Raw genomic sequence first — 162,111 nt, 5'->3', positions numbered from 1 at the left:
GCGCTGGTGCTGGCGCGGCGCTACCGTGCGCCGCAGGCGCCGGGCCTGCCCGCGCCGGCGGCGGTGCCGCCCGTGCCCGGGCGGCGCCTGGCGCTGGGCCTCTACGCCATTGCCGGCGGCATCGCGCTGGGCTACGAGGTGGTGTGGTCGCAGGCCATCGTGCAATTCATCAGCACCCGCAGTTTTGCCTTCAGCGTGGTGCTGGCCACCTACCTGTGCGGCCTGGTCGCCGGCAGCGCGCTGATGGCGCGCCGCGCCGACCGCGTGCGCGATCCATGGGGCCTGTTCGCCTTGCTGATCGCCGGTGCCGGTCTGGCGGCGCTGCTGGAGATCGTGTGGCTGGGCGACTGGCTGCTGCGCTGGCAGGCGCTGGCGTCGGCATGGATGGTGGCGGCGGGCGGCAGCCAGCTTGTCGCCATGTGCGCGCGCTTCGCGGTGGCGGCGCTAAGCGTGGTGTTCGTGCCGACGCTGCTGCTCGGCGCGGCCTTTCCGCTGATGCTGCGCATCGCCGTGGACAGCAGCCGGATGGGGCGGGATGTGGGCGCGGTGGTCGCCCTCAACACCGTGGGCGGCATCGCCGGCAGTGCCATCGCGGGTTTCGTGCTGGTACCGGCGCTGGGGCTGGTGCACGCGCTGGCGGCGCTGGCCGTGTCGGCGTGCGCGGTGGCGCTGGCGGCCGTGCTGATGGGGCAGGGCGTGGGCAGGCCGGCGCGCTGGGGCGGCGCGCTGCTGGCCGTGCTGGCGTTGGGCGTCGCGCTGCTGGCGCCGCCCGACCGGCTGGCCGTGCTGCTGACCCGCGCGCGCGGCGGCGAGCTGGTGTTCTACGAGGAAAGCCGCGGCGCCACCGTGGCCGTGGTGGAACAAGCCTTCGGGCAGAAGCGCTTCAAGCGGCTGTATATCCAGGGCGTGTCCAATTCCGGCGACACCATGACCTCGCTGCGCTATATGCGGCTGCAGACGCTGCTGCCGCTGCTTATCCACCGCGAGACGCCACGCTCGGCGCTGGTGATCGGCCTGGGCACCGGCATCACGGCCGGTGCCATGCTGGCCTATCCCGGCCTGGAGCAGCGCGTGGTGGCCGAACTGCTGCCGGCGGTGGCGCGCGCGGTGCCGCAGTTCGCCGGCAACTACGGCGTCAGCGCCGATGCGCGCGTGCAGATCCGCTTGCGCGACGGCCGGCGCGAACTGCTGCAAAGCCAGCAACGCTACGACCTCATCACGCTGGAGCCGCCGCCGCCGTCGGCCGCCGGCGTGGTCAACCTCTATTCGACGGATTTCTACCGGCTTGCCGCCGCGCGGCTGCAGCCCGCCGGCCTGGTCGCCCAGTGGCTGCCGTTGCCCACGCAGAACGACGAAGACACCCGGGCCCTGGTGCGCAGCTTCCTCGATGCCTTTCCCTACGCCACGCTGTGGACCACCGAGTTGCACGAGATGATGCTGGTGGGATCGCCCGCGCCCATCGAGCTGGATGCCGCGCGCATCGCCGCGCGCTTCGCGCAGCCCGACGTGGGCGCCGCGCTGCGCGCGGTGGGCATCGCCTCGCCAGCGGCGCTGCTGGCCACCTGGGTGACCGGCCGCGAGGGGCTGGAGCAATACGCGGGCGACGCCCGCCCGGTGACCGACGACCGCCCGCGTATCGAATACGCGCCGTGGGTGCGGCGCACGGACTTCCCGCTGGTGCTGGAGCATCTGCTGGCGCTGCGTACGGAGCCGCCGCTGCGCGGCGCGGACGACGGCCTGCGCCGCGCCATCGCGACCGAGCGGCAGAATCTCATGACCTTCTATGGCGCGGGCCTCAATGCCTACCGGGGCGACCGCGAGCAGTGGCTGCAGGATATCCGCGAAGTCATGCGCGCGGACCCGGGCAACCCTTACTACAACTGGTTCGTGGGCGGGCGGCGGAGCATGGCCGACTAGCGCGGCGATACCGTTTCCCCGTCACTTTATTTTCTCGGTGCCCGATATGAAATCTTTCAAGCGGCATGCCGTGGGCCCGCATTGCGCGCTATGTTGAAGCTGATGCGCCGCCAAAGCCCCAGCCAAGTCTTGCGTGCCGCCGGCGTTGCATATCCTCCTTTCGCAGACCTTCAGAAACAAGACCAGGAAAACCCATGCCAACACGCCGCCTGTTCTCCCATTCCCTCTCCGCGCTCGGCTTCGGCGCCGCCATGGCGTTCGCATCCGCGGTTCACGCTGCGCCGCCGAAGGCCGTGGGCATTGCCGAGGAGGCCGTGATATCGGGGCGCATCGTCGCCATCGATCCGGATACCAAGGCGGTGCTGGTGCAGGGTCCGCGCGGCAACGTGGTCGAACTGATCGGCGGGGACGAAGTCAAGAACTTCAAGCAGGTCCGCAAGGGCGATATCGTCACGCTGGCGCGGCAGGCCGTGTTGGTGACGGGGCTTGAGCCGATCGACAGCAAGGACACCCCGATGACGGAAACGGTGGAGCGTACCGCGCGCGCCGGCGAAGGCGACAAGCCCGGCTTCGCGCGCGAGATCACCACCACGGTCACTGCGCAGGTCACCAAGGTCGATGCCAAGAACCGCACCATCACGTTCCGCGGTCCGCAAGAGACACTGCGTACCGTGGCCGTGCGCGATCCCAACATCGACCTTAGCAAGATCCAGGCGGGCCGGCTCGCCAAGATCGTCTATCGCCAGATCGTCTCGATCACCGTCAGTTCGCCCAAGTCCTGAGGCGTGGGCGCCCGCCGCAGGGCGCAGCGGAGCCGAACGTGGAAACACCTGCCGAGTCCGATGGCCGCCGCGAAAGCGGCAGGATTACCCGCAAGCACGTGCCGCGGCGCTCCCACGCCGCGATCGGCAACGTGGACCGGGATCCCGTGGAACTGCTGGAGATCAACAGCGCAGGCCGCGTCGAGCGGCTGGTGCCGCTGCGCTACGGGCGCATGATCGAATCGCCGTTCGCGTTCTACCGCGGCAGCGCCATCCTGCAGGCGCACGACCTGGCGGGCACGCCCAATTCGGGCCTGACGATCCAGATCTGCGGCGACTGCCACCTGGCCAACTTCGGCGGTTTCGCCAGCCCGGAGCGGTCGCTGATGTTCGACCTCAACGATTTCGACGAGACCAGTCCCGGCCCGTGGGAATGGGACCTGAAGCGGCTCGCCGGCAGTTTCGTGGTGGCGGCCAGGCATCTGCGCCACAAGCGGGGCGTGGCCGAAGAGCTGGTCTACCGCGCGGTCCGCAGCTACCAGGAGCACATGGCCGAGTATGCCGGCATGGGCATCCTGGACACCTGGTATGAGTGCATCACCTTCGAGCGGCTGATGGCGCAGACGCAGGCGCCGCAGGTACGCAAGCGCCTGGAGCGCGGCATGGAACGCGCCGCCGAGCGCACCAGCGAAGCGCTGCTGTCCAAGCTGGCCGAGCGCGTGGGGGAGCGCTGGATCATTCGCGACGCGCCGCCCGCGGTATTCCATGTCCAGGGCAAGAACACGCTGTTCTCGCCCGAGGACAACTGGATGAAGGTCACCGATGTCAACAAGGCCATGGACAAAGCCTTCGATGCGTACATGTCCACGCTGTCGCCGGACCGGCGCCAGCTGCTTAGCCATTTCACCCGGCACGACGTGGCTTTCAAGGTGGTCGGGGTGGGCAGCGTCGGCACGCGCTGCCTGGTCGTGCTGATGATCGACAACCACGGCAAGCCGCTGTTCCTGCAGAGCAAGCAGGCCACGCAGTCGGTGGTGGCGCGCTTCTTCAAGTCGGCGCCGGTCGCGCACGAGGGCCGGCGCGTGGTGGAGGGACAAAGGCTGATGCAGGCCGCCAGCGATGTCTTCCTGGGCTGGAACGACGGTCCGTTCGGCCGCCATTTCTACCTGCGCCAGCTGCGCGACATGAAGCTGTCGCCGGAGATAGAGCTGATGGATGTCGACACGCTGGGAGGTTATGCGGCGCTGTGCGGGTGGGTGCTGGCGCGCGCCCACGCCAAGGCCAGCGGCAGTGCGATCGAGATCAGCGGCTACCTCGGCAGCAGCGACGCCATGGCCGATGCCCTGGTGGCCTATTCCAACGCCTACGCCGACCAGGTCGAGCGCGACTTCGAGATCTTCGTCAACGCATGCCGCTCCGGCCGGCTGGAGGCGCGCACCGACGCCGACATGGCGGCGGACTTCCGCGTCTAGCGCGGCAGCCGGTGCGGCGGCCTCAGTCCGCCAGCGCCTACTCGGCGCTGATCCGGTTGACGCGGATCACTTCGCCCCAGGCCTGGATGTCGCTGCGCACGGTCTGCGCGAACTGCTCGCTGCTCTTGGCCGGCATCTGCGCCAGGTTCAGCTGGCGGAAGCGCTCGCGCATGGCCGGGTCGCCGAGCATGCGGTTCACTTCCGCATTGAGCCGCTGCACGATCGGCGCCGGGGTGCCGGCCGGCGCGAACATGCCGTACCAGCTATCCGTATCGAACGGCACGCCCTGCTCGGTCATGGTGGCCAGCCCGGGCAGCGCGGGCCCGCGGTGGGTGCCGCTGAGGGCCAGCGGCCGGATCTTGCCGGCGCGGATCAGTTGCAGCGGCGAGGACGAGTCGACGAAGGCCACCTTGATGATGCCGCCCTGCAGGTCGTTCAGGATCTGCGGCACGGTCTTGTAGGGCACGTGGCGCAGCTTGATGCCGGTCTGCATCTTGAGCGATTCCATGGTCAGGTGGCCGCCCGATCCCACGCCCCAGGACGCGTAGTCATAGGCGTCCGGGTGGGCTTTCATATAGGTGACGAACTCTTTCAGGTCGCGCGCGGGGAAGTCCGGCGACACCACCAGGAAATTGCCGCCGGCGCCGACCTGGGCCACCGGCACGAGATCGCGCAGCGCGTCGTAGGGCAACTTCGGCTGCAAGGTCTGGTTGATGACCACGGAGGCCGCAAAGGTAAACAGCAGCGTGTAGCCATCCGGCCTGGCCTTGGCCACCGTGTCGTTGCCGATCATGCCGGTGGCGCCGGCCTTGTTGTCCACCACGACGGTCTGGCCGAGCGCCTTGCCCAGGCGCTCGGCCAGCAGGCGGGCGAACAGGTCGGTGCCGCTGCCGGCGGAGGAGGGCACCACCAGGCGGATCGGGTGCGCGGGCCAGGGGGCTTGCGCACGGGCCGCCTGGAGCGGGGCCAGGCTACCGGCGGCGGCCAGGATCGCCACGGCAAGGCAGCCGGCGTGGCGTAGTGTCCGGCGTCGGTCGGGGTTTCGCATGTCTGTCTCCATTGCGGTGGTGTCCGAGGCGGCGGCGGGCATCAGCGGATGCCCAGGGCGTTGCGGCCACCTTGTTCGATCGCGCCGGCAGCGGCCGTATAGAGGCTGCGCGACACGTAGCTGCGCACCTGCGAGGCGCGCTGGCGCAGCAGGGCAGCCTTGCATGCGCGGGCACGCGCCAGCGTGGGCGAGTCGCCGTCGGCGGTGGCCAGCACGTCGATCACGTGCAGCGCCAGCTGGGTCTCGCCGCGCGCGGCCAGCGACTCGGCATGTCGGATCAGCGCATCATGATCCGTCACGGCGGCGGCGATCTCCGCGGCGGCGCGGTCGGGCGCGCACGGGTGCAGCGAGGTCGGATTGCGGTCCCACCAGCCGTTCTCGGAGCGATAGATGTCGCGCGCGATATAGCTCGGGTCGCCGTAGGCGGGGCGCATCCACGGCTGCTCGAACAGTTCGGGCGGCAGCTCGAGCCTGGCGAGGACTTCGCGCTCCCCGCAGCCCTCATTCATCAACCTGACCACCTCGGCACGCAGCCAGCGTAGCGCGCGCGCCGTCTGTGTCAGCACCTGCCGGCACTGTGCCTCGCCTTCGAGCGCGGCGCCGAACTCGCGGATCACCGTGCGCGGCGCCAGCGCGGCCAGCCGCTCCAGCGTGTCGGCCCAGCGCACGGTATCGCGCAGGGTGCGCAATGGCGTGCCGATATTCGGGATGGAGTCGATCACGGCGGGGCCACCGTACAGCAGCCGCTGCTCCGGCAGCCAGACAGCAACCGCGTCGTCGGTTTCCGACGGCGCCCACAGGATCTCCACGCGCCGCGGGCCGCTGCCGAGCACGAGAGAATCGGTAAAGGTCTCGCCTGGCGCGGGGCTGACCAGGCGCCCGGCCAGCGCGCCCGCCGGGTGGCGAAACTGGATCTCCGCCATGCGTTCCTGCAAGCCCATGGTCTCCAGGTAGCGCGCGCGGCGCGCCGGCACATTGGCATGCGCGATCACGCGCGGCGGCGGGTCCGCGCGCTGCGCCGCGTGAGCCAGCCATTCGGACAGGCCGGCGTTGTAGCCGAGGTGCCCATGGCTGAAGCAGATGGCGGCCAGGGGCAGGGCGGTGTGCTCGCGCAGCGCCGAGATCATGCCGCGCGTGACCTTGCCGCCGGGCCCCGCGTCCACCAGCAGCAGCGCGCCCCCGATATCGGCAACAAAAGACTGGCCCTGCCCGTGCAGCAGCCATACGCCGTCGGCGATGGCCTCGCAGCCCGTGCCGGTGATCAGGGCGTCTGCCCGGTTCTTGATGTCCTGCATGTCTCCTGCCTCCTGTTCTCTGTGTGTCGTTGCCGATGAGCATAGCAATAATCTCAGAGATTAATCTCGGGAATTATCCCTAGTGGAAGCCGGCGTGCGCCGGTTGGGCCCTGTCCTCGGCAGGCGGCGCCGGGTACCGGCCCTGCTCAGGGACGAGGCTGGGGTAATCCCCAGATGTCCGAACCCGTTCTGCCGAGTTTAATCTCGGGTATTACAACTAATGCGAGAGATTAATCGCAACCTGCCTGGCAGGAACAGCCCGCGGGCCGGCCAGGATTTCATTCACGAAGCAGAACGGGGTAGCAATGATGAAGAAGAAGATATTGTCCGGTGCGGCCTGCGCCGGCCTGCTGGCGCAGGGAGCTTATGCGCAGTCGTCGGTGACGCTGTATGGCGTGGTGACCGCGGGCCTGCAATACGTGAATCATGCGCAGAATGTGAGCGGCGGCGTGCTGGCACCCGGCAGCGGCTCGCAGGTGTTGATGAGTTCGGCCGGCATCGCGCAATCGCGTTTCGGCCTGCGCGGCGTGGAAGACCTGGGTGGCGGCCTGCAGAGCCTGTTTGTGCTGGAGAACCAGTTCAATACCGACAACGGGCAGCTCGGCGGCGGGCTGATGTTCGGTCGCCAGGCCTATGTCGGACTCAAGAACGCCTATGGCCGCGTCAGCTTCGGGCGCCAGTACACTTCGTCCTTCCTGACGATGGCCAACTTCATGCCCGCCGCGTACGCGCCGGAGTTCGAGCCGGTGGTTGGCTTCGCGGGGCCGAATTTCCGCGAGAGCAATATGGTGCAGTACCAAGGCCAGTTCGGCCCGGTGGCGCTCAATACGCACTGGTCCTTCGGCGAGCGCGCGGGCTCGGCCACGGCGGGCTCGGCATATGGCATCGGGCTGTCCTATTCGGCCGAAGCCTTCGCGCTGGGCGTGGCCTACGATGAAGTCAAGACGCTCAACCAGGCGCAAGCCAGCGGCGCCTCCGGGGCCAGCGAGTACGGCCGCGACATGCGCGCCGCCGTCGGCGCCAGCTACCAGATCGGCAAGGTCAAGCTGACGGGCGGCTATCGCTGGGGCAACTCGGTGGCGCCAGGCACGGGCGGCTTCACGCTGCTGCCGCACCGCGACGACATGTACTGGCTGGGCCTGAACTGGGAGGCCACCGCCGCGCTGCGGCTGACACTGGCCTACTACTACGACGACATCAAGCACGCTACCATCGGCGGCGTGAAGGTCAATCCGGCCAATCCGCAGCAGTATCTCGCCATGGCCGACTACAACCTCTCGAAGCGCACTGATTTCTACGCCGCCGTCATCTATGCGCGCAATGCCTCGCTGAACTGGGACAACATCGCCTACCTGCCGAACGGCCAGTCGGTGGGCTACCTGCCGGCCACCTCGCAGACCTATTACAAGACGCCGGGCGCGAGCGGCCAGATGGGGATTTCGCTGGGTATCCGCACGATCTTCTGAGTGCCGCAACGCAGGTACGCCCGGGATCGAACGGATAGCGCTGGCTTGCCGTTCGTCCGGGCGCATCGCCGCGGAGGCAATACGGCGTGGCCGGTGCCGGGCGCAGGGAAACAGCATGTCGCCATCGCCGCGTTGCGGCGTATTCCATGCTGTACGATAGCCATTATTTGGCATCCGCTATAGTGCCTGCACCGCTGTTGCATGAGGCGCGCTTCAGCGGCGACCAGGGCATCTCGTCCCCTGTCCGCCGTGACGGCAGCCCAGCGCTGAACGCGACACAGGACTTTGCTTACCGACCCCCAATATGGACATCTCCACGCGCGACCTGCGCGCCTTCCTGGCCTTGATGGAAGCGCGCAACTTCACGCGCGCCGCCAGTGTGCTGGCGCTCTCGCAGCCGGCCTTCAGCGCCCTGATCGCGGCCCTGGAAAACCACGTCGGTGCGAAGCTGTTCGACCGCTCCACGCGTACCATCGCGCTGACACCGGAAGGCAAGCTCTTTGCCGAACACGCGGCCCGGCTGCTGGCGGAGATCAACGATGCGGTCGGCAGCGTGCGCGACCATGCTTCGCTCAAGCGCGGACGGACCACGGTTGCCGTGATACCGAGCCTTGCCGGCGGCTGGTTTCCGGACATCCTGCAGTCATTCGCGCGCCTGCACCCGAACATCAGCGTGGTGCTGCGGGACGAGTTCTCGCGCGAAGCGATCGCCGCCGCGCGCGACGGCGACGCGGACTTCGCCATCGCGACACCGGCGGAGTCCATGTTGCCCGGCATGCGGCTCGCGCATTTCCACGCGGACCGCTTCTCGGTGATCTGCCCCAAGGGACATCCCCTCGCCACGCGCCGCACGCTCAAGCCAAACGACCTGCTGCCCTATCCCTTCATTGCCGCACCGCGTGGCAGCGTCGCCACGGCGCGGCTCGCCGCCAGGATCGCGCCCGCGCAGCTGAATGTCGTGCACGAAGTCGAGCACCTGCATACGATGCTGGGCATGGTGCGCGCTGGCGTGGGCATCAGCGTCGCTCCCAACCTGGCGTTGCAGGCACTGGCTCTGCGTGATCAGGTTGCGATTCCGCTGGACCGCAGCCTGACGCGGGACATCTACCTGGTCACGCGCGAGCCGCGCAATTTCTCCACGGCGGCGGCCGCGCTGTTCGACTTTATCCGGGGCCATCCGCCCGAAGCGGCGCCGCAGACGCGCAAGCGCTAGAACGGACGGGTCAGCAATTGACGCAGCGTGCGGATGCCGTCGATGTAGTTGCCCAGGCGCAGGTTCTCGTCGTGGCTGTGCTGGTTGTTGTCGGCGTTGACCAGCGGCAACAGCACGCACGGGATGCCGAGTTCGCGCACCGCGATGCCGGTGGGAACCGAGCCGCCCATCATGCGGATGCAGACCGGCGCTTCGCCATGCGCCGCGACCAGTGCGCCTTCCACCCAGCGGCACACGGGCTCGTCGGCCGGGGTACGCACCGCATGGGCCATGCCGTTGAAGCGTGGCTGCACCAGGCGCGCCAGCTTCGGGTACAGGCGGCGATCGTCCTCGGTGGGCTCGCCCTCGATGAGGTGGAAGCCTTGCGCCAGGACGTGCGCGCGCAGCAGTCCGAACAGCCTTTCCGGGTCTGTCTCCGGCACAGTGCGGACATCGAACGATGCCGTGGCTTGCGCGGGAATGATGGTGCGCGCCGCCGCGCCGACCTGAGCGGCGGCGACGCCCACCACGTTGAGCGTCGGGTACTGCAGCGCTTCCTGGTAGGTCCCGCCCACGCGTTCCGGCTGCGCGATACCGGCACGCGCGCGCAAGACACCGTCGTCGTCCGGCACGGCTTCGAACTGGCGGCGGTCGGCATCGGTCAACGCAATGCCGTCGTAGAACCCGTCCACCCGCACCCTGCCATCGTCGTCCTTCATCGATGCCAGCAACATTGCCAGTCGGAACACGGGGTTCGCCGCGTAGTTGCCGAACTGGCCGCTATGCAGGTCGCGGCGGGGGCCGAATACGGTCAGCGTGGTCATGAACGCGCCGCGATTGCCGAGGATCATGGTGGGGCGATTGCTGGCGTGCATCGAGCCGTCGAGTACCAGCATCGCGTCAGCCTTCAGGGCCTCGCGATTGGCCGACACCACCGTCCCGAGGTTGGGCGCGCCGATCTCTTCTTCGCTGTCGAGCAGCACCTTGAGATGCACCGACGTGCCGCGTGCCTCTTCGGCCAGGCTGTCCAGCGCGGCCAGCAGCATCATGATGGGCCCTTTGTCATCCGCCACCGCGCGTGCCACGAGCCGCGCATCGCGATCGATCGTGTCGCCGGCAAGCGCATCGGCAGGATCGACGTATGCGCCATCCGGCATCGACCTGGAGGGGCGCAGCGTTGGCTGCCACGGGCTGGGCTGGCTCCATGGCTGGTTGGCCACGGGCTGCGCATCCATATGCATGTAGCAGAGGATGGTCGGCGCTGCCGGATCCGGGCAGCGGCGCCCGGCCAGCAGCATGGGACGTTCGCCGTTTGGCAGCGACGTCACCGCGAAGCCGCGGCGCGCGAATGCCTGCGACAGCCAGTCGGCCGTCTTGCATACGTCCGCGGCGTCGGCCGTCACGTTCGGCAGCCTCAGCAGCGCGAGAAACTCGCTCCAGCTCGCGCGCGCGGTCTGTACGGCGCGCACATCTTCCGTCGCATGGTCGGGAGCAGCGCGCATGGTCGATTTAGCCAGCATAGCGTCACTCCATGCGGATGTTTGCATCCCGCGCCAACTGGCGGAACTGCGTGATCTCGACGCGCGTCCTGCGCCGGAACTCCTCCGCGCCGCCAAACAGCGTTTCCAGGCCCTGCTTGGCCAGGACTTCGCGATACCCGGCGTCGTGCACGATCGCACGCAGTTCCGCCTGCAGCCGGTCCACGATCGGCGCCGGGGTGCCCTTGGGGGCGACCAGTCCATACCAGAACGAGGCCTCGCCACCGGCGACGCCCACCTCGGCGAATGTCGGCACGTTGGGTAGCAAGGGTGAACGCGTGGCCGAACTGATCGCCAGCGGACGCAGCTTGCCGGCCTTGATATTCCCCTGCACGACCGCCACCGGATCGATACTCAGGTCGATCTGCCCGCCGATGACATCGGTGAAGACCTGCGCGCTGCCCTTGTACGGCACCGCCGTCATGTCTGCCTTGATGCTGCGGGCGATCATCGCGCCAACCAGGTGGGGTGCGGAGCCGGGACCGAAGGTGCCGTAGGTCACGCCGGCGCCTCCTGCATTGGCCTGCCTGGCGATATCTGCGAAGCTATGGATCTTGCCGGTGGCGCGCGTTGATACCACCACGGCGGTCTGCGCCACCATGCCGATCGGCGCCCAGGTGGTGTCGGGATTCAGCGGCAGGTCCTGCCGCAGCGCTGGCAGCACGGAGAAAGTGGTCGAACCCGAATACAGCAACGTCAGCCCATCCGGGGCAGCCTTGGCGACGAATTCGCTGCCAATCGCCGTCGCCGCACCGGCACGGTTCTCGACAATCACGGGTTGGCCCAGGCGAGCCTGGAGCTTGGAGGCCAGCGCTCGTGCCGCGATATCGGTAGTACCGCCCGCGCCGAACGGTACGACGATCCTGACCGCGCGCTGGGGATAGGGATCGGCATCAGAGGCGGTGGAGGCAAGCGGGAAGCCTGACAGAGAGAGCAGAAGCGCAACGCCAAGGCGTCGGCTCAGGGGGGCAAAAAGCATGAAGGGAACTCGTGGTGGATCGGTCTTGCATGCACTCTACGATTCCGAGACTGAGTTGTGAAATCGATTGTTCAGGTCAAACTATTTGTTTTCCAGATCGAGAATCTGCGCCCTGGCAGAGCATGCCGGACGTGGGTCGAGCAAAAACAGAAACGACGATGGCCGAACGTGGTCACCGTAGCACTTGCCAACAAGATGGCTATGGTCGACTCACGCCCGGCCAGCTTGGCCGGGCCCTGAGAAAAATGGCGATTCACGTTGACCCCGCGCGCCGCGCAAGCATCCGCGCGGACCCAAAGCCTCCAGGAAGAAAGGCTACGTTGCCGGCTGCGGGGCGCGATGTCATGTCTCGACCATGCGCGTCCTCAAGGCCGGACGTGTCGTTTGATCACCTTGAAAGGGGTGATGCCTAGGCCTTGACGATCCAGCCCTCGGGCGCCTCGATGCGGCCGGTCTGGATTCCGGTCAGCGTATCGAACAGCCGTTGCGTGATCGGCCCGGTTTCATGCTCTTCGTGGAAGACATGGAGTTTCCCCCCGTACGAGATTGCCCGGATGGGCGTGATCACCGCGGCGGTACCACACGCCCCGGCTTCCTCCAGTTCGTCCAGCCGGTCGATCAGCACATCGGCTTCCACCGCGGGCATGCCAATGTACGCATGCGCCAGATGCAGCAGGGAAAGGCGCGTGATGCCGGGGAGAATCGACGGGGAGTGGGGCGTGACGAAGCGGCCATCCTTCGTGATCGCGAAGAAGTTCGCCGTCCCGACTTCCTCGATCTTGGTACGTGTCCTGGGGTCCAGGTAGATGCAGTCGGCGAACCCGGCCTGTTTGGCTTGCGTGCCGGGCAGCAGGCTGGCCGCGTAGTTTCCACCCACCTTGGCAGCGCCGGTGCCGTGCGGCGCGGCGCGGTCATAGTCGGAGACGGAAAAGATCTGCGCCTTCAGGCCGCCTCTGTAGTAAGGGCCGACCGGGACGCAGAAGATAGAGAAGATGAATTCGGGCGCGGTGCGAACCCCGATGCTGTCGCCGACGCCGATCACGAACGGGCGCAGGTAGAGCGCGCCGCCGGTGCCGTAGGGGGGAATGAAGCGGGCGTTGGCCGACACGACTGCCTTGCAAGCGTTGATGAACATGTCGGTCGGCACGTTCGGCATGAGCAGGCGGTCGCAACTGCGCTGCATGCGCAGGGCGTTCTGGTCGGGGCGGAACAGGTTGATCGAGCCGTCTTCCGTGCGATAGGCCTTCAGCCCTTCGAAGCATTGCTGCCCGTAGTGGAGCGCGGTCGAGCCCTCGCTGACATGAAGGACGTTGTCCGCGACCAATCCTTCTTCGTGCCAGGCGCCGTCCTTCCAGTGGGCGCGGTACCGGAGGTCGGTCTTGATGTACTCGAACCCCAGCCGGTCCCAGTCGATAGCGGGGGTGTCTGCGTTTGTCATTGAGCTCTCCATTGAGTTGAACAGGATCATGATGCCATTGTCATGATCCGAGGATTCCCTGCCCGGAACTGGATTGGCGGGGGTGACCGGCGCCACCCCGCCGAGAACCAGCGAGGACGCCACGAGATGGTACCAATGCCGCGGCTCTCCGGGCAGGCCGCGCCGCCAGGGAAGGCGTAGAAGTTACATGGATGTGCTGCCTGAGGATGGGTCGGGGCGGCCCGCTGCACCARCAAGGCTTGCCGGCGGTTTCCCCTTGCTTGCCGGGACCATGGCGTTAGACCCATAATCCGATGCATTACATTGCCGGCATCCTTCGAGCCTATGACCCGTACACGCAATCGTTCTCTCGCCACCATACTCGCCGACAGCGCCGTCCTCGACAAGCCGCTGCCGCGCAAGTCGGCCGAAGGGGCGCAGGCCGCCGCCGGCCCGCTGGAGAACGAGACGGCACGGCGCATGCTGGAGATCGCGGAACGCCTGTTCGCCGAGCACGGGGTCGAGCTGGTGCCGCTGCGCCAGATCGTGGTGGAGGCGGGGCAGCGCAACCGTTCAGCGCTGCACTATCACTTCGGTTCGCGCGAGGCGCTGGTCAGCCAGTTGCTGAATTTTCGGCTCACGCATGTCAACAAGGTGCGCAACCGCTACCTGGACGAGGTCGAGGCCGCCGGCCTGGCGGGGGATGTGCGCGCCATCGTGGAAGCGTCGATCAGTGCGCTTGCCGATACCATCCGCGATACCCCCTGGGGCGCACGCTACGTGCAGGTGCTGGCGCAAGCCACGTTCAGTCCCAGCCTGGTCAATGCCGACCTGATCGATCCGGACGCCATGACCGGCGTGTTGCGCGCGCGCAGGATGATCGCCGCCGCGCTGCCCGCGATGCCGCGCAAGGTGCTGCACCTGCGGCAGGTCTGGTTCAACAACAGCGCGGTGTATTCGCTGGCGCAGTGGTGCCGGCGCGCGCGCGGGCCGCGCGGGCTGCCGCCGGTGGCCGAGCTGGTGGACTACTGCACGGCAGGCCTGACCGCGCCGATCAGCAAGCCGCGCATCGTGCCGGCTGGCGCGCGGGCAGAAGGCAAGGGCGAGTAGATTGCGGCCGCCAGTGTAGTTTTTGCGCAGCAGGAAACGCCAAAAATGCAAAAAAAGCGCTGAAAAGCCAGAGGCGCGTGCATGTGTCACCCGATCAGGTGATGGCGCCGCCTGCCGGACTCTCTATGATCCGGCGCTGAGGCGTGCCCCGCGACCCGCCTCTTTAGTCCTTCAGCCCTTGACCACCCCGGCCAGGGGCTTTTCTTTGGCCGGGTTTCCGGCTCGTACGGTGCGGGCCTCGATGTGCTGGCCTCCCTGGCCGTTCAGGCGCATGCATCCCCTCAAGGCTTGCCCAGGAACAGGTAGAAGCTGTAGCGCCCGCCCGGGGCCCGCCCGTAGGCAAGGTAGAACGGGCCGACCGGGCTATCCAGCGCCAGGAACAGCGAGCCTGACTTGAGCAGCCCGGTCGGGCTGCCCGCCACCAGCGGCCCGCCCATGCGCCCGGCTTCGAGCGACATGCCGGCATATACGCCCTCCAGCAGGGTCTGCTTGACGAACTTGTTGTAGTAGACGAGGCGCGCGAACTCCAGGTTGCTGCCGATCAGTTCACCCGTGCTATAGCCCGATTGCTTCAGGAAGCCGCCCCACTGGAACAGGTCGTAGCGCGGCAGCGGATTGCCACCAATATTGCTGCCCGCCTTGAAACCCACGTTGATCGTATGCTCGCCGTACGACCACGCAAAGGTGCCGTCGGTATCCGCCTTGACATAGGCCTGGTCGGCGCCGAGTGCGTGCTGCGACGCGTAGACGCGCAGGGCGCCGCCATAGCCGAAACGGGGAAAGTTCACGCTGTCGAGCTGGTCGAACAGCAGCCGCCCGGTGATGGCGCCCCGGCCGAAGCTGCCCGGTCCCGGGCTCAGCAGGGCCGGGCCGGTGCTGAGCGAGGCGTTTTCATGTCCGGTGAGGACACCCAGGCGCGCCTCGCCGTACTTGGTGAACTGGCTGCCCACGTCGAGCGCGGCGTCCATGCGCCGGAGGTCGTAGATGGCAACGCGGTTGCCGCCGCTGTAGATATTCACCGGCCGGCGCTCCAGTTCGATGCGCGGGGCGACGAAGAAGTACTGGTGCACGTCGAGCGGCTGGTAGAACTCGCTGACGAGGCTGCTGGTCTGCCCTGCCTGGAGATCGGTTCGCCATTCCGCGCCGAGCGAATTGAGCCAGGTGCGGCGGTAGCTGGCCAGTACGTTGAAGAAGGCATCGCCGCGGAAATCCGAGTTCAGGCCAAGTCCGAAGCGCAGGTAGTTGGGGCCGTAGGATTTCTCGACGGCATCCACCGCCAGCACACGCTTGCCGGGCTCTTCGAGAAAGCGGTAGTTGACGTGCTCGAAGTCGCCGGTGCCGAACAGGCGCCGCATGTCCTGGTCGAGCTGGTCCTGCTGGATCGGCTGGCCAGGCTTGGTCTCCATGGTGGCGGCAGCGAAGTCCGGGTTGACGCGCTTCATCGGCGCGAAGCGGATTTCGTCGACGCCGCGGGAGTCGGGCGGCGCGAGGGATCGCTGGCGCACACGCAGCGCGGCATACGCCTGCGGTGGCAAGGCCAGTGCCGAAAGGCGGTCCGCCACCTTGCGCGCCGCCGCCTCGCCGATGGGGATGGTCTTGAGCAAGTTGTCGAAGTCGCCCGCGGAGAAATCGCCCAGCTCCGGCTGGATCAGGATGTCCTGCGGCTTGAGCTGCGCCAGCGAGGCGCGCACGTTCTGCTCGCTGAGGATATTGAGCATCTGGCTGGTCACGCCGATCACCGAGGTCAGGTCTTCGCGCTTCATCAGGGTGGTGCCGAGATTGACCGCGATGACGATGTCCGCCCCCATGCGGTGCGCCACGTCGACGGGCAGGTTATCGGTCAGGCCGCCGTCCACCAGCAGCCGCCCCTCGTATTCGACCGGCGCCACCGCGCCGGGCACCGACATGCTGGCGCGCATCACGTTGGCAAGTTCGCCCTGGCTGAACACCACCGCGGTGCCGGCGACGAGGTCAGTGGCCACCGCGCGGTACGGAATGGGGAGCGAGTCGAAATCGCGATAGCCGGGCGTCCGCGCCAGCGTGCGCAGCACGGTTTCGAGCTGGACACCCGACACCAGTCCTTTGGGCAGCAGCAGGCCCTTGCCGCTGACGCCGATCTCGGGCGTGACCAGGTTGGTGTGGTCGTCTATCTTGCGGCGGATCGCCAGGTCCTGGCGTGGCGGGCGCTCCTTGAACAGCTTCTCGGTGGAAAGGCCGCCGACCAGTTGCGCCATCTCGTCCGGCGCCATGCCCGTGGCATAGGCCCCGCCCACCAGCGAGCCCATGCTGGTGCCGGCGATACAGTCTATCGGCACGCGCAGCTCATCCAGCACCTTGAGTACGCCGATATGCGCGGCGCCGCGCGCCCCGCCGCCCGACAGCACCAGGCAGATGCGCGGGCGCCCGACAACTGGTGGGGGGCCTGCCACCGGGGCAGCGGGCGTGCCGGGCTGTGTAGCTTGGGCAGGTTGGGCCGGTTGCGCCGGTTGCGCGGGTTGCGCGGGTTGCGCGGGCGCCAGCGGTGCCGCTGCGCTGGGCTGGACCGGCTCCGCCGTCTGGGCCGGCACATCGCGCGATACGCCCGACATGGCCAGCAACGCCAGGACCGCCAGCATGGCCGGCAGCCGGTATATGCGGGTACGGAAGGACGAAGAGTGCATGGATGGCGACGGCAACGGCTGGCTTTGGCTTCCTCGCTCGCGCGAAGGCTTGCCGGAAGGCCCGGCGCTGCGCTGCCGGCATGCGCTCCGGCCCGGATAACGACTAGGGCAGGGTGTGGCCGCGGCCCGGCGGGGGCATCGGGGCCATCGTGGCCGGCGTCACGCCCGTGGATTGCTTGAGCGGGCCCGCATAGCCCGCCTCGTCCTTGCCTCGCCGGCGCGCGCCGGGTCCGCTGGCCCGATACACGGCGTGCTTCTGCGCATGCGCCGCGCCCGCGGGGGGCGGCCGCAGGCTTGCGGCATCCAGGTGCAATTCCATGGCGTGTTCCTCGGGTGGGCGGCGCGTTGCGGCGCACGACGCGCTACGCGCCGTGCCTGCTTAGAGCCGGGAGGCGTCTTTCATGTTCGATCATGGGCCGGGGCAGGGCAATTGAATGTTTTCGTGATTTACCGCGGTTTGTGCTGCACAACATGCCGTGCGCACCCGGCCACGCGCCTGGCTGACGGCTTCCGTTCTCTCCGGCCTTGACTTTATTACTTACGATATATATCTTAAGATATGTTTTTAGATAGTCAGGAGCACTCGCCATGCGTCACCCCCTCATGATGGGCAGGATGGGTCACCACATGCTTGCCCACCTTTCTTCTCACTTTTCGTCCCACCCGCATCAGGCCATCGGGCGCCACCGCCATGGCGGCGGACCCGGCGGCTTCTTCGGCGGCGGCGGGGACGGCTTCGACGGCGACGGCGACAGCTGGCGCCGCGGCCGCAAGTTCAGCTCCGACGACCTCCAACTGATGCTGCTGTCGCTGCTGGAAGAAAAGCCCAGCCACGGCTACGAGCTGATCAAGGCGCTCGAGACCCGCACCAATGGTTTCTACAAGCCCAGCCCCGGCATGGTGTATCCGGCCCTGACCTTCCTGGAGGAGGTGGGCTACGCCACCGTGGACAGCGAGGGCAACAAGAAGCGCTACCAGCTGGCCGAACCGGGCCGTTCGCACCTCGACGCCAACCGCGAGCGGCTCGCGCTCATGCTCAACAAGCTCAAGCACGTGGCGCGCAAGATGGAATGGGTGCGGCGCGCCTTGTCGGGCGACAACGCCGAGGCGGGCGTTGCCGAAGACGATGCCGACACCCGCGGCGGCTGGCTGCCCGAGTTCGTGCAGGCGCGGCTGGCGCTCAAGCGTGCCTTGCTGCTGCGCACGGAAGCCAGCCCGGCCGAGCAGCGGCGTATCGCCGCCATCCTCGCGCGGGCGACCGCGGAGATCGAAGCAGAGCCGCCCGCGCAAGCCGCGCCGCGCTGAGCGCCGGCCCTTGCCCTTGCCCTTGCCCCTGTCCCTGCGGACACCCGCACGACACAAGCCAACCAACAGGACCAGATACCGATGACTACCCGCGACCTCACCGTCCAACGCGTTCGCCATACCCTCAAGATGCGCCTGCTGCAGGTGGTGCGCACGCAAAACGTGTCGCCGCAGTTGCTGCGCGTCACCCTGGCCGGGGGCGACCTCAAGGACTTCGTCTCCGCCTCCTTCGACGATCACGTCAAGGTCTTCTTCCCCGCCCCCGGCCAGCACAAGCCCGCGCTGCCGGAACTTGGCCCCAACGGCCCGGTGTTCCCCGAAGGCGCGGCCAGGCCGGCCGCGCGCGACTACACGCCGCGCCGCTACGATCCGGTGGCGGGCGAACTCGACCTCGAGTTCGTGCTGCATGGCGACGGCCCCGCCTCCACCTGGGCCGCGCAGGCCGCGCCCGGGCAGTATCTCGGGGTGGGCGGCCCGCGTGGCTCATTCGTGATTCCCGACGGCTTCGACTGGCACCTGCTGGTGGGCGACGAGACCGCGCTGCCCGCCATCGGCCGCCGCCTGGAAGAACTGCCGGCCGGCGTGCGCGCGCTGGCGGTGGTGGCGGTGGACAATGCCGCGGCCCGGATCCCGCTGCCCAGCCGCGCCGAGGTGGAAGTCCGCTGGCAGCATCGCGACAGCGCGCCGGACGGTGATGCAGGGCTGCTCGAACGGGCCCTGCGCGAGATCACGCTGCCGCGCGGCGAAGGCTATGTATGGGCCGCCGGCGAGGGCGCCGCGATCCGCGCCGTGCGCCAGTACCTGGTGGGCGAGCGCGGCATCGAGAAGGGCCGCATCCGCGCGGCCAGCTACTGGAAGGCCGGTGCCGCCGCCGTGCACGAGAACCTGGACGACTGAGCGCGCGGCTTGTCCTTGTCGCTGGCGCAAGGCGGTTTTACAATGCAACCGCTCCGCCGCGGGCGCCGTTCCCGCCGGGGCCGCGCCAACGCCGCGCGCCGCATTCCGCGGCGTGGCACCGGCGGCCTGCTCACGGAGTTGCGTCTATGGTGCGGCGAACCAGCCTGGAAGGCGCCGAGTGTCCGGTGGCCCGCTCGCTCGATGTGATCGGCGACTGGTGGTCGCTGCTGATCGTGCGCGATGCCTTCGACGGCCTGCGCCGCTTCGGCGAGTTCCAGCGCAGCCTCGGCCTGGCCAAGAACATCCTGTCCGACCGCCTGCGCACGCTGCTGGCGCACGGCATCCTCGAACAGGTGCCGGCCTCGGACGGCAGCGCCTACCAGGAATACGTGCTGACGGCAAAGGGCCGTGGCCTGTTCCCGGTGGTGGTGGGGCTGCGCCAGTGGGGCGAGGCTTTTTTCTTCGCGCCCGGCGAAGCGCATTCCGTGCTGGTGGACGCCGTGGCCGGCAAGCCCGTGCGGCCCCTCGAGGTACGCGCCGAAGACGGCCGCCTGCTGGGGCCGGACGATACGGTGGTGCGCAAGGTGGACGGCGCCGGCGGCAAGGCGGTCAGCGCCGGCAGGCCGCGCACATCCCGTGCATCGCGTGGATAGCGTGGGTAGCGTGCGTAGCGTTGGATAGCGCCGCGCTGCGAAAACCCGTGGACGCCACGCGCATTCGCCGCTAAGATCTTTTCCGTTCGGCCGCAAACAACGGCCGGCAGCGTCGCTCGGACGGTTCCGGGCGCTTACGTTCAAGGAAAATTCATGTCCGCCTCCGCAGGCAAGCGCCGCTTCGCGCGTATCGATCGTCTCCCCCCGTACGTCTTCAATATCACCGCCGAGCTGAAAATGGCGGCGCGCCGCCGTGGCGAAGACATCATCGACATGAGCATGGGCAATCCGGACGGCGCCACGCCGCCGCATATCGTCGCCAAGCTCACCGAAGCCGCGCAGCGGCCCGACACCCACGGCTACTCCGCCTCCAAGGGCATTCCGCGCCTGCGCCGCGCCATCTCCCACTGGTACCAGGAGCGCTATGCGGTGGAGATCGACCCGGACAGCGAAGCCATCGTCACCATCGGTTCCAAGGAAGGCCTGGCTCACCTGATGCTGGCCACGCTGGACCGCGGCGACACCGTGCTGGTGCCGGACCCGAGCTACCCCATCCATATCTACGGCGCGGTGATCGCCGGCGCCGATATCCGCTCGGTGCCGCTGGTGCCGGGCGTGGATTTCTTCGCCGAGCTCGAGCGCGCCATCCGCGGCAGCTATCCCAAGCCGAAGATGATCGTGCTGGGATTTCCGTCGAATCCCACCGCGCAATGCGTGGAGCTGGACTTCTTCGAGCGCGTGATCGCGCTGGCGCGCAAGCACGACATCTTCGTGGTGCACGACCTGGCCTACGCGGACATCGTGTTCGATGGCTGGAAGGCGCCGTCGATCATGCAGGTGCCCGGCGCCAAGGACATCGCAGTGGAGTTCTTCACGCTGTCCAAGAGCTACAACATGGCCGGCTGGCGCATCGGCTTCATGGTGGGCAACCCGGACCTGGTGGCGGCGCTCACGCGCATGAAGAGCTATCACGACTACGGCACCTTCACGCCGCTGCAGGTGGCCGCCATCGCCGCGCTGGAAGGCGACCAGCAATGCGTCAAGGAAATCGCCGCGCATTACCAGACGCGCCGCGACGTGCTGGCGCGCGGGCTGATCGAATCCGGCTGGCCGGTGGAGATCCCCAAGGCCTCGATGTACATCTGGGCGCGTATTCCCGAGCCGTATCGCGCGCTGGGTTCGCTGGAGTTTTCCAAGCAGTTGCTGGCCAAGGCCAAGGTCTGCGTGTCGCCGGGCATCGGCTTCGGCGACTATGGCGACGAGTACGTGCGTTTCGCCCTGATCGAGAACGAAGGGCGCATCCGCCAGGCCGTGCGCGGCATCAAGGCGATGTTCCGCACCGACGGCCTGGTCAAGGTGCCGGTGGACGAGCACGCGCCGCACGGCCACGCACCCAAGGCGCGTGGCTGAGCGGGCTGCCTAGCCGAGGTCCGCCAGCGGGTGGGCCTCGGGCGGCCACGGGCTGGCGAAGAACGATTGCACCGTGGCGTCACTGACTTCCTTCGGCGAGGGCACGCGCCAGCGCGGCGCATTGTCCTTGTCCACGATCAGCGCGCGCACGCCTTCGATGAAATCGCCTTGCGTGAACGCGTGCGACACCACGCCCAGCTCCATGCGGAAGCAACTCGCCAGGTCCAGCCGCCTGCCGCGCAGCAGCAGCGCCTGCGTGACCGCCAGCATCAGCGGCGCACGCTTGCGCAGCACCTCCAGCGTAGCGGCCGCCCATTGCGCGTAGCGCGGGTCGGCTTCCGCCGCGAGGCTGGCGAACAGCTCGGACACGCTGGCGTCGGCGCGGAAATGCTTCAGCACGGCCGGCAGCATCGGCTGCAACGGGGCCTGCTCTGCCGCGGCATGGAGATGCGGCTGCAGTGCCGAGCGCAGTTTTCCGAGCACATCGCCGTCCCAGCGGATGGCGGCCAGCGTCTGCGCCAGGTTCTCCAGGCTGGCCGATGGCACGGACAGGTCGGCCAGTCCGCACAGCAGCGTATCGGCCGCGCCCAGCGTCACGCCCGTCAGCCCGACGTAGAGCGATAGCGCCACCGGCAGCTTGCCAAGGAAGAAGCTCGCTCCCACATCCGGCACCAGGCCGATGCCCGTCTCCGGCATGGCCACGCGCGAGCGCTCGGTGACCACGCGCAGCTGCGCGGCCTGCGCCAGGCCCATGCCGCCGCCCATGACGATGCCGTCCATCAGCGCCACCACGGGTTTGGGATAGCGGTGCAGGCGGAAGTCCAGTCGGTATTCGTCGACAAAGAACTCGCGGTGCAGCGGCGTGTCGGCGTGGAAGCTGTCGTACAGCGCGCGGATATCGCCGCCGGCGCAGAAAGCCTTGCCGCCGGCGCCGCGCAACAGCACCGCGACGATGTCGGGGCATCCGGCCCATGCCGAGAGCTGCGCGTCGAGCGCGCCGATCATCGGGTAGGACAGGGCATTGAGCTGGCGCGGGCGGTCCAGCGTGACCACGCCCACGCCGTTGATCGCTTCGAAGCGCACGCTGGGCGCGGCTGCAGTTGCTGCCGCGGCTTGCGCTGCGCTCGCCGGGTCTTGCTGGCCAGCCTCGTTCGGGTTCAGGCGCATGCGTGCTCCTATGCGTTGCGCCATTGCGGCGCGCGTTTCTGCAGGAAGGCGTTGACGCCCTCGCGCTGGTCCTCGCCGTCGAACAGGTCGACGAAGCGCTCGCGTTCCAGCGCCAGCGCGGGTCCGCGCGGCACGCCCTGGCGTGCCAGGTGCACCAGCTGCTTGCTGAATGCCGCCGCGCGCGGGCTGACGTTGCAGGCGCGCTCGGCCAGTTTCAGGGCGCTGTCGAGCGCTTGCCCGGCCGGCACCACTTCCTCCACCAGGCCGATGCGCAGGGCCGTGGCGGCATCGACACGCTCGTTGGCCAGGATCATGCGCTTGGCCCAGCCTTCACCCACCAGCCACGGCAGCGTCTGCGTGCCGCAGCCGCATGGGAGCAGACCCACGCCGGCCTCCGGCAGCGCCATCTGTGCCTGCTCCTCGGCGATGCGCACATCGCAGGCCAGCGCGCATTCCAGCCCGCCGCCCATCGCATAGCCATTGATGGCGGCAATCACCAGCGGGCGCGCGTTCTGCAGCGCTTCGAAGGCTTCGCCGAAGCGCCGGGCCATCTCGCGCGCATGGGCGCGGTCGCCTTCGGCGAAGCCGTTGAGGTCGGCGCCGGCGCTGAAGAACTTGCTGCCGTCGCCGGTGATGACGATGGCGCGCACGCGCGCATCGGCGTCCAGCGTGGCCACCAGCTGGCGCAACTGCTCCAGCCCTTCGGCATGGAAGGCATTGGCGGGCGGGCGCTTGAGCGTGATACGGGCGATATGCCCGTCGATGGCGTGCTCGATCATGCCGCCGGCTCCTGCGGTTGCGCCAGGTACTGGCGGATCACGCCGGAGAAGTCGAGCTGGCCGTCGCCGGCATGGCTCATGGCCTGGTAGATCTGCTGCGCCAGCGCGCCCAGGAAGAGCGGCTGGCGCACGCTGCGCGCGGCGTCGGCGGCCAGGCCGAGGTCCTTGAGCATGAGGTCCGCGCCGAAGCCGCCGCTATAGCCGCGCGAGGCCGGCGCGGTCTCGATCACGCCCGGATAGGGGTTGCAGGTGTCGGCGGCCCAGCAGCGCCCGGTGGAGGTGTTGACGATGCCCGCCAGCACGCCCGCCTCGATGCCCAGGCGCGCGCCGAGGGCCATCGCCTCCGACACCCCGATCATCGAGATGCCGAGGATCAGGTTGTTGCAGATCTTGGCGACCTGTCCGGTGCCGGTATCGCCACAGCTCACCACATTGCGGCCCATGCCGGCCAGCACCGGCTTGATGCGCTCGAAGAGCTCGGGCTGCGCGCCCACCATGAAGGTCAGCGTGCCGGCCTGCGCGCCGCCGGTGCCGCCGGAGACCGGCGCGTCCGCCATCGGGTTGCCGCGCTTGCCGGCTTCAACGGCCAGCGCGCGGATGGTGGCGGGGTCGATGGTGCTCGAATCCACCAGCGGCACGCCGGGCCGTACGCTGGCCAGCACGCCATCGGCATCGAGATAGGCCGCGCGCACGTGTGCCGCGGCGGGCAGCATGGTGATGACGAAGTCGGCTTCGGCGGCCGCCTCGCGCGCCGACCGGGCCACCGCGGCGCCGTCCGCCTGCAGCGAAGCCAGCGCGGCGGGGCTGAGGTCGAACACGGTCAGGCTGTGGCCTGCCTTGAGCAGGTTGCGGGCCATCGGCGCGCCCATGTTGCCGAGACCGATAAAGGCGATATGCATGTTTGCTCCTTGCCGTTGACGCTGCTCAGCGCAGGTTGATGGTGGTGTTCACGCCGTCGTTCACGGTGGCGTCGTCGAACCAGCGCGCCGTGACCGTCTTGGTCTGGGTGTAGAACTGCACCACCTGCTTGCCGTAGGGGCCGAGATCGCCGAGCTTGGAGCCGCGCGAGCCGGTGAAGCTGAAGTAGGGCACCGGCACCGGGATGGGGATATTGATGCCGACCTGGCCCACGTCGATCTCGCTCTGGAACTTGCGCGCCGCCGCGCCGCTCTGCGTGAACACGCCGGTGCCGTTGCCGAACGGGTTGCGGTTGACCAGGGCGATGGCCTCGTCGAGCGTGTCCACGCCGATCACCACCAGCACCGGGCCAAAGATTTCCTGGGTGTAGACGGACATCTCCGTGGTCACGTCGGCGAACACGGTCGGGCCGATGAAGTTGCCTTCCGGGTAGCCCGGCACCTGCACGCCGCGTCCGTCCAGCAGCAGGGCGGCGCCTTCGCGCACGCCGCTGTCGATCAGGGCGGTCACGCGCTGCTTTGCCGCCGCCGAGACCACGGGGCAGACATCGGTGCCGGGCTCGTGCCCGGCGCCCACCTTGAGCGTGGCAGCCTTGGCGACCAGTTCGGGCAGCCACTCGCGCGCCGCGCCGACCAGCACCGCGACCGAGGTCGCCATGCAGCGCTGGCCGGCCGCGCCGAAGGCGGCGCCCACCAGCGCATTGAGCGTGTGCTCGCGGTGCGCGTCGGGCAGCACCACGGCGTGGTTCTTGGCGCCCATCATCGACTGCACGCGTTTGCCGTGCGCGCCGGCCAGATCGTACACATGGGTGCCCACGGCGGTGGAGCCGACGAAGGAGATTGCCTTGATATCCGGGTGCGTGCACAGGGCATCCACCACCTCGCGCGCACCGTGCACCACGTTCAGCACGCCCGCCGGCACGCCGGCTTCCACCGCCAGCCTGACCAGTTCCATGGTGGACAGCGGGTCTTGCTCCGACGGCTTGAGCACGAAGGTGTTGCCGCACACGATGGCCATGGGGAACATCCACAGCGGGATCATGGCGGGGAAGTTGAACGGCGTGATGCCGGCGCACACGCCGATGGGTTGCTGCAGGGTGTAGGTATCCACCGTGGACGCCACGTTCTCGGCAAAGCCGCCTTGCTGCAGCGTGCCGATCGAGCAGGCGTGCTCCACCACTTCCAGGCCGCGGAAGATGTCGCCCTCGGCATCGGCCAGGGTCTTGCCCTGCTCGGCGGTGAGGATGGCGGCGATGCGCTTGCTGTGCTCGCGGATCAGGGCCTGGTACCTGAGCATGATGCGCAGGCGCGCGCCCAGCGGGGTGTGGCGCCAGGTGGCGAAGGCGTGCTGCGCGGCGCCCACCGCCGCGTTCACCTCGGCCGGCGTGGCCAGCGGCACGCGTGCCAGCACTTCCTGGGTGGCGGGGTTGACCACCGCGCGGAACTCGGTGGCGGCGGATTCCACCCACTCGCCGTTGATCAGCAGCTTGACGGTGGGAACGGCGGTGGTTGCGGTAGCGGGCTGGGCACTCATTGGGTGGTCTCCGTCGGTTCTAGGTTCGGGTGGTACAAGGCGGGAAAGGGGCAGGCATGCTGCTTAGAGGCTGCGCGCGATCAGCATGCGCTGGATCTCGCTGGTGCCTTCGTAGATCTGTGTGATGCGGGCGTCGCGGTAGTGGCGCTCGACCGGGTAGTCCTCCAGGTAGCCGTAGCCGCCATGGATCTGCAGTGCCTTGGAGCATACGCGCTCGGCCAGCTCGGAGGCATACAGCTTGGCCTGCGAGGCCTCGGACAGGCAGGGCAGGCCGGCGCTGCGCATATGCGCGGCGCGGTGCACCAGCAGGCGCGCGGCGTTCAGTTCGGTGGCCATGTCGGCCAGCATGTTGGCGATGGGCGGGTGCTCGCGCAGCGGGCGGCCGAACTGCACGCGTTCGGCGGCGTAGCGGCACGCCGCCTCGAAGGCCGAGCGCGCGATGCCCAGCGCCTGCGCGGCGATGCCGATGCGTCCGCCCTCCAGGTTGGACAGGGCGATGCGCAGGCCCTCGCCGGGCTCGCCCAGCAGCGCGTCGTGCGGCACGCGGCAGTCTTCCAGCGTGATGGCGCAGGTGTCGGAGGCGCGGATGCCGAGCTTGCGCTCCGGCGTGTGCACCACGAAGCCGGGCGTGTCGGTGGGCACCACGAAGGCCGACAGGCCGCGCTTGCCTTGTTCCGGTTCGGTGGCGGCGAACACGATGGCCACGCCGGCACGCTGGCCGTTGGTGACGAACTGCTTGCTGCCGTTGAGCACCCAGCCATCGTCCGTCGGCCGCGCGCGGGTACGCAGGTTGTGCGCCTCGGAGCCGGCCTGCGGCTCGGTCAGGCAGAATGCGCCGATGATCTCGCCCGCGGCCAGGCGGGGCAGGTAGCGGGCCTTCTGCGCCTCGCTGCCGTAGTGCAGGATGGGCCCGCACCCAACCGAGTTGTGCACGCTCATCAGCGTGGCGCAGGCTGCGCACCCGGCCGCGATCTCTTCGATGGCCAGCGCGTAGGCGACATAGTCGGTGTAGGTGCCGCCCCATTGCTCCGGCACGATCATGCCCAGCAGGCCGAGCGCGCCCATCTCGGCCACCACCTCGGGCGGCAGTTCGGCGGCGCGGTCCCACGCGGCCGCGCGCGGCGCCAGGCGCTCGCCGGCGAAGGCGCGGGCGGTATCGCGGATCATGGCTTGCTGTTCGGTCAGGTCGTGTGGCATGGCGGGTCGCGGTGGAGGTAGGTGGGGTTGCTGGCCGGGGCGCTGGTGCAACGTTCCGGCAAGGCCTGGCAGCAGTGTAGGAAGACGGCAGGGACGGTCCTATGCCAGAATCCGCCAGATTTGCTGAACTCGTTTGCCAGTTCCTTCGCCAGTCCCCGCCTGCCTGCCCATGGAAAAACACAGCGTCGCCATCTGTTTCGTCCACCACGCCATTGCCGGCCTGCGCGCGCGCGGCATTGCCCCGGAGCCGGTGCTGCAGGCCGCCGGCATCGCGCCGGCGCTGCTGGCGGTGCCGCAGGCGCGCGTCTCGGCCGCCAGCTACAGCGCCCTGTGGATGGAGGTGGCCGCCGCGCTCGACGACGAATTCTTCGGCCAGGATTCGCGCCGGATGAAATGCGGCAGCTTCGCCATGCTGTGCCACGCGGTGGCGGGCAGCAAGACGCTGGCGCAGGGGCTGGAACGGGTGGCGCGCTATTTCGGCCTGCTGCTCGACGATATCGGCGTGCGCCTGGTGCGCGAGGGCGCGGTGGCGGCCGGCAACGACCTCGGCAAGGCCATGGCCGGGCAAGCCGCCGCCGGGCACGAGCGCGCGGCGCTGGTACTGGCGGCTACCTCGCAGCGGCCGCCGGGCGTATTCGCCCAGGAGACCATGCTGATCATGCTGCATGGCCTGATGAGCTGGCTGCTGCGCCGGCGCGTGCCGGTGCTGCTGGCGGCGTTCAGCTATGCACAGCCGCCCTATGCCGCCGAATACCGGCTGATGTACTCGCGCCATCTGGCCTTCGACCAGCCCGCCACGGCGCTGGTGTTCGACGCGGCCTGGCTGGAACAGCCGGTGCACCAGGACGAGCGCAGCCTCAAGGCCTTCCTGCGCGACGCACCGCACAACGTGGTGGTCAAGTACAACGACCGCAGCAGCATCATGGCGCGCGTGCGGCGCCAGTTGCGGGCCCTGGCGCCGGAGCGGTGGCCCACCTTCGAGCAACTGGCCCAGGGGCTGCACATGTCGCCGTCGTCGCTGCGGCGCCGGCTGATGGAAGAGGGCGGGACCTACCAGCAGCTCAAGGACGAGCTGCGGCGCGACCTCGCCATCGAGGCGCTCAGCCATTCCAGCCGTCCGCTGGCGGAGATCGCCGCCGAGCTGGGGTTTGCCGAGCCCGGCGCCTTTCACCGCGCGTTCAGGCGCTGGACCGGCTCACGGCCCGGCGCCTACCGCGCCACCAGCGCTTGCGCCGCTGCCGACACTTCCGGCGCCGCCATGGCCGCGGCCAAGGCCTAGCGACTCGCCATGCCCACGGGTGCCGGCGCCTGGATGCCGGCAGCGTCCGGCAGCATGCGGTTGCGCCCGGACAACTTGGCCATGTAGAGCGCGGCGTCGGCGCGCGCCATGAGCTGCGCCAGGGTCTCGCCGGGCTGCCATGCGGCGTAGCCACCGCTGACGGTATAGCGCACGCTGTCCGGCGGGCGGCTTGCATTGCCTGTATTGCTTGCGTGGCCCACGTGGCTGGCTTCGGCCTGGGCGCGGATGCGCTCGGCGGCGTGGCGGGCGTCGTCCAGCGAGCATGCGGGCAGCAGCACCACGAACTCCTCGCCGCCCATGCGGCCGATGCGGTCTGGCGCGCGCAGGCTGGCCGCCGCCAGGCGGGCGAACTCAGCCAGTACCGCATCGCCGGTGGCATGGCCGAACGTGTCGTTGACCGCCTTGAAGTGGTCGATATCGACGATCAGCAGCACCGGCGCCCGGCCGCCGCGCGCGGCGCGCGCCAGCTCGCGCCCGGCCTCGTCCTCGAAGGCCTTGCGCGACAGCACGCCGGTCAGGAAGTCGGTATTGGCGATGGTTTCCAGCCGGCGCACCATGGCGTCGTGGACCATCAGCACCGCGCCCATGCTCAGGGCCGGGATGGCCAGCGCGCCCACCACCAGGAAGCCCGCGTTCAGCCCCGGCGAGGCCATGGTGGCGGGGTCGTCCATGACGGCCAGTGCGGACAGCACGCCGCGCAGCGTATGCGCCGCGGCAAAGAAGAAAGCGAAGCCGGCGGTGGTCAGGTGATGGCTGGTGGCGCGCCCGCGCGGGCGGTAGCGCACCAGCGCCACGCCGGTTGCGGCGCAGAACCACGCGTGGAAGGCCGAGACGATCACCACGCGCGTGTTGAAGTCCTGGAAGATGTAGCGCCAGGTCACGATGCCGCCCATCACGGCCAGCGTGCAGGCCACCAGGCGCCGCCATGGCGGCTCGCGCCCGCAGAAGCGCAGCGTGCCGGCGTAGAACAGCGCCAGCGCCCATGCCAGCGCGCCGTTTGCCACCACGACGGCCAGCACGTCCGTGATCCTGCCGCGCAGCGTAAACAGCGTCAGCGCGCCGATGGCCGTCAGGGCGCAGTACCACCACTGCGTCACGCCCGGCTGGCCGCTGCGGCGCAGCGACCAGACGATGCCCAGCATCATGACGCTGAGCAGCGTCGTGACTGCCAGCAGGGCGAACGGGTCGTTCATCGGCCGGTTTCCTCCGGGTGGGGGGCCGGCCCGGGGCGGGCAGGCGAAGCCCCGGAGAATACCGCAGGCCGGCGCCGCCCATTCACCTACGCAGGTGGGGTGTCGGGCACGCGCGGGCGCCGGGCGGCGCTAGAATGGCAGGCCCGGGCCTTTGATCGGCGGCGCGCATCAATGCCGCCTGGCATGCGCCGCTTGCGGCTGGCCTGCGCGCCGCTCGATGCCACCCCGATCCACCGGGATACACCCCGTACCACCCTGATACCACCCCGAAACCACCAAGACACGATGCAACAGATCAGATTCGACCTCGGCGACCTGCAGGCCATGGTGGCGGTGGTGGAGCAGGGCGGCTTCCGCGCCGCGGCGGAGGCGCTCAGCCTGTCGCAGCCAGCCCTTTCGCGCCGCATCGAGAAGCTCGAAGAGGCGCTCAACGTGAAGCTGTTCGAGCGCACCACGCGCCGGGTCACGCTGACGCTGGTGGGACGCGAGTTCGTCGGCAAGGCGCGCGCGGTGCTGGCGGAGGTGGAAGCGCAACTGCTCGGCATCGGCGATCCGGCGGCCGCGCGCAGCGGCGAGGTGACCATTGCCTGCGTGCCCTCGGCCGCGCATTACTTCCTGCCGGCGGTGATCGCGCGTTTTCATGCGCAGTTCGCCAATGTGCGCGTCAAGATGGTGGACGAAGGCGCCAATGTGGTCCTGCACAGCGTGGCCAGCGGCGAGGCGGACTTCGGCCTGAACTTCATCGGCACCCAGGAGGCCGACCTGCTGTTCGAGCCGCTGCTGCGCGATCCCTTCGTGCTGGCCTGCCACCCGGCGCATCCGCTGGCGCGCCGCCGCTCGGTGAAATGGGCCGAGCTGGGCAAGTACACGCTGGTGGCGCTATCCCGCTCGAGCGGCAACCGGCTCATGCTGGATCTGGCGCTGGCCGACGTCCCGGGGCGGCCGGCGGCGTTCTACGAGGTGCGCCACGTCAGCAGCGTGCTGGCGCTGGTGGAGGCCGGGCTGGGCATCGCCGCGGTGCCGCGCCTGGCGCTGCCGGGCGGCGAGCGCGCCGCGCTGGCCGCGGTCCCGCTGCGCGAGCCTGCCGTGACCCGCACGCTCGGCATCCTGCGCCGCCGCGGGCAGATGCTGTCGCCGCATGCGCAGGCGCTGTACGAGATGGTGCTGGAAGCCGTGCCCGGGCGGGGCAGAAAGCGGGGCGCGCATTGATGCAAGGAAGCGATCAATGCCAAGAAAGATTGCATTATCGCGGCCCGGCGGCCTTGCATAGAATGAGCGGCCCACCCGCCGAAACACCGATGCGAGACCTCCGCGGCGGCGGGTCTTTCCCTTCAATGCCCACCGAGAGCGCATATGTCTATCTCATCGGCCAGCCGGCCCGTCCGTCACTCCTTTCCCCAATCCCGCCAGCCGTGGCCTGCGCTGGCGCTGGCCGTGGCCGCCAGCCTGGTCCTGGCTGCCGGCAATGCGCTGGCCGACGAGGTCAAGGTCATGAATTCGGGCGGCTTCACCGCCGCCTACAAGGCGCTCGGCCCGAGCTTCGAGAAGGCCACCGGCCACACGCTGAGCACGGCCTGGGGCCCCTCGATGGGCAAGTCGCCCGAGGCGATTCCCAACCGCCTGGCGCGCGGCGAGCATGCCGACGTGGTGATCATGGTGGGCTATGCCCTAGATGACCTCGTCAAGCAGGGCAAGGTGATACCGGACAGCCGCACCGACCTGGCTGATTCGCGCATCGGGCTGGCGGTGCGGGCCGGGGCGGCCAGGCCGGATATCGGCACCGTGGACGCCTTCCGCGACACCTTGCTCAAGGCCGGCTCGATTGCCTATTCGGACAGCGCGAGCGGGGTGTACGTCGAGAAAGAGATGTTCAGGAAGCTCGGCATCGAGGAGCAGGTCAAGGGCCGCGCCCATATGATCGAGAAGATCCCCGTGGGCAGCGTGGTCGCCAGCGGCGACTACCAGGTCGGCCTGCAGCAGGTGAGCGAACTGCTGCCGGTGCAGGGCATCACCTTCGTTGGCAAGATTCCGGAGTCGATGCAGAAGATCACCACCTTTGCCGCCGGCGTGCCCGTCGGCGCCGAGCATCCGGATGCGGGCCGGGCCCTGATCCGCTACCTGGCCTCCCCGGCCGCGCGCGCGGAAGTGGAGCGCAGCGGCCTTGACCCGATCGTCAGCCCGAAGGCGGTGCGCTAAGACAGCGCGATTAGACAGCGCGGTCAGGCAGCTTGTTCAGGCGGCGGCCGGCGGCCTTCTGCCCTTTTGCCCTTCTGCCCGCCTAGGCTGCCTCGGCCTGGATCACCGCCTCGGGCCAGGCAGACAGCTCCAGTTCCCCGACCAGCCTCGCGGCCAGCGCCGCGGCCTGGTTGCGCACGTCGATGATGGTGCCGGACTCCCAGAGCGCGCCGCGCAAGGGCGCGCCCAGGGCGCTGAGGCCCGGCACCGCGCGGCCGCCGCGGTCGAACACGATGCCGCGCGCGTCGCCGTCCACGCCGGATCCCGCCGCGGCCGGGCGCACCAGGCCGCGCGCCAGCAGGCTGCGCACCAGCGGCCGCTCGTTGCCGGCATGCCAGCCATATTCCGCGCCGGTGCAGTTGACGAGCCCGTCCACCGTGGGCACCGCGGGCAGCTCGCGCGACAGGCGCAGCGCCAGCCGGCCATCGCCCGAGCGATCCAGGCGCGTGACCCGCGCGGCATGGACGCGCAGCCGGCCTTGCGCGCGGACTGCCGCTAGCACCGCATGCGTGGGCGGCGCCGCCCGGTGCAGCAGGTTGTCCCAGAACGGCCGGGCATGACGCAGGAAGCGCTGGCGCTCCGGCACGCTGGCGGCTGCCCACAGCGGGCCGATATGGGCGCGCAGCGCGGGCGGCACGCTCTGCCAGTCCAGCCCCTGCGCGGTCAGCGCACGGCACTGGGCGCGCACCCGGCGGACCACGTCGCGCGCGGTGGGGGCGGCCAGCGCCGCCGGCCCGGCGGCGGCAAGGAAGTCGTCGCACGGTCCCGCCCCGTGGCGCAGCCAGGGCAACAGCGCGCGCCGCGAGAAGGCATGGTAGGTGCCGCTGAAGCCGAGCCGCTCCAGTGTCGCCACCACGTCGAGCATGGTCAGGCTGGTGCCGGCCAGCGCAATGTCGCGCGCGCCGGCCAGCGCGGCCAGCGCATCCGGCTGCCAGGGATCGGGCACATAGCGGCCGTCGGCTTCGAGCGCCGGGTCCTGCGCCAGCGCGGGCCGTGCCGGCTGCACGCCGGTGGCCAGCACGATATGGTCGGCGTCCCAGCCGCGGCCGTCGGCGCCGCGCACACGGTGCGGCACGCCGATGGTCAGGTCGGTGATCTCCGTGCGCACATGCTCCAGCGTGGCACGCCCGGCGGCGGCGGACAGCGCGCGCGCCAGCGTGTCGCGCAGGTAGTCGCCATAGACGCTGCGCGGGGCGAAGGTGTCGTCGGCCGTGGCGGCATGGGCGTGGCCGTGCCCGACCAGCCAGTGCGAGAAATCCTCCAGCGTTTCCGGGAACAGGCTGAAGTTCAGCGCGGGCCCGTTCAGGTAGTGCGCCGGGTCCGGTGTGCTGTAGGCCAGCCCGCGGCCTACCTCGGCGCGCGGCTCGAACAGGTGGATGGCCAGTGGCACGCTGCTGTCGCGCAGCAGGCGGATGGCGGTCAGGGTGCCGGCCATGCCGCCGCCGACGATGGCGATGCGGCGCGGGCTGTAGCGGGGTCGGGTCATGGCAGTCTCAGGTTGCGGCGGGGGCGCCGGTGGCCGCGCGCAGGGCCTGCGCGCCCGCGCCCGCCAGGATGGCGTCGTTCTGCGGGGTATGGATGCGGCTGCACAGCACGTTGCGGTAATGGCGCTCGAGCGGGTTGCCGCGCGACAAGGCCGGGTTGCCGGCCAGCCTGAGCGCCAGCTCCACGGCGGCGATGGCGTTGTCGGTGACGTTGAGCTTGAGCAGGTTGCTGTCGGTGACGCTGGCCGGCGCGCCCGCATCCGCGTCGGCGCTGAAGCGGTCCAGCAGCACGCGGTTGGCCAGCAGCCAGGCGTCGATGCGGCCCACCGCTTCCTGGAAGCGCGGCAGCGTGGCGAGCGGCGCGCCCAGGCTGCCGGGCGCGCGCAGGTTGAGCCAGCCGGCAAACCAGTCGCGCGCCGAACGCGCCACGGCATCGTACAAGGTGCCGAGCAGGGTGGCGGTCCACGTGGCCCAGGCCGGGTCGACGCGCTCGGCCCAGGCGGCCGGCTGGCGCAGGTCCACGGCGTATTCGGCCGGCAGCGGGGCGTTGTCGAAGATCACGTCGTGGCTGCCGGTGGCGCGCATGCCGAGGTGGTCCCAGGTCGGCACCACGGTAATGCCCGGCGCGTCGCGCGGCACCAGGAACACCCCGGTGCGCGGACTGGCCTCGTCGGTGCGGCCCCACACGGCCAGCCAGTCCAGCGCGGGGATGCCGGTGGCGTAGATCTTGTGGCCGGACAGGATCCAGCCGTCGCCATGGCGGCGCGCCACCGTGCCGGGCAGGCCGCCGCGCGCGGGCGAGCCAAGCTCCGGCTCCACGCGCAGCGAATTGATCAGCGCGCCATGCGCCACCGCGCTGCGCTGCACGGCCTCGCGCACCGCCTGCGGCCACTGCGTGTCGTTGGCGAGGTTGCGGTGGCCCAGCGTCTGCATGACCAGCACCAGTGCCGTCGACGGGTCGCCCGCGGCAACGTGGTGGATCACGCGGCGTGCCTCCGCCAGCCCCGCGCCGGCGCCGCCGAGCGCGCGCGGCACGGTGAGCGAGAGCAGGCCGAGCCGATGCAGTTCGGCGATGTTCTCGTGGGCGAAGCTGGCGTCGCGGTCATGGGTGGCGGCGCGCGCGGCGAAGCGCTCGGACAGCGCGCGCAGGATGTCGTCAGGGGGCAGGGCGCGTGGTGCCGGGCCGGGTGCCGCATCGGGTTCGAGGGAGGCGGGGGCGAAGCCGCTCTGGCGATGCCAGTCCGCTATGCGCTGGCGGTTGCTCKTGCCGCCCGGTGACAAACTCATTCTTGCTCCTGTGTCGCGATGTTCTGCTGCTTGTGTGTTCGAAGTGTGCGGCGCACCGGTGCGCCCTCAGTGGCAGATCAGGCCGCTCTCCACCAGCATGGTGTTGAAAGCCGCCTCGCCGGCGGCGGCGTCGCGCCACCGGGCGAGCTGGCCGTCACGCTGCCGGCTCGCCAGCCACTGCTCGAGGTAGCGCACGGATTGCGAATCGGCGCGGGGCAGGGTCAGCAGCGGGCCTTCGCCGTGCAGCAGCAGCGGCGCTGCCGCGAAGAAACGCCATTCGGGCAGGCGCATGACGCGCGCGGCCAGCGCGGCGTCGGCCGCCACCGCCGCGCACTCGCCGCGGCGGAAAGCCAGCAGCGCCTGCAGCGCGGACGGATAGCGGCGCAATTCGGCACCGGCGCGGGCCAGCGCGGGCGCATAAGGGCTGTCCTGGCTCGCGCATGCGGTCTTGCCGGCCAGCAGGCCGAGCCGGTCCACCGGTGTGAAGCGCAGCGTCAGCAGGGTGCCTGGGGGAATGGCGGGCGCATGCACGGTGGCCGCGCGCGGCCGCGCGGCACCGGCGTTGCCGAAGACGAGGTCGGTGCCGGCGCCGGGTGGCCCGGCATCGCCGCCGGGCGCCGGGGCGGGGAGGTGGCGCAGCCTGACCGGCACGCCCAGCGCACGGCCGAGCTCAGCCGCCAGCGCAGCCTCGGCGGGATCGGGCACCGGCACCAGCGGCCGCCCGGGCGGCGTGGCGCGCGCATAGGCGTGCACGCCGACCACCAGCTCGCCGCGGGCCTGCGCTTGTTGCAGCAGCGGGCCGGGAACAGGCTGTTGCTGCCACGGCAAGCCTGGCAGGAGCCAGCCCAGCAAGGCGGCGCCGGCCAGGGCACGCAGGGTGATGCCGGCGATCCGCCGCGCCGCGCGTGCCAGGCGCGGCGGCGTTGCGGCACGTCCGGGCAGCACGTCGGCGCCAAGCCACCAGGCGCCGTGCAGGTGCCAGAGTTCATCCGGCATGGCGATCCCGCGGTGCGGGGCGTGGGCCCTGCATGCGCCGGCCTACCATCCCTGGCCTAGTCCCAGCAGGCCGAGGATCTCGCGGCGCAGCCGGATCAGTTCGGGGTCGTCGCGGTGACGCGGGTAGGCACGGTCGATCTTCAGTTCCGCCGTGATGCGCGCGGGACGCTCGCTGAACACGATCACGCGCGTGGCCAGCAGCAGCGCTTCTTCCACGTCGTGCGTGACCAGCAGTGCGGTGAAGCCGGCGCGCTGCCACAGCGAGACCAGTTCGCCCTGCATGCTCAGGCGCGTGAGCGAATCGAGCTTGCCCAGCGGCTCGTCCAGGATCAGCAGGCGCGGCTCGTTGACCAGCGCGCGCGCCAGCGCCGCGCGCTGCGCCATGCCGCCGGAGAGCTGGCGCGGATAGGCCCGGGCGAAATCGCTCAGGCCCACGCGCGCCAGTGCGTCGTCCACGCGCCCGCGCTGGCTGCCCAGCAGGCCGCGCGCCTCGAGCCCGAGCGCGGCGTTGTCCCACACGGTGCGCCAGGGGTAGAGCGTGGGATCCTGGAACACCACCACGCGGCTCGGATCCGGCCCGCTGATGGGCACGCCATCCACGGCCAGCGTGCCGCGCCGAGGCGCTTCCAGCCCGGCCACCAGGCGCAGCAGCGTGGACTTGCCGCAGCCACTGGGGCCGAGCAGGGCCACGAACTCGCCGGGCTCGGCGGTGAGGCTGACGCGGTTGAGCACCGGCAGTACCTGGTCGCGCAGGCTGAAATGGTGGCTGACCTGGTCGATGGTCAGGCGCACGCCGTTGCTGGCCGCGGCCAGCGATGTGTCCGGCGAAGCGGCTGCCGGGGCTTGTACGGCTGCGGCAGCGCTTACCATTTGACGACTCCTTTCTGCCATGCCAGCAGGCGATCGCGTGAGCGGAACAGCAGGGTGATAAGGCCCGAGAACAGGATTGCCATGACCAGCAGCGCGCCGTACATGCTGGCGTAGGCGGCCCAGCCCTGCGCCCATTGCAGATACCAGCCAAGGCCGGACTTGACGCCCAGCATCTCGGCCACCACCAGCACCGAGAACGAGGCGCCGAGCCCCATGAACAGGCCCACGAACACGCTCGGCAGCGCGGCGGGAACCGCCACCTTGAGCACCAGGAAGCGCTCCTTCGCGCCCAGCGTGCGGGCTACGTCGTAGTAGGCCGGGTCCACCGCGGCCACGCCGGACCATGTCAGCACCGTGACCGGGAACCAGGTGGCCAGGGCCACCAGGAAGGTCGCCGCGCTGGCGCTGCTGGGAAAGGCGAAGAACACGATCGGCAGCCAGGCCGTGGCCGGCAGCGGCCCGAGCAGGCGCAGCACCGGGTGGACCCAGTAGCCGGCGCGGCTGGACCAGCCGATCGCCACCCCGGTGAGGAAGCCCGCCAGCGCGCCGAGCAGGTAGCCGGTGGCCAGCAGGCGCAGCGAGTGCGCCACGGCGTCGGCCAGCTTGGCGTAGTCGTCCAGGAAGACTTCGAGCAGCGCCTGTGGCGGTGCGAAGAAGGGCCGCGGCAGCAGACCCAGCTTGGCGGTGACCACTTCCCAGACAAAGGTGAGCACCGCCAGCACCAGCAGCCATGGTCCGGCACGGCGCAAGGCGGCGCCGACGCCGCCCAGCCGGTGCTGCACGAAGGCCAGCACCAGCAGCACGGCGGCCAGGCCGGCGAACAGCTGCGCGGTCTCGTGCGTCAGCGGCCAGTCTTCCGCTTCGGGCCAGAACTTCACCGTGGCGGCCACCGCCAGCCAGCCCGCCGCGGCCAGCGCGCCGCCGAGCCAGACGCGCCGGACGGCCGGCGCGGGCAGGGCGAGGAAATCGTCGTTGCCATCGAAAGCGCGATCGAAGGTATCGTGCGCGCCGCGCTGCCCGTCAGCTGAGTACGTTGGCATAGATGCGCTCCGCGAATTTGGTGGAATCGGTGCCGGGGCGGATCACCGACACCAGCTTGAGTTCGTCCGTGTACTGCGCCAGTTCCTTCTTCAGGTCAGCGCCGGTGGGATGATGGCCGTGGGTGTGGCTGCGGAGCATGGCCACCACATCGCCCTGCGGCACCTTGGCGAACTCCGCGAAGTGGCGGGCCGTTTCCTCCGGGTGGGCCACGGTCCAGTCCTGCGCCTGCAGCACGGCGTGGGTCAGCGCGGCGGCGGTGGCCTTGTCCTCGCGGATCAGGCTGCCGCGGATACCCAGCACGCAGCAGGCGCGGCTGGCGTATTCGTCGGAGAGATTGGTGGCCACCTCGACCAGGCTGCGTTCCTTGCGCAGCAGGTAGGTGCGCGGGTCGCCGTCGGCGGCGGCCTGGGCTTCGCCTTTTTCCAGGGCGATGCCGAGCAGGTCGGCCGGGTACTGGCGCCATTGCACGTCGCGCACCGGATCGATGCCGCGTTTGGCCAGCAGGATGGAGAAGAAATTCTTGGCCGGGCTGGCCATGTCGCTCACCGCCACGGTCTTGCCCTTGAGGCTCTTGAGGTCGGTCACGCCGGAGTTGCGCGTGGTCAGCAGGCGCATGCAGCCGCCGTGCGTGGCGGCGGTGAGCTTGACGTCGAAGCCCTGCTCGAGCGGCTTGAGCCAGCGCAGCGCCATGCCCACGCCGGCATCGGCCTTCCTGGTGGCGATGGCTTCGAGCAACTGGTCGGTGGAGCCGCCGAAGTTGACCAGTTCCACATCCAGCCCGTGGTTGCGGAAGATGTTCTCCTTGAGCGCCGCGGCCACCGGCGCCAGGCACACCGAGCTGGCGTTCCAGGCCAGCCTGACCGGCTTGAGCTGCCCGGCGGCGCGGGCGCGCGGCGCCCACACGAACGGCGCGGCGCCGCCTGTCACCGCCAGCGTGCCGGCGGCCTTCAGCCAGCCGCGGCGGCTCAGGGTGCCGGTGGCGCGCGGGGCGTCGGCGGGACGGTTGACGGCAGACGGCTGCCCTGGCTCTCGATGCATGGCACTCCTCGGTTGTGCTGCCCGCCATGTCGTGGCAGGGGCTGCAGGATGTGGAAGATATGCATCATGCTAAGTAGCGGTTCCCGGCAACAGAACGAATTTGTTGGCACAAGCTTGCACGGGCAGCGCTTTAGGCGGTGGGTGCATATCCTTGTACCTGTCCGGCGAGGCACTTGCCGCACCGGGTTAAGATCGCCGGTTTTGATTGCGGACAGGCCAATGCAAGCGCAGGAACTCACCGCCCCGCGGCGGGTGGATATCGTGGTGTACCCCGGCTTCAAGGCGATGGAGGCGGTCGGCCCGATGACGGTGTTCGACTACGCCAATGTGCGCCTGGCCCAGCGCGGGCAGCCGCCGGCCTATGCCACGCGCGTGGTGGCGCTGGAGGCCGGGCCGGTGCGCTCCGACACGCTGATGACGCTGGAGGCCACGGCCCGGCTCGATACCGTGTTGCTGCCCGATATCGCGTTGATCGTGGGCGCGCGCGATATCGAGCGCGCCATGGCCGAGGCGCAGGGCATCGTGCCGTGGGCGCGCGCAGTGGCGCCGCGCATCGGCCGGCTGATCGCGCTGTGCTCGGGCACCTTCTTCCTGGCTGCGGCGGGCGTGCTCGACGGGCGCCGGGCCACCACGCACTGGAGCGTGGCGACGTTGCTGCACCAGCGCTTCCCGGCGGTGGAAGTCGATGCCGACGCCATCTTCATCCGCCAGGGCAACCTGTGGACCTCGGCCGGGGTCACCGCCGGCATCGACCTCGCGCTGGCGGTGGTGGAGGAAGACCTGGGCCGCGAGCTGGCGCTGGACCTGGCGCGCGAACTGGTGGTCTATCTCAAGCGCCCGGGCGGGCAGTCGCAATACAGCCTGCACCTGGCCAGCCAGGCGACCAGCCACGCCGGCATCCGCGGCCTGCAGGACTGGATCCTGTCCGACCTGGCGCACGATTTCACGCTGGCGGAAATGGCGGCGCGCGTAGCCATGAGCGAGCGCAATTTCCGGCGCGTGTTCGCGAAAGAGGCAGGCGTCAGCCCGATGGCGTTCGTCGAGTCGGCCCGCATCGAAGGCGCGCGCCGCCTGCTGGAGCAGGGCGACCTGCCGCTCAAGGCGATTGCCGCACGGACCGGCTTTGGCTCCGACGAGGGCCTGCGCCGCGCCTTCCTGCGGCAACTGGGCATCACCCCGAGGGACTACCGCGAACGGTTCGGCAGGGCCTGACTAGGCCGGCTCGTCGGCCGGCAGCGCGAGGTAGCGGTGCAGCATCCCGGTGAGCCGGTGCTCCAGCAGCGGATCGTCCAGGTCCAGCCCGCTGGGGGCATGCAGCACGATGCTGGTCAGCGCGCTGACGACCAGCTGGATGGCGATCCGGGTCTCGGCTTCCTGCCGTGCAAAGCGCCCGGGCGGGATATGCCGGGCCAGGCGCGGCACCATCGTGTCGAGCATGCGCTGATTGGCCTCGCGAATGGGTTGCCACAGCGGGTTCTGCGCCGGCCCGTGCCGCATATAGGCCGCGAACAAGCCTCTGTGCCTGCGGAGCTGACCGGCATAGAAGCCGACGACGCGGCCGCAGATGACGGCGGCCGGCCCTGTCGTCCAGGCCGCATCGGTGGCCAGGGCGAAGTCGAGCGCGGCGCGCAGCTCGGCCAGGGTGTCTTCCAGCACCAGCGCACAGAAGGTCTCCTTGTCGGAGAAGCGCGCATAGAAAGCGCCGACCGAAGTGGAGGCGGCCCGGGTGAGATCGGCGAGGGAGAAGCCGGTCAGGCTCCCGGCCTCGTTGATCAGTGTCCTGCCCGCCGACAGCAGCGCCTTCAGGGTGGCTTCGCTGCGCTCTTGCTGCGGCTGCTTCATCCCGGCGCGCGGGGCCGCCGATGCGCCCGGGGTCGTGGTTTCGGATGTCATGGGTCAAAGGTGAATGCCAGCGGTTCGCCCCGCGGTTTTTCCTGCTCCCGGCGGCCAGGAGCGCGGCCTGGAGCGCAGCCAGTTGCGCCGCTGCGCCGCCCTGTCCACGTTTACCCGGAAGGCGGCCCGCCGCGCGGCACCGCAAGCCAGGGATTGCTGCGACGCACGCAAAAGCCCGGGCGTGCAGGGGAGCATGTCTGCGGCTTCCCGAATCATCTGCGCGACGGCCAATTGGTGCAACTGCATGAAGCGCCCGCCGCGCGCCCGCGGCCCCATGCGGTCCTTGATATAAGAAGAAACAGAATTATGATTCTGTTTATAGCCGGACCCGAGAGCAAGTACAAGACCGATCCCACCTCCGGCAAAGAATGGCGTGGAGACTGGTCGATCCCCATGAACGCCAAAGGAGACTGCATGTCATCGCTTCACCGCTACACGCTGCCCGTGGTTCAGACGGGCTGGTCGATCGGCAGCCAGGTGGCCACCGAGTTCAACTGGGAGTACGACAACGAGGGCTCGAAGCTGCTGCAGCTCTACGAGACCGGCAAGAAGCACCAGTGGAACGCTTCGGACCGGATCGACTGGTCGCAGGAACTGGATCCCGAGAACCCGCAGGAACTCGACGACCGCATGATCCCGATCTTCGGCACGCCGCTGTGGGAGAAGATGGGAAAGCACGACCGCATCGAAGTGCGCCGTCACCAGCAGGCACATTCGCTGTCGCAGTTCCTGCACGGCGAGCAGGGGGCGCTCATGGTGTCCGCGCGGATCGTCCAGATGGTGCCCGGCATGGACGCGAAGTTCTACGCGGCCACGCAGACCATGGACGAAGCGCGCCACGTCGAGGCGTACTCGCGCCTGCTGCACGAGAAGGTCGGCATCCTCTATCCCATCACGCCGGGGCTCAAGTCATTGCTCGAGAGCGTCCTGACGGACTCGCGCTGGGACTTCTGCTACCTCGGCATGCAGGTGCTGGTCGAGGGGCTGGCGCTGGCGGCGTTCCAGCGGATCCGGGACTATTCGAAGAATCCGCTGGCGGCGTCGATCAATGCGTACGTCATGCAGGATGAAGCGCGCCATGTCGCCTTCGGGCGTACCGCGTTGCGCGGCTACTATCCGCAGTTGACCCAGGCCGAGCAGAAGGAACGCGAAGACTTCGTGATCGAGGCCTGCTACCTGATGCGTGACCGTTTCGACCAGAAAGAGGTATGGAGCCGCCTCGGCCTGCCGGAAGACGAGTGCGCGAAGGCAGTGCGGGAGTCGGATACGATGCGGCAGTTCCGCCAGCGCCTGTTCAGCCGCATCGTCCCGACGGTCAAGGACATCGGCCTGTGGAGCCCGCGCGTGCAGAACGCGTTTGCCGACATGGGGGCCATCGAATTTGCCAATATCGATGTCGAGGCGCAATTTGCCCAGGACCACAAGATTGCCGAGGAGTTCGATGCGCGCCGCCATGTGATGGCCTCCATCGACAGCGCGCAATCGCCTGCGGCGAACTGACGCCGCAACGCCGGGCCCGCGTGCGGGGAGGCGGGAGGCGCCTCCCCGCAGCGCATGCCGGTCGGCGCTGTCCGCAGCGGCTTATCCGGCCTCGCTTGCCAGCGCATCTGGTGCGCCGGCCTCGCCGTATTCGGGGTAGTCGACATACGCGCGCTCGTCGCCGCCCCAGAACGCCGAGCGGTCGTAGGGGGCGAGTGGCAGGTCGCGCCGCAGGCGCTCGGGCAGATCGGGATTGGAAGCGTAGAAGCGGCCGAATGCGAACAGGTCGGCATCGCCCCTGGCGAGAATCGCATCTGCGCCAGCCTTGTCGAATCCGCCCGCGGCGATCACCGGTCCCTTGAAGATCTTGCGCAGGAACACCGCGGCCACCGGCGGGCGATCTGCATCGAGCGTCTCGACGCCCATCACGCGCGGCTCGACCACGTGCAGGTAGGCCAGCCCGAAGCGGTTCAGCTGCCCGGCGGCATAGGCGAAGGTGGCTTCGGGGTTGCTGTCGGAGATCGCGCCCCATTTGCAGCATCGGCGATCCTGCGCCAGCCGGCGATGTGCCTGTCTTCATAGATGCCCGGGCCGCCGAGGTAGCCGCGGCCCGAGCGCAATGTGTGTGACGACTCGGTGATGATCAGCCCGCCTTCCGAGGCGCGCTGGCTGTAGTACCGCGCCATCATCTCGCTCGGCGTGTCGTCCGGATCGGAACGCAGGCGGGTCATGGGGGCGTGGACGATGCGATGCTTCAGGCTGTAGGGGCCAAGCTGGAGGGGGGAAAAGAGCTTCGACATGGTGGGTTCTGGTTCTGGTTCTGGTTCTGGTTGTGGTTGTGGTTCTGGTTCAGGCGGGCGCTGGTTCGGCAATCCGTGTCCGGCGATCGCAACGGTCGGATGCCATGTGGGTGTCAGGTCGCGGCGGGACATGGCATGGCTGGCTTGCGGCTGCGCGTGCGCAGCAACGCGACGGAAAGGCCCAGCGCGGCAATCTCGCAGAGGCCCGCGACCCAGCCGAGGTCCGCCACCGAAGCCCTGGCGACGACGATGCCGCCCAGGGCCGCGCCGGCCGAGAAGCCGAGATACATGAACGAGGCATTGAGCGAGAGCACGATCGGGGTCGCCTGCAGGCCGGCGAGCGCCACCAGCCTGGCCTGCTGCGCGGGATAGAAGGCCCAGTGCGCCAGGCCCCAGGCAGCGACCGCGCCGAGCACCGGCAGCGTGGCGCTCGACGGCGACAGGAAGTCCGCGCTGAAGGACAGCGTCAGGAAGGCGAGCGCCGAGAGGCCGATGGCCGGCACGATCACGCGCGCGGCCCCCAGCTTGTCGGCCAGGCTGCCACCGGTCATCACGCCGATTCCCGCGGCCACGCCCCACAGGAACAGCACGGCGCTGATCTGCGTGCCGCCGAATCCGGCGACCTGCGCCAGGAACAAGGCGAGGTAGGTGTAGACGACATAGGCACCCGTGGCCCACAAGGCGGTGCTGATCAGCGTCAGCAGGATCACCGGCCGCTTCGCCACGGCGAGGCGTTCGCGCAGCGTGGCCGTCGCCACGCCGGCACCGATGCCGCGCGGCAGGCCGCGCGCCAGGCCGAGCGTGGCCACCACGGCGAGCGCGGCGATCGCCAGGAACGTCATGCGCCAGCCGAGCCGGTGGCCGATGGTGGCGCCGAGCGGGACGCCCAGTGCGATGGCGACGGTGATGCCGCCATTGACGACCGCGATGGCACGGCCGCGGCGCTCCGGGCCGGCGATGACGCTGGCCAATGCATTGGCGCCGGGCACGAACAAGCCCGCCGCGCCTGCCAGCAGGATGCGCGCGGCCATCAGCGCCAGGTAGCCCGGTGCCGCCCAGGCCAGCAGGTTGGCCGCGGCGAAGGCCGACATGCTGAGCAGCAGCAGGGTGCGCCGGCCCAGGTTGCCGGACAGGGCCGTCAGGACCGGCGAGCTCAGGCCGTAGGCCAGCGCGAACACCGTGACGAGCTGGCCCGCGGTCTGTACGCTGACGCTGAGATCCGTCGCCAGTTCCGGCAGCAGCGCGGCAAGCATGAAGCCTTCGGTGCCGATGGCGAAGGCGCCGAAGGCCATCCAGTAGACGGACCACGGCAAGGCGGCTTGTGGTCGGGAAGTGTGCATTGATGGAGCGTTCATGATGGGGTGCGCTTGATGGGATGCGCTTGATGGGATGCTTCGGGACGAGGCGACGATGGCTCAGGGCACGTCGGTACGCCGGCCGCTTGCGGACGATTCGGCAGCCGCGTCGAGCAGCCTGTGCATGCGCACGGCGTCCTCGAAATCCGGCGCCGCGACCGAGCGGGGCCACCCCGTGGCATGCAGCAACATGTCGAGGAAGTGGCCGGCATAGATGGCGATCACGCTGGAGAAGTTCTCCGGCGGCGCCGTCCAGCGCAGCGCAAGCGGCCTCAGCGCCTGGAAGTAATTCATGCTGACGTGCATGCGCACGGAGCGCAGCTTGCCCACGTAGCCCTGCGCCAGCAGATCCCGCAGGTAGCGGTTGTGTGGCGCATGGCGGCGCTGCAGGCCAGCCACGTGGCGTACGCCCCGGTCTTGCGCCAGTTGCAGCAGTTGTTCCGAAGCCGCGGTGCTGGTCGAGAGCGGCCATTCGCAATAGACGTCCTTGCCGGCGGCGATGGCCGCGCGCACGGCGCTCTCATGCTGCGGGGCGGTGGTAAGGACGATGACCAGGTCGACCTCGGGATGCGCCACGAGTGCTTCCAGCGAATCGGCGACGTGCAGGAAGCCGTATTGCCTGGCAGCTGCCGTTGCGGCCTCGCGCCGCTGGCTGTAGATGGCCGACAAGGCATAGCGGTCGCGCAGCAGGCTCAGCACGCGCAGGTGGCCGTGCCGTGCCCAGTTGCCGATGCCGATGATGCCGACGCGGATGGGCGCGCCGCCCGTGGCGCGTGCGGCGATGGGGTGTGAAGTCATGATGCCTCTGGATCCGTGCTTGACGAGGAAGGCAGTCTAGGCGCGGGGAGGCAAAAGAAAAACGCTCGCGGACTCCGAACACTCTGGAGCGCCATGGAAGTAATCGGGGGCGGCCCCGGCAGGCGCCACTGCCCTGGCCGGGGGTGACTTTGGACACTGGTGTCCGCAGTGATTTGCCTGCTGGCCCTCTACCGCCGCGGCCGCCGGGCGCCAGATCGGGTCATGAGGCCGGCGCCCGCTGCTGCAGGCAAAGCAAGGGGCGGCGGCACCGGGAGATCGCATTCCGTGCACAACATTCCCTGCACGATATTCACTGATATTCACTGCCAGGAGTCCATCATCATGACCAGCAAGCTCTATACCCCGACCCGCATCGGTGCCGTCGAACTCACGCATCGTGTCGTCCAGGCACCGCTCACGCGCTTGCGTTCAGAGCAGCCCGGCGATGTGCCCGGTGCGCTGATGGCCACCCACTATGGCCAGCGTGCCTCCGAAGGCGGCCTGCAGATCGCCGAGGCAACCACGGTCTCCGTGGTGGGCCGTGGCTATCTCGGCGCACCCGGCATCTATTCGGACGCGCAAGTCGAAGGCTGGCGCAAGGTCACCGACGCGGTGCATGCCAGGGGCGGCCGCATCTTCCTGCAACTCTGGCATGTCGGGCGCCAGAGCCATGTCGACATGACCGGTGGCGTGCCGCCGGTAGCGCCTTCGGTGGTGCCGTTCGAACAGGTGGTATTCACTGCGCACGGCTGGGTCCCCGTATCGCCGCACCGCGCGCTGGCGCTGGAAGAAATCCCGAGCATCGTCGAAGAGTTCCGCCAGGCTGCGCGGCGCGCCATGCGGGCGGGCTTTGACGGCGTGGAAGTCCACGGCGCCAACGGCTACCTGCTTGACCAGTTCCTGCAGGACGGCACCAACAAGCGTACCGATGCCTACGGCGGGCCGGTGGAGAACCGCGCGCGCCTGCTGCTTGAAGTGGTCGAGGCGGTGGCTTCGGTTTGGGGCGGCGACCGCGTGGGCGTGCGCATCGGGCCGAGCGGGACGTGGGCCTCGATGTCCGACAGCGATCCGCAGCAGACCTTCGGCTACGTTGCGCAACAGYTCAATCGCTTCGGGCTGGCCTATCTGCATGTGATCGAGCCGCGTATCGCCGGCGGCGAGGCGCCGGAAGAGGGCAAGCCGCCGGTGGCCGCCGCCCAGATCCGCGCGCTGTTCAAGGGCCCGATCATCGCGGCGGGTGGCTTCGAGCGTCACGACGCGCAGGAGATCGTGGAGCGCGGCCACGCGGACCTGGTCGCGTTCGGCCGCCATTTTTCCGCGAACCCGGACCTGCCGGATCGCCTGCGCCAGGACCTGCCGCTGAACCCGTACGACCGGGATACTTTCTGGGGCGGCGATCAGCGTGGCTACAACGACTTCCCGACCTATCCGGAGGCCCGGGAGCATCAGGACGGGAATCGCCAGGCCGCCTGATCCGCCTACTTGCCGGGAGCGCGTGGCGGGCCTAGGCTTGCCGCGCGCGCGCACCCGGCGGGCGCGTTGGCTTCTGTTCAGGCAGCAGATGCTCGACCAGATAGTCGACGAACACCCGCACCTTGGGCGACAGGTAACGGCTGGAAGGCCACACCGCGCGCAGCCAGCCGGTGTGATCGAGGTAATCGTCCAGTACGCTGACCAGGGTGCCTTCGGCACGCTGCCGGCGCACGGAGTAGTCCGGCACGCAGACGATCCCGAGCCCCTGTTCGGCCAGTTCCACCAGCGGTTCCACCGAGCTTGCCGTGGCGGAAACCGGGAGCTCGAAGTCGGGGTCCGTTGCATCCGCCGCGAACGGCCAGCGCTCGAGCTTGCCGCTGGTCGGGAACTTGTGGTGCAGGCAGGCGTGGGACTTCAGGTCGTGCGGCCGGCGGGGGACGCCCGCACGCTTGAAGTACGCGGGCGAGCCGAACAGTTTCAACTGGTACTGGCTCAGCGTATGCGCCGACAGCCGGGTGTCGCCTACATCGCCGGTGCGTACCACTACGTCGAAGCCTTCTTCGATGACGTTGACCAGGCGGTCGCTGAAATCGAGGTCCATCTCGATCTCGGGATAGGCAGCCATGAAGCGGCCGACCACCGGCGTCAGCACCGATCCCACCAGCGGCATGCTGACGCGCAGCCGTCCACTCGGCGCGCCGCGCGACTGCGCCAGTTCCAGTTGCGCGTTTTCCAGCTCCGCGAAGATGCGCTTGCAGCTTTCCAGGAAGATCCCGCCTTCGGGCGTCAGCGAGATGCTCCGCGTGCTGCGGTGGAACAGCCGCACATGGAGCCGCTCCTCCAGGCGCGCGACCGTCTTGCCGACGGCGGATGGCGAGACCCCGAGCTGCCGCCCCACCTCGGTGAAGCTGCGCGCCTCTGCCGCGCGCACGAAGACATTGAGGGCCGCCAAGTTGTCCATGATCGTTCCAGTCCGCCCAGGTGCTATGTCGTGCACTGGATTCTATATCGGCAGGGGCGGGCGCGCGGCGAGGGGCCCGGCGCGTCCCGCCGTCCGGCGCGGTGTCTGCGGGCCGCCTTATTTCCCCATAAGTAGTTGACTAGGTTTTTCACATGTATAAAATCTAGTTCACAAACATGAAAATAGCCGGTCCCACACGTTCATGCTCCATCAGCGTGCAGCGCGGCCGGCAAGGAGACGATCGATGGCCTCATCGCCAACCCCGCTGCCCGCGCAGCCAAACTTCTTCGTCCGTACCGAGGATGTCGCCGGCTATCACCCTGCCAATCACGTCGGCACGCTGAACCGCCGCATCATCGGCCGGGAGAACGTGGGCGCCACCCAGCTGGAGGTCATCCACGGCACCATCGAGCGTGGCAAGGGCGCCTTGCCGCACGCGCATCCCGGCATCGAGCAGGTCTGCTACATGCTGGAGGGCAGGGCACGCGCCGAGGTGAACGGGCTTTCGCGCGAACTGGGCCCAGGCGACTGCTGCTTCTTCCCGGCCGATGCCATGCATGTATTTACCGTGATCAGCGACGAGCCGGTCAAGTTGCTGGTGATCTACGCCCCGCCTTACGAGGAATCGCCGCAGCGTGTGATCCGTCCGGCCTGAGCCTTGCCGCCCGCGGCGCGGGTGTGCGCTTGCGACGTTCGTAGTTCAAGCCTGGAAGGAGATGCAGACAGATGCAGATGACCTTGTCTTCCCGACGCCGGTGGCTGTTGTGCGCGGCGCTATTGACCTGCCTGCCGGGCGCGGCCTGGAGTGACGGCTACCCCAGCAGGCCCATCCGCATGGTGGTGCCGTACGCGCCGGGCGGGGCCACCGATGTCGTGGCGCGGCTGGTCTCGCAGAAGCTGGCGGAGGCGTTGAAGCAGCCGGTGGTGGTGGAAAACCGCCCGGGCGCCAACGGCATCATCGGCACCGACGCGGTGGCGCGCGCCGCGCCCGATGGCTACACGATCCTGCTCAATACGGCCGGCGCGCAGACCCTCAGCCCGGTGCTCTACAAGGCGGGCTACGAGCCGCTCAAGAGCTTTGCGCCGATCAGCCTGATCAGCAGCATCGGCTTTGTCATGGTGGTCCATCCCTCGGTGCCGGCAAAGACGGTGCAGGAATTCGTGGCGCTGGCGCGTGCCAAGAGCCGGCCGCTGAGCTTGTCGGCGGGCAGCAGCATGATCGAGCTGATCGGCGAGACCTTCAAGGCGACCGCCGGCACGCCGGACGTGGTCAGCGTGTCTTACCGCGGCACCGGGCCGCAGATGCAGGCGGTGGTGGCCGGCGAGGTGGACATGACCATCGATCCGTTCAACGCGATGGCGATGATCCGCGCCGGCAAGCTGCGGCCGCTGGCGGTGCTGTCGCCCAGGCGTTCGCCGGCGCTGCCCGATGTGCCCACCATGCAGGAAGCGGGTATCCAGGGGCTGAACTTCAATTCCTGGGCAGGCTTGCTGGCGCCCGCCGGCACGCCCAGGGAGATCGTGGCGCGGCTGAACCAGGAGATCGTGCGCATCGTCGCGCAGCCCGATATCAAGGCGCGGCTGGCAGCCATCGACTATGAGGCGGTCGGCAGCACGCCGGAGCAGTTCGCCACCATCATCGCCGACGACGCCGCACGCTGGGCCCGGCTGGTCAAGGACACCAACTACAAGGACAAGACCGCGCCTTGAGCGTGGCCGTCGATCACGCATGGCCGGCGCGACCCTTGCAGCCGGCGGCAACGGGACGCAGTGGGGATCAACCCGGATACGGCCGGAAACAACAGGAGACAAAGACATGGCAATGTTCACCACGCGGCGGCGCGCGGCTTTCTTATCGTTGGCGCTGGCGGCGGTGCCGTTTGCCGCACCGCATGCGGCAGCCGCCGACGCCTATCCCACCAAGCCGATCCGACTGGTGGTGCCGTTTGCCGCCGGCAGCGGCACCGATGCGGTGGCGCGCATCACCGCCAAGGAGCTGGGCGACGCCCTCAGGCAGAACGTGGTGGTGGATAACCGCCCGGGCGCCAATGGCGCCATCGCCGCCGAGATCGTCGCGCAGGCGGCGCCGGACGGCTACACGCTGTTCATGACCACGAACACGACGCACTCGGCCAATCCTTCCCTGATGAAGAAGTTGCCGTACGATCCGATCCGCGATTTCACGCCGGTGGCGCGCATGGGCAACCTGCCGTTCATGCTGGTGGTCAACCCCAAGCTGCCGGTCAGGACGGTGCCGGAGCTGATCGCCTATGCGCGCACGCATCCGGGCATGTCCTACGCCAGTGGCAACAGCACCGGCATCGTGTCGGGTGCGACCTTCGGGCGCCTGACGCAGCTGGACCTGCTGCACGTGCCGTACAAGAGCACGCCCCCGGCCATGACCGACGTGATCGCCGGGCAGGTGCCGATGATGTTCGTCGACGTGGCGGCTGGCATTGCCAACGTCAAGGCTGGCAAGCTGCGCGCGCTGGCGGTGACCACGGCGCAGCGCAGCCGGCTGTTGCCGGATCTGCCGCCGCTGGCCGACGCGCCGGAACTGAAGGGATTCGACATCACCTCGTGGAACGGCGTGTTCGCGCCCGCGCATGCGCCGGCCGAGGTGGTCGACAAGCTCAACCAGGCGCTTTCGCGCATCGCTTCGAGCAAGGAAGTGGCGCCACGCTTCGAGGCGCTGGGCTTCGAGGCATTCGGGCAATCGCCCAAGCAGTTCTCCGGTTTCGTGGCCGGCGAACTGGTCAAGTGGACCAAGCTGGTCAAGGACGCCGGCATCCAGCCGGAATGAGGCAGGCATGAACTTTGAAAGAACCCCCGAGCAACGCGCCATCGTCGAGGCGGTGACGCAATTGTGCGGCGACTTCGGCGCCGATTACTGGTCGGGCCTGGACGAGCAAGGCAAGTTTCCCGAAGCCTTCCACCAGGCCATGGCCAAGGCCGGCTGGCTCGGCATTGCCATGCCCGAATCCTATGGCGGTGCCGGGCTGGGCATCACCGAGGCGGCGCTGATCATGCAGGCGGTGTCGGCCTCCGGCGCCGGTTTCTCCGGTGCGTCCGCCATCCACATGAATGTGTTCGGGCTCAATCCGGTGGTGGTGTTCGGCAGCGCGCGCCAGCAGGAGGCTGCGCTGCCGCCGCTGATCGCCGGCACCGAGAAGGCGTGCTTTGCCGTGACCGAGCCGGACGCGGGGCTCGACACCACGCATCTCAAGACCCAGGCCGTGCTGTCGGCGGACGGCAAGAGCTACCGCGTGGACGGGCGCAAGATCTGGATCTCCACCGCGCAGGTGGCCGACCGCATGCTGCTGCTGGCGCGCACCACGCCGCTGGACAAGGTGGCCAAGCCGACCCAGGGGCTCAGCCTGTTCTACACGTCCCTGGACCGCAAGCACATCGAAGTGCGCGAGATCCACAAGATGGGCCGCGCGGCGGTGGACTCGAACATGCTGTTCATCGACGGGTTGCAGGTGCCGGTGGAGGACCGCATCGGCGAGGAAGGGCGCGGCTTCGAGTACATCCTGCACGGGCTCAACCCGGAGCGCATCCTGATCGCCGCGGAAGCCGTGGGCCTGGGCCGCGCGGCGCTGGAGGCGGCCACCCGCTACGCCCGCGAGCGCACCGTGTTCGGCCGGCCGATCGGCCAGAACCAGGGCATCCAGCACCCGCTGGCGCAGGCCTGGATGGCGCTGGAGGCGGCAGACATGATGGTGTGGAAGGCCGCGTGGCTGTACGACCAGGGCAAGCCCTGCGGGGCCGAGGCCAACACCGCCAAGTACCTCGCCGCCGAGGCCGCGCATCAGGCCTGCCAGACCGCGGTGCTGACGCTGGGCGGCATGGGCTATGCGCGCGAGTACCAGGTGGAGCGCTACCTGCGGGAGTCGTACATCCCCCGCATCGCGCCGGTCAGCGCCCAGCTGATCATGTGCCATATCGCCGAGCGGGTACTGGGTTTGCCGAAGTCGTACTGAAACCGAAGGCACGGAGCGAAGGCATCCGCGTGCCGGGGCGGGACGTGCGGGCCGCGATTCTTTAGCGTTTATCCTGGCAATCCCGCTCCTGGGCGTCTCATTCTTTCAGCGATGAAAATAATAAAAAACGCGCCGCTGGCGACAGCGGCGCGTTGTGCTTTTCCCTGCAAGCTGTTTCTTCCATCCCTCGTCCTACAATCGGCCCATCACTAGCAGAACCACCACGACCAGTACGACGAGGCCAAGGCCGCCGCTGGGGTAATAGCCCCAGCCTGTGCTGTACGGCCAGGCCGGCAGCGCGCCGAGGAGCAGAATGATCAGAAGGATAAGCAGGATCGTGCCGATGGCCATGATGGGCTCCTTTTCGGTTGGATTTCCGTTGTTGGATTTCCGTTGTTTCCAGCGGTAGTGCCTCGCTTGCATGCCCGGGCTTACTTGCCCAGCTCGTGGCCGATCACACCGCCGGCGACGGCGCCGCCGACCGTGGCGGCAGTGTTGCCGTGCGAGAGTTCATGCCCCGCCACGCCGCCAGCCACGGCGCCGGTGGCGGTGCAGCCATTCAGGCCCATCAGAAGTGCGGCACCCGCGATGAGCGCGCTGGCAAGTCTCAACATGGCGGTCTCCTGCATGCATGATTTGCGATGGCGGTGCAGGCGCGCGGTACGCGTCTGCCATGCATCCAAGATAGCTGGGCGCGACGGCGCGCCCAGCAGGTCATGCGCTGATATGGATGTAGGAATTGGACGACGCCGCGTGTGCGGCGCCGCTAGCCTGGAAGCGGCGGGAGGGGAAATCGAGCTGCGCGAACCAGCCCCGGCGGGGCGGCCGGCAAGCGATCAGCGCAGGCGCTTGATGAGCGAGGAGGTATCGGCGCGGCCGCAGCCGTCCTGCTGCAGGTCGGCATAGAACTGGTCGACCACGGCGGTCACCGGCAGGCTGGCGCCGTTGCGGCGTGCTTCGTCCAGGCACAGGCCCAGGTCCTTGCGCATCCAGTCCACCGCGAAGCCGAAATCGAACTTGTTCTCGACCATGGTCGGGCCGCGGTTCTCCAGTTGCCACGAGCCCGCGGCGCCCTTGCTGATGACGTCCAGCACCACCGGCATGTCCAGCCCCGCGCGCTCGCCGAAGGCGATGGCTTCGGACAAGCCTTGCAGCAGCCCGGCAATGCAGATCTGGTTGACCATCTTGGCCAGCTGGCCCGCGCCGGCGCCGCCGATGCGGGTGACGGCGCGCGCGTAGGCGCCCAGCACGGGCGCGACGCGGTCGTACGCGGGCTGGTCGGCGCCGCACATGATGGTGAGGATGCCCTTCTGCGCGCCCACCTCGCCGCCCGAGACGGGCGCGTCGACGAAGTGCAGGCCGCGCTCGGCGGCGGCGGCATACAGCTCGCGCGCCACATTGGCGCTGGCGGTGGTGTGGTCAACGAAGACACAGCCGGCCGGTGCCTGGGTGAAGGCGCCGTCGGCGCCGGTCATCACCGCACGCAGGTCGTCGTCATTGCCCACGCAGGAGCAGACTGCTTCGGCATCCTGCGCGGCGAGCGCCGGGGTGGCCGCGGATTTGCCGCCGAACTCGGCCACCCACTGCGTGGCCTTGCTTGCCGTGCGGTTGTAGACCGTGACCTGGTGGCCCTTGGCGGCGAGATGGCCCGCCATGTGATAGCCCATGACGCCGAGGCCGATAAATGCAACACGCATGACTGGAAAGCTCCCTGACCGGCAGGCCAACGTCGTGCGTTGCCTGCCCTTGGCGCGGGGCAGCCGTTGCGGGGCGCCCGCAGAATGAGAAAACCGGGCGGTAAGCCCGACGAAGCAGCGAATGCTGCCATTCTTGCACTGCAACGTCAACCGCGCCTGCGGCGCATTCCTGGCCCGGGCGCGCGGCTATTCGAACGACACCTGGCCGGAGCCGGTGCGGCTGACATGGCGCTGCATCGGCCGGCCGCGGACGACGATCTGACCGGAACCGGCGAGCGCGATGCTGGCCTCGTCCGAGGCAATGCCGAGAATGCGGCCCGAGCCGCTGAGCCAGGCGTCCAGCCGGCTTGCCCGCAGCGCGCCGGCGTCCACGTTGCCCGAGCCCGAGAGGGCGGCCCGCACTTCGCCGGCCTGGCCTTCGGCCACGATGGAGCCGGACCCGGAGAGCTCGAGGTCGATGGTGGCCTCGCGCAAGCCGCTTGCCCGCAGGGAGGCGGCCCCGGGAATGCTGACCGCCTGCAGCGACGGCGCGCCGATGGCGACCTTCAGCGGCGCCGCCAGCACGACCGGCGCCTTCAGGTCGATCGACAGGCGGCCGTCGGCAACGGTGGTCAGCACCAGCGGCAGCACGTCGGCCGGGCCGGTGATGGCCACCGAGAAGCCGGGATTGGCCGCAGGGCTGACCGAGAAGACCGCGGTGACCGGCGCGTTGAGCTGCACCCCCGAGAATGCGCCCGGATGGCGCAGCTCGGTCTTCTCCGGGCCGCTTGGGCGGAGCGCCTCTTGCGAAGAAACCACCTGGCCGTTGACGATGACCACGCTGCTGCTGCTGCTGCCCGAGCCGGGCGTGGACACCGTCGTGCTCTGGTTGACGATCACCGTGCCCTGTTGCGCCGTCGCGCTGCCGCAAAGGCAGCAGGTGGCCAGCGCGCAGACGCGTAGCAGAGTAGTGCAGGCCATGGCTATCCTCGGTTGGGGAAGCAGGACAAGGGCGGGCTAGCCTGCCGTTTGCCGGCTGTCCGCCGGTTCGGTCGCCGGGCCTGTGGTGGCCGGGCGCGCGTCAGCGTCCCGGTGGAAGGTGTACTTGTCCTTGCCGGTCCTCTTGGAATCATAGAGGGCTTCGTCGGCTTTGATCAGGGCGTTGGCCAGCAACCAGCATCGCCCAGATCGGACGGGCGGCTTCATCGATGCCGTCGAGCACCATGCGTGCGCCGGCGCAGAAGGCGACCACGAAAGCGAAGTTGAGGACTTCGAAATGCCGGGCGCGACGCATGAACGGCACGGCCACGGTCAGTGCCGAAACGGTGTTGGCGCGCGCCGCGGGTCATCGCGGCAGGCCATCTCCGGCAGTCGTGCAAGGCGCGGCAAGCGTCGCCGGGTGGCTTGGTGGTACGGCACTCACAGTACCGCGCGGCGAGGTTTCCCGCACCTTGTGCGCGTGGCTATGCTTAAGACGTAGTACGGCAACCGGCGCCGGCAATCACATGACGACGGCATGCCGATGCCTGGCGCGGGCATTGCGCGCTGGCGGTTGTGCAGGAGGGTGTATGAGAACGCTGGGCTTGCTGTTTGCCACATCGCTGGCGATAGCGCTGCCGCTGCGCGCGGGTGCGGCAGGTTGCCAATATGACATGCAATGCAAAGGGGAACGGATTTGTCAGCAGGGCCAGTGCGTCGCCCCACCCGATGACGATGGCACCGACGGCGGGAGTGCGGCGTCCCGCTCCGCCCAGGTTCCTCCCGCAAGCTCGGCGCCGGCCTCGGCGCGCATGACCAAGAGCGCGCCGGCCCCGAGCGAGCCACGCTTTTGCTGCACGGTGGCCGGCAAGCTCAGGCCCTACGGCAACATGTCCTCCGACACCGCCGTGGGCGATGCCTGCCAGGGTGCGACCAACTCCGGCAAGCCCGTTCCGGGCACGGCCTGCCAGTGAGGAGGACCGCCGGGAGGGCAAGCGCGGAGCGGCTGCGGCAAGCGCTTAAGCAGATGCCTGCGTGGCGCCGCTGCCATTGCTGCCTGGGGCCGGCAGCAATGGCGCCGCGCCAGGCAGGTACGCCGTGACCCACTTGGTCATCGCGTCGCCCATGGCCGGCAACACGTTGCCCTGGTCGGGCAGGAAGTCGCGGCCCATCAGGCACCACTGGAACGGGTCGCTGCCGCTTATGGCGGCGAATTGCTGGTGCAGCCCCTGCGTCCATTGCAGTTGGGCGGCGTTGATGATTTCGTTCAGGCTGTTGAGATAGGCCGCCATGCGCTGGCCCATCACATCGGCCATTTCCGGGCGGAACGTGCCGAAGGTAAACGGCTGTGCCGCGGCTTCGGCCGCATACTCAGCGCCTTCCGCGAACAAAGCCTGTGCTGTTTGCGCGTTCAGTGCGCCGATCTTCTCCGCTGCTTGTGTCCATGTGTCGGCAAGGCCGAAAAACGGGTCCGGGAACGCCAGGTGTGCTTCGACAGAAGTGGAGCGAGGGGGTTGCGCCATTGAAAATCTCCGAGGGCGATGCCGGGCGCCTGCGGGGATTCCGCAGGCGGCACCAGAGCCTGCTGCGCCGCAGCATCGCTGCTAGTCAGCATAGGCGTATTCGACGCGGAGTCAAGAGCTGCAACATGCCCACGGTCCGTGTGGGCTGGCCGGCACCGGGGCGGTGCGGCCGCCATTTAGGGCGCTGCGGCCGGCTTTCGTTCCGCGTTTAGTCCGGCTTGACGCCGGCTTCCTTGATCACTGCGGTCCATTTCGCCAGTTCCGCCTTGATGCGCGCCTGGGTCTGCGCCGGCGTGGTCCAGGTGGCGATCGCTCCCTGATTGAGCAGCGATGCCTTGACCTCGGGCTCGGCCAGGATCTTCTTCAGTTCACTGTTGATCCGGTCGATCACGGGGGCCGGGGTGCCGGCCGGCGCGACAATGCCGAACATGGAGTTCACCTCGAAGTCCTTGAGGCCTGCCTCGCGTGCCGTGGGCACGTCAGGCAGCGCGGTGACGCGCTCACTGGTGGTGACGGCGAGCGCGCGGATCTTCCCGCCCTTGACATAGGACTGGGCCGCCGGCACGGTTTCGATCATGCTCAGCACCTGGCCGCCGATCAGGTCGGTCATGGCCGGGCCGCTGCCCTTGTAGGGCACGTGCAGCATGTCGACCCCGGCCATGCGCTTGAACATCTCGCCGGCCAGGTGCTGGGGCGAGCCGTTGCCGGCCGAAGCGAATGTGACGGCGCCGGGGCTGGCCTTGGCCAGCGCGATCAGCTGGGGCAGGCTGCCCGCTTTCACGGTGGGGTTGACCACGAACACCAGCGGCACGTTGCCGACGATCGAAATCGGCGCGAAGCTCTTTTCGATGTCGTAGGACACGCGGCTCTTGTACAGCGCCGCGTTGATGGCGTGGCTGGTCAGCGCGCCCATCAGCAGGGTGTAGCCGTCGGCGGGAGCCTTGGCCACCAGCTCGGCGCCGATATTGCCGGCCGCGCCCGCGCGGTTGTCGACCACCACCTGCTGGCCGAGCGCGGTGGAAAGATGCTGGGCCAGGGTGCGGCCGATCACGTCGGTGGCGCCGCCCGGCGGGTAGGGCACCACGAGGCGGATCGGCTTGGCGGGATAGTCGGCGGCGGCAGCCAGGCCGGGGCAGGCGGCGCCCGCCAGCAGGGCGCCGGCGCTGGCCAGCGCGCTGAGCAACAGATGGCGCCGGGGCGCGGAAACGCTGCGGCGAACAGAGCGTCGGAAGCCAGTCATGGGGGATCTCCTGCGCCGGGATGGTATGAGTTGGAATGCTGGCCGCTGCGGTCGCAGCGCGGGGACGCCCGGCTCGTCAGGGCAGAGTGTAGGGGGCGCCTCTTGATAGAAGAATCAGAATTTTTCTATCGACTGATCTGTATTTCCAATCAAATCAATCAGGCTGATCCGGACGGTGCGACGTTGCGGCATTGCCGCCTATCCGCTGGAGGAAGACATCGTCTTCCTGTGAACTAATAGGGTTCGCGTGTTTCAGGCTCGGGCTGGCGCCGGGGCGGCGGCGCCGCCGCGTGGCCGGGGCCTGCCGGCGGTGCCGGACGCGCTGCGGCGTCATCCCACGCGCTGCGCAGCGGTGGCCGCGGCAGGTTGGCCTGCCAGGCCCGCAGGATCACCTGGGCGATCTGGTTGTGGGCCTCCTTGGAAATCACATTCTCCTCGCGCATCGCCTCCAGCGAGCGCTGTCCTTTGCGCAGCGCGAACAGCATCAGCAGGCGCTTCTCCAGCGCCAGCGTGTAGCTGCCGAACTGGGCGCGCATCTCGTCCAGCCCGCCCTGCACCGATTTGGTCCGGTCTCCCAGCACGCCGTCGAGCACCGTGGCCAGGCGGGCGCCGAACACCGGCGTGAGCAGTGAGCGGTTGTATTGCCGCAGGCGTTCCAGCACCGTCTGGCGGCACACCAGCAGCTCGAAGCGGTCGGCCAGCGCGCGCGCCAGCGGCCGGTCGATCGACAGGCGCTGGTGCAGGAACAGCGCCACGCGGTAGCCGCGCTGGTAATCCAGGATGTGGCGCGCGGCGCGGTTGTAGCCCAGGCGCCCCTGTTCGCGCGCGGCATCGATCATGCGCGTGGTGTTGTGCACCATGGCATCGAGGTTGGCGACCGAGATCACGCCGTCGCCATATTCCGGGATCAGCTCGCGCTCGCGCGTGGCCAGCGTGACCAGCCCGATGCTGAGGCGGTCGCGCTCGGACAGCGCGCTATCGAAATCGAACTTCACCGACCCCAGCTCGATCTCGCGCCGGTATTGCAGCGCGACCTCGCGCGCGGCTGCTGGCGGCAGGCCGAAGGTTTCGGCGATGCGGTTGAGCGTGGCCTCCACCTCTTCGGTGGAGAGCTGGATGGCCTGGCGCTGGAGCGCCTGGTCCTGCGGCGACAGCCGGTCCAGGCCGAGCTGGCGGATCAGCCAGCGCAGCGTGGTGCCGTTGAGCAGCAGGCTGACCAGCACGAAGCCGGTCGCCAGGATGGCGATGAAATGGCGTGATTCGATCGGCAGCGCGTCGTTCTCGGCGATGCCCAGCGCCAGTACCAGCGTGACCGCGCCACGCAGGCCGCCCCAGGCGATCGCCAGCTTGTAGGCGCCGTTGATCGGCGCGCTCAGCTTGAGCCAGGACAGCAGCGGCAGCAGGCCGAACAGCGCCAGCAGGCGCGCGGCCAGCGCGGCCAGCACCAGTACCGCCAGCAGCACGCCGTGGTGCAGCGTCACCCCGGCCAGCATCGACGGCACGCGCACGGACGCCAGGAGGAAGACGACAGCTCCCGCGATGCCGGCGAACTGCTCCCAGATCATGCGCAGGTGGCGCCAGTTGCGCGGCCTCAGCCGCGTCGGGCCCAGCGCGCTGACCATCAGGCCGGCGCATACCACGGCCACCACGCCCGACACGCCGAGCATCTGCTCGGCCAGCAGGTACAGCGGATAGGGCAACGCCAGCGTGAGCGCGCCTTCGGCCATGGCCAGTCCGGCCAGGCGCGGCAGCAGGTCCGCCACCAGCCGCCCGGCGACGATGCCGCACAGCACGCCACCGGCGAAGGACCAGGCCAGCTCGCGCAGGCCGGCGGCCAGCGTGGCCTCGGTGCCGTGGCCGGTCAGCATGGCGACCAGCACGCCCGCGATGGCAATGGCGGCGGCATCGTTGAGCAGGCTCTCGCCTTCGACCAGCCGGATCAGCCGGGCCGGCGCGCCCACGTCGCGGAAGATGGCAATCACCGCGGCCGGGTCGGTGGTGGCGACCACGGCGCCGAGCAGCAGGCACACCACCAGGCTGGCGCCGCTGGCCAGCGCGGTGACCAGGCCGATCACGCCGGTGGCCACGATCACCGCCACGATGGCCAGCAGCAGGACGGGCGCCGCGTCCGGCAGCATGTTGCGCACGTCGGCGGTCAGCGCGGCGTGGAACAGCAGCGGCGGCAGGAAGATCCACAGATAGGCCTCGGGCGGCAGGGCCGGATCGATCAGCGGATGGAGGAAGTGCCAGGCGAACTGCGGGGCGGAGGCATCGATGGCCACGTAGCCCGCGCCGATGGCAATGCCGATGGCCGACAGCAGGGTGGATTCCGGCAGCGACAGCCTGGCCGCGGCCACCTGCACCACGGCCACGATGGCCAGCAGGGCGCCGGCCAGGATCAGGACGTCGACGACGATATTCAAGCGCGACTCCGCAACGCTGGCGCGGCCCGGTACGGCGCTGGTGCTGGCGCAGATTCTGGCGCTGATGCTGGTGGTGCTGGAGATGATGTCACTGCGGGATCCTTGGACGGCGGCTGGCTCCGACCATACCCCGAATCGCCGGGCGCTTTCAAGCGCTGTACGGTTTGCTTGCGGATTGGCCCGGGCGGCTTCAGCCGGCCTGCGCCACGCCACCACCGGCCTGCGCCAGATGGGCCCGCAGCACGCTCGCCAGCGCAGTCGCGGCCGGCGACAGGCTGCGGTTGCGCGGTGTCACCAGGCCGATCGAGCGCTCCGTCACCGGCGCGGTCAGCAGGCGCTCGACGATGCCGGGCTGGCGCACCGTGCCGGCCGCGATCTCCGGCAGCGCGGCCACGCCAAAACCGCATTCGACCATGGCCGCGATGGTGGCCAGGTGCTCGGCCTCGAAGCCCGGCTGGAAGCGGATGCGGTTCTGCAGGAAGGCCCACTCGGCGTACTGGCGCACGCTGCTGGGATGGGTCATCGACACATGCTCGGCGTCCACCGTATCGGCCCAGCGCAGCGGCCCCTTGCCTTGCGCGAGCGGGTGCGTGGCCGGGATCAGCAGCACGAAGCGGTCGGACATCATCGGCTCGTAATGCAGATCGGCCTGCTGCGGGTCCGCCGCGGTCAGCGCAAAGTCCACCTCGCCGGCCCGCACCAGGTCGAAGGCGGGGCCGGAGAGCGTGTCGTAGACCTTGAGCGCGACCTTGGGATGGTCGCGCCGGAAGGCCATCAGCACACGCGGCAGCAGGCGTGCGGCGAGCGAGGGCAGGGCGGCCACGGCGACCTGGCCCCGCTGCGCGCTGGCAATGCCGCTGACCGCGTCGATGGTGTCGCGGAAGGCTGCCTGCAGCACAGCCGCCTGCCGCATGAAGACTTCGCCAGCCGCGGTCAGCCGCACGGTGCGGGTGGTGCGGTCGAACAGGCGCACCCCGAGCGACTCCTCGATGCGCAGGATCTGGGTGGACAAGGCCGACTGCGAAAGATGCAACTGGCCGGCAGCCTGGCGGAAGTTCAGGGTCCGGCCGAGCACCAGCGTGGTCTCGACATCGCGCATCGACAGGTTGATCTTCATTGGATTGATCTCGTTTTTAGATCATTTTATCTAAAAAATCTGATTCATCAATCAAAGGGGATTGTCTACACTGGCGCTCGCACTGTAAAACGCCCGCCTAAAGCCGTCATAGCCGTCATAGAAAAGGATCTGCCATGCCACACGCCCCCGTAACGTTCCCGCTTGCCGCTCCCGGCAAGGCTCACGCCGTGGTGGTCGGCGGCGGCACCATGGGTGCCGACGTGGCCGTCGTGCTGGCGCGGGCACATTGCCGCACCACCGTGGTGGAACCGGACGCCGGGCGTGCCGCCGCCGTATCGACACGCGTCGGCGCCAATCTCGCCGCCATCGGACCGGACGCCGAGGCCGGCATGTCCGGGCTGGCGGTGGCTGCGTCGCTTGATGCGATCGACTGGAACACGGTCGACCTGGTGATCGAATGCATACCCGAGCGGCTGGACATCAAGCGTGCCCTCTTTGCCGACCTGGTTCAGCGGGCGCGCTCCGACGCCATTCTCGCCAGCAACAGTTCCAGCTTCCCCATCAGCGCCATCGGCGAGGGCCTGGCCACGCGCGAGCGCATGCTCGGCCTGCATTTCTTCATGCCGGCGCACCTGGTGCCGCTGGTGGAAGTGGTGATGGGGGCGGGGAGTGCCGAAACTGGCGCAGACGCGCTGATCGCGTTCATGCGGCGCTGCGGCATGGTGCCCGTGAAGGTGAAGAAGGACCTGCCGGGCTTCCTGGCCAACCGCCTGCAGCACGCCTTGTCACGCGAGGCGTTCGATCTGATCGACCGTGGCATCGCCTCGCCCGAGGATGTGGACGCGGCGGTGCGTTTTGGCTTTGGCTTCCGCTTCCTGGCGGCCGGGCCCGTCATGCAGCGCGACCACGCCGGCATCGACGTGCATGCCGCGGCGGGCGCGACCATGTACCCTACCTTCTGCAATGCCGCCGAGCCGGCGCGCTGCCTGACCGAGCGGGCGGCGGACGGCCGCCACGGCATGAAGACCGGCGAAGGCTTCTACCAGTGGACGCCGCAGGCCATCGCGGCCGAGCGGGAGCGCTATGACCGGCTGCTGCGCGCGGGGCTCGACCTGATCGCGCCCGAGTTGCCCGCGATCGAGCCCTGATCCGAACCTAGACCTTATCCCGCACACGCCATCCATACCGAGCGCACCATGACCGAACAAGCCCTGCTGGCGGATTCGCCGCTGATCATTACCGTAGCACCGAACGGCGCGTACAAGACCGCCGCCGACCACCAGGCGGTGCCGACCACCGCGGCCGCGCTGGCGGCCGAGGCTCGCGCCTGCCTGGACGCGGGCGCGGCCATGATGCACATGCATGTGCGCCAGCCCGACGGCCGCCATTCCCTCGATGCCCAGCTCTACCGCGAGGCGCTGGCCGCCGTGAAGCAGGCGGTGGGCGATGAGTTGCTGGTGCAGGTGACCAGCGAGGCGGCCGGCATCTACCGCGCCGCCGAGCAGATCGCCATGGTGCGCGAACTGCGTCCGGAGGCGGTGTCGATCGGACTGCGCGAAATCGCGGTGCCGGATATCGCCGAAACCGAGCTGGCCGCGTTCCTGGCCTGGCTGGCGCAGGAGCGCGTGATGACGCAGATCATCCTGTACGACGCGGCCGACGTGGAGCGCTGGCAAGCGCTGCGCGCCCGGGGGCTGGTGCCGCCGGGCGCGTGGTCGGTGCTGTTTGTGCTGGGCCGGTACTCGGCCGGACAGGTTTCGTCGCCGCGCGACCTGCTGCCGTTCCTGCAGGTGTTCGACGGTACGTTGCCGTGGGCGATCTGCGCCTTCGGCCGCGAGGAGAATGCCTGCGTGACCACCGCGGCTGCCTTCGGCGGCCACGTGCGGGTGGGATTCGAGAACAACCTGAAGCTGCGCGACGGCAGCACCGCGCCAGGCAACGCGGCGCTCGTCGGGCAGGCTGCGGATGGCGCGCGGACCCTGGGCCGCCCGCTAGCGTCGGCCGAGCAGGCCCGCCGCATCTACGGCCAGATCCGCTGAGCACGTGCCGTCGGCCGGCGAGGGCCGGGCGGCAATGAGCGCGCTCACACGCCGTCGGTGAAGCTGTCGCGCGGGCCGGTGCGGGCGCCGTCGCTGAAGGGGTTGCGCGGGCTGATGTTGCCGCCGCCATCGGTGAACGGGTCGCGCGTCCCGTGGTTGCTGACGCCTTGCGCGCCTGCATCCCGCGGCTGCCCCGCGGCCGCGCCGTCGAGGTAGGGATCCACGCTGCGCGGGGCGGCGCTGGCGAAACCGGCCGCGCCGGCCAGCGTGGCGGCCGTGGCGGCGAGCAGCATGGCTTGCTTGAAAGTACGCATCGTTCTTCTCCGAGGATTTGCCGATCGCCATCGATCGACCTTGGAGGCAAGTCTAGAAAGACGGCGGCCACGGCAACATGACCCCCGCATGACAATGCTGTCATGCATCATCCCGGCTTTCAGCCCGCGTGGCTGCACCCGGCGACGCCGCCGCGCGGGCCGAGTCCTTCCCGGGCGGTTGGCGCAATACGCTCCTCAGGCATTCCTTCTATTGCGATCCGGCGCCGCTTCTCCAATCATGTAAGTGCGCGTCGTGGCGGTACCGCGCCCAATCGTGTCGAAAATGTGCCAAAAATCTCATAAATTCTTAATGATTGGCGGAAATGCGCAATCACGCTATCCTTGCGCGATTGTGGGGCGTGCTGCACACGGGAAGGTGTCTCGGGACGATTCTGGACGCTTCTGGACGCTTCGGAGACAGGGGCGCACGCGGCTCACGGCCGCACCATCATTGATGAAGCAGAAAACATAAGGCCTGAAACGGCCGCAAACATGACGCTTTACCAGATCAAACCGAAGTTCCAGGCTCTGCTGCGGCCCTTGGTGAAGCATCTTGCCGCGCGTGGCGTCACGGCCAACCAGGTCACGCTCGCCGCCGCCGCGGGCTCCCTGGTGATCGGCGCGCTGACGGCAGCGCTGGCCTGGCTTCCGGGCGTATTCCTGCTGATGCCGCTCTGGCTGTTCCTGCGCATGGCGCTCAATGCCATCGATGGCATGCTCGCGCGCGAACACGGCCAGCAAAGCGTGCTGGGGGCTTATCTCAATGAACTGGGCGATATCGTCTCCGATCTTGCGCTGATCCTGCCGTTTGCCATGGTGGCCCCGTTCGGTGCCGGCGAGGTCATGGTGTTTGCCGTGCTGGCGGTGATTGTCGAATGCGCGGGCCTGATCGGCCCGCTGGCCGGGGCCAGCCGCCGCTATGACGGCCCGCTTGGCAAGAGCGATCGCGCCCTGGTGCTGGGCGCGCTGGGGCTGTGGGTCGGTCTCGGCCGTGGACTGGCCCCGCTGGCGCACTGGCTATTTGTGCTGCTGGCCGTGCTGTCGCTGCTGACCATTGCCAACCGGGTACGCCGCGGGGTGGCCGAGGGCACGCAGGCCCGCAGCGCACGCACGCAGCCGCCACGCACCGAACCGTCTTCCCAACCCGTGGAGTGAACCTACGTGGACAGTCAAACCGGGCGTTCCGCCGTCGAGGCACAGTTCGAGACCCATGACGGGCAGTCGCTGTTCTACCGCCACTGGCCAGCCAGGGATGACGCGCCGCAGGGTGCCGTGGTGCTGTTCCACCGGGGCCACGAGCACTCCGGGCGCATCGCCCACCTGGTCGATGAGCTTGACCTGCCGGGACACGCCTTCTTCGCATGGGATGCGCGCGGTCACGGGCGTTCGCCGGGCGAGCGCGGATACAGTCCCAGCCTGGCGACGTCGGTGCGCGATATCCAGACCTTCGTCGACCACATCGCCGCCGTGCATGGCATTCCGGTCAGCCGCATCGCCGTGGTGGCGCAAAGCGTCGGCGCGGTACTGGTGTCCACCTGGGTGCATGACTACGCGCCACGGATCCGCTGCCTGGTGCTGGCCTCGCCGGCATTCAAGGTCAAGCTCTACATACCGCTGGCACGGCCTGGACTGAAGCTGATGCACAAGCTGCGCGGCAAGTTCTTCGTCAACAGCTACGTCAAGGCCAGGTTCCTGACGCACGATCCGGAGCGCGTTGCCAGCTACCAGCAGGATCCGCTCATCACGCGCCCGATCGCCGTCAATATCCTGCTCGATCTCTACGAGACCGCCGAGCGTATCGTGGCCGACGCGGCCGCCATCACGGTGCCCACGCAGCTGCTGATCTCGGGCGCCGACTGGGTGGTGCACCGCGCGCCACAGGACGCCTTTTTCGAACGGCTTGGCTCGGGCGTGAAAGAGCGTATCGTGCTGGACGGCTTCTATCACGACACCCTTGGCGAGCGCGACCGGGCGCAAGCCGTGACGGCCGCGCGGCGCTTTATCGTGCGCGAGTTCGAGATGCCGTCGGCGCCAGTCTCGCTGCTCGATGCGGACCGCAGGGGCGTCTTCAAGGACGAGTCCGACCGCCTGGGCCGGCCCGCAGCCGGCCCGGCCGGCATGTACTGGGCCCTGACACGGGCCGGCCTGAAGTTCGGCGGCCTGCTGTCGGACGGCGTACGCCTCGGGCAGCAGACCGGTTTCGACTCGGGCTCCACGCTGGACTACGTCTACTGCAACAAGGCGCAGGGCAGGTTCGGGATCGGACCGCTGATCGACCGCGGCTACCTGGACGCTATCGGCTGGCGCGGCATCCGCCAGCGCAAGGTGCATGTCGAGGAGTTGCTTGGCCAGGCCATCGGCACCCTGCGTGCCGCCGGCGTGCCGGTGCGGATCGTCGATATCGCGGCGGGCCACGGCCGCTACGTGCTCGAGGCCCTTGCCGCCAAGGTGTTCAACGGCTCCGCCGCGCAGCACGTGCAGAGCATCCTGCTGCGCGACTACAGCGACATCAACGTCAAGCAAGGCCGCGCACTCATCCGCAGCAAGGGCCTGGCGGATATCGCACGCTTCGAGAAGGGCGATGCATTCGACGGTGACGGGCTTGCCGCGCTCGACCCGGCACCCACGCTGGCCATCGTCTCCGGCCTGTACGAGCTGTTCGGCGACAACGCCATGGTGGCGCGCTCGCTGGGCGGCCTCGCCCGGGCGGTGGCGCCGGGCGGCTACCTGGTCTATACGGGGCAGCCCTGGCATCCGCAGCTGGAGTTCATCGCGCGCGCGCTGACCAGTCACCGCGCAGGTTCGGCCTGGGTCATGCGGCGCCGCTCGCAGGCCGAGATGGACGAACTGGTCCGCCAGGCGGGCTTCGAGAAGATCGCGCAGCGCATCGATCCGTGGGGCATCTTCACGGTCAGCCTGGCGCGCAGGGTCGCGTGATGTTCCAGCAGCAGGCCGAAGGCGGCAGCGCAGGCACGGCGCCGCGCATGGACGTTGCCGAAACCCGTCCGTGGGGTTTGGCGCTGGCCTTGCTCTGCGCCATGGGCGTGCTGTTTTTCTCTTCCTACGGCTTCGCCAACTGGCTGGCCAGCTTGCGCGCGGACGTGCCGTATTTCTACTTCGGGTGGGAACGGCATATTCCCTTCGTACCGTGGAGCATCGTGCCGTACTGGTCGATCGATCTGCTCTACGGCCTGTCCTTCTTCCTGTGGCGCACGCGCGCGGCGCTCATCACGCATGCCAGGCGGCTGCTGGCGGCGCAACTGATCTCGGTGGCCTGCTTCATCGCGTTTCCGTTGCGCTTTGCCTTCGAGCGCCCGCCGGCGGACGGCTTGCCGGGCCGTCTGTTTGCGCTGTTGGGCGGCTTCGACAAGCCGTTCAACCAGGCGCCGTCGCTGCATATCAGCTTGCTGGTGATCCTGTGGGTGGCCTATGCCATGCATGCGCGCGGTGCCTGGCGCTGGCTGCTGCATGTGTGGTTCGCGCTGATCGGCATCTCGGTGCTGACCACCTACCAGCACCATGCCATCGATTTGCCGACCGGCTGGCTGGTGGGCTGGTTCTGCGTCTTCCTCTTCCCGCTGGGGCAGGGCGAGCGGCGGGGCGTGGCCGGGCGCGGGGTGCGCACGCGCCAGCTTTCCGTGCGCTACGCCGCCGGCGCCCTGGGGGCCGGCGCGCTGGCGCTGGCGGTGCTGCCAGCCTCGGCCCTGGCGGCGTTGCTGCTTGGCTGGCTGGCGCTGGCGCTGGCCTGCGTGGCAGCGATCTACCGGCGGGGGTTGCCTGCGTTGTTCCAGAAAGGGCCCGACGGCAGCATGCCGATGGCGGCGCGGTGGGTGCTGGCGCCGTACCAGCTTGGCGCCTTTGCCAATTCGCGCTGGTGGACGCGCGGCCGGCCGCAGGCCAGCGAGATCGTGCCCGGTATCTGGGTGGGCCGCTTCCCCGACGCAGGCGGGCTGCGCCGGCTTGGCGCGCAGGCGGTGCTGGACCTGACCGCGGAATTGCCGCGGCTCGCGCCCGCCGGCATCCCCTATCGCTGCGTGCCGGTGCTGGACCTCACCGTGCCGCCGCCCGCGCAACTGGACGAAGCGGTGGCCATACTGGAAGCCTGGCATGGCGAGCGCCGCACGGTGCTGGTCTGCTGCGCGCTGGGCTATTCGCGCAGCGCACTGGTGGCCGCGGCCTGGCTGGCCGCACGCACCGGTGCGCGCGCCGTCGATGAGCCGCTGGCCCTGCTGCGCAAGGGGCGACCGCAAGTGGTGCTGCGCGCGGACAGCGTCGCGGCGCTGGCGGATTTCATCGGCCGCAGGCAGGCGGCGCAGTCTTCGGAAGGAACGGGCCATGGCGAGCGCAATGGATGACGACGGCCTGAACGACGGCGGCAGGCGCGATGCCGCCGCCGCGCACTGGGTGGCGCAGGCCACCGCGGGCGGGCTGGAAGCCGCGACCAGGCTGACATGGGCCGGGCTGGTGCTGGCGCTGATCAACGTACTGCTGGCCGGCACGCTGTCGCCGGCGGGCATGGTCTATCTCGCGCTGGGGATCGTGGCCGCCCTGTCCGGCGCCGTACAGTTGTGGCTGCTCGTGCGCGTCACCATCGATTGCCGGCTGTTCAAGGTGCTGGCCGATGTGATGGCGGATAGCGACGCCGGTGGCCTGGCGGGCAGTAGCGCGCCGCTGGCGGCACTGGATCGCGCGCTGCGGCAGTTGGGCTGGCTGAAGCCCGGCGTCCCCGGCGCCGCCAGCCGGAATCTGGTGGAGCGCGCCCGCGGCGCGCTGCGCTTGCTTCACTGGGCCGCGGTGCTGGCCGCCCTGCAATTGCTGGCGGCGCTGTTGCTACTCCTGCTGAGATAACGTGCAATGTGGATTTCCAAGCTGGTGGCACGCGCCATCATCCTGTTCGCTCGCCTGCTGACGGGCATGCAGGCGCGCTGGAACGGTTGCCTGCCGGCAGCCGTGCAGCGCATCTACTTCGCCAACCACAGCAGCCACGGCGATTTCGTGCTGATCTGGGGTTGCCTGCCGCCGGACCTGCGCTCGTTGACGCGGCCGGTGGCTGGCGCGGATTACTGGGACAAGTCCGCCGTGCGCCGCTTCATCGGGCGGGATGTCTTCAATGCCCTGCTGATCGACCGCACCAAGGGCAGCCAGGGTGGCGACCCGGCTGCCGATCCGGTCGCGCTGATGAAGACAGCGGTACTGCGGGGAGATTCGCTGATCCTGTTTCCCGAAGGCACGCGCAATACCACCGATGAACGGCTGCTGCCGTTCAAGAGCGGCATCTATCACCTGGCGCGCGTGTGCGGCAGCGTCGAGTTCGTGCCGGTGTGGATCGACAACCTCAACCGCGTGATGCCCAAGGGTGAGATCGTGCCGGTGCCGCTGCTGTGCACGGTTACCTTCGGCAAGCCGCTCACCCTCGGCGAGCAAGAGAGCAAGGACGATTTCCTGGCACGTTGCCGTGCCGGCCTGCTGTCGCTGGCGCCGGCGCTGGAGTAGGGACCATGATCCAATCTTATTCGAACGTACTGCGCGAGACGTGGGTGCTGTTCGCCGCGGTGTTCGGCGTGCTGGTACTGGCCTCCGCCGTGACGGCGGTGCTGCGCTGGCGCATTGCCGGAGGCCGCCCGCACGCGGTGATCGACAACCTGGGCGCACGTGTATCCGCGTGGTGGTGGATGATCGGCGTGCTCGGCGTGGCGTTCATGCTGGGGCGCACCGCCATCATCGTGCTGTTCTACCTGCTGTCGTTCTTCGCGCTGCGCGAGTTCGTCACCATCACCACCACCCGGCGCGGCGATCATCGCGCCATCGTGGCCGCATTCTTTGTCTTCCTGCCGCTCCAATATGTACTGGTCTATATCAGCTGGTACGGGCTGTTCTCCATCCTGATCCCGGTCTATGCCTTCCTGATCCTGCCCATCCTGTCAGCGCTCTCGGCCGAGACCACGCGCTTCCTCGAGCGTTGCGCGGGCGTGCAATGGGCGGTGATGATCTGCGTGTTCTGCATATCCCACGTGCCTGCGCTGCTGACCTTGCCGATCCCGGGCTTCGAGGACCGCAACCTGCTGCTGATCGCCTTCCTGGTGATCGTGGTGCAGGGCAGCGACGTCCTGCAATATGTCTGGGGCAAGCTGTTCGGCAAGACCAGGATCGCGCCCTTGCTGTCACCGTCGAAGACCGTAGAAGGCTTTGTCGGCGGCGTGGCCAGCGCTACCGCCCTGGGTGCTTCGCTGTGGTGGATCACGCCCTATGGATCGCCCTGGAAGGCCGGCCTGATCGCGCTGGTGATTGCCTTGATGGGTTTCCTCGGCGGGCTGGTGATGTCGGCCATCAAGCGTGACCGCGGCATCAAGGACTGGGGCCATATGATCCAGGGCCATGGCGGCATGCTCGACCGGCTCGACTCGGTGGTGTTCGCTGCGCCGATTTTCTTCCATGTCACGCGTTACTGGTGGGTGCCCTGAGCCAGTGCACGCGCAAGCATGCGCGGGCGGGCGCAGGCCACGCCGCATGCCGGCGCCGCCGCTGTGCGGCTTCGCCAGCGCAGTGGCGGTTCGGGCTGGTGCGGTGGAGGTGGACCTACGGGGCCATCCTTCCTGGCGTATACCCGGACACGCCGAACCGGGTTCGCGCCGCCTGCCTCGGCATGGGGCGGTACGTGCACCCGGGTGCGTGAAGGATGCTGCCATGGCGGCGCGCGCAGGGCCGTGAAATATGCCGTAGGAAATGTCTGCTCCAGCATTGGCGCAAGACCCTGTAAAATCCTCGCCTACAGGCGCGGCTCGACCCGCCCGGATTGCCCCCTTCCTTCCCTTTGCCGGCCCATCCTCGCCGGCAAAGTCAATTACGAAAGTCATGTCAGAGTCTGATGAAGCCAGAGTAGCCGCGGCGGCGTGGGTCCGTGAGCAGATGGATCGCCACGGCCTCACGCTCGAAGATTTGGTCGAAGCTGGTTGCTTTCCCGCATCGCTGCAGGAGCAGGACGAACCGGACGCCGAAGCGGCAGAGGTCGTGGAGGCGCCACAATCGCTGGCGGTCGCCAGGCCCGCCACGCCCCTTTACCGCAACGCCCTCGGCCAGAGCTGGGACGGCACCGGGGAGCGGCCGGAATGGCTGCAGCGCGCGGTGAACGCCGGGCAGTCGATGGAATTCTTCCGGGTCGAATAGCCCGGGGGACTGGCAGCGGATAACGGCGCGCGCGCCTACTGCGCCGCCGCTTCCACTTCCAGCGCCGTGATCGTCAGCGCGCCATTCACGCGCGCCACGCTGAACCGCACCCGGTCGCCTTCCTTCACCCGCCCGACCATGGCGGGATCCTGCACGCGGAAGATCATCGTCATCGCCTGCATGTCCAGGTTGGCGATAGGGCCATGCTTGATGGTGAGTTTGCCGGCAGCGGCGTCCACTTTGCGGATTTCGCCTTCGGTCATCGGGGCCGGTGCCGCGGCAGTGGCGCTGGCGGTGGCCGCGCCGGTTGCGTCGGCCGCCATCGCGGGCAGCGCGGCCGGGGCGCTCAGCAGCGCGAGCAGGGCGATCAGGGATGTGCTGGGTTTCATGTCGGTTCCTTGTTCCTTGTTCCTTGTTCGTTGGCGTTCGGGGTAATCAGCGCACGCGGATCTGGCCGCGCATGCCGGCGTCGAAGTGGCCCGGTTGCAGGCAGGCGAATGGCACGCGGCCGCCGCGCGTGAAGTGCCAGACCAGTTCGCCGCTCTTGCCGGCATCGAGCGTGACGGCATTGGGGTCGGCGTGTTCCATCTCGGGCATCTTCAGCATGGCGGCGTAGTGGGCCTTGAGGTCGGCGTCGCTGCCGATCACCATCTCATGGCGCAGCCGGCCGGCATTGCGCACCAGGAAACGAATGGTTTCGCCGGCGCGGACGGCGATCTCCGACGGCGTGAAGCGCATGTCGTCGCTCATGTCGATGACAATGGTGCGGCTGACCCTGGACGCATCGCCAGGCTGGCCGATTGCGTCGCCGCCCTCGCTGGCATGGTGTCCGGCATGGTCGCCCGCGGCAAACGCCGGGGACCATGCGAAGACGCTCGCTGCGGCCAGCAGCGCGGCTGCCGCGCGGGATTTCAGTTTGCTCATCGGTCTGGTCATTTGCCTGCGCCTTTTGCCTCGGTGTATTCGAATGCGACCGTGCCCTTGGGGTGGCGGTACCAGCCCGGATCGCGATAGTCGTCGCGGCCGAGCCCTGCGCGCACCTTGAGCACGCTGAACATGCCGCCCATTTCGATGGGCCCGAACGGACCCTGCCCGGTCATCATCGGCAGGGTGTTGTCCGGCAGCGGCATCTCCATGCCGCCCATGTCCGCCATGCCGGCTTCGCCCATCGCCATGTAGTCCGGCACCAGGGCGTTCATGCGCTTGGCCAGGTCCTTCTGCTTGACGCCGATCATGGTCGGCACCTGGTGTCCCATGGCGTTCATGGTGTGATGCGACTTGTGGCAGTGGAAGGCCCAGTCGCCCGGATTGTCGGCCACGAACTCGATCGCGCGCATCTGGCCCACGGCCACGTCCGTGGTGACCTCGGGCCAGCGCGCGGACGGCGGCACCCAGCCGCCGTCGGTGCCGCTGACTTCGAAGCGGTGGCCGTGCAGGTGGATCGGGTGATTGGTCATGGTCAGGTTGCCGAAGCGGATGCGCACCCGGTCGCCCAGGCGCACGGGCAGGCTGTCGATGCCCGGGAACACGCGGCTGTTCCACGTCCACATGTTGAAATCGGTCATCTCCGCCACGCGCGGGGTGTAGGAGCCCGGATCGATGTCGTAGGCCGAGATCAGGAACACGAAGTCGCGGTCCACCCGCATCTGTGCCGGGTCTTTCGGATGCACCACCAGGAAGCCCATCATGCCCATGGCCATTTGCACCATCTCGTCGGAGTGCGGGTGGTACATGAAGGTGCCGGCGTGCTTCATCTCGAATTCGTAGACGAACGTCTTGCCCGGCGGGATATGCGGCTGCGACAGGCCGCCCACGCCGTCCATGCCGGCCGGCAGGATGATGCCGTGCCAGTGCACCGTGGTGTGCTCCGGCAGCTTGTTGGTGACGAAGATGCGCACCTTGTCGCCTTCCACGCATTCGATGGTTGGCCCCGGGCTCTGGCCGTTGTAGCCCCACAGGTGCGCCTTCATCCCCGGGGCGAACTCACGCTCGACCGGCTCGGCCACCAGGTGGAACTCCTTCCAGCCTTGCCGCATGCGCCACGGCAGGGTCCAGCCATTGAGCGTGACCACCGGGTTGTAGGGCCTGCCGGAGGCGGGCTGCAGCGGCGGCTGCGTGGCCGTGCTCGATTGCAGCGGTGCCTCGGGCAGCATCGCCGCGCCGGCGCGCGACACCAGCGCCGCGCCGAGCATGGCGGCGCCGGAGCCATGCAGGAATTGTCGTCGGGTGACCATGTTCAGTTTCCTTTGGGCAGGGCTGCGCTTTCCGGGCGGGCGGCGGCCACGGAAGACGGTGCGGAGGGCAGGGAAGGCGGGCGCGCCGGAGCCGCTGCGGCCGGTGGCCTGGCTGGCGCGCCTGCGCCGTCGGGCAGGCGGCCGCCAAGCGCGGCCTGCAGCTCGGTTTCGGCCAGCCAGTATTCGCGCAGCGCGTCGAGGTAGCCATTGACGGCGTTGACCTGCTCGCGCGCGTCCGACAGCAGCTCGAACACGCTGAGCAGCATGCCGTTGTAGCGCAGCAGGGCTTCGTCGGAGATGCGCTTGCGCAGCGGTACCACCTCGTCGCGGTAGTGCCGCGCGATATCGTAGCGGGCCTGATAGCCGGCGTAGCTCTCGCGGACTTCCGAGCGGGCGTTGATCGCGTTTTCCGCCAGCCGGCTGGCCGCCTGCATATAGACCGCCTCGGCGCGCGCCACGCGCGCGCCGCCCCAGTCGAACAGCGGGATCTCGAGATTGATGGCATAGCCGCTTTCGGTGGGCTTGGYCGTTTCGGAGTTGCGCAGGTAAGCCACGTCGATCACGCTGATGAAACGCGTGGCGCGCGTGAGGCCGAGCGAACGCGCCAGGCTCTCCAGCTGCACGCGGCCGGCCTGCAGGTCCAGGCGATTGCCTACTGCATAGCCTTCGAGGTCGGCGAGTGCGGGGCGCGCCTTCGGCAGGTCTGGCAGGCGCTCCGGCAGGCGGTACTGCGCGCCGCTGCCCCACAGGCCGAGGCGGCGCGTCAATTGCTCGCGTGCCGCCAGCGCCTGCTGGCGCGCACGGGCGAGCTGGGTGGTGGCGTCGGCATAGAAGGCCTGTTCGCGTGCATGGTCCAGGGAGCTGACGTTGCCCGCGCGCGCAAGATCGCGGGCGAACAGCGCGCCGGTCTCGGCCGCGTGCCTGACCTGTTCGGCATAGCGCACCGCCTGTTCCGCGGCGACCGCGTTGACGAAGGCCTTGCGTGTTTCGAATGCATGCCGCAGGAGGCTGTCGGCCACCGCCAGCCGGGTCTGCGCAAAGCGGTCCTGCTCGATGCGCGCCGCCAGCGGCAGCGTCAGCAGGTTGACCAGGCCCACCGCGATGGCGCGTTCGATCTTCAGGTCGTCGCCCTGGCGCGTGCGGCTGAAGGAGAAGCCGGGATTGGGCAGGCGCGTGGCCTGCACGTATTCGGCCTCCGAGATGCCGAGTTCGGCGAATGCGGCCTGCAGGCCAGCGTTGTTGAGCAGCGCGACCTGCACCGCGCTGTCTGCATCGAGCGGCTGCGCCAGCAGCGACCGGGTGCGCTGGTAGGCGTCGGCGCGCTCCTGGTCGGAGCGGATCCACAGCGCGTCCGTGCCCAGCCGTTCGCGCGCAGCAGTGGCAGCAGTGCCGAAGCCGCCGTCGTCGCTGAAGCTGGCGCAGCCGGCCAGCAGCAGGGCGCAAGTAGCCACGGCCGCCCGCAAGCACCCTGGAATGGAGAGAAACATGCGGCTTCCTCAGTGATGGCGGGCGTGGCCGCCGGGAGCGGACGCGCTGCCGCCGCCGTTGCCTGGCGCTGCCGGCCCTGGCGTGGCTGCGGGGGCATCGGATGCCTTTGCGGGGAGCGCGCCTGGTGCTACCTGCGCATTGGTCTGGCGCCAGGGCGCCACGGCCTGGGCCTGGAATGGCAGGTAGCCAGCCAGGACGTCCAGCGATGGCAAGGACGGCACGGGTGCGCCGGGATCGAGTGGATCGGCGGGCGCGGCCGGGCTGGAGGCGGCGTTGGCGCTGGCGCCGCTGCCGGGCTGGGCCGATGACAGGGCCGGCCCGAGCAGCAGGCACGCTGCCGCCATAAAGCGGACGAAATGCATGACAACCTCAGTGTTCGTGGATTGCGCCATGGTCGGCGCGGGGCAAGACGAACCTCAGCGAGCGTGCGATGGACGCACCTCGGGTGTCAGCAGCGTGCGGCGGGGGGACGGTCGGAGGGAGCGGGGAGAAAACCCGAGAAGGCCGCGAGCGCGGCCTGGGGGGCAGCGTGGCCGTGGCTGGCCAGCGCGAGTTCGGGCAGCACGGTGGGCATTACCGCGCCGAGCGCGCATGCCGAGCATGCGCTGCAAGTGCCGTTGGCGCCGTGCCCGGCGTGGTGGCTCTTGGCATGGTGATCGGGATGGGCCGGGTGGGCGGCGGCATCCGCCATATCGTCCACGTCGTGCGGCGCGGCCGTCGTTTCCTCGCAGTGCGCGCCGGCATGGCCGGCCAGGGCCGCTTCCGCCTGTGACTTCATGGCGGCGTGGCGCAGCATCATGGAGTCGATGGCCGGCGAATCGGCCGGCATGAGCGCCCCGGGCGATGCCTGGATCGACTGCGCCGTGCTGCACACCATCATGACTGCCGCCGCGATACCCTGTGCGGGCAGCGCGATCATGGCAAGACACAGCAGGAAGCAGCTCAGGAGGCGTTTCATCGAGGCCGGGCGAAAATGGATGCGGTATTGTACCTGCATTGAAAGCCGCGCGACCATGACGCCAACATGACAATGCTGACATCTTCGGCCATCGTTGCGAATCCTCGTATAGCGTGTCGGTGTGTTGCGAGCGGCGCGAGGGATGGTGGACAGCCGCTGGCTGGCCAGGAGTGAATGGAAATGCGCATACTGATTGTGGAAGACGAGCCCAAGGCGGGGGATTACCTGCGCAAGGGCCTGGGTGAATCCGGCTTCGTGGTGGACCTCGCGCGCGACGGCGTGGACGGGCTTGCCCACGCGCGCGGGCAGGAGTACGACCTCATCGTGCTCGATGTCATGCTGCCTGGCATGGACGGCTGGAAGGTGTTGCAGGAGCTGCGCCGCGAGCGCGATACGCCGGTGCTGTTCCTCACCGCGCGCGACGAACTGTCAGACCGCCTCAAGGGCCTGGAGCTCGGCGCGGACGACTATATGGTCAAGCCCTTCGCCTTTGCCGAACTGGTCATGCGCATCCGCACCATCCTGCGGCGCGGACCGCTGCGCGAGAGCGAACTGATCGAGGTGGCGGACCTGCAGATCGACACTGTCAAGCGCCGCGTCACGCGCGACGGGCAGAAGCTCGAACTGACCTCCAAGGAGTTCACGCTGCTGCAATTGCTGGCGCGCCGCCGTGGCGAAGTGCTGTCGCGCTCGCTGATCGCCTCCCATGTGTGGGACATGAACTTCGACAGCAACACCAATGTCGTCGATGTCTCCATCCGGCGCTTGCGCGCCAAGGTCGACGATCCTTTTCCCCGCAAGCTGATCCATACCCGTCGCGGCATGGGCTACGTGCTCGAGGACGAGGATACGCAATGATCCGGGCGTCATGATGCGTTCCGTGCTGCGCCTGCCCGCTTCGCTCACTGCCCGCATGGCGCTGGCCTATGGCGCGGCGACCGTGGCCATTCTGGTGGCGGTGGGCACCTACCTGGCCAGCGCGCTCGCTACCCAGTTGCAGGAGCGCGACGAAGGCGAACTGGTCGGCGAAGTGCTGCTGGTGCGCCATCTGCTGCGCGAAGTCAGCACCGAAGCCGAGGTCCGCGCCGACACGCATCGCTTCGCCGATCTCGCGCTCGGCCACGAAGGCCTGATCCTGCTGGTACGTGGCAGTCAGGGCGAGCCCCTGGTGACGCTCAATCCGCGCCATGAGCCGGTGCCGGTACTCCCGGTGCTGCCGGCCACCGCGGCGCCGGACAAGACGCTGCTGCGGACCTGGTACCCCCGCAACGGCGTGGCCTCGCGCGGCATCGCCGCGCTGGGCCAGCTCGGCGATAGCGAACGCACCGTCGAGATCGTGGTGCTGCGCGATGCCGGCTACCGTGTCGCCTTGATGAAAGCCTACCAGTCGCAGATGCTGTGGGCGACGCTGTGCGGGGCCGCGGTGGCGGCCGGCCTTGGCTACCTGCTGGCGCGGCGCGGCCTGCGGCCGCTGCGGCGCATGGCCGAAGACGCCTCCGCCGTGACCATGAGCAGGCTCGCCACGCGTCTCGACGCCGGGCAGGCACCCACCGAGCTGCGCGCGCTCGTCGACGCGCTCAACGACATGCTTGCCCGTCTGGAAGACAGCTTCCACCGGCTCTCAGAGTTCTCGGCCGATCTGGCGCACGATTTCCGCACCCCGATTAGCAACCTGATCGGCCAGACCCAGGTCACGCTCGGCCACAGCCGCCCGGTGCAGGAATACGAAAACCTGCTCGAGTCCAACCTGGAAGAATACGAGCGCCTCGCCCGCATGATCGAGAACATGCTGTTTCTCGCCCGCGCCGATCACGCACAGGTCGCCATGAAGGTGCGCGCGCTGGATGCGCGCGCCGAACTCGACAAGGTAGCGGAGTATTTCGAGGCCGTGGCCGCGGACCGCGACATCAAGGTGCGGCTGGCCGGGCACGGCATCGTGCGTGCCGACCAGACCCTGCTGCGGCGCGCCGTGACCAACCTCGTGGAAAACGCCTTGCGACACGCCCCCGCCGGCAGCGCCGTCGACATCCGCGTGACGGCCGACAGTGCCGCCACCACCATCCGGGTCGGCAACGGCGGCGCGGGCATCGCGCCGGACGCGCTGCCGCATGTGTTCGGCCGCTTCTACCGCGGCGATCCCGCGCGCAGCAACTCTTCCACTTCCACCGGGCTGGGGCTGGCGATCGTCGACACCATCATGCGCCTGCATGGCGGCCGCGTCAGCGCGCGCAGCCGTCCCGGGGAGACGGTGCTGGAGTTGTCGTTTCCGGTAGCGAACCCCTCGGCGGAACGCGCCAGCGGGTAGGCCGCCTTGCGGCGGCGCGCGGCCTGCGGACCGGCTGCGCGCTCTGCGCGCCATGCGGCAGGACCATCCTCATGGCCCTGCGCCACGACTTCGGCTACGGCACGATCAGCCTTCCGGGAGTGCCGGCGCCATTGGCGTGCCGGCTCCGGCTTCCTCCCGCTCCTCCTTCTCCTCGTTCTCCTCCTTCTCCCACTCATCGCGCCGGTGCGCCAGCCGGTAAAGCACCGGCAGCACCAGCAGCGTCAGCGCGGTGGAAGACAAGATTCCCCCGATCACCACCGTGGCCAGCGGCCGCTGTACCTCGGCCCCGGTGCCGGTGGCGATCGCCATCGGGATAAAGCCGAGCGAGGCCACCAGCGCGGTCATCAGCACAGGGCGCAGGCGGGTGAGGGCGCCGGTGTGGATGGCCTCGTCCAGGCCCTTGCCTTCTTCGCGCAGGCTGCGGATGAAGGAGAGCATCACCAGGCCATTGAGCACCGCGACCCCCGACAGCGCGATGAAGCCGACCGCGGCGGAGATGGACAGCGGAATGCCGCGCAGCCATAGCGCGAGGATGCCGCCGGTGAGCGCGAAGGGGATGCCGGTGAAGACGAGCAGGCCGTCGCGCATGTTGCCGAACATGGCGAACAGCAGCACGAACACCATCAGCAGTGCCACCGGCACCACGATCTGCAGGCGGGTGGTGGCGGACTGGAGTTGCTCGAAGGTGCCGCCCCAGGTAACCCAGTAGCCAGCCGGGATCTTGATCTGGCGGTCCAGCGCAGCCATGGCTTCGGGGACGAAGCTGCCGACGTCGCGGCCGCGCACGTTGGCGCTGACGACGATGCGGCGCTTGCCGTTCTCGCGCGAGACCTGGTTGGGGCCGGGCGCGAGCGTGAGCGTGGCGATCTCGCCGAGCGGGATGTAGCTGGTGGGGGCGGCCTCTGCGTTGCGCGCGGCGCCGCCCCTGGGCAGCGGGATGGGCAGGCGGCGCAGGGCTTCGACGTCGGCGCGGATGCCTTCGGGCAGGCGCACGCCGATATTGAAGCGGCGGTCGCCCTGGAAGAAGATGCCGGCGTCGCGTCCGCCCACGGCGATGGCGACGGTGTCCTGCACATCGGTCATGTTCAGGCCGTAGCGTGCCGCGCGGGCGCGATCGACATCCACCGTGAGCACCGGCAGGCCGCTGGTCTGCTCGACCTTGACCTCGGCGGCGCCGGAGATCGCCTGCAGTACGCCGGCGACTYTCTGCGCGGTGTCTTCCAGTACCTGGTTGTCGTCGCCGAAGATCTTGATGGCGACATCGCTGCGCACGCCGGAGATCAGTTCGTTGAAGCGTAGCTGGATCGGCTGCGAGAACTCGTACTTGTTGCCAGGGATGGTTTCCAGTTCGGCTTCCATCTGCGCCAGCAGTTGCTCGCGCGGCTTGCGCGGATCGGGCCACTGCGCGCGCGGCTTGAGCATGATGTAGCCGTCGGAGGCGTTGGGCGGCATGGGGTCGGAGGCGATCTCGGCAGTGCCGGTGCGGGCGAAGACGCGTTCGATCTCGGGGAATTTCGCCTTCAGCCGGGTCTCGATCTGCTGCTGCATGGCGACCGACTGGGTCAGGCTGGTGCCGGGTATGCGCAGCGCCTGCACGGCGAAATCGCCTTCGTTCAGGTTGGGAATGAACTCGCTGCCCAGGCGCGTGGCGAGCAGGCCGCTGAGCAGCACCGCGACGGCGGCGAACGTCAGCACCACGGGCGTGTTGGCGATGCTCTTGCCGAGCAGGGGGGCATAGGCGCGCTTGGCCCACAGCATGAGGCGGTTTTCCTTCTCGGCGACCTTGTCGCCGATGAACAGCGCCACCGCGGCCGGCACGAAGGTGACGGACAGGATCATCGCGCCGACCAGCGCCAGCACCACGGTCATGGCCATGGGATGGAACATCTTTCCTTCCACGCCGGTGAGCGCGAAGATAGGGATGTACACGATCATGATGATGAGCTGGCCAAAGACCAGCGCGCGGCGGGCCTCCTTCGATGCGGCGAAGACTTCGTGAAAGCGCTCGCTGCGCGTGAGCGGCCTGCCGTGGTGCTGCTGGGCATGGGCCAGGCGGCGCACGCAGTTCTCCACGATGACAACGGCGCCGTCGACGATGATGCCGAAGTCCAGCGCGCCGAGGCTCATCAGGTTCGCGCTGATCTTGTAGGTCACCATGCCGGTGAAGGTAAACAGCATGGACAGGGGGATCACCAGGGCCGTGATCACGGCTGCGCGCAGGTTGCCGAGGAACAGGAAGAGGATGACGATGACCAGCACCGCGCCTTCGACCAGGTTCTTCTTGACGGTGGCGATGGCGCGATCCACCAGCAGGGTGCGGTCATAAACCGTGACGGCCCTGACGCCTTCCGGCAGCGAGCGGTTGATGGCCTCCATACGCTTGTCCACCGCCTGCGATACGGCCCGGCTGTTCTCGCCGATCAACATGAAGACGGTGCCGAGCACGACTTCGCGCCCGTTGTCGGTGGCGGCACCCGTGCGCAGTTCGCGCCCGATGCCTACGTCGGCGAGGTCGCGGATGCGGATCGGCTGGCCTTGCGCGCTGCCGACGATGATCTCGCGGATATCGTCGACCGACCTGACCTGGCCTGGTGCGCGCACCAGGTACTGCTCGCCGCGCCGCTCGATGTAGCCGGCGCCCACGTTAGCGTTGTTCTTCTCCAGCGCGGCCACCACGTCCTGCAGGCTCAGGCCATAGGAAGCCAGCCGCTCAGGGCTGGGCGCCACCAGGTATTCCTTGGCGAAGCCGCCGATGGAGTTGATCTCGGTCACGCCGGGCACGGTGCGCAGCTGTGGCTTGATGACCCAGTCCTGGATCTCGCGCAGGTCGGTGGGCGTGTAGGCGCTGCCGTCGGGCTTCCTGGCGCCGTCTTCGGCTTCCACGGTCCACAGGTAGATCTCGCCCAGGCCGGTCGAGATCGGGCCCATCTGCGGGGCCACGCCGGGCGGGAGGTTGCGCGCGGCCTCCTGGATGCGCTGGTTGACGAGCTGGCGCGCGAAGTAGATGTCAGTGCCGTCCTTGAAGATCACCGTCACCTGCGACAGCCCGTAGCGCGACAGCGAGCGCGTCTGTTCCAGCCCCGGCAGGCCGGACATCGCGGTCTCGATCGGGTAGGTGACGCGCTGCTCGGTCTCGAGCGGCGAATAGCCAGTTGCGGCGGTGTTGACTTGCACCTGCACGTTGGTGATGTCGGGCACGGCGTCGATGGGCAGCCGGCTGTAGTTGTAGACGCCGAGCGCGGCCATGGCGAATACGGCGAGCAGCACCATCCAGCGCTGCGCGATGGCGAAGCGGATAAGTCGTTCGAACATGAGGGTCTCCGCCTTAGTGGCTGTGCTCGGCGCCGGCCTTGCCGAGCTCTGCCTTGATCACGAAGCTGTTGCCTGCCACGTATTTCCAGCCGGTCCTGAGGCCATGCGTGATCTCGACCAGCTTGCCGTCGCTGCGGCCGGTCTTGACCGGCTGGGCCAGGAAGCCGCCCGGCACGACGACGAACACCACCTGCTGGTCGCCGTTGCTCTGCAGCGCCTGCGCGTCGATGGCGACCGGCACGTCGGCGCTGGAATCGGTGACGGCCACGGTGACGAACAGCCCCGGGCGCCAGGCCATCTTCGGGTTGGGCAGCGTGACGCGTGCCGTGGCGGTACGGGTCTGCTGGCCGAGCAGGGAGCCGACGTAGGACACCTTGCCGCCGGCCTTGCCGTCGAAGGCCGTGGAGGCAATCCGCACCTTCTCGCCGACGCGCACGCGGTCCAGATCCTTGGGCGCGATCACGAACTCGGCCCATACGCTGCTGAGATCCGAGATGGTGAAGACATTGGCGTCCGCCGCCACGGCTTCGCCGAGCGCGAGGTGCTTCTCCACCACGGTGCCGTCGAATGGCGCCCGCAGCTCGAAGCGGTTCAGTGCGCGCGCATTGCCCGCGTTGCCACTGGCACCGATGGCGGTGAGCTTCTGCGTGGCGTTCTGGGTGGCGATGCGGGCTTCCTGCAGCGCGGTGCGCGCCGCAAGATAGTCCTGTTCGGCCGAGATCCTGTCCTCCCACAGCTTTTTCTCGCGGCGGAAGGTGGATTCGGCGAGTTCCAGGCGCTTCTGCGCGGCCAACAGTTCGCTGCGCTGGTCCGACAACACGGTGCTGGCCAGCACCGCCAGCAGGTCGCCCTTCTTCACCTGCTGGCCGAGGTTGGCGGAGACATTTTCCACCACGCCGGCCACGCGTGGCACCACGTGGGCGGTGCGGTCCTCGTTGAAGCGGATCTCGCCGGGGAAGGCAACGGTGCCTTCGATACGCGCCGGGCCGGCGCTCTGCAATGCCAGCCCCGCGCCCTGGATCTGCTCTGGCGTCATCTCGATGCGACCTTCCTCCCTGGCCAGCTTGATGGCAAGCGGTGCACTCGCACCTGGCAACGTCACGTCCAGGCGGGCTTCGAAAGCATGGGGCTCGTCGATGGCGCCTTCGCTCTGCAGATAGGACTGCGCTGGCCTGAAGGCGAGGGTTTCGGCCTCGCCGGTGAGCCGCAGCAAGCGTCCGGAGATCTTGACGCTGCCGGGTGCGACCGGCTTGCCTGCCTGCGCGGCCCAGACATGCATGCGCGGCGCGTCCTGGCCGGCGGCGCCTTCGGCCACCAGCACTTCGACCGTGGCGTCGCCCTGGCGGAACAGCTGGCCGCCGTTGGGGCCGGTGGTGCTGGCGTGGTGTTCGGCGTCGCCGTGCGCGTCCGCGTCGTCGTGCGCGGCGCCGGGCCTGGCGCCGTGATGCTCGTTGTCATTGTGGGCGGCAGCCTCGGCATGGGTGCCGCTGCCGTGCCCGTGTCCGTCCGCGCCGCCGTTGCCACGCCCGACGAAAATCAGCGCCGCGCCGGCCAGCGCGCCGCCGGCCAGGATGATGGCGACGGCCGTTTTCTGCTTGGTGTTCATTGCCATGATGGAATTCCTTTTGAGCCCTGACGGCGCTAGCGGCCGAGAATGCGGTCGATGGTGGTGGCGGCCTGGTAGGCGCTGGCGACCACGCCGAGATAGCGGATGCGTGCCTGGAACCACGTACGCTGCGCATCGAGCACGTCGAGGAAGTTGAACTTGCCGGCTTCGAAGCCGCGCGTGGCTGCATCGAATGCTTGCCGGGCGGCAGGCAGCACCGTGCTCCTGAGCGTTTCGGCCGAGGTGCGCGACACGGTCAGTTGCTGCGCGGCCTGCTGCAGTTCCCTGGACAGCCGCACCTGCGTGGCGCGGTACTCGTCCGCGGCCTTGTCGGCCTGACGCATGGCGGCGTACAGGTTGCCCTGGTTGCGGTCGAACAGCGGCAACGGCAGCGCCACGCCGAGCACCGGCATGGTGCCGCGATCCGAGGCGTTGTCGCGCTTGCTGCCAAGGCTGACGGTCAGGTCCGGATACTGGCGGCTGCGCTCCACGCCGATCACGGCCTGGCGCCGCTCCAGTTCAAGCCGGCTGCTTACCAGTTCGGGCGCGGCGTCGAGCGCCTGCATCAGGATGGCGCCGTCAGGGCGCGCGGGCAGGGCATCGAGGTTGCCGGCGGCTTCGCTGAAACGGGCTTCGCCGCTGCCCCACAGGCTGGCCAGCGACAGGCGAGCCGTGGCCAGAGCCGCTTCGGCGTCGGCCACCTCGAGTCCGGCATTGGCTTGCTCGACGCGCGCCTTGCTTTCTTCCAGCGGCGCGATCTTGCCGGCGGCCACGCGGCGTGCCGCGGCCTGCGCCCCTTTGGCGGCAATTTCGGCCGAACCGAGCGCCAGCCTGAGCCGTTCCTGCGCGATGACCACGCCGAAGAAGCTCCCGATCACGCTGGCGCGCAGGTCGGTGCGCGTCACGCCAAGCTGGGACTGGGCCAGTTCGCGTGCCTTCTGCGCGGCGCCGATGCGCGCGGCCCGCTTGCCGCCCAGTTCGATGGGCAGGTTGATCTGCGCGGTGGTGGTGCGCGTGTCGCGGCGGTTGTCCTCGAACAGGACCGCCACTTCGGGGTTGGGGATCACCCGCGCCTGGGCGATGCCACCTTCCGTGGCAGCCAGTTCATGGCCAGCGGCGGAGAGCGTGAAGTTGCGCTCGGCCGCCAGGGCCAGGGCATCTTCCAATGTCAGCGCGCCGGCTGGCTCAGCGGAAGATGCGGCAGCCTGCGTGGAAGAGGAGGCAGACGAAGGCGCAGGAGAATGCGCCAAAGAAGGCGCCAAAAAGTCCGAAGAAGGCGCCGCGTCCTGCGCGAACGCGGCCGGGCCGAGCAAAGCTGCCGCCAGCCCGAGCGGCATCACAAATGTTCTCATCGAATTTCACCGGAAGGAAACCAGGGAAGCTCGGCGAGACGAAAGTCTGGAGATGGGTGGAGTCGTCTCGCCGGTCAGGCGGCGAGCGACCACTGCGGACGGTCGGGCGTGGCGCCCGGCGCGGAGAGGAATGACGCGGCAAGCGCGTGGTAGGAGATGGTCATGCCAGGATGCGAGCCCGTGCTGGCAAAGTCCGGCAGCACCAGTTGCGCGCCGGCGAAATGGCAGACCGCGCAATCCAGGTCCGGCAGCTTGGTCTTGCTGCTGCCGTCCTTGGCGTCCCGGCCGTCGGGGCTGTGCTGATCGGTAGCCGCGCCCTGGTGGGCATGACTGTGGTGGCCGAAATGCCAGCTTGCGCCCGCGGCATTGGCGCCGCCGTGCTGACCGTCATGGCCGCAATACGCCGCCGCACCGGCCCAGGCGAACTGGAGCGGCAGAAGGAGGGCGAAAAGCAGGATCAGGAACCGGCGCATGTGGCGGATTATATAGGCAGCGGGTTTGACCATGACGTACGCAGGGGATAAGCAGGCATTTCCCGGGAGATGGCGACAGTGGTGGCCTGCAGGCGCGGACCGGTGATTCGAGCCCGGAAACGGCCGGGGGTTCCCGTGGCCGAAGCGGCATGGCATGCACATTCCCGGCCCGGTAGACGGGGCTTGACCCTGTAGTCGCTCCAGGGTCTTAAATGGCGATAAGCCACAATAAGCAGGGAACACCGCCATGCCTAGCGCAACGCCAGACCAAACCGCCGTCCGTGACCGGAAGGGCAGCAGCCACGACCACGCGCACGACCATGATCATGACCACGGGCACGTTCATGGGCACGTTCATGGACACGTTGATGGCGACGACCACCAGCACGGGCATGGACCGGATGGTGAACAGCATGCGCACCGGCATGCGCCACATGCGCATGACCATCAAGGCCATCGGCACGACCACAACCACGAACACGACCACAAGCACCACCACGCCGGCGAGGCGGCCTGCTGCGGCAGCGCCTGCGCGTCGTCCGGGGTAGCGCCGACAGCCGCCGTGGCGGTGCCGGCGGGCGCGGCAATGGCCACTTATCGTATCGATGCGATGGACTGCCCGACCGAGGAAACCCTGCTGCGCAACAAGCTCGGCGGCATGGCCGGGGTAGCCGCGCTGCAGTTCAACCTGATGCAGCGCGTGCTGACGGTGCACCACACGCTGGATTCGCTGGACCCGGTGGTGCGCGCCATCGAAAGCCTCGGCATGAAGGCCGAGCCGCTGTCGGAGCAGGCGGCCGAACTGGCGCCGCAGGCCGCCAGGCCGTGGTGGCCGCTGGCGCTTGCCGGCGCAGCGGCGCTGGGCGCGGAAGCGGTGGAATGGCTGCACGTGCCGGGGCAGGACTGGCTGGCACCGGTGCTGGCGCTGCTGGCCGTCGCCATCGCCGGCCTCGGCGTGTACAAGAAGGGCTGGATCGCGCTGTCCAACGGCAACCTGAATATCAATGCGCTGATGAGCATCGCCGTGACGGGCGCGATGCTGATCCGGCAGTGGCCGGAAGCGGCCATGGTGATGGTGCTGTTCGCGCTGGCAGAACGCATCGAGGCGGCGTCGCTGGACCGGGCGCGCAATGCGGTGCGCGGCCTGATGGCGATGGCGCCCGAGCAGGCCACGGTAAAGCAGGCGGACGGCAGCTGGCAGGCGGTCGATGCGCGCGCGGTGTCCATCGGCGCGCTGGTGCGGCTGCGCCCGGGCGAGCGCGTGGCGCTGGATGGCCGGGTGCTGCGCGGCCAGTCCACGCTGGACCAGGCGCCGATCACAGGCGAGAGCGTGCCGGTGGACAAGGGCGTGGGCGATGCGCTGTTCGCCGGCACCATCAACCAGGCCGGCGAGTTGGAATACGAAGTGACCGCGGCCGCCAGCGGCTCCACGCTCGCGCGCATCATCCACGCGGTCGAGGCCGCGCAGGGCAGCCGCGCTCCCACGCAGCGCTTTGTCGACCGCTTTGCCCGCGTGTACACGCCGCTGGTCTTCCTCGGCGCGGTGCTGGTGGCGGTGGTCCCGCCGCTGGCGCAGGGCGGCGACTGGAGCGCGTGGATCTACAAGGCCCTGGTGCTGCTGGTGATCGCCTGCCCGTGCGCGCTGGTGATCTCGACGCCGGTGACCATTGTCAGTGGACTGGCTGCGGCGGCGCGGCGCGGCATCCTGGTCAAGGGCGGGGTCTATCTCGAACAGGGCAAGGATCTAGCGTGGCTGGCGCTGGACAAGACGGGCACCATCACGCACGGCAAGCCGGTGCAGACCGACTACCTGCCGCTGGGCGAAGTCGTCGCGGGTGGCGCCGCGGCGAGCGACGCGGCCCGCGTGGTCGCGGCCAGCCTCGCGGGCCGCTCGGACCACCCAGTGTCGATGGCGGTGGCCAGCGCCGCGCGCGCCGCAGGCATCGCGCTGCTCGATGTGCGGGACTTCGCGGCGCTGCCCGGCTACGGCGTGAGCGGCACCGTCAACGGCCGCGCCTACTATCTCGGCAACCACCGCCTGATCCATGAGCGCGGGCTGTGCTCGCCCGAACTCGAGGCCACGCTGGAAGCGCTGGAGCGGCAGGGCAAGACGGTGGTGCTGCTCGGTGCCGATCACGGTGTCGAGGCCCTGTTCGGCGTGGCCGACACGGTCAAGGAGAGCAGCCGCCAGGCAGTGGCCGAGCTGCATGCGCTGGGCGTGCGCACGCTGATGCTGTCGGGCGACAACCCGCACACGGCGCAGGCCATCGCCGGGCAGGTGCAGATCGACGAGGCGCGCGGCAACCAGTTGCCGCAGGACAAGGCGGATGCCATCGCCGCGCTGAGCGTGAAAGGTGGCGAAGGGCAGGCGCGCGCGGCCGGCAGCGGCAAGCGCGTGGTGGTGGGCATGGTGGGCGACGGCGTCAACGACGCGCCCGCGCTGGCGCGCGCGGATATCGGCTTCGCCATGGGCGCGGCCGGCACCGACACCGCCATCGAAACCGCGGACGTGGCGCTGATGGACGACGATCTGCGCAAGATCCCCGCCTTCATCCGCCTGTCGCGGCGTACCTCGGCGATCCTGAAGCAGAACATCGTGCTGGCGCTCGGCATCAAGGCGGTTTTCCTCGTGCTGACCGCGCTCGGCCTGGGCACCATGTGGATGGCGGTGTTCGCCGACATGGGCGCGAGCCTGCTGGTGGTGTTCAACGGCCTGCGCCTGGCCAAGGCGGGGCGGGGATAAAACGACCGCGCCCCCGGGAAAGGGGGCGCGGCAGTCATTCCGGTGCGGCTCAGGGCTGGATGATCAGCTCGCCGCTGCGGCCTTCGATGGCGCCCCAGGTCACCGGGGCCTGCGGCAGGGCCGAGCGGTCCAGGTGGCGGTAAAAGGTGGCCATCGATACCAGCTCGTGGCCCTGCGCGCGCCAGCCGTCCAGCAGCCGGTTGAACACCGGCGCCAGCTTGCCGCCTTCCAGCTCGGTATGCAGCGTGAAGACATGATCGCGCTCGCCTTCGCTCAGGCGCAGGACAGCGGTGTGGACATTGTCCTCGGTCAGGCCATCCGTGCCGATCAGCTCGTCGAGCGTGGGCAGCGTGGTCGGCATCTGCACGTGGCGGCACGCCACGCCGTCGACGGTCGGAATGTAGGGCGCGGTCCCGCGTCCATCGGACGCATAGACCATGCCCCAGTCGTCGATCTGGCGGAAGGCCTCGTCGTTCATCTGCCAGCCCGCCGCGCCGTGGGTGGGCGGCGCCTCGCCGAAGATATCCACGTAGCGGTCGAAGGCGCTCTGCATCTGGCGCCGGGTCCAGGCGGCATCGCGCCCGCGCACATTGTCCTGCCAGTAGACGTGGTCCCAGGTATGGATGCCGCACTCATGGCCGGCCGCGCGCGCCGCGCGCATCTCGGCGGCGCCCTTGCGGCCAATGTCGGGGCCGGGCAGCAGCACGCCGTACATCAGCGTGCGCAGGCCGTAGTTGGAGACCACCGAGGTGCGCGACACCTTCTGCAGGAAGCCGGGGCGAAACACCCGCCGCAGTGCCCAGCCGGTGTGATCCGGCCCGAGACTGAAGAGAAAGGTCGCCTCGGCCCGCACGCGGGCCAGCATGGCGAGCAGCGCCGGCACGCCTTCGCGGGTACCGCGCAGCGTGTCGACGTCGACCTTGAGGGCGATACGGGCCATCGGGCGCGCCTTAGTTGGCCGAGTCGACCAGGGTACGCGCTTCCACCACCTTGCCGCGGTAGGCTTCGAAGATCGCGCGCAGCGCGTCTTCCATGCCGACCGAGGGCTTCCAGCCCAGCTCTTCGATGGTGTTGTCGATCTTCGGCACGCGGTTCTGCACGTCCTGGTAGCCCTTGCCGTAGAAGTCGCCCGAAGACGTTTCCACGATCTGGGTTTGCTTGGCCAATTCGGCGTATTCCGGGTAGTCGGCGGCCATCTTCAGCATCATCTCGGCCAGTTCGCGCACCGAGTGGATATTGGCCGGATTGCCGATGTTGTAGATCTTGCCGGTGGCCACGCCTTCCGGGTTCTCGATGATGCGCATCAGGGCGCTGATGCCGTCGGTGATGTCCGCGAAGGCACGTTTCTGCGCGCCGCCGTCGACCAGCTTGATCGGCTCGCCGCGCACGATATGGCCGAGGAACTGGGTCACCACGCGCGAGGAACCTTCCTTCGATTCGAAGATCGAGTCCAGGCCGGCGCCGATCCAGTTGAACGGGCGGAACAGGGTGTAGTTCAGGCCTTGCTCCATGCCGTAGGCGTGGATCACGCGGTCCATCAGCTGCTTGGAGCAGGCATAGATCCAGCGCGGCTTGTTGATCGGGCCGCAGATCAGCTCGGAGGTCTCGGGATCGAACTCGTCGTCGTGGCACATGCCGTACACCTCGGAGGTGGACGGGAACACCAGGTGCTTGCCGTACTTCACGGCGGCACGCACGATCGGCAGGTTGGCTTCGAAGTCGAGCTCGAACACGCGCAGGGGCTGGCGCACGTAGGTGGCCGGGGTGGCGATGGCCACCAGGGGCAGGACCACGTCGCACTTGCGGATGTTGTACTCGATCCACTCCTTGTTGATGGTGATGTCACCTTCGAAGAAGTGCATGCGCGGGTGATCGATCAGGTCGCCCAGGCGATCGCTGGACATGTCCATGCCGTAGACTTCCCACGGCGTGGTTTCGAGAATGCGGCGCGTCAGGTGATGGCCGATGAAGCCGTTGACGCCAAGAATCAGGACCTTTTTCATCGGTTTTCCTCTTTGGATTGTGCAGTAAGAAATGTAGAGAGTACGTCGGGCGAAACGGCTTGTGCCGGTGCACCCGCGTCGAGTAATGCCTGGATCAGGATCGTGCCGCCGTCGCCGCACAAGCCGATGATCTGTCCGCCTGCCACGTGCAGGCCGGGACGGGCGCCGGCGGGCAGCCCGGCGCTAGCGGCCGGATTGCCATGCGGGCGGCGCGCCTGTGCCACCACGAAACGCCGCCCGCCCACGTCGGTGAAGGCGCCGGGATAGGGCGGCGCGACGGCGCGCACCAGGTTGTAGACCTGGGCGGCGCCTTGCTGCCAGTCGATGCGGCCGTCCTCCGGCTTGCGGCCGGAAAAATAGCTGCCTTCGGCGAGGCGGTTGGGCAACTGGACGATATTGCCGGCCATCATGGCGGGCAGGGCACGCCATAGCGTCTGCTCGGCCGCCACGGTCACCTTCTCGAAGACTTCGCCCGCGGTGTCGTCCGGCAGGATCGGCACGGAAGTCTGGTCGACGATATAGCCGGCATCCGGCTTGGCTTCCATGGCGTGCAGCGTCGCGCCGGTTTCGCTTTCACCGTGCAGCACTGCCCAGTTCACCGGCACGCGGCCGCGGTACTTCGGCAGCAGCGAGCCATGCATGTTGAACGCGCCCCGCGGTGCCAGCGCCAGCACCGCCGCGGGAATCATCGAGCGGTAGTAGAAGGAGAAGATCGCGTCCGGGCGCGCGGCAGCCACTGCCTGCGCGATCGCGGGGTCGCGCGGATCTTCGCCATAGGTGAAAGGTATGCCGAGCTCGGCGGCGGTATCGGCGACGCGGCGGAACCAGATGTTCTCGTCCGCGCGGTCGCGGTGCGTGATGACCAGCGCCACTTCCACGCCGCGCGCATGCAGCACGCGCAGGCAGCGGTCGCCGACGTTGTGATAGGCGAAGACTACTGCGCGCACGATGAGGGCTCCGCGATTTTCTGCTGTTCGGGGTTGCCTTCCAGCACGGCCTGGATGCGGTAGCGCGGGCGGTTGCGTACTTCCTGGTAGATGCGGCCGATGTACTCGCCCAGCAGGCCGATGCCGAACAGCATGATGCCCACCAGGAAAAAGTTGAAGGCCAGCAGGGTGAACACACCCTGGACTTCCGCGCCAAGCAGGAAGCGGCGTACCAGCAGCACCACCACCAGCCCGGCCGAAGCCAGCGAGAGCAAGGTGCCGATGGCCGAGAACCATTGCAGCGGCACGATCGAGAAGCCGGTCACCAGGTCGAAGTTCAGCCGGATCAGCTGGAACAGCGAGTACTTGGATTCGCCGGCGTGGCGCTGCTCGTGCTCCACCATGATTTCCACCGGATTGGAGGAGAACGTGTACGCCAGCGCGGGGATGAAGGTATTGACTTCGCGGCAGGCATTGATGGTGTCGACCACGTCGCGGTCATAGGCGCGCAGCATGCAGCCCTGGTCCGTCATCTTGATGCGCGTGATGCGCTCGCGCAAACGATTCATGGCGCGCGAGGCAATGCGGCGGAACGCCGTGTCGTTACGCTCGCGGCGGATGGTGCCGACGTAGTCGTGGCCTTCGCGCATGGTCGCCACCAGGCGCGGGATTTCCTCCGGCGGGTTCTGCAGGTCGGCATCCAGCGTGATCACGATCTTGCCGCGGGTCTGCTCGAAGCCGGCCAGGATGGCCATGTGCTGGCCAAAGTTGCCGTTGAACAGCACCACGCGCGTGACGTCGGGGCGCAGGCGGTACTGGCTGGCCAGGATCTGCGCCGAGCGGTCGCGGCTGCCGTCGTTGATGAAGATGATCTCGTAGCTGCAGGCGAGACTGTCCATCGCCGGGTAGAGACGGTCGAACAGGGCTTGCAGGCCGTCTTCCTCGTTGTAGACGGGAATGACGACGGAAACCTCGACGGGGCTTATTTGAGGAGGCGTTTGCATGTTTCGCTGAGAGTTGCGCAGACCCGTTCCACGTCGGCGGACTGCATGGCAGGGAACATCGGCAGAGTGACGATGCCCCGTCCGATGCGCTCGGCATGTGGCAGCATGCCTTCGCGCCAGCCAAGGGAGCGGTAGTAAGAAAACAGGTGGAGGGCGGGATAGTGCACGCCGGTGCCGACGCCGCGCTCGCGCATGCCTTCCATGACGGCGGTGCGGCCGCCCTCGATGCGCGCGGCCGGCAGCACCACCTGGAACATATGCCAGTTGGTGGTGGCCAGTTCGCCGTCGCGCGGCAGCGGCAGCTCGATGCCGAGCTCGGCCAGGCCGGCGTCGGCGGCGCAGCGGAAATAGGCTTCGGCCAGTTCGGCGCGGCGCGCGGTGACACGGTCGAGGTGTGCCAGCTGCGACAGGCCGATGGCGGCATTGACGTCGGTCAGGTTGAACTTGCCGCCCGGTTCTTCGACATCCATGCCGTCCATGCCGGTGCGAATCACGCCTTGCAGGCGCAGGCGCTCGGCACGCAGGGCTTCTTCGGGCGAGTTCATCACCAGGCAGCCGCCTTCGACGCTGGTGATGTTCTTGTTGGCCTGGAAGCTGAAGCTGACCAGGTCGCCGAAGGCGCCGATGCGCTGGCCGCGCCAGCGCGAATCGATGGCCTGGGCGGCGTCCTCGATCACGCGCAGGCCATGCTTGCGCGCGATGGCGTAGAGGCGGTCCATGTCGACCGGCAGGCCCGACAGGTAGACCGGCATGATGGCGCGCGTGCGCGGCGTGATGGCGGCTTCCACGGCGTCGAGATCGAGGTTGCGCGTGCGCGGGTCGATATCGACGAAAACCGGCTTTGCACCCACCGCGACCACCACGTTGGCGGTCGCCACCCAGGTGATCGGCGTGGTGATGACCTCGTCGCCGGGGCCAATGTCGGCCACGCGCAAGGCGATCTCCATGGTTGCCGAACCATTGGCGAAGGTGCGCACCGGACGGCCGCCGAAGAGCGCGGACAGCGCATCCTCGAACGCGTGCATCTTGGGGCCGGAAGTGATCCAGCCCGAGGCCAGTACCTTGCCGACTTCGGCAATGGCGTCGGCGTCGATCACCGGCTTCACGAAGGGCAGGAAATCTTGGGCTGCGGGTGCGGTCATGGCGGTCAGGCTTGTTGGTGCAATGGTACGGTGATCAGGAGCGGGCAATCAGGAACACGCCGGCGAGAATCAGCAGGATGCCTGCCACGCGCATCGGGCCGATCATTTCGCCGAACAGCCACCAGGCCGCCAGCGCATTCACCACGTAGCCGAGCGACAGCATCGGGTAGGCAATGGAGACGTCCACGCGCGACAGGCCCACGATCCACACGCCCACGCTCACCACGTAGAGCGTGAGGCCGGCCAGCACGGGCCACTGCGTCAGCACGCGCAGCGCCGTGGTGAACAGCGTGGCGCGCTCCAGGGTGATGGCGCCCACGGCGTTGGTGCCAGCCTTGAGCAGCAGCTGCGCGCACGCGTTGAGCAGCACGCCGGTAAAGATGAAAGCGAAAGTCGATAGCGTCATGGCGCGCGGTTCGGTTCTGGCTGGGTTGCCGCCGGCGCCTGGCCGGGCGGCGGGAAATTGGTGACCGCCACGCGGCGCTTGTCCTGCCCGATCTTGTACATCGGCACCTTGCGCTCTTCCAGCAGGCGGTAGGTCGCGGCCGACATGATACCTACGGCATGCTGGCCGTCCTGCCATTTTGCAATAAAGGCATCCAGGCTGGGCAGCCATTTCTGCGGTTCCTGCTTGGTGCCGAATTCAAGCTCGTCCGGCCATTCCACCATGATGGTGGTGCGGCGCAGGTAGTAAGGCAGGGTGTGGTCCAGCATGCGCACGCCATAGATGGGCATGTCGTCGGTCAGCACGGCCTCGATGGCCGGCACCATGTCCACGCCGGAGGTCGGCCGTCCCATCACTTCGTGACCGAGCAGCGCGACCGTGAAGCTGCTGAGCATGGCCAGGGCGTAGACCGTGATGCTTACCATCAGGCCCTTGGCCGCCAGCAGCCACCGCGCCAGGAAGATTCCGCCCAGCATCAGCACGAAGGCCGCGCCGACCCAGACCGCGAACAGCCGGTACAGCTCGTTGGGCGTATTGTCGGAATTCAGCGTGGCCACGTACGGGCTGGCGAGCAGGCCGATGGCGGCGATCACCAGCATGCCGTTGAGCTGCCGGCGCCAGTTGCGCTCGTCGATGTACTGCAGCGCCACCGCCGCAAGCATTCCCAGCGCGGGAAAGATCGGCACGATGTATCCGGGCAACTTGGAGCCCGACAGGCTGAAGAAGACGAAGATGGCAATGGCCCACACGGCCAGCAGCAGCGCCGGCTGGAACGGCCTGGCGGCCGTGCCGCGCGCCGCGGCAGCGCGGGCGTCCACGCGTTCGCCCCGCACCACCTGCCACATGCGCGGCATCAGGCCCAGCCAAGGCAGGAAGCCGGCCACCAGCAGGGGCACGAAGTACCAGAGCGCGCCCTTGCGCGAGTGCACCGTCGAGGTGTAGCGCTGCCAGTGCTCATGGATAAAGAAGAAATTGAGGAACTCGGGGTTGCGCTCCGACACCAGCCAGAACCACGGCACCGTGACGATCAGCATCAGGACGATGCCGCTGACCAGGTGCAGGCGCTTCCACAGGCCGAAATCGCGCGAGATCACCGTGTAGATCACCAGCACCAGGCCGGGCAGCGCAATGCCCACCAGGCCCTTGGTCAGGATCGCCACGCCCATGGCCACCCAGCAGGCCCACATCCAGTAGCGGCGGCCGGCCGGGGTGGCGTCGGGGTGCTGGGCCAGCAGCATGAAGGCCAGTACGCAGGCCATGGCGCCGGACAGCGTCATGTCGAGCGAATTGAAGTGCGAAGCAACGCTCCACATCGGTGCGGCAGCCAGCACCAGGCCGGTCAGGAGCGCCGCGCGGGCGCCATACCAGCGGGATGCCGCCAGCATCGACACCACCAGGCCGACCATGCCGGACAGCGCCACGCACAGCCGTGCCTGCCAGTCGCCCACGCCGAACAGCGTGTACGACAGCGCCGTCACCCACATGTGGAAGGGCGGCTTCTCGAAATACTTCAGCGCGTTGTAACGGATCGTGACCCAGTCGCCGGTGGCGAACATTTCGCGGGCGATCTCGCCATAGCGGCCCTCGTCGGAGCGCAGCAGATGGCGCGCCTCGAGCGTGCCGAACCAAACCAGGAGAATAAACAGGCTGACCAGGATAATCGCCGTGGTGGGCAGGCCGGCAGATTGCGAAACACCTTGTGCGGTGCTTCGCGAGGTTTCTCGCGAGGTCACGGAACTACGCATACGTCTCCTGGAAACGGTCGGATGGGCGTCATGCACTGATGACGGGCGATTCCTGGCCGGACCCGGCAAGGCCTGGTGCCTTGCCGTGCCGCCGGAACGCCGGTTTCGGCCGTGGGTGCGCCCGTGCATCGCGTGCCAATGGCCAGCCCGATTTATCTGTTTCGGGGGCGGCTCGCATGCAGGGAACACATCACAACGCAGCAGCCGTCGCTTTGGTGGACAACAAGGCCAAAGCGCTTGCCAGCGCCGGCCGCCTGGGCTGGATTGGCAAACGGCAAACCGCGCCCTCAATGTGGCGCGGCGCGCAATGTTAGCACGACAGCCCGCACCCGCCGCCGCTCGGGCGGGCAGGCAAGCCGAAGCGTCACCCGGACAAGCGGCATGTCAGCCCGGAAGCGGCGCAGTCGGCATATTGCGGGCGCTGCGCAGGCGCAGGGCGGCACCGATCAGGAGGATGCCGCAAACCAGCGCCCAGGCCCCGATCATCCACAACAGCGCCAGCGCGCCGGCCAGCGGCTGCCATAGCAACAGGAAAGCGAACACGATGCTCACCAGGCCGGCCAGCACCAGCCACCATTCATTGGGAATGTCCTTGCGCAAGCGGATGGCGGCCACGATCTGCAGCACGCCGGTGGCCAGCGTCCAGGCTGCGATATAGAGCAGGAGCGAGAATGCCGTGACCACCGGGCTGAACCAGGTCAGCAGGCCCACGCCGAGGCCAAGCAAGCCTTGCAGTGCAAGGATGCCGCGGTCGCTGGCCTCGCGCTGGCTGCCGGAGATGGCCATCGCCAGGGCGGTCACGCCATCGGCGGCCGCGAAGGCGCCAAACACCAGCACCAGCGCGGCCAGGGTGGCTATGGGCGCGAAGAACGCGCAAATGCCGAACAGCACAGCGAAAATGCCACGCAGGCCGACGACCCACCAGAGCTTGGCGTAGTAGTGAAGCATGGATACCTCCCTGACAAGCTGCAAGCTGGCCCGGGCGAGCACTGGCCTGCACGGACGAAGACCGACAAGACAAGCCAGCGAAAAAGCGCTAATTTCTAACCAGAGCGGGCGGCGACGCCTGCCTGCCCCGGCGCGCAGGTGCCTTGCCGGAACCAGCGGGGGCGTGAACTCATTCTAGACAGGATTCATGTGAGCATAAAGGCGCAATTGGCCGGGGCTTCCGCGTTGGCGGCGATGCTGCTGGCGCACGGCGGGCCCGCGCTCGCCCAGGCTACGGCTACGGCTACGGCTACGGCTACAGCCACGGCCACGGCTGCGGCTGCGGCCAGCCAGGTCGCGGCACAGGTTCCAATGGAAGCCGTGGCGCGCTCGGCGGCGGTCCTGTGCGATGCGCCCTGGTTCCGCTCAGGCGCGCGGGTGCAGATGGAAGGCGACGGCGACATGCCCACGTCGATCACCATGACGCTGCGCCACACCACCAGGAACGACGCCGGCTGCCGGGCCCAGCTCGAAGTGCGCTCCAAGTCGGCGCTGTCCGCCCTGATGGGGCCGCCGGTCATCATGGACCAGGTCCATATGGTCAATATAGAGCGCCGCACCAGTACCGCCAGTGCCAGCATCGAGAGCGAGCATGCCGTGATCAACGCGCAGGGACGCTATGCCCGCATGTATGGCGAGGCGGCATTCCGGGGGCAGGGCGTGTTCAACTACGCGGGGACGGATGTCCGCGAGGGCGGCACGATCGATGGCGAGATGTTCGAATCCAGCGTGTCGCTGCAGATCTATCCGCTCGGCGGGGATGACGTCATCGGCAGCATGCGCGCGCTGTACGCGTCGATCAACGTCGGTACCCGCCATGTCGGCAAGCGCCAGATGATCGATACCGTGATGGGCCGCAAGGAATGCATGCCCATCACCTACGAGAAACGGACGTCGCTCGGCCCGCTGATGGTGGGCGAGGAGGTGGTGCAGGTGGAGCCCGCCGTCCTGTACGTCACGGACTGGTATTGCCCGGCGGAGGCCTTTGTCCTGCGTACCGAGGTCCGCCAGCGCAACAAGCAGGACAAGGCAGACAACCGGCCGGAAAAGGTCGAGCGCATCGAGGTGACGGCGCTGGAGCTGGGCGCGCCCTGAGCGTTCGTGTCCGTGCCGTGCCGGAATGAAAAGAGCCCGCCGGATGGCGGGCTCTTTGCCGTACCGTGCCGATCCTGTCGATCAGCCGGCGGCGGCGGCCGAAGCGGGCTTCTTGCTCTTCTTGCTGCTCTTCTTGTGCGACTTCTTGGCAGCCGGTGCCGATGCGTCGCCGGTCAGGTCCGCGCGAGTGCTCTTGTTCGCGCCCTGGGTGTACGGGTCGAACTTGTCGCCCGACTTGGCGCCCTGGGTGTACGGGTCGAATTTCTCGCCCGACTTGGCGCCCTGGCTATACGGGTCGAACTTCTTCCCGCCGGTCTGGGCCTGGGCAGCCACGGAAACGGCGCCGATACAAAGCGCGATGGCTGTCGCGACGAACTTGTTCATGGTTTCTCCTGAAAAATGCCGCCTTGCGGCGGTTCGAATACGCGAAAAACTGCCTTGGGGAGAATCACCTTGCGCAAGCCTGGCAGCCCCCCAACCGTTTATCCGCTCAGTCCCAGTGTCGCCAACATTTCCTGCGCTTGTCAACTTGGGGTGTATTGCCGGGAACACGGTTTATGCCGGCCTATGGAAAGCCGCTATTGCGGCGATCCGCGGGACTTGCTTGACAGTTGTCACGCATGTTGATGATGCGCTACATCCGACATTGTGTGAATCAGATAAGTGAATAATAAGGCGCAAAAACCCCGCGGACCTCTCGGTCGACGGGGTTTCTTGTTACAGCGCAACGCGTGCGGGCTTACTCGGTCGCCACGTCCGAAGGATGCTTCCAGGCGTCACGTACCTGCGCGCTGGGCGCCAGCGCCAGGTTGATGTTGCGTGTCCCGATCGGCTGCTGGAACCATTGCTTCTGCAGCGCGAGGACCTGCGGCCCGGCGAAGACCGAGGCCAGGGTCTGGTCCACCAGTTCCTTCCACTGCGAATCGGCGCGCGACATCATCAGGGCGTTCTGTTCGGTCGACAGCGCCGGGCCCACGATCACGAACTGCGACGGATCCTTGGCGCGGGCGCGCAGGCCGGCAAGCAGCACGTCGTCCATCACGAAAGCCTGGGCGCGCCCGGATTCGAGCAGCAGGAAGGACTCGCCGTGGTCCTTGGCATAGATGTCGTGAAAGCCATACTGGGCCTTCAGGCGGCGCACATGGCGGTCGCCGGTGGAGCCGGCGCTCGTCACCACGTTCTTGCCGCGCAGATCCTCGAAGGACTGGATGCCCGAATCCGCGCGCACCAGCATGCGCACGGTGGAAATGTAGTGCGAGACGCTGAAGGCCACTTGCTTCTGGCGTTCCAGCGAGTTCGTGTTGGGCGCGCAATCCAGGTCGACCAGGCCGTTGACCACGGCAGGGATGCGGTTTTGCGGCGTGAGCGGCATCCAGCGGATCTTGATGGCCTTCAGGCCCAGCTTGACGCGGGCGGCTTCGGCGGCGCGCAGGCACAGGTCCACGGCGTAGCCTGCCGGCTCGCCCTTGTCATCGGCGAACGAGAAGGGCAGTGCCGATTCGCGGTAGCCCAGGACGATGGTGCCCGTGCTGCGGATCTTGTCGAGCACCGGGCTCTGGGCCAGGGCGGCATGGGGGGCGACGGCCGCCAGCGCACCGGCGGCGGCAAGAACGAAGCCAACGAGCAGGCGCGAGGCGCGTGCCGCGCCAACGCTTTTGAATGAGGCAAACGACAGCATGATGCGAGACTTTCAAAAGCGGCAAGCGTACGCCGGGTGCCGTGGCGCACAAAGTACATCTTCGTCATAAGTAAATACCCTGCCAGATATCCGGACGGCGAGCGACGGGCCCCGGCAAAGGCGCAGTGCTGGTATCACAAAATTTCACAGCGGCCGGCTTGCGGGCGGATCGATGTGCGCGGTACGCTACCGGGTTCGCTGCATCAGTGACGTGCGGTGATCACGACGGTGGGGAAACATGAGAATGTCGCGCAGGAAAATCGGGCTCGGCGTGGCCGCGATGGCGCTTGCCGCGGGCGTGGCCGTGCAGCTTGTCTGGCACCCGTTCGGCAAGGCCTGGAAAGGGCAGCCGCGGCAGATCGAGCTGGATTTCGGCCGCCCGGACGCGCTGGTCGACAGCGAAAGTCTGTCCAGCCTGCCGAAAGACATGCTGCGCGTGCCACTGCTGCGCGACGTCCTCACCGAGGACTTCGTGAACTACTACGAAGACAATGAAGGCCGTCTCTCGGCCGCCGGCGCCTTGCGCCGCATTGCCTTCGAGCATGACCTCGACTGGTCCGACGCCCTGCTCAGGCGGGTTTTCGACGAGCCCGGCAGGCTGATGGCCTGGCGCGGCGCCGACGGCACGCTGCGCTACTGGGCGCTGGCCATGGAGCGCAACGGGCTGGCCAAGGTGCTGCAGACGCTCGGCACCATTGCGCCGGCGGATACCCAGCTCACCCGCGCCGGCGAGATCGACGGCACGCCGCTCTACGCCTTGCGCATCGGCCCCGCGCGCAGCTTGCTGATCGCGGGCAAGGGCGAGCGCCTGGTGGTGCTGTCCGAGGCGGGCATGCTGCTCGATGCCGAAGGCAAGCCGATCGGCGCGCGCGCCAAAGCGGTGGCGGCATGGCTGTCCGACGATGCCGCCGCCCGCGAGGCCCCGCTGCAGGCGTTCGCGCTCGAACCCGTCAAGGGCGCGCCCAGGGGCCACCGCGTGGTGGTCGGCGCGAACTATCTGTCCTTCGGCTACCAGGCCTTCTTCCCCGGCATCGAGGCGTTGCGCTTCGACTTCGCCGGTGCCGATCCCAAGGCCGCCGCGGGCAGCACGGAATGGCAAGGCGCCGTGCTGGTCGATGGCGCGCGCCTGCCCGGCAAGTGGAATGCCGCCGCGCTCTGGCAGGCCTTGCCCGCGGATCCGGCTGCCTGTGCCACCCTGCCGGTCGACTGGCAGGCAGCCGGCAAGATGCTGCAGAAGGTCAGCGGCGGCAAGGACGAGCTTGCCGCCCAGGTCGGCCAGGCGTTCGAAGGCCCGGCCGCAGTTTGCTGGTATGGCAAGTCGGCTCTGGTCGCGCCCCTGTTCATGGCGCGCCTGAAGTCGGCCGAGGCTGCGTCCGCGCTGCGCCCGTTGCTGGCCGGTCTGTTCGAGCAGGTAATCGGTGCCTACGAGCCCGCGGCCGGCGGCGACAAGGGCACCTACGCGCGCCTGCCGGTGCAGGGGCGCAAGGGCGCAGGCGACGCCGAGCTGTGGTCGCGGCCAGTCAGCTCGCCGTATGGCACGCGCGAGGCCAAGGGCGCGCCGTTCGCGGCCCAGCTGTCCGCCGGCGCTTATTTTCCCGTGACGCTGGCGCTGGCCGGCAATACCGTGCTGTTCTCGCCCGACGCCACGCTCGTCGACGACGCGCTGGCGGTGCAGGGCAAGCGCTTCCCGGCGGTGGCCGACACCATGCCGCGCGACCGGCAGGCCCGCACGGTGCTGAGCTTCACGCCGTCCACGCTGGCGCTGCTGGTGCGGCGCGAAGCCACCAGGGCGCTGCCCGCCGACCAGGAAGCCCTGTTCCTGAACGCAGCGCGCGCGCATCTGTTCCCCAAGCTCAAAGCCCTCGGCGCTTATCCGGCGATGTCGCTGGTGCTGCCGGGCAACCTGCCTTCGGGCCGGGGCTGGGTGTCCGTGACATGGCAGCAGTCCGGCGCACCGCACGGCGTGCTGGCGGCCGCACCGGCCAGCGCGGCGCTCCTGCAGACGCAAGGCAGCCAAGAGGCCACGCAGTGACGGTCCTGCGCCGAGGCCGTCGCGGGATGCTGGCGGCGCTGGCCGCGGCATGCCTGCCGCTGGCCGGCCCGGGCCGTGCGCTGGCATTGTCGGGGCTTGAAGCCGCCGCGCCCGAGGGCGGCCAGCTCGACCCGGCCCAGACCACGGCGTTCCGGGCCTGGTTCGTGCGCATCGTCGGCGAGCAATTGCGGCAGGGCCCGACTCCGCGCTGGTACCAGCGCGACTGCGTCGGCCTGGTCCGCTTTGCCGTGGGCGAGGCGCTGCGCGTGCACGACGCACGCTGGCTGCGCGCCAACGGCATGCAGGGCGGCGCGGCGGCCCGCCAGTTGCCGCCAGAGCTCAGCCTGAGCCCGGCCCAGCGCACGCTCGGCCAGCGCTGGACCCGCGCCGACGGCAGCACCGGCGCCTATGCGTCGGCCCTGGCGCTGGTGCAGGGCAATAGCCGCTTTGTCGCGCGCAACGTCAACCTGGCGCAGCCCGGCGACCTGCTCTTCTACGACCAGGGCGACGAACAGCACCTGATGATCTGGATGGGTCAGTACCTGGCCTATCACACCGGCACCGTGACCCGTAGCGATAACGGCCTGCGCGCCGTCTCCCTTTCCCGCCTGATGCAATGGAACGATTCGCGCTGGCAGCCGCACGACGGCAACCCCAATTTCATCGGCGTATTCCGTTTCGCCTTTTTGTCGAGGTAAAGACGATGCCTGTCGTCATGATGCGCGCCCGCGCGCTTCTGCGTTCCGTGACCACCCGCATGCTGCTGGCGCTTGCACTGCTGGCCTGGACCCACGCTGCCGGCGCCGACCAGCGGCCAGGCGCCACGCTCGACACGGTGCCGTCCAGCGGCTACGCCGCGTTCCAGGGCCAGCCCTTCTTCCTGTTGTCGGACGCCAGCTTCGGCAGCGACCAGACCGCGCAGGTGCGCCTCGAAGCGCCGGGGCGCGAGTACAAGAGCGAGCTGCAGCGATACGGCGGCGCGGACATCCTGGTCTACCGGGTGGCCGATCCGGTCGCCTTCCTCAAGGGACAGAAGAACCTGCATCGCATCGACGTCAAGGCCAGCTACCGTGGCGAAGGGCTGGCCAATACGCTGTCCTACCTGTGGGATAGCTGGTACAAGCAGGCGCGCCGCGCCTGGCAGCGCGTGTTGTCGCTCGCCGCACGCAGCAAGGCGGTGGAGGATGCGCCGCAATTCAGCATGGGGGACCAGATTGCCCAGCCCACCCGTTTCGAGAACAACCCGCAGTACGAGCCACTCAAGGGCTACGACCTGGTGGAGCGCTTCCGCTATCCGATCTGGGACGCCAGGGAGATCGCACCGCCCAGGGACGTGAAGCTCGAAGGCAGCAGCAGCGAATTCCTGCCGCGCGACGCCGGCAATGTGATGGTGCCGCTGGGCAAGCTCAGGCCGGGGCTGTATATCGTCGAGGGCATCATCGGCACCTACCGCGCGCACACGCTGCTGTTCGTCTCCGATACCGTGGCCATCACCAAGAGCACTGCCAACGGCATGCTGGCGTGGGCCGCGAACCGCAAGAGCGGGCGGCCGGTAGCGGGCGCCAGCCTGGCCTGGACCGACGGCCTGGGCGTGCTGCAGAGCGCCAGCACCGGCGCCGATGGCGCGGCAGAACTGGCCCACACCAGCCCCGAGCGCAGCTACCTGCTGGGCGTGGACCCGGCCGGCGGCGCCTTTATCTCGGAAAATTTCTACTACGACAGCGAGATCTACAACACCAAGCTGTACGCCTTCACCGACCGGCCGCTGTACCGCCCGGGCGATGAGGTGCGCGTCAAGTTCATCGGCCGCAATTTCCGCAGCGCCACCGAGTCGGCGCCCGCCGCCGCCGGCGACATCAGGCTCGACGTGCTGGATCCCAATGGCGCACCGCTGGCCGCGCTCGGCACCGCGCTGAATGCGGACAACGGCGCCGACGCGCGCTTCACGCTGCCGGCCAACGCGCTGGCGGGCGGCTACACGCTGCGCTTCGACTATGGCGGCAATACCTACGGCGGCGCCTTCCGCGTGGCCGAATACATCAAGCCGCACTTCGACGTGAACCTCGCGCTGGACAAGGCGGACTACGCCACCGGCGAGGCCGTCAAGGGCAAGATCGAGCTGCGCTACCCGGATGGCAAGCCCGTCAAGGACGCCAGGTTGTCCGTCAGCCTGCGCGCGCAGCAGGTCACCATGGTGGAAGGCGAGCTGCAATACGCCGGGCTGTTCCCGCTCAAGCTGGAGCAGCAGGAACTGACCACCGACGGCAGCGGCAACGCCGCACTCGCGCTGCCGGCGGCCAAGGACCCGAGCCGCTACGTGGTCACGGTATTCGCCAACGACGGCGCGGCCTACCGCGTCAAGGTCACGCGCGAACTGTTGATCGCGCGCGGCGCCACGCCCTACAAGCTGACCGCGCCGGCCAATTTCACCAACGCCGGCCAGAGCGTGACCTTCTGGCTGCAGGCGCTGGACGCCACCGCGCAGGCCCCGGCCCGCGCGCCCGCCAGGTGGGAGCTGGTGCGGCTGGAATCGCGCACGCGCACCGAAGGCAGGCTGGATGCGGGCGCCATTGGTGCCGTGTCCTTTCCGGTCAGGTTCGACCAGCCGGGCTCGTACACGCTGTCCGTCAAGGACGGCGCCGGCAACCTGCTGGCCGCGGCCAGCCACTGGGTGGCGGGCGATGGCCTGCAGACCGTGCCCGGCAATATCGAGATCGTGTTCGACCGCGACCGCTACCGCATCGGCGATACCGCCGAAGCGCTGGTGACGTTCCCGCTGGCGGTGGAAGACGCGCTGCTCACGCTGGAGCGCGACCGCGTCGAGCGCCGCGGGCTGCTGTCGAAGGGCGGCGACTGGCTCTCGCTGGAGAAGATCACGGACAAGCAGTGGCGCGCCCGCATCAAGGTCGGCAACGATTTCAGCCCGAACATGACGTTCTCCGTGCTGTACGTGAAGGACGGCGACTACGTGTTCCAGAACGCCGGCATCGCCGTGCTGCAGCCGGCCATCGAGCTGGCGGTGAAGAGCGACAAGGCGGTCTACGCGCCCGGCGACACCGTCACGCTGGACCTGGGCAGCGCCTTCAACGGCAAGCCGGTGCCGGCCAACCTGACGGTCAGCGTGGTCGACGAGATGGTCTACGTGCTGCAGCCCGAGATCGCCCCGAGCATCGTGGACTTCTTCTACCATCCGCGGCGCAACAGCGTGCGTACCACCTCGAGCCTGAACTTCATCGGCTACGACCTGGCCACCTCGGGCCAGCCGGGCGCCGGCGGCCCGGAGCGGGGCCGCTATAACGAGCGCGGGGTGAAGGTGCTGGAGCGCCCGCGCCGCGACGACAAGGACACGGCCGCCTGGGAGGCAAACCTGCGTACCGGCGCGGACGGGCGCGCGCGCATGAGCTTCACCATGCCTGACTCCCTGACCCGCTGGCGCATCACCGTGCGCGCCATGGCCAGCGACGGCATGGTCGGCCAGCGCACCGCCAGCATCCGCTCGGACAAGAGCCTCTACCTCAAGTGGACGGGGCCGCAGCGCTATCGCGCCGAGGACGCGCCGCGCATCGACATGGTCGCTTTCAACCAGGGCGAGCAGGACGTCGCCGCCGACCTGGTGGTGATGGGCGCCGGACTCAATGTCAACCAGAGCGTCACGCTCAAGCGCGGTGCCAACTACGTGCGCCTGCCCGTGGCCCAGGGCGCGCTGCAGAGCGGCGTGGTCAACGCCGAGATCAAGCTCCAGGGCAAGACCGTGGACCGTCTGCAGGCCGCGCTGGCCGTGGAGCCCACCGGCTGGCTGTCGCAGCGCGAGCTGACGCTGCCGCTGGCGGGCGCCAGTGCCGTGCTCAAGCTGCCGGCCGACGCGCAGGACGTGCGCCTGCGTTTCGTCGACAGCGCCGCCAGCCACTTCGCGCGCGTGGCCGACGACCTGCTGGCCTATCCCTACGGCTGCACCGAGCAGACCGCCAGCCGCCTGATTCCGCTGGCGCTGGCGCAACGCAGTCTCGCCGCCAGCGGCGCCAGCACCGGCGGCGACACCCAGGGCCTGGATGCGCTGTTGCGCACCCAGCGCCAGCGCCTGGCGCTGCTGGCCGGCGTCAACGGCCAGTTCGGCTGGTGGGGCGATACCCTGGGCAACAGCGCGCTGCTGACCGCCTACGCGTACTACGCCGACTGGCTGGCCACGCGCGCGGTCGGCATCAGCCTGCCGCCAGATCACTGGAAGCGCACGCTGGAGGCCTACAAGCAGGCCATGAAGGAGCCGCTGCTGCACCGTACGCTGGCGCTGTGGTTCATCAACGAGATGGGCTTGCCGGTGGCGACGCAGCTCAGTGGCGTGGCCGCCGAGCTGGGCCGGCCCGGCAGCGATGCGGGCGCCGCCGTGGCCGCTGGCGACAGCCTGGTATTCGCCGCGCCGGATTCGGCGCAGGGCCGCCGCGTAGCCACCGTGCTCGCCGCGCAGCTCTACAAGCAGATCGGGCAGCCCATGCCGGAGGGGCTGGCGGGCGCGGCCGACGCCGCGCGCCAGGCGCTTGCCGCCGATCCTTCGCCACTGGTGCAGAGTCTGCTGCTGATGTCCGGCAAGGGTGCCGCCGCTTCGGATGTGCAGGCGCTGCTGTCGCGCGCCGGCGCCGCCAGCCCGACCATCGACCGCGCGGTGACGCTGGTCTGGCTCAACAAGGCGCTTGGCGGCGGGCTCGGCCGCGGCCTGCCCGGGGAGGCCGATGCGGGGCAACGCACGCCGCAGGGCAGCTGGAAGGCGGCGCGCGGCCAGCTCGGCCTGCCGGAATGGCGCTGGACCGGCGCCCAGTTGCCGGAATCGCTGACCTTTAGCGCGCCGCCGAACATGGAGGCCGCGGCGCAGTCCTACAACACCAATGCCGTGGTGTCGTACCGCAGCCGCGCGCAGGAAGCGGCGCGCCTGCCGATTGGCATCGAGCGCAAGCTCTATCGCCTGGTCCCCACCAGCGACTCCGCCGCCAAGGCCGACAAGGCGCCCGATCCGGCCGCCGCCGGCACGGCGGGCCTGACCTTCACGGCCAGGGCGGTCAAGCCGGGGGACAAGCTTGACAGCAATACGCTCTATGTCGACGAGATCGTGCTGAGCCCACGCCAGGGCGTCTACCGCTACGGCCTGGTCGAGGCGCCGCTGCCGCCTGGCGGCGAAGTCGAGGGCACCACCTGGGGGCTGCGTATCGAGGGCCTGCCGGACCCGGACAACAAGACCACCGGCCTGCAGCCGTTCCAGCGTGCCGTCACCTACGAAACGGGCATGCTGTCTTACCACCAGCCGGTGGTTGCGCTGGAGCGTCCCGTGGTGCTGCGCCAGCTGGTGCGCTTCTCGCTGCCCGGCAGGTTCAGCCTGCCACCGGTGCGCTACTTCCGCATGTACCAGCCGGATGCCAAGGCCCTGCAGGGCGACGGCAAGAGCGCGGCCTTCCCCTTGACGGTGGAGTGAGGCGGGCATGCGCACCGGCCTGACTCCGGGCATGGCAGCGCGCTGCCTGGGGCGTTGCGCAACCGTGCTCGCCGCCCTGTGCTGGGCGGCGTCCGCGCTGGCGCTTGCGGCGGCGGACGGTGCGCAGCCGCTGCATTTCGCGCGGCTTGCCGGCACCGAGGCCCAGCTGTACCGGCTCGGCGGCGCCACATCGGGTGCCATGCCGGCGCCACTGCCCCCCGGCCTGCAGACGCCGCTGGGCAGCGTGTGGAAGCTCTTCGTCTACAGCTACCTGGTCGGCCGCGACAAGGCGGGCGACGACTACACCTGCCGCGGCGGCGACCCGGAAGAAGTCTATTGCTGCACGGCAGGCCAGAGCATCGACCGCGAGCATGCGCTGGTGCAGTCGTGCGGGCGCTATTTCGAGCCGCTGCGCCTGGGTTTGTCGGGTGCCGACTGGCGCCGCTTCTGGAAGGATGCCGGCGCGCCGGCCTGGCTGCAGGACATGCGGGCGATGCAGCCTGGGCGCGTGGTGCCGGTGGCCGAGCTGCTGGCTGCGCTGCACGCGGTGCCGCCCGCCGCGCGGCAGGCCGCTTCGGCCACGCTCGTCTCCGTGCTGACGGTGGGGCGCGGCGAGGGCACGCTGGCCAGCTACGGCAGCCTGCTGCGCGCCAAGACCTGGACCATGCCGGACCCGGTGCGGCCCGGCGCCTCCATTGGCGGTGCCGCGGGCTGGCTGGCCGACGGCAGCCCGGCGTGGCTCGGCGGGCAGGGTGCCAGCGCCAATGTGCTGCGGCGTGCCGCGCCGCTGTTGCAGCCGCTGCTGGCCACCGTGCCGGTGCCGGACGACGGCGCCTGCGTGCTGGTCGACATGTTCGAGCGCCATGCGCTGCGCGAGCTGCTCGGCGCGGGGCCGGAACGCAAGGCTGTGCCCGATGGCCCGCTCAATGGCACCTTCCGCGCCGAGTTCGCCAACGGCAACAGCCTGCGCGTGGACAGCCGCGGCGAGCTCAGCCTGGTGCGCGCCGCGGGTGCAGCGCCCCGCGTGGTCGGGCGCTTTGGACTCAATGACTACGTGGCGCGCGTGGTGGAGCGCGAGGGCGATACGGCCGAGCCGGAGGCCGCCCGCGCGCTGGCCGTGGCCGTGCGCAGCTACCTGGTTCAGCAGGCCGCGCGCGAGCAAGGCTGCTTCCGTATCGCCGACAGCAGCCGCACGCAGCGCGTGCTGCCGCGCACACCCACCGCCGCGGCGCGGCGCGCGGCCGACCAGACCGACGGGCTGGTGCTGTCCGGCGTGGCCGTACGCTATCACCACGATGCCGGCGGCCCGGGCCGCATGGCGTGGACCGAGGCCAGGCGCGCGGCGGGCCAGGGCCAAGCCTTCGATACCATTCTGGCGCGCTGGTGGCCGCAGGCCACGCTGACCTCGTTCCAGAGCCCGGTCGCCGGCGATTGCCTGGCGATCGCCAATGCGCGGCAATGGCTGGCCCAGCGCGCGCCGCAATGGCAGCGCCGGCTGGGTGCCGAGCCGGGCTATGAAGCGCCGCCGCTGCCGGCGGTCTGCGAGGTCCGCGAAGGCCGGCCCTATGCCGATGCGCGCCGCAACCGGCTCTATATCCACCGGCTTGCCAGCGAGGACGACCGCATCGCGCTGGCACACGAATACCTGCACCTCGCGTTCGCGCGCCATCCGCGCGGGCAGGACGAGCAATTCGTCGAAGGCCTCGCGCGCAAGCTGGTGCGCACGGAAAATCCGTCATGAACCGCACCTTTTTCTCCCCGCACCGCTGGTCACCTGCCGCGCTGGCGCTCGCCTGGGCCGTGGCACCGTTGGCGGGCACGGCCGGGCCGGTCGCCGAGCTCGAAGGCCCGGCCGGCGGCTGGCGCCACAGCGGCCTGTCCAGCGAGCTGGAACGCTACACCGCGGCCTATCCCAAGCCGCCGGTGGACCGCGGCGCGCAGAAATACCGCACGCTGATCGAAGGCCGCCTGCACCGGGCCGGCAAGGAAGGCCGCAAGCCGCCCACGCTGGTGGTCAACGGCAACGCAATGCCGCTCTATGCCGACGAGCAGGGTCGCTTTGCCCGGCCATGGGCGTTCGGGCGCGGCTCCAACAGCGTCGAGATCATTTCCGCCGACGGCGCCTCGCGCCAGCGCCTGCAGTTCTACGAGGCCGACGCCACCAAGGTCCAGGCCAGGCTGCGCGCCGTGCTGACCTGGGACGATCCCAAGGCCGAGGTCGACCTGCATGTGATCTCGCCGGACGGCGGTCATGCCTTCTGGGCCAGCCCGCTGCTGCCCGCGGGCGGGGGCCTCGACGTGGACAGCGTGGACGGAGCCGGCCCCGAGATCTTCTCCAGCGCCGCGCCGCGCCCGGGCGTGTGGCTTTTCTACGTGAACTATTGGGGCAATTTCGACGCCGCCGGCTACAACTTCCAGGCTGGCGCAAACGCGCGCGACCTGATCACCGCCAGGCTCACGCTGATCTACAACGAGAACACGCTCAACGAGAAGCGCGAGACCCTGGTGGTGCCGCTGCGCAAGCTGGGCGAACTGACGCTGATGAAATCGGTGCGCTTCTGACCGGCGTCCTCCAAGGGCGAAAGCCAGGAAGCAGATAATGCCCGCCAGGGGCAGGGAATGTGGATATGCATCGCAAGCCGAATTTCGCTTTAGCCAGACTGATCCTGCCGGCCTTGCTGCTGGCGGGCGCCGCGCATGCCGACGATGCCATCGAGTTCACCACGCCACGCAACGGATGGCGCAATTCGGCGGGTGACACTGCCAATTACACGCAGGAGGTCCACTATCCCGCCGTGTCGGTGTCCACGCCGGCGGGCCAGGCCGCCAGCGCCATGATCGCGGGGCGTATCCGTTCGGCGCCGAAAGCGCAGCCTGGCGGCGGTGCCGAGGGCGCCGCGCCCGCTGCGCGCGGACGTGGCCGGCGCGGCGACGGCTCGGTCGCCACGCTGGTGATCAACGGTGTCGCCATGCCGCAGCGGGTGGAGGAGGACGGCCGCTTCTCGCGGCCATATGCGTTTTCCGCAGGCAGCAACAGCGTGGAGATGCGCAGCGCGCAGGGCGCCAGCAAGCGCGTGCAGTTCTACGACGGCTACCAGGGCCGGACCCGGCCGCGCTTGCGCGTGGTGCTGTCCTGGGATAGCGATGCCACCGACCTGGACCTCCATGTGGTTGCGCCGGACGGCCAGCACACCTTCTACGCAAATCGCGTCGCCGGCAACGGCGGGGCGCTCGACGTCGACGTGACCACCGGCTATGGTCCCGAGATCTATTCGATCGCCGCGCCGCCGCCCGGCACCTATCTCGTCTACGTGAACTACTACGGCAGCGGTGCGGGGCCCGAAGCCATCACCGTGGCCCAGGTGGCGGTGATCACCGACGAGAACACGCCCAGCGAAAAGCAGCAGGTATTCCGCGTGCCGATGCGCAAGCCCGGCGAGCTGACCCTGATCAAGTCATTTGTCATGAAGTGACCCGAGGAGCCATGTGACCGATCTGACCGAGCTGACCGATCTGACCGACGCGACCAGGCCGCAGAAGAAAATCCTGTTCCTCAGCGTTTCCGCCGGCGCCGGGCACATGCGTGCCGCCGAGGCCCTGAGGCTGACGGCGCAGGCCGAATTCCCCGAGGTGCGGACCCTGCATCTCGATGTGATGGCGTACGTGCCCGCCACCTTCCGCAAGCTCTACACGGACCTCTACATCAAGCTGGTCAACAGCTATCCGGCCTTGTGGGGCATGCTGTACCAGCATACCTCGGAGGCCGATCCCGCCGCGCCCATGCAGAAACTGCGGCGGGCCGCGGAGCGCCTCAGCACGCGCGCGCTGCGCCGGGCGATCGACGAATTCGCGCCGGACGCCATCGTCTGCACGCACTTCCTGCCGGCCGAGATCCTGATGCATGAAGTGCGCCGCCAGCGACTGGCCGTGCCGGTGTGGGTGCAGGTGACCGATTTCGACCTGCATGGCATGTGGGTGATTCCCCATATGACGGGCTACTTCGCCGCCAGCGAGGAAATCGCCTTTCGCATGCGGGCCAGCCGCATCGAGGCGGGGCGCATCCATACCACCGGTATCCCGGTGGTGCCGGCCTTCACCCAGCCGCAGGACCGGCACGCTTGCGCCGCGCATTTTGGCCTGGACCCGGCGCGGCGCACCATCATGCTGATGGGGGGCGGCGCCGGCCTCGGCGGCCTGGACGAAGCCGCCGACGCGCTGATGCGGCTGGGCGACGATTTCCAGTTGATCGTGCTGGCCGGGCGCAACGAGGCCGCATTGAATCGCCTCAGGACGCTGGCGGGCGCGCATCCCGGCCGGCTGTTTCCATTCGGATTCACCAATGAGGTGGAACGGCTGATGGCCTGCTCTGACCTCGTCATCACCAAGCCCGGCGGGCTGACCACCTCCGAATGCCTGGCCATGGGCGTGCCGATGGTCGTCAATGCGCCGATCCCGGGACAGGAGGAGCGCAACGCGGACTATCTGCTGGAGCAGGGCGCTGCGCTCAAGGCCGTGGACCTGGTCTCGCTCGAATACCGTGTGCGCCTGCTGCTGGCCGAACCGGCCCGGCTGGACGCGATGCGGGAGCGGGCTCGCTCGCTGGGCCAGCCTGCGGCGGCCCGGCGCGTGCTGCAGACCGTGCTGGCGCAATTGCCTGGCCGGCAAGACCGCGCGCCGCTGCCGGCGGAGGCAGGCTGATGCGCTCCCTGAACCTGTCTGGCCCGCAGCGGCATGCGCAGGCATTTCCGTCGCGGCACCCGCTGGTGCTGCTGCTGATCATCGGCTGGACCTTGCTGCTGGCGTACTTCTTTGCCAATGTCGAGATCCAGATCGAAGGCGCTGCCGGCTGGGCCGCCAACCTGCCCACCTGGCGCATCGAGCATCACTGGCTGCTGGATATCTTCTGGGGCGGTCGCCCGATGACCGGCTATCACGCCTGGGTATTTCCCTGCGTGGCCCTGTTCTTCCATTTCCCGCTGCTGTTTGCCGGTCGCTGGAACTGGCGGGCGGAAGCCCGTGTGATCGCCTGCATCATGGTGTTCTGGATCACCGAGGATTTTCTCTGGTTCGTGCTCAATCCGGCGTATGGCGTGGCGCGCTTCGCGCCAGAATTCGTGCCCTGGCATATCCACTGGCTGGCCGGCGCGCCGACGGATTACTGGGTGTCGCTACTGGCGGCGGCCTTGCTTTTCTGGGTCTCGGGCCGGCGCGCCTGAGAGAAAATGTGTTCTTAACGACATATTACATGCGTAAATAGCCGAATAAGTGCCGTATTGATAACTATCTGGCGCCGCCGCGGATCGCCTTGGCCGCATAGGAGTAGAATCACGCTCTTGTGTACTTTGTAGCATTCTTATAACAATGAGCCCCCGTCCTTCGCGCATGGCGTGCGTTGACGCACTCAAGGCGATCAGCTCGCAACTGATCGTGCTGCACCATCTTGCCTTCTACGGCCCGATGTCCGACGTGGCCCACGTGCTGGCGCCCGATCTGCTCGACTGGTTCTCCCAATACGCGCGCATTGCCGTACAGGCCTTCCTTGTCATCAGCGGATTCCTCGCGGCGCGCAGCCTGGCGCCCGGCGGTCATCTGATGGTGCCGCATCCCTTGCTTGCGATCTGGCGGCGCTACCAGAAACTGGTGGTGCCTTATACCGCGGCCATCCTCATCGCCATTGCCGGTGCAGCCATCGCGCGCACCTGGATGCATCACGATTCGATTCCCGGCGCGCCGGGCCTGCACCAGTTCCTGGCGCATGTGCTGCTGCTGCATAACGTGCTGGATTTCGATGCGCTATCGGCCGGCGTCTGGTACGTCGCCATCGACCTGCAGCTGTTTGCCTTGCTGATCGCGGCGCTGTGGCTGGCGCGCCGGTGCGCAAGGTGGTTCGACGTGGAGGGCGCCGTGTTCGGCATGCCACTGGTGGCGGGGCTGGCGCTGGCGTCGCTGTTCTGGTTCAACCGTGATGCCGCGTGGGATGTGTGGGCGATCTATTTCTTCGGCGCCTATGGCATGGGTACGCTGGCGTTCTGGGCGTCCGAGCCGGAGCGTTCGCCGGTGGCGCTGATGGTGCTGGGCGCGGCGGTGCTGGCCGCGCTGATCGTGGACTTCCGCCTGCGTATCGCAGTGGCCCTTGCGGTGGCCTTGCTGCTGGGCATGGCGCGTCGTGGCGGCTGGCTGGAGCACTGGCCGCGCGCCAATGTGCTGGCGTTCTTCGGCCGCATTTCCTACTCGGTTTTCCTGGTGCACTTCCCGGTGTGCCTGGTAGTCAACGCCGTGGTATCCCATCTTGCGCCGCACCAGCCCGTGCTCAATGCACTTGGCATGGTTGCCGCGTGGGTGCTGAGCAACGCGGCCGGCGCGCTGTTCTACCGTTATGTGGAGAGCGGGACGCCGCTGCGGGCCCTGCGCCAGGCGGTGTGGCCGGCCCGCGCCGAAGCGCCGCGGCGCCAGCCTGCCGGGCGGCAGCAGTCGACCTGAGCGGCCCGCCGGTTTTCCGGCGCATCGCAAGCAGACGCATGCCAACTGCGGCGCCAGGCCTGAACAGCCTGGCGCCGCTTTCACTTGGTGCCTGTGCACCGCGATCCGGCAGCGTGCGGGCATGCCACCGCACGGCTGCGGTGCGCCTGGTCAAGGTGCGGCATTGTTGGCCGCGCAACACAGGGTAAAAACGAGCATTGGGATATGGCATGAAGGTTGCCTACTATGAAACTGTAAACCTGACCGTTTGGTCAGGATTCCTGTTCCGAGGCTGCCATGTCCGATCATATCGTCCTGACCTCGCACGCACGCCGCGACAAGCCGGCGGAGCCCATTCACTGGGGGGCCGCCAGCGCCGCGGAGCGCGGTCCCGTGATCGCCAGCCTGACCAATCCCGACCAGCGCAACGTGATCGGCACCCACTCGGGCGCCTATGCGGTGTATCGCGCACTGGCGGTCGCCTCGGGCCGGCTGCAGCGCGATCACCGGGCTGACCTGACCGATACCGCGCCGGCCGAACCCATCGGCCCGCATCCACAGTGGGCCGACCCGGACAAGATCGTTTCCATGGATCCCTGGGGCCACCTGGTCTCCACCGCCTTTGCAGACCGGATCGCGGCGGGCATCGATATCCGGCCCTCGATTGCCGTTACCCGCGCCCATATCAATATGCCCGAACTGGCGGGCGCCATCGCGGCAGGGCGCCTGGTGCCGGACGGCCGGATCCTCCACGCCAACGGCGACGTGCGCGTGACCAAGGCCGCGATCGACCCGGTCTGGTACCTGCCGGGCCTGGCGCGGCGCTTCGATATCAAGGAAAGCGCGCTGCGCCGTGCCTTGTTCGAGCAGACCAGCGGCATGTTCCCCGAACTGGTGACGCGGGCGGACCTCAAGGTGTTCCTGCCGCCCATCGGCGGCATGACGTTGTACTTCTTCGGCGATGTCAGCCAGCTCGGCAAGCCCGAGACCAAGGTGGCCTGCCGTGTGCACGACGAATGCAACGGCTCCGACGTGTTCGGCTCCGATATCTGCACTTGCCGGCCCTATCTGGCGCATGGCATCGAGGTGTGCATCGAGATGGCGCAACAGGGCGGAGTGGGCCTGGTGGTCTACAACCGCAAGGAAGGCCGCGCGCTGGGCGAAGTCACCAAGTTCCTGGTCTACAACGCTCGCAAGCGCCAGGTCGGCGGCGACCGCGCCGAGACCTATTTCGCGCGCACGGAATGCGTGGCCGGCGTGCAGGACATGCGTTTCCAGGAACTCATGCCCGACGTTTTCCACTGGCTCGGCATCAAGCGCATCGACCGCTGGGCCTCGATGAGCAATATGAAGCACGGGGCGCTGACCGCCCAGGGTATCGAGGTGGTCGAGCAGGTGGCGATCCCCGATGCGCTGATTCCGGCCGACGCCCGCGTGGAAATCGACGCCAAGGTAGCGGCTGGCTACTTCACGAGCTATACCCCGCCGGATGCGGAAGAACTTGCACTGGCAAAGGGTAGAGGACTGAACGAATGAACCAGACACCTGAAGCGGGCGTGCCGGGCGGCCCGTCCGATGCCTTCACCCAACCCGCCAGCGACGGCGGCGGCTGGGCCAGCCCGGTGCCCGCCGGGCATCCGGCCGCGGCGCTGCTGACCGGGCAGGCGGTGCGCGCGCACTGCGCCACCGTCACCGAGCACGTGGCGGCGGGCGCCTCCGAACTGTTTACCTGGCACCCGGACCGCATCGCCGCGGTGGCGGACTACGTGGCGGCCACTATCCGCCAGCGCTATCCGGACCTGAACGTGCCTTATCACAGCCGCTGGCGCCATTTCGAGAGCGGCGCGGGCGAGAAACTGGACCGCTGGCAGATCCTGTGCGAGCGCGGCGGGCTGTCCGGCGAGGCCGATCGCGAGGAGCGCGCCCGCATCGGCATCGACCTGGTGATCCCGAGCGTGCTGCTGGATGCGGGCGCGGGCCCGGACTGGCGCTATCGCGACCCGGCCAGCGATCTCTCGCTGACCCGCTCGGAAGGCCTGGGCGTGGCGAGCTTCGACCTGTTCGCGCGCGGCGGATTCTCCGCCCAACCCGGCCAGCCGTTGCGCGCCGATGCCGAACGCCTGATGCGTATCGACGCCTCTTCCATCGCCACCGCGTTCCAGGTGGCGCAGCACAATCCGCTGGTCGGCCTGGAAGGCCGGGCCGGGCTGCTGCGCCGGCTCGGCGAGGTGGCGCAGGCCACGCCGGCCGTGTTCGGCACGCCGGCGCGACTTGGCAACCTGTACGACTACCTCAAGGCGAGTGCCGTCGACGGTCACATCGAGGCCGGCTTCGTGCTGAGCACGCTGCTGGTGGCGCTGGGTCCGGTATGGCCGGGGCGCGTCATGCTGGAGGGCGTCTCGCTGGGCGACTGCTGGCATCACCCGGCCTGCGCCGACGGCCTGGTGCCGTTCCACAAGCTCACGCAGTGGCTGACGTACTCGTTGCTCGAACCGCTGGAGGACGCCGGGCTGACCGTCACCGGGCTGGAAGCGCTCACCGGCCTGCCCGAATACCGCAACGGCGGCCTGCTGTTCGATTTCGAGCTGATGGTGCCGCGCGACCCGGCCTTCGCCTCGGTGACGCACACGGTGGACGAGCCGGTCATCGTGGAATGGCGCGCGCTCACGGTCACCGGCCTGGACCTGGTGGCCGCCTCGGTGCGCGAGGCGCTCGGGCTGTCAGCCGCCGATTTTCCGCTGGCGCGCGTGCTCGAAGGCGGCACCTGGGCGGCGGGGCGCCGCATTGCCGCCAAGCGCAGGCCCGGCGGCCCGCCGCCTTTCGCCATCGACAGCGACGGCACGGTGTTCTAGCCTGCGCGCCGCGCGCCCTCCAGGGGGCGCGCGGCGGTACCCCTTTGCGATTCGCCTCCCGAGGAGCGCAACATGACCGATCTTTCCGCTGTACCGCCTGTCACGCCATCGGTGATGGTGGTGGACCATCCGCTTGTGCAGCACAAGGTCACGCTGGTCCGCAGCGAAGACACCACCACGGACAATTTCCGCCGGCTGGTCCGCGAGATCAGCCAGTTGCTGACCTACGAAGCCACGCGCGACCTGGCGATGGAGACCATCGCCATCAAGACCCCGATCGCGCCGATGGAGTCGCCGGTGCTGTCGGGCAAGAAGCTGTGCCTGGTGTCCATCCTGCGGGCCGGCAACGGTTTCCTTGACGGCATGCTGGACCTGCTGCCGGCCGCGCGCGTGGGCCATATCGGCCTGTACCGCGATCCGGAGACGCTGGAGCCGATCGAGTACTACTTCAAGATGCCGGAGGATATCCGCGAGCGGCTGGTGATCGTGGTCGACCCGATGCTGGCCACCGGCAACTCCGCCATCGCCGCGCTCAACCGTCTCAAGGAGGCGGGCGTGAGCACGCTCAAGTACGTGTGCCTGATCGCCTCGCGCCCGGGTTTGCGCGCGTTGCAGGCGGCGCATCCCGACGTGGCCATCGTCACGGCGGCGATCGACGAGGAGCTCAACGAGCACGGCTACATCGTTCCCGGCCTGGGCGACGCCGGCGACAGGCTCTACGGCACGCGCTGATGGGCGCGCCGGCCACGGCGCCGCCGCCATGCTTCCCGCCACAGCAGGAAGCGGCGGGCGGGCGCATTCGCCAGGAGAACGAGGCGCTGATCCTGCGCGCCGCCGAATACGTGTTTGCGCGTGCCGGCTTTGCCGGCGCCACCATGGCCGAGATTGCCACGCAGGCCGGCGTGCCGAAGTCCAACCTCCACTACTACTTCCGCACCAAGCAGGCCCTGTACCGCGCGGTGCTGGCGCATACGCTGGCGCTGTGGCTTTCGGAAACCGACATCATCGCCGCCGGGCAGCGCCCGCAGGTGGCGCTGGAGCAGTACATCCGCGCCAAGATGCGGCTGTCCGCCAGCCACCCCGATGCCTCGCGCGTGTTTGCCAATGAGCTGCTGCATGGCGCGCCGGAGATCCGTGACGTGCTCAGCGGCGCGCTGCGCGCGCTGGTGACGCGCAAGGCGAGCGTGATCAAGGAATGGATCGCGCGCGGCGAAATGGCCAGCGTGGACCCTTGGCACCTGTTCTTCACGATCTGGGCCGCGACCCAGACCTATGCCGATTTTGAGTCGCAGGTATGCGCCGTGCTCGGGGTGAGCCACCTGGGCCAGCGCGATTTCGAACAGGCCACCGACCACCTGGTGCGGCTGCTGCTGCGCGGTTGCGGGCTGGAACCGGCCGGCCTGGCCATGAAGTTGTCAACAAGGGGAGAAAGCCATGAGGTTTGAGGGCAAGCGCAGGACCTGGTTGAAGTTCGCGGCGGCCATGGCCGGCGCAGGCACGCTCGCCGGCATGCAGCCAGCCATGGCGCAGGCCAAGGTGAAAGTCGCGGCGGTCTACACCGTGCCTGTGGAGCAGCAGTGGGTGTCGCGCATCCACAAGGCGCTCAACGAGGCCAAGGCGCGCGGCGAGATCGACTACGTGTTCTCGGAGAGCGTCTCCAACGCCGACTATGAACGCGTGCTGCGCCAGTATGCCGAGCAGGGCTCGGCGCTGATCCTGGGCGAGTCGTTCGCCGTGGAAGCGGCGGCGCGCAAGGTGGCCAAGGACTACCCGAAGATCGCCTTCCTGATGGGTTCCTCCGGCAAGCCGCAGGCGCCCAATTTCTCGGTGTTCGACAACTATATCCAGGAGCCTTCCTACCTCACCGGCATGATCGCGGGCGGCATGACCAAGACCAACCATATCGGCATGGTCGGCGGCTACGCCATCCCCGAAGTGAACCGGCTGATGCATGCCTTCATGGAAGGCGCGCGCGAGGTCAATCCCAAGGTGAAGTTCACGGTCAGCTTCATCGGTTCGTGGTTCGACCCGCCCAAGGCCAAGGAAGCCGCCTTCGCCATGATCGACAAGGGCGCGGACGTGCTCTACGCCGAACGCTTCGGCGTCTCGGACGCCGCCAAGGAAAAAGGCAAGCTGGCCATCGGCAACGTCATCAACACCCAGCCGCAGTATCCTGCCACCGTGGTGGCTTCGGCGCTGTGGAACATGGAGCCCACGGTGGGCGCGGCGCTCGCAAAGGTCAAGTCCGGCCAGTTCAAGAACGAGGACTACGGCCCTTACTCCCTGATGAAGTTCAAGGGCGCCGAGCTGGCGCCGCTGGGCACCTTCGAGGGCAAGGTGCCGGGCGACGTGATGGGCAAGGTCAAGGCCAGGGAGAAGGCGATTCTCGACGGCAAGTTCGCGGTCAAGGTGGTCGAGACGGAGCCGAAGTCGTCGCAGTGAGGGCGCTTTCAATGGGCTGCCCTTGCCTGCTTCCCTCTCCGGCCGGGTGGGAGAGGGGAGCGGGCCGTCCCTGCTTTCAATGCCCGACCTGATATTCATCCATCGCCCATGACCACCCCCATCCTGCGCCTGAGCGGCATCACCAAGCGCTTCGGCACGCTGCTGGCCAACGACGATATCTCGCTCGATCTGCAGCGTGGCGAGGTGCTGGCCCTGCTGGGGGAGAACGGCGCTGGCAAGAGCACGCTGGTCAGCATCCTGTTCGGGCACTACGTGGCCGATGCGGGCACGGTCGAGGTCGATGGCCAGCGCCTGCCGCCCGGCCAGCCGCGCGCCGCGCTGGCGGCGGGCATCGGCATGGTGCACCAGCATTTCACGCTGGCCGACAACCTTTCGGTGCTGGACAACATCCTGCTCGGCACGCAGCCGCTGTGGCACTGGCGGCTGGAGCGGCGCGCCGCGCGCGAGAAGGTGCTGACGCTGGCGCAGCGTTTCGGCCTGGGCGTGCGGCCGGGCGCGCGCGTGGGCGAGCTGTCGGTGGGCGAGCGTCAGCGCGTGGAGATCGTCAAGGCGCTGTACCGCGGCGCGCGCGTGCTGATCCTGGACGAGCCCACCGCGGTACTGACGCCGCACGAGGCCGAGACGCTGTTCGCCACGCTGGCGCAATTGATCGCGGAGGGCTTGTCGGTGATCTTCATCAGCCACAAGCTCGACGAAGTGCTGCGCGTCTCGGACCGCATCGCCGTACTGCGCGGCGGGCGGCTGGTGGCGCAGCGCGCCGCCGCGCAAACCAGCAAGGCCGAACTGGCCGAGCTGATGGTGGGCCGCGTGGTGTCCATGCCGGAGCGGGTGCCACTGGAAGGCGGCGCGGACGAAGCCGACGTGGTGCTGGCGTTGCGGCAGGCCGGCGCGCGCGCGGCGGACGGGCGCGCACTGCTCAGCCAGCTCAGCCTCCAGGTGCGCGCAGGGGAGATCGTCGGCATCGCGGGCGTGTCCGGCAACGGGCAGGCCGCACTGGCCGAGCTGCTCAGCGGTACCCTCGCCGCATCGGAAGGTGGCGTCACCCTGGCCGGCAAGCCCATGCCGGCGCGGCCCGCTGCGTGGATCGGCGCGGGGGTGGCGCGCGTGCCGGAGGACCGGCATGCGGTTGGCGTCGTCGGCGATCTGGCGGTATGGGAGAACGCAGCCAGCGAACAGCTTGGCCAGCCGCATTTTTCACGGGCCGGCGTGATCCGCCGCGCGGCGGCGCAACGCTTCGCGCGCGAGCTGGTGGCCCGTTTCGACGTGCGCACGGCCGGCATCGACGTGCCGGCGCGCACCATGTCCGGCGGCAATATGCAGAAGCTGATCCTGGGCCGTGCGCTCTCGGTGCGCGGGGAGGGCAAGGCGCCGCTGCTGGTGGTGGCCAGCCAGCCCACCTGGGGGCTCGACATCGGCGCGGTGGCCTATGTGCGCGCCCGCCTGCTCGACGCGGCGCGCGAAGGCGCGGCCGTGCTGCTGATCTCGGAGGACCTCGACGAACTCCACGCGCTCGCGGACCGCATCGCGGTGATGCATGCCGGGCGCCTCACGCCGGCCCGCCCGACGGCTGCCTGGACGCTGGGCGAGCTCGGCCTGGCGATGGCCGGCGCGGGCGATGCCGCTGGCGCGGGCGCGCATGGGGAGACGCTGCATGCGGCTTGAACCCCGGACCGGCGTCTCGCGTGTCGCCATGCTGGCCGCGCCCGTGATCGCCATCGCCGCCACCTTGCTGATCTGCGCCGTGCTGGTGCGCTGGGCCGGCGCACCGGTGGGGCGCGCCTATGCGCTGTTGCTCGAGGGTGGCTTCGGCTCGCGCTTCGCGTGGTCGGAAACGCTGACGCGCGCCACGCCCCTGATCCTCACGGGGCTGTCGGTAGCGGTGGCGTTTCGCGCCCGCCTGTTCAACATCGGCGCGGAAGGGCAGCTCTATCTCGGCGCGCTGGCGGCGGTGGCGGTGGGCGGGCAGGTCGACGGCGCGGCCGCGCCGTGGGCCCAGCAGCTTCCGGCCGGCGTGCACTTCGCGCTGATGGTGGGGGCGGGCATGCTGGCGGGCGCCTTGCTCCTGCTCGGCGCCGCGTGGCTCAAGACGCGGCTCGGCGTGGACGAGGTGGTGACCACCTTGCTGGGCAACTTCATCGTGCTGCTGCTTGTGTCGATGATGCTGGACGGGCCGATGAAGGACGCCATGGCGATGGGCTGGCCCCAATCCGTGCCGCTGGTGCCGGAGCTGGAACTGTCGAAGCTGATGGAGCGCACGCGCGTGCACAGCGGCTTGCTGCTGGCGTGCGCGCTGGCGGTGATCCTGTGGGCGGTCAACCGCTTCACGGTGTTTGGCATGCAGATGCGCGCGGTGGGCGCCAACGCGCGCGCCGCGGCCTTCGTCGGGGTGCCGGTGCGGCGCGTGACGATGTGGACGGCGCTGCTGTCGGGCGCGCTGGCAGGGCTGGCGGGCGTGATCGAGGTGGCGGGCCGCACCAGCTATCTCACGCTCGATATCTCGCCTGGCTACGGCTACGCGGGCGTGGTGATCGCCATGCTGGCCGCGCTGCATCCGCTCGGCGTGGTGGCGGCCTCGGTCTTCGTGGCCGGCGTGCTGGTCGGAGCCGACGGCATGAGCCGCGCCGTGGGCGTGCCCAACGCGATTGCCGACGTGATCGTGGCGGTGGCCCTGCTGGCCATGCTGGTGGCGACCATGCTCACCCGTTACCGCATCCGCTTCGACGCCGTGCGCAAGGTGGCCTGATGGAACTGCTCGATATCCTGGCTGCCGCGCCATTCTGGATCGCGGTGCTGCGCGTGGCCACGCCGCTCATCTTCGGCACGCTCGGCGTGCTGCTGTGCGAGCGCGCCGGCGTGCTCAACCTCGGCATCGAGGGGATCATGGTGGCGGGCGCCTTCGGCGGCTGGCTGGCCGTCTACCACGGCATGCCGCTGTGGGGCGGGGTGGCTGCCGCGGCGGGCGTGGGGCTGGTGTTCGGCCTGCTGCACGGCTGGCTCACGGTGAGCCTGGCGCTGTCGCAGCACGTGGCCGGGCTCGGCGTGACGATGCTGGCCACCAGCCTGTCCTACTACGCCTACCGGCTCGGCTTTGCCTCGGTGTCCACGCCGCCGACCATCACGCCCTTCGGGCCGATGCGCTGGATGGCGGAGGTGCCGTTGCTGGGCGGGTTGCTCGGCCCGGTGCTCGGCGAGGAAACGGCGCTGACCTTGCTGGCGCTGGCGCTGGTGCCGCTGGTGGCCTGGCTGCTCTATCGCACGCCGCTCGGGCTGGCGGTGCGCATGGTGGGCGAGAATCCCGCCGCGGCCGAAGGGCAGGGCATCCGCGTGGGCGCCATGCGCATCGGCGCGGTGATGGCCGGCTCGGCGCTGATGGCGGTGGGCGGTGCTTTCCTCACGCTGTCGGCCTTCAATGCGTTCTTCTTCAATATGATCAACGGCCGCGGCTGGATCTGCGTGGCGCTGGTGGTGTTCGCCTCGTGGCGTCCCGGCCGGGCGCTGGCGGGCGCCTTGCTGTTCGCGGCATTCGATGCGTTGCAGCTGCGCCTGCAGCAAAGCGGTGCCAGCCTGCCCGGGCTGCCGCCGCTGCCCTACCAGCTCTACCTGATGCTGCCCTATGTACTGTCGATTCTCGCGCTGGTGCTGGTGGCGCGGCGCGCCACCTATCCGCAGGCGCTGATGAAGCCCTATCGCAAGGGCGAACGCTGATCCACACGGAAACACCAAGAAAAAGAGCCCATCATGCTCGACCTGATCCTGCGCAACTGCTCGCTCCCGGATGGGCGCACCGGCATCGATATCGGCATCGCCGGCGATCGTATCAAGGCCGCGGAGCCGGCCCTCACGGCGCACGCGGCCACCGAGGTCGACGCTGCCGGCCAACTGGTGACGCCCCCCTTCGTCGATGCGCATTTCCACATGGATTCCACGCTGTCCTACGGCAAGCCGCGCATCAACCAGTCCGGCACCTTGCTGGAGGGCATTGCGCTATGGGGCGAACTCAAGCCGCTGCTGACGCAGGAGGCCATCGTCGAGCGCGCGCTCGCCTATTGCGACTGGGCCGTGGCCAAGGGGCTGCTGGCGATCCGCTCGCACGTGGATGTTTGCGACCCGCGCCTGCTCGCCACCGAGGCGCTGCTGCACGTGCGCGAGAGGGTCAAGCCCTACCTGGACCTGCAACTGGTGGCGTTTCCGCAGGACGGCGTGCTGCGCGCGCCTGGCGCGCTCGACAACCTCAGGCGGGCGCTCGACATGGGCGTGGATGTGGTCGGCGGTATTCCGCATTTCGAGCGCACCATGGCCGATGGCGCGGAATCCGTGCGCATCCTGTGTGAACTGGCCTGCGAGCGCGGCCTGCGCGTGGACATGCATTGCGACGAGAGCGACGATCCCTTGTCGCGCCATGTCGAAACGCTGGCGGCGCAGTCGGTGCGCCTGGGGATGCAGGGCCGGGTCACCGGCTCGCACCTGACCTCGATGCACTCGATGGACAACTACTACGTGTCCAAGCTGATCCCGCTGATGCGCGAAGCCGGCGTGGCCGCCATCGCCAACCCGCTGATCAATATCACGCTGCAGGGCCGGCACGATACCTACCCGAAGCGCCGTGGCATGACCCGGGTGCCGGAACTGATGGCCGCGGGCGTGCCGGTTGCCTTCGGCCACGATTGCGTGATGGACCCGTGGTACGGGCTGGGCTCCGGCGACATGCTGGAGGTGGCGCACATGGGCCTGCACGTGGCGCAGATGACCGGGCAGGATGCCATGCGCGCCTGTTTCGATGCGGTCACGAAGACACCTGCCGGCATCCTGGGCCTGGAAGGCTACGGTATCGCGCCCGGTTGCCGTGCCGACCTTGTGTTGCTGCAGGCGCGCGATCCGGTGGAGGCGATCCGGCTGCGCGCCACGCGGTTGCTGGTGCTGCGCGGCGGCAAGGTGGTGGCCAGCACGCGCCCGGCTACCGCCACGTTGCATCTGGCCGGCCGGCCAGGGCAGGTGTGCTTCYAGCCATGACCGCGCGCGCCACCCGGGGCAAGACGCGTTCTTGAAAGAAAGTACCGAGGGGCAGTTGACAGGATATTCCGCACTCGGCATAATTCAATTCTTCGCAGCGCTGCAGCAATTCAGGCAGCAAAACGAAGCCCAGATGGCGAAATTGGTAGACGCACTAGGTTCAGGTCCTAGCGGTGGCAACACTGTGGAGGTTCGAGTCCTCTTCTGGGCACCAAGACTCGATAAAAAAGGCCGTTGCTTACGCAGCGGCCTTTTTTTTATGGCGCGTCCTTTGTGGCGCGGCATCGGGGTGGCGAAAGCCGTGGCGATGCCATCCCGCGACCGGTGCAACTGCCGGCCCCGGGCGCGCAGGCCCGGCCGCCGAAACCCAGGTCGTGCGGCGCCGCACGAAGGTAAGCGTGCAGATCCTAACGCTTGCGCCGGCTTTGACCTATGCTCAAGCGAAAGTCGTAGCTTTTTTCGAGCCAGGGGTGCAGTCATGGCCAGGGGCGTGTCATCTCCGAGCAGCACAGGAGGCGGTGCGGGCAGCGCTGCTTCCGGGCATTGCACGAGCGTGTCCCATCTCCATCCTCATGCCTGCTGCCTGCGCTGTTGCTCCGTACTTGCCTTCCTTGTCGCCACGCTGGCGCAGGCCGAAGAACGCCCGGCCGGCGGCGGCGCCGGCCTCGCCTGGGATCCGTTCGAATCCGAATCACCCACCCAGGTAGCCAGCAACGAAGCTGTCGTGGTGGTGGTTGTCATGAAGCCTGCCGCGTCGGACGAGCAGTCGGGCGCGTCAGCCGCAGTCCCCACGGAATTGCCGGCAGGCGCCACTGCCGCCCAGCCCAGCCTGGCGGCCTCGCTCGGCGGCTGGGGCCGGCCCGCCGTGGCGCTCTCATCCGGGCCGCCTTCCACTGCCTACAACGATGCGCCCGGCCCGCTGGCCGCGGCCGCCGGCATCGTCTACACGGAGCCCGCTCCAAGACCCGCGCGGCCCGCGGTATCGCTGCACCTGGACGATGTCACGAGCGCTACTGGCTATGTCGGCAACCGCGTGCAGAGCCTGGCGCTGGCGCTGGATACCGTGCTGCCGCAGGCCGGCGGCCTCACGATCCAGCCACGCGTGCAGATCGCCTACCAGTCCGGCGCCGACAGGGGTGGCTCTGGCTTCCTCGGTGTCCAGCCAGGCGATGCCAGCGCCGCCGAGGTGATGGTGCGGCTGTACCGCACCCAGCCCACGCGGCTCACCGGCGCCAACGGCATCTATCCCTTTGTCGAAGCGGATCTATGGCAGGACCGCAAGCAGGTCATCAATATCAATGGCACGCGCATCGATCCCGACATGCTGCGTGGCCTGCTGTCGCTCAATGTGGGCGCGCACGGCAGCACCAACGGTGGCGTCAAGTTATGGCTCAAGCTGAAGGCCGGCCGCAGTCCGGGCGGCACCTTGGGCGCGCGCTATCGCTGGTAGGCAGGTCTCTCGCAGGCAGCAGGCAGGCAGGGCAGGCTGTTTGACGGCCTGGGGAGAGGTGTGCCATACGGATGTAAAAAACGCTTGCATTCATGCGCCGCTGCGCTACAATGGCGACCTCGCGTGCGGCTGTAGCTCAGTTGGATAGAGTACTTGGCTACGAACCAAGGGGTCGTGGGTTCGAATCCTGCCAGCCGCACCACCTATTAAAAGGGCTTCCAGAAATGGAAGCCCTTTTTCATTTGGGCTCCGCTGCCAGCTTCATGGCAGTTGGCCTGCATCATGCCGGAGATCCGAGGCTATCCCGCGTATAGCAACCCTATGCGACAGGCCCATCGGAAACCAAGGACGAAGCGCGTGACCATCGTCCGCCAATTGGTCCGGAAGAACGAGGCCTTGGTCTTGCGGGCGACTGCACGGAAGGGACGAGCTAAGAGCCACCATGATCGCGACCTGCGTTGCGCTACGCTCTTTGCAGGACGCCAGGCGGCGGGTTTCATCGGCTGGCGGATTCGCCTTTAATACCTGGCAGCTTCCGGCAAGCGGCGCGACATACCGGGCGCACCGTGCAATGTCTACCATAGCGGAAGACGGCCGCAGCACTGGGCACCATACTGTGCGGAAACGCACATATGCGGAGAACGTCGCTGCCACGCGGATGTCCGGAGAATATGGAACCCCGCTCGCCTCATTGGGGATTGCCGGGCTTCCCGACACGGAGCTTCCTGATCTCGTCGCGGGCGCCTGCGGCCCGGGATTTCGCGCAGGCTTGACAGGCCCTTGTGCGTTGCTCGATCGCGCAGCGCCCGGCTTCCCGACCGGGCGGCGGGCCTGGAATAAATGCCGGCCGCCACGCGTTTACCCAGGCGGGCCACATTCCTTCTTCAGGGGAGGCATCGTGCACGATTCGCCACGCCGGATCCGCGCCACCCGCGTGCATGCGGTCGCCAGGCTCATGCTCGCGACATTCGCGGTGCTGGCGATTGCCGTCGGCGAGGCACAGCAGGCCGAGACCGACAGGCACCCCGATCGGTACGTGCTTGCGCCGCAGCGATCGAGCGTCACACTCGATGTCGTCGCCTTCACGCACTCAAGGATCCGCATGCGCTTTCACCGCATGAGCGCGCAACTCGAAGGCACAGGATCAGGTCTTGAGTCGGGCCGCGTGACGGTGACGATCGATGCCGCAAGCGTCGAGGCGCGCCCGCGCTTCCTGTCCGCGATTATCCGGGGCGGCGGCATGCTCGATGTCGCCAGCTATCCGGAGATCAGCTTTGTCAGCACCAGCTTTGCCAGCACCGGCGATGGCGGCGGGCGGCTGCTCGGCGACCTTACGATCCGCGGCATCACGCGTCCGATCAGCCTGCTCGTGACACCGGACGCCCCCGCCGGCGATCCGCATCGCGAAGGCACGCTTGCCTTTTCCGCGGCCGGAGACGTCAGCCGCCGGGAGTTCGGCTTTGCAACATGGTTCCCCGCCGTGGACGACGTCGTGCACATGGTGATTCAGGTGGAGTTCGTGCATGGGCCCTGACGGGCCTGGCAATACCGGGGCGGCTGAAATCCTGCATGCGTACGGGCCCTGCGGCGTCTAGACTCAAGCTGACGTTCCGCTGCGGAAGGTAATCATGCATCACTCAGTCGAGGCTGCGCCGACAGATCCCTCGGTAAGCGCTCCTGGTCCTGGCGACGGCCGCCCGGCGCGCCCTTCGTCCGTGGTGGAGGCAATTGACCGGATCGCCCGGTGCCACAATGTGCCGAGGGAAGTTATTCAATGGGAATTCTGGAGCGCGTGGGACGCACTTTCGACCGATGCGAAGTTCCCGGACTATGTTCTACTGTTGGCGGAGAAGAGAGTCAAAGAAGCACTTCGACGACGAGGGCAACGCGTCACGGGCGCTTGAGCCTCGCCATTTGCAACAGCACGGAGCGTCCGGAACCCTATGTCAAAGGCAATCAAGAAACAGTACCTGAAGGCACTCAACCGGCGCTTGAAGAAAGTGTCGGCAGGCAGGTTCGACACGGTATTCGTTTTCTATCCGGTCGGCTCAAAGCCGAAGGATGCGACTGGTGTGACAGCAAGTGCGTCCGTCGATGACCAGGTCCTCACCATCATGGATGCTGTCCAGGCTCGGGTATTGGCCAGGTTCGAGGCTTCGGCAAAGCAACGATAGGCCAAGTATGCCGGCGACGGCGGACGGCCTGGACGTCATGACGCTCGCCGACCGGCGAGCCGCGCTAGCGCACTACGACCGTCTCGGGTTTGCGGGCGTTCTGGTCGAGACCGGAACCCCACCGCCTACCTGATGTTCTCATCCCAGTAGGACTCGACTTGCCTGACCAGGTCGGGCGGGAGTGAAACATAGTGTTCGGCGCCGGTGTCTGCCTGCCCTTCGTTCAGCGCCCACCTGAAAAAGGCGAGGGCGTCCTTCGCCGTCGCCGGGCTCCTTGACGTCCTGGGCATGATCACAAACACGACGCCGGCAATGGGCCACGCATTGAGGCCTGGCGCATCGGTTGCCACCTGGTAGAAGTCCGCGCTCTTCTGCCATGCGGCAGATGCCACCGCGGCGCTGAACGTTTCGCGCGTGGGCGCAATGTAGTTGCCTCCGCGATTCTGCACGGATGCGTAGGGGAGTTTTCGCTGCAAGGCATAGGCTAGCTCGACATAGCCAATCGCGCCCTTGACGTTCTTCAGATAGATGGCGACACCGTCATTGCCGTTGGCGCCGATCCCCACGGGCCACTTGACGGTGGTCCCGGCGCCGACGCTGGCTTTCCACTCACCGTTCACCTTGGACAGGTAGTCAGCCCAGTTGAATGTGGTGCCCGAACTGTCACTGCGATGGACCACGACGATCTTCTGCGGGGGAAAGCGCATGCCTGGATTGATCGCGGCGATGGCAGGGTCGCTCCAGTTGACTACCTTGCCCAGGAAGATATCCGCGAGCAGCGGGCCGGTCAGGCGGATCTGGCCTGGTGCGATCCCGTCCAGATTGATCACCGGCACCACGCCGCCGATGACAAGCGGAAACTGGACGAGACCTGCCGCGCGCAACTCATCTGGCTTGAGCGGCATGTCGGAGGCGCCAAAGTCGACGCTGCCGGCCTTGATCTGCTTGATGCCGTTGCCAGACCCGGTGGCTTGATAGTTCACCTGCTGTCCCGTCTTGACGTAATACGTGGCCGCCCATTTGGAGAGCATGGGATAGACGAAGGTCGAGCCGGCACCGGTTATCTCGCCGGCTCGTGCGGACATGAAAAATACCGCGATGGCACAGGCGACGCTCACACGATGCCACACGCTCCAGCAGATCCGGCTACCACTCATTTTTTCCCCAATTCATGTTCATTTCCTGGATAAGTCGAACTATTCATTGAGCCCCGCTGGCTACGCTCCTCTCTCCTCGTATTGACTAGCTATCAAGCATAGATTCTTGCCCGCAAACCTGAAGCGCATTTTTTGAGTTGCGTGCGATTTTCCTGGTATGGGAATGACTCGGACCGTGCCCTGCATGGCTTTGGCACGCCATTCGTTTGGTACGCTATTCGAAGCGCCTGGATGTGCCGACCGCGGTATGCCTATCCAGGATGGAAGCCTTGCAGGAGACATTACTTCCTCTTTGGAATTTATAAGCATATACGGATGAGCTGATATCGCTATTGAAGATAATTTTCAGAATAAAATTCATGGAATTGAATATTTCAATTTCATGACAGCGATGTCCCGTGCGGTTCTAAGTCGGCCTTATCAGATAAGGAGAGTCGCCACTGGCTGCTGGCTTGGCATGCTGACGCCAGATCAGGCTGCGCTTCGCTGGCAAGGGGGGGCATGTCCGGTGCCTTGGGTCAGGACCAAAGGACGGACCTGTCTGGCGAGCGTCGCGAGGGCTGCGCCCCGTGCAATGGCGCGGCTGGCCACATCGTCAGGCATGTCGACGGTCTCGCGTCACCGCGGACAACGCCAGGCGGCTGCGCGGTGGCGCTCGCCACTCAGGCCGGCGGCTGCCCCGTCTGTGCCAGCAGTTCGACTAGCGTGGGCAGATCGATCGGTTTGACCAGGTGCAAGTGGAAGCCTGCGGCACGGGTGCGCTCCCGGTCTTCGGGCTGGCCAAAGCCGGTCATGGCGACGAATCGCGTGCGTGCGCATGCTGGCAACTCACGCAGCGCGCGCACCGCCGCCAGGCCGTCCATGCCGGGCATGGCGATATCGATGAGGGCAAGATCGGGGTGGCATCTGGCGGACGCGAGGATGCCTTGCTCGGCATCGTAGGCGGTCACCACCTCATGGCCGCGCAGCGTCAGCAGCATGGACAGGCTGTCGGCCGAGTCCTGGTTGTCGTCGATGACAAGTACGCGCAGGCACGCCTCGCGTGCCGCCGCCGCGCGTGATGCGCTTGCCCGCTCCGCGCTGGCCGGCGGGGAATGATAGGGCAGGCGGACGGTGAAGGTGCTGCCTTTGCCCAGCCCGGCGCTGGCGGCGGAAATGGTGCCGCCATGCAGCTCCACCAATGAGCGGGAAAGGGACAGGCCGATGCCCAGCCCCCCGCTATGGTTGCTTGTCCATCGGTTGACCTGCACGAACAGGTCGAAGATGCTATCGAGCGCGTCGGCGGATATGCCGGCCCCCTGGTCGGAAATCCTGAACATGAGATGACGCTCACCCAACGTGCCTGCCACGTCGATGATGGAGTGCTCGGGCGAGAATTTCGATGCGTTGACCAGCAGGTTCTGCAGTACCTGCACCAGCCGCGTGCGGTCGGCGGTCAGGACGACGGGCACAGGCGGCAGATCGACGCGCACGGTCTGGGCGCGCGCCTCGAGCACCGGTGCCGTGGCCTCGATGGCATGGGACACCAGTTCGCGAAACTCCACCGGGGCCAGCCGCAGTTCGATTTTTCCGGAGCTGATGCGCCCCACGTCGAGGAGGTCGTCCACGAGCCGGGTCAGGAGCGTGATCTGGCGGTCTATCAACGCGTGGCAGCGTTCGACGACGTGGCGGCCATCAGGCAGCAGCTTCATCGCGTTGAGCGCGTTGCGAACGGGTGCCAGCGGATTGCGCAACTCGTGCGAAAGGGTGGCGAGGAACTCTGTCATGCGCCGGCTGGAACGCTCCAGTTCTTCCGTGCGGCGCCGCTCGGTCATGTCACGCGTGACCTTGGCAAAGCCCCGCAGGACGGCGGTTGAGTCATAGACCGGGGTGATGATGACATTGGCCCAGAAGGTCGAGCCGTCCTTGCGCACGCGCCAGCCTTCGTCTTCGACACTCCCCACGCGGCGCGCCGTGGCGAGCTCGCGCTCGGGCTTGCCGTCGGCGATGTCCTCGGGCAGATAGAAGAGCGAGAAATGCCGGCCCAGGATTTCCTGGCGGGTGTAGCCCTTGATCAGCGTGGCGCCCGAATTCCAGCTGATCACGCAGCCGTGCGGGTCGAGCAGGAAGATCGCATAGTCCTTGACCCCTTCGACCAGCAAGCGCAGGATTTCCTCGCTTTGCCGCAGGGCCTCCTCGGTCCGCCGGTGTTCGGTCAGGTCGCGGGTGACCTTGATGAAGCCGCTTTCCTGGCCGTCGGCATCGCGGATGGCCGTGATGATGACGTTGGCCCAGAAACGGGTGCCATCGGCGCGGACCCGCCAACCTTCGTCTTCGAACCGGCCTTCCAGCCGGGCCACGCGCAGTTCGTGCTCCGGCCAGCCGCGCGCGATTGCCTCTTCGGTGTAGAACCTGGAGAAATGCTCGCCGAGTATTTCATTGTCGGCGTAGCCCTTCATCTTCCGCGCGCCGGCATTCCAGCTCGTGACCCGCCCGGCCGTGTCGAGGGTAAAGATTGCATAGTCCACGATGCTCTCCACGACCTCGCGAAAGCTGACATCGGGCGAGATCGAAGCACCGTGCGGGCGGGGGGCTTGCGAAGGGGCGGCAGGGGCGGGGGCGTTCATGACCGATGGCGCGAACAAGGTGTGGTCTTCAAAGCATACACGCAGCCGGCGTTCTATGCGAAAGCCGGGAGCGCCGCGGAACTTGCCGGGAGCCGCCGCGCGTGGCGGGGCGCGTGTGCAGCCTGTAGCCGGTATGGGTCGGAACAGCCAGGCCGGCAGGGACTTCGTTGCGCGCGGGGTCCCGGCGGGTGCGGGATGGGCATGTTTTGCCATTGGATCCGACACCGGCTTATCATGCTTTTCATAGGCAAGTCCAATAATGGAATCCGATGCTCCTCCGTCATATCCGTTACTTCCTCGCCGTCGCCGAGAGCGGCAACTTCACCCGGGCGGCCGAGGTGCTGCATGTCTCCCAGCCGACCCTTTCGCAGCAGATCCGGCAGCTCGAAGAAACCCTGGGCGTGCAGCTGTTCGACCGGTCCGGGCGCGGCATCCGGACCACTGACGCGGGACAGGCGTACCTGCTCTATGCGCGCCGTGCGCTGCAGGATCTCGAAGCGGGGAAAAGGGCGGTGCACGATGTGCAGGAACTGACGCGCGGCAGCCTGCGGCTGGCGATGACGCCGACCTTCACCCCCTATCTGGTCGGACCCCTGGTGATGGATTTCAACGAGCGTTATCCCGGCGTCGCGCTGAGTGTGCTGGAAATGCCGCAGGAGCAGATCGAACAGCTGCTGGCGGAGGATCGCCTCGACGTGGGGATCGCATTCAGGGATGTGCGCCTGGTGGATATCGAAGTCCAGACCCTGTTGGTGGAGGCGCTGGCGCTGGTGGTGGGCACGAGGCACCGCTACGCCGGCAGGCGTACGGCTTTGACGCTGAACGAACTGGAGGGCGAGCCCTTTGCCTTGCTGACCACCGAATTCGCGACACGCCATTACGTCGACAACTACCTGGGCCGGATCGGCGTGGTGCCGCGGATCGCGCTCGAGGCAAACTCGGTCAACGCGGTGATCGAGGCGGTCCAGCGCGGCCGGCTGATGACGGTGCTGCCCGCCGCCATCGCGCAGGAAAGTGGCGGCTTGTGCAAGATAAAGCTGGAGCCGCCCCTGCCATCGCGGGAAGCCGCCTTGCTCCAGCGCAAGGGCGCGTACCGAAGCGCCGCCGCGCGGGCGTTCATCGACTTTGCCCTGGAGGCGTTGCCTGGCTGAGCCAAACGCCTGCGCGGCGGCCGGTGACCTGGCCCTACCCGCCGGTAACCGGAGGAAACAGTGCCACCTCGTCGCCGCTCCTGAGCCGGCTCTGCATCGTGCAGACGGCCTGGTTCAGGGCCACGCGGACCGGGCGGTCGTCACGCAGCGCGTCGCCGATGGCGCCACCGCGGCTGGCAAGATGAACACGCAGATCCAGGACGGTGGCCACGCTTGCCGGCGCGTCGAGCGTTTCCTCGCCTAGTCCGGCGGCCTCGCGGATGCTTGCGAAGTACTTCAGATGTAGTTTCATGGGTCTCTCGAATCAGGTCGCGCCCGTGGCGGTGTTGTCCGGCGGCGTGCGCGTGGGGAGCGTCGGCCTGATGGTAGAAGGGGCAGCCCCGGGGCAATGGGTACAGTGCCACGCCCACCGGCGCAGAACAGTTTGTGGCCCGGCGCGCCGCGACAGGATCGACTTCGGATCGGTCGCGGGTGACGCGGCCCACACAATCCCCCCGGACAAGACGAAGCACAGTTCCGGTGCGGGCCGACTGTACTGCTCGCACGGGTGTCGGTCTGTGCGTACCCCGCGACGCCTCCCGCACTTACTCTGGCTGTACTGCATGCAGAGCGTGCCGTCGCCCCGGATCCGACCGCGGCCGCCGATGCCATTCTTGAGGACATTACCGCCATGAGCTCACCTGCACCCGAAAAGGGCCACATCGCTCCCTACACTCACCCTGCCGCCGGGTGGGGGGCACTGAAGTACGTGGCCATCAACCTGATCAAGGAGAGGGTTGCCGGAGGCAAGTACAAGACGCTGTTCAAGCAGAACCAGGCCGACGGCTTCGATTGCCCGGGCTGTGCCTGGCCGGACAAGCAACACGCCTCGACCTTCGAGTTCTGCGAGAACGGCGTCAAGGCGGTTGCGGCGGAGGCGACCAGCAAGCGCGTCACGCCCGAATTCTTCGCAAGCCATACGGTGGCGGAGCTGATGCAGCAGACCGACTTCGAGCTCGAGCAGCACGGCCGCCTCACCCATCCGTTGGCGTACGACCCGCAGACCGATAAATACGCGGCCGTTTCGTGGGACGACGCCTTCGCCATCATCGGGCGCCACCTGAACGCCCTCGATGACCCGGACCAGGCTGCCTTCTATACCTCGGGCCGCGCCAGCAACGAAGCCGCGTTCCTTTACCAATTGTTTGTCAGGGCATACGGCACCAACAACTTCCCGGACTGTTCGAACATGTGCCACGAGGCCACCAGCCGCGGGCTGCCGGTCACGGTGGGCGTGGGCAAGGCCACCGTGGTGCTGGACGATTTCGAGCACGCCGACACGATCCTGATCTTCGGCCAGAACCCGGCGACCAATCATCCGCGCATGCTCGGCGAGCTGCGCGAATGCGCCAGGCGGGGTGCCACCATCGTCTCCATCAACCCGCTGCGCGAGCGCGGGCTGGAGCGGTTCTCCAGCCCCCAGCATCCGGTGGAAATGCTGACCGGCTCCAGCACCAGGATCGCGTCGATGTTCGTGCGGCCCAGGCTGGGCGGCGACTTTGCCCTGATCAAGGGCCTCGCCAAGCGCGTGATCGAGCTCGACGACGACGCGGTCGTGCTCGGCGCGCAGCGGGTGATCGATGTCGGCTTCATCCACGAACACACCAACGGTTTCGAACAGTTCGCCGACGATCTGCGGGCGCAGAGCTGGGCGGAACTCGTCGAGGAGTCGGGCGTGAGCCGCCAGGACATCGACGCGCTGGCGGACGTCTACGTCAACGGCAAGCGGGTCATTGCCTGCTGGGGCATGGGCCTCACGCAACACAAGAACTCGGTCGGGACCATCCAGTTACTCTCCAACCTGATGATGCTGCGCGGGAACATCGGGCGCGAGGGCGCCGGCCTGATGCCGGTGCGCGGCCACTCCAACGTGCAGGGCGACCGCACGGTCGGCATCGAGGAGCAGCCTGACGACGCGTTCCTCGACCGCCTCGGTGCCACCTTCGGCTTCGAGCCGCCGCGCAAGCACGGCTACGACGTGGTCAATACCATCTCGGCAATGCTCGATGGCCGGGTCAAGGTGTTCGTCGGGCTGGGCGGCAACTTCTCGATCGCCACGCCGGACACGCCGCGCACTTGGGATGCGCTGCGCAAGTGCGAGCTGATCGTCAATATCGCCACCAAGCTCAACCGCAGCCACCTGGTGCATGGCAAGGCAGCGCTGTTGCTGCCCACGCTGGGACGGACCGAGATCGACCTGCAGGACGGCGTGGCCCAGGGCGTGACCGTCGAGGATTCGGTCTGCATGGTGCATATCTCCTACGGCATGAACGAGCCGGCATCGCCGGACCTGCTGTCCGAGACGGCGATCGTTGCGCGCATGGCGCAGGCCACGCTCGGCTCCGGCAAGATCGACTGGATGTGGTACGCCGGGGACTATGCACGCATCCGCGACGCCATCGAAAAGGTGCTGGACGGCTTCGAGGACTACAACGCGCGCGTGGCGATCCCGGGCGGCTTCCACCTGACGCCGGCATCGCGCAACCGCGTCTGGAAGACCGCGTCGGGCAAGGCCGAGTTCGTGGTGAACAGCATCGAGAAGGACACGCCGATCAGCCGCGCGCGCGCGCGCTACGGCGATGCGCTGATGGTGATGATGACCACGCGCTCGCATGACCAGTACAACACCACCATCTATGGCCTGGACGACCGCTATCGCGGCGTCTTCGGGTTGCGGCGGGTGGTATTCATCAACGCCGCGGACCTGGCGCGGCTGGGTCTGGCCGCGGGGCAGCACGTCGATATCACCAGCGTCTGGGACGACGGCGTCGAGCGCCGGGCGGAGGATTTCCGGCTGGTCGAGTACGACATCCCGCAGGGCTGCCTGGGTGCCTACTATCCGGAAACCAATCCGCTGGTGCCGCTGGAGAGTTGCGGCGACGGTTCCGGCACGCCGACATCGAAGTCGATCCCCGTGCTGCTCACACCGGCCGTGCAGCGGCTTGCCGCGGCATGAAGCTTATGACACGTTCAGAGGATCATGCACTGCGCCAGCGCCACGGCGGATCGTCGCTGCAGGCGGCCGTGCGCACGCACCTGGAGTCGCTGCTCGGCGTGGTCGAGCTGGTCGGACTCGTCGTCATCGGGCTGGCGACGTCGTTCGCCATGGTCCAGGAGGGCTGGAAGATTGCCGGCACGGGCGCCGTGTCGATCACCGATCTTCTCGTCATGTTCCTGTATCTCGAGGTGCTTGCCATGGTGGCCCGCTACCTCAAGCTGGGCCAGCTGCCGGTGCGATTCCCGCTTTACATCGCCATGGTCTCGCTCGCTCGCGACGTGATCCTGCGCTACAACGAGGCGACGGAATTGCACCTGCTGGCGCTGTGCGGCGGCATCGCCATGCTGGCGTGCGGCGTCCTGATCCTGCGCTACGGCCAGGCGCGCTTCCCGAGCACGGACGACGGCGAGGCGGGAAGCCCGGACTAGGACCCGGCAGGCGGATCAGGACGCGCATTGCGGATCGGCCGGGAAACCGTGCCGGCCGCGCCGGCGGGACTGCTCCCGGTATTTCTCCATGCACCGTGCGTGTCCGGCGACTGGCCGCACGGTCCCTTGTGATGGCGAGGTTGATATGCACAGTAGTGAAGAGGCGATCCACCCGGGATACGAAGAGCGGACGATCGTCAGGCACCGGGCAGGCACGGCGATGCCGGCCACCGACAGCGTGGCGCAGGAGGTTCCCGTCGCCCTGGTCTACAACGGCATCTCGCATGCGGTGATGATGGCCACGCCGCTGGACCTGGAAGAGTTCGCGGTCGGCTTCACGCTGACCGAAGGCCTGGTGCAGGACTACGCCGAGATCTACGATGTCGAGCCGCTCGTCGGCCCGGCCAGCGTGGAGGTGCATCTGCGCATCAGCCAGCGCGCGTTTGCCGCCATGAAGGAACATCGCCGCACGCTCGCCGGACGGACCGGCTGCGGCGTATGCGGCATCGAGAGCATTGCCTTGCTGGACCTGGTGCCCGAGTTCATGAAGACGCCGCGCACGAGGATATCGCCGACGCGGGAAATCATCGAGCGGGCCGCCTCGCAGTTGCCGTCGTGGCAGGTCCTGATGAAGCGTACCGGCGGCGTGCATGCGGCGGCCTGGTGCAACCCGGCCGGCGAGGTCCTCCATGTATTCGAGGATGTCGGCCGCCACAACGGGCTAGACAAGCTGATCGGCTACCTGGCGATGCATGACGTGGCAACGGATGAAGGCTTTGTCTTCCTTTCCAGCCGGGCCAGCTACGAGCTGGTGCGCAAGACAGCCCGGATGAACATCCAGTTGCTGGCGACCATCTCGGCGCCGACCTCCCTGGCGATCCAGATCGCCGGGCAGGCGGGGCTGCAGTTGCTGAGCTTTTGCCGCAAGGACGGCTACGTCCAGTACACGGCGATGCCAGGCGAGCCCGCCCTGCGTGGCGTTGCCGCCGCTTGCGATAACGGAGGTGGGTCATGCTAGGGTTCGATAAGGCGCAGGCGCTGTTCGCCCAGAGCGTCGAGTCTGTCGCCGAGGTTGAAATGGCCTGGCTCAGCCTGGCAAATGGCAGGATCCTGGCTCGCGATATGCAAGCCCAGTGCGATGCCCCGCCGGCCGACAAGAGCGCCATGGACGGCTATGCGATCCGCCACGCCGACTATGGCCGGCGCAGGCCCTTGCCCATCCAGCAGGTCTGCTACGCGGGCATGGTGCCGCAGCCGTTGGAGGCGGGGCATGCCATCCGGCTGTACACCGGGTCCCTGATCCCGGCCGGCGCCGATACCGTGGTCCCGCAGGAGGATGCCGCGCCGGCGGATGGCTCGGTGACGTTCACCAGGGCGCCGGCGCCGGGCCAGCACATACGCAGGCAGGCAGAGGATGTACGGGCCGGCCAGCCGCTGTTGTCCGCGGGCACCTTGCTGCAGCCGGGCCATATCGCCGCGCTCGCTTCGCAGGGTGTCGGCAGCGTGCCGGTCTTCCGGCTGGCGGAGGTGGCGATCCTGACGACCGGCGACGAGGTGGCGGCGAACGACGAGCCGCACGGCGCGCACCAGGTCTGGGACGTAAACGGCCCGATGCTGGAGGCCCTGGTCCAGTCCATTGGCGCGGTGGTCCGCTCGCGCAACCATGTGCCGGATGACGAGGCGGCAGTCCACGAGGCCTTGCTCGAACTTGCCAGGGAGGCGGATATCCTGCTGGTCACCGGCGGCGCCTCCACGGGCGCCAAGGACCTGGTAAACGCCGCGCTGGTGTCGGCCGGGGGGGAACTCCTGTTCCAGAAGGTCAATATGAAACCCGGCAAGCCGATCTCCCTCGGCCGCCTCAGGGGCAAGCCGGTGGTGAGCCTGCCGGGTAACCCGGCGGCGGCGTATACGACCTTTGCGCTGCTGGTGACGCCGATGCTCAGGAAGCTGCAGGGGCGGGCCGAACTGTGCCCCCCGGTCGGCTTCGTGCATGCGCAGTTTGCCGCCGAGAAGACCGCTGGCCGCGACGAATTCCTCAGGGCCGCCCGCGTCGCCGGGCTGTGCGGGATGGATCGCGCGCGGCTCAGCGAGCAGCAGGGCGCGGCGTCGGTGTCGGCGCTGGGCGGCGCCTCCGGCTTTGTCCGGGTGTCGCCGCAAACCGAGGTTCGCCCGCACGACCTGGTTCCGTTCTATGATCTGAATCGCTGGCTCTGCTAGCGCTGCGGCGCGGCCGGCGATCCCGATCCATGTTGATTTGTGAAAGGCTAGCGGTGTGAAACTGTACGAGAAACTCGCCGCGGATGTCGAAGGGCTGGTCAGGCAGGGCGGCTTGCTGCCGGGCGACCGCATCCCGTCGGTACGCCAGACCAGCCAACACCACCGGCTGAGCATCACGACGGTGATACGCGCCTACGTCCTGCTCGAGAGCCGCGGCATCATCGAAAGCCGCCCCCAGTCCGGCTACTTCGTCAGGGCGCGGCCCGAGGAGCCGGCCGTGGAGCTGCGGGCTTCCAGGCCGAGCACACGGCCATCGGCCGTGGACGTCAGCGCCCTGGTGTTGTCGACCCTGCGTTCGATCCGCTCCGACGAAGCCGTGCCCCTGGGCTCGCCGTATCCCGATCCGTCGCTGTTTCCCTGGCAGCGGATCAACCAGTATGCCAACAATATCGCGCGCCGGTATGCCAGGTGGAACCTGCTCGACGACCTGCCGCCAGGATGTCCCGCGCTCATCCGGCAGATCGCGCGCCGTTACCTGGAGAATGGCTATGCCGTGGATCCGAACGAACTGATCATCACGATCGGCGCGACCGAGGCCATCAATCTTTGCCTGCAGGCAGTCGCCAAATCCGGCGACACGATCGCCGTGGAATCGCCGACCTACTACGCGATGCTGCACGCCATCGAACGTCTCGGCATGCGCGCCATCGAAGTCGCGACCGATCCGGTCGAGGGCATCGATATCGCGGAGCTGGCCCGGCTGATCGACGAAAAGGGGATTGCGGCGTGCATGGTGATGCCGAACTTCCAGAACCCCCTGGGGTTCGAGATGCCGGACGAAAGAAAGCGCCAGCTGGTGGCAATGCTGACGGAAAAGAATGTGCCGGTGATAGAAAACGATGTCTACGGGGAGCTCTATCACGGCGACGCCCACCCCAGCGGGCTGAAGGCCTACGACACCGCAGGCATCGTGCTGCACTGTTGTTCCTTTTCCAAGACGCTGACCAATGCCTACCGGATCGGATGGGCGCTGCCAGGCCGGTATCGCGACCAGGTGGAGCGCCTGAAATTCCTGAACACGCTGACCACGCCGGCGATCCCGCAGCTGGCCATCGCGGAGTTCCTCAAGAACGACGGCTACGACTTCCATCTGCGCCGCGTGCGCAAGGCCTACGCGCAGCAGGCCAGCATCATGGCAGCGGCGGTGCGCCGCTTCTTCCCGCCGGGCACCAAGACATCCCGGCCGGCCGGCGGATACGTGCTGTGGGTCGAGCTGCCGGCATGCGTGGATGCGATGGAGCTATATCACCTGGCGCTGGAGCGGAAGATCACGATTGCGCCGGGTCATATCTTTTCCCCGGGCCCGGTCTTCAAGAACTTTATCCGCCTGAACTACAGCGCGCCGTGGACCACGGAGACCGAGGCGGCCGTAGTGACGCTCGGCAAGCTGGTCGAAACCCTGTGCGAACGGCAGAAATAAGTGATGTCGGACTCAACCATCGATGAAGGCGGCGCTGCCGCAGCCCCCGAAGACCTGGACCCGGCGCTCGTGTCCGTTCTCCAGATCCTGTACGCGGCCGCCCGCGATCCGGCGGGGCGGCCGTGGTCGCTGGCCAAGATCAGCAAGCAGGCAGCGTTGCAGATGAGCGTGTTGCGGCGCGTGCTGACGCAACTCCGGTCGGTCGAGCTTGCCGACACGGAGATCGGGGAGGATGGACGCGGGACGGCCAGGCTCACCCCGGCCGGGGTGCAAGTCTGCGCGCAACTGTTTGCCCGCTGAACCCCGGCGGCCGAGGCGGCGGGCGGGCCAGGCTCAACCGCCCACGAGCGACATGCGCACGGTGGGGTAGCGCTTCTTCCCGGTGCTGAGCCGGTGCGCGCGCAACTCCGAGTAGCGGTCGGCGCGGTTTTCCCACGCTGCCCGGATGCCTTGTTCGAGAGCCCGGGCCGGCAGCGTGCCGGCAAGGAAGGGCTTGAGATCGACGGACTCCGTCGCGAAGAGGCAGTGGTGCAGCCTGCCGTCCACCGACACCCGGGCACGCGTGCAGTCGCTGCAGAACGGGTGCGACACGCTGGAGATGAAGCCGACCGCCAGGCTGCCATCGGCGAGCCGGTAGTTGGTGGCGGTTTCCGACGCCAGCCTTGCCACGGGCACCAGGGGATAGGCCGCTTCGACGGTCTTGCGTATCTCGTCGGACGTCACGACCCTGGACCTGTCCCATGACTGGGCGCCGCCCACATCCATGAACTCGATGAAGCGCAGCGTGACGCCGCTGTGGCGGAAGTGGCTGACCAGGGGCAGTATCTCGCCATCGTTGGTGCCCTTCTCGACCACGCAGTTGACCTTGAGCGGCGTCAGTCCGACCGCGCTTGCCTGCTCGATGCCTCGCAGCACCCGCGCGACCGGGAAGTCCACGTCGTTCATCCGGCGGAAGGTCGCATCGTCAAGGCTGTCCAGGCTGACCGTCACGCGCCGCAGGCCCGCGTCCTTGAGCGAGCGCGCCTTGGTGGCAAGCAGGCTGCCGTTTGTCGTCATGGCTACCTCGACTGGCTTGCCTCCTGGCGTTCGCATCGTGGCGATCTGCTCCACCAGCGATTCGATGCCTTTGCGCAGCAGGGGCTCGCCGCCGGTAAGCCGTATCTTCTCGACGCCAAGGCCGACGAAGGCGCGCGCCATGGCGAGCAATTGCGCGTCCGACAGGCGCTGCGCCGCGGTGAGGAAGGGGAAGTCCGGGCCATAGACCGCCTTCGGCATGCAATAGGTACAGCGGAAATTGCACTGGTCGATGACGGACAGCCGCAGGTCGCGCAGCGGGCGGCCCAGGCGATCGGTGCACGGCGGCTGCGCCTCGCGATCCTGCGCTTCAGGCATCGTGGTCGCGTGAGTGGCGTGTTCCATCGGGCTAGGCTCAGCTGGCCCTGGCTCCGCCTGCCGCCGGCGCCGTGGCTTGCGGCGCGCTTGTCGCGCAGGAGTGCGCGGCGTTCTGGCGGGCGCGCTGGTCGGCCCGCGCTTTCTCGATGACCTGCCAGTCGGGACCGGCATGGGCGAGAAGGGACATGCATAGCGCGCTAGCGGCGCCGAGTAGTACAAGTGCGGACTTCATGATGGGTTCCTCGTTGGATGCCGTGTCGGATTCGGTGCGTGCAAGACGGCCCCGTGACCGGAGCCGTCGCCATGCCGGCTCAGGCGGCCGCATCGGTGCCGGCCGATGCGCCATGGCTCGGCGGCGCGGAGACGCCGGTACGGTCCATGCCGGCGAGTTCCAGGGCCGCGGCGCCGTGGGCGCCGTCGGTGTACGGGTCGCGCGTGCCCTGGGCGCGGGCGCCGTCGGTGAAGCTGCTGCGCGCAGTGTTGACGTTGCGGCCTTCGGTGAACGGATCCGCCTTGCCCTGGCGCATGACATAGCCGTACTTGTCACCGGCGCCGGCGCTGTCCTTCGGGCCCTGTGCGTGGGCCGGCAGGGCGGCGATGGCGCTTGCGCTCAGGAGGGCGGTGACGAGGAGCTTATTGAGTGTGGTGGCTTTCATGATGGTCTCGAATCGGTTGGTCCAACGTGTCAACAGCGCTTGCGATCGGAGATGTCTGCCGCGGCGTTGATGCCGTTCTCGCTGATCTGTTACCCAGATGGTAGGAGACAGGGCCCGGCGCGATCACGTACAAAGCAGCAGCTAACTCAACAGAACAGTTTGGTCTCGGGCAGCCTGGCGGCGGGCGTTGCGCTGCCGCCAGCGCGATGGCGTTTCGCCGCACAAGCGCTTGAACACGCTGGCGAAGGGCGCCTGCGTCTGGACTCCCACCTCGGGTGCAAGCCGCGCGACTGGCGCGTCTGCGGTGGTGAGCAGGTCCTGTGCACGATCGCCCGCAGCGCGCATGCCGCTCGTCATTTCGCGGTTCCTCCCGGGGGTGCGCTGTCGTGCGCATCCGCCCGGTGGCTGCGGCGTGGTGGAACGGATTCCAGAGGCATTGCGCGCGCGCAGGACGGCCCGTCCAACTGCACCTGAACGCTATCCCGGCAACTGTATCTCTCGGCCGGGGGGTGAATTCCGTACTCTGCACAGCATGACGTCGAGAGGCGTTGCAACCTGGTCTCGCAATGCATTCCGTCGGGGATTGCCGGGGTGTGTGGTGGTGGCGCAATGCAGTCCCGCGCTGCCGGCATGCCGGCCCGCGCCCAGACTGCGCGACCCGGCGGATCAATCACGGAGAGCATATCGATGCACGGACTTACAGCGCTGGATCTCGCGCGCATCCAATTCGGATTCACGGTTTCCTTCCATATCATCTTCCCGGCCATCACGATCGGCCTGGCCAGCTTCCTGGCCATCCTCGAGGTTTCCTGGCTGCGCACCAGCAAGCCGGTGTACCGGGACCTCTATCACTTCTGGATCAAGATATTCGCGCTCAACTTCGGCATGGGCGTGGTGTCCGGCCTGGTGATGGCCTACCAGTTCGGCACCAACTGGAGCTTCTTCTCTGAGTTCGCCGGTGGCGTCACCGGGCCGCTGCTGACCTATGAAGTGCTCACCGCGTTCTTCCTCGAGGCCGGCTTCCTCGGCGTCATGCTGTTCGGCTGGAACCGGGTCGGGCCAGGCCTGCATCTGTTCTCGACGGTGATGGTGGCAATCGGCACCCTGATCTCGGCGACGTGGATCCTGGCCTCGAACAGCTGGATGCAGACGCCGGCCGGCTACGAGATCCTCAACGGCAAGGTGGTGCCGACCGACTGGCTGGCCGTCATCTTCAATCCGTCCTTCCCGTACCGTCTGGCGCATATGGGGATTGCCGCCTTCCTTGCCACGGCGCTGTTCGTGGCCGCGGCTGGCGCATGGCAGCTCCTGCGCGGCAACGACACGCCGGTGGTGCGCAAGATGTTGTCCATGGCCCTGTGGATGGTGCTGATCGTCGCGCCGCTGCAGGCGGTGGTGGGCGATGCCCACGGCCTGAACACGCTGAAGTACCAGCCGGCCAAGATCGCCGCCGTCGAGGGCCACTGGAACACCGCGTCCAAGGACGACAAGGGCGGCTTTCCGCTCATCGTCTTCGGCATCCCGGACATGGAGCGCGAGGAAACCCGCTACGCCGTCGAGATCCCGCGGCTCGGCAGCCTGATCCTCACCCACAGCCTTGACGGACAGATCCGGGGCCTGAAGGACTTCCCCAAAGAAGACCGGCCCAATTCGGCGGTCCTGTTCTGGACCTTCCGCGTCATGGCGGGCCTGGGCGTACTGATGATCGCGTTTGGCGTGCTCGGCCTGCTGCTGCGGCGCAAGGCTGCGCTCTATCGCACGCGTCTCTTCCTGCGTCTGGCCGTCGTGATGGGGCCGACCGGCCTGATCGCGTTGCTGGCGGGCTGGCTCACCACCGAGATCGGCCGCCAGCCGTGGGTCGTGTACGGGCTCCTGCGCACGCATGACGCCGTCTCGCGCCATGAGTTGGGCCCGGTCGCCATGTCGCTGGCGCTGTTCGTCGTCGTCTATTTCCTGGTGTTCGGCGTGGGCGTGGGCTACATGCTGAAGCTGGTGAAGAAGGGGCCGGCAGCGAACCCGCATGGCCACGGCCTGGATACGGCGGGCGAATCCTTCGTGCTGGCGGGCACGGCCGCGGTCGCGGGCAAGGCGCAATACATCAACAGGTAAATGGCAATGGGCATCGATCTTCCCCTCATCTGGGCAGTGATTATCTTTTTCGGCGTGATGATGTACGTGATCATGGACGGCTTCGACCTCGGCATCGGGATCCTGTTTCCCTTTGTCGGCGACCGGCGTGACCGCGACGTCATGATGAACACCGTGGCACCGGTGTGGGACGGCAACGAGACCTGGCTCGTGCTGGGCGGCGCTGCGTTGCTGGCGGCATTTCCGCTCGCGTATGCGGTGTTGCTCAGCGCGCTGTATCTGCCGCTGATGCTGATGCTGGTGGCGCTGATCTTCCGCGGCGTCGCCTTCGAGTTCCGCTTCAAGGCCAGCGACCAGAGCCGCCATTTCTGGGACAAGGCATTCATCGGCGGATCCGTCGCGGCAGCGTTCTTCCAGGGCGTGACCCTGGGCGCGTATATCGACGGCATCGCCATGAACGGCAACGAGTACGTCGGCGGCGCCCTCGACTGGCTGGCACCGTTCCCGCTCTTCACCGGCGTCGGCGTGATCGTCGCGTATGCCTTCCTCGGCAGCACGTGGCTGATCATGAAGACCGAAGGCATGCTGCAGTGGAAAATGCTCAAGCTCGCCGGGCTGCTGGTCAATGCGATGCTGGCGATGATCGCCGCGGTCAGTATCTGGACGCCGCTGACACATCCGGAGATCGCGCATCGCTGGTTTGCGCTGCCGAACCTGTACTTCTTCCTCCCGGTGCCGGTCCTGGTACTGGTGGCGGTGCGCGGCATGCACAAGGCGCTCGCGCGCAAGCCGAACGTCTCGCCGTTCCTGTACGCGTTGCTGGTCGTCTTCCTGGGCTATACGGGCCTGGCCATCAGCGTGTGGCCGAACATCATCCCGCCCGGCGTGTCGATCTGGCAGGCATCGTCCGCGCCGCAGAGCCAGGGGTTCGCACTGGTGGGCACGCTGTTCATCGTCCCGGTGATCCTGGCCTACTCGTCGTGGTCGTACTACGTCTTTCGCGGGAAGGTCAGGCACGGGGAGGCCTATCACTGATGGCAGCCACGATCATGACCGGCCTGGGCACGCGCATCGGCTGGCTCATCCTGTTGTGGGCCGGCGGCGTCGGTACGGTATTCCTGTTTGCCTGCGCCATGCGCCTGCTGATGCGAGTGGGCGGCCTCGTGAGCTGATGCGCGCCCGCGCGCGACCCGCTCGATCCTTCTGAACCAAGCTTCCCGTTCCTGTCATGTCTATCTGGCCCAGTCCAGGACAGTGGCTGTTTTCCGCCAAGGTCTTTATTGCCTCGATGCTGGCGCTCTATATTGCGCTGGCGCTGGGCTTGCCGCGACCCTACTGGGCCATGGCGACGGTCTATCTCGTCTCGAATCCGCTGACCGGCGCAACGCGCTCGAAAGGCGCCTATCGCGTAGCGGGTACGTTGCTGGGGGCCGCCGCCGCGGTGGCGCTGGTGCCGCCGCTGGTCAACGCGCCGCTGATGTTGATGGGGGCGATCTCGCTGTGGACCGGCGCGTTCCTGTATCTCTCGCTGATGCAGCGCGCGCCGCGCAGCTATATCTTCCTGCTCGCGGCCTACACCTTGCCGATCGTCGCCTTGCCTGCGGTCACGCAGCCAACGCAGGTATTCGATGTCGCCCTGGCGCGCATCGAGGAGATCGTGCTCGGCATCGTCTGCGCCAGCCTGGTCAGCTCGCTGGTGTTTCCGCAGAAGGTGGCGCCGGCGCTGCGCGGCCGGGCGGAAGCGTGGCTGGCGGACGCCGCGCAATGGGTCGCCGACATGCTCTCGCCGCAGGGGGCGCAACTGGCCGAGCAACACCAAAGCCGCCATCACCTTGCCGCCGACATCCTTGCCCTGGATCACCTGATTGCCCAGCTTGCCTACGACACCGAGAGCGCGGCGACGCTGGAGCGCGCGCGTGCCCTGCACGAGCGCATGACGATGCTGCTGCCGGTGCTGTCGTCCCTGGCCGAGGTGACCCGGGCGCTGCGCCATCACCCCGAGGGCATGCCCACGTCCCTGGCGCGGCGCATGGCTGCGCTGACGCAGTGGATCGCGGCCGGCGCGGATGCGGATCCGCACAGGCCCGCGGCTGCGCACACCGCGTGGCAGGAGTACGACCGCGCGCCGGGCTGGCACGCCGGCCTGGTCGCCACCGCCGCCAGCCATCTCGATACGCTCGGCGACCTGTGGGAGGACTGCCAGGCGCTGCGGCGCGGCATCGGCGACGCACGCGCGGCCAGCGCGATGCCGGCCATGCGGTACGGCGGCGCCTTGAGCGCGCGCGCCTACTACCATGACCACGGCATGCTGCTGTTCTACGCGTGCTCGGCCGCGCTCGCGGTGTTCTGCGCCGGCTTGTTCTGGATACTCTCCGGCTGGGTGGACGGCGCCGGTGCCGTCGGCCTGGCGGCGCTCACCAGCAGCTTCTTCGCCACCACCGAGGAGCCGCACAAGCTCGCATGGCGCTTCGTGAAATGGAGCGGTGTCTGCCTGCTGATTTCCTGGTTCTACCAGTTTCTCGTGCTGCCCTATGCGCATGACTTCGGTTCGCTGGCCGCCATGCTGGCCATTCCCTATCTCGGGATCGGCACCCTGATGCCGCGGCCGGGCTTCAACCTGTTCGCGGTGCTGCTTTCGGTCAACTCGGCCTCCTTCGCCAACGTCCAGAGCGTCTATGACGCCAACTTCGCCGACATCTTCAACAGCAGCCTGGCCAGCTTCGCCGCCATGCTGTTCGCGCCGGTGTGGGTGCTCGTGACGCGGCCGTTCGGCTCGCATGTGATGCTGCGCCGCCTGATCCGCGCGAGCTGGAAGGACATTGCCCTCGGCGCAGACCGGCGGGAAGCCGCGGCACACCCGACGCTGGGCGGCCGGATGCTGGACCGGTTCAGCCGGCTGGTGCCGATGCTCGCCGCCAACCGGGACAAGGCGTCGTCCGACGGCTTTGCCGAGTTGCAGGCGGGGTTCAGCGCGCTCGCCCTGCAGCGCGACGTCGGGGCCCTGCAGCCCGGGGCGCGCAGGGCGGTCTCGCGCCTGTTGCTGGCAGTGGCGCGCCACTACCGCTCACGCGTCGCGGCCGGGCATGCGCTGCCGGCACCGCCCGCGCTGGCGCGCCGCATCGACGACGCGATCGCGGCGATTGCCTCGCCGGCGGATGCGATGTCGCAGGAGGCCATCGCCGCCCTCGTTTCCCTGCGCCTGAGCCTGTTCGCCCCGGCCGGGAAGGGCGCCGATGCCGCTCCACTGCTGATCCGGGAGGTGCGCCATGCTGGCCAGTGAAATCGATGTCTATGGCGTCTTCGTGCCAAGCATCCTGGTGCTGATGCTGCTTGCCCTGGGCCTCACGGCGGTGCTGCGCGCGGCGCTGGCCCGAAGCGGCTTCTACCGGCTGGTGTGGCACCGGTCATTGTTCAATTTCTCTATCTACCTGATTGTGCTGGGCGGCGTGGTTGCCCTGGCACGCCAGTTGTCATCATGAAACTCAACATCACTACGCTTGCATCCGTGGCCCTGACCCTGCTGGTCGCCGGCGCCGCGGCGGCGACCGGCAAGCACCTGTGGGACTACTACACCGTGGCGCCCTGGACGCGCGACGGCCATGTCCGCGCCGACGTCGTCCAGCTCGCGCCCGATGTGTCCGGGCTGGTGACCCAGGTGCTGGTGAAGGACAACGCCCAGGTGCATCGCGGCCAGTTGCTCTTCGTCATCGATCCCGACCGGTTCACGCTGGCGCTGCAGCAAGCGAAGGCGACCGCTGCGGCGCGCAAGGCTACCCTGGCGCAGGCGCGCAGGGAGGCGGCGCGCAACCGCACGCTCTCGGACGTGGTCGCCACGGAAGTGGTCGAGACGACCCAGGAGCGGGTGGACGAAGGCGTGGCCGCCCTCGCGCAGGCCGAAGCCGCTGTCGAACTCGCCGAGCTGAACCTGGCGCGCGCACATGTGGTCAGCCCGGTGGATGGCTATCTCAATGACCGGCTGCCGCGCCTGGGCGACTATGTGACGACGGGCAAGCCGGCGCTGTCGATGGTCGATAGCGGCTCGCTGTATGTCGAGGGCTATTTCGAGGAGACCAAGCTGCACGGGATCCGCGCGGGCAACCCTGTCGATGTCCGCATCATGGGCGAGCACACGGTGCTGCACGGCCATGTGCAGAGCATTGCGGCAGGGATCGAGGACCGCGACCGCACCAGCGGCTCCAACCTGTTGCCGAACGTGAACCCGACATTCAACTGGGTCCGCCTGGCCCAGCGCGTGCCGGTCCGCGTGGTGCTGGACGATGTGCCGGCCGACGTGCGGCTTGTGTCCGGGCGCACCGCGACGGTCAGCGTGCGCGAGCAGCCCCGGGCGCTGGCGGGCGGGCAGGGTGCGTCATTGAAGGAGAAGCAGCAATGAACAGACAGACCTGCGCGCGGCTTGCGCTGATGACGGCATCCGTGCCCTTGCTTTACGCCTGCGCGGTGGGCCCCGACTACCGCGTGCCCGACCAGGCCGCGGTGAAGGCCGTGCAGGCCAATGGACCGCTCTTCGGCACCAGCGATCCGGCCATCTCGGTTGCGCCGCTGCCGGACGACTGGTGGCGGCTCTACGACGATCCGAAGCTCGATGGACTGGTGCAGAAGGCGCTTGCCGCGAATACGGACCTGCGCGTGGCGTCAGCCAACCTGCGCCGCGCCATCGCGAACTATCACGAGGTCGAGGCGGAGAACCTGGTGCAGGGCGGCATCTCGGCCAGCGTGCAACGCGCGCAGCTGTCTGGCGAAAGCGTGCTGATCAAGGAAAAGGTGCCGGTCTTCAATCTTGGCGACTACGGCCTTTCCGTCTCCTACCTGGTGGACTTCTTCGGCAAGCTCGCGCGTGCCGACGAGTCTGCGCTGGCGAGTGCGCAGGCCAGCCAGGCAGCGCTGGATGCCGCCCGGGTGAGCGTGGTGGCGCAGACCGTGCGCGCCTACGTCGAGGGCTGCGCCGCCACGCATGAGCTCGAGGTGGCGCAGCGCCAGCTGGCATTGCAGGAGCGCGGCGCCGAGGTGGTCAGGCGCCTGGTCGCTGCCGGGCGCAGCCAGCCCAGCGACGCATCGCAGGCGCAGGGCGAGGCAGAAGGATTGCGGGCGGCGCTGCCGCATTTCAGGGCAGAGCAGGCGGCGGCGGCCTATCGGCTGTCGGTCATGCTGGGGCAGCCGCCCGGGGCGGATTCCGGGGCGCAGGCGGCATGCCGCGAGGAGCCCCGGCCGCGGCAAGCGATTCCGGTCGGGGATGGCGCGGCGCTGCTGCGCCGGCGGCCCGACGTGCGGCAGGCCGAGCGGGAGCTGGCCTCGGCGACGGCCAGGATCGGCGTGGCGACGGCCGATCTCTATCCCTCGATCCGCATTGGTGCCTCGGTCGGCGCGACCGGCCTGCTGGCGGACCTGGGAACGGGTCCCACCGCGCACTGGGGGTTCGGTCCGCTGATCACCTGGAACTTCCCGACCAATGGCGTGCGGCCGCGCATCCATGGCATGGAAGCCGGCGCGGATGCGGCCCTGGCGCGCTTCGACGGGGTCGTGCTCAAGGCGCTGGAGGAAACGCAGACCGCGCTGGCCAGCTACACCAACGAGCTCGAACGCAACCAGGGCCTGCGCAAGGCACGCGACGCCGCGTCGGTGGTGGCGCGCGAGCACCGGCAGCTCTATGCGGGAGGGCGCCAGCCCTATCTCGCCAGTCTCGATGCGGACCGCGCCCTGGCGCGCGCGGAGGCGGCGCTGGCGGCGTCCGATGCGAAGGTGGCCACGGACCAGGTGAACCTCTTCCAGGCGCTCGGCGGCGGCTGGCAGAGTACGCATGCGGCGCAGGCGAAGGAAGTGGCCAGCGCGGAATAGCAAGGAATAGCGCGGAATCGCGCGGCATGGAGAGGATTGGCGCGGCTCACCCCGGCGCGGCGGGCCGCCGGTAGCCTTTCTGGTAGTGGACCGTGAACGTACCCAGCGCCTCGAGGGCTGCCTGGGGATCGTGGCTGGGCTTGACGGCAAAGCTGTCGAAGCCGCAGCGGGCCATGTAGTGCACCGTGTCGATCATCACGTCTCCCACGGCGCGCAGCTCGCCGGCCCATCCGTACTGCGTGCGCAGCAACTGCGCGAGCGAGTAGCCGCGCCCGTCCGTGTAGACGGGGAAATCGATGGCCAGGTGGGCAATGCCGGTCGGATCGATGATGGCTGCGCCGGGATCGAGCAGCGCCTCGGGGTCGGCGTCGGGCACCAGGTACACCGCAACCGGATGGGTCCGTTGCCGCAGGCTTGCCTTTGCTGCCTGCCATGCGCCGAGGGAAACCAGCCAGCCATCCTCGTCGGGTGGCAACGCGGCGGATGCCGGGCCGTCATCTGAGATGAAGGCGCGCCATTTGTCGGTTTCGAGCGCACCGTTGCGGATGACGTTGGGCGCCAGGTCTTGCGATTTGGTTTCAGGCACGTGCGCTCTCCGCTTGCTGTTTCCGCTTGACGATCCGGGCGTCGCTGTAGACGGCGGTCTTGAACGGTTCGATGCCGGTGCGTTCGACGACATCGATGAAGCGTTCGGCATCGCTGTCGCGCAGCGACAAGTAGGTCTGCACGAGGAGTTCCACCACATCCGGGATTTCCCCGCGCGCGAAGGACGGTCCGATGATCTTGCCGATGGCCGCGCCGCCGGCGCCTTCCATCTCGTCGTGCCGCCCGGCCGACAGTGCCCCGTTCTGGCGGCCGCCGACGGTCACCTGGTACCACTCCTCGCCGGCCTTGTCGACGCCGAGAATGCCGATGTGCCCCACGTGATGGTGCCCGCAGGAGTTGATGCAGCCGGAGATGTTGAGATCCAGTTCGCCGATATCGTGCAGGAAATCCATGTCATCGAAGCGCTGCTGGATGGCCTCGGCCAGCGGAATGGAAACGGCGTTTGCCAGCGAGCAGAAATCGCCGCCCGGGCAGGCGATGATGTTGGTGAGCAGGCCGATGTTCGGCGTGGCGAGATTCAGGCCGTCCAGCCGTTCCCAGATTTCGTGCAGATGGGTGCGGCGCACATCGGCCAGGATCAGGTTCTGCTCGTGCGAGACACGCAGCTCGCCAAGGCCGTAGGCGTCTGCCAGGTCGGCGACGGCGTCCATCTGGTCGGCCGTGATATCGCCGGGAGGCATGCCGGTGGCCTTCAGCGAAACAGTCACCGCGCAATAGCCCGCCACGCGGTGAGCCTGGACGTTGCTGCGCAGCCAGCGGCGGAACCTGGGATTCTGTTCGGCGAAGCTCGCCGAGGCATCTTCGTCGTTCGCCGCCGCGGGGTCATAGCCAGGCGCGGTGAAGCGGCCCGCGATCTCCTGCACGAACTCGGCGCTCACCGTGTCGGGGCCGCCGCGGATGCGCTGCCATTGCTCGTCGACCTGCCGGGCGAAGACGGCCGGTGTCAGGTCCTTGACCAGGATCTTGATGCGCGCCTTGTATTTGTTGTCGCGGCGGCCGTGCAGGTTGTAGACGCGCAGCGTGGCCTGCAGGTAGGTCAGCAGATCCGACCAGTGCACATATTCGTTGATCAGCTTGGCCACGATCGGCGTGCGGCCCATGCCACCGCCCACCCATACGCGGAATCCGGTCTCGCCATCCTTGCTGACGGCCTGCAGGCCGATATCGTGCACGCCGACCGCGGCCCGGTCCGTGCGGGCGCCGCTTACGGCGATCTTGAACTTGCGCGGCAGGAAGGCGAACTCGGGGTGCAGCATCGACCATTGCCGGATGATCTCGCACCAGACCAGCGGGTTCACGATCTCGTCCGGGGCGATGCCGGCAAAGTGGTCGGTGGTGGTATTGCGAATGCAATTGCCGCTGGTCTGGATCGCATGCATCTGCACGGTGGCCAGTTCGGCCAGGATGGCGGGCGCGTCTTCCAGGCGCGGCCAGTTGAATTGCATGTTCTGCCGCGTGCTGAAGTGGCCGTAGCCGCGGTCCCAGCGCCGCGCGATCCCGGCGAGCTTGCGCAACTGCCGGCTGACGAGCATGCCGTAGGGGATGGCCACGCGGAGCATTGGCGCGTGCCGCTGGATATAGAGGCCGTTCTGCAGCCGCAGCACGCGGAACTCGTCCTCGGTGAGCCGGCCGTCCAGGAAACGCGTGGTCTGGTCGGAGAACTGGGCGACGCGCTGGTCGACCACCTGCTGGTCTATGGAGTCATACAAGTACATGGGGAAGTCTCGACAGGTGCTGCCGCGCGGCAGGTCCCGAACGCTTGAATAGGAGGAGAAGCAAGGCTAGCGCCTGGCCCGCGGGCCGAACAGGATCAGTTCGGGTGAATTAGGGCATACCAGCGCGAATAGGGCGTGCGGCAGTGCCGCCTGCGCTGATGGCGGCGCTACGGGTGGCTTCTCGCCATGGATGCACCACGCTTGCGATCGATCTCACGCCCGCCCGCGAAGCGCGAAAGACTCAGCTCTTCGACAGGGCCCCAATAAGGAAAGCCGGAGAAGCCCGCGTAATGGAAACGGAGGAGACGGAGGAGACAGAGTCGTATCTCTGCTTTACAGAGACAGGTCTGTCTGCAATACTTGGTCTATCAACTTTCACTTTGGAAAGACGTGCCATGACCCAGCCTTCGGCGCGAGAGCGGATTCTCGACACGGCAGCCCGCTTGTTCTATCAAGACGGCTTTCGGGCGACGGGCATCGACAAGATCATTGCCGAGTCGGGCGTGGCGAAGATGTCGCTCTACAGGCATTTCGCTTCCAAGAATGAACTGATCTCCGCATTTCTCGACCGGCGCCACGAGTTCTGGATGTCCTGGTTCATCGAGGAGGTGGAGTCGCGCTTTGCTTCCGCGCCCAGCCTCGGGGCGATTGCAGATGCGCTGGGCGTGTGGTTCGGTCAGGAAACGTTCCGCGGCTGCGCGTTCATCAACGTGGTTGCGGAGGCCGGCTCGACCGGTGCCCCTGGACATCTGGAGCAGGCCACCGCGCACAAGGTGTCACTGAAGGCGTATATCGCGGAGCTTGCGCAGAGACTGAAGCTGGCGACGCCCGACGAAGTCGCGGAGGAGGCCATGCTCTGCGTCGAAGGCATGATCGTGCGTTACCAGATGACCGCTGATCCTGCCGTGGTGGCTTCCGGGAAGCGGCTGCTCGCGCGTATCGAGCAGGCCACGGCCGCCGCCAGTCCGCGCGCCATCGCCGCCTAGCGCCGCGGATTCACCAGGCCCGGGCGCAGGCCGCGGGCTGACCGGCTAGCAGGATTCCTGCAGCGGCGCCGCGTCCACCGTCGCGCCAGGGCGCCGGGCTGATCGACTTCACGCCGGCTCTTGCAAAGTGGCATAGTGGCGTTCGCCGCGGCTGCGCAAGCGAAGTGTGATGGGGCTGAGAAACTCCATGCCTTCAGCGAGGCAGAAGCTGATGCGCGCGCCGTCGCGCTCGAACGCCAGCGCGTCGATGGTCCAGGGAAGCGCCTTCAGTGCCGAGGTGTCGATGCCCGAGAGGTATAGCGTTGCCCCGGCCGCCTGTGCGGCCGCTTCGGCCTCGGGGTTCCAGGTGTCAGCCGTGAGCAGGGGATCGTCCACGGTCAGGAGCGGGCAGCGAATCGACAGCCTGGCCGCGGCGGGGCTTTGGCTGTAGAGATAGAGGGTGCCGGGATCGCAGCTGAACATGAGGTGGTTGCCTTACAGGGTACTGTATGGATATACAGTATAACGAGCTGCCTGGTTTTGGCAAGCGGGTCGCGGGCTCCCTGGTGCGGAGGACGATGATGATTGCCGGCGGGACGGCGGCGATGGAAAAACCGGCCCGGGGTGCCCATGCTAGGATGCGCCGCAGGATTCGCCGCGGGGCGAGAACAGGCGGCCAGACCAGCAAAGCCAGATGCAAAACCAAAGCAACGTCACGGAATACAAGGCGCAGTACAAAGGATTCGTCATCCACGTGTTCTGCAAGACCATCAAGGACGGGCTGCACATCGCCTCGTGCGCGATCTGGGAGGATGGGGCGATCGTCCAGGATGCGAGGGCGGTAGGGCACAACCACGCCACGCCCGCGGATGCGACAGCGGCTGCCTATGCGTGGGCACGCCAATGGATCGACGGCAATAGCTGAATTGCCGGCACAGGGCGCCCCGCAAGCCGCCCGGCGCCCGCGTAACGACCACTTTCCGGTTTATTTCCAAGAAGGGGTATCCAGATGCCACCGATCCGCGTATATTTCGCCCCGCGGGGTGGAGCAGTTGGCAGCTCGTCGGGCTCATAACCCGAAGGTCGCAGGTTCAAGTCCTGCCCCCGCAACCACTTTCCCGAAGCCCGTCCGGTCCTTGCCGCACGGGCTTTTTGCTTTCCAATTCGTAACAGCCGACGATGTTTCGGTCGCATCGCCTTGCCTTGCCTGCCACTCGAATGCCTCTCAGGCGAAATCGCCCGGAGGGTCGTCTGGAATGGTCCACTTTGGTGGCTTGTCTTCGGTGTCGGGCGTGCGCTTCGGCGCCTGCGAGGGGGGATGGGGCGCCATCTGGGACAAGACCCGTGCGGAAGGTACATCGACGGTTTCCTCATCGCCGTCTTCTGACCAATACCTGAGCGTCACTGTCATGTTCATCTCCGGTAAGTGACTCAAGGAATTGTGAATCAATGGATCCGCCTGCCGGTGCGTGCAAGCGGGGCAAGTTTTAACCTTAGGCGCCTTTGCCGCGCTTGCCTGACGTCAATGACGATGGCTCGCCGGCACGCGCATGGCGGCTAGTGCGCGCCGGTGCGCGGATCGCGCGCCGCGTCGATATTCAGCTGCGCCAGCCCCGTCTCGGTGAGGTAAGGCCCGAACAGGCTCATCACCTGCGATGCGCCCCAGCTGATATGTTCGCGCTTGAGCGCATCGATACCGTGGCGCGAGCGCAGGTAGTCGATCCAGTAGGTCGAGACGATCCAGCTGTTGACCACCAGGTGATCGAGCTGCGCCGGCGTGGCGCGCAGCAGCCCCGCCGCTTCCATGCCGTCGAACACGCGCCGCACATGGCGTTGTCCGTCATCGGCCAGCGCTTCGGTGCGCGCGCGCAGCGCGGGCGCCAGCGCGCGGATCGAAGCCGAGTCGCGATAGAAGAAACGCCATTCCCACATCAGGTTGAACCAGCCGCTCAGGTAGCCGGCAAAGCGGTCCGGGCTATCGCCCTTGGCAAGATCCGCCACGGCGGTGGCGCGCAGCGCGCTTTCAAAAGCACCGAACAACGCTTCCAGGATCTGTTCCTTGCGGTTGAAGTGGTAATGGAGGTTGCCTTCCTTGATGCCGACCGCCGCGGCGATCTCCGCCGTGGTCACGAGCATCGGCCCGCGTTCGTTGAACAGGCTCAGGCAGGTTTCGAGAATGCGTTCGCGGGTCTTGGGCCGCCGCGCCGGCGTGTGGTCCGCGCTCATGTTGCGAGGCCCCTGCGCGTGGCGGTGCGTGGCCGGCGGTGTTTCGTATGCTGCATTTCTGGCATCTCGGGTGGTGGCGGAACAGCGTCCGGGCGTATGCGGGCTTAAGGGAAATCCCTGGTTAGAGGAATCTGGGTTGATTAATTAGGGTGAACACCCTAGTCTAGTCGGAGCACTGCACGGACGCACCAAGGGAATGCCCATGCGAGAAGCTTCCGGCGGGATCTGGCCAACAGGAGACAAACGATGCTAGCAGGCAACGCGGATCAGGCGCACGAGCACGCGCACGACCAGGGGCACGACCAGGCGCACCCCAGGGCGCAGGCCGCCACTCCGGAGCAGCAGGCGGCGCAGCGGGAGCCCGCCCGTCACTTCGATGTGCTGGTCGTAGGCGCGGGCCTCTCCGGCATCTGCGCGGCCTACCACCTGCAGGCCAGTTGCCCGGGCAAGACCTACGCCATCCTGGAAGGTCGCGACGCCATCGGCGGTACCTGGGATCTGTTCCGCTATCCCGGCGTGCGTTCCGATTCGGACATGTACACGCTCGGCTTCAGCTTCCGGCCATGGCGCAGCGAGAAGTCGATCGCCGATGGCGGCGCCATCCTCGAATACATCCGCGGCACCGCCAAGGCCTTCGATATCGAGCGCCATATCCGCTTCGGCCATCGCGCCACGCACGCTTCGTGGTCGTCCGGGACGTCCCGGTGGACGGTGGAAGCCAGCGTGGGCCCGCAGGGCGCGCCGGCGCGCTTTACCTGCAACTTCCTCTACCTGTGCAGCGGCTACTACGACTACGCCGACGGCTATATGCCGGGCTGGCCGGGCATGGAGCGCTTCCAGGGCCGCGTGGTGCATCCCCAGCACTGGCCCGAGGACCTGGCCTACGACGACAAGCGCGTGGTGGTGATCGGCAGCGGTGCTACCGCCGTGACGCTGCTGCCGGAGATGGCCAAGCGCGCGGCGCACGTGACCATGCTCCAGCGCTCTCCCACATACGTGGTGGCGCGGCCGTCCAGCGATCGCGTCTCCGCGTGGCTGCAGCGCAAGCTGCCGGCTGGCATGGCGCACCGCGTGACGCGCTGGAAGAACGTCCTGCTCGGCATGTACTTCTACAACCTCGCGCGCAAGAAGCCGGAACTGGTCAAGCGCAAGATTATCGAGGCAACGCGCGCGCAACTCGGCCCGGACTACGACATCGGCAAGCATTTCACGCCCGCCTACAAGCCGTGGGACCAGCGCCTGTGCCTGGTGCCGGACTCGGACCTGTTCCAGTCGATCCGCGCGGGCAAGGCTTCGGTCGTCACCGACCATATCGAATCCTTCACCGAAACCGGGCTGCGGCTGCGCTCGGGCGAGAAGCTCGATGCCGACGTGATCGTCAYGGCCACGGGCCTGCAACTCAAGGTGGCGGGCGGCATCCAGCTCGGCGTGGACGGCGTGCCGGCCACGCCCGCGCAGGCCTTCATGTACAAGGGCATGATGTATAGCGACATGCCCAACCTGGCGGTGGCGATGGGCTACGTGAATGCGTCGTGGACGCTCAAGGCGGAGCTGTCGTCGATGTATGTCTGCCGCCTGCTCAACCACATGGACGCCGCCGGCCATGCCTGGTGCGTGCCGCGGCGCGGCGATGCGTCCGGCGACGACGAGCCGTCGCTGTCGCTGACCTCCGGCTACGTGCAGCGCGCCAACGGCATCCTGCCCAGGCAGGGCAGCAAGCGCCCGTGGAAGGTCCACCAGAACTACCTGTTCGACCTGATGGCGCTCAAGTTCGGCAAGGTGGAGGACGATGCGATGGTGTTCGGGCGGGCCGGCACTGCCGCGCCGCGCGCGCAGGCGGCGCCTGCCCGGGCGGCGGAATCGGTGCAGGGCTGAGGAGCGACACCATGACCATCCTGATTGCCTGCATTGCCATTGTTATTGCCATTGCCGCCATCGTCATCCTTGGCCTGGTGGCGTTTAGCGCCCTCATCGCGCGCAAGGTGGAAAAGGCGCTGCCGCCGCGCGGCAAGTTCATCGAAATCGATGGCGCCCGCCTGCACTACATCGACCAGGGCCAGGGTCCGGCCATCGTGATGGTGCACGGGCTGGGCGGACAGACCGGGAATTTCTCGTATGCCTTGCTCGAACGACTGACCTCGCGCTTCCGCGTGATCCTGGTCGACCGGCCCGGCTCGGGATACTCGACCCGGCCGGCGGGAATGTCGGCGCGCCTGAGCAAGCAAAGCGAAGTCATCGCCAGGTTCATCCGGGCGCTGGAGCTGGAGGATCCCCTGCTGGTAGGGCATTCGCTGGGTGGCGCCGTGGCGCTGGGCGTGGCGCTCGATCATCCCGGCACGGCGGCCGGCCTGGCGCTGATCGCGCCGCTGACCCATCCGGTGCAAGGCGTGCCGGCCTCGTTCCGCGCGCTTGCGGTTTCCCCGGCCGCGCTGCGGCGCGTGGTCGCCTGGACGCTGGCAATCCCGCGGTCGATCCTGCGCGGGCGCGCGATGGTCGAATTCGTGTTCAGCCCGGAGCGGCCGCCGGCGGATTTCGGCACGGCCGGCGGCGGCCTGCTTGGCCTGCGGCCGGGCGCTTTCTATGCCGCGTCGACCGACATGAACAGCCTGGAAGAGGATCTGCCCTCCATGGCTGGGCGCTACGCATCGCTGGCCCTGCCGATCAGCATCCTGTACGGCACGGCCGACGCCGTGCTCGACTGGCGCATCCACGGCCAGGCGATGAAGGACAAGCTGCCGGCGCTGGAGCTGGAACTGGTGCCCGGCGGGCATATGCTGCCGGTCACCATTCCTGACCAGGCCGCGGCCTGGCTTTCGGCGGCGGTCGAGCGCACGCGCAGTACCCTCGCGCCCGCATGACGCCGTTCGGCTTCAGGCGTCGAGGCTGAAGCCGATCTCCTTGATGAACTCGCCCCAGCGCTGATAGTCCGCCTTGACCTGTGCCGCGAACACCGGTGGCGTGATGGCCTGCGGTGGCAGCACGCCCACCGCGAACAGACGCTTGTGATAGGCCGGGTCGGTGAGCACCTTCTGGATCGCCGCCGACACCGGCGCCACCACATCCGCCGGCATGGCCTTGGGGCCGAACAGCGCGAAGTAGCCGCTGAGCTGCTCCATGCCAGCGAAGCCCTGTTCGCGGAACGTGGGCACGCCCGGCGCCATGTCGGAGCGCTCCGGCGTGGTGATGGCCAGCGGCTTGGTCTTGCCGGACTGGTACAGCGGCACGGCCGTGGTCAGCCCGTCGATCATCACCGGCACCACGCCACCGACGAGGTCCTGCGTGGCGGGTGCCGAGCCCTTGTACAGCACCGGCTCGAGCCGGCTGCCGGACAGCTTGTTGAGCAGCAGCGGACCGAAATGCGAGGATGTGCCCGGCCCGTACGAGGCCGAGTGCACCGGTGCCTTGGCGGCCTTGGAATAGGCGATCATCTCGGCCAGCGTGGAGAAGGGCGCGTTCTTGTTCGCCACCAGCAGTACCGGCGCGCGTGCCGCCTCGGCCAGCGCGGTCAGGTCAGTGATCGGGTCGTAGGGCACCTTGTTGATATGGGCGCCCGAGGTGGCGGACGATCCCAGCGTCATCAGCAGGGTATGGCCATCGGGTTTGGCGCGGATGACATCCTGGGTGGCGGGGATCGTGGCGCCACCGGGCTTGTTCTCCACGACCACCGACTGGCCGAGCGCCTTGCCCAGGAAGTCCGCGAACAGCCGGGCCACCACGTCGGTGCCGCCACCGGCGGGATAGGCAACCACAAGACGCAGCGGGCGGCTGGGCCAGTTGGCCGCCACGGCGGGTGCGGCACCAGCCGCGGCCATGGCCGCGGCGGCGGCGAGGAATTGTCGTCGATCCACGTAAATGTCTCCTGTCTAAGGCATGTATGGGCGCTATTGGCCCCGCTACATGGTCATGGACGTTCGACTTCCGGCGGAATCGGGCGATACCCTTGCTACGATCCCATGCATGGTGCCGGGATCGGCGGGCGCCCGGTGCTGCGGCGCTTCAGGACGCCGAGAACGTTCGCACCAGCTTGTTCTTGAGCGGCCACGGCCGTGCCGCCAGGATCCAGATGCACAGCAGGGGCCCGACCAGTGGAATCAGCGCCAGGTAGGCATACGTCGTGCTGAAGTGCGCGGCGCGGAAAACCTTCCTGAGCGGAAGGAACCAGATAGCTTCGAAAGCGAGGAACCCCAGAAGATAAAACGTCATTGCCTTGCTTCCTGTGTCAGTTTCCTGTGCCGGATCCGCGCCTCTTGAGGATCTTTCCAGTCTCCGCTGGTGTAGTCTGACGGCGATGAGGGCGTTTCCCGGAATGGGTATCCTTGTTGTGCTGCGGCATTGTAGTGCCCATCGGTGCCCGTACGATCCCGCCGCTTCGGGGGATTTTTGTTGCTTTGCCGTCATCGGCCTGTCGTCTATGGCAGGTAAGTATTGTCTTGCGCGATCAGCCCGGAAACGGGGCGTCCGAGATACATTGCACGATATTGGGCACCGGTCACGATATCGGCGTTTCTGGTGCCGGAGAACGTATTTCCGCTCACCGTATTATTGTCGTCTTCCACGATGACGCCCTGGCGGACATTAGCAAAGCGATTATTCATCACCTGGTTGTTCTGCGCATAATCGAGGAAATACCGGCCGGCATAGTAGGAGGGGTCGCTGCAATTCCAGTTACCCAGGTCCCGGCTCTGCCTGGACGCGATCCAGACGCCCACGCTTTCCGCGGCAAAATCGTTATCCTGGATCAGATTGCCGTCAGAGTGCTGCCAGCGCGCCGGGCCCTGGTTCTCGCCGCAGTTCTTGTAGAGCGTGATGGCGGCAAGGGCGTTGCCGCTGAACTTGTTGCCGGCAATGACGTTGCCGGCCGAAGAATCGATGGCGATGGCTTCGCGGGTGCGCGGCAGGCCGTTGCCGGTGAAGGTGGAGTTCACGATCCGGTTGTCGCGCGTCGAGGCGTCCAGGTACACGCCCGGGCCACGCGAACTGGTCACGGTGACATTGCGCAGCGTGTTGCCGGATGCGTAGGACTCGATATAGATGCCGACGTTGCCGGCGCCCTCCACGCTGGCATTCTCGATCAGCACCTGCTGCGGTGAGCGCGCGTAGATGTCGTCGCGGGTGTAGGCCTGGAGCCTGGCCGCGAGCGCACCGCTCCAGCCGATCGCGATGCCCACGGAGGCCTGGTTCTTCAGGCGGCAATTGCGGATGGTGACATGGCGCAGCGCGCCGCCGCGCGAGTCCACGTAGATGCCCTTGACATCGGTGCCGCGGCCGTCGATGGTGGCGCCGCCGCAGTCCAGCGTGATGCCGGACCGGCTGATCGTGAAGGTCTGCTTGTAGACGCAGGCACTGTCGAGCACGGTATCGACCGTGACTTCGGCGGGCGATGCGCAACTGGCCGTGCCTGGCACGGCGGATGGCGTGTCGCCGCTGGCCATGCCGTCGCCGCCACCGCCGCAACCGGCCAGGGTCAGGGCAATGCCGGGGCAGAGCAGATGAAGAAAGGGGCGCTTCCAGGCTGGCATGAGGGCGTCTCCGATGCGGTTGTTATTGGACCGCCGGACAAAAGGAGGCCCTGCGCCCGCGTGCCGAGCGCTGGCGTCATCTTGTTTCTTGCTGGATGAATAGGGTTATCTCGCGATTTTTCCGGACAGGAGTCGTGCTGCGGGCCATTGATTATTCAATGGCCACGGCTTCTCGATCCGGACGCGCCGATGATTTTCCCTTCGATGGCTTCCCTGTTCTGTTCTTCCTCCGCTATCGAGATAGGTCCGTGTCCTTTGTTGGGAAATTTCGTTATTTACGATGAGAGAATTCTAGGTACGGTTTTCATGATTTCATATAAGAGCAGTCCTATTTTTGATGGTATTTCAGGGTCGATCAGAGTGTGGTTTACCCTTTAATCCCGGCGGCTGACGGGGAAGAAAATCCGGATGGCGCGCAGGGCGCGGCATATCTAAGATCAGAAGGCAACGCGAGGAACCTGCGGGGGCCTGGCGGACGAAGCCGGCGCCCCATGCAAGAGGCACGCGGGACGCAGGAGGCGCGGCCAGGCGGGAGCGCCGCTCCCCGCCCGGAAGCGCGCCATAAGACTCGGCCTTTGGTGCGTTATGCCGCATTATTCCCGTGCCCGGAATTGACAAGTGCGGACTCGCCAGCACATCATCGATCGAATAAAATCGCTCAATCACACGCGGGAAAAATGTCGCCGCTCCAGCGGTAACCGACGTGACCGACGTGTCGGGTAGTCAATCCAAAAACAAGGGATCGGGGTCATGAGTTTTTCGATTCGCCAGATCGCGGGCGCAGCGGCGCTCGGCCTGCTGCTGGCCGGGTGCGCCACGGCACCGCAGAAGGTGGAAGCGCCGAAGGGCGCTTCCACCCAGCCGGACGCGACCATCAAGGCCTTGTCGGCCCAGGTCTTCACCTACGCCTATCCGCTGGTGCTGATGGATGTCACGCGCGAGGTCATGACCGCGCGCACGCCGGCCAATACCTTCGCGCACAAGCGCAGCTTCCCGGACGCCACCTTTACGGATGTGGTCAGCCCGAATGCCGACACGCTCTACTCGTCGGCATGGCTGGACCTGAGCGCGGAACCGGTGATCCTGTCCTTGCCGGATACCCACGGCCGCTACTACCTGATGCCGCTGATGGACGGCTGGACCAATGTGTTCGCTTCGCCGGGCAAGCGCACCACCGGCACCGGCAAGGCCGTGTTCGCTATCACCGGCCCGAAGTGGACGGGCACCTTGCCGCCTGATGTGAAGGAAATCCACGCACCCACCGAAATGGTCTGGCTGATCGGCCGTACCCAGACCAACGGCAAGCAGGACTACGCGGCGGTGCGCCAGTTGCAGAACCAATACCGCCTGATGCCGCTGTCGGCCTGGCAGCGCGCCGGCAAGACACGCGGCAAGGCCGCGCCGGCCGCCGCGCCGGAAAGCAGCACGGCCGATGTGGAAACCCCGCCGGTGGAGCAGGTGGCAGCCATGGACGCGCAGGCGTTCTTCACGCGCTTCGCCGAGTTGCTGCCTGCCAATCCGCCCGCGCCGGCAGACGCCGCCATGGTGGCATCGATCAAGAAGCTCGGCATCGTGCCCGGCGCCCCGTTCTCCGTGACCGCGCTCGAGCCCTCCACGGCCCGTGCCGTGCAGGAAGGCGCCACCGCCGCGCTGGCCGGCATCTCGGGCGCTGCCAGGCGCGGCGCCGACACCGGCGCGGAGTGGAACATCCGCCGCGACCTCGGCAGCTATGGCACCGCCTATGGCAAGCGCGCGCTGGTGGCGTGGGTCGGCCTCGGGGCGAACCTGCCGGCGGACGCGCTCTACCCCAGCACGCGCGTCGACTCGGCCGGCAAGCCGCTCAGCGGAGCGAAGCGCTATGTCATGCATTTCGACAAGAACCAGCTGCCGCCGACCAGCGCCTTCTGGTCGCTCACGCTCTACAACGACAAGCAGGCGTTCGCGGCGAACCCGCTGAACCGCTACGCCATCGGCGACCGCGACCGCCTCAAGTACAACCGCGACGGCTCGCTCGACCTCGTCATCCAGAATGCACGTCCGCCGGCCAGCCAGCTGCCGAACTGGCTGCCAGCGCCGGCGGACGGTTTCAACCTGATGCTGCGAGTCTACTGGCCCAAGCAGGCCATGCTCGATGGCACCTGGGTGGTCCCGCCGGTGGAGCGGATCGACTAAGGCGCAGGGAAGGGAACAGCGGCAGGAAAGACAAAGGGGCAGGGGCGCTGCGCGGCGAGCACCCCTGCCCCTTGCGCCATGGCGGCGGGCCTCAGAACTTGTACTTCACCCCGGCATAGAAGGCGCGCCCGGTGCCTGGATAGAAGACCGCGGTATTGGCGGTGCGCGCATCGGCCACCGTACTGAAATCGCTCACGTAGCGCTTGTTGGTCAGGTTCCTGGCGTCGAGGAATACCGTGACCCCGCGCTGGAAGTCGTAGCTGGCCTGCACTCCCAGCAGCACGTAGCCCGGCGTGCGCAGCGTATTCGCGTAGTCGACGTAGGCGCCGCCCGGCACCCAGTCGATGGTGCCTGCCACGCGCAGGCCGGCCGCGCGGCTGTAGGCGACGGTGGTGCGCAACACRTGCTSCGGCACGCCKGCGATGCGGTTGTTGCCRTASWSCGGATCRTTGTCGAAGCGGAAATCGCTGTAGTTCCACAGYTGCGACAGCGTGAACCTGTCGCCGCTGCCGAATACGTTCTGCAGCACGTCGCCGGACACGCCCAGCTCCACGCCCTGCAGCGTGGTGCGATTGGCATTGAAGGTGGCAGCGGGTACATCCGGGTTGGTGGTGAACTGAAGCAGCTGGTCGCGCACCAGCGAGCGGTACGCCGTCACGTCCCACGAAAAGCGTTCGCGCTTGCCGCGCGTGCCGAGTTCCAGCGTCCAGCCGTGTTGCGCGGCCAGCGGCACGAAGCGCGTGGTGGTGGCGATGGTCTGGGTCAGGTCGGTGAAGTCGGGCACGTCGGCGCTGCGCGTGATGTCCGCGAAGGCCTGCACGTCGCGCACCGGTTCCCACAGCACGCCGAACTTGGGATTGACGCCGCTGTAGGTGGTGCGATCCGACTTGGGCGTGGGGTTCGCCGCCAGGCCGCCGTAGTCGTGGTAGTCGCGCACGTTGCGGTAGGCCTTGGCGCCGGCCATCAGCGCGACCGTGGGCACGACCCAGAGGCGGTCCTCCAAGTAGGCCTCGTAGTTGTAGGCGTCCTGCGCCGCGTTGAGCGTCTGCGCGCCGCGGTTGCCGTTGATGTTGATGAACTGGCGCGCATCGTTGTTGCCGCCGAAGAAGCGCGCGCCGACGATCACCTGGTTGCGCAGGCCGCCGATGGTCTGGTTGCCGGTGTAGCGCGGGGCGAAGCCGTAGGTCCAGTAGTCCTGGTCGATCACCTGGAAGATCGGGTGGTACAGGCTCTTGTGGATGACCCAGGTGCTGAAGTCGAGCTGGCCGCTGTCCAGCTTGACGGTGGTCACGTTGGCCACGCGCTCGGTGCGGGTGTTGCGCGCCTGGTCGCCGGCCAGCGCGCTGGCGGAGGCCTTGCGCGGGTTGTTCAGCGCATCGCTGAGCGAGAGCGAGCCCGGCAGTTGCTGGTCGACGATGTAGGCGCCGAGGTAGAAGCGGGTTTCCACCGCCGGGCTGAAACGGTAGCCGAAGTTGGCGTTGAACTGCTCGTACTGGCCGCGCTCGTGGTCCCGGTAGCCGTTGGAATGGTTGACGCTCAGGTTGCCCAGGAAATCGAAGGCGCCGATCTGGCGCGAGACCTGGCCGCTGGCCCGTGCCGTGCCGAAGCTGCCGCCGTCCACGCGCACCAGGTTGGGCGCGTCGGCGGTCAGCGCGGTGGGCGTGGTGAAGTTGATCGCGCCGCCCAGCGTGGTGGTGCCGTAGGCCAGGCCGTTGCCGCCCTTGTAGACTTCGGCCGCGCTCAGGCCGAGGGGGTCGATCTGGTAGTAGTCGCCGCTGCCGTCGGCGAAGTTGGTGGGCACGCCGTCCTGCAGGATGTCCAGGCCGCGCGTATGAAAGCCGCGCGCGATGCCCGAGCCACGGATGGACAGCCGCAGTTCCTGGCCGTAGCGCTCCTGCACATAGACGCCTGGCGAGTCCTTGAGGACGTCGCGCAGGTTACTGGCGTAGGTGTCGCTGTAGGAAGCCGCATCGACGAAGCCCACCGAGCCGGCAGTCCCGAACAGCGTCTCTTTCTGCTGGCCCACCGAGGGCGCCGTCAGCGAGCCATGCGCCTTGGCCGTCACCGTGGTCGTCGGCAGCGTCACCGTGGCA

The 162,111-nt window shown here is 68.1% G+C and carries 144 protein-coding genes, 3 tRNA genes and 1 pseudogene; 78 read left to right on the top strand and 70 right to left on the bottom strand.

Annotation, left to right across the window (positions count from 1 at the left end):
- The 3 genes from AB4Z48_RS20090 to AB4Z48_RS20080 all read left to right on the top strand — a co-directional run.
- Positions 1–1,917: spermidine synthase (locus AB4Z48_RS20090; protein WP_441617096.1), on the top strand; the 1,917-nt coding region annotated here is incomplete at its 5' end.
- 194 nt (positions 1,918–2,111) lie between these two features.
- The gene (locus AB4Z48_RS20085; protein ID WP_441617094.1) at positions 2,112–2,699 is read left to right on the top strand and encodes a hypothetical protein; all 588 of its coding nucleotides are present in this window, start codon (positions 2,112–2,114) and stop codon (positions 2,697–2,699) included.
- A gap of 38 nt (positions 2,700–2,737) precedes the next feature.
- Positions 2,738–4,150 (top strand): DUF2252 domain-containing protein, encoded by a 1,413-nt coding sequence (locus AB4Z48_RS20080; protein WP_441617092.1) that lies wholly within the window; start codon positions 2,738–2,740, stop codon positions 4,148–4,150.
- A 37-nt stretch (positions 4,151–4,187) separates the two neighbouring features.
- Here the strand turns inward: AB4Z48_RS20080 and AB4Z48_RS20075 are convergent, their stop codons facing one another.
- Together AB4Z48_RS20075 and AB4Z48_RS20070 are read right to left on the bottom strand one after the other, a co-directional pair.
- Positions 4,188–5,198 carry a Bug family tripartite tricarboxylate transporter substrate binding protein gene (locus tag AB4Z48_RS20075; RefSeq protein ID WP_441617090.1) on the bottom strand — a complete coding sequence of 337 codons (1,011 nt, stop codon included), beginning with the start codon at positions 5,196–5,198 and terminating at the stop codon, positions 4,188–4,190.
- Positions 5,199–5,239: 41 nt separating this feature from the next.
- Positions 5,240–6,493 (bottom strand): alkyl sulfatase dimerization domain-containing protein, encoded by a 1,254-nt coding sequence (locus tag AB4Z48_RS20070; protein WP_441617087.1) that lies wholly within the window; start codon positions 6,491–6,493, stop codon positions 5,240–5,242.
- A 305-nt stretch (positions 6,494–6,798) separates the two neighbouring features.
- Between AB4Z48_RS20070 and AB4Z48_RS20065 the strand changes: the two genes are divergently transcribed.
- Entirely contained in the window at positions 6,799–7,959 is a 1,161-nt protein-coding gene (locus AB4Z48_RS20065) for a porin (RefSeq protein WP_441617085.1), read from the top strand.
- A 304-nt stretch (positions 7,960–8,263) separates the two neighbouring features.
- Positions 8,264–9,172, top strand: coding sequence for a LysR family transcriptional regulator (locus AB4Z48_RS20060; RefSeq protein ID WP_441617083.1), 909 nt, complete (start codon positions 8,264–8,266; stop codon positions 9,170–9,172).
- On the opposite strand, the gene AB4Z48_RS20055 is transcribed toward AB4Z48_RS20060, so the two are convergent.
- The 3 genes from AB4Z48_RS20055 to AB4Z48_RS20045 form a co-directional block, all read right to left on the bottom strand.
- Positions 9,169–10,671, bottom strand: coding sequence for a M20/M25/M40 family metallo-hydrolase (locus AB4Z48_RS20055; RefSeq protein WP_441617081.1), 1,503 nt, complete (start codon positions 10,669–10,671; stop codon positions 9,169–9,171). The two genes, AB4Z48_RS20060 and AB4Z48_RS20055, sit on opposite strands and share 4 nt — an antisense overlap.
- A gap of 4 nt (positions 10,672–10,675) precedes the next feature.
- Positions 10,676–11,668 (bottom strand): Bug family tripartite tricarboxylate transporter substrate binding protein, encoded by a 993-nt coding sequence (locus AB4Z48_RS20050; protein ID WP_441617079.1) that lies wholly within the window; start codon positions 11,666–11,668, stop codon positions 10,676–10,678.
- A gap of 409 nt (positions 11,669–12,077) precedes the next feature.
- A complete protein-coding gene (locus AB4Z48_RS20045) occupies positions 12,078–13,106 on the bottom strand; it encodes a branched-chain amino acid aminotransferase (RefSeq protein ID WP_441617077.1) in 1,029 nt (342 codons plus the stop codon).
- Positions 13,107–13,430: 324 nt separating this feature from the next.
- On the opposite strand from AB4Z48_RS20045, the gene AB4Z48_RS20040 reads away from it, so the two are divergent.
- Positions 13,431–14,195 carry a TetR family transcriptional regulator gene (locus tag AB4Z48_RS20040; RefSeq protein ID WP_441617075.1) on the top strand — a complete coding sequence of 255 codons (765 nt, stop codon included), beginning with the start codon at positions 13,431–13,433 and terminating at the stop codon, positions 14,193–14,195.
- A gap of 281 nt (positions 14,196–14,476) precedes the next feature.
- On the opposite strand, the gene AB4Z48_RS20035 is transcribed toward AB4Z48_RS20040, so the two are convergent.
- Both AB4Z48_RS20035 and AB4Z48_RS20030 read right to left on the bottom strand, forming a co-directional pair.
- Entirely contained in the window at positions 14,477–16,783 is a 2,307-nt protein-coding gene (locus AB4Z48_RS20035; RefSeq protein ID WP_441617116.1) for a patatin-like phospholipase family protein, read from the bottom strand.
- A gap of 175 nt (positions 16,784–16,958) precedes the next feature.
- Complete coding sequence (locus AB4Z48_RS20030; RefSeq protein WP_441617073.1) at positions 16,959–17,174, bottom strand: hypothetical protein; 216 nt, start codon at positions 17,172–17,174, stop codon at positions 16,959–16,961.
- Positions 17,175–17,443: 269 nt separating this feature from the next.
- On the opposite strand from AB4Z48_RS20030, the gene AB4Z48_RS20025 reads away from it, so the two are divergent.
- The 4 genes from AB4Z48_RS20025 to alaC all read left to right on the top strand — a co-directional run bounded on the left by AB4Z48_RS20025 (position 17,444) and on the right by alaC (position 21,120).
- The gene (locus AB4Z48_RS20025; protein WP_441617071.1) at positions 17,444–18,160 is read left to right on the top strand and encodes a PadR family transcriptional regulator; all 717 of its coding nucleotides are present in this window, start codon (positions 17,444–17,446) and stop codon (positions 18,158–18,160) included.
- Positions 18,161–18,241: 81 nt separating this feature from the next.
- A complete protein-coding gene (locus AB4Z48_RS20020; RefSeq protein WP_441617069.1) occupies positions 18,242–19,057 on the top strand; it encodes a siderophore-interacting protein in 816 nt (271 codons plus the stop codon).
- Between the two features lie 146 nt (positions 19,058–19,203).
- On the top strand, positions 19,204–19,710 hold the full coding sequence (locus AB4Z48_RS20015) for a winged helix-turn-helix transcriptional regulator (RefSeq protein WP_441617067.1): 507 nt from the start codon (positions 19,204–19,206) through the stop codon (positions 19,708–19,710).
- A 153-nt stretch (positions 19,711–19,863) separates the two neighbouring features.
- Positions 19,864–21,120 carry an alanine transaminase gene (gene alaC / locus AB4Z48_RS20010; protein WP_441617065.1) on the top strand — a complete coding sequence of 419 codons (1,257 nt, stop codon included), beginning with the start codon at positions 19,864–19,866 and terminating at the stop codon, positions 21,118–21,120.
- Between the two features lie 9 nt (positions 21,121–21,129).
- Here the strand turns inward: alaC and AB4Z48_RS20005 are convergent, their stop codons facing one another.
- The 5 genes from AB4Z48_RS20005 to AB4Z48_RS19985 form a co-directional block, all read right to left on the bottom strand.
- On the bottom strand, positions 21,130–22,287 hold the full coding sequence (locus tag AB4Z48_RS20005) for an enoyl-CoA hydratase/isomerase family protein (protein ID WP_441617063.1): 1,158 nt from the start codon (positions 22,285–22,287) through the stop codon (positions 21,130–21,132).
- Positions 22,288–22,295: 8 nt separating this feature from the next.
- Positions 22,296–23,066 carry an enoyl-CoA hydratase gene (locus tag AB4Z48_RS20000; protein ID WP_441617061.1) on the bottom strand — a complete coding sequence of 257 codons (771 nt, stop codon included), beginning with the start codon at positions 23,064–23,066 and terminating at the stop codon, positions 22,296–22,298.
- Positions 23,063–23,965 carry a 3-hydroxyisobutyrate dehydrogenase gene (gene mmsB, locus AB4Z48_RS19995; protein WP_441617059.1) on the bottom strand — a complete coding sequence of 301 codons (903 nt, stop codon included), beginning with the start codon at positions 23,963–23,965 and terminating at the stop codon, positions 23,063–23,065. The genes AB4Z48_RS20000 and mmsB overlap by 4 nt, the downstream gene beginning before the upstream one ends.
- A 25-nt stretch (positions 23,966–23,990) precedes the next feature.
- A complete protein-coding gene (locus AB4Z48_RS19990) occupies positions 23,991–25,517 on the bottom strand; it encodes a CoA-acylating methylmalonate-semialdehyde dehydrogenase (protein WP_441617057.1) in 1,527 nt (508 codons plus the stop codon).
- Positions 25,518–25,580: 63 nt separating this feature from the next.
- Positions 25,581–26,714, bottom strand: coding sequence for an acyl-CoA dehydrogenase family protein (locus AB4Z48_RS19985; protein WP_441617055.1), 1,134 nt, complete (start codon positions 26,712–26,714; stop codon positions 25,581–25,583).
- Positions 26,715–26,883: 169 nt separating this feature from the next.
- Between AB4Z48_RS19985 and AB4Z48_RS19980 the strand changes: the two genes are divergently transcribed.
- Entirely contained in the window at positions 26,884–27,993 is a 1,110-nt protein-coding gene (locus tag AB4Z48_RS19980) for an AraC family transcriptional regulator (RefSeq protein ID WP_441617053.1), read from the top strand.
- Here AB4Z48_RS19980 and AB4Z48_RS19975 read toward each other — a convergent pair.
- Entirely contained in the window at positions 27,990–29,207 is a 1,218-nt protein-coding gene (locus AB4Z48_RS19975; RefSeq protein ID WP_441617051.1) for a GGDEF domain-containing protein, read from the bottom strand. The genes AB4Z48_RS19980 and AB4Z48_RS19975 overlap by 4 nt on opposite strands.
- 285 nt (positions 29,208–29,492) lie before the next feature.
- Between AB4Z48_RS19975 and AB4Z48_RS19970 the strand changes: the two genes are divergently transcribed.
- Together AB4Z48_RS19970 and AB4Z48_RS19965 are read left to right on the top strand one after the other, a co-directional pair.
- On the top strand, positions 29,493–30,416 hold the full coding sequence (locus AB4Z48_RS19970) for a LysR substrate-binding domain-containing protein (RefSeq protein WP_441617049.1): 924 nt from the start codon (positions 29,493–29,495) through the stop codon (positions 30,414–30,416).
- Positions 30,417–30,560: 144 nt separating this feature from the next.
- Complete coding sequence (locus AB4Z48_RS19965) at positions 30,561–31,403, top strand: substrate-binding domain-containing protein (RefSeq protein ID WP_441617047.1); 843 nt, start codon at positions 30,561–30,563, stop codon at positions 31,401–31,403.
- Positions 31,404–31,485: 82 nt separating this feature from the next.
- On the opposite strand, the gene AB4Z48_RS19960 is transcribed toward AB4Z48_RS19965, so the two are convergent.
- The 6 genes from AB4Z48_RS19960 to AB4Z48_RS19935 form a co-directional block, all read right to left on the bottom strand.
- On the bottom strand, positions 31,486–32,928 hold the full coding sequence (locus tag AB4Z48_RS19960; RefSeq protein ID WP_441617045.1) for an FAD/NAD(P)-binding protein: 1,443 nt from the start codon (positions 32,926–32,928) through the stop codon (positions 31,486–31,488).
- A 7-nt stretch (positions 32,929–32,935) separates the two neighbouring features.
- Positions 32,936–34,213 carry an acyl-CoA dehydrogenase family protein gene (locus tag AB4Z48_RS19955; protein WP_441617043.1) on the bottom strand — a complete coding sequence of 426 codons (1,278 nt, stop codon included), beginning with the start codon at positions 34,211–34,213 and terminating at the stop codon, positions 32,936–32,938.
- Between the two features lie 66 nt (positions 34,214–34,279).
- Positions 34,280–35,209, bottom strand: coding sequence for an ABC transporter substrate-binding protein (locus AB4Z48_RS19950; RefSeq protein WP_441617041.1), 930 nt, complete (start codon positions 35,207–35,209; stop codon positions 34,280–34,282).
- Between the two features lie 42 nt (positions 35,210–35,251).
- Complete coding sequence (locus AB4Z48_RS19945; protein ID WP_441617039.1) at positions 35,252–36,079, bottom strand: ABC transporter ATP-binding protein; 828 nt, start codon at positions 36,077–36,079, stop codon at positions 35,252–35,254.
- Complete coding sequence (locus AB4Z48_RS19940) at positions 36,073–37,119, bottom strand: ABC transporter permease (protein WP_441617037.1); 1,047 nt, start codon at positions 37,117–37,119, stop codon at positions 36,073–36,075. The genes AB4Z48_RS19945 and AB4Z48_RS19940 overlap by 7 nt, the downstream gene beginning before the upstream one ends.
- Complete coding sequence (locus AB4Z48_RS19935; RefSeq protein WP_441617035.1) at positions 37,100–38,158, bottom strand: ABC transporter substrate-binding protein; 1,059 nt, start codon at positions 38,156–38,158, stop codon at positions 37,100–37,102. Before AB4Z48_RS19935 ends, AB4Z48_RS19940 begins: the two co-directional genes overlap by 20 nt.
- Before the next feature lie 201 nt (positions 38,159–38,359).
- Between AB4Z48_RS19935 and AB4Z48_RS19930 the strand changes: the two genes are divergently transcribed.
- Positions 38,360–39,370 (top strand): GlxA family transcriptional regulator, encoded by a 1,011-nt coding sequence (locus tag AB4Z48_RS19930; RefSeq protein ID WP_441617033.1) that lies wholly within the window; start codon positions 38,360–38,362, stop codon positions 39,368–39,370.
- Here the strand turns inward: AB4Z48_RS19930 and AB4Z48_RS19925 are convergent, their stop codons facing one another.
- Complete coding sequence (locus AB4Z48_RS19925) at positions 39,371–40,051, bottom strand: TetR/AcrR family transcriptional regulator (RefSeq protein ID WP_441617031.1); 681 nt, start codon at positions 40,049–40,051, stop codon at positions 39,371–39,373.
- A 414-nt stretch (positions 40,052–40,465) separates the two neighbouring features.
- Here AB4Z48_RS19925 and AB4Z48_RS19920 point away from each other — a divergent pair, with 414 nt between their 5' ends.
- A complete protein-coding gene (locus AB4Z48_RS19920; RefSeq protein WP_441617029.1) occupies positions 40,466–41,551 on the top strand; it encodes a ferritin-like domain-containing protein in 1,086 nt (361 codons plus the stop codon).
- A gap of 81 nt (positions 41,552–41,632) precedes the next feature.
- Here AB4Z48_RS19920 and AB4Z48_RS19915 read toward each other — a convergent pair.
- From AB4Z48_RS19915 to AB4Z48_RS19905, 3 genes and pseudogenes are all read right to left on the bottom strand, one after another.
- Positions 41,633–42,330, bottom strand: a pseudogene (locus AB4Z48_RS19915) (oxidoreductase).
- A 113-nt stretch (positions 42,331–42,443) separates the two neighbouring features.
- A complete protein-coding gene (locus tag AB4Z48_RS19910) occupies positions 42,444–43,670 on the bottom strand; it encodes an MFS transporter (protein WP_441617027.1) in 1,227 nt (408 codons plus the stop codon).
- Positions 43,671–43,745: 75 nt separating this feature from the next.
- A complete protein-coding gene (locus AB4Z48_RS19905) occupies positions 43,746–44,483 on the bottom strand; it encodes a Gfo/Idh/MocA family protein (RefSeq protein WP_441617025.1) in 738 nt (245 codons plus the stop codon).
- Between the two features lie 342 nt (positions 44,484–44,825).
- Between AB4Z48_RS19905 and AB4Z48_RS19900 the strand changes: the two genes are divergently transcribed.
- The gene (locus tag AB4Z48_RS19900; protein ID WP_441617023.1) at positions 44,826–45,956 is read left to right on the top strand and encodes an alkene reductase; all 1,131 of its coding nucleotides are present in this window, start codon (positions 44,826–44,828) and stop codon (positions 45,954–45,956) included.
- Between the two features lie 31 nt (positions 45,957–45,987).
- Here AB4Z48_RS19900 and AB4Z48_RS19895 read toward each other — a convergent pair whose 3' ends face one another.
- Entirely contained in the window at positions 45,988–46,917 is a 930-nt protein-coding gene (locus tag AB4Z48_RS19895) for a LysR family transcriptional regulator (protein WP_441617021.1), read from the bottom strand.
- A 244-nt stretch (positions 46,918–47,161) separates the two neighbouring features.
- On the opposite strand from AB4Z48_RS19895, the gene AB4Z48_RS19890 reads away from it, so the two are divergent.
- The 4 genes from AB4Z48_RS19890 to AB4Z48_RS19875 all read left to right on the top strand — a co-directional run bounded on the left by AB4Z48_RS19890 (position 47,162) and on the right by AB4Z48_RS19875 (position 50,900).
- Positions 47,162–47,572, top strand: coding sequence for a cupin domain-containing protein (locus tag AB4Z48_RS19890; RefSeq protein ID WP_441617019.1), 411 nt, complete (start codon positions 47,162–47,164; stop codon positions 47,570–47,572).
- Between the two features lie 77 nt (positions 47,573–47,649).
- Positions 47,650–48,627, top strand: a complete 978-nt coding sequence (locus AB4Z48_RS19885) for a tripartite tricarboxylate transporter substrate binding protein (RefSeq protein WP_441617114.1) — start codon at positions 47,650–47,652, stop codon at positions 48,625–48,627.
- Positions 48,628–48,733: 106 nt separating this feature from the next.
- Positions 48,734–49,720 (top strand): tripartite tricarboxylate transporter substrate binding protein, encoded by a 987-nt coding sequence (locus AB4Z48_RS19880; protein WP_441617017.1) that lies wholly within the window; start codon positions 48,734–48,736, stop codon positions 49,718–49,720.
- Between the two features lie 7 nt (positions 49,721–49,727).
- Complete coding sequence (locus tag AB4Z48_RS19875; protein ID WP_441617015.1) at positions 49,728–50,900, top strand: acyl-CoA dehydrogenase family protein; 1,173 nt, start codon at positions 49,728–49,730, stop codon at positions 50,898–50,900.
- Between the two features lie 192 nt (positions 50,901–51,092).
- On the opposite strand, the gene AB4Z48_RS19870 is transcribed toward AB4Z48_RS19875, so the two are convergent.
- From AB4Z48_RS19870 to AB4Z48_RS19850, 5 genes are all read right to left on the bottom strand, one after another.
- Entirely contained in the window at positions 51,093–51,251 is a 159-nt protein-coding gene (locus AB4Z48_RS19870; RefSeq protein WP_441617013.1) for a DUF3309 family protein, read from the bottom strand.
- An 80-nt stretch (positions 51,252–51,331) separates the two neighbouring features.
- Positions 51,332–51,514, bottom strand: a complete 183-nt coding sequence (locus AB4Z48_RS19865) for a glycine zipper 2TM domain-containing protein (protein ID WP_441617011.1) — start codon at positions 51,512–51,514, stop codon at positions 51,332–51,334.
- 222 nt (positions 51,515–51,736) lie between these two features.
- The gene (locus tag AB4Z48_RS19860) at positions 51,737–52,597 is read right to left on the bottom strand and encodes an NAD(P)-dependent oxidoreductase (RefSeq protein ID WP_441617009.1); all 861 of its coding nucleotides are present in this window, start codon (positions 52,595–52,597) and stop codon (positions 51,737–51,739) included.
- Positions 52,598–52,783: 186 nt separating this feature from the next.
- Positions 52,784–53,557 carry a GIN domain-containing protein gene (locus tag AB4Z48_RS19855; protein WP_441617007.1) on the bottom strand — a complete coding sequence of 258 codons (774 nt, stop codon included), beginning with the start codon at positions 53,555–53,557 and terminating at the stop codon, positions 52,784–52,786.
- A 148-nt stretch (positions 53,558–53,705) separates the two neighbouring features.
- Positions 53,706–53,885: a hypothetical protein gene (locus AB4Z48_RS19850; RefSeq protein WP_441617005.1), complete on the bottom strand. Its 180-nt coding sequence runs from the start codon at positions 53,883–53,885 to the stop codon at positions 53,706–53,708.
- Positions 53,886–54,144: 259 nt separating this feature from the next.
- Here AB4Z48_RS19850 and AB4Z48_RS19845 point away from each other — a divergent pair, with 259 nt between their 5' ends.
- Entirely contained in the window at positions 54,145–54,528 is a 384-nt protein-coding gene (locus AB4Z48_RS19845; protein ID WP_441617003.1) for a hypothetical protein, read from the top strand.
- Between the two features lie 45 nt (positions 54,529–54,573).
- On the opposite strand, the gene AB4Z48_RS19840 is transcribed toward AB4Z48_RS19845, so the two are convergent.
- From AB4Z48_RS19840 to AB4Z48_RS19825, 4 genes are all read right to left on the bottom strand, one after another.
- Complete coding sequence (locus AB4Z48_RS19840) at positions 54,574–55,077, bottom strand: phasin family protein (protein WP_441617001.1); 504 nt, start codon at positions 55,075–55,077, stop codon at positions 54,574–54,576.
- 208 nt (positions 55,078–55,285) lie between these two features.
- Complete coding sequence (locus AB4Z48_RS19835; RefSeq protein ID WP_441616999.1) at positions 55,286–56,317, bottom strand: tripartite tricarboxylate transporter substrate binding protein; 1,032 nt, start codon at positions 56,315–56,317, stop codon at positions 55,286–55,288.
- 233 nt (positions 56,318–56,550) lie between these two features.
- Entirely contained in the window at positions 56,551–58,740 is a 2,190-nt protein-coding gene (locus AB4Z48_RS19830) for a cation:proton antiporter (RefSeq protein WP_441616997.1), read from the bottom strand.
- A gap of 190 nt (positions 58,741–58,930) precedes the next feature.
- Positions 58,931–59,857 (bottom strand): LysR family transcriptional regulator, encoded by a 927-nt coding sequence (locus AB4Z48_RS19825; RefSeq protein ID WP_441616995.1) that lies wholly within the window; start codon positions 59,855–59,857, stop codon positions 58,931–58,933.
- Between the two features lie 134 nt (positions 59,858–59,991).
- On the opposite strand from AB4Z48_RS19825, the gene AB4Z48_RS19820 reads away from it, so the two are divergent.
- Positions 59,992–60,966, top strand: coding sequence for a 3-hydroxyacyl-CoA dehydrogenase family protein (locus tag AB4Z48_RS19820; RefSeq protein ID WP_441616993.1), 975 nt, complete (start codon positions 59,992–59,994; stop codon positions 60,964–60,966).
- A gap of 48 nt (positions 60,967–61,014) precedes the next feature.
- Positions 61,015–61,857 carry a 3-keto-5-aminohexanoate cleavage protein gene (locus AB4Z48_RS19815; protein WP_441616991.1) on the top strand — a complete coding sequence of 281 codons (843 nt, stop codon included), beginning with the start codon at positions 61,015–61,017 and terminating at the stop codon, positions 61,855–61,857.
- Between the two features lie 44 nt (positions 61,858–61,901).
- Here AB4Z48_RS19815 and AB4Z48_RS19810 read toward each other — a convergent pair whose 3' ends face one another.
- Positions 61,902–62,171, bottom strand: coding sequence for a copper resistance protein CopQ (locus tag AB4Z48_RS19810; protein WP_441616989.1), 270 nt, complete (start codon positions 62,169–62,171; stop codon positions 61,902–61,904).
- A 492-nt stretch (positions 62,172–62,663) separates the two neighbouring features.
- On the opposite strand from AB4Z48_RS19810, the gene AB4Z48_RS19805 reads away from it, so the two are divergent.
- The 7 genes from AB4Z48_RS19805 (at position 62,664) to AB4Z48_RS19775 (ending at position 69,335) form a co-directional block, all read left to right on the top strand.
- Complete coding sequence (locus AB4Z48_RS19805) at positions 62,664–63,326, top strand: CDP-alcohol phosphatidyltransferase family protein (RefSeq protein WP_441616987.1); 663 nt, start codon at positions 62,664–62,666, stop codon at positions 63,324–63,326.
- Positions 63,327–63,332: 6 nt separating this feature from the next.
- Positions 63,333–65,108, top strand: a complete 1,776-nt coding sequence (locus tag AB4Z48_RS19800) for a bifunctional alpha/beta hydrolase/class I SAM-dependent methyltransferase (protein ID WP_441616985.1) — start codon at positions 63,333–63,335, stop codon at positions 65,106–65,108.
- Complete coding sequence (locus AB4Z48_RS19795; RefSeq protein WP_441617112.1) at positions 65,108–66,526, top strand: phosphatase PAP2/dual specificity phosphatase family protein; 1,419 nt, start codon at positions 65,108–65,110, stop codon at positions 66,524–66,526. The genes AB4Z48_RS19800 and AB4Z48_RS19795 overlap by 1 nt, the downstream gene beginning before the upstream one ends.
- Positions 66,507–67,019, top strand: coding sequence for a hypothetical protein (locus tag AB4Z48_RS19790; protein ID WP_441616983.1), 513 nt, complete (start codon positions 66,507–66,509; stop codon positions 67,017–67,019). Before AB4Z48_RS19795 ends, AB4Z48_RS19790 begins: the two co-directional genes overlap by 20 nt.
- A gap of 6 nt (positions 67,020–67,025) precedes the next feature.
- The gene (locus tag AB4Z48_RS19785) at positions 67,026–67,664 is read left to right on the top strand and encodes a lysophospholipid acyltransferase family protein (RefSeq protein ID WP_441616981.1); all 639 of its coding nucleotides are present in this window, start codon (positions 67,026–67,028) and stop codon (positions 67,662–67,664) included.
- Positions 67,665–67,669: 5 nt separating this feature from the next.
- The gene (locus AB4Z48_RS19780; protein ID WP_441616980.1) at positions 67,670–68,632 is read left to right on the top strand and encodes a phosphatidate cytidylyltransferase; all 963 of its coding nucleotides are present in this window, start codon (positions 67,670–67,672) and stop codon (positions 68,630–68,632) included.
- A gap of 391 nt (positions 68,633–69,023) precedes the next feature.
- Positions 69,024–69,335, top strand: coding sequence for an H-NS family nucleoid-associated regulatory protein (locus tag AB4Z48_RS19775; RefSeq protein ID WP_441616978.1), 312 nt, complete (start codon positions 69,024–69,026; stop codon positions 69,333–69,335).
- A gap of 35 nt (positions 69,336–69,370) precedes the next feature.
- On the opposite strand, the gene AB4Z48_RS19770 is transcribed toward AB4Z48_RS19775, so the two are convergent.
- The 6 genes from AB4Z48_RS19770 to AB4Z48_RS19745 all read right to left on the bottom strand — a co-directional run bounded on the left by AB4Z48_RS19770 (position 69,371) and on the right by AB4Z48_RS19745 (position 74,015).
- Positions 69,371–69,724, bottom strand: a complete 354-nt coding sequence (locus AB4Z48_RS19770; RefSeq protein WP_441616976.1) for a copper-binding protein — start codon at positions 69,722–69,724, stop codon at positions 69,371–69,373.
- A gap of 46 nt (positions 69,725–69,770) precedes the next feature.
- A complete protein-coding gene (locus AB4Z48_RS19765; protein ID WP_441616974.1) occupies positions 69,771–70,259 on the bottom strand; it encodes a cupredoxin domain-containing protein in 489 nt (162 codons plus the stop codon).
- Between the two features lie 8 nt (positions 70,260–70,267).
- A complete protein-coding gene (locus tag AB4Z48_RS19760) occupies positions 70,268–71,569 on the bottom strand; it encodes a multicopper oxidase domain-containing protein (RefSeq protein WP_441616972.1) in 1,302 nt (433 codons plus the stop codon).
- A gap of 2 nt (positions 71,570–71,571) precedes the next feature.
- Positions 71,572–73,056: a TolC family protein gene (locus AB4Z48_RS19755; RefSeq protein ID WP_441616970.1), complete on the bottom strand. Its 1,485-nt coding sequence runs from the start codon at positions 73,054–73,056 to the stop codon at positions 71,572–71,574.
- 9 nt (positions 73,057–73,065) lie between these two features.
- Entirely contained in the window at positions 73,066–73,419 is a 354-nt protein-coding gene (locus AB4Z48_RS19750; protein WP_441616968.1) for a hypothetical protein, read from the bottom strand.
- Between the two features lie 86 nt (positions 73,420–73,505).
- On the bottom strand, positions 73,506–74,015 hold the full coding sequence (locus AB4Z48_RS19745) for a hypothetical protein (protein ID WP_441616967.1): 510 nt from the start codon (positions 74,013–74,015) through the stop codon (positions 73,506–73,508).
- Positions 74,016–74,195: 180 nt separating this feature from the next.
- Between AB4Z48_RS19745 and AB4Z48_RS19740 the strand changes: the two genes are divergently transcribed.
- Together AB4Z48_RS19740 and AB4Z48_RS19735 are read left to right on the top strand one after the other, a co-directional pair.
- Positions 74,196–74,873 (top strand): heavy metal response regulator transcription factor, encoded by a 678-nt coding sequence (locus tag AB4Z48_RS19740; RefSeq protein WP_441616965.1) that lies wholly within the window; start codon positions 74,196–74,198, stop codon positions 74,871–74,873.
- A 10-nt stretch (positions 74,874–74,883) separates the two neighbouring features.
- Positions 74,884–76,320: a heavy metal sensor histidine kinase gene (locus AB4Z48_RS19735; protein ID WP_441616963.1), complete on the top strand. Its 1,437-nt coding sequence runs from the start codon at positions 74,884–74,886 to the stop codon at positions 76,318–76,320.
- A gap of 105 nt (positions 76,321–76,425) precedes the next feature.
- Here the strand turns inward: AB4Z48_RS19735 and AB4Z48_RS19730 are convergent, their stop codons facing one another.
- The 4 genes from AB4Z48_RS19730 to czcI form a co-directional block, all read right to left on the bottom strand.
- Positions 76,426–79,653, bottom strand: a complete 3,228-nt coding sequence (locus tag AB4Z48_RS19730; RefSeq protein WP_441616961.1) for a CusA/CzcA family heavy metal efflux RND transporter — start codon at positions 79,651–79,653, stop codon at positions 76,426–76,428.
- A gap of 13 nt (positions 79,654–79,666) precedes the next feature.
- The gene (locus tag AB4Z48_RS19725; protein ID WP_441616959.1) at positions 79,667–81,265 is read right to left on the bottom strand and encodes an efflux RND transporter periplasmic adaptor subunit; all 1,599 of its coding nucleotides are present in this window, start codon (positions 81,263–81,265) and stop codon (positions 79,667–79,669) included.
- Positions 81,266–81,294: 29 nt separating this feature from the next.
- Positions 81,295–82,611 carry a TolC family protein gene (locus tag AB4Z48_RS19720; protein ID WP_441616957.1) on the bottom strand — a complete coding sequence of 439 codons (1,317 nt, stop codon included), beginning with the start codon at positions 82,609–82,611 and terminating at the stop codon, positions 81,295–81,297.
- Between the two features lie 74 nt (positions 82,612–82,685).
- On the bottom strand, positions 82,686–83,117 hold the full coding sequence (gene czcI / locus AB4Z48_RS19715; protein WP_441616955.1) for a cation efflux protein, CzcI family: 432 nt from the start codon (positions 83,115–83,117) through the stop codon (positions 82,686–82,688).
- Between the two features lie 214 nt (positions 83,118–83,331).
- Here czcI and AB4Z48_RS19710 point away from each other — a divergent pair, with 214 nt between their 5' ends.
- The gene (locus AB4Z48_RS19710) at positions 83,332–85,827 is read left to right on the top strand and encodes a heavy metal translocating P-type ATPase (protein WP_441616953.1); all 2,496 of its coding nucleotides are present in this window, start codon (positions 83,332–83,334) and stop codon (positions 85,825–85,827) included.
- A 49-nt stretch (positions 85,828–85,876) separates the two neighbouring features.
- Here the strand turns inward: AB4Z48_RS19710 and AB4Z48_RS19705 are convergent, their stop codons facing one another.
- The 8 genes from AB4Z48_RS19705 to AB4Z48_RS19670 form a co-directional block, all read right to left on the bottom strand.
- Positions 85,877–86,767, bottom strand: coding sequence for a polysaccharide deacetylase family protein (locus tag AB4Z48_RS19705; RefSeq protein ID WP_441616951.1), 891 nt, complete (start codon positions 86,765–86,767; stop codon positions 85,877–85,879).
- Between the two features lie 10 nt (positions 86,768–86,777).
- The gene (locus tag AB4Z48_RS19700; protein ID WP_441616949.1) at positions 86,778–87,830 is read right to left on the bottom strand and encodes a bifunctional UDP-4-keto-pentose/UDP-xylose synthase; all 1,053 of its coding nucleotides are present in this window, start codon (positions 87,828–87,830) and stop codon (positions 86,778–86,780) included.
- Positions 87,827–88,777 carry a formyltransferase gene (locus AB4Z48_RS19695; protein ID WP_441616947.1) on the bottom strand — a complete coding sequence of 317 codons (951 nt, stop codon included), beginning with the start codon at positions 88,775–88,777 and terminating at the stop codon, positions 87,827–87,829. The genes AB4Z48_RS19700 and AB4Z48_RS19695 overlap by 4 nt, the downstream gene beginning before the upstream one ends.
- Positions 88,765–89,760 carry a glycosyltransferase gene (locus AB4Z48_RS19690; protein ID WP_441616945.1) on the bottom strand — a complete coding sequence of 332 codons (996 nt, stop codon included), beginning with the start codon at positions 89,758–89,760 and terminating at the stop codon, positions 88,765–88,767. The genes AB4Z48_RS19695 and AB4Z48_RS19690 overlap by 13 nt, the downstream gene beginning before the upstream one ends.
- Positions 89,739–90,902 carry a DegT/DnrJ/EryC1/StrS family aminotransferase gene (locus AB4Z48_RS19685; protein WP_441616943.1) on the bottom strand — a complete coding sequence of 388 codons (1,164 nt, stop codon included), beginning with the start codon at positions 90,900–90,902 and terminating at the stop codon, positions 89,739–89,741. The genes AB4Z48_RS19690 and AB4Z48_RS19685 overlap by 22 nt, the downstream gene beginning before the upstream one ends.
- A gap of 34 nt (positions 90,903–90,936) precedes the next feature.
- Positions 90,937–91,308 carry a DMT family transporter gene (locus AB4Z48_RS19680; RefSeq protein ID WP_441616941.1) on the bottom strand — a complete coding sequence of 124 codons (372 nt, stop codon included), beginning with the start codon at positions 91,306–91,308 and terminating at the stop codon, positions 90,937–90,939.
- Positions 91,305–93,092: a glycosyltransferase family 39 protein gene (locus AB4Z48_RS19675; protein WP_441616939.1), complete on the bottom strand. Its 1,788-nt coding sequence runs from the start codon at positions 93,090–93,092 to the stop codon at positions 91,305–91,307. The genes AB4Z48_RS19680 and AB4Z48_RS19675 overlap by 4 nt, the downstream gene beginning before the upstream one ends.
- Before the next feature lie 384 nt (positions 93,093–93,476).
- Positions 93,477–94,040: an HdeD family acid-resistance protein gene (locus tag AB4Z48_RS19670; RefSeq protein ID WP_441616937.1), complete on the bottom strand. Its 564-nt coding sequence runs from the start codon at positions 94,038–94,040 to the stop codon at positions 93,477–93,479.
- Positions 94,041–94,274: 234 nt separating this feature from the next.
- Here AB4Z48_RS19670 and AB4Z48_RS19665 point away from each other — a divergent pair, with 234 nt between their 5' ends.
- On the top strand, positions 94,275–95,174 hold the full coding sequence (locus AB4Z48_RS19665) for a hypothetical protein (protein WP_441617110.1): 900 nt from the start codon (positions 94,275–94,277) through the stop codon (positions 95,172–95,174).
- Between the two features lie 81 nt (positions 95,175–95,255).
- Here the strand turns inward: AB4Z48_RS19665 and AB4Z48_RS19660 are convergent, their stop codons facing one another.
- Both AB4Z48_RS19660 and AB4Z48_RS19655 read right to left on the bottom strand, forming a co-directional pair.
- Positions 95,256–95,558, bottom strand: coding sequence for an amino acid ABC transporter permease (locus tag AB4Z48_RS19660; RefSeq protein ID WP_441616935.1), 303 nt, complete (start codon positions 95,556–95,558; stop codon positions 95,256–95,258).
- Between the two features lie 355 nt (positions 95,559–95,913).
- The gene (locus tag AB4Z48_RS19655; RefSeq protein ID WP_441616933.1) at positions 95,914–96,852 is read right to left on the bottom strand and encodes an amino acid ABC transporter substrate-binding protein; all 939 of its coding nucleotides are present in this window, start codon (positions 96,850–96,852) and stop codon (positions 95,914–95,916) included.
- Positions 96,853–97,090: 238 nt separating this feature from the next.
- On the opposite strand from AB4Z48_RS19655, the gene AB4Z48_RS19650 reads away from it, so the two are divergent.
- The 24 genes from AB4Z48_RS19650 to AB4Z48_RS19535 all read left to right on the top strand — a co-directional run bounded on the left by AB4Z48_RS19650 (position 97,091) and on the right by AB4Z48_RS19535 (position 124,750).
- On the top strand, positions 97,091–98,884 hold the full coding sequence (locus AB4Z48_RS19650) for a DUF2138 domain-containing protein (RefSeq protein WP_441616931.1): 1,794 nt from the start codon (positions 97,091–97,093) through the stop codon (positions 98,882–98,884).
- Positions 98,885–98,910: 26 nt separating this feature from the next.
- On the top strand, positions 98,911–99,582 hold the full coding sequence (locus tag AB4Z48_RS19645; RefSeq protein ID WP_441617108.1) for a DUF1175 domain-containing protein: 672 nt from the start codon (positions 98,911–98,913) through the stop codon (positions 99,580–99,582).
- A 20-nt stretch (positions 99,583–99,602) separates the two neighbouring features.
- On the top strand, positions 99,603–104,342 hold the full coding sequence (locus tag AB4Z48_RS19640; protein WP_441617106.1) for an alpha-2-macroglobulin family protein: 4,740 nt from the start codon (positions 99,603–99,605) through the stop codon (positions 104,340–104,342).
- 31 nt (positions 104,343–104,373) lie between these two features.
- Complete coding sequence (locus AB4Z48_RS19635; RefSeq protein ID WP_441617104.1) at positions 104,374–106,083, top strand: DUF2300 domain-containing protein; 1,710 nt, start codon at positions 104,374–104,376, stop codon at positions 106,081–106,083.
- Positions 106,080–106,904 carry a YfaP family protein gene (locus AB4Z48_RS19630; RefSeq protein WP_441616929.1) on the top strand — a complete coding sequence of 275 codons (825 nt, stop codon included), beginning with the start codon at positions 106,080–106,082 and terminating at the stop codon, positions 106,902–106,904. Before AB4Z48_RS19635 ends, AB4Z48_RS19630 begins: the two co-directional genes overlap by 4 nt.
- Before the next feature lie 65 nt (positions 106,905–106,969).
- Positions 106,970–107,815 carry a YfaP family protein gene (locus AB4Z48_RS19625; RefSeq protein WP_441616928.1) on the top strand — a complete coding sequence of 282 codons (846 nt, stop codon included), beginning with the start codon at positions 106,970–106,972 and terminating at the stop codon, positions 107,813–107,815.
- A 106-nt stretch (positions 107,816–107,921) separates the two neighbouring features.
- A complete protein-coding gene (locus tag AB4Z48_RS19620) occupies positions 107,922–109,040 on the top strand; it encodes an MGDG synthase family glycosyltransferase (protein ID WP_441617102.1) in 1,119 nt (372 codons plus the stop codon).
- A complete protein-coding gene (locus AB4Z48_RS19615) occupies positions 109,040–109,558 on the top strand; it encodes a hypothetical protein (RefSeq protein WP_441616927.1) in 519 nt (172 codons plus the stop codon). Before AB4Z48_RS19620 ends, AB4Z48_RS19615 begins: the two co-directional genes overlap by 1 nt.
- Before the next feature lie 145 nt (positions 109,559–109,703).
- On the top strand, positions 109,704–110,822 hold the full coding sequence (locus AB4Z48_RS19610) for an acyltransferase family protein (protein ID WP_441616925.1): 1,119 nt from the start codon (positions 109,704–109,706) through the stop codon (positions 110,820–110,822).
- Between the two features lie 276 nt (positions 110,823–111,098).
- Positions 111,099–112,337, top strand: a complete 1,239-nt coding sequence (locus AB4Z48_RS19605) for a GTP cyclohydrolase II (RefSeq protein WP_441616923.1) — start codon at positions 111,099–111,101, stop codon at positions 112,335–112,337.
- The gene (locus AB4Z48_RS19600) at positions 112,334–113,653 is read left to right on the top strand and encodes a URC4/urg3 family protein (protein ID WP_441616921.1); all 1,320 of its coding nucleotides are present in this window, start codon (positions 112,334–112,336) and stop codon (positions 113,651–113,653) included. Before AB4Z48_RS19605 ends, AB4Z48_RS19600 begins: the two co-directional genes overlap by 4 nt.
- A 72-nt stretch (positions 113,654–113,725) precedes the next feature.
- Complete coding sequence (upp, locus tag AB4Z48_RS19595) at positions 113,726–114,385, top strand: uracil phosphoribosyltransferase (protein WP_441616919.1); 660 nt, start codon at positions 113,726–113,728, stop codon at positions 114,383–114,385.
- Positions 114,385–115,098, top strand: a complete 714-nt coding sequence (locus AB4Z48_RS19590) for a TetR/AcrR family transcriptional regulator (protein ID WP_441616917.1) — start codon at positions 114,385–114,387, stop codon at positions 115,096–115,098. The genes upp and AB4Z48_RS19590 overlap by 1 nt, the downstream gene beginning before the upstream one ends.
- Positions 115,088–116,095, top strand: a complete 1,008-nt coding sequence (locus tag AB4Z48_RS19585; RefSeq protein ID WP_441616915.1) for a BMP family protein — start codon at positions 115,088–115,090, stop codon at positions 116,093–116,095. Before AB4Z48_RS19590 ends, AB4Z48_RS19585 begins: the two co-directional genes overlap by 11 nt.
- A 108-nt stretch (positions 116,096–116,203) precedes the next feature.
- Positions 116,204–117,778: an ABC transporter ATP-binding protein gene (locus tag AB4Z48_RS19580; protein ID WP_441616914.1), complete on the top strand. Its 1,575-nt coding sequence runs from the start codon at positions 116,204–116,206 to the stop codon at positions 117,776–117,778.
- Positions 117,768–118,859, top strand: a complete 1,092-nt coding sequence (locus tag AB4Z48_RS19575; protein ID WP_441616912.1) for an ABC transporter permease — start codon at positions 117,768–117,770, stop codon at positions 118,857–118,859. Before AB4Z48_RS19580 ends, AB4Z48_RS19575 begins: the two co-directional genes overlap by 11 nt.
- A complete protein-coding gene (locus tag AB4Z48_RS19570) occupies positions 118,859–119,821 on the top strand; it encodes an ABC transporter permease (protein WP_441616910.1) in 963 nt (320 codons plus the stop codon). Before AB4Z48_RS19575 ends, AB4Z48_RS19570 begins: the two co-directional genes overlap by 1 nt.
- Positions 119,822–119,854: 33 nt before the next feature.
- The gene (locus AB4Z48_RS19565) at positions 119,855–121,126 is read left to right on the top strand and encodes an amidohydrolase family protein (RefSeq protein WP_441616908.1); all 1,272 of its coding nucleotides are present in this window, start codon (positions 119,855–119,857) and stop codon (positions 121,124–121,126) included.
- A gap of 127 nt (positions 121,127–121,253) precedes the next feature.
- Positions 121,254–121,340 (top strand) — tRNA-Leu (locus AB4Z48_RS19560).
- Between the two features lie 339 nt (positions 121,341–121,679).
- Positions 121,680–122,576, top strand: a complete 897-nt coding sequence (locus tag AB4Z48_RS19555; RefSeq protein WP_441616906.1) for a hypothetical protein — start codon at positions 121,680–121,682, stop codon at positions 122,574–122,576.
- 125 nt (positions 122,577–122,701) lie between these two features.
- Positions 122,702–122,778 (top strand) — tRNA-Arg (locus AB4Z48_RS19550).
- Between the two features lie 753 nt (positions 122,779–123,531).
- Positions 123,532–124,110 carry a YceI family protein gene (locus AB4Z48_RS19545; protein WP_441616904.1) on the top strand — a complete coding sequence of 193 codons (579 nt, stop codon included), beginning with the start codon at positions 123,532–123,534 and terminating at the stop codon, positions 124,108–124,110.
- Between the two features lie 94 nt (positions 124,111–124,204).
- Entirely contained in the window at positions 124,205–124,480 is a 276-nt protein-coding gene (locus tag AB4Z48_RS19540; protein WP_441616902.1) for a DUF3562 domain-containing protein, read from the top strand.
- A 39-nt stretch (positions 124,481–124,519) separates the two neighbouring features.
- Positions 124,520–124,750, top strand: coding sequence for a hypothetical protein (locus AB4Z48_RS19535; protein ID WP_441616900.1), 231 nt, complete (start codon positions 124,520–124,522; stop codon positions 124,748–124,750).
- Between the two features lie 125 nt (positions 124,751–124,875).
- Here AB4Z48_RS19535 and pstS read toward each other — a convergent pair whose 3' ends face one another.
- Both pstS and AB4Z48_RS19525 read right to left on the bottom strand, forming a co-directional pair.
- Positions 124,876–125,907, bottom strand: a complete 1,032-nt coding sequence (gene pstS, locus AB4Z48_RS19530) for a phosphate ABC transporter substrate-binding protein PstS (protein ID WP_441616898.1) — start codon at positions 125,905–125,907, stop codon at positions 124,876–124,878.
- A 662-nt stretch (positions 125,908–126,569) separates the two neighbouring features.
- Complete coding sequence (locus AB4Z48_RS19525) at positions 126,570–128,513, bottom strand: hybrid sensor histidine kinase/response regulator (RefSeq protein ID WP_441616896.1); 1,944 nt, start codon at positions 128,511–128,513, stop codon at positions 126,570–126,572.
- Positions 128,514–128,782: 269 nt separating this feature from the next.
- Here AB4Z48_RS19525 and cynR point away from each other — a divergent pair, with 269 nt between their 5' ends.
- A complete protein-coding gene (cynR, locus tag AB4Z48_RS19520; protein WP_441616894.1) occupies positions 128,783–129,664 on the top strand; it encodes a transcriptional regulator CynR in 882 nt (293 codons plus the stop codon).
- 34 nt (positions 129,665–129,698) lie between these two features.
- On the opposite strand, the gene moaD is transcribed toward cynR, so the two are convergent.
- Entirely contained in the window at positions 129,699–129,956 is a 258-nt protein-coding gene (gene moaD / locus AB4Z48_RS19515) for a molybdopterin converting factor subunit 1 (protein ID WP_441616893.1), read from the bottom strand.
- 378 nt (positions 129,957–130,334) lie between these two features.
- Here moaD and AB4Z48_RS19510 point away from each other — a divergent pair, with 378 nt between their 5' ends.
- The 6 genes from AB4Z48_RS19510 to AB4Z48_RS19485 all read left to right on the top strand — a co-directional run bounded on the left by AB4Z48_RS19510 (position 130,335) and on the right by AB4Z48_RS19485 (position 137,126).
- Positions 130,335–132,659 carry an FdhF/YdeP family oxidoreductase gene (locus AB4Z48_RS19510; RefSeq protein WP_441616891.1) on the top strand — a complete coding sequence of 775 codons (2,325 nt, stop codon included), beginning with the start codon at positions 130,335–130,337 and terminating at the stop codon, positions 132,657–132,659.
- A 5-nt stretch (positions 132,660–132,664) separates the two neighbouring features.
- Positions 132,665–133,129: a phosphate-starvation-inducible protein PsiE gene (locus AB4Z48_RS19505; RefSeq protein WP_441616889.1), complete on the top strand. Its 465-nt coding sequence runs from the start codon at positions 132,665–132,667 to the stop codon at positions 133,127–133,129.
- Between the two features lie 145 nt (positions 133,130–133,274).
- The gene (gene fdhD, locus AB4Z48_RS19500) at positions 133,275–134,147 is read left to right on the top strand and encodes a formate dehydrogenase accessory sulfurtransferase FdhD (protein WP_441616888.1); all 873 of its coding nucleotides are present in this window, start codon (positions 133,275–133,277) and stop codon (positions 134,145–134,147) included.
- A complete protein-coding gene (locus tag AB4Z48_RS19495) occupies positions 134,141–135,346 on the top strand; it encodes a molybdopterin molybdotransferase MoeA (RefSeq protein ID WP_441616886.1) in 1,206 nt (401 codons plus the stop codon). Before fdhD ends, AB4Z48_RS19495 begins: the two co-directional genes overlap by 7 nt.
- 55 nt (positions 135,347–135,401) lie before the next feature.
- Complete coding sequence (locus AB4Z48_RS19490) at positions 135,402–136,826, top strand: aminotransferase-like domain-containing protein (protein ID WP_441616884.1); 1,425 nt, start codon at positions 135,402–135,404, stop codon at positions 136,824–136,826.
- A 3-nt stretch (positions 136,827–136,829) separates the two neighbouring features.
- Positions 136,830–137,126 (top strand): transcriptional regulator, encoded by a 297-nt coding sequence (locus AB4Z48_RS19485; RefSeq protein ID WP_441616882.1) that lies wholly within the window; start codon positions 136,830–136,832, stop codon positions 137,124–137,126.
- Positions 137,127–137,159: 33 nt separating this feature from the next.
- On the opposite strand, the gene moaA is transcribed toward AB4Z48_RS19485, so the two are convergent.
- From moaA to AB4Z48_RS19465, 4 genes are all read right to left on the bottom strand, one after another.
- On the bottom strand, positions 137,160–138,218 hold the full coding sequence (gene moaA, locus AB4Z48_RS19480) for a GTP 3',8-cyclase MoaA (protein WP_441617100.1): 1,059 nt from the start codon (positions 138,216–138,218) through the stop codon (positions 137,160–137,162).
- A gap of 37 nt (positions 138,219–138,255) precedes the next feature.
- Positions 138,256–138,450: a hypothetical protein gene (locus AB4Z48_RS19475; protein WP_441616880.1), complete on the bottom strand. Its 195-nt coding sequence runs from the start codon at positions 138,448–138,450 to the stop codon at positions 138,256–138,258.
- A gap of 79 nt (positions 138,451–138,529) precedes the next feature.
- Positions 138,530–138,874, bottom strand: coding sequence for a hypothetical protein (locus AB4Z48_RS19470; protein ID WP_441616878.1), 345 nt, complete (start codon positions 138,872–138,874; stop codon positions 138,530–138,532).
- Positions 138,875–139,015: 141 nt separating this feature from the next.
- Positions 139,016–139,231 carry a helix-turn-helix domain-containing protein gene (locus tag AB4Z48_RS19465; RefSeq protein WP_441616876.1) on the bottom strand — a complete coding sequence of 72 codons (216 nt, stop codon included), beginning with the start codon at positions 139,229–139,231 and terminating at the stop codon, positions 139,016–139,018.
- Positions 139,232–139,561: 330 nt separating this feature from the next.
- Between AB4Z48_RS19465 and AB4Z48_RS19460 the strand changes: the two genes are divergently transcribed.
- The 7 genes from AB4Z48_RS19460 to AB4Z48_RS19430 are packed head-to-tail and all read left to right on the top strand — an operon-like array spanning position 139,562 to position 146,815.
- Positions 139,562–140,983 (top strand): cytochrome ubiquinol oxidase subunit I, encoded by a 1,422-nt coding sequence (locus AB4Z48_RS19460; RefSeq protein ID WP_441616874.1) that lies wholly within the window; start codon positions 139,562–139,564, stop codon positions 140,981–140,983.
- 6 nt (positions 140,984–140,989) lie between these two features.
- Positions 140,990–141,997 carry a cytochrome d ubiquinol oxidase subunit II gene (gene cydB, locus AB4Z48_RS19455; RefSeq protein ID WP_441616872.1) on the top strand — a complete coding sequence of 336 codons (1,008 nt, stop codon included), beginning with the start codon at positions 140,990–140,992 and terminating at the stop codon, positions 141,995–141,997.
- Positions 141,997–142,134 carry a DUF2474 family protein gene (locus tag AB4Z48_RS19450; RefSeq protein WP_441616870.1) on the top strand — a complete coding sequence of 46 codons (138 nt, stop codon included), beginning with the start codon at positions 141,997–141,999 and terminating at the stop codon, positions 142,132–142,134. Before cydB ends, AB4Z48_RS19450 begins: the two co-directional genes overlap by 1 nt.
- A 56-nt stretch (positions 142,135–142,190) precedes the next feature.
- The gene (locus AB4Z48_RS19445) at positions 142,191–144,242 is read left to right on the top strand and encodes an FUSC family protein (protein ID WP_441616868.1); all 2,052 of its coding nucleotides are present in this window, start codon (positions 142,191–142,193) and stop codon (positions 144,240–144,242) included.
- Positions 144,229–144,441 (top strand): DUF1656 domain-containing protein, encoded by a 213-nt coding sequence (locus tag AB4Z48_RS19440; RefSeq protein ID WP_441616866.1) that lies wholly within the window; start codon positions 144,229–144,231, stop codon positions 144,439–144,441. Before AB4Z48_RS19445 ends, AB4Z48_RS19440 begins: the two co-directional genes overlap by 14 nt.
- Positions 144,357–145,355 carry an efflux RND transporter periplasmic adaptor subunit gene (locus AB4Z48_RS19435; RefSeq protein ID WP_441616864.1) on the top strand — a complete coding sequence of 333 codons (999 nt, stop codon included), beginning with the start codon at positions 144,357–144,359 and terminating at the stop codon, positions 145,353–145,355. The genes AB4Z48_RS19440 and AB4Z48_RS19435 overlap by 85 nt, the downstream gene beginning before the upstream one ends.
- Complete coding sequence (locus AB4Z48_RS19430) at positions 145,352–146,815, top strand: efflux transporter outer membrane subunit (protein WP_441616862.1); 1,464 nt, start codon at positions 145,352–145,354, stop codon at positions 146,813–146,815. The genes AB4Z48_RS19435 and AB4Z48_RS19430 overlap by 4 nt, the downstream gene beginning before the upstream one ends.
- 46 nt (positions 146,816–146,861) lie before the next feature.
- Here AB4Z48_RS19430 and AB4Z48_RS19425 read toward each other — a convergent pair whose 3' ends face one another.
- Together AB4Z48_RS19425 and AB4Z48_RS19420 are read right to left on the bottom strand one after the other, a co-directional pair.
- The gene (locus tag AB4Z48_RS19425; protein WP_441616860.1) at positions 146,862–147,401 is read right to left on the bottom strand and encodes a DUF934 domain-containing protein; all 540 of its coding nucleotides are present in this window, start codon (positions 147,399–147,401) and stop codon (positions 146,862–146,864) included.
- A complete protein-coding gene (locus tag AB4Z48_RS19420) occupies positions 147,394–149,136 on the bottom strand; it encodes a nitrite/sulfite reductase (protein ID WP_441616858.1) in 1,743 nt (580 codons plus the stop codon). Before AB4Z48_RS19420 ends, AB4Z48_RS19425 begins: the two co-directional genes overlap by 8 nt.
- Positions 149,137–149,531: 395 nt before the next feature.
- On the opposite strand from AB4Z48_RS19420, the gene AB4Z48_RS19415 reads away from it, so the two are divergent.
- On the top strand, positions 149,532–150,122 hold the full coding sequence (locus AB4Z48_RS19415) for a TetR/AcrR family transcriptional regulator (protein WP_441616856.1): 591 nt from the start codon (positions 149,532–149,534) through the stop codon (positions 150,120–150,122).
- Between the two features lie 108 nt (positions 150,123–150,230).
- Here the strand turns inward: AB4Z48_RS19415 and AB4Z48_RS19410 are convergent, their stop codons facing one another.
- Positions 150,231–150,584: a hypothetical protein gene (locus AB4Z48_RS19410; protein WP_441616854.1), complete on the bottom strand. Its 354-nt coding sequence runs from the start codon at positions 150,582–150,584 to the stop codon at positions 150,231–150,233.
- A 211-nt stretch (positions 150,585–150,795) separates the two neighbouring features.
- Here AB4Z48_RS19410 and AB4Z48_RS19405 point away from each other — a divergent pair, with 211 nt between their 5' ends.
- Complete coding sequence (locus AB4Z48_RS19405; RefSeq protein WP_441616852.1) at positions 150,796–151,026, top strand: hypothetical protein; 231 nt, start codon at positions 150,796–150,798, stop codon at positions 151,024–151,026.
- A 112-nt stretch (positions 151,027–151,138) separates the two neighbouring features.
- Positions 151,139–151,214, top strand: a tRNA-Met gene (locus AB4Z48_RS19400).
- A gap of 112 nt (positions 151,215–151,326) precedes the next feature.
- Here AB4Z48_RS19400 and AB4Z48_RS19395 read toward each other — a convergent pair.
- Together AB4Z48_RS19395 and AB4Z48_RS19390 are read right to left on the bottom strand one after the other, a co-directional pair.
- Positions 151,327–151,512: a hypothetical protein gene (locus tag AB4Z48_RS19395; protein WP_441616850.1), complete on the bottom strand. Its 186-nt coding sequence runs from the start codon at positions 151,510–151,512 to the stop codon at positions 151,327–151,329.
- 146 nt (positions 151,513–151,658) lie between these two features.
- Positions 151,659–152,327 (bottom strand): TetR/AcrR family transcriptional regulator, encoded by a 669-nt coding sequence (locus AB4Z48_RS19390; protein ID WP_441616848.1) that lies wholly within the window; start codon positions 152,325–152,327, stop codon positions 151,659–151,661.
- A 246-nt stretch (positions 152,328–152,573) separates the two neighbouring features.
- On the opposite strand from AB4Z48_RS19390, the gene AB4Z48_RS19385 reads away from it, so the two are divergent.
- Positions 152,574–154,202 carry a flavin-containing monooxygenase gene (locus AB4Z48_RS19385; protein ID WP_441616846.1) on the top strand — a complete coding sequence of 543 codons (1,629 nt, stop codon included), beginning with the start codon at positions 152,574–152,576 and terminating at the stop codon, positions 154,200–154,202.
- Between the two features lie 11 nt (positions 154,203–154,213).
- Positions 154,214–155,185 carry an alpha/beta fold hydrolase gene (locus AB4Z48_RS19380; protein WP_441616844.1) on the top strand — a complete coding sequence of 324 codons (972 nt, stop codon included), beginning with the start codon at positions 154,214–154,216 and terminating at the stop codon, positions 155,183–155,185.
- Positions 155,186–155,197: 12 nt separating this feature from the next.
- Here AB4Z48_RS19380 and AB4Z48_RS19375 read toward each other — a convergent pair whose 3' ends face one another.
- From AB4Z48_RS19375 to AB4Z48_RS19365, 3 genes are all read right to left on the bottom strand, one after another.
- Positions 155,198–156,175 (bottom strand): tripartite tricarboxylate transporter substrate binding protein, encoded by a 978-nt coding sequence (locus AB4Z48_RS19375; protein ID WP_441616842.1) that lies wholly within the window; start codon positions 156,173–156,175, stop codon positions 155,198–155,200.
- 148 nt (positions 156,176–156,323) lie between these two features.
- Positions 156,324–156,530 carry a hypothetical protein gene (locus AB4Z48_RS19370; protein WP_441616841.1) on the bottom strand — a complete coding sequence of 69 codons (207 nt, stop codon included), beginning with the start codon at positions 156,528–156,530 and terminating at the stop codon, positions 156,324–156,326.
- Positions 156,531–156,736: 206 nt separating this feature from the next.
- Positions 156,737–157,846 (bottom strand): right-handed parallel beta-helix repeat-containing protein, encoded by a 1,110-nt coding sequence (locus AB4Z48_RS19365; RefSeq protein ID WP_441616839.1) that lies wholly within the window; start codon positions 157,844–157,846, stop codon positions 156,737–156,739.
- 750 nt (positions 157,847–158,596) lie between these two features.
- Here AB4Z48_RS19365 and AB4Z48_RS19360 point away from each other — a divergent pair.
- Positions 158,597–160,018 (top strand): DUF1254 domain-containing protein, encoded by a 1,422-nt coding sequence (locus tag AB4Z48_RS19360; protein WP_441616837.1) that lies wholly within the window; start codon positions 158,597–158,599, stop codon positions 160,016–160,018.
- Positions 160,019–160,109: 91 nt separating this feature from the next.
- On the opposite strand, the gene AB4Z48_RS19355 is transcribed toward AB4Z48_RS19360, so the two are convergent.
- The gene (locus tag AB4Z48_RS19355) at positions 160,110–162,104 is read right to left on the bottom strand and encodes a TonB-dependent receptor family protein (protein ID WP_441617098.1); all 1,995 of its coding nucleotides are present in this window, start codon (positions 162,102–162,104) and stop codon (positions 160,110–160,112) included.
- Positions 162,105–162,111: the final 7 nt, after the last annotated feature.

Source organism: Cupriavidus sp. 2TAF22 (genome assembly GCF_052115045.1).
GTDB lineage: Bacteria > Pseudomonadota > Gammaproteobacteria > Burkholderiales > Burkholderiaceae > Cupriavidus.
This window is presented reverse-complemented; position numbering and strand designations above follow the sequence as displayed.

Excerpts from the sequence above, each read along its gene's own strand:
- AB4Z48_RS20085 (WP_441617094.1), top strand. The coding sequence starts at position 2,112 with ATGCCAACACGCCGCCTGTTCTCCCATTCCCTCTCCGCGCTCGGCTTC.
- AB4Z48_RS20075 (WP_441617090.1), bottom strand. The coding sequence starts at position 5,198 with ATGCGAAACCCCGACCGACGCCGGACACTACGCCACGCCGGCTGCCTT.
- AB4Z48_RS20070 (WP_441617087.1), bottom strand. The coding sequence starts at position 6,493 with ATGCAGGACATCAAGAACCGGGCAGACGCCCTGATCACCGGCACGGGC.
- AB4Z48_RS20065 (WP_441617085.1), top strand. The coding sequence starts at position 6,799 with ATGATGAAGAAGAAGATATTGTCCGGTGCGGCCTGCGCCGGCCTGCTG.
- AB4Z48_RS20060 (WP_441617083.1), top strand. The coding sequence starts at position 8,264 with ATGGACATCTCCACGCGCGACCTGCGCGCCTTCCTGGCCTTGATGGAA.
- AB4Z48_RS20055 (WP_441617081.1), bottom strand. The coding sequence starts at position 10,671 with ATGCTGGCTAAATCGACCATGCGCGCTGCTCCCGACCATGCGACGGAA.
- AB4Z48_RS20050 (WP_441617079.1), bottom strand. The coding sequence starts at position 11,668 with ATGCTTTTTGCCCCCCTGAGCCGACGCCTTGGCGTTGCGCTTCTGCTC.
- AB4Z48_RS20045 (WP_441617077.1), bottom strand. The coding sequence starts at position 13,106 with ATGACAAACGCAGACACCCCCGCTATCGACTGGGACCGGCTGGGGTTC.
- AB4Z48_RS20040 (WP_441617075.1), top strand. The coding sequence starts at position 13,431 with ATGACCCGTACACGCAATCGTTCTCTCGCCACCATACTCGCCGACAGC.
- AB4Z48_RS20035 (WP_441617116.1), bottom strand. The coding sequence starts at position 16,783 with ATGTCGGGCGTATCGCGCGATGTGCCGGCCCAGACGGCGGAGCCGGTC.
- AB4Z48_RS20030 (WP_441617073.1), bottom strand. The coding sequence starts at position 17,174 with ATGGAATTGCACCTGGATGCCGCAAGCCTGCGGCCGCCCCCCGCGGGC.
- AB4Z48_RS20025 (WP_441617071.1), top strand. The coding sequence starts at position 17,444 with ATGCGTCACCCCCTCATGATGGGCAGGATGGGTCACCACATGCTTGCC.
- AB4Z48_RS20020 (WP_441617069.1), top strand. The coding sequence starts at position 18,242 with ATGACTACCCGCGACCTCACCGTCCAACGCGTTCGCCATACCCTCAAG.
- AB4Z48_RS20015 (WP_441617067.1), top strand. The coding sequence starts at position 19,204 with ATGGTGCGGCGAACCAGCCTGGAAGGCGCCGAGTGTCCGGTGGCCCGC.
- alaC (WP_441617065.1), top strand. The coding sequence starts at position 19,864 with ATGTCCGCCTCCGCAGGCAAGCGCCGCTTCGCGCGTATCGATCGTCTC.
- AB4Z48_RS20005 (WP_441617063.1), bottom strand. The coding sequence starts at position 22,287 with ATGCGCCTGAACCCGAACGAGGCTGGCCAGCAAGACCCGGCGAGCGCA.
- AB4Z48_RS20000 (WP_441617061.1), bottom strand. The coding sequence starts at position 23,066 with ATGATCGAGCACGCCATCGACGGGCATATCGCCCGTATCACGCTCAAG.
- mmsB (WP_441617059.1), bottom strand. The coding sequence starts at position 23,965 with ATGCATATCGCCTTTATCGGTCTCGGCAACATGGGCGCGCCGATGGCC.
- AB4Z48_RS19990 (WP_441617057.1), bottom strand. The coding sequence starts at position 25,517 with ATGAGTGCCCAGCCCGCTACCGCAACCACCGCCGTTCCCACCGTCAAG.
- AB4Z48_RS19985 (WP_441617055.1), bottom strand. The coding sequence starts at position 26,714 with ATGCCACACGACCTGACCGAACAGCAAGCCATGATCCGCGATACCGCC.
- AB4Z48_RS19980 (WP_441617053.1), top strand. The coding sequence starts at position 26,884 with ATGGAAAAACACAGCGTCGCCATCTGTTTCGTCCACCACGCCATTGCC.
- AB4Z48_RS19975 (WP_441617051.1), bottom strand. The coding sequence starts at position 29,207 with ATGAACGACCCGTTCGCCCTGCTGGCAGTCACGACGCTGCTCAGCGTC.
- AB4Z48_RS19970 (WP_441617049.1), top strand. The coding sequence starts at position 29,493 with ATGCAACAGATCAGATTCGACCTCGGCGACCTGCAGGCCATGGTGGCG.
- AB4Z48_RS19965 (WP_441617047.1), top strand. The coding sequence starts at position 30,561 with ATGTCTATCTCATCGGCCAGCCGGCCCGTCCGTCACTCCTTTCCCCAA.
- AB4Z48_RS19960 (WP_441617045.1), bottom strand. The coding sequence starts at position 32,928 with ATGACCCGACCCCGCTACAGCCCGCGCCGCATCGCCATCGTCGGCGGC.
- AB4Z48_RS19950 (WP_441617041.1), bottom strand. The coding sequence starts at position 35,209 with ATGCCGGATGAACTCTGGCACCTGCACGGCGCCTGGTGGCTTGGCGCC.
- AB4Z48_RS19945 (WP_441617039.1), bottom strand. The coding sequence starts at position 36,079 with ATGGTAAGCGCTGCCGCAGCCGTACAAGCCCCGGCAGCCGCTTCGCCG.
- AB4Z48_RS19940 (WP_441617037.1), bottom strand. The coding sequence starts at position 37,119 with ATGCCAACGTACTCAGCTGACGGGCAGCGCGGCGCGCACGATACCTTC.
- AB4Z48_RS19935 (WP_441617035.1), bottom strand. The coding sequence starts at position 38,158 with ATGCATCGAGAGCCAGGGCAGCCGTCTGCCGTCAACCGTCCCGCCGAC.
- AB4Z48_RS19925 (WP_441617031.1), bottom strand. The coding sequence starts at position 40,051 with ATGACATCCGAAACCACGACCCCGGGCGCATCGGCGGCCCCGCGCGCC.
- AB4Z48_RS19920 (WP_441617029.1), top strand. The coding sequence starts at position 40,466 with ATGTCATCGCTTCACCGCTACACGCTGCCCGTGGTTCAGACGGGCTGG.
- AB4Z48_RS19910 (WP_441617027.1), bottom strand. The coding sequence starts at position 43,670 with ATGCACACTTCCCGACCACAAGCCGCCTTGCCGTGGTCCGTCTACTGG.
- AB4Z48_RS19905 (WP_441617025.1), bottom strand. The coding sequence starts at position 44,483 with ATGACTTCACACCCCATCGCCGCACGCGCCACGGGCGGCGCGCCCATC.
- AB4Z48_RS19895 (WP_441617021.1), bottom strand. The coding sequence starts at position 46,917 with ATGGACAACTTGGCGGCCCTCAATGTCTTCGTGCGCGCGGCAGAGGCG.
- AB4Z48_RS19890 (WP_441617019.1), top strand. The coding sequence starts at position 47,162 with ATGGCCTCATCGCCAACCCCGCTGCCCGCGCAGCCAAACTTCTTCGTC.
- AB4Z48_RS19885 (WP_441617114.1), top strand. The coding sequence starts at position 47,650 with ATGACCTTGTCTTCCCGACGCCGGTGGCTGTTGTGCGCGGCGCTATTG.
- AB4Z48_RS19880 (WP_441617017.1), top strand. The coding sequence starts at position 48,734 with ATGGCAATGTTCACCACGCGGCGGCGCGCGGCTTTCTTATCGTTGGCG.
- AB4Z48_RS19875 (WP_441617015.1), top strand. The coding sequence starts at position 49,728 with ATGAACTTTGAAAGAACCCCCGAGCAACGCGCCATCGTCGAGGCGGTG.
- AB4Z48_RS19870 (WP_441617013.1), bottom strand. The coding sequence starts at position 51,251 with ATGGCCATCGGCACGATCCTGCTTATCCTTCTGATCATTCTGCTCCTC.
- AB4Z48_RS19865 (WP_441617011.1), bottom strand. The coding sequence starts at position 51,514 with ATGTTGAGACTTGCCAGCGCGCTCATCGCGGGTGCCGCACTTCTGATG.
- AB4Z48_RS19860 (WP_441617009.1), bottom strand. The coding sequence starts at position 52,597 with ATGCGTGTTGCATTTATCGGCCTCGGCGTCATGGGCTATCACATGGCG.
- AB4Z48_RS19855 (WP_441617007.1), bottom strand. The coding sequence starts at position 53,557 with ATGGCCTGCACTACTCTGCTACGCGTCTGCGCGCTGGCCACCTGCTGC.
- AB4Z48_RS19845 (WP_441617003.1), top strand. The coding sequence starts at position 54,145 with ATGAGAACGCTGGGCTTGCTGTTTGCCACATCGCTGGCGATAGCGCTG.
- AB4Z48_RS19840 (WP_441617001.1), bottom strand. The coding sequence starts at position 55,077 with ATGGCGCAACCCCCTCGCTCCACTTCTGTCGAAGCACACCTGGCGTTC.
- AB4Z48_RS19835 (WP_441616999.1), bottom strand. The coding sequence starts at position 56,317 with ATGACTGGCTTCCGACGCTCTGTTCGCCGCAGCGTTTCCGCGCCCCGG.
- AB4Z48_RS19825 (WP_441616995.1), bottom strand. The coding sequence starts at position 59,857 with ATGAAGATCAACCTGTCGATGCGCGATGTCGAGACCACGCTGGTGCTC.
- AB4Z48_RS19820 (WP_441616993.1), top strand. The coding sequence starts at position 59,992 with ATGCCACACGCCCCCGTAACGTTCCCGCTTGCCGCTCCCGGCAAGGCT.
- AB4Z48_RS19815 (WP_441616991.1), top strand. The coding sequence starts at position 61,015 with ATGACCGAACAAGCCCTGCTGGCGGATTCGCCGCTGATCATTACCGTA.
- AB4Z48_RS19810 (WP_441616989.1), bottom strand. The coding sequence starts at position 62,171 with ATGCGTACTTTCAAGCAAGCCATGCTGCTCGCCGCCACGGCCGCCACG.
- AB4Z48_RS19805 (WP_441616987.1), top strand. The coding sequence starts at position 62,664 with ATGACGCTTTACCAGATCAAACCGAAGTTCCAGGCTCTGCTGCGGCCC.
- AB4Z48_RS19795 (WP_441617112.1), top strand. The coding sequence starts at position 65,108 with ATGTTCCAGCAGCAGGCCGAAGGCGGCAGCGCAGGCACGGCGCCGCGC.
- AB4Z48_RS19790 (WP_441616983.1), top strand. The coding sequence starts at position 66,507 with ATGGCGAGCGCAATGGATGACGACGGCCTGAACGACGGCGGCAGGCGC.
- AB4Z48_RS19785 (WP_441616981.1), top strand. The coding sequence starts at position 67,026 with ATGTGGATTTCCAAGCTGGTGGCACGCGCCATCATCCTGTTCGCTCGC.
- AB4Z48_RS19780 (WP_441616980.1), top strand. The coding sequence starts at position 67,670 with ATGATCCAATCTTATTCGAACGTACTGCGCGAGACGTGGGTGCTGTTC.
- AB4Z48_RS19775 (WP_441616978.1), top strand. The coding sequence starts at position 69,024 with ATGTCAGAGTCTGATGAAGCCAGAGTAGCCGCGGCGGCGTGGGTCCGT.
- AB4Z48_RS19770 (WP_441616976.1), bottom strand. The coding sequence starts at position 69,724 with ATGAAACCCAGCACATCCCTGATCGCCCTGCTCGCGCTGCTGAGCGCC.
- AB4Z48_RS19765 (WP_441616974.1), bottom strand. The coding sequence starts at position 70,259 with ATGAGCAAACTGAAATCCCGCGCGGCAGCCGCGCTGCTGGCCGCAGCG.
- AB4Z48_RS19760 (WP_441616972.1), bottom strand. The coding sequence starts at position 71,569 with ATGGTCACCCGACGACAATTCCTGCATGGCTCCGGCGCCGCCATGCTC.
- AB4Z48_RS19750 (WP_441616968.1), bottom strand. The coding sequence starts at position 73,419 with ATGCATTTCGTCCGCTTTATGGCGGCAGCGTGCCTGCTGCTCGGGCCG.
- AB4Z48_RS19745 (WP_441616967.1), bottom strand. The coding sequence starts at position 74,015 with ATGAAACGCCTCCTGAGCTGCTTCCTGCTGTGTCTTGCCATGATCGCG.
- AB4Z48_RS19740 (WP_441616965.1), top strand. The coding sequence starts at position 74,196 with ATGCGCATACTGATTGTGGAAGACGAGCCCAAGGCGGGGGATTACCTG.
- AB4Z48_RS19735 (WP_441616963.1), top strand. The coding sequence starts at position 74,884 with ATGATGCGTTCCGTGCTGCGCCTGCCCGCTTCGCTCACTGCCCGCATG.
- AB4Z48_RS19725 (WP_441616959.1), bottom strand. The coding sequence starts at position 81,265 with ATGGCAATGAACACCAAGCAGAAAACGGCCGTCGCCATCATCCTGGCC.
- AB4Z48_RS19720 (WP_441616957.1), bottom strand. The coding sequence starts at position 82,611 with ATGAGAACATTTGTGATGCCGCTCGGGCTGGCGGCAGCTTTGCTCGGC.
- czcI (WP_441616955.1), bottom strand. The coding sequence starts at position 83,117 with ATGGTCAAACCCGCTGCCTATATAATCCGCCACATGCGCCGGTTCCTG.
- AB4Z48_RS19710 (WP_441616953.1), top strand. The coding sequence starts at position 83,332 with ATGCCTAGCGCAACGCCAGACCAAACCGCCGTCCGTGACCGGAAGGGC.
- AB4Z48_RS19705 (WP_441616951.1), bottom strand. The coding sequence starts at position 86,767 with ATGGCCCGTATCGCCCTCAAGGTCGACGTCGACACGCTGCGCGGTACC.
- AB4Z48_RS19700 (WP_441616949.1), bottom strand. The coding sequence starts at position 87,830 with ATGAAAAAGGTCCTGATTCTTGGCGTCAACGGCTTCATCGGCCATCAC.
- AB4Z48_RS19690 (WP_441616945.1), bottom strand. The coding sequence starts at position 89,760 with ATGCAAACGCCTCCTCAAATAAGCCCCGTCGAGGTTTCCGTCGTCATT.
- AB4Z48_RS19685 (WP_441616943.1), bottom strand. The coding sequence starts at position 90,902 with ATGACCGCACCCGCAGCCCAAGATTTCCTGCCCTTCGTGAAGCCGGTG.
- AB4Z48_RS19680 (WP_441616941.1), bottom strand. The coding sequence starts at position 91,308 with ATGACGCTATCGACTTTCGCTTTCATCTTTACCGGCGTGCTGCTCAAC.
- AB4Z48_RS19675 (WP_441616939.1), bottom strand. The coding sequence starts at position 93,092 with ATGCGTAGTTCCGTGACCTCGCGAGAAACCTCGCGAAGCACCGCACAA.
- AB4Z48_RS19670 (WP_441616937.1), bottom strand. The coding sequence starts at position 94,040 with ATGCTTCACTACTACGCCAAGCTCTGGTGGGTCGTCGGCCTGCGTGGC.
- AB4Z48_RS19665 (WP_441617110.1), top strand. The coding sequence starts at position 94,275 with ATGCTGCTGGCGCACGGCGGGCCCGCGCTCGCCCAGGCTACGGCTACG.
- AB4Z48_RS19660 (WP_441616935.1), bottom strand. The coding sequence starts at position 95,558 with ATGAACAAGTTCGTCGCGACAGCCATCGCGCTTTGTATCGGCGCCGTT.
- AB4Z48_RS19655 (WP_441616933.1), bottom strand. The coding sequence starts at position 96,852 with ATGCTGTCGTTTGCCTCATTCAAAAGCGTTGGCGCGGCACGCGCCTCG.
- AB4Z48_RS19650 (WP_441616931.1), top strand. The coding sequence starts at position 97,091 with ATGAGAATGTCGCGCAGGAAAATCGGGCTCGGCGTGGCCGCGATGGCG.
- AB4Z48_RS19645 (WP_441617108.1), top strand. The coding sequence starts at position 98,911 with ATGCTGGCGGCGCTGGCCGCGGCATGCCTGCCGCTGGCCGGCCCGGGC.
- AB4Z48_RS19640 (WP_441617106.1), top strand. The coding sequence starts at position 99,603 with ATGCGCGCCCGCGCGCTTCTGCGTTCCGTGACCACCCGCATGCTGCTG.
- AB4Z48_RS19635 (WP_441617104.1), top strand. The coding sequence starts at position 104,374 with ATGGCAGCGCGCTGCCTGGGGCGTTGCGCAACCGTGCTCGCCGCCCTG.
- AB4Z48_RS19630 (WP_441616929.1), top strand. The coding sequence starts at position 106,080 with ATGAACCGCACCTTTTTCTCCCCGCACCGCTGGTCACCTGCCGCGCTG.
- AB4Z48_RS19625 (WP_441616928.1), top strand. The coding sequence starts at position 106,970 with ATGCATCGCAAGCCGAATTTCGCTTTAGCCAGACTGATCCTGCCGGCC.
- AB4Z48_RS19620 (WP_441617102.1), top strand. The coding sequence starts at position 107,922 with ATGCGTGCCGCCGAGGCCCTGAGGCTGACGGCGCAGGCCGAATTCCCC.
- AB4Z48_RS19615 (WP_441616927.1), top strand. The coding sequence starts at position 109,040 with ATGCGCTCCCTGAACCTGTCTGGCCCGCAGCGGCATGCGCAGGCATTT.
- AB4Z48_RS19610 (WP_441616925.1), top strand. The coding sequence starts at position 109,704 with ATGAGCCCCCGTCCTTCGCGCATGGCGTGCGTTGACGCACTCAAGGCG.
- AB4Z48_RS19605 (WP_441616923.1), top strand. The coding sequence starts at position 111,099 with ATGTCCGATCATATCGTCCTGACCTCGCACGCACGCCGCGACAAGCCG.
- AB4Z48_RS19600 (WP_441616921.1), top strand. The coding sequence starts at position 112,334 with ATGAACCAGACACCTGAAGCGGGCGTGCCGGGCGGCCCGTCCGATGCC.
- upp (WP_441616919.1), top strand. The coding sequence starts at position 113,726 with ATGACCGATCTTTCCGCTGTACCGCCTGTCACGCCATCGGTGATGGTG.
- AB4Z48_RS19590 (WP_441616917.1), top strand. The coding sequence starts at position 114,385 with ATGGGCGCGCCGGCCACGGCGCCGCCGCCATGCTTCCCGCCACAGCAG.
- AB4Z48_RS19585 (WP_441616915.1), top strand. The coding sequence starts at position 115,088 with ATGAGGTTTGAGGGCAAGCGCAGGACCTGGTTGAAGTTCGCGGCGGCC.
- AB4Z48_RS19580 (WP_441616914.1), top strand. The coding sequence starts at position 116,204 with ATGACCACCCCCATCCTGCGCCTGAGCGGCATCACCAAGCGCTTCGGC.
- AB4Z48_RS19575 (WP_441616912.1), top strand. The coding sequence starts at position 117,768 with ATGCGGCTTGAACCCCGGACCGGCGTCTCGCGTGTCGCCATGCTGGCC.
- AB4Z48_RS19570 (WP_441616910.1), top strand. The coding sequence starts at position 118,859 with ATGGAACTGCTCGATATCCTGGCTGCCGCGCCATTCTGGATCGCGGTG.
- AB4Z48_RS19545 (WP_441616904.1), top strand. The coding sequence starts at position 123,532 with ATGCTCGCGACATTCGCGGTGCTGGCGATTGCCGTCGGCGAGGCACAG.
- AB4Z48_RS19540 (WP_441616902.1), top strand. The coding sequence starts at position 124,205 with ATGCATCACTCAGTCGAGGCTGCGCCGACAGATCCCTCGGTAAGCGCT.
- AB4Z48_RS19535 (WP_441616900.1), top strand. The coding sequence starts at position 124,520 with ATGTCAAAGGCAATCAAGAAACAGTACCTGAAGGCACTCAACCGGCGC.
- pstS (WP_441616898.1), bottom strand. The coding sequence starts at position 125,907 with ATGAGTGGTAGCCGGATCTGCTGGAGCGTGTGGCATCGTGTGAGCGTC.
- AB4Z48_RS19525 (WP_441616896.1), bottom strand. The coding sequence starts at position 128,513 with ATGAACGCCCCCGCCCCTGCCGCCCCTTCGCAAGCCCCCCGCCCGCAC.
- cynR (WP_441616894.1), top strand. The coding sequence starts at position 128,783 with ATGCTCCTCCGTCATATCCGTTACTTCCTCGCCGTCGCCGAGAGCGGC.
- moaD (WP_441616893.1), bottom strand. The coding sequence starts at position 129,956 with ATGAAACTACATCTGAAGTACTTCGCAAGCATCCGCGAGGCCGCCGGA.
- AB4Z48_RS19510 (WP_441616891.1), top strand. The coding sequence starts at position 130,335 with ATGAGCTCACCTGCACCCGAAAAGGGCCACATCGCTCCCTACACTCAC.
- AB4Z48_RS19505 (WP_441616889.1), top strand. The coding sequence starts at position 132,665 with ATGACACGTTCAGAGGATCATGCACTGCGCCAGCGCCACGGCGGATCG.
- fdhD (WP_441616888.1), top strand. The coding sequence starts at position 133,275 with ATGCACAGTAGTGAAGAGGCGATCCACCCGGGATACGAAGAGCGGACG.
- AB4Z48_RS19495 (WP_441616886.1), top strand. The coding sequence starts at position 134,141 with ATGCTAGGGTTCGATAAGGCGCAGGCGCTGTTCGCCCAGAGCGTCGAG.
- AB4Z48_RS19485 (WP_441616882.1), top strand. The coding sequence starts at position 136,830 with ATGTCGGACTCAACCATCGATGAAGGCGGCGCTGCCGCAGCCCCCGAA.
- moaA (WP_441617100.1), bottom strand. The coding sequence starts at position 138,218 with ATGCCTGAAGCGCAGGATCGCGAGGCGCAGCCGCCGTGCACCGATCGC.
- AB4Z48_RS19475 (WP_441616880.1), bottom strand. The coding sequence starts at position 138,450 with ATGAAGTCCGCACTTGTACTACTCGGCGCCGCTAGCGCGCTATGCATG.
- AB4Z48_RS19470 (WP_441616878.1), bottom strand. The coding sequence starts at position 138,874 with ATGAAAGCCACCACACTCAATAAGCTCCTCGTCACCGCCCTCCTGAGC.
- AB4Z48_RS19465 (WP_441616876.1), bottom strand. The coding sequence starts at position 139,231 with ATGACGAGCGGCATGCGCGCTGCGGGCGATCGTGCACAGGACCTGCTC.
- AB4Z48_RS19460 (WP_441616874.1), top strand. The coding sequence starts at position 139,562 with ATGCACGGACTTACAGCGCTGGATCTCGCGCGCATCCAATTCGGATTC.
- cydB (WP_441616872.1), top strand. The coding sequence starts at position 140,990 with ATGGGCATCGATCTTCCCCTCATCTGGGCAGTGATTATCTTTTTCGGC.
- AB4Z48_RS19450 (WP_441616870.1), top strand. The coding sequence starts at position 141,997 with ATGGCAGCCACGATCATGACCGGCCTGGGCACGCGCATCGGCTGGCTC.
- AB4Z48_RS19445 (WP_441616868.1), top strand. The coding sequence starts at position 142,191 with ATGTCTATCTGGCCCAGTCCAGGACAGTGGCTGTTTTCCGCCAAGGTC.
- AB4Z48_RS19440 (WP_441616866.1), top strand. The coding sequence starts at position 144,229 with ATGCTGGCCAGTGAAATCGATGTCTATGGCGTCTTCGTGCCAAGCATC.
- AB4Z48_RS19430 (WP_441616862.1), top strand. The coding sequence starts at position 145,352 with ATGAACAGACAGACCTGCGCGCGGCTTGCGCTGATGACGGCATCCGTG.
- AB4Z48_RS19420 (WP_441616858.1), bottom strand. The coding sequence starts at position 149,136 with ATGTACTTGTATGACTCCATAGACCAGCAGGTGGTCGACCAGCGCGTC.
- AB4Z48_RS19415 (WP_441616856.1), top strand. The coding sequence starts at position 149,532 with ATGACCCAGCCTTCGGCGCGAGAGCGGATTCTCGACACGGCAGCCCGC.
- AB4Z48_RS19410 (WP_441616854.1), bottom strand. The coding sequence starts at position 150,584 with ATGTTCAGCTGCGATCCCGGCACCCTCTATCTCTACAGCCAAAGCCCC.
- AB4Z48_RS19405 (WP_441616852.1), top strand. The coding sequence starts at position 150,796 with ATGCAAAACCAAAGCAACGTCACGGAATACAAGGCGCAGTACAAAGGA.
- AB4Z48_RS19395 (WP_441616850.1), bottom strand. The coding sequence starts at position 151,512 with ATGACAGTGACGCTCAGGTATTGGTCAGAAGACGGCGATGAGGAAACC.
- AB4Z48_RS19390 (WP_441616848.1), bottom strand. The coding sequence starts at position 152,327 with ATGAGCGCGGACCACACGCCGGCGCGGCGGCCCAAGACCCGCGAACGC.
- AB4Z48_RS19380 (WP_441616844.1), top strand. The coding sequence starts at position 154,214 with ATGACCATCCTGATTGCCTGCATTGCCATTGTTATTGCCATTGCCGCC.
- AB4Z48_RS19370 (WP_441616841.1), bottom strand. The coding sequence starts at position 156,530 with ATGACGTTTTATCTTCTGGGGTTCCTCGCTTTCGAAGCTATCTGGTTC.
- AB4Z48_RS19365 (WP_441616839.1), bottom strand. The coding sequence starts at position 157,846 with ATGCCAGCCTGGAAGCGCCCCTTTCTTCATCTGCTCTGCCCCGGCATT.
- AB4Z48_RS19360 (WP_441616837.1), top strand. The coding sequence starts at position 158,597 with ATGAGTTTTTCGATTCGCCAGATCGCGGGCGCAGCGGCGCTCGGCCTG.